Source organism: Klenkia soli (genome assembly GCF_900103975.1).
GTDB classification, from domain to species: domain Bacteria; phylum Actinomycetota; class Actinomycetes; order Mycobacteriales; family Geodermatophilaceae; genus Klenkia; species Klenkia soli.
Genome location: NZ_FNIR01000003.1, coordinates 1 through 227194 on the forward strand (window position 1 = coordinate 1; position 227194 = coordinate 227194).

Consider the following 227194-nt stretch of genomic DNA (forward strand, 5'->3'; position numbering starts at 1 on the left):
CGAGGTCGCCGCCGCCCGCTGGAGCCTGCGCATGCGCGTGGACCTGGCCGACCTCGACCACTTCGGCCCGCTGGCGAACCCACCGAGTGACCCGACGACAGCCGTCGCACCAACCGAGAACCCACCAGCCGACGACTCGTCCCACGTCTTACCGATGCCCGACGACGCGGCCCAGATCGATGGCACCGGTCTGACCGGTGGGTCGGGGATCGGGTCCATCGGTGGGCTGACGGTGTCTCCGGTGGCGGTCGCCGAGTTGCTGGCCCGCTACGAGGCGCTGCTGGTCACCGCACCCCGCGGGCGGGTCGACGGCGGGCAGGTGTGGTTCGAGATCGTCGATGCCACCGGTCGGCTGCGCGCCCTCACCTCACCCGCCCAGGCCCGCGCCGCCCTCCGTCGCGGCAGCGGACTCGGTCCGCCCGCAGCCGTCGACCGGTACAGCCCCAGCGCCGAGCAGGTCCGCTTCGTCAAGGCCCGCGACCAGCACTGCCGGTTCCCTGGCTGCCACCGGCCCGCCGAGTACGTCGACCTCGACCACGTCACCGCCCACGACCACGACGACCCGGCGGCCGGTGGACCGACGTGCGTGACGAACCTGGTGTGCCTGTGCCGCCGGCACCACCGGCTCAAGACCCACGCACCCGGCTGGCACTTCGCCATGGACCCCGACGGCACGCTGCACGTCACCCCACCCGGCGGACGCACCCGCACCACCCGACCCGACCGCATCGCCGAGGTCGACATGTCGACACCCAGCCACCTCGACACCCTCACCGACCTCCTGGGCCCCACCCCGAAGCGCTACCGCTCACCCACCCCGGAGGAACGCGCCACACGGCGCGCCGCCGCCGAACGCGCTCGGCTCACCGCCGAGATCGAAGCGGAACTTGCTGCCGCGACGTGCCGCTCCGCCGCGGAGCGAGGGGCCGGCAAGGTCGTGGAGGACGAGAACGCCCCGGATCCGGACCCGGACACCACCTCTGCGGACGGAGACCGGCCGCCGTTCTGACCACCCCGGCAGGCGGGGGCCAGACCCGGAGTGCCATCCGCATCGCTGCACGCGCACGTACGCGGACGGCCGGCGTCAGTGGAGGGCGAGATCCGGTGCGGTGCGCCGCCAGGCGGTGAAGGAGACGGTCAGGCCGGCGCGGGTGGGGGCGCAGCAGTACGGGCCGGCGGCCAGCTGCAGCGCCGGGTCCACGTGCGCGACCCGCACCAGCCGGAACTCCTCGTCGTCGGCTCGGGCCCGGACGGTCACCGCGTCGCCGTCCCGGCTGGCCCGCACCGTGACGATCCGCCCCACCCAGTCCGGCACGGGCGCGACAGACCAGTCCGACGTGCCGTGGGTGACGACGCACCCGAGCTGCGGCACCCCGTCCGAGACCTCGACGCCGGCCTTCACCCACTCCGACGCCGAGGCGCGCAGCAGCACCCCGGCCTGGTCGAACTGCTCGGTGAAGTCCAGGCGGAAGCTCACCTCGACGGCGTCCCGTGCGCCGAAGGGGGCCAGCAGACCGTGCGCGTCGTCGTGCACGAAGCCGTAGGAGGTGTGCCGCCAGGCGTCGCTGCCCTCGACCGCGGTCACCCGCAGGCCGCCCTCCTGCTCGACCGCCGCGGGCGGCGTCGTCCAGCTCGCCTCGGCCAGCAGTGCGGGATCGATCACCCGTCCATCATGTCCGGCGCCTCATGCCGCGCGCACCGACAGGCCGCCGTCGACCGGCAGCAGCACCCCGGTGACGTAGCGCGACTCGTCCGAGGCCAGGAACAGCGCCGCGTCGGCGACGTCCTGCGCGGTTCCCATCCGGCCCGTCGGGCTGTGCGCGTCCCGGTCGGCCCGCACCTGCTCGACCGACGAGTCGCCGGCCAGCTGCTGGTACACCAGCGGCGTGTCGATCAGCCCGGCCAGCACGGCGTTGACCCGCACCCCGCGGTCGGCGTACTGCAGCGCCAGGCTCCGGGTCAGCTGGTTGACCCCGGCCTTCGCCGCCGCGTACCCGGGGTACGGGTAGCCGGTCCACCGGATGGACGCCGTCGACGACACGTTGACCATCGACCCGCCCCGCTCCAGCAGGTGCGGCAGCGTCGCCTGGGCCGCGAGGAAGACGCTGTCCAGGTTCAGCGCCAGCGTCCGGTGCCAGTCGGCCAGGGTGAGCTCGTCCACCCCGCCCAACCGGGTCGCCCCCACGGTGTTCTGCACGACGTCCAACCTCCCGCAGTGGTCCACCGCCTCGCCCACCACCCGGTGCACCTGCTCCGGGTCGGTCACGTCGGCGACCAGCGCCACCGCCGTCCCGCCGTCGGCCGTGATGGCCGCGACCGTGCGGTCGGCCGCGGCGTCGTCCACGTCGACGACGACCACCTGGGCGCCGTGCCGGGCGAACGTCCGCGCGGTGGTCGCCCCGATCGAGCTGACCCCGGCCGGGCCCCCGGTGTTCAAGCCGCCGCCGAAGACGATCGCGGCCTTCCCGGACAGCCGCCGGTCAGCCACGCGGGCCCGGCGTCCCGGCGACGAAGTCCAGCAGCACCTGCGCGAAGTGCTGGGGGCCCTCGAAGAACGGGAAGTGCGACCCGCCCTCGTCCGCCGTGAACGTGCGCAGCTGCGCCCCGGGGATGTGCGCCGCCGTCCACTCCTGGGACGCCGGCGCCACGTGGCTCACGTCGCCGGCGACCACCAGCGTGGGGACGTCGATCCGCGGCAGCACGTCGCGCCAGTCCTGCATCGCGTGGTCCAGCAGCAGCCGGGCGCCCCACGGCCCGGGCATGCGCAGGTTCTCCCCGAACAGGAACGCCATGTCCTCCTCGGGCAGCACGTCGGACAGCATCGAGGCCAGGAACGCCCGCCGCGTCTCGGTCGCGTCGGCCGCGCCCACGGCGCCGACGAAACCCTCGGTGCTCGGGAAGTCCAGGATCGCCCCGGCCGCGGCGCCCTCCTCGGCGGTCATCCACGGCAGGACGACGCAGGCGCTGGGCTGGTCGACCACGACCAGGGAGTCCAGCGCCCCGGTGCCCCGGGAGTCGATGAGGCTCCAGGCGACGGAGGCCCCCATCGAGTGCCCGACGAGGTCGTACGAGGTCAGCCCGAGGTGCTCGACGAGCTCGGCCAGGTCGGCGGCCAACCGGGCCACCCGGGCGCCGTGGTCCGGCTTGCCGGACTCCCCGTGCCCCCGCTGGTCGTAGCTGACCACCCGGTGGTGCTCGGCGAGGGCGGGGGTGACCCGGTCCCAGGTGGAACGGGACTGCGACCAGCCGTGCACCAGGACGAGGGTGCGGCCGCTGGCGGTGGGCCCGGAGTCCCGGTAGTCGAGGTCGGTGCCGTCGGCGGTGGTGAACGTGCTCATGGTCGCCATCCTCGACCGGTTATGACCGGCACCACCATGGCCCGGGAGAGCAGAGCGGTGGTCCAGGTTGCTCGCTGCGTCGGAGTCAGCCCATGAGCGCGGCCACGGCCAGCCCCAGGTGCAGCCGGAGCCGGGTGGCGCCGTCGTCCAGGTCGGCGCCGGTCACCTCGCGGACGCGGTCGAGCCGGTAGTGCAGCGTCGTCCGGTGCACGTGCAGGGCGTCGGCCGCGGCGGGCGCGTTGCCGCCGGCGTCCAGCCAGGCCGCCAGGGTCGTGGTGAGCCGGCCCTGCGGGTCGGCGGCCCGGAGCGCCACCAGCTCGGGGGGCAGCGCGGTCGCGTCCCACTCGTCGGCCGGCACCCGGAGCAGGACGGCGTGCACCCCCAGCGTGGTGCCGTCGACCACGGGACCCGGGGCGAGCCGGGGCGCCGCGCGGGTGGCCAGCTCGGCGAACCGGTACGAGGTCCGGGCCTCGGCGAGCCCCGTGACGGCCGGCCCCGTGCCGGCCACGCAGCCGAACCGCCCGGCGGCCACCGCTTCGGCCTCGGCCACCGCCCGGGCAGCGAGCTCGGCGACGACGGCGTCGTCCAGGGGGCCGGTGGTGATCAGCACCCCGGTGCCGCCGGCCGGGCCGGCGGTGGCCAGCACCGTCGTCCCGGGCCGTGACCCCAGCGTGGCGAGCCCGCGCCGGGCCGCGGCCTGCGCCTGCTCCGCGTCGTCGGCGGCCACACCGCGCAGCGCCAGCACGACGGCGCGCACGTGCCGATCGGCCGGCACCGTCCCGGCCAGCTCCGCGATCGCCCGCCCCCGGCCGACCGGGTCGGTCGACAGCAGAGCAGCCACGGCGACCTCCCGGGCACGCGTTGCGGCGTCGGCGGCGTGCCGGTCCGCGGCGAGGACGGCGGCCAGCTCCTGCGCCGCCGAGTCGATCAGCCCGGTCTCGGCGTTGCCCAACGCCGTCCGGGCATCGATCACCATGAGCAGGCCCAGCAGCTCACCGCGCCAGCGCAGCGGCACGCACCACCGCGGGTGCATGCCGATGCCCGGCTGCGCCGGGATCCAGCCGGCCCGCGGCCACCCGGCCACCCCGGCGCCCAGCACGTGCGCCACCGCTGCGCTGCCCGCGTCCCGCTGCAGGACCGCCCGCACCCGGACGTCGTCCTCGTCGCCGAAGTGCCGGCTGGTGGCCACCAGGCGGACCTCCGGGTCGTCGACGACGACGGAGCGCTGCAGCTGCTCGGCGAGGGAGTCCACCAGCTGCTGCAGCCGGTCGGAGGGCACGCGCGGATCCTAGGGCCCGTCGGGTGGGACACCGTCGTCCTCGGGGGCGTCGGCGTCCGCCCACGACCGGACGACCGCGACGTCGAGCGGGAAGTCCACGGGGAAGCCGCCGAACAGCAACCGGCCGGCCTCGACGGCGGACGCGCGGACGGCGCTCACCACGTCGTCGGCGAGCCCGACGGGGGTGTGCACCACCACCTCGTCGTGCAGGAAGAACACCAGGTGCGGCCGGTCGGTGAGGCCGCCCTCGCCGATCCGCCACAACCGGTTGCGCAGGTCGGCCAGCCAGCACGACGCCCACTCGGCACCGGTGCCCTGCACGACGAAGTTGCGGGTGAACCGGCCCCACGCCCGCCGCCGGGCATCGGCGGCCCGGCCGGCAGCGGCGTCGTCGGACCCCCCGCCGAACGCCCCCGGGCGCGGCGACCCCCGGCCGAGCAGCGTGGTCACCACCTCGCCGCGCTCACCGGCCCGGGCCGCCTGCTCGACCAGCCCGACGGCGGCCGGGTAGGCGCGGGTGAGCCGGGGCAGCATGGCCCCGCTCTCGCCGCGGGTGCCGCCGTACATCGCGCCGAGGATGCCCAGCTTGGCCTGGCTGCGGGTCTCGACGGCACCGCTGTCGACCATCCCCTGGTACAGGTCGCGGGCCCGGGCCGCCTCGGCCATCGCGGTGTCCCGGCTCATGCCGGCCAGCACCCGGGGCTCGAGCTGCGCGACGTCGGCCACCACGAACCGCCAGCCCTCGTCGGCGACGGCGGCCGGCCGCAGCTGCACCGGCGCGCTGAGCGCACCGCCGCCCGAGGCCGCCCAGCGTCCGGTGACCACCCCGCCGGGCACGAACACCGGCCGGAACCGGCCGTCGCGCACCCAGGTGTCCAGCCACGCCCACCCGTTCGCCTGCATCAGCCGCAGCAGCTTCTTGTAGCGCAGCAGCGGTTCGATGCCCGGGTGCTCGAGCTCGGCCAAGGTCCACTGCCGGGTGTCGGTGACCGCCAGCCCGGCGGCCTGCAGCGAGGCCAGCAACCCGGTGGGGGAGTCGGGGTTCATCGCCGGTTGGCCGAACGCGGCCCGGATCTCGGGCAGCAACCGCTCGAGCTCGGCGGGGCGCTGACCGGCCACCGGACGCGGGCCCAGCAGGTCGGTCAGCAACCGGTCGTGGACGTCGGCCCGCCACGGCATGCCGGCGTGCTGCATCTCCGCGGCGACCAGACCCGCGGCCGACTCGGCGGCCACCAGCAGCCCCAGCCGCGCGCGCTCGGCACTCGCGGCCAGCGTCGCCTGCTGCCGGGCCAGCTCGGCCGCCGGGTCGAGGAGGTCGGCGGGGTCGGCGAGGGCGAACAGCGCCGGCTCGGACGCCGTCACGGGCGCCAGGGCGTCCCACCCCTCGGTGTCGGGCCCGGTCAGCAGCCCCTGGTCGGCGTGCGGGGACCGGCGCAGGACGGCGTGGGCCAGCCGCAGGTCGGTGCACCGCTCGACCCGGACCCCGGCGGCCAGCAGCTCCGGGTACCAGCGGGTGGTGTCGTCCCACACCCAGCGCGGCCGGTCGACCTCCCGCGCCACGACCCAGGCGGCGAGCTCACCGCGCGGGAGGACGGTCACCCCGGCGTCGGCGTGGGCCTCGACGTCGTCCCCCCGACGCACGAGGAGGACCGGTCGCAGCACCGGGCCAGTGTCGTCCAGGGGTACGACGACGACGCGGTGCACAGCGAGGCCACAGGTGTCGCTGCCCGCGCGCAGGGCGCGGTGCCGCACCGTCGTCCCGACACCGCACGCGGGAGAAGGAGACACATGCGCAGCGACCGGACACCGACCTACGAGGGCCGCCCCCTGGCCCGGCCCGACGAGGAGGTCGTCGACCAGGGCCTGCAGTTCGACCTGGGCACGCTGGTGACCCGCCGCCGGGTGCTGGGGTTCCTCGGGGTCGGCGCGGCCACCGTCGGCCTGGCCGCCTGCGGCGGCACCTCCAGCACCTCCACGGCGGCGTCCGCCACGGCCACCTCCGCGGCCGGCACGACGACCGGTGCCGCGGCGACGTCGAGCGGGGAGATCCCCGAGGAGACCGCCGGGCCGTACCCGGGCGACGGGTCGAACGGGGCGAACGTGCTGACCGAGAGCGGCATCGTCCGCTCCGACATCCGCAGCAGCTTCGGCTCGGCGTCGGGCACCGCCGAGGGCGTGCCGATGACCCTCACGCTGATCGTGCAGGACCTGGCGAACGGCGTGCCGTTCGAGGGCGCCGCCGTCTACGTCTGGCACTGCGACCGGGACGGGAACTACTCCCTCTACTCCCAGGGCATCACCGAGGAGAACTACCTGCGCGGGGTCCAGGTGGCCGACGCCGACGGGCAGGTCACCTTCACCAGCATCTTCCCGGCCTGCTACTCCGGCCGCTGGCCGCACATCCACTTCGAGGTCTACCCGGACGTCGACTCGATCACCGACTCGACCGCCGCGATCGCCACGTCGCAGGTCGCCCTGCTGCAGGACGTCTGCGAGACCGTCTACGCGACCAGCGGCTACGAGCAGTCGGTGACCAACCTCGGCCAGATCAGCCTGGCCACCGACAACGTGTTCTCCGACGGGTCGGAGCTGGAGACCCCGACCATCACCGGCGACGTGTCCGCGGGCTTGGCCGTGGCCATGGACGTCGGGGTGGACACCACCACCGCGGCCGGTGGCGGCGGTTCGGCCCCGGCCGGCGGCGGTGGTGGTGGTGCGGGTGGCCCCGGCGGTGGCGGCACCCCGCCGTCCGGTGCCCCCGGTGGTGCACCGCCGACGAGCTAGGTGGCGATGTCCGGGTAGGGCTGGGTCACGTGGTCCAGCGCCCGGGCGTACGCCAGCTGGTACTCCATCGGCCCGTGGTCGCGCTCGAAGAGGGCGATGAACAGCGTCAGCGTGAGGAACGGGTGCGCTCCCATGCCGAACAGGGCCACGTGGTCGTGCTCGGCCAGTGCTCGGCGCTCCTCGTCGGTGAACGCCAGCCAGGTGGTCTGCTCGGCCGGGATGCAGTTCAGCAGCGACCCGGCCAGGTTCGCCTCCCACCAGGCGACCAGCTCGACGGGGTCCTCGCGGTACCGCTCGGTGAGCTCGGGGTCGCGGTCCACCGAGTAGAGGAACTTGTCGACCAGGTACTTGCTCACGATGTCTCCTCCGCCCGACCCGGAACCCGACCTCCGGGGTACCAGGTGAAGTAGGCCTCCATGGTGTGGAACAGGTCCACCGTCTCCACGAAGTCCGCCGGCACGCCGTCGCCGGCCGCGCCCATCATCAGCATGAAGTCCATGAACCCGTGGGTGGCGTTCCCCGGCGCGTGCAGGCTGTCCAGGCTGACCTCGGCCAGGCAGCCCTCGATGTCACCGGAGGCGATCCAGTCGACGGCCTTGCGGTCGAACACGGGATCCGGGCCGGTGGGGCCGAACTGGCGGGGCCCGCCCAGCTCCAGCGACAGGTGCCCGGTGCCGATGATCGCCACCCGCAGGTCGGACTCCCACGACTCGACCATCTCGCGGATCGCCCGGCCGAGCGCCACGAACCGGCGGGGCTGGGGGAGCGGCGGGGCGAAGATGTTGGTGTAGACCGGCACGATCGGCAGGTCGGCCTCGGGCCGCAGCGTGATGATCGGGCAGGTGATGCTGTGGTCGATCCGCAGCTCGTTGGAGAAGGCCAGGTCGAAGTCCCGGTCCAGGCCGTCGCGCAGCAGGTGCGCCGCGAGCTCCTCCTGCCCGGTCAACCGCATCCGCGGCAGCCCGAACTCCCGCTCCTCGTTGTGCCAGTTGGCGTCGAAGAACGGCGCCTTGCCGACCAGGAACTGCGGCATGTTGTCCAGCCACAGCTGGTGGAAGTGGTCGCTGCCGACCATCACCAGGACGTCGGGCCGGGCCGCGGTCAGCGTCTCCCGGAACGACTCGATCTTGGCGATCCACTCGGCCGCGAACGGCGGCCGCTCGGCCTCGGGCATGGTCGAGGTCTTGTAGTAGAACGGGTGGTGGGTGGACGCGACGACGGCGCAGACCTCAGCCACGGGGGCCCCTCTCGTACGGGTCGGGGTCGACCGAGCGGTTGTTCAGGTCGACGGACAGGAAGACGTCGTTGGCCACGGGGTGCCGCAGCTCCTCGGCCAACTGGCCGATCAGCCCGGCGGTGCGGGCCAGCAGGGCGAACCCGCGCAGCAGCTCCAGCGGCAGGCCCAGGTCGGCCAGCGCCGCGCCGCAGACGCCGGCGCCGTTGAGCGGCAGGGTCTTGCCGAGCACCTGGGGGTGCACCCGGCCGATGGCGGCGAACAGCGACAGGTGCGGGCCGACCAGGCCCTCCTCGGTCGCGATCTCGAACAGCCGGGGGGTGCGCGGGTCGCCGTCCTTGTGCACGTGGTGGCCCAGGCCCGGCACGAACCGTCTCGCCTCGCGCTCGCGCTGCACTGTGGCCAGCGCGAGGGCGTCCCAACCGGCGTCGTCGGTGGGCAGCTCGTCGGCCGCGACCAGGACGTCGTCCAGGAACCGGCCGCAGTCCTCGGTGACGCCGAGGAACCGGGAGCCGCCGCCCAGCAGGCCGGCGGCCAGCGCACCCTGCACGGAGTCCGGGGCGGAGAGGTAGGTCAGCCGGGTGACGATCGCCGTGGGGGTGAAGCCGTGGTCGGCCAGCGCGGCCAGCACGGCCTCGAACACCCGGGTCTCGCCGGGGGAGGGCCGGCGCTGGGTGGCCAGCCAGAACGCCAGCTCGCCGAACCCGACGGTGCCCATGACGTCGCGGGCCAGGTCGGTGCCCAGCAAGGTGATCGTGTCGCGGGTGGAGGCGCCCAGCGCCGTCTCGTACCGCCGCGATTCGGTCATGCCGGCCCCGCCAGCCAGGTGCGGATCTCGTCGCCGTGCTCGTCCAGCCCGGGCGGGGGGAGCCGGTAGGAGGCGGCCGTGGCCGAGAAGGTGATCGGGTTGCGGATGGAGGGGATGCCGCCGACCCGGACGACGGGGTCCAGCCCCACCTCCTCGGCGAAGGCGACCCCGGCGTCGACGGTGTTGATCGGCCCGCACGGCACCCCGGCGGCGATGATCTCGCGGAACCACTCCTGCTTGCCCTTGCGCGCGAGCTGCTCCACCAGCAGTGGTCGGAGCTCGTCGCGGTTCGCGGTGCGGTCCTCGTTGCGGGCGAACCGGGGGTCGTCGGCGAGCTCGGGGACGCCGAGCACCTCGACCAGCTTGCGGAACTGGCCGTTGTTGCCGGCGGTGATGATCAGCTCGCCGTCGGCGCACTGCAGCGGCTCGTAGGGGAACAGCGACGGGTGGCTGTTGCCCATGCGGAAGGGCACCGTCTCGCCGGCCACGGCGGCCGACGTCTGGTTGACCATGCCGCTCAGCGCGGAGGACAGCAGGTTGACCTCGACGTGCTGCCCGACGCCGGTCTCGTGCCGCAGGTTCAGCGCGGACAGGACCCCGATGGTGGCGTGCAGCCCCGCCATCACGTCGAACACCGCGACGCCGGCGCGGTAGGGCTCGCCGTCGGTGGGCCCGGTGAGGCTCATCAGGCCGGAGATGGCCTGCACGATCAGGTCGTAGCCGGGCAGCGCGGCGCCGCCCGGGCCGCTGCCGAAGCCGGAGATCGAGGCGTAGACGATCCGCGGGTTCGTGGCGGCGACGGTGTCGTAGTCCAGGCCGAAGCGGGCCAGGCCGCCGGGCTTGAAGTTCTCCACCACGACGTCGGCGCGGCGGGCCAGCTCCTGCGCGGCGGCCACGTCGGTGGGGTCCTTGAGGTCCAGGGCGACCGAGCGCTTGTTCCGGTTCACGCCCAGGTAGTAGGTGGCGACGTCGTCGCGCACGGGCGGCGCCCAGGTGCGGGTGTCGTCGCCGCCGGGGCCCTCGACCTTGACCACCTCTGCACCCAGGTCGGCCAGCAGCATCGTGGCGTAGGGGCCGGCCAGGATGCGGGAGAAGTCGGCGACCAGGAGGCCGGCGAGCGGGCCGGACGGCGCGGGATCGGTCATCAGGGGGGTGGCACTCCTCGGTCTGCTCGGACAGCTGTCCGTGGTGATCGGCATCGCAGTCTCACCACGCGAGGACCGGGCTGTCAACCGACCGCACGGACCTCTTGACAGGTGGTGCGCGTCACGACCAAGGTGGCGCAGACCGTTCTGCGGACACCTGTCCGCTGCATTCCCGAGGAGACGATGATGTCCACCCCCGACGCCCGGCCCGTGGTCCTCCGCGGCGGCACCGTGCTGACCATGGACGACGCGCACACCGTCCTCCCGCAGGGCGACGTCCTCGTGGTGGACGGGAAGGTCGCCGCGGTCGGTGCGCACCTCGACGTCCCCGAGGGCACCCAGGAGGTCGACGCCACCGGCGGCGTCGTCATGCCCGGGATGGTCGACACCCACCGGCACATGTGGCAGACCGCGATGCGCGGCTACGGCGCCGACTGGACCCTCACCCAGTACTTCGTCTGGTACTACCTCGAGCACGGCAAGACCTTCCGCCCCGAGGACGTGCACGCCGGCAACCTGCTGAGCGCGTGGGAGGGCCTGGAGGCCGGCGTCACCACCACGGTCGACTGGAGCCACGGGCTGCAGAGCGTCGACCACGCCGAGGCCGCCGCCGACGCCCTGCTCGCCGTCCCCGGCCGGTTCGTCCTGGCCTACGGCAACATCCAGGCCGGGCCCTGGGAGTGGACCGCCGACCCGGCCGTGCAGGCGTTCCTGGAGCGGCGCGCCGACGAGGGCAGGCTCGGCCTGCAGCTGGCCTTCGACGTCACCGGCGACCCGGCGTTCCCGGAGAAGGCCGCCTTCGAGGTCGCCCGCGAGCTCGGCCTGCCGGTGACCACGCACGCCGGGGTGTGGGGCGCGACGTCCGACGCCTCGATCCAGCTCATGCACGACGCCGGGTTCATGACCCCCGAGACGGTCTACGTGCACGCCGCCTCGCTGAGCACCGACAGCTACCAGCGGATCGCCGCCACCGGCGGTTCGGTCTCGGTGTCCACCGAGAGCGAGCAGAGCGCCGGGCAGGGCTACCCGCCCACCTGGCAGGTGCGCAAGCACGGCATCCCGGTGTCGCTGTCGATGGACACCAGCGTGTGGTGGTCGGCCGACCTGTTCTCCGCCATGCGCACCACGCTGGGCGCCGACCGCTCGCGCGAGCACCTCGAGGCCCACGTCGAGGGCAACACCGTCACCCAGGTCCACCTGCGGGCCGAGCAGGTCGTCGACTGGGCCACCCGCGGCGGCGCCCGCGCGCTGGGCCGCGACGACCTGGGCTCGCTCGAGCCGGGCAAGACCGCCGACGTCGTGCTGATCAAGAACGACTCCTCGCCGGTGTCGTTCCCGCTGCTGAACCCCTACGGCCACGTGGCCTTCCAGGCCCAGCGCGGCGACGTGCACACCGTGCTGGTCGGCGGCCGGGTCGTGAAGAGCGAGGGCCGGCTCGTGGGCTACGACGGCACCGCGGTGCGGTCGGCCGTCGAGAGCACCGTCGAGCACCTGCGCGGGGCCATGGGCGAGGAGACGTGGCAGGCCGGCATGAACCCGGCGATGCCCGAGGACGGCGACGACGTGCTCGACAATCCCTACACCTACACCGACTACAAGAGCGAGGACACCCACGGCGCCCGGGGCTCGCTGTTCGGCGACTGATGGCCGGCCGCGGGCGTGGGCCGGACTTCGTCGAAGCGCTGGCCCGCGGGCTGGAGGTGCTCACCGCGTTCACCGCCGACCGCCCGACGATGACGCTGAGCCAGGTGGCCGCCGCCACCGACCTGGCCCGGCCCACCGCCCGCCGGCTGCTGCTCACCCTGGAGGAGCTCGGCTACGTGGCGGCCGGGCCGAGCCGCTACGCGCTCACCCCCAAGGTGCTCGACCTCGGCATGGCCTACGTGGGCTCGTTGGGGCTGTGGGACATCGCCCGGCCGCACCTGGAGGCGCTGGTCGCGCGCACGGGGGAGTCCTCGTCGATGGCGCAGCTGGACGGGTCGGACATCGTCTACGTCGCCCGGGTCGCCGTCCCGAAGCTGATCACGCTCCGGGTCGAGATCGGCACCCGCTTCCCGGCGGTGCAGACCTCCCAGGGCAAGGTGCTGCTCGCCGCCCTGGTGCCCGACGAGCTGGCCGCGGTGCTGGCCGAGCCGTCGCGGTCGGGGTTGCCCCGGTACATCGGCCGGACGACGGAGCAGCTGCACGACGAGCTGACCGAGGTGCGGGCGCGCGGCTGGGCGCTGGCCGACGAGGAGCTGGCGCCCGGCGTGCGGTCGGTCGCCGTCCCGGTGCGCGACGGCACGGGCACGGTGCGCGCGGCCGCCAACGTCACGGTGCACGCCGCCGAGACCAGCCGGGAGACCCTGCTGGAGGACCACCTGCCGCTGCTGCTGCGTGCGGCGGGCCAGATCAGCGGCGACTGGGCGGCGTGGCAGCGCCGGCCGCACGTGGAGGTGGCCGCCCGCCCGCGCACCGCCTGAACCCCGGCGCGCCCCGCGTCCCGGCGGGAGAAGGTGTCGCGGTGGACAGCTCCCCGCCCCGCCCGGTACCCACCCGCGGCCCCGGCTCCACCACCGACGACGAGGGCCGGCCCACGGTCGTCGGCAACCGCACCGAGGCGTTCACCGCGATGGCGGAGGCCCGCGCGGCGGGCAGCATGGTCCTGCTGCCGCGCATGCTCACCGGGCAGGACCGGCGCTCCACGTGCGGCAGACCATCCGCGAGGACCACGAGAACCGGATCGTCACCCGGGCCGCCGACGCGCAGGCCAAGTTCGACGAGATGGCCCGCTCCACCTACAGCTTCTTCCGCGGCTCCTGCCTGCTGTTCTACCGCGACATGGTCGGCGAGGACGGCTGGATGCCGACCGTGCTGACCCTCGGCGACGTGCACCCGGGCAACTTCGGGGTCATGCCCAACGCCGACGACGTCCCCGTGTTCGGGGTGAACGACTTCGACGAGGCCTTCTACGCGCCCTTCACCTGGGACCTCAAGCGCGGTGTCGTCGGCTTCCTGCTCGGGGCGGAGGAGGACGGCGGCCTGTCGGCCTCGAAGCAGGACCGCGTGGTCCGGGCGTTCCTGGACGGCTACGTCGACGCCACCCACCGGTACGCCGGTGAGCTCGACGTGACGGCCGGGCAGATGGGCCTGGCCGACGCCCCGCCGATCGTGCGGGCGGTGCTGCAGCGGTCGGCGGACCGCTCCCGCTCGCGCTGGCTGGCGAAGAAGTACCTGGACGAGGCCGGCCGGGGGTTCCGCGCGTCGACGAAGCTGGAGCCGCTGACCAGCCGGGTGCCGGAGTTCCAGGCCGCGGTGCACCGCTACGTCGAGGTCAACGAGCTGGTCCCGCCGGCCCGGGCCGGGCAGATGCGGGTCAAGGACGTCTGCGCCCGGCACGGCCAGGGCGTGGCCTCCCTCGGTCTGCAGCGCTACTACGTGCTCGTCGAGGGCCCGGCCGGCGACGCGACCGACGACCTGGTGCTGGAGTTCAAGCAGGCCCGTCGCTCGGCGCTGCGCGGCCTGGTGCCGCCCTCGGAGTTCGAGCTGGTCGGGGAGGCCGAGCGGGTGAGCCACGCCCAGCGGGTGCAGCTGGTCGGCGGCGACGCCTTCTTCGGCGCGGTCGACCTGGACGGCACCAGCTTCATGGTCCGCGAGCGGTCCCCGTACAAGGACGAGGTCGAGCTGACCGAGCTGTCCGCGGCGGGGTGGCGGGAGTACGCGCACACCTGCGGCGCCGTCCTCGCCCAGGCGCACGCGCTGTCGGACGAGGCCGGCCTGGTCGACCACGACGTCGAGCCCGACGTGGTGGCCGCGATGGGTCCGCGCGAGCTCTTCGTCGACGACCTGGTGCAGTTCGCCCACGAGACCGCCGACCGGGTGCGCCGCGACCACGCGCACTTCCGGACCGACCACGCCCTGCACGCCTTCGCCCAGGTCGACCGCGTCTACCGCTGAGCGACCCCGGTGTCGGCGGCGACCTGGTCGAGGAACCGCCGCACCCGCAGCGGGTCCTGGCCGCGCTCCCAGCCCAGGGTGGAGGGGCGCTGCGCCCGGTCGTGCCAGAAGTGCGGCGAGCGGGACGCCGGCCGGGTGGCCAGCAGCCACACGGTGGTGTCCGCACCGTCGGCCGGGGTGCGCAGCAGGGGGCCCATGAGCGCGCCGAACCCGGGGATGGACGCCGTGACCCCGTCGGTGGCGACCCAGCCGGGGTGGGTCGAGTACACGTGCCGGCCGGGCAGCCGGCGGGCCCACTCGGCGGCCAGCACCACCTGCATGCGCTTGGTGCGGGCGTAGGCGCGCACGCCGCTGTACTCGCCGTCGGTGAACTCGAGGTCGTCGTCGCGCAGACCCGCGCCGTACATGCCGCCCGAGGACATCCACACCACGGCGGCGTCGGGTGCGAGGACGTCGGCCAGCAGCGCGGTCATCAGGTGCGGACCCAGCACGTGGACGGCCAGGGTCAGCTCGTGGCCCTGCGCGGTCTCCGAGCGCTCGGGCGGCAGCGCGCCGGCGTTGTGCACCAGCCCGTGCAGCGTGCCCACCCGCTCGGTGAACCCCTGCGCCCAGCTGCGGACGGCGTCCAGGTCGCCCACGTCGCACACCTCGGCCACCACCTCGGCGCCCGGGGTCTCGGCGACCAGCCGGGCCACCAGGTCGTCGGTCTTCGTGCGGTTGCGGCCCAGCACGTGCACCGTCGCCCCGAGCTCGAGCAGGCCCTCGGCGATCGCCGTGCCGATGCCCGAGGTGGCGCCGGTGACCAGCACCCGGCGTCCGGCCATCGACCCCGGTGCCGGGTCGGCCGGCCACCACCGCTGCCGCAGCGCCGGCCCGAGTCGGCTGTAGCCGGGCACCACCGAACGGTCGAGGAAGGCGTCGGCCAGGCGGGTCAGGGTGGGCATGCCGATCATGGTCGCTCAGCCGGGCAGGGGTCGCAGCGTGCACAGCTGGGCCACCCGGCCCACCGGGCCGGCCTCGTCGTGCAGCACGGTGGCGGTCAGGCCGTGCCCGCCCGGGCCCCAGCTCACCGAGGTGTCCATGCCGACCCAGGCCCCGACCGGTGCACGGAACAGGTGCGCGGTCAGCTCGACGTTCGGGTAGAACCAGCCCCGCCGCTCGGGGCCCTGCACCAGGCCGTTGGCGGTGTCGGCCAGCAGCAGGAACCGGGTGAGGTCGCCGACGTCCTCGCCGTCCAGCAGTTCCTGGCGGGACCGCAGCCAGGCCTGCGCGCGCCCCTGACCGGCGTCGCGGTGCCGCACCTCCAGCGAGGCGATGTAGCCCCCGGGCCAACCGACGCTCATGTCCCACGGCGTCAGCTCGTCGCGGCCGGGCAGCGCCGGCTCCGCGGTGCCGGCGACCGCGGCGGTGTCGGACCCGGCCAGCCGCCACGCCCGCGCCCGGACGACGTCGCGGCCGGCCCACGACACGGTCGCCTCGACCAGCTCGATCGTGCGGCCCGGCCGCACGGTGCGCACCGCGACGTCGACCTCGTCGATGCCGATCGTGCCGAGGATGTCCACGCCCAGCCGCTGCACCGGCGCCCCGCCCGCGGCCCGCTGCAGGCAGTGCGCCACCAGGCCCACGGTGGGCGCGATGTGCTGCTCGGCCGGGTTCCAGCCGCCCCCGGTGTGCTCGGTCGCGCGGAACCGCCCGCCGCCGTCCGGGGTGCTGGTCAACCGCTCGAAGTACGCCACACCGCCCGATCCTGCCCGGGCCCGCGGCAGGGCCACACTGGGGCCCGTGACCACCGTCCCCGCCCTGGGCATCGCCGAGGTGGCCGAGCGCACCGGCCTCACCACCCACACCCTCCGGTACTACGAGCGCGACGGGCTGCTGCTGGGCGAGGTCGACCGCGACGCCGGGGGCCGGCGGCGCTACACCGACCGCGACCTCGAGTGGATCGCGATGGTCACCCGGCTGCGGGCCACCGGCATGCCGATCCGCGACGTGCGGCGCTACGCGGCGCTGGTGCGGTCCGGCGCGGGCTCCGAGGCCGAGCGCCTCCAGCTGCTGCGCGCCCACCGGGCCCGGGTCCAGGCCGAGCTGGACGCCACCGCGGCCCACCTGGCCGCCATCGACCACAAGATCGGGCTGTACGAGGGGACCGTGTGACCTCGAGTTGACTTCGAGTGCGCTCGAAGGAGTTCGCTGGTCCCCATGACCGCACCGCTGACCACCCGCACCCTCGGCTCCGGCCCCGCCGCCCTCACCGTCTCGACGATGGGTCTGGGCTGCATGGGCATGAGCGAGTTCTACGGCGCCCCCGACGAGCAGTCCGGGCTGGACACCATCGCCCGCGCGCTCGACCTCGGCGTCACCTTCCTGGACACCGCCGACATGTACGGGCCCTTCACCAACGAGAAGCTGGTCGGGCGGGCGATCGCCGGCCGCCGCGACGACGTGCAGCTGGCCACCAAGTTCGGCAACAAGCGCGGCGAGGACGGTTCGCGGCTGGGCATCGACGGCTCGCCGGACTACGTGCGCTCGGCCTGCGACGCCTCGCTGCAGCGGCTGGGCGTCGAGACCATCGACCTGTACTACCAGCACCGGGTCGACCCCACGGTGCCGATCGAGGACACCGTCGGTGCCATGGCCGAGCTGGTCGCGGCCGGCAAGGTGCGCTTCCTGGGGTTGAGCGAGGCCTCGTCCGAGACGATCCGCCGGGCGCACGCCGTCCACCCGATCACCGCCGTGCAGACCGAGTACTCGCTGTTCACCCGCGACCTCGAGGACGACGTCCTGCCGGTGCTCCGTGAGCTGGGCATCGGCCTGGTGCCCTACTCGCCGCTGGGCCGCGGCCTGCTCACCGGTGCCGTGACGCAGACCCCGGACCAGGGCGACAGCCGGGCCAGCGGGTACTTCCCCCGCTTCCAGGGCGAGGCGCTGGCGGCCAACCTGGTGCTGGTCGAGCGGGTGCGCGAGCTGGCCGCCGAGATCGGCTGCACCCCGGGGCAGCTCGCGCTGGCCTGGGTGCTGGCCCAGGGGGAGGACGTCGTCCCCATCCCCGGCACCAAGCGGGTGCGGTACCTGGAGGAGAACGTCGCCGCGGCCGGCGTCGACCTGGACGACGCCGCGCTGGCCCGGCTGTCGGCGGCCGTCCCGCGGGATGCCGTGCAGGGTGAGCGCTACGGGGACATGAGCTCGATCGACCGCTGAGCCGGTCCGGCGGGTGCCCGAGGTGTGCATTTCCCTCCCACGGGTACCCGCCGTCACCCCCCTCGGTGCCCATCAGGACTAGAATGTCGGAGGCCGATGCGTCAGGCGCCCGGCCCCGACCACCCGTCCCTCACCGTGGGCGGCCTGTGCCGCCCATCCGTGGGCGGCCTCTCCGCCAGGACCTCGTGTCCTCGCGACGCCGCACGACATCCTCAGGAGAGGCGAGATGAGCACGACAGTCGCCGACAGCACCACCAAGACCCCTCGCAAGAAGGCCGCCGCGGGCGCCCGCAAGGCCCGGTCCGCCGACGGCGAGTCGGTGCAGATCGCCCCGGCGCCCGATGCCGACGCCGAGCTCGACGACGACACCGACGTCGCGGACGAGCCGGCCGTCCCGGCTGCCGCCTCGACGTCCTTCGAGTGGGACGAGGAGGAGTCGCTCGCCCTGCAGAAGGCCCGCAAGGACGCCGAGCTGGCCACCTCGACCGACGCCGTCCGCGCCTACCTCAAGCTGATCGGCCGCGTCGCGCTGCTGACCGCCGAGCAGGAGGTCGACCTCGCCCGCCGCGTCGAGGCCGGGCTCTACGCCGCGCACAAGCTCGCCGAGAGCGACGCGAAGTTCACGCCCACCATGCGCCGCGACCTCAACTGGGTCGTCCGCGACGGCGAGCGCGCCAAGACCCACCTGCTCGAGGCCAACCTCCGCCTGGTCGTGTCGCTGGCCAAGCGGTACACCGGCCGCGGCATGGCCTTCCTGGACCTGATCCAGGAGGGCAACCTGGGCCTGATCCGTGCGGTCGAGAAGTTCGACTACACCAAGGGCTTCAAGTTCTCGACCTACGCCACGTGGTGGATCCGCCAGGCGATCACCCGCGCCATGGCCGACCAGGCGCGCACCATCCGCATCCCGGTGCACATGGTCGAGGTCATCAACAAGCTGGGCCGCATCCAGCGCGAGCTGCTCCAGGAGCTGGGCCGAGAGGCCACCCCGGAGGAGCTGGCCAAGGAGATGGACATCACCCCGGACAAGGTGCTGGAGATCCAGCAGTACGCCCGGGAGCCCATCTCGCTGGACCAGACCATCGGCGACGAGGGCGACAGCCAGCTCGGCGACTTCATCGAGGACTCCGAGGCCGTCGTGGCCGTCGAGGCCGTGTCCTACGGCTTCATGCAGGAGCAGCTGACCTCGGTGCTGCAGACGCTGAGCGAGCGCGAGGCCGGCGTCGTCCGGCTGCGCTTCGGCCTCAGCGACGGCACCCCGCGGACGCTGGACGAGATCGGCCAGGTCTACGGCGTGACCCGCGAGCGGATCCGGCAGATCGAGTCCAAGACGATGTCGAAGCTGCGCCACCCGTCGCGCTCGCAGGTCCTGCGCGACTACCTCGACTGACAGAAGGACCCCCTCGCCCCCCACCACTCGCGAGCTCGCGGCGGGCCCCTACGAGGGGGCCGCCGCGGGTTCCGGTGCGGCCGCCAGCAAGATCACCGCCGCCACGGCGGCCGACACGGCGCAGATCGCCCACACGGTGAGGTAGCCCGCCAGCGGCGCGGCGCCGGCCGCCGGGTCGTCGATGCTGCCGGTGCTCGCCAGCGCGACAGCGAACACCGCCGAGGCGATCGCCCCGCCCACGGTCTTGGTGCTGTTGGTCATCCCGGCGGCGAACCCGGTGCGGTCGGCCGGTGCGGCGGCCACCGCGGCTGCGGGGAGCGCCGCGACCAGCAGGCCCGACCCGACGCCGGCGACGGCCATGTTGGTCAGCGCCTGGGCGGCGGTGTCGTGGAAGGGCAGCCAGAGGGCGTACCCGACGGCGACCAGCGCGGCACCGGCGGCAATGGCCGGCCGGGGCCCCAGCAGCCGGGCGGCCAGCGGCAGCAGCAGCGCGCCGGTGAGCAGGGTGAGCACGTACAAGCCGATCAGCACCGACACGAACGAGGCCTCGGCGCCCAGCCCGTACCCGGTCACCGCGGGGTCGGCGCGTGCGTAGGTCGACAGCGGGATCTGCGCCCCGAGCACCGAGATGCCCGACAGGAACGCGGTGGCCTGCACCGGCCACTGCGCCCGGGCGACCAGCACCGGGACGTCGACCAGCGGCTCGGGCTGCCGGGCCTCGACGTGCACGAGCAGCCACCCGGTCGCCAGGCCGGCCAGCACGAGCAGCCAGGGCAGCGGTGATCCCGGGCCCAGCAGCCGGACGGCGACCAGCCCGCCCATCACCAGCAGCAACGCCGTGGTCAGCAGCCCGAGCCCGGGCAGGTCGAGGCGCCCCGGTGCCCGGGCGGGGTCGGGCTCGATGCCGAACCACACCACGGCGGCGCACGCGGTGACCACGACGGCGGGCAGCGACAGCAGCACCGGCACCGGCAGCGCGGTGACGAGCGCACCGCTGGTCAGCGCCCCGGCCAGCACGCCCAGCTGCAGGAACGCGACCAGCACCCCGGCGGCGCGGCGGGTGCGGCGGTCGTCGGCCGCGGCGCGGCGGTGCACGATCGCCACCTCGAGCGGCAGCCACACCACGTAGGCGCCCTGCAGCGCCGAGCCGACCACGAACACGCCGAACCCGGCCGCCCCGGTGGTCGGCGCCAGCGCCATCACCCAGGTGCCGGCCGCGGTGACCAGCGTGGAGGCCAGCAGGACCCGGCGGTGGCCGTGCAGGTCGGCCAACCGGGCCAGCACCGGGACCAGCAGCGCCGAGGCCACCAGCTGGGCGGCCTCGAACCAGTTCACGTCGCCGTCGCCGATGCCCAGCGCGCGGGCCACGTCGGTGAACACCGGGGTGTAGAAGCCCTGCAGCACACCGCTGGCCACCTCGACCACCGCCAGCGCGCCGACGACGGCGAACAGCGTCTGCGCGGGCACCACGAGCTTGGCGGTGGTCATGCCGGCAGCTCCTCGACCAGGCGGCGGTACCAGGCGACCCCGGCCAGCAGGTCGGCGACGCCGATCCGCTCGTCGGCGGCGTGGATGGTGGCCCGCTGCTCCTTGGTCATCCGGAACGGGGTGAACCGGTAGACCCGCTCGCACAGACCGGTGAAGAACCGGGCGTCGGTGGCGGCCATCATCACGTACGGGGTGGGCACGGCGTCGGGGAACAGCTCGCCGGTGATGCGCTCGAGCAGGGCGAACGCCTCGTCGTGCCACGGCGAGACCGGGCTGGGCTCGTTGCGCTCGACCACCTCGACGCGGATGCCGGGCCCGACCGTGCGCCGCACGTGCTCCAGCACGCCGTCGACGGTGTCGCCGACCATGACCCGCAGGTTCACCCCGGCGCGGGCGGAGGAGGCGATGACGTTCAGGGCGGGGGAGCCCGAGAGCGTGGTGACCGCGACCGTCGTCCGCACCATGGCGGCGGCCTCGGCGCCGGCGGACCGCAGCACCCGGGTGAGCACCGGGGCGAGCCGGTCGGCGCGGCTCAGCACCGGCCGCAGCGGCGCGGGCAGGTGCGGGCCCACGCGGCGCAGCAGCTCGAGTGTTGGGGCCGGCGCCCGCAGGGGGAGCGGTGCCCGCTCGAGGGCGGTGATCGCCGCGGCCACCCGGGCGGTCGGGCCGTTCCTGGCCGGGGTCGACGCGTGCCCGCCGGCGCCCTCGGCGACCAGCTCGACCGACGTCACGCCCTTCTCGGTCACCCCGACCACGGCCAGCGGCGCCGACACCAGCGGGAAGGCGTCGGCGGCGACCGCGCCGCCCTCGTCGAGCACGAACCACGGCGCCACCCCGCGGCGGCGCAGCTCGGCGACGGCGTCGGCGGCCGTCGTCCCCGAGACCTCCTCGGTCGAGCCGAAGGACAGCCACACGTCGCGGGCGGGCACGTAGCCCTCGGCCAGCAGCGACTCGACGGCCGAGCAGATGCCCACCACCGCGCCCTTGTCGTCGAGGGTGCCGCGCCCCCAGACCGCGCCGTCGTGGATCTCCCCGCCGAAGGGCGGGTGGGTCCAGGCGCCCTCGACCGGGACGACGTCCAGGTGCGCCATGAGGACGACGGCGCCCTCGGCGCGGCGGCCCGGCCACCGGACGAGCAGGGCGTGCGGCTCGATCTCCACGCGCTCCAGCTCGTGCACGCGGGGGAAGTGCTCGGCCAGCGCGGCGCGCAGGGCGACGAACGGGGCGGGATCGGTGCGGGCCGGGTCGCGCTCGGCCACGGTGGGCCGCCGGACGAGGTCCTGCAGCGCCCGGACCGCGGGGTGGTTCTCGCTCACGAGCGGATGCTGTCACGGGGGTGCGACATCACGTGACGAATGCGCCGCGATTCCTTGGCTCCGGCTGTGCGGGTGGCTACCGTGGCGGAGTCGCCCCGCAGGGGCGGCGCCGTCGAGTCGCCCGCAGGGGCGAGCCGGGGACCCATCGCAGTTCTGGGGTGCATCCCGCTGCTGGTCGATCGTGGACCGGCAGGGGGTAGGGCGACTTCCCGCCCGAACCCGTCAGCTAACTCGGTAGGCGGCCACTGGAAGAAGTTGGAGAGCCGCCGGATGGCGACCCCCCGTGCGCGGCACCACCGCGCCCCCACCCGCCGGCAGCGCCCGGCCCTGTACCTCGGCGTCACCGCCGCCGGCGCCGTCCTCGCCCACGTGCTGGTCGGAGCCGCCCCCGCGGCCCCGGTCGAGGCGACCGAGCCGGTGAGCGTCGCCGCGGAGCTGGGCCTGACCGCCCAGACGACCCCGGACATGAGCCAGCTCGCCGACCTGGCGGCCAGCCGCAGCTCGCGCGAGGACCAGCAGGCCGCTGCCGCCTCGGTGCAGGCCGCGGCCGACCAGGCCGCGCTCGACCAGCAGGCCGCCGAGGCCGCCGCAGCGGAGGCCGCTGCTGCCGAGGCGGCGGCAGCCGAGGCCGCCGCCGCGTCCGCGGCGGAGTCGTCGGCCGCGGTGTCGGCCTCCACCGCGGCGGTCGCCGGCACCGCGCGGATCACCAACAGCGCCGGTCCGGTGTCCTCCCGGGTGCAGGCCGCGGCCGACGCCGTGGTCAGCAACGTGCCCGGGGCCGACTCGATCACCCTCGGCGGCACCCGGCCCAGCGCGGCCGACCCCGACGGCCACCCCTCGGGCAACGCGCTGGACTACATGGTGCTGACCGACGAGGCGCTGGGCGACGCGATCGTGCAGTACCACCGCGACCACTGGTCGGAGCTCGGCGTGGAGTACCTCATCTGGGAGCAGCGGATGCTGTCCTCGCCGAACGGTTCCTGGGTGACGATGGAGGACCGCGGCGGCACGACGGCCAACCACTACGACCACGTGCACGTCAACTACCGGTAAGGACCCGGCCGTTACGTCCCGCAGTAGGTGACGTAGGTGCCGGCGGGGCCGGGGGCGGCGTAGCGGTCCTGGCCCGGGCGCTCGTCGAACGGGTGGCGGAGGACGTCGACCAGCTGGTCCATCGGGGCGAGGTCACCGGCGGTCGCGGCTTCCAGGGCCTCCTGGACCAGGTGGTTGCGCGGGACGTACACCGGGTTGACCCGCTCCATCGCGTCGGCGTCCGGGCCGGTGGCCAGCCAGCGCGTCGTCCAGGCGTCGAACGCGGCGAGGTCCAGCACCAGGTCACGAGCCGGCTGCACGTCGCCCCGCGCGGCCGTGCTCAGCGCCCGGAAGAACCCGGTGTGGTCGGGGTGGTTCGCGTCGAGCAGCGCCTGCAGGTCGGTGGCGAGGGCGGGGTCGGCGTCCTCGGCCAGGCCGAGCTTGGCCCGCATGCCCGCCGTCCACGCCGCCTCGTAGCGGGGCAGGAAGGTCTCCAGGACGGCGACCGCGGCGGGGATGCCCTGCTCGGGGTCCTCGTGGACCAGGGGCAGCAGCGCCTCGGCGAACCGCGCCAGGTTCCACTGCGCAGCCAGCGGCTGGTTGCCGTAGCGGTAGCGGCCGCCGGAGTCGATCGAGCTGAACACCGTGTCGGCGTCGTGGGCGTCCAGGAAGGCGCACGGGCCGTAGTCGATCGTCTCGCCGGAGATCGTCATGTTGTCGGTGTTCATCACCCCGTGCACGAACCCGACCAGCATCCACCGGGCCAGCAGCTCGGCCTGGACGCCGACCACGTGGTCGTAGAGCGCCAGGGCCGGCACCTCGGCGTCGGCCGCGGCGGGCACGTGCAGGGCGATGGCGTGGTCGGCCAACCGGCGCAGCAGGTCGACGTCCTCGGCGGCCCGGGCGAGCTGGAACGAGCCGACCCGCAGGTGGCTGGCCGCGGTGCGGGCCAGCACGGCGCCGGGCTGCGGGGTCTCGCGGTGCACCACCCGCCCGGTGCCGACGACGGCCAGCGACCGGGTGGTGGGGATGCCCAGCGCGTGCATCGCGGTGCCGACCACGAACTCGCGCAGCATCGGCCCGACCACGGCCAGGCCGTCGCCGCCGCGTGACCACGGGGTGCGGCCCGAGCCCTTGAGGTGCAGGTCGACGCCGGCGAGGTCGCCCAGCAGCAGCGCCCGCCCGTCGCCCAGGCGCGGGCTGTAGTTGCCGAACTGGTGGCCGGCGTACCCCTGCGCGACCGGCCGGGCGCCGTCCGGCACCCGGGTACCGGTGAGGAACCCCAGGCCGGACGGCGAGCGCAGCCACGCCGGGTCCAGCCCGAGCCCCGCGGCGACCTCGTCGTCCAGGGCGAGCAGCTGCGGATCCGGCGTCCCCTCGGCCTGCCAGGGCACGGACAGCTCGGGCAGGGCGTCGAGGAACCGGTGGCCGAGGTGGACGGCGGTCTGGGTGCTGCTCACCCCGGCGACGGTACGACGCTCAGGCCGCGGACGGCTTGAGCTGCACCTTCTGCCACCCCTCGGCCTTGTCCCGGAACTGCAGGTAGGCGTTCGGTGCCTCGGCGAGCGGCAGCCGGTGCGTGGCGAAGGTGTCGACGCCCAGCGGGTCGTCGTCGGTGAGCAGCGGCATGATCTCCGGGATCCACTTCTTCACGTTGCACTGGCCCATGTGCAGGGCGATCTGCTTGTCGAAGAGCGTCAGCATCGGGATCGGGTCGGCCGCTCCGCCGTACACGCCCGACAGCGAGATGGTGCCTCCGCGCCGCACGACGTCGATGGCCGAGTAGAGCGCGTTCAGCCGGTCCACCCCGGCCGCCTTCTGGATCGGCGCGGCGATCGCCGAGGGCAGCAGACCGGCGGCCTTCTGCACGAACGTGGTCACCGGCGAGCCGTGCGCCTCCATGCCGACGGCGTCGAGCACGGAGTCCGGGCCGCGGCCGTCGGTCATGTCGCGGATGGCGTCGCCCAGGTCGTCGGCGTGGTCGCGCAGGTCGACCACCTCGACCCCGCGGGCCGCGGCGCGGGCCAACCGGTCGGGCACCAGGTCGACGCCGATCACGCGGTAGCCCTTGTGCAGACCGATGCGGGCGGCGAAGTCGCCGACCGGGCCGAGGCCGAGCACGACCAGGGTGCCGCCGTCGGGCACCTGGGCGTAGGCCACGCCCTGCCACGCGGTGGGCAGGATGTCCGAGAGGTAGGCGAACCGGTCGTCCGCGGGCCCCTCCGGAAGCTTGACGTGGGTGAACTGGGCCTGCGGCACGCGCAGGAAATCGGCCTGCCCACCGGGGACGGCGCCGTACATGCTCGAGAAGCCGAACAGCGCGGCGCCCGAGCCCTGGTCGCGCACCTGCGTGGTCTCGCACTGGGTGTAGAGGCCGCGCGCGCACATCCAGCAGTGGCCGCAGGAGATCTGGAACGGGATGGAGACGCGGTCACCGACCCGCAGGTCGCCGGTCTCGGCGCCGACCTCGACGACCTCGCCCATGGTCTCGTGGCCCATCACGTCGCCGACGCTCATGAACGGGGCCAGCGGCTCGATCAGGTGCAGGTCGGAGCCGCAGATGTTGGTCGTGGTGACGCGGATGATCGCGTCGGTGGGCTGCTGGATGGTCGGGTCGGGGACCTCGTCCACCCGGACCTCGCCCTTGCCGTGCCAGGTCACTGCCTTCATGGGGTTCTCCTCGGGAGTCGTGCGCATGCACCGCACCCGTGGTCTCCAGGTCGGAAGGACCGTCGTCTCCTCCCCATGCGGGAGGGAGGCCGAAACCGCCGCGGCCATGCGGGCAACTCCCAGACGGCGCACAGCCGACGCTGGGGCGGGCGGGGGAGGGTGAGGGCCCTGACCGATCCGAGGAGTCGTCGTGTTCGCTCTGCTGGCCACCGTCCTGCTGCTGTTCCAGATCGTGCTGATCGCCCGGGTGGTGGTCGACTGGGTCGGCGTGCTCTCCCCGGCGGGCGGTGCCCGCATCGGCGGCGCCCGCCGCCTGGTGCACCGGGTGACCGAGCCGGTGATCGCCCCGGTCCGCCGCGTGCTCCCGCCGCTGCGCCTGGGCGGGGTGGGCATCGACCTGGCGTTCACCGTGGTCTTCTTGGGCGTCGTCGTCCTGCGTGCTCTGCTGCTCTCGGTCTAGCCGGTGAACAGGGCGACCTCGTCGGGGGTCACCGTGAACGGGTTGGCCCAGTCCGACGTCGCCCCGGTGATTGGGGCGGCGTCGGTCACCACGGTGCACGGGGTGCCCGGGTAGATCGCCAGCACCCGGGTGGACGACGTCAGCTCCTCGGTGTGCTCGAGCAGCTCGCCCCGGCGCAACCGGCTGGTGGTGCGGGTGCCGGCGAGCTCCTCGCCGACCGCGGCCACCCAGCGCGCACCGTCGAGGTCGAAGGCGATCGAGGCCACCCGCTGCCCGGGCGGTGCGGGCTCGCAGGCGGCGAACTCGGCGAGGGCCTCGTACAGCCGCTCGGCCTGGTCGGGGTCCTCGGCGCGCGGCAGGAAGAAGGCGGGCACGGGTCGCAGTGTGCTGGGCGGGTCCGACAACGCGTCGTCGGGTCGTGGTCGTGACTCCCAGGTCCCGGTGGCCCCACCTGCACCAGCGATGGTTGTGCACAACCCACTGAGCGGCCTACGGTCCGCGAGCCCTGCGTTGGACGTCGACGCACCCCGCACCGGAGGACCCGTGCCCATCCGCATGCGCATGCTGCTCACCGCCCTCACCGCACCGGCCCTCGCCGTGGTGGTGGGCAGCGCCGTCCCGGCCCAGGCTGCTCCGATCAGCTACACCGCGACCTTCCACGCGGAGGCGCAGGTGACGCTGCCCGACGGACGGTCGGCCGAGCTGATCGTCGACCGGTACGTGGGCAGCAGCGCCGCCACCACCTTCACCGAGGTGGAGGTGGACGTGGCGTGCGCGTCGGCCCGCGACTGCCCGAACGGCGGGGTGGGGGTCCTCGACCTCGCGGGGAACGAGGCCCGCTTCGCCCCGGGCCTGGGCCGCATGACGCTGGCCCAGGTCTCGATGACCGTCTACGGCTGGACCGGGCGGAACCCGACTCAGCAGACCGAGACCCCCATCACCGTCAGTGCCGTGCTCACGGCCAACGGGCCGCTGACCGCCTCGGTCAACCGGGGCACCTCGTGCGCCGACCCCACCGCGACGCAGTGCCGGTCGATCGACACCTCCGCCACGCGGTCCGCGACCGCGGTCCTCACCATCGACGGTGTCGGGCACACCGGTACCGGGTCGATGTCCTCCGGGCGCACCCTGTCGGTGGTCGCCCACCGCTGAGGTCGAGGGTCAGCCGGCCAGGTCGGCCAGGAGGTCGAGCTGGGTCTGCCAGACCGGGGACGACGGGTCGATGAGCACGAAGTGGTCGCCGTCGACCTCCGTGAGGGTGGCGTCGGCGCCCGCCGCGGTCGCCGACGCGACGTAGGACTGCGACTGCGACAGCGGCACGTTGCCGTCGGATCGCCCGTGGATGCAGCGCACCGGCACGGCGAGCGGGATCTGCTGGAGCGGGTCGACCGAGGCGTCGGGCGGGCCGCCGACGAAGTCCTGCACGGCACCGCCGCCCAGGGACGCCTCCGCGGCGGCGCGGAGGTCGAGCACGCCGGCCTGGGAGACCACACCGGTCAGCGGGACCGTCGCCGAGGACCGCCCGGCGGCCCACACCGCCAGGTGCCCCCCGGCGGAGTGGCCCAGCCCGAGGACGGTGGTGAGGTCCAGGTCGGTGCCGCCGAGGGCGTCGACGCCGGCCGAGACGTCCTCCAGCGTGGCGGGCACCCCGCCGCCGTTGCCGACCCGGCGGTACTCCAGGTTCCAGGCCGCCCAGCCCTCGGCGGCGAGCGCGTCGGCCAACGGCGTGCCGAGGGTGGCGTCGTACTGGGCGCGCCAGAACCCGCCGTGCACCACCACGACGACACCGCGCGGGGTGCCGGCGGGCCGGTGCAGGTCGGCCCACTGGCTCGGGTCGGAGCCGTAGGCGATGCGGGTCACGCCCCCGGCGGCGGGCGGGGGCGGTGAGGAGCAACCGGTGGTCACGGCGCCGAGTGTGCCCCAGGCGGCCAGCTGCAGCAGGGTCCGTCGATGCACCTCGGGTGTTCGCAGCGTGGCACCCCTCCGGACGTCGCCGTCCTCACTAGCCTGCCCACATCATGGTCCGCGGGCTGGTCGTCGTCGTGCTGCTCTGCCTGGCCGGGTGCGGCGGCACCGAGCTCGGGGGTGGCCGCCCCGTCGACGAGGTGTTCCCCGACGCGGCGCTGGCCGCATGCGTCGTGCAGGCCACCGGCGTGCCCTCGGCGACGTCCCTGGTCACCCCGCAGACCCTCGCCGACGTCACCACGCTGACCTGCGACGGCGGGCAGTCCGCCGACCCCATCCGGTCGCTGGCCGGGATCGACCAGCTGACCGGGCTGACGAACCTGGACGCCCCGCGCAACGAGATCGCCGACCTCGCCCCGCTGGCCGGGTCGGGGGTCTCCACCCTCACCCTGACCGACAACGCCGTCACCGACCTCTCGCCGCTCGAGGGCCTGGAGCTGTTCGACCTGGGGTTGTCGCAGAACCCCATCTCCGACCTCGGTCCGCTCGCCGGCACGACCACCCTGCGCGCCCTCGGGGTGGCCGGTGCGCAGCTGACGGACATCTCGGCGCTGGCGGGGAAGGACGGGCTGGCCGAGCTGGACCTGTCCGACAACGCGATCACCGACGTGTCGCCGCTGGCCGGCCTGCCGACCCTGGACACCCTCCGGCTGTCCCGCAACGCCGTCGTCGACCCCGCACCGCTGGGCACGGTGCCGACGCTGCTGGTGCTGGACCTGTTCGGCAACCAGGTCGCCGACGTGACCGGGCTGGCCGCCGCCCCGCTGCTGCAGGAGCTGCAGCTGGGCGCCAACCCGGTGACCGACCTGACCCCGCTGGTGGGCATCGGTAGTCTGGTGAACCTGGGCCTGGACGAGACCGACGGCTCCCGCCTGACCGGCATCGACGAACTGCGCGCGGCCGGGGTGTCGGTGAACGGGCTGGCCTGACCGATCTGCCGGTTCCCGGCGGCGCTCCACCGGTACCTGCCACGCACGGCAGCCACCCGGTGCGACGCAGCACCCCCGGGGCCGAGCGCTGTGTACGCGGGGATCACCCCGTCACGAGGAGGAGCACGTGGCTCGACCAGGCCAGCGCCGGGACGGTGCTCGGCGCACCGCCGGGCGGCACGGGCAGCGTGCCCGCAGCACGGACATCGTGGGCGAGCTCGCCCGCGCCGTCCGCGACGTCGAGGCGGCCGCGAAGCGCGGCCGGATCACCCCGACGACGCGGGCCACCTTCCAGGCCGTCGCCCTGCTGCTGCGCGAGGAACGCGCCCGGGTGCGGACGGCGGCCCTCAGCGACAGCCAGCGCGGCGAGCAGCTCAAGCGCCTCGAGGGCATCGCCACGATCCTGGCCACCACCGCCGTGCGCGACGCCGGCCTGCTGGCGCTGCTGGGCGACGAGGCAGTGGTCTCCGACGCCGCCCGCCGCATCGCGCGGGAGATCAAGAGCGCCCTCGGGGTCGAACCGGAGCCCGAGGAGGAGGCCCCGGCAGTGGTCACCGCGCCGGCCGAGGCGCCGCGCCGCGTCGTCCCCCAGTCGGTCATCTCGCGGCAGCTGGCCAACCCCTTCCTGGCCCCGGACTACTCCGCCGCCGCCACCCTGCGCGGTCCGCGCGCCGGCCGGTTGGCCGGCTGGGAGCTGATGGGCCCGCTGCTGGCCTCCTTCGAGCGGGCCAGCGGGGGCGCCCCGGCCTGCATGCCGCTGCCGTTCCCGACCCAGCGGTTCACCCCCGCCGGGCTGGAGCTCATGCCGCACCAGGGCCAGCTGGTCGCCTCGGTCGTCGAGGGGCACCGCAGCTTCCTGCTCGCCGACGAGCCAGGGCTGGGCAAGACCGCGCAGGCGCTGCTGGCCGCCGAGGCGGCGTCGGCCTACCCGCTGCTGGTCGTCGTCCCCAACGTGGTCAAGACCAACTGGGCCCGCGAGGCCGCCGTCTGGACGCCGCACCGCCCGGCGACCGTCGTCCAGGGCGACGGGGACGGCGTCGACGGGTTCGCCGACATCGTCGTCGTCAACTACGAGGTGCTCGACCGGCACCGCGGGTGGCTCGGCGAGTTCGGGTTCCGCGGCATGGTGGTCGACGAGGCGCACTTCATCAAGAACGTCACCTCGCAGCGCTCGCAGCACGTGCTCGCGCTGTCCGAGAGCCTGCGGCTGCGCACGGCGAAGCCGCTGCTGATGGCCCTGACCGGCACGCCGCTGATCAACGACGTCGACGACTTCCGGGCCATCTGGCGCTTCCTGGGCTGGGTCGACGACACCAAGCCGCTGGCCGAGCTGACCGAGCGGTTGGAGGACACCCACCTGGTGCCGGCCGACCGCGAGTTCTACGAGGCCGCCCGCCGCGCGGTGATCGACATGGGCATCGTCCGGCGCCGCAAGGTCGACGTCGCCGCGGACATCCCGGCCCGCCGGATCGCCGACCTGCCCGTCGAGCTGGACGGCGCCGTGGGCCGCTCGATCCGGGCCGCCGAGCGCGAGCTGGCCCAGCGCATGGTCGCCCAGTACCGGCAGGCGATGGCCTACCGCGACGTCACCGACGACGAGCTGGACCTCGACCTGGTGCGGCGGGTCGCCAAGTCCGAGCTCAAGGACGCGATGACCCGGCAGACCGGGGAGAACGTGTTCTCGATGATGCGCCGGATCGGCGAGGCCAAGGCCGAGCTGGCCGCCGACTACGCCGCCCAGCTGGCCCGCAGCGCCGGCAAGGTGGTCTTCTTCGCCAAGCACATCGCGGTCATGGACGCCGCCGAGGCCTCGTTCGAGAAGGCCGGGGTGCGGTTCTCCTCGATCCGGGGCGACCAGACGCCGTCGGCCCGGCAGAAGCAGGTCGACGCGTTCGTCAACGACCCCGAGGTCCAGGTCGCCGTCTGCTCGCTGACCGCCGCCGGGGTCGGCCTGAACCTGCAGGTCGCCTCGAACGTGGTCCTGGCCGAGCTGTCGTGGACCGACGCCGAGCAGACCCAGGCCATCGACCGCAGCCACCGCATCGGGCAGACCGAGCCGGTCACCGCGTGGCGGATCATCGCCGCGCAGACCATCGACTCCCGGATCGCGGAGCTGATCGGCAGCAAGGCCGGCCTGGCCGCGCGGGCGCTGGACGGCTCGGACGAGGAGGTCGTCGCCACCGGCGACGTCCAGCTCGAGGCGCTGGTGTCCCTGCTCGTGGACGCGCTGGCTCAGCCCAGCTGACGGGTGCGGAGGAATCCGCGCTCGTCGTGCTGCTGCACCGTGCCGGTTCGGGCGAAGTCCGCCCACACCTGCCGGAGCTGCCGGCCGCGCTGCTCGACGTCGGCCCAGTCGGCGCCGGCGATCAGCGGTGCGTCGCGCCAGGCGGCCTCGTCGGTGAACAGCAGCGGCAGGTCGACGCAGTGGGCGGCGCGGTACGGCCCTGGTGCGCCCCAGCTCAACCGGTAGGGCGCGGCCCGCCCACCGGCGGCGGCGTGCCGGCGGGCGAAGGAGCGGACGGCGGCGCCGTAGACCCGCCAGCTGGCGACGGCCACCGCGGCGCGGGCCAGCAGCGGGACCCGGAGGACGGCGGCCCACCGCGGCGGCAGCGCCGGCAGGAACAGCGCGACCTCCCGGCTGGTGCTGCCGATCAGCAGGTCGACGTGCGGGGCGGCAGCGGTCCACGCCGCGGCCAGGTCCTCCTCGGCCGGCAGCGGGGCACGGCCGTAGCGGGTGCCGAAGGGCATGGCCGCCACCAGGCCGAACGGTGCGGCAGCCGCTTCGACCCCGGCCTCGGCGGCCAGGACCTCGGTCAGCGGCGTGGCGGCGTCCAGGTCACCGGCCGCGTCGTCCATGGCGGCCTGCATCCGCGCCCGGCCGCGGCTGATGCCCAGCGGGGCGCTCTGCACGACCGCGCGCCGGAAGAGCCCGCGGGCTCCCTCGGCGATCATCAGGTGGGCGACGGCGTCCCCGCCGGCGGAGTGGCCGAACACCGTCACGCACCCGGGGTCACCGCCGAACCCGACGATCGCGCGCCGTACCCACCGCAATGCTTCGAGCTGGTCGAGCAGGCCCAGGTTCGCCGTCCGGGCGCCGCCGTCGCCGAGGTAGCCCAGCAGCCCCAGCCGGTAGGTCACCGACACCACCACGACCCGCTGCTCGCGGACCAGGGCGCGCGGGTCGAACACGGGGGAGTCACCGGCCCCGGCCCGGTAGGAGCCGCCGTGCAGGAAAACCATGACCGGCGCGTCCACGGCGTCGGCCGGGGCGGTCACCGACAGCCGCAGGCAGTCCTCGTCGACGACGAGGTCGCCGATCGCGTCGACCAGCAGGTCGTCCAGCAGCGGGGTGGGGTTCTGCGGGCAGGCGGGGGAGAGGTGGGTGGCGTCGACCGGCTCGTCGTGCACCGGCTCGGCGACCGGGGCGCGGAACCGCTCGGCCCGCGCGTACCGGATGCCGGTCGCGCGCACCAGGTCGCCCTCGCGCCGCGCGGTGAACACCCCGGCCGGCGTCCCGACGTCCACCAGTTCGTCCCCGAGCACCCCTGCACGCTACGCAGACGCCTACTGGAGGGTGGCGCGCAGCCGGGCGATCGCCCGGATGACCTCGTCGCGGTTGCCGGCTCGCTTCATCCAGGTGGGGAGCTTCGTCGACAACCCGCCGGACCGGTCGCGCAGGGTCGCGGTCACGTACGCCCGGAGGTAGTCCAGGTGCTCCTCGTTGCGGGCCCACAGCACGCGGCCGCCGCAGCACTCGGTGACGAGCCACAGCGGGACGCCGAACCGGGCCTCGCGGGTGGGGAGCAGGGAGGTCCTCGCGGGTGGGCGTCCGGTCACGGGATCGACCCACACCCCGGCCCGCCGGACGAGGACGACATCCCGTCCGTCCACCGTCACGTGCAGGTCCTGGCCGGACCAGACCCGGCGCAGCGTGCAGGCCTCGCACCGCAATCGCGCGCCGCCCTCCGCGTCCTCGGCCACTGCCCGGTTGCCGCAACGCGGGCAGATGACCAGCACCGGGTCCTGCCACTCCAGCGTGGCGGGCTCGCGGAACCGTGCTGCGTCCGGACGAGGCCGATCGCGGGTGGTCTCCTGCCCGCCGGCGCCCATGACCGGAGTATCCCGGGCCGACGGCCCGCGACCCTGCCGGGGCACGCTGCTGGACCCCCACCCCTAGCCTCGATGGCATGGCGTGGGAGACGGGGCGGTTCGCCGACATCAGCGTTCGCACGGTGGAACAGGTGCGATCGCAGGGCGACCTGGCCGACGTCGTGCGGTGCATGCGGGCCGACCTCCAGGGCTCCGGCCAGCGGGAGTGGGAGAACGCCACTCTCGACCGGTTCCTCGATGCGCTCGCCGCGGTGGCCGAGGGTCGCACCGAGGTGGGCAAGCCGACCTGGTCGACCGTGGCCGAGCTGCTCGTCGCGGCCACGGGGTACGAGTGACCTCCGACGAGCGGGCAGTCCGGGGACTCGACGTCCGCGCGCCGGACGGTGAGCTGCTCGAGCGCGGACGCCGGCTCACCTTCCGCGACGCACGTCCGTGGGTGCGCCGCCAGTCGGCCCTGGTCGGGGTGTGGAACTGCGGCACGCCCGTGGCCTGGGCGGTCGGCGATGCCCGCAGGGCCCTGGTCGATCGGATCCGCGCCAGCGAGGGCGGTGACTGCAACATCGGCGGTGACGTCCTGCTGTTCCGGTTGGCCGACGGACGCCGGGCCGTGGTGGTCGACCGGACCTGAGGGTCGACAGCTGGGTGGGGGTCAACCCCGCCGACGGCCAGCCGGGTCGGCGAGGGCCGCGGAGTACTGACCGGCGTCGAAGGTGAACGACCCGAAGCCGCTGTAGTCGCGGTCCGGCCGGTGCGGTTGGTCGAAGGAGTCCCACATGACCTGGTGCCCGACCGTGCGGATCCGGGTGCGGAGTGGCCAGCACGCAGCCTGCCCGCACTCGCACCCCAGCACCGTCGTCCGCCGCCGGCCCCGGCGCGTCGGGCGCCAGAGGGCGGGGTCGAAGTCCTCTCCCCGGGCGAGGCCGGCGTAGGAACCCGGGAGGTCATACCCACGGCTGGTCTCGAAGGCGCCGACAAGATCGACCAGCGAGACGCCGTCCACGACGGGGACCACCGCGACGAACGGACCGTCGACGTGGTTGCGGAGCCCGAGGACGTTCACCGCCACGACCACCACCGTCGAGGGGGTCGGCGCACCTCGCGGGGCAGGGCCGCCAGTGAGATCTCTGCGTGGTCCAGTTCCCGCTCGTCGGACTTGCGATCGAACCGCATGGCCGACGGCAGTTCATCCAGCACGATGTCGTCGTCGTACCCGGTGACCCAGCGGAAGTCCGACCAGGTGACCTCCCCGGCGTCGACCTGGAGGGCGGCCGTGAGCACGCCGCATTCCGGGTCGGCGCACTCCTGGCAGACCAGCAAGGGCACCCGACCGGGACCGGCGAGGTCGTCGACTGCCCGGCCGCGGAAGACGTCGAGGGGCGACCGCCCGCCACGGAGCCAGAACCCGGACAGGATGGTGGCCCCCTCGCGACCAGTCAGGGTCTGGATCGGAACGCCGTCGATGACGATGTCCAGCTGGTGCACTTCGCCGTGGGAGGTGTGCACCACGGCAGGCCTCAGCCGCAGGCTCGACCGACGTCCATCCATCCGACCAGTACCGGAAACCTCGTCCTCAGCCACCTGCGCGCGTCCTCCGCCACCGGCATCGACGGCTGAGGATGCACATGGGTCGTCGGAGCTGATCCACGTCGTGGGTGCCGAAGAACTGATGGCTGCGGACCTCCAGCTCGATCAGGTCGCCGTCCGGGTCCTCCAGGATCACGACCTCATCCTCCAGCGCAACGCCGGTCGGCGAACCCACTGGGTCGACTGCCCACTGCGGACCTAGCGGCACATTGTGGAACAATCGCCTGCGTGGGAGCCGTCGTCGCCGTCCTGCTGGCCGCGGTCTGCTTCGGCACGACCGGCACCGCGCAGGCCCTGCTCGACGTCGACGCCGCACCGGTGGTCGTCGGGCTGGCCCGCATCGCCCTCGGCGGCGGGCTGCTGGCGGCGTTCGCGCTGCGCGGCGCACGCACCGGGTCCGCCCGGGGCACCGGGCTGCTGGCCCGGGTGCCGACCGGGTGGGTGGTCGCCGGGGGAGCGGCCGGGGTGCTCGGCTACCAGCCGGCATTCTTCGCCGGGACGGCGACCGGCGGCGTCGCCATCGGGACCGTCGTCGCCCTCGGCTCGGCGCCGGTGGTCACCGGGCTGCTCGACGCCGGCCTGCGCGGGCGGCGGGCCGAGCGCCGCTGGTGGGCCGCCACCGGGCTGGCCGTCGTCGGACTGGTCCTGGTGGCGGGGGGCTCGGGCGGTCCGCTGCACGGCGGCGTGATGTGGTCGGTCGTCGCCGGAGCCTGCTACGCGGTGTACGCCGTGGCGGTGAAGGAGCTGCTGGACCGGGGTTGGGCGACCGGGCCCGCGGTCGGCGCGGTGTTCGGGGCGGCGGCCGGCGTGGCGGTGCCGGTGCTGCTGGTCGTGGGCGTCGGTGACCTGATGACGCGCGACGGGCTGGTGCTCGTGCTCTGGCTCGGGGTGATCACCACCACCGTGGCCTACCTGCTGTTCGGCTACGGCCTGGCCCGGCTGCCGGCGACCACCGCGGCCACGCTGACCCTGGCCGAACCGCTGTGCGCAGCCCTGCTGGGGGTGGGTCTGCTGGGTGAGCGACTCGACGCCGCGGCCACCGCCGGGGTCGTCGTCCTGGGGTTGGGCATCGGCGTCCTCACCGTCCGCCGGCGCACCCGGGCAGGTGTGCGTGCCGCGGCGGCGTGAAGCCGGGCCGGGCCCGACCGCGGTGGCCCGGCTCGCCGACGACCTCCGCAGGCAGGTGCTCACCGGCGAGCTGCCCGCCGGCCACCCGCTCCGGGAGGAGGAGCTCGCCGCCGTCACCGGGGCCTCGCGGCACACCGTGCGGGCGGCCCTCGCCCGGTTGGCCGACGAACGGTTGCTGGTCGCCGAGCCCTACCGCGGCGTGCGGGTGACCACCTTCGCCGACGCCGACGTCGTGGCCCTGCAGCAGCTCCGCGGTGCGTTGGAGGGCGAGGCGGTGCGGCTGCTGTGCGAGGCGTACGGGACGTCCTGGCCGGCGGCGGTGCTGGCGCCGGCCAGGAATGCCGTTGCCGCCTTGGCCGCCCTGCCCGGCGACGACTGGCCCGCCGTGGCCGCCGCGCACGCCGCGGTGCACTCCGCGCTGGTGGCGGCGGCCGCCAGCCCGCGGATCGCCGAGGCGTACGCCCGGTTGCACTCGGAGGTCCTGCTGCTGCTGGTGCACGTGCGGCCGGCCTACGACGTCGCGCTGCTGGCCGCCGAGCACCTCGCCCACCTGGACGACGTGCAGCGCCACGGGCCGGTGGCCGTCCGCGCGCACCTGGACCGCAGCACCGCCCTGCTCCTGGCCGCCCGCCGCTGACCGCGTGGTCATCGGCACCCGTGGGCGGGTCCTCAGCCGCCCACGTGCATCGTCCGCCGTCGATGTCGGTGGCGGAGGATGCACGGTGGTCGTCGGACCTGATCCAGGCCGAGGCGCCGAGGTCAGCCGACGGCCGCGTCGCGCAGCTGGTCGAGCACCGCGCGCACGGCCGGCTGGGTCGCGGCGGGACGGCGGACGGCGGCCACGATCCGGCGCACGGACGGCGGCTCCAGCGGCCGGGTGACGACGTCGAACCGGGCGTCCACCGCCAGCGAGGGCAGCAGCGCCACCGAGCGGCCGGCCTCGACGTGCTGCAGCGCGATCAGGTAGTTCGACAGCCGGCAGACCACCCGCGGCTCGAACCCGGCCTCGCGGCAGCGGCGGGTGGTCAGGTCGGACATGTAGGAGCCGGGCAGGTCCAGCGTCCACCGCTCGTCGGCGCAGGCGGCGAGGTCCAGGCGGTCGGCGGCCGCGGCGGGGTGCCCGGCGGGCAGCACGGCCACGACCTCGTCGGTGCCCAGCGGCAGCAGGTCGACCGCCGGGCCGAGCTCGGTGCCGGCGAGGTCGGTGGTGGTGACGATGACGTCGACCTCCCCGCGGCGCAGGGCCGGCATGCTCTCGTGCGGTTCGAGCTCGAGGACGACGACCTCGACGCCGGGGTGCCGGACCGCGACGGCCTCGGCGGTGGGGACGGCGAGGGCGTGCACCGCGCTCTGGAACACCGCCAGCCGCACCGTGCCGACCGGCTGGTCGCCCAGCCCGCGCAGCTCGGCCTCGACCTGGTCCATCGCGGCCAGCACGTCGCGGGCCCGGTCGGCGAGCACCTGCCCGGCCGCGGTGATCCGCACCCGTCGTCCTGATCGCTCGACCAGCGCGGTGCCGGTCTCGCGCTCGAGGACGGCGAGCTGCTGGGAGACCGCGGACGGGCTCAGGGTCGCCCGCTGCGCCACCGCGCGCACGGTGCCGTGCTCCTGCAGCTCGACGAGCAGGCGCAGCCGCCAGGGGTTCAGCACCGGATCAGTGTGAAGCACGACTGCACAGCAGCGGTGGGAAGTCGTGCTGGACCTTCGCAACCCGCACCCGCAGGCTGGTCCCGTGGACGACGCGCGCAACCTCATCCGGTACCTGGGCAAGGGCAGCTTCACCCCCGAGCTGATCGCCTCCGCGGAGGGCAGCTGGGTGACCACGGAGTCCGGCCGCCGGCTGCTGGACTTCACCTCGGGCCAGATGAGCGCGATCCTCGGGCACTCCCACCCCGACGTCGTCGCCACGGTCCGCGACCAGGTCGGCCGGTTGGACCACCTGTTCAGCGGCATGCTCAGCCGGCCGGTCGTCGAGCTCGCCGAGCGGCTGGCCGCCTCGCTGCCCGACCCGCTGGAGAAGGTCCTGCTGCTGACCACCGGTGCGGAGTCCAACGAGGCCGCGCTGCGGCTGGCCAAGCTGGTCACCGGTGGCCACGAGGTGGTGGCCTTCTCCGGCTCCTGGCACGGCATGACCGGCGCCGCGGCGGCCGCGACCTACAGCGCCGGCCGCAAGGGCTACGGCCCCGCTGCCCCGGGCAACTTCGCCATCCCCACGCCGCACTCCTACCGGCCCGACGTGGTCACCGCCGACGGCGAGCTGGACTGGGCCCGGCAGCTGGACCTCGCCTTCGCCATGGTCGACGCGCAGTCCACCGGCAACCTGGCCGCCTGCATCGTCGAGCCGATCCTGAGCTCGGGCGGCATCATCGAGCCCCCGCCGGGCTACCTGGCCGCCCTGCAGCGCAAGTGCCGCGAGCGCGGCATGCTGCTGATCCTGGACGAGGCGCAGACCGGGCTGTGCCGCACCGGCACCTGGTACGCCTTCGAGCGCGACGGCGTGGTGCCCGACATCATCACGCTGTCCAAGACCCTGGGCGCCGGGCTGCCGTTGGCCGCCGTCGTCACCACCGCCGAGATCGAGGCCGCCGCCCACGAGCGGGGCTTCCTGTTCCTCACCACCCACGTCTCGGACCCGCTGGTCGCCGCGGTCGGGACGACGGTGCTCGACGTGCTGGAGCGGGATTCCCTCGACGCCCGGGCCGCCGAGCTCGGGGCGCGGCTGAAGGGCGGGCTGCACACGCTGGCCGAGCAGCACGAGGTGATCGGCGACGTCCGAGGGCGCGGGCTGCTGGTGGGCCTCGAGCTGGTGGTCGACCGGGCCACCAAGCAGGGTTCCGACGTCCTCGGTGCCGAGGTCACCCGCCGCTGCTACGAGCTGGGCCTGCACATGAACGTCGTGCAGCTGCCGGGCATGGCCGGGGTGTTCCGGATCGCGCCCCCGCTGACCGCCACCGACGCCGAGGTCGACGAGGGCCTGGCGATCCTGGACCAGGCGCTGCGCGACGCCGTGAAGGCGGTGCTCTGATCCGGTGGGGCCCGTCGGGGGTCAGCTGCGCAGGCCCCGCCGGTGGACGGCGACGGCGCGGCCGAGCAGGCCCGCGGTGAGCACCGCGGCGGCCGTGACCACCGAGGTCGGGGGCAGCAAGGCGGCGAGCACCAGGCACAGCACCCCGCCCAGCAGGGGGACGACCCGCGGCGGCCGGGCCCCGGCGGGGAGGGTCCAGGCCGCGGCGTTCGCGACGGCGTAGTAGAGCAGCACCCCGAACGACGACGCCCCCACCACGGCGGTCAGGTCACCGATCAGGACGAGGGCGCAGACCGCCACCGCCAGCACAAGCTCGCCGACGACCGGGGTCGACCGGACCGGGTGCACGCGGGCCAACGGGGCGGGCAGGTCGTGGTTGCGGGCCATGGCCAGCGCCGTCCGGGTCACCCCGGCCACCAGGCCGAGCAGCGCGCCGCACGCGGCGGTGACCGCCCCGGCCGCGGCGACCCAGGCCAGCCCCGGCACCGGCCCGGCGCGGACGGCGTCGGCCAGCGGGGCGGTGGAACCGGCCAGCCGCTGCGGGCCCAGCACCGCCAGCACAGCCACCCCGACGACGGTGTAGACCACCACGGCCGATCCCAGCGCCGCGGTGACCGCCCGCGGGATGGTGCGGGCCGGTTCGCGGACCTCCTCGGCGAGGGTCGCGATCCGGGCGTAGCCGGCGAAGGCGAAGAACAGCAACCCGGCGGCGGTCAACACGCCCGCGGGCGCCTCCGCCGTCGTCCCGCCGTCCGGGCTGCCCGCCGCGGGCAGCGACGCCCCGAGGACGACGGTCAGTGCGGTGAGGGTCAGGGCCAGCAGCACCCGGGTGGCGCGAGCGGTGCGGGTGATGCCGGCGCCGTCGACGGCGACCACGAGCAGCACCGCCCCGACCGCCACGGCACGGGCTTGCTCGGGCCAGAGGTAGCTGCCGACGGTGAGCGCCATCGCGGCGCAGGAGGCGGTCTTGCCGACGACGAAGGCCCACCCGGCCAGGAATCCCCAGCCGGCACCGAGCCGGTCGCGGCCGAACGCGTAGGCGCCGCCGGACACGGGCAACGCGACGGCCAGCGCCGCGGTGCTGGTGGCGTTGCACCAGGCGGCGACCGCCGCGACGGCCAGCCCGAGCAGCAGCCACCACCCGGCGGCCGCGGCGGCGGGCGCCCAGACGGCGAAGACCCCGGCGCCGAGCATCGACCCCAGCCCGATGGCCACGGCGTCCCGCGTGGTCAGCCGACGGACGAGGCCGCCACCCGTGGTCGCCGCTGCGGTCACCGGTCCATGGTGGCAGGGCCCCGGTCCCGCGTCAGGACGCCGGGAGGACCGGGAGCTCCAGCCGCGACGGGTGGTCGGCGTCGTGCAGCACCTCGAACCGGCACTGCCGTCCGCCGCTGGCCGTCGCGAACGGTGCGCCGGTGCCGCTGTTCCGCGCGAACCGCGGGAACGCCCCACCGGCCACGTGCACCCGTAGCCGGTGACCGGCGCGGAACCGGTAGGCGGTCGGGAACAGCTCGACCTCCACGACGAGGACGCCGTCCTCGCCCCGGGTGACGTCGTCGGCCGGGACGGTGCGCGGGTCCAGGCGGCGGATGCCGTCGACCACGTTGCGGGACACCCCGGCGGGGTCGACGTCGCACAGCCGGACGACGAGGTCGGCGTGCTCCAGCGAGAGCCGCAGGTGCACCCTCGCCCGCACCGGGCCGACGACGTCGAGGTCCGCGGGCAGCTCCGGGCCGGTGAAGACCAGGACGTCGTCCCGGGCCTCGACCGCGGCCTGGTCGGCCTGCTTGCCCGGGCCCTGCAGCAGCGGCCCGCCCGCGGTGGGCGTCGGGTCGGCCGGGTCGTGGACGAACGAGCTGGGCGCGACGTCGGCGGCCTCCGCGGCGCCCAGCCCGCCGCCGGCGCGCAGGTGGTGGTGCTCGGTCGTGGTCCCCGGCGGTGGCCAGCAGGGGAACTCCAGCCAGGTGCCGGCCTGCTGCAGGTGCAGCCGGACCGGCGCGCCGCGGGGTGCCCGGCCGCCGCGCAGGTGGTGGTCCAGCCAGCGCACGTCGGTGCGGACGATCTCCCGCAGCTCGCCGGGCTCGCCGTGGATCCAGGGGCCGACGGTCAGCCGGACCGGGACACCGGCGTCCTGCAGGCGGACGACGTCGCGCAGCTGCTCGGCGACGAAGAGGTCCCACCAGCCGGTGACCATGTTCGCCGGCGGGAACGAGGAGAGGTCGGCCTCCTGGTGGTCGGCGGTGGCCCAGAACGGGTCGCCGGGTTCGGCGTGGCCGGTGAAGTCGCGCCAGAACGGGACGGGGGCGCCACCCGCGGCGGTGTCGGCGGCCTGCAGCGGCTGCCCGCGCAGCGCCCGCGTGACCTTCGCCCGGCCCCACGGGGTGGGCAGCGGGAGCCCGCCGGCCTCCTGGGCGCCGATCTGCACCGACCAGCGCAGCGCGTTCTCGGCGCCGGGGGCCCCGCCGTCGTAGAAGGCGCTGGTGATGCGGGCGGCGGTGATGTGCGGGCTGACGGCGACCAGCGGCGGGTCGGCGTAGGGCGCGACCGCCCACTGGGTGTGCCCGAAGTAGCTGCCGCCGGTCATCGCGACCCGGCCGTCGCACCAGGGCTGCTCGCGCACCCAGGCGAGGGTGGCCAGGCCGTCCTCGTGCTCGGTGGTGAACGGCCGGAACTGCCCGCCCGACCCGTAGGTGCCGCGGGTGGACTGCACGAAGACCTGGAACCCCTGCCGGGCGTAGGGCGCGGCGAAGGCGTGCGCGAACAGGCCCGCCCGCCCGTAGGGCAGCCGGATGAGCACCACCGGCAGCGGGCCCGCGACGTCGGGCCGGTAGTGGTCGCCGAGCAGGGTGATCCCGTCGGGCATGGGGACGGCGAGGTCCCGGTGCACGGTGTAGGCGCGTGACCGCAGCGGCACCCCCAGCGCCGCGTCCACGACCGCTCCGCCGAGCTTGCCCAGCACGCCCACGTCGTCGTCCTCCCCGCCCTCGACAGCGGCGCCGACGACTGCGCGCCATCCTGCGCCGCCTCGGTGCGCCACGCAGCGCTGGGTCAGCCTCCGGTGTGGTCGAACAGCGGTGGGTCGGCGGTGCGCAGGTCGGGGAGTGGGTCGCCGCGGGTGTCGGTCAACGGCCCGATGAGGATCTCGGTGCCGTCGGGGCGGAAGGTGCGCCACCGGCCCTGATCGTGGTCGAACTCGATGGTGAAGCCGTGGTGGACCTGGGTGTGGTGGCGCTCGCACAGCAGGGCGGTGTTCTCCAGGCTGGTGGCCCCGCCGTCGATCCAGTGCACCAGATGATGGGCGTCGCACATCCACGCCGGGTTGTGACAACCGGTGAACACGCACCCACCGTCCCGGACCTCGGCCGCGCGCCGGATGTGGGCCGGGACCAGGCGCTGGGCCCGGCCGACGTCGACCGGCAGGGAGTCCGGGCCGAGCACGATGCGGGCGATGTCGGCGTCGCAGGCGGCCTGCCGCGCAACCAGGGAGGACACGGTCACCCCGGAGCCGAGCGTGGTGGCGGCGGCGGCGCCGGTGGGGTCCAGGAAGTCCTCGAGGTGGATGAGGGCGGTGAGCTGGGGCCGCACCTTGCGCAGCACGGGGAGGTCACCGAGGGCCAGGTGCAGGTCGGCGAGCTGCACGAGGGCGTCGGCGCTGCGTTGGTCGCGGGTGCGTAGGTCGCCTTCGCAGCGGCCGGCGGCGGCGATGGCTTCCAGGGCGGCTTCGACCTTCTCCCCGCCGGCGGCGTCGAGGGATCCGCGCAGGGTGCGGGAGCCGTCGGCGCGGCGGGTGATCCGCAGGAACCGGCCTTCGGTGGGGTCGACCGGTGGTGGTCCGTCGGGGTCGATGGTGTCGGCGATCCGCTGGCACACCTGCGGCAATGTCCGCGGGTGGTCGCCGGTGATCGTGTCGGTCACGACCTGGTCCATGGCGGCCAGGTCGACCCCGGCGGCGGCGCCGGTGGCCCACACGTCCTCGGTCAGGATCCGCCCCACCACTCCGAGCTGCCCGGCGGTGACGGCGCCGGCGGCTGCGGCGGCGCCCAGGACCGGCATGCGCTCGAGCAGCCGCCCGGCCGCGAGCACGGCGGCGGCTTCGGGTCCGGTGGCCCCGACGTGGCCGCGCAGCCAGGGCCGCATCCCGGTCAGCCCGTCGGCGGCAGCGGCTTCGTGGGTCTCGGCGCGGGCGACGACCCGGGCGAGCTCTGCGGTGACGAGGTTCTGCACCCGCGTCAGTCCACGGGCCCGGTCCAGCAGCTGCGCCGAGGACGCCCCACCCAGCTCGGCGCCAGCGGCCACCAGCAACGCATCGATCACAGCGGCGACGTCGTCCGGCGGGGGCTCGGGCCGGCGTGCGGCAGCCATCGGGGATGGAGACGGCGATGGGTCGGCACCGAGCGCACCGGGCGGCAGCGGCTCGGGCACCCACCCGGTTGGTGTGACCCGAGGGGGCGTCTCGGACTCCAGACCCATGACACCTCCTCTCCCGTTTTCGAACACCTGATCGAAGAATACCGGCAACACATCCGGGGAGCAAGGTTGAAGCGCAGGTCAAACGCGTGACGAGGTCGTTGCACCGAGTAGACGTAGTGCTGACGAGTCCCTGTCGGAGCGACCGACGGACCGCCGTCGCCGGCTTCGTCGGGGCACTGCGCCCACTGCGCCCACTGCGGTCGCGGCGTCGCTGCGGTGGAGGTCGACGGCCGGCATGTCGCCTGCGCTGGACGGGCCGGTCGGCTCGGCTAGCGTGCGGGCATGGCGAGCCCCGCGGACCAGGCCGATCGACGACCCGGCTTCGGCCCTGGCAGCCGAGGCGTCTGGTGCAGCGACGCCGGGCCCGGCGCCGCCCGCCGGCTGGGGCTGGCCGGGTTCGACTGGGTCGCCCTGGACATGCAGCACGGCACCTACGGCCGTGCCGAGCTGCTGGCCGTGGCCCGCAGCTGGCACGGGGCGCCGGCCGACCTCGTCGTCCGGGTGCCGTCGTCGGAGTTCACCGGCATCGGGCTCGCGCTGGACGCCGGCGCGGCGGCCGTCGTCGTCCCTCAGGTCGACAGCCCGGCGGAGGCCCGCGCGGCGGTGGAGGCGGCCAGCTACCCGCCGCGGGGCCGGCGCAGCGCCGGCCCGCTCGCGCCGACGTGGGGCGAGGCACCCACCGACGGGCCCCTGTGCGCCGTGATGGTCGAGTCGGCCGCGGCGTTGGACCGGGTCGAGGAGATCGCGGCGGTCGAGGGCGTGGGTCTGCTGTTCGTCGGGCCCAACGACCTCTCGCTGACCCTGGGCAGCACGGTCGACGCCCTGCTCGACGACACCTCGCCGGACTCGGCGCTGGACCGGATCCTGGCCGCGGGCCGGGCGGCCGGCGTCCCGGTCGGCGCCTACGGGGGTGACCCCGCCACCGCCGCCCGGTTCGCCGCCCGCGGCATCGACTGCCTGGCCGTCGCCACCGACGTCTGGATCACCACCGCCGGTGCCGCCCGGGCCCTGGCCTGAGCGACGTCAGCGGTCGGGGTCGACCACCAGCTCCACCTCGACCTCGTCGCCGGCGCCCCGGCCGGTGCGCTTGCGGGTCTCGGCGTTGAACGACACCAGGTACCGGCCGCCCATCACCCCGATGGTCGTCGGGTAGGTGTAGCCGCCGTCGATCGTCACGACGACCGGCACCCGCTTGCCGCGCCCGAACGCCAGGACGACGTCCTCGGGGACGACGATGCCGACGTTGTTGCCGCCGGTGGCCTCCAGCGTGGTGCGGAAGACGGTCACGCCGGTGCCCCGTGCGGCTGGGCGATGCGCACGTGGTTGCCGAACGGGTCGCGCAGCCCGAAGTCGGTGCCGTAGGGCTGGACGACGGTCTCCTCGTCGATGTCCACCCCGGCTGCCTTGAGCCGGGCGTGCTCGGCGACGGCGTCGTCGGTGGTGAAGAACAGGTGCCCGCCGGCCGAGCCCTTGCTCACCAGCTCGCGGACGGTCTCGGCGGTGTCGTCGCTCATGGACGGCGGGGCGGGCAGCTCGAGCAGGACCGAGCGGGTGGGGTCGCCCGGCACCCGGACGGTGAGCCAACGCATGGGGCCGAACTGGAGGTCGTCGGCGACCTCCATGCCCAGCGTGCCCACGTAGAAGTCGAGGGCCTGCTGCTGGTCGAGGACGTAGACGGAGGAGATGGTCAGCTGCTTCAGCACGCCGCAGACGTTAGGGGGCGACGGCCGCCTGCGGCTTCTCCGTTCCTGCGGTGTTCGGGCGCAGCCAGGCCATGGCGAAGCAGCTGGGCACCGCGCCCAGCGGGCCGCGGGCGCGGTGCCGGGACGGCGACTCGCCGACGACGGCCGAGAAGGTGCGGCTGAAGGTGCCCAGGCTGGTGAACCCCACCGCCAGGCAGACGTCGGTGACGCTCAGCTCCGTCGACCGCAGCAGCACCATCGCCCGCTCCACCCGGCGGCGCTGCAGGTACCGGTGCGGGCTCTCGCCGAACACCTGGCGGAAGGTGCGGGCGAAGTGCGCGGGGGACACGTGCGCCACCCGGGCGACCGCGGCCACGTCCAGCGGCTCGGCGTAGCGGCGGTCCATGAGGTCCTTGGCCCGCAGCATGCGCCGGTTGACGTCCTCGGCCGCGGCACCCACCCGGCGATCCCACCACGGGGGCCGGCCCGGCTCGTAGGCTGGCCCGGTGACCGGCGCAGCGGCAGACCTGGACGGGCCGCGCGTGCGACCACCGGTGCACCGCTGGCTCTGGTACGCCCTGGGCGGCGGGTTGCCGGCCCGGCACCGCAGCTGGGTGCTGCACGACACCACCACCGGCAGCTGGGGTGCCCGGCACGTGGCCCGCAGCCTGGTGCAGATGGCCATCCCCAGCGCGCTCGTGCTGGCGTTCGTGCCGTCGGGCTGGGCGCTGCGGCTGGCCGTGGTCGGCGGCGGGGTCTTCCTCGGGATGATCTTCTCGCTGGCCTACATGGCCGAGACCACCGAGCACCGGGTCATCAAGGCCGGCTACCGACCGGGCACCGCGGTGTCGATGCGCGAGCGGGCCAGCATCGTGGCGCAGCGGCGCGAGAGCGAGCGCAAGCGGGCCGCCGCGGCCAAGCGGGCGGCCCGCTACCGCGAGCGCACCGGCGGCTGAGCGCACGCGGTTACCGTGGGCCTCCCATGCCTGAAGGTGACACGATCTACCGCCTCGCCCGACGGCTCGGCGTCCTCACGGGCACCCAGGTGCAGCGCAGCGACTTCCGGGTGCCGCGGCACGCCACCGCCGACCTGAGCGGCGCGACGGTCCTCGGGACGACGCCGCGCGGCAAGCACCTGCTCACCCGGTTCGACCACGCCGGCCAGGCCCTGACCCTGCACACCCACCTGCGCATGGACGGCGAGTGGAGCATCGTCGGCGCCGGCAAGATGCTGCCGCGCCGGCTCATGGGCGACGCCCGGCTGGTGCTGGCCACCACCGGGGCCACCGCGATCGCGCTGCGCATGCCGGTGGTCGAGCTGCTGCCGACCAGCGCCGAGGAGGCCGTCGTCGGCCACCTGGGCCCCGACCTGCTCGACGACACCCGCCCGGTGGCCGAGGTCGTCGCCGAGGCCACGGCGAACCTGGAGTCCCAGCCCGACCGGGCGCTGGTGTCCGCGCTGCTGGACCAGCGGCTGGTGCTGGGCCTGGGCAACGTGTGGGTCAACGAGCTGTCGTTCCTGCGCGGTCACCTGCCGCTCACCCCGATCAGCGAGGTGGACGTCGGTGCGCTGGTGCGGCTGGCCGCGCGGGCGATGCGGTTCGCGGTGCAGCCCGGCGGGCCCGGGCGGGTGACCACCGGCAACACCCGACCCGGGCAGCGCTACTACGTGTACGGCCGCACGGGCGAGCCCTGCCGCCGCTGCGGCACGAAGCTGGAGTTCTCCCCGGAGGTCCCGAACGACCCGGAGGTGCGCCACACCTGGTGGTGCCCCCGCTGCCAGGTCTGACGCGCGGCGACCCCCTCGCCCGGGGGCGCGGACCGGCCGTGTGGGTCAATGGTCGGGAGCACGAGGACGACGAGGGGGGCGTGGTGGTCGACCGGGAACGCCTGACCCCGCAGCAGCACGCGGCGGCCGCGGCGTCCTGGTCCCGGGAGAGCCCGGTGCCGGGTCCGCACCGCACCGACCGGCTGGTCCTGCTGCTGGACACGCTGCGTGGGCTGAGCGCCGTGCGGCGGCAGGTGCGCACGTTCCTCGCCTCGGGGCTGGCCGACGACGCCGGGGACGCCGGGGAGGACGCCGTCGAGCGCGCCGTGCTGGTCATCGACGAGCTCACCTCGAACGCGCTGCGGCACGGCCGCTCGCCGTCCCGGTTGCAGGTGTGCGACGACCAGGACCGGTGGATCGTGGTGGTGGGCGACGCGGCCCCCGAGCGTCTGCCCACCCCGGCGGTGGACCGTCCCGCGGGCGAGGGCGGGTACGGCCTGCACGTGGTCTCGGACCTCAGCACCGCGCACGGCGTGCACTACGAGGTGGACCAGAAGCTGGTGTGGGCCTGCCTGGAGAAGCCGGCCCCCTGACCGTGGTCAGTTCGGGAACCGCCGGCGGCTCGTGACGGGGGGCTCGGGCTCGGGGCGCAGGCCCTTCAGGTACCCGGCCTGCACCCAGGTGTCGATCACGGCCGGCCCGAGGTCGCGGGGGACCGAGTAGGTGACCCGGCCCCACCACTGCCCCCGGTCGTCCTGCCGCCAGCCCAGCAGGACCGCCGGGTAGGCACCCTCGGGCTGCCCGGGCATCCCGGCGACCCAGCAGTGCCGGGCAGGCCCGCCGTCGCGGTCGGGGAGGACAGCCATGCCGACAGCATGACACCCACTCGAACACCTGTGCGAGCCGGTGTCAGGTGCGCCGGCGGCCGTACGGGGTGCCGCCGGTGATGACGGCGGCCATCGTGGCCGGCTCGAACAGCGCCGCCGGCCCGAGGTCGGGGGCGCTCACCTCGTCGAGCCGGGCCCGGGCAGCGGCGGGGAGCTCGACGTCGGCGGCGGCCAGGTTCGCCGCGACCTGGTCCGGGGTGCGGGCGCCGACGAGCACCGAGTCCACGCCCGGGCGCCCCAGCACCCACGCGAGGGCGACCTGGGCCGGGGTGAGCCCCAGATCGCCGGCGACCGCGCGGACGACGTCGACGACTGCGCGGTTGACGGCGGTGTCCTTGCTGCTGCCGAACGGGTTGGGGCCCGAGAGGCGTCCGCCGGCCCCGCCGTCCCGGTACTTGCCGGACAGGAGACCGCCGGCGAGCGGGCTCCACGGCACGATGCCCAGCCCCAGCTCGCGAGCTGCGCGCACGTGCTCGACCTCGATCGACCGGGCCACCAGTGAGTACTCCAGCTGCAGGGCCACCGGTCCGGGCACGCCGTGGGCCGCGGCCAGCGTGGCGACCTGGGTGGCGAACCACGCGGGGACGTCCGACAGCCCCCAGTGGGCGACCTTCCCGGCGCGGACCAGGTCGGTCATGGTCGACAGCACCTCCTCGGCGGGGGTGACGTCGTCCCAGACGTGCAACCAGTACAGGTCGACCGCGTCCGTGCCCAGTCGGCCCAGCGAGCCCTCGAGCGAGCGGACGGCGTGGCGCCGGCCGGCCCCGCCGGCCAGCGGCCCGCCGCCGGCGTTGAACCCGTACTTGGTCGCCAGGACGACCCGGTCCCGCCGCCCGCCGCGGGCCAGGAGGCGGCCGAGGATCTCCTCGCTGCGCCCGCCCGAGTAGACGTCGGCGGTGTCGACGGCGTTGCCGCCGGCGTCGAGGTAGCGGTCCAGGACGGCGGCCGAGGTGGTCTCGTCCGAGCCCCAGGCGTCGTTGCCGATCGTCATGGCGCCGAGGGTGAACGGGCTGACCAGCAGCCCGGACCGGCCCAGCGTGCGCAGCTCCACCGGGTCAGCCCACCCGTGCGGCGAGGATGCCGCCGTCGACGTCCAGCGTGGTGCCGTGCACGAACGCGGCCTCGTCGGTGCACAACCAGCGGACGGCGAACGCCACGTCGACCGGGCGCACGGGCCGACCGGCGACGGTCGCGGCCGTCATCTGCTCCAGGACGGCGGCCGCCTCGGCGTTGCCCGGGGTCGCCGTGGCGCCGGGGGCGACCGTGTTCACCCGCACGCCGCGCGGCCCGTACTCCGCGGACCACGCCCGGGTCAGCTGCTCGAGCGCGGCCTTGGTGGCGGTGTACATCGCGCCGAACGGGCTGCCCACCCGGGCCATCCACGAGCCGATGTCCACCACGACGCCGTCGCCGCGCTCGGCCATCGCCGGGGCGAGGGCGCCGACCAGCACGTGCGGGGCGCGGACATTCACCGCGAGCAGTGCCTCGAGGTCGTCGTCGGCGAGGTCCTCGGTGGCCGACACCGGGTAGACGCCGGCGTTGTTGACCAGGGCGTCCAGCCGACCGCCGAGCAGGTCGACGGCCCGGGCGGCGGTGGCGCGGAGCTCGGCGGGCGGGGCGGCCAGGTCGGCGACGAGGGTGCGGGCGGCGCCGCCCGCCGTGGTGATCGCGGCGGCGACGGCCTCGGCGCGGGCGGCGTCGCGGCCGCTGACCAGCACGGTGGCACCGGAGGCGGCCAGCACGTGGGCGACCGCCTCGCCGATGCCGCTGGTGGAGCCGGTGACCCAGGCGGTGCGGCCGGCGAGTCGGTCGTCGCGGGGGAGTGCCGTCAGGACGTCGTGGTTGGACTGCATGGTCCAGTTGTAGCAGGAGTGGACCGAGCGGTCCAACCGGGTACGGTGGTGCGCGTGGCGGAGCTGACCGAGCGGGGACGACGCACCCGGCAGCGCATCGTCGAGGAGACCGGGCGGCAGATCCTGGCCGCGGGCATCGGGGGCACCAGCCTCGACGACGTCCGCGCGGCGACGCTGACCAGCAAGTCGCAGCTGTTCCACTACTTCCCCGGCGGCAAGTCCGAGCTGGTCCGCGCGGTGGCCGAGTGGGAGGGCGCCGAGCTGCTGGCCGCCCAGGAGCCGCACGTGCACGACCTCTCCACCCGCTCGTCGTGGGAGGCCTGGCGCGCGGCGCTGGTCGACTACTACATCGGGCAGGGCCGGTGGGCGTGCCCGATCGGCTCGCTGGCCACCGAGGCCGCCGCCCGCGACCCCGAGCTGGCCGCCGTCGTGGCCGGCGCGTTCGGCGCGTGGGCCGACCTGCTCACCGCCGGGGTGCGGCGCATGCAGGAGGCCGGCGCCGTCCGCACCGGTGCCGACCCGCGCCGCATCGCCGCCGCGATCCTCTCGGCGATCCAGGGCGGGCTGGTGCTCAGCCAGCCGCTGCACGACCCCTGGCCGCTGGAGGCCGCCCTCGACCAGGCGCTGCACGCCCTCGACGCCCCGGCCTGATCCGCGCTGCGCCGAGGGCGGGGGCGGCGCAGGGTGGGGGCATGAGCTCCTCCTCCCCCGTCGTGGTGGTCACCGGTGCGAACGGACTCGTGGGCGCCGCGGTCTGCCGGGCGCTGGCCGAGCGGTCCGCGCAGGTGCGGGCCGTCGTCCGCCGTCCGGGCACCGCGCCGGTACTGGCCGGCGTCGTCGAGCACGTCGGCGACGCCGCGGACGTGCTCGCCGGTGCCGACGCCCTGGTCACCACGGTCCACCCGATGGGCTCCGCGCGGGAGGTCCAGCACGAGGTCGGCGTCGAGGGCACGGCGCGGTTGGCCCGGGCGGCCCGTGACGCCGGGGTGGCCCGGCTGGTGCACGTCTCGACCGCCGGGGTCCTCGACCGCGCGCCCGGCCTGGGCGACCTGGCCGAGGACGCCGCGCTGCTGCCGCCGGGCAGCGGCGACTACCCCGACACGAAGAACGCCGCGGACGCCGCGCTGGCCGAGGTCGAGGGGTTGACCACCGTCCTGGTGCGGCCACCGGCGATCGCCGGGGCCGGTGCCACCTCGGTGTGGAACACGCTGCGACCCCGGGCCTTCCGCGAGGGCGACCGCAGCGTGAACCCGGCGAAGAGCTGGGCCTGGGTGCACGTCGACGACCTCGCGGCGCTGCTGGCCGACGTGGCCGTCGGCGCCGTGGCCACGTCCGACGACCCGGAGCAGGGCCCGGTCGCCGGCGGTACGACGCCGGTGCACGTGGCGGGGGAGCCGGCGACGTGGGGGGACTACCTGAGCGCGGTCGGCGAGGCCCTCGGCATCGAGCCGGACTGGACCGACGAGCCGGTCTGGACCGGGCAGCTGGTCACCGCCCGGGCCCGCCGCTGGGGCTGGAGCCCGCAGGTCGGCCTGCCCCAGGCCCTCGCCGAGCTGCGGGCAGGGCTCGCAGGCGAGGGCTGAGGCAGCCGCTCAGCCGCCCAGCCGGGCGACCCAGTCGGCCGGCACCCGGTCGGCCGGGCCCGGCACCGACTGGTCGTCGGGGTGGCTCGTCGGGGCGGCGAGCTCGGGCCCGGCGACGGCGTCCTGGGTGCGGAAGTCGTAGAACCAGTCCTCGCCCGGCTCGAAGCTGGCGATGACCGGGTGACCGGCCTCCTCCGCGTGCGCGGTCGCGTGCTTGCCGAGCGAGTCGTCGCAGCAGCCCACGTGCCCGCACTGCGCGCAGCGGCGCAGGTGGAACCACCACGAGGAGCTGGCCTCGCACTCGACGCAGCCGGGGCCGCTGGGCGGGACGGACGGGTCGATGCCGGTGGGTGCGGTCACGCCGCCACCCTGGCACCACCGACCGGTCGGGCGCACCTCGTGGCGGGTGGTCAGACCTCGATGCGGGCGCCGAGCACCACGGTGCGGTCCCGGGGGAGCTCGAAGGACCGGGCGACGTCCGTGGTCAGGTGCGCGGTCGCGGTGAACACCGCCCGCCGCCAGCGCGGCAGGTCGTGGCGGCCGCGGTGCCGGCCGGGGGCGCGGCTGACGTCGATGGTGGACAGGAACCACGAGGCGTCGGCGACGTCCACGTCGACGTCGGCCCGCCCGAGGGCCTCGGCCAGCGCAGTCGGGACGTCGGTGCGCTGCCGGTAGCCGAAGTGCAGCGTCACCAGCACCACCGAGCCGTCGCTGCCCTCGGGCACGGCGACCCGGCCGACCTCGTCCTCGACCACCCAGGGGGTGGGGGCGGTGGTCAACGAGACGATGAGCACCCGCTCGTGCAGCGCGTGCAGGTGCTCGACGGTGGAGCGCATCGCCAACGGTGCGGTCGGTTCGGCGTCGGTGGCGGCCCGGTTCAAGTAGACCGCCGTGCCGGGCACCCGCACGACCGGTGCGCCGGGGTCGCACACCTCGTGCAGCAGGTCCGCCAGCGGACCTTCCTGCTCCTGGCGGCGAGCGGTGACGAGCCGGCGCCCGCGGGCCCAGGTGGTCATCACCGTGACCAGCACGACGGCGATGACCAGCGGCACCCACGCCCCGTGTGCCAGCTTCGTGAGGTTGGCCGCGAGGAACCCGAGCATGACCAGCCCGACGAACGCGGCCCCGGCCAGCACCGCCGGGCGCGGCCAGCCCCACCGGTGCACGGCCAGCACCGAGACCAGCACGATCGTCACCAGCACGGTGCAGGTCACGGCCATGCCGTAGGCGAACGCCAGCGCCGCCGAGCTGCCGAAGGCCAGCACCAGCAGGACGACCGCGACCATCAGGGCGTAGTTGACGAACGGCACGTAGACCTGGCCGATCGTGTGCGCCGACGTGTGCACGATCCGCAGCCGCGGCAGGTAGCCCAGCTGCACCGCCTGCCGGACGACGGAGAACGCCCCGGTGATCACCGCCTGCGAGGCGATCACGGTGGCGAGGGTGGCCAGCACCACCAGCGGGACCAGCGCCCAGCTCGGCACCACGCGGAAGAACGGGGCGGTGATCGGACCGTCGGGGGAGAGGTCGCCGACCACCAGGGCGCCCTGGCCGAAGTAGGAGAGCATGCAGGCGGGGTAGACCAGGAACAGCCAGGCCCGGGTGATCGGCGCACGGCCGAAGTGGCCCAGGTCGGCGTAGAGCGCCTCGGCCCCGGTGATGACCAGGACCACGGCGGCGAGGGCGAAGAAGGCGGTGCCGGGCCGGTTGAGGAAGAAGCCGACCGCGTAGGTGGGCGACAGCGCCCGCAGCACACCGGGCTCCTGCACCACCCGGCTCAACCCGGCCAGCCCGATGGTGAGGAACCACAGCACCATCACCGGCCCGAACGCCGCCCCGACCTTGGCGGTGCCGAACCGCTGGACGGCGAACAGCGCCACCACGATCACCAGCACGGCCGGGACGACGAACCCGCCGAGCCCCGGGTCGACCACGGTCACGCCCTCGACCGCGGACAGCACCGAGATGGCGGGGGTGATCATGCTGTCGGCCAGGAACAGCGCGGCCCCGGCGATGCCGGCCAGCGCCAGCCGCCGGACCACCCGCGCCGGCAGCCGCCGTCCGTCCCGGCCCGGGCGGCCGACCAGGGTGATCAGCGACATGATGCCGCCCTCGCCGTGGTTGTCGGCCCGGAGCACGACGCCGACGTAGAGCCCGGTGACCACCACGGTGGCCGACCAGAAGATCAGCGACAGCAGACCCAGCAGGTTGGGCTCGGTCAGCGGCACCGGGTGCGGGTCGTCGGGGCTGAAGAGGGTCTGCAGGGTGTAGATCGGGCTGGTGCCGATGTCGCCGAACACGACGCCGAGGGCGCCCAGGGTGAGCGCGGCCCGGGTGGGCGTCCCGGTGCCGGGCCGCACCCGGCCCCGGCCGGTCGGCCCGTCGGCGGGCGGGGCGGGGGTGGTCAGCTCGCTCACGCCGCGACAGTGAACACCGTCGTCCTGTGCCGCGTGCGCGACCGGCTCAGGGTTCGTCGACCTCGGTGTCCGCGTGCGCCGGGACGACGGCCGGGAGCGGGTGCAGGGGCACCTGGCCGCCGGCCTGGGCCTCGCGGAAGCCGTCGACGTCGGGGAACAGCACGCTGCGCCGCCGGTCGAGGCCGGCGAGGTGGGTGCGGAGGGCCGGCTTGAGCCGGGCCGGGACCACCAGGGCGCAGAACGGCAGCCGACGCGGGCGGCCCGGCTGCCGGGCGCCCTCGGCGAACAGGGCGGCCAGCCGCTCCCGCCCCGGTGGTGGACCGAGCCGCAGGGGCAGCCCGTCGATCCCGCCCGCCGGCCCGGTCGCCGGCACCGCGCCGGACAGGAACAGGCCCTCCTGGGCCTGCGTGCGGGCGTCGGGCACCGCGGGCCTGAGGAGGAAGGGTTGCCCGTCGAGCGCCGACCGGCGCAGCGCGTGCCGCAGCGACCGGTCGGCGGGCTCGGGCACCGGCCGGTGCTCCGGGTAGGTCGGCGACGACGTGACGTCGAAGGACAGCAGGACGCCGGGCTGCTCGTCGTCCTGGCAGGCGAACCACAGCGCGGTCATCGGGTTGCCGGTGACGTCGAGCAGCCGGGTGGGCAGGCCGTGGCGTCGGAGGTGGGCCAGCAGGCCCAGGTCGGTGGCCAGGGGACCGCAGCCGTCGGCCAGCCCCCACGAGCGGGCCCGGGCCAGCAGCGCCACCTCGTGCTGGCGGACCAGCACCTCGTCGGGCAGCGGTTCGCCCTCGTCCACGACCAGCGACCGCAGGAGCGAGGACCGCACGCGCAGCCGGCTGCTGGGGCAGCCCCGCCAGACGTACCGCCGGTCGGCCGCCAGCGTCACGACCCGGGAGACCGCCCGGAACACCTCGTCCACGGACTCGACGCGGTGGCCGCGTCCGCTGCGGACCCACGCGGGGTCGACCTGTTCGGGCACGGGCGCAGTGTGCCGGGCACCACCGACATCCCGGCACCACCGACATCCCGGCCCGACATCCCGGCCCGGCGGTGCGGCTCGGTCAGGGGCGCGCGGCGACCGCGTCGAGCGCGGCGAGCTGGTCGGCGTCGAGGTCGACCTCGGCGACGGCCAGGTTCTCCTCGAGGTGGGCCAGCGACGACGTGCCGGGGATGAGCAGCACGTTCGGGCTGTGCGCCAGCAGCCAGGCCAGCCCGACCTGGGCCGGGGTGGCCCCGACCTGCCCGGCGACCTGCTGCACGACGGGGGAGTCGACGACCTTCGGCATGCCGGGGAACGCCGAGCCCAGCGGGAAGTAGGGCGCGTAGGTCACCCCGTGCCGGGCGCAGAGCTCGAGGACGTCCTCGTCGTCGCGGGCCAGCAGGCTGTAGGCGTTCTGCACGGTGACGATGCCGGCGTCGGCGATGGCCTGCTCGACCTGGGCACGGCTGGCGGTGGAGATGCCGATGCCGGCGATGAGGCCCTCGTCGCGCATCGTGACCATCGCGGCGAGCTGGTCGGCGAGGTCGACGTGCTGGTCGTCGGGCCCGTCGTCGCCCTCGTGCAGGCGCAGGTTCACCGCGGCCAGCCGGTCGGTGCCCAGCGCGCGGAGGTTGGCCTCGACGTCCTCGCGGAGCTGCTCGGGGCGTTGGGCGGGGAGCCAGTTGCCCTCGGCGTCACGACGCGCGCCGACCTTGGAGACGAGCGCGAGGTCGGCCGGGTAGGGGTGCAGCGCCGCGTGGATCAGCTCGTTGGCGACGTCGGGGCCGTAGAACTGCGCGGTGTCGATGTGGTTGACCCCCGCCTCGACGGCCCGGCGGAGGACGGCGATCGCGGCGTCGCGGTCCTTCGGGGGGCCCATGACGCCGGGGCCGGGCAGCTGCATGGCGCCGTAGCCGATCCGCCGGACCCGGTAGCCGGCCAGGTCGACGGTGTCCGGGGCGTGGGGGGAGCTGGTGGTCATGCCTCCACCCTCGCACCGTGCGCGGGTCGCCGCCCGGCCGCCTGGGCCTGGATCCCGGCGAGGAGCAGGTCCAGCCCGGAGCGGAAGACGTCCTCGTCGTCGTGGCGGGCGAACTCGTCGGCCACGTGGTGGGCGAAGGGGTAGTGGCCGGGGTCCAGCGCCCGCCACCGGTCGGCGTAGAGCTCGAGGAACGCGGCCGGCTCCAGGCCGCTGTCGAGGAACTCCTTGGGCGGCGGCTGCGCCATGTCGGCCGCGATCCCGACGATGTAGCTGACCAGCGACGACGCGGCGTGGAACCGCTGCTTGGGGGTGAGGTCCAGCCGCATGAGCTGCTGGCCGATCCGGTCGAACATCAGCATCGAGTTCGGCTGCAGGCCGGTGTTGCGCAGCATGTACGAGCCGAACCACGGGCGGCGGCGCATCTCGTCGAACAGGGCGAGCGACAGCGCACGCAGGTTCGCGACCGGGTCGGGGCCCTCGCCGAGGTCGGCGGTGTGCTCGAGCAGGTGGCCCATGACCTCGTCGGTGGCCCGGTCGAGCAGCTCGTCGCGGTTGGCCACGTACCAGTAGATGCTCGCCGCGCCGCCGCCGAGCCGGGCCGCGAGGGCCCGGAAGGTGAGGGCCGGTTCGCCGCCCTCGTCGAGCAGTGCCACCGCCTCGCCGAGCACGGTCTCCAACGAGTGGGCCATCCGGCGGCGCTCGGCCCCGGGGCGTGCAGGACGCGCGGGTGCGGCGGATCGGTCGCTCATGCTTGCACTCTATCGAACGCCGTTCTATTGTCTCGAACAGCGTTCGACCATCGAACGCTGTTCGATGACTCCGGAGGTGCCCATGACCACCACGAACGCCCCCGGGCAGACCACCGCGGCACCGACCTACGGGTCGCTGCGCGCCGCTGCCCTCCCGCTCGCCGCCCTCTGCCTGGCCTTCTTCGTCGAGATGGTCGACAACACCCTGCTCACCATCGCCCTGCCGACCATCGGCCGGGACCTCGGCAGCGGCACCACCGCCCTGCAGTGGGTCACCGGGGCCTACTCGCTGACCTTCGGCGGCATGCTGCTCACCGCCGGCTCGGCCGCCGACCGGCTCGGGCGCCGGCGGGTGCTGCTCACCGGGCTCGGCGCCTTCGGCGTCATCAGCCTCGCCGTCGTGCTCGTCTCCACGGCCGGCGAGCTGATCGCGCTGCGCGCCGCCCTCGGGCTGGCCGCCGCCGCGATGGCCCCGGTGACCATGTCGCTGATCTTCCGGCTGTTCGACGACGAGAAGCTGCGCATGCGCGCCATCACCGTCGTGATGGTCGTCGGCATGTCGGGCTTCGTGCTGGGCCCGCTGCTGGGCGGCACCGCCCTGGCCCACGTGAGCTGGACCTGGCTGCTGCTGGTCAACGCGCCGATCGCGCTGATCGCCTGGATCGGCGTCCGGGTCGGCGTGCCCGCCGACCGGCGGGAGGACCTGACGAGCGACCCGCTGGACCTGCCCGGCGCCGTCCTGACCATCGCGGCCATCGGGTTGGGCTGCTACGCGCTCACCAGCGGCGTCGAGCACGGCTGGCTGTCGCCGATCACGCTGGCCGCGGCGCTGGGCGCCGTCGTCGCCGGCACCTGGTTCGTCCGGCACGAGCGCACCACCGAGTTCCCGATGCTCGACCTGGGCCTGTTCTCGACCGGCCCGGCGCGCGGTGCGGCGATCACCCAGATGGCCGCCTCGATCACGATGGCCAGCGTCATGTTCGGGCTGATCCTGCACTTCCAGTACGCCTACGGCTGGAGCCCGGTGAAGGCCGGGTTGGCCAACCTGCCGCTGATCCTCACGATGCTCGCCGCCACCCCGGTCGCCGAGCACCTGGCCTCCCGGTTCGGCCACCGCATCGCCTGCCTGGTCGGCGCCGGCCTGCTCGTGGCCTCGCTGCTGGGCATGGCGTGGGGTGTCGAGCACGGCTACGCCGCCATCGCGGTCTCGATGGTCGTGCTGACCACCGGGCTGCGCACCATCATGACGATCTGCGCTGTGGCCCTGGTCGAGGCGATGCCCGCCAACCGCACGTCGATGGGCGCCGCGCTCAACGACACCGCCCAGGAGGTCGGCAGCAGCCTGGGCACCGCGGTGGTCGGCACGATGATCGCCGCCCTGGTCACCTCGACGCTGCCCGCCGGGGTCTGGACGTCGGACCTCGTGCAGTCGTTCTTCAGCGGCGAGCGGACCACCTACCTGGTGCTGGCCGGCGTGGTCGGCGTCGTGGCCACCTACGGCGCCCTCTCCCTCACCGACTCGCGCGCTACCGACGACCACTGACGGCCCACCGGGACCCGGCCCGGGACGACGCGGCCCAGGGCCGGGCGTAGCTTCCGGCCATGACCTCGTTCAGCCCCGAGCTCCAGCGCGTCCTGGACACCGTGCCCGCCGCCGACGTCGACACGTCGACCGTCCCGGTCCCCGCCGACGGCGTCGAGCTGCAGGGCTACCTCGCCGCCCCGGCGGGCGTCGAGGGCCGGCGGCCCGGGGTGCTGGTGCTGCACGACTGGTCGGGCATGACCGACCACGTGCGGGTGCGCGCGCAGATGCTGGCGCGGCTGGGCCACGTCGCGCTGGCCGGCGACGTCTTCGGCACCGCCGAGCAGCCCGCCTCGACCGAGGAGTCGATGGCGCTGGTCGGCCGGTTCTACGGTGACGTGGAGCTGTTCCGGGCCCGCGTGCAGGCCAACCTCGACGCGCTGCGCGCCGACCCCCGGGTGGACCCGTCGCGGATCGTGGTCATGGGCTACTGCTTCGGCGGCAGCGGGGCCCTGGAGGCCGCGCGCGCCGGTGCCGACGTCCGCGGGGTCGTGTCCTTCCACGGCGGGCTCGGCACGTCGGCCCCGGCCGAGCCGGGCAGCGTGACCGCCTCGGTGCTGGTGCTCACCGGCGCCGACGACCCGATGGTGCCGCCCTCGGCCGTCGAGGCCCTGGAGGACGAGCTGCGGACGGCGGGCGCCCCCGACTGGCAGGTGGTCACCTACAGCGGCGCGCTGCACGCCTTCGCCGTTCCGGGGGTCGACGCGGCCGAGCAGGGCGCGGCCTACCAGGACACCGCCGACCGCCGCTCGTGGCGGGCCCTGCAGGACTTCCTCGCCGAGGTCGTCCCGGTCTGAGGCCCGGTCCTTCGTCGACCGGTTCGCCGGCATCCTGCCCGGGCCCGCCGACCCGGGGTGACCGCGCCGGTCAGGCCGGGCCGGTGACCGCCGCGGCGTGCTCCTCGGCCCATCGCGCCAGGGCCAGCAGCGGCCCGCCCGCGAAGCTCGCACCGGTGGCGGTCAGCCGGTAGGCCCGGTCGACCTGCTCGACCAGACCGCGGGCGCGCAGCCGGGCCAACGACTGGTGCAGCACCTTGTCCCCGACCCCGCCGAGCTCGGCGCGCAGCTCGACCCGACGGCGCGGGCCGGCGCGCAGGGCGGTGAGCACGACGGCGTCCCAGCTGTGCGCGATCAGGTCGACGCCGAGCCGCACGTGGCAGTCCGCGGTGCTCAGCGGTTGCACGGCAGCCCCCGGGTGGGTCCGGATGCCTACCGAGCGGTAGGCATCCCGAGCTTAGCGTCGGGGACCCACCACTCCACGGGAGGACCAGCGATGTCGACCACACCGTCCACGACCGGCTCCGACGACGGCCCCGGCGACCGACCCGTCGTCGTCCTCGGGGCGACCGGGCAGCAGGGCGGCGCGGTGGTGCGGGCGCTGCGCGAGCGGGGCCGCGCCGTCCGGGCGGTCGTGCGGGACCCGGCCGGCGCCCGGGCCCGGACGCTGGCGGCGGGAGGGGTCGAGGTGGTGCCCGGGGACCTGGACGACGCGGCGTCGCTGCGGTCGGCCATGACCGGCGCGCACGGGGTGTTCAGCGTCCAGCCGAGCTCGGGCCAGGCCGGGTCGGGCGTCACCGACGAGGACGAGGTCCGGTTCGGGCTGGCCGTCGCCGACGCCGCGCAGGCGGCCGGCGTGGCGCACCTGGTGTACAGCTCGGCCAACGCCGTGGGGCCGGTGCCGACCGGGGTGGGGCACGTCGACACCAAGGCCCGGATCGAGGAGCACGTCCGCGCACTGCCGACCCCCAGCACGGTCATCCGGCCGGCGGCCTTCATGGAGATCCTGCTGCTCCCGGGGTCCGGGCTGCCCGACGGCCGGTTCTCGTTCCTGGCGCGTCCCGACCAGGCCATGCAGTTCATCGCCGCACGCGACGTCGGCCGGGTGGTCGCGCAGGTGCTCGCCGCCCCCTCCCGCTGGGCCGGCCGGACGGTCGAGCTCGCCGGTGACGCCCTGACCGGGGACGCCCTCGCCGCCGTCCTGGCCGGGCACCTCGGTCGACCCGTCGAGTACCGGCGGATCCCGGACGACGTGCTCGCCCGCGAGCGGCTCCTGGGTCGGCTGGCCGCACTCGTGGACGACGGCCGGTTGGCCGGCCGCGCGGACCTCGACGCGCTGCGGGCCGACTTCCCGTTCCTGCTGCGGTTCGACGACTGGCTGGCCGGACCCGGCTCCGCTCTCCTCGACGCAGCCCTGCGCCCGACCAGCGGCGGCGTCTCGCTGCGGTGAGCGGTCCCGCCGGACCCCGTCAGCCGTGGTCCGGGGCGGTGGCGTACTCCTCGTCGGTGACCGGGGTCAGCCAGTGGACGACGGCGTGGTCGTCGTCGGCCTCGTTGATGGCCAGGTGCACCATCAGCCGGTCGGAGGCGGCGCCGTGCCAGTGCTCCTCGTCGGCCTCGAACAGCACGCGGTCGCCCGGGCGGATGACCTCGACGGGGCCGCCACGACGCTGGCACAGGCCCACGCCCTCGGTGACGAAGACGGTCTGGGACAGCGGGTGGCGGTGCCAGTGGGTGCGCGCGCCGGGCATGAAGTGGACCAGGTTCGCGGTGATCCGTGAGGGGGCCGGGGCGGCGGCGACGGCGTCGATGTAGACGTCGCCGGTGAACCAGTCGGCGGGGCCCTTCGCGGTGGCGGTGGAGCTGCGGGTGATCTGCACGGGATGTCCTGTTCTCGGGGTGGTCAGCGGGCGGGTGCGGCCTCGGTGGGCAGCGCGTCCTGGGTCGCGGCCCAGGACGCCAGCAGCTTCAGCGCGTCGGCGGTCGGCGTGCCTGCGGCTGCGGTGTAGACGTTGAGCTGCAGGCCCGGTGCCGACGGCAGCTCCATGGACTCGAAGTCCAGGTCGAGCTGGCCGACGACGGGGTGCCGCAACCGCTTGCTGCCGGAGCGGTGGAACTGGACGTCCTGCGAGGCCCAGCGGCGGCGGAAGGTCTCCGAGCGGGTCGACAGCTCCCCGACCAGGGCGATGAGGTCGGGGTCGTGCGGGTTGCGGCCGGCCTCCATCCGCAGCATGGCGGCCGCGTCGCGGGCGACGCGGTCGTAGTCGACGAAGAAGTCGGGCGCAGCCGGGTCGAGGTAGACGAACCGGGTGGTGTTGGCCGGGCGTCGCCCGTCGGCCAGGACGGGGGCGTAGAGGGCGCGGGCCAGGGTGTTCATGGCCAGGATGTCGTGGCGGCCGTTGCGCACCCAGGCCGGGGCGTCGGTCATCGCGTCCAGCACCTGCTGCACACCGGGTCGGACACCGTTCGGGGCGGTGCGGCGGCGCCGGGCGCTGCCCGGGCCGCTGGCCACGGCCAACGCGGCCAGGTGTGCGCGTTCGGCCTCGTCCAGGCGCAGGGCGTCGCCCAGGCCGTCGAGCACCGACTCTGAGGCGCCGGCGAGGCTGCCGCGCTCCATGCGCACGTAGTAGTCCACCGAGACCCCGGCCAGCATCGCCACCTCCTCGCGGCGCAGGCCCTTGACCCGCCGGTTGCCGCCGTAGGCCGGCAACCCGGCCTCGGCGGGGGACAGCCGGGCGCGGCGGGTCGTGAGGAAGTCGCGGATCTCGGCGTGCAGGTCGGTGGAGCCCATGGCGTCCACGGTAGGCAGCACCAGCGCGGCCAGGGGGGCCCTGTCAGTACCGGGATCGACCGTGGCTGCCGCACCCGCGGGATCGGGGGTGCAGTGGTCCGGTGCCCTCCTCGACCAAGCCGGCCGCCGTGCTGGCCATCATCCTGACCAGCTACTTCATGATCCTGCTGGACAACTCGGTGATCTTCACCGGACTGCCCGCCATCCGCGCCGGCCTGGACCTGTCGGCGACCCAGCTGTCCTGGGTGCAGGACGCCTACGTGCTGGTGTTCGGCGGTCTGCTGCTGCTCGCCGCCCGCGCCGGGGACGTCCTGGGCCGACGGCGGCTGTTCGTCGCCGGCCTGGTGGTGTTCGGGGCGGCGTCGCTGCTGATCGGGCTGTCCCCGAACGGGGCATGGATGATCGCCGCCCGGGCCGTGCAGGGGGTGGGCGCGGCGATCGTGGCCCCGACCTCGCTGGCGCTGCTGACCGCCTCCTTCGACGGGGAGGCCCGCACCCGCGCGGTGGCCTGGTACGCCGCCACCGCCGGCATCGGGGCCAGCCTGGGCCTGCTCGTCGGCGGCGCGCTGACCGAGTGGGTGTCCTGGCGGGCGGCGTTCCTGGTCAACGTCCCGATCGCGGTCGCGATGGTCGTCGGTGCCCGGAGGGTGCTGGTCGAGACCCCGCGGCAGCACGGCCGCCCCGACGTCGTCGGGGCCCTGACCGCCACGCTGGGCATGGGTGGGCTGGTGTTCGCGATCATCGAGTCCGCCGTGACGGGGTGGACCTCACCGCGCGTGCTGCTCCCGGCGGCGGTCGGCGTGGCTCTGCTGGTCGCCCTGGTGGTGACCGAGTCCCGGGTGGCTCAGCCGATCATGCCGCTGCGGCTGTTCGCCGACCGCGAGCGGTCGGGCGCCTACGCCGTCCGCATGCTCTACCTGGGCGCGATGATGGGGTTCTTCTTCTTCGGCACCCAGCTGATGCAGGACGGGCTGGGGTTCACCGCGCTGCAGGCCGGGCTGGGGTTCCTGCCCATGTCCGCGGTGAACTTCGCCGTCGCCCTGGCCATCCCGAGGCTGCGCACCCGGGTCGGTGACGGGGTGCTGCTGACCGCGGGGACGGCGCTGACCCTGGCCGGCATGGTCTGGTTCTCCCGCGCCGGGATCACCGACCCCTACCTGTCCGCGATCGCGTTGCCCATGGTGCTGATCGGCGCCGGGCAGGGCCTGGTGTTCGCCCCGCTGACCTCGGCGGCCCTCGCCCGGGTCTCCGGTGCCGATGCGGGTGCGGCGTCCGGGTTGCTGAACACCGCCCACCAGCTGGGCTCGGCGCTGGGCCTGGCGGTGCTGTCCGCGGTGGCGGCGACCGCCGGCGCAGGGCGCACCGGCACCGCCGCCGTCGCCGCCCGGGTGGAGGGCGCGCTCGCCGGTTCCGCCGTCCTGCTCGCACTCGCGTTGGTCGTGGTGTCCGTCGTGCTGCTGCCCCGGCGCGCCACCACCACGACCCCGTCGTCGTCCGGGCGGAGCGGCCGGGAGCCCGTCGTCGCCGGTCGCTGAGGGGTACTGGCAGTACCGGTCCGGACGTGCCCTGGCAGCGCCTCGCGACCCGGGGGACCGTGGTGGGCATGACCGTCCCCACCTTGACCCTGAACAACGGCGTCACCCTCCCGGCCCTGGGCCTGGGCGTGTTCCAGACCCCTCCGCAGGAGACCCGCGACGCGGTCACCGCGGCCCTGGCCGCCGGCTACCGGCACATCGACACCGCTGCCGCGTACGGCAACGAGCGGGAGGTCGGCGAGGCCATCGCCGCCGCCGACCTGGACCGCGCCGAGGTGTTCGTCGAGACCAAGATCTGGATCAGCGACTTCGGGCACGAGGAGACGCTGCACAGCTTCGACAAGAGCGCCGGCAAGCTCGGCGTCGACCAGATCGACCTGCTGATCCTGCACCAGGCGCTGCCCTCGGAGTTCGAGAAGACCCTCGGCGCCTACCGCGCGCTGGAGGAGCTGCTGGCCGACGGGAAGGTGCGGGCGATCGGCGTCAGCAACTTCATGGTCGAGCACCTCACCCAGCTGCTGGACCGCACCGACGTCGTGCCGGCGGTCAACCAGATCGAGGTGCACCCGTTCTTCCAGCAGCGGGAGGTGCAGGACGTCGGCCGCGAGCACGGCATCCTGACCCAGGCGTGGTCCCCGATCGGCGGCATCACCCACTACCGCGACAGCGGCCACGCCAGTGCGCTCACCGACCCGACGATCGTCGGGATCGGCGAGGCGCACGGCAAGAGCGCTGCCCAGGTCATGCTGCGGTGGGGCCTGCAGCAGGGCCGCCAGGTGATCCCCAAGTCGACCAAGCCCGAGCGCATCGCCCAGAACATCGACGTGTTCGACTTCGAGCTGACCGCCGACGAGCTGGCCGCGATCGACGCCCTGGAGACCGGCCAGCGCGGCGGACCCGCCCCCGAGCAGGTCACCCTCGAGGCCTTCGGCCGCGACATCCCCGAGGCGTGACGGCTCCCGGCGGACCCCGCCTGCCGCTCGACGGAGGGACGACGATGCCCGCCCTCGGGCTCGGCGTCGGGGCGATCGAGAGCGAGCCGGGTCAGGCCGCGGCGTCGGTCGAGGCGGGCCTGCGGGTCGGGTTCCGACTGGTCGACACCGCGGCCGTCTACGGCAACGAGGCCGAGGTCGCCGAGGGCATCGCCGCCTCCGGGGTGCCCCGCAGCGAGGTCTTCCTGACCACCAAGCTGTGGATCACCGACTACGGGTACGACTCGGCGCTGCGGGCCTTCGACGCCAGCGTGGCGCGGTTGCGCACCGACCACGTCGACCTGTACCTGCTGCACCAGCCGCTGCCCACGGACTTCGACACCACGGTGGCCGCCTACCGGGCGTGCGAGCGGCTGCTGGCCGAGGGGCGGGTGGGGGCGATCGGCATCTGCAACGCCTCGGCCGCCCACCTTGCTGCCCTGGCCGAGCGGACGACGGTGACGCCGGCGGTGAACCAGGTCGAGCTGCACCCGTACTTCGCGCAGCCCGAGCTGCGCCGGGTGCACGCGGCGGCGGGCATCGTGACCCAGGCGTGGTCGCCCATCGGGGGCGTGTCGAGCTGGGGTCCGCAGGGCGGCAGCCGGCCCGGACCGCTGGCCGACCCCGTCGTCCTCGGCATCGCCGCGGAGCTGGGCCGAACACCTGCCCAGGTGCTGCTGCGCTGGCACCTGCAGCGCGGGGACGCCGCGGTCACGAAGTCCTTCCGGGCCGAGCGGGTGCGCGAGAACCACGACGTGTTCGGGTTCGAGCTCGGCCCGCAGCACGTCACCGCGATCGACGCCCTGGACACCGGCGTCCGCGGCGGCCGCGATCCCGAGACGGTCACCCGCTGACGACGACGGGGCCCGGTGCCACCGGCACCGGGCCCCGTCGCGTGCGGGTCAGGGCTGCAGCAGCACCTTGATCGCGCGCCGTTCGTCCATCGCGGCGTAGGCCTCGGCCACCTGCTCCAGCGGGAGCGTCAGGTCGAAGACCCGACCGGGGTCGATCTCCCGGCGCCACACCAGGTCCAGCAGGTGCGGGAGGTAGGCGCGCACCGGGGCGACGCCCCCGCGGATGCCCTTGTTGGCCCAGAACAGCTCCTCGGTGGGCAGGTCACCGTGCGGCACCCCGACCAGGCCGATCATCCCGCCGGGACGGGCGGCCGCGACGGCCTGGGCGCGGGCCTCCTCGGTGCCGACGCACTCCAGCACGCAGTCCGCGCCGATGCCGTCGGTCAGCTCCCGCACCTGTGCCAGGCCCTCCTCGCCGCGCTCGGCGACGACGTGGGTGGCGCCGAACTCCCGGGCGATGGCCTGCCGGTCGGCGTGCCGGCTCATCGCGATGATCGTGGTGGCGCCCAGCTGCGCGGCGGCGAGCACCCCGGACAGGCCGACGGCGCCGTCCCCGACCACGACCACGCTGGAGCCGGCCTGCACTCCGGCGGAGACGGCGGCGTGCCAGCCGGTGCACATCACGTCCGAGAGCGCCAGCAGGCTGGGGACCAGGTCGGCGTCGGGCTGGCCGGGGGTGGCCAGCAGGGTGCCGTCGGCGTGGGGGATGCGGATGCGCTCGGCCTGGCAGCCGTCGTAGCCGCCGCCGTGCTGGCAGTTGGCGTGCTGGCCGTGCCGGCACACCGCGCAGGTGCCGTCCGAGTGCAGGAATCCGCCGACGACGAAGTCGCCGACGGACACGGTGGTGACCGCGTCGCCGACGGCCTCGACGACGCCGACGTACTCGTGGCCGATCGGGGTGGGGTGGGGGACGTCGGCGATGCCGCGGTAGCGCCACAGGTCCGAGCCGCAGACGCAGGCGGCGACGGTCCGGATGACGGCGTCGGTGGGTTCGATGACGGTGGGGTCGGGACGGTCCTCGATGCGGACGTCCCCCGACCCGTGGATGACGGCTCCTCGCATGCGTCCATTCCACCCCGGCGGCCGCAGCCGGGGGAGGGCCTGCCAGTACCCCCGAGCTCGGTGGTCAGCGGCTCCGGTCGACGGCGGTGGCCAGGAGCTGGGCCGCGGTGGTCAGCTGGTCGGGGGTGTGGGCCGCGTAGCCGAGGACGAGGCCCGGTGGGCCCGGGGTGCGGCGGTGCCAGCTGAGCGCGTGCACACGCAGGCCGAGCTGGGCGGCGTGGTCGGCGATCGCCGTGTCGTCGGGGTGGTCCAGGGTGACGGTGAGGTGGAGGCCGGCGGCGATGCCCCCGATCGACGCGTGCGGGAGGTGGGCGGCCAGGGCGGCGACGAGCGCGTCGCGGCGGGCCCGGTTGCGTCGGCGGACGCCGCGCAGGTGACCCTCGAGGGTGCCGTCGGCGAGCAGCGTGGCCAGGGTGAGCTGGGGGAGGACGGGGCTGCCGAGGTCGCTGGCGTGCTTGGCCTCGAGCAGGTCCGCGAGCAGGTGGGCCGGCGGGATCGCCCAGCCGAGCCGCAGGGCGGGGGCGAGGGTCTTGGACATCGAGCCGGTGTGCAGGACGTGGTCGGGGGCGGCCGGCTGCAGTGCCGGGGTGGGCTGCCGGTCGTAGCGGTGCTCGGCGTCGTAGTCGTCCTCGATCACCAGGCGGTCCCCGTGCCGGGCCCAGTCCAGGAGTTCGCGGCGGCGGTGCGGGGCGAGCAGCACCCCGGTGGGGAACTGGTGGGCGGGGGTCACCAGCACGACGGAGGTGTCCGTGGCGCCGAGGCGGTCGACGCGGAGCCCGTCGTCGTCCACGGGCACGGGCACCGGGTCCAGCTGCCAGTGCTGCAGCTCGTCGGCGGCGCCACCGCTCCCGGGGTCCTCGACGCCGATGCTCGTGTGCCCGCGGCGGCGCAGGGTCAGCGCGGTGAGCGCCAGGGTCTGGGCGACGCCGCCGACCACGACGAGCTCGTCGGGCGTCGTCCGCACGCCCCGGGTGCGGGCCAGCCAGTCGGCGAGGGCGTGCCGCAGGCGGGGGTGGCCGGCGGGGTCGCCGTAGCCCAGGTCGGCCGACCCCAGGCCGGCCAGCACGGCGCGCTCCGCACGCAGCCAGGCCGCCCGGGGGAACGCGCCCAGGTCGGTCCGGCCCGGGGTGAGGTCGAGGGTGATCGCGGGGTCCGGCGGGAGCGGGAAGCGGCGCCGCCCGACGGCCCGGGACGACGTGCGCCTCGTCCGAGCCGGTGCCGGGGCGGCCAGCGGGGCGGTGCGCGTGCCGTCCCCGACGCGGGCGGTGGTGAGCCCCTGCTCCGCGAGCCGCTGGTAGCACTCGACGACCGTGCCCCGGGCGATGCCCAGCTCGTCGGCGAGGGTGCGGCTGGAGGGGAGCAGGGTGCCGGGGGACAGCTGACCGGTGGTGATCGCCGTCCGCAGCCGGTGGGTGAGCCAGTCGGTGGTGCCGCGTGGCGGTGCCTGGCCGATGTCCAGCTGGAGGAAGTCCGACCCGGCCACGTCCCCACCCCTCGGTCGATTGGTCCATCTGGACGGCGACCGATTGGTCCTGGTGGTCGGTCCACTGCTGTCTGCATGGTGGGCCGGTGACCACGCCCGGGCAAGACCTCGATGTCCGCCGCACCGCCGGAGCAGTGCTGGGTGGGTGCACGGCCATGGTCTTCGTCGGGGGCTCGGCGGCGGTGTCCGCGCTGCTCGTGGGCTCTCCGTCGTCCACCGTCCAGGCGCTGCGCTACGCCCTGGCCGCCGCCGTGCTGGCCGGGCTCGCCCGGGTGAGCCGCCGCCGGGTGCTGCGGCCCCGCGGCCGCGAGTGGGCGTGGCTGGCCGGGGTAGCGGTCGCGGGGCTGGTCGTGTTCAACGTCGCCCTCGTCCACGGGGCCCGGCACGCCGAGCCGGCGGTGTTCGGGGTGGCGGTGGCCAGCGTGCCGCTAGTGCTGGCGCTGCTGGGACCCCTTCTGGACGGCCGGACGACGGGTGGGGCCGTGTGGCTGGCCGCCGGGCTGGTGACGGCCGGCGCGGTGCTGGTGGTCGGGTTCGGTCGCGCGGATGCGGTCGGGGTGGCCTGGGCGGTCGTGGTGCTGGTCTGCGAGGCCGCGTTCACGCTGCTCGCCGTCCCGGTCCTGGGCCGGCTCGGTCCGTGGGGGGTCTCGGTGCACACCACCTGGATGGCGGCCGCCGCCTTCGGCGTGCTCGGTGTGGTCACCGAGGGCCCCCTCGCGCTGAACCGGCTGGGGTGGCCCGAGCTCGCGGCGGGCGCCTACCTGTCCCTCGGGGTCACCGCGCTGGCCTTCGTCTGCTGGTACGGGGCGGTGGCCCGGTTGGGTGCCGGGCGCGCCGGCCTGCTGACCGGCATCGCTCCCGTCGCCGCGGCCGCCGTCGGGGTGGCCCTCGGCGAACCGTGGCCGGGGCCGGCGGTGTGGGTGGGCATCCTCGTCGTCGCGACCGGGCTCGTCGTCGGCCTGGCGCGTCCGGCGGACGACGCGCTCACGGGGGCCACCGCAGCCCCGGTCGAGGTCGCCCGCTGAATCGTGGTCCGTCGACCGGAGCCGGGGGCTCGAGGCCGGCGCGGACGCCGGGGGCGCGTGCGGTAGGACGGTCCCGTGGGGCACGGCGTGGCTGCCCCTCTCGCCGGGAGGGGTGGCATGGAGTCGTACGACGTCGTCGTGGTCGGTGTGGGCTCGATGGGCGGGGCCACCTGCCGGACGCTGGCCGGCCGTGGTATGCGGGTGCTGGGCCTGGAGACCTTCACCCCGGGGCACGACCAGGGCTCCGCGCACGGCGGCACCCGCATCATCCGGCAGTCCTACTTCGAGGACCCGGCCTACGTCCCGCTGCTGCGTCGGGCGTACGCCGGGTTCCGCGAACTCGAGGAGGAGTCAGGCCGTTCGCTGGTGCGGACGTGCGGCGGGATCTACATCGGCGACCCGTCGTCGCCGACCTTCGCCGGGTCACGTGCGGCTGCCGTCGAGCACGGGCTCGCCCACGAGGTGCTCACCGCGGTGGAGGTCCGCGAACGGTTCCCCACGATGGACCCGGCCGACGACGCGATGGCCGTGTACGAGGCCGAGGCCGGCTACGTGCGGCCCGAGGAGACCGTCGTCGCCCAGGCGGAGGTGGCCGCGCGGTCCGGGGCGGACCTGCGGTTCGGCGAGCGGGTGCGGTCGTGGTCGGTGACCCCCGGCGGCGGGGTCGAGGTGGTCACCGACCAGGGTCGGTACGGCGCCGACCGCCTGGTGGTCACCCCGGGTGCGTGGGCGCCCCAGCTGCTCGGGTCGCTGCGGCTGCCGCTGCGGGTCGAGCGCATGGTCTTCCACTGGTTCACCCCGGACACCGGCGCCGTCCCGCTGGTGGCCTGGGACCAGGACCGGCACCCGGTCTACGTCGAGCAGACCCACGGCAACGAGCAGATCTACGGCTTCCCCATGACCGACGGGCCGTCGGGAGGGTTCAAGCTCGGGTTCTTCCGGGTGGGGACGCCGACCGACCCCGACGCGGTCGACCGGGTGGTCCGCGAGGAGGAGAACGACGCTGTCCTGGCCCGCGCCCGGCAGCTCTCCCCGCACCTGGGCCGACCGGTGGTGCAGGCCAAGACCTGCCTGTACACCATCACCCCCGACGAGCACTTCGTCGTCGGACGCCACCCCGAGCACGAGCAGGTGTCCATCGGCTGCGGCTTCAGCGGGCATGGGTTCAAGTTCGTCCCGGTGATGGGGGAGATCCTGGCCGACCTGGCCCAGCACGGCACGACGCCCCACCCGATCGGCCTCTTCGACCCCACCCGTGCGGCGCTGCGCCCGGCTCCTGGGTGACGCGTCCCGGCCCGACCGGGTACCGGGCCGCTCACGAAGGATGCAGCAGCCCGAGCAGCGTGGTTCTCGACGGCACGAGGCGGGCGCGGGCCTCCTCCTCGCCGAGCCCGTCGAGGGCGCTCCGCAGGTGGTCCCGGTGCTCCTCGAGGAGCTCGTCGAGGCGGGTCGCAGATCTGTCGTCCAGTCGGTGGTGGACACGGGGTGTCTCTTATCAGCGGTCGGGGGCGGTGGCCGACCCGTCGTCGAAGGCGGCGCGGGCGTGCGCCATGGCGGCGGCGTGGTCGTCGATCCATCCGAGCAGGGCGTCGACCGGTGTGCGGAGGGTCTTGCCCAGGGGCGTGATGCGGTACTCGACGGCCACGGGGCGGGTGCTGAGCACCGTCCGTTCGACGATGCCGTTGCGCTCCAGCCGGCGGAGGGTGGCTGCCAGCGGCTTCTGCGTGATCGGCGGGATGTCGCGCCGGAGCTCGTTGAAGCGCTCGGGCTGCTCGCACAGCCGCTCCAGCACGGCCACCGACCACGAGTCCAGCAGCTGGTCGAGCAGGGCACGGTGCGCGGTCAGGTCGCTGATCGGCCGAGGTGCCGGTGCCGGGTCAGCGGTCAGGGCACACCCTGCGGATCACCGTGGCCGAGGTCGGCGACGGCAGCTCCGCGCTGCGCCGCCTGCGGCTGGGCACCCGGGTGCTGGTAGTGGGCCCCTGCGGGCGGCTGTCGGAGCGGGCCCGCACGAGCCGCCGGGTCGCCGGGTCGACCGGAGCACCCCGATCGAGGACACCGTCGGAGCCCTTGCCGAGCTGGTCGCCGAGGGCAAGGTGCTGCACATCGGCCTGTCCTAGGCCTTTCCGGAGACCATCCGCCGTGCCCACTCCGTGCACCCGGTCGCCGCGCTGCAGACGGAGTACTCGCCGTCGACCCGCGACCCCGAGGTCGAGCTGCTGCCGCTGCCGGTTTCTGGGATCGGGTTCGTGCCGTACTCGCCGCTGGGCCACGGGTTCCTGACCGGTCAGCTCACCTCGCCGGCCGACATCCCCGACGACGACTGGCGCAAGACCAACCCGCGCTTCGTCGGGGAGGCCTTCGAGGCCAACCTGCGGCTGGTCGACGAGGTCCGCGCCGTCGGCGCCGAGGTCGACACCACCCCGGCCCAGGTCGCACTGGCCTGGCTGCTGGCCCAGGGCGAGGACGTCGCCCCGATCCCCGGCACCCGCCGGGTGGCCCGGGTGGAGGAGAACACCGCCGCCGACGGCGTCGTCCTCACCGCCGACCAGCTCGCCCGGCTCGACGCCCTCACCCCGGCCACCGGCGAGCGGCACAACGAGGCGAACGTGGCCAGCATGGACCGCTGAGCTGCACGTCTGCAGGGGCGTCCGGTCACCCCTGGGCGAACTCGACGGCAGTCAGCCTGGGGCCGGCCGCCCAGGATCAGCGGACGTCGACGGGGGTGAGCGTGCCGAGCCGGGCCTCGAGCACCGCACCGAGGTCCAGCAGCCCGGCCTCGTCGAAGCGCCGGCCGAGCACCTGCACGCCGACGGGCAGTCCGCCGGCGGTCCCGGTCGGCGCGGCGAGGGCGGGGAAGCCCAGGAGGGGGATCGCCATCTGCGACCACTGCGCCGCAGCCTGCCTGCGCGACTCGTCGTGGCCGGTGAGGTCGGCATCCTGGCGGAAGGCCTGCTCGGTGGACACCGGCATCACCAGGTAGGGCAACCCGTCCATCAGACCGGCCAGCCGGGTGATCAGGGAGCTCCTGCGGGCGTAGCCCATCATGTAGTCCTCGGTGCTGGGGGCAGTGCCCCACCAGTCCGCTGCTACGGCGTAGACGCCGTCCATCGCGGTGCGCAGGCCGGCACCGCCCAGGGCGTCCATCATCGGCCGGATCAGCCGGATCTCCTCGATGGCCAGCAGGTACCAGAGCCGGTAGGCCTCGGCGAGCAGGGGCACCTCGACGTCCTCGACGGTGTAGCCGCCGTCCCGCAGCGCGGCTGCGGCGTCGTCCAGCGCTCGGTCCACCTCGGGGGTGGGGTCGGCGACCCCGACGCTGCGGACCAGGCCGATGCGGCGCGGCCGACGGGCCGGGGTCGGGGTGGCCCCGTGGGCCTGGAAGGCATCCCGGCTGTCGGCGCCGAGCATCGCGGCGTAGGCCAGCCGCAGGTCCTCGTTGCAGCGGGCCAGCGGGCCCTCGACGGCGAACAGGGTGGCCGACAGCGGGAAGTCCATCCCGTCGGTGCCGGAGGAGGCCAGCCGCCCGGTGGTGGGGCGCAGGCCGGTGAGCCCGCAGGCGAAGGACGGGTAGCGGATCGAGCCGCCGATGTCGTTGCCGTGCGCCACCGGCACCATCCCGCTGGCCACCGCCGCGGCGGCGCCGCCGCTGGACCCGCCCGGGGTCCGGTCGGCGTCCCAGGGGTTCAGCGTCCGGCCGTGCAGCTCGTTGTCGGTCACCCACCGGAACGAGAACGCCGGCACGTTGCTGCGGCCCACCAGCACCGCGCCGGCCCGTCGCAGGGCGGCCGTGCTCGCCGCGTCGGTGGTGGCCACGTGGTCGGCGTGCGCGACGACGCCGCCGGTGTTGGGGTGGCCCACCTCGTCGGTGTTGTCCTTGATCGAGACCGGGACGCCGTGCAGCGGACCCAGGTGCCGGCCGTGGGCCACCATCTGGTCGGCGACGTCCGCCGAGGCCAGGGCCTCCTCCGCCGAGACCTCGACCAGGGCGTTCAGCACCGGGTTGACCGCCTCGATCCGCTCCAGGCAGCTGGTCACCGCCTCCCGCGAGGTGATCGTGCGGTCGGCGATGCCGCGGGCGAGGTCGGCGGCGGACCACTGCCAGAGCGGGGTCGTCTCGGGACGGGGCTGGTCCATGGTGGTCTCCTCGGGCGGGCGACGGGCGTCCGCTCCATCCCACGGGGTGTCCCGACGAGGTGGGCCTGGCGATCTGTCACGGGGACGGCGACACTTCCGACGATCTGCAACCCGTCCGGCGGCACGGTCCCTCCTTGGATGGAGCCAGAACGTGGGCCGTAGGTGGTCCGCCTCCTCGACGAGCGGAGACCCCATGAAGTCGTCAGTCCCGACCACCCGATCCACCCCCCGCCGGCGGGGCCTGGCGGTCGCCGCCGTGGCGACGGTGGCGACGCTGGCCGCCTGCTCCTCGCCGTCCTCGGGCGGGGGAGCCGGCAGCGCCTTCGACGCCAAGATCACCACCGACGTCCCGGCGCCGACCACCGACGTCGCCGAGGTGACCTGGAACCTGGCCACCGGCGAGCCGCCGACGCTGGACCCGGCGCAGTCGGCCCTGGAGAACATCAGCACCGTCGTCGGGAACGTCTGCGAGGGCCTGTTCACCTACGACGCCGACTACGGGTTGCAGCCGGCGCTGGCCGAGTCCGTCGACCACCCGGACGACCTGACCTACGTGTTCACCCTCCGCCAGGGCGTCACCTTCTGGGACGGCGCGCCGGTCACCGCCGAGGACGTCGTCTACAGCATCGACCGGGTGCTGGACCCGGCCAACGCCTCGCCGTGGGCCGCGTGGGCGATCAACCTGCAGTCGGTCGCCGTCACCTCGCCCGACACCGTCACGGTCACGCTGAACCGGCCCGACCCGCTGGTCGAGGGCGTGTTCGCGCTGCCGGCGTTCGTGGTGGTCGAGAAGGCGTACGCCGAGCAGGCCGGCGCCGCGTTCGGCACGGCCGGGGGCGGGCTGATGTGCACCGGGCCCTACGAGCTGGACAGCTGGACCCAGGGCCAGGACATCGTGCTGACCCGCAACCCGGACTGGTGGAACACCGACGTGACCCCGCGGGTGGACAAGGCGACCTTCACCTTCGTCACCGACCCCTCGGCGCAGATCGCCTCGCTGCGCAGCGGCGAGACCGACGGCCAGTGGATCATCCCGACCTCGGCCTACGACCAGCTGTCGGAGTCCGGCGACCTGCTGTTCGGCGAGAGCCTGCAGACGTCCTTCATCAGCGTCACCGACCTCACCGGGCCGCTGGGCGACCCCGAGGCCCGCGAGGCGCTGCGGGAAGCCGTGGACTACCAGGGCATCAGCCAGTCCGTGTACCGCGGCACGGCGCAGCCGTTGAAGGCCCTGGTCCCGCCGTCGGCGTACGGCTACTCGACCGACACCTACGAGGCGGCCTACGACGCGCTGCCCGAGCCGGCCCAGGACCTCGACCGGGTCGCCGAGATCACCGCGGACGACGAGGCCGCGACGCAGCCGGTCACGCTGGCCTACCTGGCGGCCTCCGACGAGGACACCCGTTCGGCCACCGCCATCGCCGACGCCGCCAACCAGGGCGGCATGGACGTGCAGCTCAAGCCGCTGTCGCCGCCGGAGTTCGGGGCCTTCTTCACCTCGCCGGACTCCCGGCAGGGTGTCGACGCGCTGCTCTCGACCGGCTACCTGGACACCCCGGAACCGCTGACCTACTACCAGTTCTTCGCCACCGGGTCCTTCTACAACTTCGGGGGCTGGAGCAACGCCGACTACGACGCCCTCATCGCGCAGGCGCAGACCACCACCGACGACGACGAGCGGGCCGACCTGGTCACCCGGGCGCAGGCGATCATCCTGGACGCCGGCGTGGTCATGCCGGTGGTGCAGCCCGACACCTCGGTCTACCACGGCAGCGACCTGACCGGTCTGGTCCCGCGGCAGAGCTACTTCTACACGCCCTGGCTGACCCAGCTCGGCGGCGTCTGAGCCCGGCCACCAGAGCGGGAGGGGGTGATGACGGTGCGCGCAGGGACGACCCGATGGGTGCTGGGCCGGCTGGCCGGGGCATCGGGGACGGTGGTCGTCGCCTCGGTGGTGGTCTACGCAGCCCTCCAGCTGGTGCCCGGCGATCCGCTGGCCACCCTCACCGGCGGCAAGCGGCTCACCGAGAGCCAGCTGGACGTGCTGCGGCAGACCTACGGCCTGGACAAGGGGTTCGTGGCCGGCTACCTGGACTGGGCGGGCCACGTCGCCCGGTTCGACCTGGGCACCTCCTCGGTCTACCAGGACAGCGTGAACTCCCTGCTGGCCAGCCGGCTGCCGGTCTCGCTCGCGCTCATCGGCTACGCCGCGGTGGTCACCGTCGTCCTCGGGCTCGGCGTCGCGGTGGTCTCGGCGGTCGCCGGCCGACGGACGGCGACCCTGGCCACCGTCCTCACCAGCGGCGCCGCGGCCACCCCGCCGTTCGTGGCGGTGATCGTGCTGCTGGCGGTGTTCTCCGTCGGTCTGGGCTGGTTCCCGGTGACCGGGGCCGGCAGCGGGTTCCTGGACCGGGTCTGGCACCTGACCCTGCCTGCCGTCGCCATGGCGATCGCGGCGTTCGGCGTGCTGGCCCGGGTCGGCCAGGCGGCCTTCGCCGACCAGCTGCGCCGCGAGCACGTCGAGGTGGCCCGCAGCCGGGGCGTGGGGCGGGCGGCGGTGCTCCGGCGGCACGTGGTGCGGAACTCGCTCGGGCCGGTGGTCACGGTCGTCGGGCTGCTGCTGGCGAGCCTGTTCGTGGGCACCGCGGTGGTCGAGACCGCCTTCGGCATCAACGGCATCGGGGCCTTCCTGGTCAGCTCGGTGTCCCGGCAGGACTTCCCGGTGGTGCAGGCCGTGTCGCTGCTCGCCGTCGTCGTGTTCGTCGTGATCAGCACGGCCGTCGACCTGCTGCTGCCGGTCCTGGACCCCCAGCTGCGGCCGGCGGTGACCCGGTGACCCTCACCGTCCCCGCGCTGCGCGCCCGCCGGGTGCGGCGGAACCGCCGCGGCCCGGTGGCCGTCGTCGGCGCCGCCGTCTTCCTGGCAGTGGTGGTGGTCGCCGCGGTCGCGGCGCCCCTGCTCGCGCCCTACTCGCCGGACGCGACCAGCCTGCTGGACTCGCTGCTGCCGCCCGGGTCGCCCGGGCACCTGCTGGGCACCGACTCGACCGGCCGCGACGTGCTCTCGCGGTTGCTGTACGGCGCCCGGCTGTCGCTGCTGGCCCCGCTCGGGGTCGTGCTGGCCTCCACCGTGCTGGGGGTGGCCGTCGGGCTGGTCGCTGCCCGAGGTCCGCGCTGGGCCGACCTCCTGCTGTCCCGCACCATGGACATCGCGTTCGCCTTCCCCAGCCTGCTGCTCGCGATGCTCGCCGTCGCGGTGTTCGGGGCCGGTCTCGCCGCCCCGATGGTGGCGCTGTCGATCGCCTACACGCCCTTCGTCGGCCGGGTGGTGCGCAGCCTCGCGGTGCAGGAGGGCTCCCGGGCCTACGTGGAGAGCTACGCCGTGATGGGCTTCAGCACCACCTGGGTGACGCTGCGGCACCTGCTGCCCAACCTGGCACCGGCGCTCGCCGCGCAGGCCGCGCTCGCCTTCGGGTACGCGCTGATCGACCTGGCCACGCTGTCCTTCCTGGGCCTGGGTGTGCGGCCGCCGGAGTCGGACTGGGGCTCGATGATCGCCCAGGCGCAGCCCGCGATCCTGCAGGGTCTGCCGGCCAGCGCGATCGTCCCCGGCGTCACGGTCCTGCTGACCGTGATCGCGGTCAACCTGCTCGGGGAGCACCTCGGCAGCTCCGTCGGCCGCACCGATCGGGAGCGCGCATGACCACCACCGTCGACCCGCGGCCGGTCCTGGAGGTCGAGGGCCTGTCGCTGTCCGTGCCCGGGCACGACGGTCCGGTGCCGCTGCTGGCCGACGTCGGGCTCGTCGTCCGGCCCGGGGAGACCGTCGGGTTGGTGGGGGAGTCCGGTTCGGGCAAGTCCCTCACCATCCGGACCGCGCTGGGCCTGACCCCGCGCCGGGCGCGGACCGCCGGGCGGGTCACGGTCGACGGGCTCGACGTGCTGTCCGCCGGACGGGGCGAGCTCCGCGAGCTGCGGCGGCACACCGCGGCCATGGTGTTCCAGGACCCACGGGCCTCGGTCAACGGCTCCCGCACCATCGGCGCGCACCTGGTCGAGGGGCTGCGGGCCGGCGGTGTCGACCGTCGGCAGGCACGAGCCCGCGCCGTCGAGCTGCTGGAGCGGGTCGGCATCCGGGAACCGGCGCGGGCGATGCGCCGGCACCCCGGGGAGTTCTCCGGCGGCATGCTGCAGCGGGTGGTCATCGCCGGCGCGCTGTCGACCAACCCCCGTCTGCTGCTGGCCGACGAGCCGACCACCGCGCTGGACGTGACCACCCAGGCCGAGGTCGTCTCCCTGCTGACCTCGATGCAGGCGGAGGCCGGCATGGGCATGGTCTTCGTGACCCACGACCTCACCCTGGCCGCCGCGGTCTGCGACCGGGTGGTGGTGATGTACGCCGGCCGGGTCGTCGAGGTCGCCGCCGGGGACGAGCTCTTCCGGTCCCCGGCCCACCCGTACACCGCGGCCCTGCTCGACGCCCACCCCGGACTGCACGGCCCCCGGGCGGCGCTGCGGGCCGTCCCCGGGCGGCCGCTGGCGCTGGCCGAGACGCCGTCGGGCTGCTCGTTCCGGGACCGCTGCACCGAGGCGGACGACGCGTGCGCCGAGGAGGTGCCGGCGCTGCGCCGGCACGGCGGGTCCGACGCGGCCTGCCTGCGACCGGGACGGGAGGCGTGGGCATGAGCGGCACGGAGACGGGCCCGGTGCTGCAGGTAACCGGGTTGCGGAAGACCTACGGCTCGGCCGTCGCCATCGACGGCGTGGACTTCACCCTCGAGCGGGGTGGCTCGCTGGGGATCGTGGGGGAGTCCGGCTCGGGCAAGACGACGACCGCGCGGATCCTGGTCGGCCTGGAGCGGGCGACCGCCGGTCAGGTGCTGCTGGACGGCGAGGACGTCACCACGCCCTCCCGCCGCGACCGACGTCGTCGCGCCCGCAGCATCCAGATGATCTTCCAGGACCCCTACCTGTCCTTCGACCCGCGGCTGACCGTCGAGGAGTCGATCGCCGAACCGCTGCGCCTGCACGGGCACGGCGACCGGGCCCGCATCCGCGCGACCGTGGCCACGCTCTGCGACCAGGTCGGGCTCAGCACCCGCAACGCCGCCGCGCTGCCCCGCGACCTCTCCGGCGGGCAGCGCCAGCGGGCCGCGATCGCCCGCGCGCTGGGCATCGAGCCCCGGGTGCTGGTGCTGGACGAGGCCGTCGCGGCCCTCGACGTCTCCATCCAGGCGCAGGTGCTCACCCTGCTGGACCGGATCCGCCGCGACACCGGGGTGTCCTACGTGTTCGTCAGCCACGACCTCGCCGTCGTCCGGTACGCCACCGACACCGTGCTGGTGATGCGGCACGGCGCGGTGGTGGAGGAGGGCGGGACCGAGCAGGTGCTCAGCGCTCCGCGGCACCCCTACACGCAGCTGCTGCTGGCGTCGGTCCCGGCGCCGGGCTGGGACCCGGCGGCGGTCGCCGCGGCCAACCGGGCCCTGGCACCCGCCGACCGCGGCTGACCCCACCACGCAGAGGAGCACCGTGCAGATCGACGTCCTGACCCCCGGCCCCGTCCCGGCCGACGCGACCGAGGTCGCCGTCCCCATGCGGGACGGCGTGCAGCTGGCCGCCGACCTGTACCGCGCCGGGCCCGGCGCGCACCCCGTCGTCGTCGTACGGCTGCCCTACGACAAGGACGGCGAGTACTGCCACATGGCCGAGGTGGCGCGGCACGCGAACGCCAGGGGCTACACGGTGCTGGTGCAGGACGTCCGCGGGAAGTTCCGCTCCGGCGGGGTCACCGAGTTCGGCGTGCACGAGGTGGACGACGGTCACGACACCGTCGCCTGGACCGCCGACCAGCCGTGGTGCGACGGCCGGGTGCTGGCCTGGGGAGACTCCTACTTCGGGATGACCACGCTCGCGGCTGCGGCGGCCGGGCACCCCGCGCTGCGGGCGATCGCCCCCCGGCTGACCGGCACGCTGCTGTCCCGGGAGGTGGTGCACCCCGGCGGCCTCCCGGACGTCGAGGCCACGGCGCGGACGCTGTACCTCTCCTCCTGGTACCTGGACCGCGACGCCTACGAGTGGCCGGTGGACTGGACCGTCCGGCCGCTCCGCGCACCCTTCGACGCGTTCTTCGCGGCCGTCGGACGACGGTCGGCCGGCTACGACGCCGAGCGCGGCCGCACCGGCGTCGTCTTCGCCGGGCCCTCGATCGAGCAGCTGCTCGCGGCACCGCCGGTGCCCGTGCTGTTCACCGTCGGGCTGTTCGACAACTGCGCGCACTACTCCTGGCACGACCTCCGCCGCCTGCTGGCCGACCCCGCCTGGGCCCCGGCGGTCCGGATCCGGCTGGATGCCCTCGACCACGAGAACAACCACGTCGACGACCCGGCCGGGGCCGACTTCGACGTCGCCCGGGTGCTCGACCCCGCGCTGGACTTCTTCGACGACGTGCTGGGCGGCGGCCCGCTCGCCACCCCGCGGGTCCGGTACGAGGTCGTGCACGGGCCGACGCTGACCGCGGATGCGTGGCCGCCGGCCGACACCGAGCCCCGACGGCTCTGGCTGGCCCGGGGCGGCGCCGGGCCGTCGCTGCAGGAGCACCCCGGTCTGCCGGCCGAGCTGTCCTGGCGGCACGACCCGGAACACCTGGTGCCCTCTGCCGCGCCGGACCCGTTCGCCCGCCTCGTGCTGCACCCCGACCTGGCCGCCGTCGCGGTGCGGCCCGACGTGCTGCACCTGCCCGGCGAGCCGGTGCGCGAGCCGGTGGACCTGGTCGGCCCGGCCCGGCTGGAGGTCGCGCTGGCGACGACGTCGGTCAGCACCGACCTGTTCGCGCGGCTGCTGGACGTCGCCCCGGACGGCAGCCATGCGCTGCTCATGAAGACCCAGGTCCACCTCGCCGGTGACCGCTCCGAGGGGCCGGTGCAGCTGGACCTGCTGTCCCTGTCCCACCGGCTGCGGCCGGGGCACCGGATCGCCGTCCAGCTCATGAGCAGCGACGTCCCCGACTACGTGCCCGACCCGGGTGACGGCTCCGACCCCTGGGAGGCGACCACGTCGCTGCCCTCGGCCCAGACCGTGCTGCTGGGCGATCCCGGCGGCAGCGTCCTGCACCTCACCGTCCGCACCCCGCTGATCGACGACACCCAGGAGACCCCGTGACGCAGCGCCCCGAACCCCGGCTCACCTTCGCCTTCGAGGCGAAGGTCGAGATCGCCCCGTCCCTCCGGATCGGCCGGGGGGAGCACGAGGAGGTCTGGTTCACCCCGATCACCGGCGGCACCGTCGAGGGTCCCCGGCTCACCGGTCGCGTGCTGCCGTACGGCGGCGACTGGTCGACCACCCGCGCGGGGGAGACCACCCTGGACGCCCGCTACCTGCTCGAGGCATCCGACGGCGCCGTCATCGACATCCTCAACGTGGGGTTCTGGCGCGCCGACCCCGAGGTCGACGCCCGGGTCGAGGCCGGCGAGGACGTCGACGAGTCCGAGTACTACTACCGGACCTCGCCCCGGTTCCAGACCGACGCCGCCGTCCACGCCTGGCTGACCCGGTCGGTGTTCGTGGGCATGGCCCGGGGCGAGGAGGGCAAGGTCTGCATCCGGTTCTTCGAGCTGGCCTGACGGCCCAGCACCTCGTCGGCCACCACTGCGGTGTGCAGCGACACCCGGATGTCGGGGTCGTCGAGGTGCACGCCCAGCACGCGCTCAACCTTCGCCAGCCGGTCGTAGAACGCCGGCCGGGACACGTGCAGGCTGGCGGCGGCCTCGGACTTGCTGCCCGGGTACCGCACCAGCGCCCGGACGGCGTCCAGCAGGCAGGTGCCCCACCGGGCGTCGTGCTCGCGCAGGGGGTCGAGCTCGCGGGACACGAAGTGCAGCAGCCGGTCGTCCTCGGCCAGCATCGACAGCAGCCCGCGCAGGTGCACGTCCTGCATCCGGTGCACCCCGCTGCCAGTCGGCGCCGGCCCGAGGGAGTCGACCACGTGCTGGGACTCCCCGAGCGTGCGGGCCACCCCGCCGGCCGAGCTGGTGACCTGACCGGCACCGACGACGACGTCGTGCCGGCGCAGCACCCGGGCGGCCAGCGCGTCGACCACGGGGTCGGCGTCGGCACCCGGGTCGATCGACAGCAGCGCCCGGACCTGCCCGTCGAGGACGGCCACCAGCGCAGGCACCCGTTCCTCGGCGGCCGCGTGCACCAGTGCGGCGAGCACCGTGGCGACGTCGTCGGCCCGCAGCGGGTCGCCGCCCGCGCGGGCCACCGGGCGGGCGGTGACCCCGACGAGGGTGCGCCGGGTCAGCGGCACCCCGATCAGCTCGCACCGACGGACCAGGTCCGGCGCGGTCGGGTCGACCGACAGCCCCGCCAGCAGCTCGGCGTGGGTCCTGCGCACCATGCTGTCCCGGCGCCGGTCGTGCAGGCTGTGCACCGTCAGCGCGGCGGCCGCGCGTTCGAGGGCGGCGACCGCGCAGGCGGCCGGCTGCTGAGGGCTGTGCAGCACGAGCCGCCCCCAGGCGCGGTCGGCGCGGCCCACGCGGGTGAGCAGCCAGCCGGCGGCGGGGTCCCAGGTGGTCCGGGCCTCCAGGGGGCACGCCCGGGATCGGCTGTGCCAGTCGGCCAGGTGGGTGGCGGTGTCCCCGGGGCCGAGCCGGTAGTCCAGCAACCGGTGATGGGCGTCCTCCAGGACGACGGTGCACCCGACCAGCTGCAGGACGGCGTCCAGCACCTGGTCGGGGCCGGCCTCGGCGAGGCTGAGGTCGGTGAAGGCGTCGTGCACCCGCTGGACGGCCCGCAGCTCGGTGAGTTGCCCGTGCACCAGCCGCTCGCCCACGGCTTGGGCGACGGCGGCGAACCGGACCTCCCGCCGCAGCGCGACCAGCGGCAGGGCGAGCTCATCGCACATGTCGACCAGGGCCGGTGGCACGATGGTCCACCGGCGGCCCAGCTCGATGACGAGGCCGGCGGCGTCGCTGGCCTCCAGCCCGCGGACGAAGAGCTCGAGGTCCGTGCAGGACTCGGGCAGCGCGATGCCCGTGCTGAGCACCAGGTCACCTCCGCGCAGCAGCGGACCGACGTCGGCTAGCTCGGTGGTGTGCACCCAGTGCACGAGGCGACCGAGCCCGGCGCGACCGGCGACCACGACCGGGTCACCGGACCGCAGGGCAGCCATGTCCAGTGCCGTGGCCACGGTGAGCCCCGGACCGGTCGGTGCGACGTGCGGAGGAGCGGCGGGCAGGAGGGCGGTCACGTGGGTCTCCTCACGGGTTGGTCACCGGCAGTCCACCGTCACGCAACTGTGTTGTCAACGCTGTTGACGAAGTAATGTGCCGGCAACGTCCCGTGTTGTGAGGAGCAGGTCAGGTGCCAGCACCAGCCAGGAGCAGGGCGGTGGGCGAGCGAACCCTGAGCCCGGAGGCGATCGTGGGGCAGGCGCTGCAGATCATCGAGCGCGACGGTGCTCCGGCCCTGACCCTGCGCAAGCTCGGCGCAGAGCTCGGGGTCGACGCGACGGCCTTCTACCGGCACTTCCGGGACAAGGACGACCTGCTGCTGGCCTGCATGGACCGCGCCGAGATGCTCGCTTGGGAGGCCGTCCGCGAGGTGCCGCCGGGGGCGACCTGGCAGCAGACCCTGCTGGCAGTCGCCGACGTCACGTGGACCATGGCGACCACCTACCCGGCCGTCTACGCGGCCACCTTCGCCCGGACCACGGGTGGTCCGGGCGAACGACGGATGGTCGAGTTCCTGCTGCGCACGCTCAGCTCGGCGGGGCTGGACCGGGCGAGCACGGTGCTGTCCTACCGGGCCTTCGTCGAAGTGCTGCTCAGCCTCAGCGGCGCCAACGCGACCATCGCCCGGCTCGGCCCGGAGGTGGCCACGAAGGACGCAGAGGCCTGGGCCCGGATCCACGCGACCGCGCCGTCGGAGGAGCTGCCGGTGGCCCGGGCGCACGCCGTCGAGCTCGCGGGCGTGACCAGCCGGGAGGTCTTCGACTTCGCCGTCGGCGCGGTCATCGACCGCATCGCGGCGAGCACCGGTGCCCGCGCCGACTGATCCTGGCGCCGGCCGGACCTACCGTCGGGTCTCGGTCACCGTCCAGGTGCTGTCGGCGCGCGGTCGTGCGAGCCGGTGCCGCGATACGTCGTTGTAGTTCGCTGCCAGCCATGTGCGCAGGTCAGGCGGCGGTCAAGACCTGCGACACCGACCCCGTCTGTTCCATCCCTCAACTCGGGCGTGGGTGATCTCGCGGACCGGCGGCTGCCTTCGCGGCGTCCTGAGATCGGTCAGCTGACCACGATCGGTATCACCGGAGTGCCACGAGCGGGCCGAACAAGCCGCTGAGCTGGGGTTTGAAGTGTCCGAGGGGGGACTTGAACTCAGGAGGTCCGGCAGGGATCTGGATGCCCTGTGGTGGTCTGAGCTGCGGTTTCGGCACGTCAGCTGAATGGAGAGCCGGCATCCACGTACGTCAAGGTGCTCCCTGATACCTGACCGGAAGTATCAAGATCAGTATCACAAAGGGTGGTGTCGACGAGTGCATCGAGGGCTCCATCGGTTTACCGGCCGACGGCGCCCCCCGTCCGCACCGCCTCCAGCACTGCGACGACGTCGCTGGTGACGTCGTCGACGGGGCCCTCGGCGACGACCCGGGTCAGCAATCCCTGCGCCGCGTACCAGTCGGACACGGGCCGCGTCTGCGTCTCGTAGACGGTCAACCGGTGGCGGACGGTGTCCGGGTCGTCGTCCTCCCGTCGGGACGGCCGACCGTCGACGAGCACGACCCGGGTGGACAGCCTGCGCACCAGTTCCTGGGTGTCGACGAGGAGCTCGACCACGCTGGTGAGGGCCAGGTCGGTCTTGGCCAGGAGCGCCCGGAGCTGCTCGGCCTGGGGGACGGTGCGCGGGAAGCCGTCGAGCACGAACCCGTCGCCGGCGTCGGGCGAGGCCAGCCTGTCGCGGACCATGGCCACGGTGAGCTCGTCCGGCACCAGGTCGCCCGCGTCCACGCACGCCCGGGCACGGCGACCGAGCTCGGTGCCACCGCTGACGTGGTCCCTGAACACGTCGCCGGTGGAGATCGCCGGCACGCCGAGGTGGCGGGCAACGACCTGGGCCTGGGTGCCCTTGCCGGCACCAGGGGGACCGAGCAGCACGACCCGCATCAGGTGGACACCTCGTCGAGTCGCCGGTGGACGGACTTGTAGGTCACGTACTGCGCCAGCCCTTCGATGCCGTACTCGACGCCGAGGCCGGAGTCGTGCCGTCCGCCGAAGGGGGCCGCGTGGTTGGAGGCGAAGAAGTTGATGCCGACGGACCCGGAATCGATGCGCTCGGCGACCGACTGCGCAACGGCGGAGTCGCGGCCGAACACGATGCCGCCGAGGCCGAAGTCGCTGTCGTTGGCCAGGGCGACCGCCTCGTCGACGTCGCCGTAGCGCAGCACCGTCACCACCGGCCCGAACACCTCCTCGCGGGCGATCGCCATGGTGGGGGTGACGTCGGCCAGCACGGTCGGCTGGACGAACCACCCTGGGACGCCCTCGACCGGAGCGCCGCCGAGGACCACCCGGGCGCCGTCGGCGCGGGCGCGGTCCAGGTGTGCCAGGACCGCGTCGAACTGGGCCCTCGAGGCCATCGGCCCGAAGACGGTGTCCTCGTCGAGCGGGTCGCCCTGCGGGGCGGCGGCGACCGTGCGGGCAACCATGTCGACCACCTCGTCGTAGCGCTCCGCGGGGGCCAGGATGCGGGTGGAGATGTAGCAGGTCTGCCCGGTGTTGCGCAGGCAGCTGCGGATCAGCACGCCCGCGACGGCGTCCAGGTCGGCGTCGGGCAGGACGACCGCTGCGGACTTGCCGCCCAGTTCCAGGGTCACCGGACGCAGCAGTTCGCCGCAGGTCGCGGCAATGCGTCGGCCGACGGGGGTCGAGCCGGTGAAGGCGACCTTCGCCGTCCGCGGATGGCGCACGAGGTGGTCGCCCGCCTCCCCGCCGCCGGTGACCAGGTTGACCACCCCGGGCGGGGCTCCCGCGGCTGCGAGGGCCTCGACCACGAACCGGATCGACAGCGAGGTGCTCGGTGCCGGCTTGAGCACCGCGGTGCAGCCCGCGAGCAGTGCCGGGGCCAGCTTGACGACCATGAGGTTGATCGGGAAGTTCCACGGCGCGATGAGCACGCAGGGCCCGACCGGGTCGCGGCGGACGACGGTCTCCGCTCCGCCGGCGGGGAAGGGCCGCACGTCGTCCTGGGCGAGCCAGGGTGCGAGACCGGCGACGTGCCGCAGGATGCCGGCGGCGTTGGCCGCCGCGCCGCGGGTCTCGCTGATGGGCGACCCGTTCTCCCGCGTGGTCGTCAGCGCGAGCTGCTCGGCGGACGCCTCGAGGTGGTCGGCGGCCCGGCGAAGCAGCTCGGCCCGCTGGGCGGGGGTGGTGGCCGGCCACGGCCCGGAGGTGAAGGCCCGGTGGGCGGCCTGCAGCGCGGTGTCGACGTCCGCCGGCGAGCAGTCCGGTGCCGAGCCCCAGTGCTCCCCGGTGGCGGGGTCGACCTGCGGGAGCCGGGCCGACGAGCTGGACGGCACCCAGCGCCCGTCGACGTACAGGTCGTCGACGTGGGTCCACCGGGTGGCGGGGCGGGTGCGGGCAGGGGTCCGGGCAAGGGTCATCGCGCGGTGCCGACCGGGACGGGCGCCGGCTGGGTGACGGCCTTGAGCTGCACGGCCGGGTCCGCGGCCGCCACGAACGGGATGGCCAGGCCCTTGGAGAGGGCGGCCTTGACCGCGAGGAAGTCCAGCGGGGAGTTGATGCAGTCAGCGGCGAGCAGCCGCTCGCCGCGGTAGTAGAGGACCGACTGCTTCCCCTTGCCCGCGTCGCGGCGCACCAGCGTGCGGTCGTGCCCGGTCGACAGCCCGGCGATCTGCAGCTTGACGGCTCCCTGGTTGGACCAGAACCAGGGGATGCCGGCGTACTCCTCCCGGCGGCCGGTGATCGCGTAGGCGGCGACCTTGGCCTGCTCGATGGCGTTGTTGACGCTCTCGAAGCGCACCCGGTCGCCGGGTGGTGCCCCCGGCATGGGGTTGGGCTGGTTGGCGCAGTCCCCGATGGCCATGGTGTGCCCGTCGGAGGCCACCGCCGTCTCGTCGACGAGGACGCCGTCGGCGCAGTTGAGCCCGATCGACTCGGCCAACCCGGTGTTGGGCACGACGCCGACGCCGACGAGCACCAGGTCGGCGGGCAGCACCCGGCCGTCGGCGAGCTCGACGCCGCCGACGTGGTCACTGCGTGCGGTGATGCGACGGACCGAGGTCCCCAGCAGGACCTCGATGCCGGTGGACCGGTGGTGCTCCAGCAGGTGGGCCGAGGTCTGCTCACCGACCGCACGCGCGACGAGCCGGGGAGCGGCCTCCACCAGGGTCACCGAGCGGCCCAGGGTGGTCAGCGACGCGGCGGCCTCGATGCCGATGAAGCCGCCGCCGATGACCACGACGTCGCGCACGTCGGGCAGCCGGGCCTTGAGCTCGAGCGCGTCGTCGGCGTTGCGGAGGTACAGCACGCCGGGCAGGTCGGTGCCCTCCATGACCAGCCGGCGGGGGCGGGCCCCGACGGCGAGGGCGAGCCGGTCGAAGGCGAACTGCGCGCCGGACATCGAGTGCGCGACTCCGGAACCGTCGTCGGCCTTGTCGACCCGGATGACCCGTTCGCCCTTCACCAGGTCGATGCCGTGCTCGGGCCAGTAGGAGTCGCTGCGGAACAGCAGCGACTCCGAGGTCACCGTGCCCTGCAGCCACTCCTTGGACAGCGCCGGGCGCTGGTAGGGCCGGTGCCGCTCGTCGCCGAGCAGGGTGATCGGCCCCTCGTGGCCGAGGGCGCGCAGCGAGGTCGCCAGCGACACCCCGGCCTGCGAGGAGCCGACGACGAGCAGACCGCTCACCGGGTCAGACCTGCGTGGCGGGTGTCGTGACGTGCAGGTCCTGGCCGTCGACGACCCGGATCTGGCAGGACAGCCGGGAGGTGTCCTCCCGGTCCACGGCGGTGCCGTAGAGCATCTCGTCCTCCATGTCCGACACCGGGGGCAACGTCGCGAGGTCCTCCTCGTCGACGAACACGTGGCAGGTGGCGCAGGACAACGACCCGCCGCACTCGGCGACGATGCCGGGGACCCCGTTGCGCACGGCGGTCTCCATGACGGAGTCGCCCGGGGTGGCCTGGACGTCGCGGGTCTGGCCGTCGGCGTCGGTGTAGGTGATCGTGGGCACGGGTGCCTCCTCAGATGAACTGGCGGCCGCCGTCGACGACGACGGTCTGGCCGGTGATGAAGCCGGCGTCGGGGCCGGCGAGGAACAGGGCGGCGCCGACGACGTCCTCGGGCTGGCTGGCGCGCCGGAGCGCACCGCGGGACACCCCGTAGGTCTCGGCGTCGGGCATCACCGAGAGGCTGGCCTCGGTGAGGGTGAACCCGGGCGCGATGGCGTTGACCGTGATGGACCGGCGGCCCAGCTCCTTGGCCATCACCCGGGTCAGGGCGATGACGCCGCCCTTGGAGGCGACGTAGTGCGCCCACTGCTCCGAGCCGCTGTAGACCGTCGCCGAGGCCAGGTTGACCACCCGGCCGCCCTCGGGCAGGTGCGGGCTCAACGCCCGCACCATCAGCCAGGGGCCCTTGAGGTTGACCGCCATGACCCGGTCCCACTCGTCGGGGTCGATCTCCTCGACCGGGGCGCGGCGCAGGGTGGCGTAGACGGCGGCGTTGTTGACCAGGACGTCGACCACCCCGCCGCCGAAGTCGGCCACCGCGGCCGCCACCTCGGCGGCCGAGGCGGGGTCGGTGACGTCCAGCCGGCCGTGCCAGGCCGCCGCGCCGCGCCCGCGGACCAGGTCGGCGGTCTCGGCCACGCCCTCGGCCTGCACGTCGGCCACCGCGACCCGGTAGCCGCGGTCGGCGAAGCCGAGCGCGAAGGCCCGGCCGAGCCCGCCGGCCGCGCCGGTCACGAGGACCGTGCGGCCGGCGGCCCCGGTGTCGGGGGAGCTCACCCGGTCAGCCCTCCAGGATCTCGACGCGGCCGGTGCCGCCGTCGACGCGCAGGAGCTGCCCGGTGCGGATCGTCGTCGTCCCGCTGCCGGTGCCGGTGACGGCGGGCAGGCCGTACTCCCGGCAGACGATCGCCGCGTGGCTCATCATCCCGCCGATGTCGGTGACCGCCGCGCCGATCTTGCCGAAGATCGGTCCCCAGGACGGCGCGGTGATCGTCGCGACGAGGATCTCGCCCTCCTCCACCTCGCCGAGCTGATCGGCGCGGTGCACCACCCGCGCCCGGCCCTCGGCGACGCCGGGGGAGGCGGCCATGCCGGTGATGCCGCCGCTGGCGTCCTCGTCGCCGGCCAGCCACTGCTGCACCTGCTCGGTGGTGATGCCCCACAGCATCTGGGTGAAGGGCTCGGTGATCTCGGCGGGCGGGGTGTTCAGCGCCGGGGCCGGGCGCTGGGTCTCAAGCGCGTCGAAGATCACCCGGCGGCGCTCGATCTCCGCCGGCCAGTAGTGCGGGCCGGTCGAGCGGACGCCGACGGCCCAGCCGCTGATCAGGTCGAACAGCGCCTCGCGGACCTCCCCGCGGTCCAGGTAGAGCATGTCGGCGTTCTCCGCCCAGAACCCGGCCTGCACGAACAGGTCCGACAGCTCGCGGGTCTTGCGCCAGAAGACGCCCATCGTCCAGTGCTCGATGTAGAAGTTGTGGTTCTCGACGTAGGGGTAGGCGGTGGCGGCCAGACCGCGCTTGGCGTCGAAGGTGGCCAGCTCGTCGCCGTCGAGCAGCTCGCGGTACTCCTCGACGATGCGCTCCTTCTCCGCCACCAGGGCGTCGACGGGCCGCATGATCTCCTGCCCGTCCTCGACGCGCCGGATGTAGTCGGCGACGTAGCCCAGCGGGATGTCCAGGTGCTCGCTCCAGTACTTGTCGTGACCGTAGAACCCGTTGCCGACGGTGAAGTTGAACCACGGGTCCTGGGCGGCGGTCCACGCGTCCAGCCACTCCTCGCCGCGCGGGAGGGCCGCGACCGCGGACAGGGTGCCCTCGACGTCGGCGGTGTCGGCGAAGGCGGCCTGCAGGCCGAGCTCCACGGCCAGCAGCGAGAGCTTCTTGAGCTCGTCGTCGGGCCGGAACAGCTCCATGTCCACGCCCTGCACCATCCGGGCGATCGCCAGGTCGGGGATGCCGGGGAAGACCTGCTTGGCGTAGGTGAAGAAGTCCAGGTAGGCCAGGTAGCCCAGGTTGAGGAACTCGAAGTGGTACTGCCAGTTCTGGTAGCACAGCTGGATCAGCCGGTCGAAGTTCGCGATCAGCACCTCGGACCCGTCCAGGCCCTTGCCCGAGTGGATGTCGGCCAGCGGCACCATGTCCGGCAGCGCGGGGAACGACAGCCCCTCCATCTCGTCGATCGTGTCGCGCACCTTGACCCGCCACTCGTCGAGCAGGCTGTCCCAGTTCTGGAAGTAGTGGCCGACGCGCTGCTCGAACTCCGGCACCCGGCCCGGGATCTCCTCAGGCGGCACCGGGACCGGGCTCATGTAGAGGTAGCCCAGGTGGATCTTGTAGTCGATGCCGTTGGCCGGCGGGATGAGCAGGTGCCGGGTGTTGTACTGGCTCAACGTCTTGCAGGCGAACTCCGCGCCGATCGTCTCGTAGGGCTTGAACGCCGTGGGCCAGTGCTGGCTGTCGCAGAACCAGAACCGCTCGTCGCTGTCGGGCGTGTTGGCAAACAGCAGGTTGTACGGGAACAGCGCGTCCCAGCCCTCGGCGCCCTCGGGGACGGTGAGCTCCGACGGGCTGGGGAAGGACTTCAGCGCCGGGGCGGCGGCGGGCTCGGCGGCCGCGGAGGGGGTGGGCTCGGTGACGGTCATGACGCACTCCTGGTGGTGAAGCCGGCGGTGATCGCCGAGAGGTTGATGGCGGTCGGTGCTGCCGCGGGTGCGGCCGGGGCGGGGCGGGTCGGTGCGGCGTTGCTGTGCACGGTCTCGGGGCGGGACTGCAGGAGCAGGAGGTCCTGCCCGGCCGGGAGGTCGGCGTCCAGGGCCCACTCGACGTCCTGCGGGCAGCGGTAGTGCCGCTCGGCCCGCTTGGCCATCGCCGCGACGGCGAGGACCTCGGCGTCGGTGAGGCACCGGCGTGCGCGGCGGTCGGGGTCGACGTCCCGCTCGACCAGCCGGCGGCCGTCGGTGTCCGGGACCAGCTCGGCGTGCTTGGCGCCGACGGTCTCCGAGACGATCGACAGCATCACCTTGTCGACCAGCAGGTTGTCCGGGGTGACCTGGCCGCTGACCACCATCTCGCCGACGCCCCAGGAGGCGTCGATGGTGATCTTCGAGCGGTCGCCGGTGGTGGGGTTCATGGTGATCGCGACGCCGGCCGCCCGGGCGTTGACCATCTTCTGCACGGCCACGGCCATCGACAAGCCGTCGTCGGCGATGCCGTTGCGGAGCCGGTAGAGGATGGCCCGGCTGGTGTACAGCGAGCCCCAGCAGGACCGGATGTGCTGGCCGACGGCGTCGAAGCCGTGCAGCCACAGGTAGGTGTCCTGCTGGCCGGCGAAGCTGGCGCCCGGCAGGTCCTCCGCGGTCGCCGAGGACCGCACGGCCACCGCGACGGGCTCGGCGAAGGCGGCCTGCAGCTGCTCGAAGGCCGCCTGCACGTCGGCCCGCACGTCATCGGGCACCGGGGTGGTGCAGACAAGCTCCTGGATGGCGGTCGAGGCCTCGTCGACGGAGCGCACGTCTGCCGGGTCCAGCCCGGCCAGCCGGGTGCGGATCTCCGCCCCGATGCCGGAGCGGTCCAGGAAGGTGTCGTAGGCCGCTGTGGTGACGGCGAAGCCGGGCGGGACGGGCATCCCGGCGGCGGTCATCGAGACCAGGGAGGCGCACTTCCCGCCGAGCAGCTCGAGCACCGGTTCGGTGGGGTCGTCGAAGAACTGGACGTAGGGGGACGGGGGGCGGGGCACGGGTGTTCTCCTCATTCGCCGTTGACGAGGTCGAGCAGGGTGAGCGCGTTGTCCTTGAGGACGCCGGGCAGGACCGATTCCTTGACGCCGAGGGTGCGGAAGTCCTCGATCCAGCGTTCGGGGCTGATCAGCGGGTAGTCGCTGCCGAAGAGCACCTTCTTCCTCAGCTGCCCGCCGATGGCCCGGACCAGCTCGGGCGGGAAGTACTTCGGTGACCACCCGGACAGGTCGATGTGCACGTTGGACTTGTGGGTGGCCATGGAGATGGCCTCGCCCTGCCAGGGCACCGACGGGTGCGCCAGGATCACCGTCAGGTGCGGGAAGTCCGCGGCGACGTCGTCGAGCAGCAGGGGCTGGGAGTAGCGCAGCTTGATGCCGGCACCCCCGGGCAGGCCCGCGCCGATGCCGTTCTGGCCGGTGTGGAACAGGGCCGGCACCCCGAGGGACTGCAGCTCCTCCCACAGCGGGTAGAAGCGCGTGTCGTCGGGGCTGAAGGCCTGCAGGCTGGGGTGGAACTTGAACCCGCGCACCCCCGACTCCAGCACCAGCCGGCGGGCCTGCTCGACGGCGGCGGTCCCGCGGTGGGGGTCCACCGAGCCGAAGGGGATGAGCACGTCGGCGTGCTCGGCGCACCGGGCGGCGATGTCCTCGCTGGACAGGGCGGGGTGCCCGGTCGCCGTCGCGGCGTCGATGGTGAAGACCACCGCCGCCATGCCGGCGGCCCGGTACCGGGCGGCCAGGTCTTCGACGGTGGGCACCCGGTTGTCGCTGGACCGGAAGTAGGCCGCCGAGGCGTCCATGAGGTCCTGGGACAGCGACAGGCAGCCCGCGTCGTCCTGCTCGACGTGCACGTGGACGTCGAGGGCGCTGATGGCGTCCGGATCGATGGCCGGGCGGTAGACGGTCACCGGGTGCTGCCTGCGGTCTGCACGGCCAGGGCACGGGCCCGGGCGAGGTCGAGGAAGGGGGTCAGGGCGGTGGCGTCGGCGAGGGCGTCGCGGCTGACGACGCTGTCGGCCGGCGCGCCCTGCAGGATCCGTTTGACCGGCAGCTCGAGCTTCTTGCCGGTGAGGGTGCGCGGGACGGCGGGCACCACCGTCACCTGATCGGGGACGTGCCGGGGCGAGAGCGCCGACCGCAGGGCCGAGGTGATGGTGGCGCGCAGCTCCTCGTCCAGGGCCCTGCCGGGGGCGGTGACCACGTAGAGGATCAGCTCCCCGGTCCCGCCCGCCGGGTCCTCGAGGTGGACGACGAGGGAGTCCTCGACGCCGTCGAGCTCCTCGACCACGCGGTAGAACTCCGCGGTGCCCAGGCGGACGCCGCCGCGGTTGAGGGTGGCGTCGGAACGGCCGGCGACGGAGCAGCTGCCGTCGGCGTGGAACAGGACCCAGTCGCCGTGGCGCCAGGTGCCGGGGTAGGTGTCGAAGTAGGTGGCGCGGTACCGGCTGCCGTCCTCGTCGCCCCAGAAGCCGACCGGCATGGAGGGCATGGGCGCGGTGATGACCAGCTCACCGAGCTCGTCGACCAGCGGCCGCCCGTCGGGATCGAAGGCGTGGGCGTCGACGCCCAGGCAGCGGCCGGAGATCTCCCCGGCCAGGACCGGCAGCAGCGGGTTGCCCTGCACGATCCCCGAGCAGACATCCGTGCCGCCCGAGCCGACGACGAGGAGCACGTCGGGCCCCAGCTGGTCCAGTAGCCAGACCGAGCCCTCCGGCGGGAGCGGGGCGCCGGCCGACCCGACCACGCGCACCGCCAGCCGGCCGGCGTCGAGGGTCAGCCCGGCGGCGCGGCAGGCCATCACGAAGCCGGGGCTGGCACCCATGACGGTGGCCCGGGTCTCCTCCGCCAGCCGCCACTGCCACCCGAGGTCGGGGTGCGTCGGGTTCCCGTCGACCACCACGATCGACGCCCCGACCAGGAGCGAGGAGACGAGGGAGTTCCACATCATCCAGGCGGTCGTGGTGAACCACAGCATGCGGTCACCCGGACCCATGTCCCAGGACAGGGCGTGGTTCTTCAGATGCTCGACCAGGACCCCGCCGTGCCCGTGCACGATGGCCTTGGGTGCGCCGGTGGTGCCCGAGGAGAACAGCACGACGAGCGGGTGGTCGAACGGGACCGGGGCGAAGTCCGGGGTGGCCCCCTCCTGCTCGGCGAGCAGACCGGGCCACGACAGGGCCGCGGGCACCCGCCAGTCCCCGTACTCGATGTCCACGACGTGCCGCACGGTCGGCAGCGCGGCCGCCACCTCGGCGACCTGCTCGGTGCGGGGCACGTCGCGCGCCCCGTACCGGTAGCCCCCGGCGACGAGCAGGACGACCGGTTCGACCTGGGCGAGCCGGTCGACCACGCTGCGCGGGCCGAACTCGCTCGCGCAGGCGGCCCAGACCGCCCCCAGGCTGGCCGTGGCCAGGAACGCCACCACTGCCTCGGGCACGTTGGGCAGGTAGGCGGCCACCCGGTCACCGGCCCGCACCCCGAGCTGCACCAGCGCGGCCCGCGCCCGCGCGACCTGGTCGGCCAGCTCGCCCGCGGTGAGGTCGACGTCGGGCCGGGTCTGCGACCGGCCGAGGACGACGGCCCGGTCGGGGTCGGCGTCGTGCCGCAGCGCGTGCTCCGCGTAGTTGAGCGTCGCGCCGGTGAACCAGCGGGCGCCGGGCATCGACCGGTCGGCGAGCACCTGCTCGTAGGGGTGGTGGGCCCGCACGTCGAAGTGCTCCCACACGGCGGACCAGAACCCTTCAAGGTCGCCGACCGACCACGCGTGCAGCTCTGCGTGGGTGCCCAGGCGCACCCCGCGGTGCTCGTCCAGCCAGCGCAGGAACGCGCCCACGCGGCTGCGGTCCAGGACGTCCGTGGGGGGAGTGCGCAGCACCTGGCCGGTGCGGACCGGGGTCGGGTGGGGGCTCACCTCACGCCCCCACCCGGTCGGCGGGCAGGGCGGTCGGGGCGTTCACCGGGTCGCTGGCCGTTGCGTCGGCCAGCAGCATGCGGGCGCTGAGCTCGGAGAGCGCGTCGACGACGAGGTCGGGCATCTGGTCGGCCGCGATCTCGCCGACGGGGACGCGGCCGTGCACGCCGGTGGTCACCAGGACCCCCACGCCACCGGCGCGGCGGGCCATCGAGACCTCCAGCCGCAGGTCGTCCCCGGCGACCAGGACGTCGGCCGGCGCGACGCCCAAGCGCCGCGCGGCCACGAGCATGGCGGTGTCGGAGGGCTTGCCGAGCACTTCGTACTCGGTGTCGGTCACGTAGGACAGGCCCTGGGCGATGAACCCGCCGACCCCGGCCATGGGCTTGCTGGCCGAGGCGAAGCGCCGGGCATCGCTGGCGACCAGCATCGGGGCGCCGTTCCAGATGGCCTCGGCCGCCGCCTGCAACCGGTCACGGGTGAACCCGACGTCCCAGCCGACGAGCACGGCCGCGGCGTCGGTGGGCCGGTCGGGGTCGGCCAGCACCACCCCGGCGGCCGCGACGACGTCGACCAGGCCCGGGCCGGCGAAGACCAGCACCGGCTGGTCCCCGTAGCGCTCGGCGAGCACCTCGGCGGCGACCACCGCCGGGGTCAGGACCTCGTCGTCGGCCAGGTCGAAGCCCTGCAGCCGCAGCCCGGCGGCGATGTCGGCCGGGACCTGGCTGCTGCCGTTGGTGAAGGCCACCACCGGTCGCCCGGTGGCGCGGATGGCGGCGACGGCGTCCACGGCCCCGGGCAGCGCCCGGCCGCCGTGGCCACCGGGCTTGTCCCCGAGGACGAGGCAGCCGTCGATGTCGAAGACCACCCCGCGCACGGCGCGCAGCCGGTCGGGCAGGTCGGGCGCTGGGACGTGCCCGTTGCGGTGCTGGTCGGGTGCTGTGGTCATCGCGCCTGTCCTCCTCCAGGTGCGCCGCGGCGCAGGCTGATGCGTTCGTGGCCGAGGGTGATGTCGAGGGAGCGCCAGTGCGGCAGCTCGGACGCCGCCCGGACGAAGTCCAGGCCGGAGGTCACCGGCTGCCGGTCCGGCTGCCAGGCGGGGGCGGGCCCGGCGGCGGCCATCACGTCGAGCTGGTCGGCGGGCAGCACCGTGCGCAGCAGGACCTCGCGATCGGGGACGTCGTCGCGGCCCAGCTGGCGGGCGACCGTGGAGCGCAGCTCGGCCACGGTGGGCTCGGCCTGCGGCCGGTCCAGCTCGCGGGTGCGGGGCAGGTCGGCGGCCCGCTGCGCGACGTCGGGGTCGACCGGGCCGGGCGGCGTCCCGAAGTGGCCCAGCAGGTAGCGCAGCACCTCGTCGGGCATCCGCGACCAGCGGTCCTCGCCGTGCTGGGCGGCCAGCACGTTGAGCACGGCCTGGGTGCCGATGAACTGGCTGTAGGGCGTGACCATGATCGGCCAGCCGAGCGCCTCGCGGACCTGCCCGACCTCCTCGAGCACGTGCGGCAGGAGGTCGGCCTGGCCGCGCTCGGCCAGCTGCCGGCGCAGCGTGCCCATCATCCCGCCGGGGATCTGGTGCTGCTGGTAGGCCAGGTCGAGCTCGGTGGGCCGGCCCGGTGGCAGGTCCTGCACCTGCGCGATCCGGTCGACCACCGCGGCGGCGCGACGGAGGGCCGCGGTGTCCACGTCGGTGTCGATGCCGACCGCGGCCAGGTTGTCGACCAACCGCAGGGCGTCGGGCTGGCTGGTGCCGTTCGCCAGCGCGCCGAGGGCGGTGTGCAGCACGTCCACGCCGTGCTGGGCGGCCACCACGTACACCAGCGGCGCGAGCCCGGTGGTGCAGTGGCTGTGCAGCTCCAGCACGCCGTCGCCGACGGCGGCCCGCAGCTCGGGGATGAGCTGAGCGGTGCGCTCGGGGGTGAGCAGGCCGCCGGGGTCCTTGAGGTACACCCGGTCGATCAGCGGGTCGGCGGCCAGCACCTTCGCGGCGGCGGCGTAGAGGGAGTCGTCGTGGACGGGTGACACCGTGAAGGTCACCGCGGCGACGACCTGCTCGATGCCCTCCTCCTTGGCCAGCGCGGCCACCGCGAGCGTGGCCGCGGTGTCGTTCATCGGCTCGGCGATCTGCAGCCGGCGCAGCCCCGCCTCGGCCAGCGCGCGCATCGACATCCGCATCACGCTCACCGGTGAGCGGTCCCAGGACATGAAGCGCATGCCGGTGGTGATCAGGGACAGCGGGGTGCCGGGGGTGACCGCGGCCATCCGGCTGATCCGCTCCCACGGGTCCTCGCGGTGCCAGCGCACGCCCACCGACAGGTGGGTGGAGGAGGTGAAGTCCAGCGCGTCCAGGCCGGCGGCCTCCAGGTGCGGGCCGACCGCCTCGACCATGCCGGTGGTCAGGCCGGCGGCGCCCCACAGCGACTGGTTGCCGTCCCGCAGGCTGGTGTCGAGCAACCGCACCGTGCGTCGGGCGCTCATGCCGCACCGACCGCGGTCCGGGCCCCGGCGACCTCGGGCCACACCCGGTCCAACCACTGGGTGGTGACCCCGCCGCGGCGGACGTCGGGCTGGGCGACCAGCCAGTCCAGGAAGTCCAGCGTGGTGGCGATGCCGTCGACCCGGGCGTTGCCGAGCGCGGCGGCCATGGCGTCCAGGGCCGCAGTGCGGTCGTGGGCCCGGACGACGAGCTTGCCCAGCAGGCTGTCGTAGAAGGGCGGGAAGAGGTACCCGTCGGTGGTGTGGGTGTCGACCCGGATTCCGGGTCCGGCCGGCCAGACCACCGCGGTGATGCGGCCGGGCGAGGGGCGGAAGCCCACCCACGCGTCCTCGGCGGTGACCCGGCACTCGACCACGTGCCCGTGCGGCTCGGGCAGCGACTCGGGCAGACCGGTGGGAAGGCCCGCGGCGAGCAGCAGCTGCGCGGCGACCAGGTCGATGCCGAACAGCTCCTCGGTGACCGGGTGCTCGACCTGGATGCGGCCGTTGACCTCGAGGAAGACCACCGTCGCCGGGTCGGCCCCGGCGCTGTCGTCGACCAAGAACTCCACGGTGCCCGCGCCGGTGTAGCGCAGGTGGCGGGCCAGACGTGCGGCGCTGTCGTGCAGCAGCGCACGGGTCGCGGGGGACAGCCCCGGCGCCGGGGCCTCCTCCAGCACCTTCTGGTGACGTCGCTGCACGGAGCAGTCCCGGTCCCCGGCGACCAGGACGCCGCCCTCGCCGTCGCCGAAGACCTGCACCTCGACGTGCCGGGCGTCGGCGTAGTAGCGCTCCAGGTACAGCGCGCCGTCCCCGAACCCGGCGCGGGCCTCCGCGGCGGCCAGGTCGAAGGTCCGGTCCAGGTCGGCCGGCTCCCGAACGAGGTGGATGCCGCGACCGCCACCGCCGTGCACCGCCTTGAGCAGGGCGGGGTAGCCGATCCGGTCGGCGGCGGCGTGCGCCGCGGCCAGGTCGGCGACGTCCTCGGCGGGGGACACCGGGACGTCGGCGGCGATGGCCTCCCGGCGGGCGGAGGACTTGTCCCCGACCGCGCGCAGGGTCTCGGGCCGGGGACCGGCGAACGCGATGCCCTCCTCGGCCAGCAGCTCACCCAGTTCGGGCTTCTCGCTGCAGAACCCGTAACCGGGGTGCACGACGTCGGCCCCGACGGAGACGGCGGCCTGGGCCAGCAGCTCAGGCCGCAGGTAGGACCGGCCCGGGTCGGCCGGACCGATGCAGACGGCGCGGTCGGCCAGCCGCGCGGCGAGGCTGTCGCGGTCGGCCGCGCTGACCGCGACGACGACCTCGAAGCCCAGGCGGCGGCAGGCCCGGACCACGCGCACAGCGATCTCGCCGCGGTTGGCCACCAGCACGCGGGTCATGCCGGCTCCACCCGCAGCAGCACCGCGCCGTGCTCGACCATGGACCCCTCGACCACGCAGACCTCGGCGACCCGGCCGGCGACCCCGGCGGACACGTTGGTCATGAGCTTCATGACCTCGAGGACCGCGACGGTGGTGTCGGCCTGCACGGTGTCGCCGACCGCGACGAAGGGCGCGGCGTCCGGCGCGGGGCGCAGGTAGGCGACGCCCAGCATGGGCGCGGTGACCTCGACCAGGTGCGAGGTGTCGGCGGGGGCCGGGACGGCGGCGACCGGGCCGACGGCGGCCGGAGCGGCGGCCGCGGGGGCGGCAGCGGGAGCGGGGTCCGCCGCGGGTGCCACGGGTGCGGCCGGGGCCGGGGTGGGGGCGCCCGGCGCGGTCGGCAGCGCCGTGCGCGACACCCGGACGGTGACGCCGTCCAGGGTGATCTCGGCGTCGGCGAACCCTGACCCGTCCAGGCGGGTGACCAGCTCCAGGACGTCCTCCCAGCAGACCTGCTGGGTCGTGCCGGACGTCGGTCCGTTGTCCCTGCTCACGCGGCTCCTCCGGTGCGGGGGGTGATCGGCCTCACGACGAGACTGTGACGGGAGCTACGCTCGCCGCCCAGCAGTCTTCTCATCTGTTGAAAAGCGAGTCCGCGACATGGTCGTCCGCAGTGCACCCGGTGAGTCGGTGGCCTTCCGTGCGCTGCGGCTGCTGGACGCGTTCGACGAGCAGCACCGGGTGCTGTCGATGTCGGAGGTGGCGCGGCGGGCCGGCGTCCCCGTGGCCACGGCGCACCGCCGGCTGCAGGACCTGGTGGACGGTCGCCTGGTCGCCCGGCGTCCCGACGGCAGGTTCGAGGTCGGTGCGCGCATGTGGCACCTGGGTCAGCTGTCGCGTCCCACCGCGCTGCGCGAGACGGCGCTGCCGCACCTGCAGGACCTGGTGGCGTTCACCGGCCACACGGCGCACGTGGCCGTGCTGGACGGGATCGGCGCGCTCGTCGTCGACCGGATCTCCGGTTCCCGGACCCTGCCCACCCGGCACCAGCCCGGTGGCCGGTTGGAGCTGCACTGCACGGCCGTGGGCAAGGCGCTGCTGGCCTTCGCCGACGAGCAGCTGGTGGCGCAGGCCCTGCAGATGTTGGCGCCGGTGACCCCCTACACGATCACCGACCCCCGGGTGATGCGCACGCAGCTCGCCGAGATCCGGCGCACGCGTCTGGCGCCCAGCCGGCAGGAGCACCGGGTGTCGACCACGGGCCTGGGCGTACCGGTGTTCAGCGGCCGGCACGTGGTGGCCGCGGTGGGGCTGGTCGCACCGCTGGACGCGTCCCTGCGCACCGCCGTCGAGCCGCTGCAGCGCTGCGCGGCCGCGATCGGTGCGGCCATCGTCGACCGGGAGCGCCGCCTGGACGGCGACTGACACCCCCGGTCGACGCGGTCAGGCCTGCAGCGCCGGCTCCGCGGCCGCCGGGGCCGAGGGCGCGGTGACCACCGCGTCGGCGTCGAGCCCGTGGTCGGCGGCGATGGTCCGCCAGCAGTTGAGGCTGTTGCCCCGGCCGATCCCCGAGCCCGAGTGCATCGACGACGAGCAGTTGTAGAGGTTGGGCAGCACGGTGCGGTAGCCCGACAGCTCGGGGACGGGCCGGAACCGGCCCTGCTGGCTGGCCATCGTGGAGCCCTGGCTGTAGCCGCCCTCGTGCATGTCGGGGTGGGTCGCCAGCACGTCGCGCGGGGTGGTGATCCGGACGGACTCGATGTTGTCAGCGGTCATGTTCGGGGCGTACCGCGGCCAGGACTCCCGCAGCAGGGCCTCGGTGTCGCGCTCGATGCGCTGCCAGGCCTCCCGGTCGAAGAACCGCAGCGGGGCGCAGAACTCCTCCACACCCACCAGGTGCCGGCCCTGCGGCGCCCGGCCCGGGTCCCACAGCGTGTCGGTGCTGCTGAGGGCGAAGAACCGGCTGGAGTGCCCGCGGGTCATGATCTCGGCCTGGTAGCGGGTGGCCAGCCAGTCGGGGTCCTTGGGGCCCCAGTACAGCCGGGGCTGCGGCCCGATCGCCGGGTCGCCGGTGAACGCGGCGTAGTCCGGGGGCTCGTGCACGGCCACGTTGATCCACAGCAGCTGGCCGCGGTCGTAGTGCACGTTAGCCAGCCGGTTGCGGGTGCGCCGGGAGAGCGCCACGTCGGGGGTCAGGTCGAGCAGCGTCTGCGGCAGGCCGACGGCGCTGACGACCACGTCGGCGGCCACGGTGTCCCCGGACGCCAGCCGCACCCCGGAGGCTCGGCCGTCGCGGACGAGGACCTGGGCGACGGCGTCGTGGGTGTGGTACTCCACGCCGCGCCGGCGTCCGGCCGCGACCAGGGCGTCGGTGATGGCCTGGGTGCCGCCGATCGCCACCGCAGCCGGCTCCAGGGAGAGGGTCAGGGCCAGCACGTGCACCAGCCCCTGCAGGCCGGGCACGTCGTCCCCGTAGCATCCGGTTGACGTGGTCGCCGCGCGCAGGAACAGGGTGCGCAGCTCGTCGGACTCGAAGAAGTCGTAGGCCAGCTGCTTGACCGTCATGAACTGGTGGACCGGTTCGAGCAGGCCGCCGTCGACCAGCAGCTGCTCGAGGGCGTCGGGGGTGCCCCACGCCGGGGGGGTGGTGTAGCGGTGCCGGCCGAAGGCGCTCTTCCAGCTCGCGGCGTAGGCCTCGTGGATGCGCAGGTAGGTGTCGGCGTCGGCGTCGGAGAAGCGGCGGATGGCTTCCTCGGTCCGGCGCACCCCCTCCGGCCAGGGCTCCTGGGTGCCGTAGGCGTCCACGACCTTGTAGGCCGACCAGCCGACGAAGGAGGACCCGTCGTCGAAGACCATCGCCTCGTTGCCCTCGGGGAACTCGTACCGCAGGCCTTCCTCGTACAGGTCGAAGTCCTTGTAGGCCGGGTGGGAGTAGAACCGGGTCCAGTGCGAGTAGTTGTTCATCCGGTAGCCCCGCAGCGGGCCGCTGCCGGATCTGGCCGACCCGCCCAGCCGCCCGCTGCCCTCGAACACCGCGACCGAGAGCCCGGCGCGCGCCAGGTAGGGGGCGATGATCGTCGCGTGGTGCCCTCCGCCCACGACGACCGCGTCGTACCTCGCTGAGACCGTCACGTGGTCCTCCTGCCGGGCTACCGCCCGTCGTCGGTGCATGTGACAGGTGACACTGCGGCACCGACCGGTCCCGCGCCCCGCTGCTCTTCCGCATTGCGGAAGACGGGTGCGGGACCGGCGGCGTCCGTGCGATGCACTGACCGGGTGCTGCCCCGACTGCTGCCCGACCGCAACGACCTCGGCCACGCCCTGCCCGACGGCGTGGTGCCCCCGCTCGGGCCCGACGTCGGCCTCCCCGGCATGCGGCCGGCCGACGAGGCGGTCTGGGACCTGGCCCTGCCTTACCTGCGGCACCGCGACAACGACGTCCACACCATCTACGCCTACGGGCTGGCGCGGGCCCTGCTGGAGGCCCACCCGGAGGCCGACCCCGACGTCGTCCTCCCCGGGATCATCCTGCACGACAGCGGGTGGTCCACCGTGCCGATCCCCGAGATCATGGCCGCGCTGGCACCGGGCACCTGGTCCAGCAGCGCCGAGTCCTTCGCCACGGTGCGCAGGCACGAGGTGGAGGGCGCCCGGATCTCCCGGGAGGTGCTGGGCCGCCTCGACGTCCCCGCCGTCCGGGTGGACACCATCTGCGCCATCATCGACGGCCACGACACCCGGAAGGAGGCGACCAGCATCGAGGACGCCATCCTCAAGGACGCCGACCGGCTGTGGCGGGTCACCCCTCGCGGGGTCGACACGATCATGGACTGGTTCGGGTTGACCCGGGAGGAGTCGTTGGCCATCAATGCCAGCCGCGTCCACGGCCACCTGTTCACCGCCGAAGCCCGGTCGATGGCGTGGGCGCTGAGCGCCGTGGGCTGGGTGGACACCAGCCCGCAGCGACGTGCCCTCGACTGAGCGGCCGCGCCGGCCCCGACCGGCGCGCACCGCGGTGGTGAAGGCGATGGACGTGCTGTCGGCCTTCGAGGGGGGCCGGGCCTCCTTCGGGCTGACCGAGCTCGCCCGCCATGCCGGGCTGCCCCTCACCACGACCCACCGCATCGTGGCCGACCTGCTGGTCGCCGATGTGCTGCGCCGCGAACCGGACGGGCAGCTGCGCCTGGGCCGCCGGCTGTGGAAGGTCGCCCAGAACGCCGGCCGCGAGGTGCGCGAGAGCGCCCGCCCGCACCTGGCCGAGCTGTTCCGGCAGACCGGCCGGCCGGCGCAGCTGGCCATCCGCGACGCCGGGCACTCGCTGCTCATCGACGTCGTCCACGGCCCGGCGCAGGCCGGCTCGCCCAGCCGGCCGGGTACCCGGATGCCCCTGCACGCCTGCGCCACCGGCAAGGTCATGCTCGCCTTCGAGGAACCCTGGATCCGGTCGGGCTACCTGACCGGCACGCTGGCCGCCCCCACGCGGGCGACCCAGGTCGACTCCGGCGCCCTCGACGACCAGCTGGCCGTCGTCCGGCGGGAAGGGTTCGCCCTCAGCGTGGAGGAGGCGCGGGTCGGGACCGCCGCCCTCGCCGTCCCGGTCGTCGTCGGCACCGGCTACGCGGTGGCGGCGGTGGGTCTGGTCGCGGCCGCACCGGACGCCCGGCGGCTCCGGGAGCACCTCCCGGTGCTGCGCCACGCGGCCGCGGCCATGGCGGTGGACGCGGTCCGCTGGCCGCACGCCCGTGCGGTGGTCGCCGCGTTCGAGGCCCAGCCCGAGGTCTGATTCCGCATCGCGGAAGGACGGCGCACGGGGCGCGCATGGCGCCGGTCACACTCCGTCCATGGCCGTCACCACCGGGTGCCCCGTCGCCCACCAGGGCTACGAGCCCTTCGCACAGCAGGACCCGTTCCCTGCCTACGCGCGGCTGCGCGAGGCCGAGCCGGTCTTCCGCGACGAGCGCACCGGGTACTGGGTGATCAGCCGGTACCGCGACGTGCGGGCGGTGTTCGGTGACTGGGAGTCCTTCAGCAGCGCCAACGCGCAGCGCCCGGTCACCCCGCGGGCACCGGCGGCGCAGGCGGTGCTCGACGAGGGCGGGTTCACCGCGTACTCCGGTCTGTCGGCCCGGGTGCCCCCGGACCACACCCGCATCCGCAAGGCCGCCGGTGCGGCCTTCACGCCACGGCGCTACAAGGCGCTGGAGTCAACCATCGCCGGTCACGTCGACGCCCTGCTGGACGAGATGACCGCCGGCCCGGCGACCGGGGCGGACTTCGTCGAGGCCTTCGCCAACCACCTACCCGTGCTGTCCATCCTCAGCCTGCTCGGCGTGGACACCGAGCACCGGGTCGACGACTTCAAGCAGTGGTCGCTGTCGCGGTCGCTGATGACCTGGGGGAACCTGACCGAGCAGGAGCAGGTCCCGCACGCCCGGCACCTGGTCGACTACTGGGACGCCTGCCAGGAGCTCGTCGCGCAGGCGCACGCCACCTCGCCGGACAGCCTGGTCGGCGACCTGGTCCGTGCCCAGGAGACCACCCCGGACAACGCGCTGACCGACCACGAGATCGCCTCGGTCTGCTACAGCCTGCTGTTCGCCGGCCACGAGACGACCACCACCCTGCTCGGCAACGCCGCCCGCATGCTGCTCACCCACCGCGACCAGTGGGACCGGCTGGTGGCCGACCCGTCGCTGGCCGACGGCGCGATCGAGGAGGTGCTGCGGACCAGCCCCTCCATCGTCGCCTGGCGACGGTTGGCCATCCGCGACGCCGAGGTCGCCGGCACGCCGATCCCGGAGGGCGCCGAGCTGCTCCTGCTGATGGGGTCGGCCAACCGCGACCCCGAGCAGTTCTCCGACCCGGACACCTTTGACATCACCCGGACCAACGCCCGCGAGCACCTCGCGTTCGGCTACGGGATCCACTTCTGCCTGGGCAACAAGCTGGCCAAGCTGCAGTCCGGCATCGCGCTGCGGGAGATCGCCCGGCGGCTGCCCGGTCTCCGGCTGGCCGTCGCGCCCGACGAGGTCGAGTTCCCCGACAGCATCTCCATGCGGGCGCCGGTCGCCGTCCCGGTCTCCTGGTGAGCCGGGAGACCCTCCGCACCCCACCGGTCGACGGGTTCCGCCTCGCCGTCGACGTGCACGGGGCGGCGTCGAAGGAGCGGACCGTCGTGCTGCTGCACGGCTGGCCCGGTGACCGGACGGACTACCGGTCGGTCGTCCCGCTGCTCGAGGGGCGGGCACGTCTGGTGGTCCCCGACCTGCGCGGGTTCGGCGACTCCGACCGGCACGCCGTCGCGCCGGTCGAGGGGTACTCGGCGCAGGCGCAGGTGCGCAGCGTGCTGGGTCTGCTGGACCACCTGGGGGTGCCGTCGGCCTGGTTCGTCGGGTACGACATCGGCAGCCGCCTCGTGCAGCACCTGCTGTCCACCGCGCCCGGGCGGGTGCTCGGCGCGGTGCTGACGCCGCCCCTGCCCGGCGCCGCCGAGCGGATGCTGGCGCCCGCGGTGCAGCGGGAGTTCTGGTACCAGACCCTGCACCGGCTGCCGCTGTCCGACGACCTCCTCGACGGGCACCCGGACGCCGTCCGGGCCTACCTCGGCCACATCTGGCAGCACTGGTCCGGCGAGGGCTTCGACCTCCCGGGCGCCGACCTCGACCGCCTCGTCGACCGCTACGGCCGGCCGGGGGCCTTCTCCGCCTCGGTCGGCTGGTACCGCTCCCGCGTCGGCAGCGCGGCCGGCGCCGGCGCCGAGACCGGGCCCGCGCCCGAGGACCGCGTGCAGGTGCCCGTCGAGGTGGTGTGGCCTGGTCAGGACCCGCTGTTCCCGGCCGAGTGGTCCGACCGGCTGGGGGAGTGGTACTCCGACGTCGCGCTCACCCACGTGCCGGCTTCCGGCCACTTCGTCCCGCTCGAGGCGCCCGACGCGGTGGCCGACGCCGTCCTCCGGTTGTGGGAGCGGGCAGGATCGTGACCATGCGCGGCGCAGTCATCCACGGTCCCGGTGACGTCCGGCTGGAGAACCGGCCCGACCCGGCCGTCACCGCACCCACCGACGCCGTCGTCCGCACCGTCGCCACGTGCGTGTGCGGGTCCGACCTCTGGAAGTACCGGGGCATCGCCGCGGTGCCCGCACCGCGACCGATCGGGCACGAGTACGTCGGCGTGGTCGAGGCCGTGGGCGATGCCGTCACCACGGTCGCGCCCGGCGACTTCGTCGTCGGCGGTTTCCTGCACTCGGACGGCACCTGTTCCGTCTGCCGTCACGGTCAGCAGGCGAACTGCCTGCACGGGGGCGGTTACGACGGCTGCCAGGCCGAGGTGATCCGGGTCCCGAACGCCGACGGCACGCTGCTGGCCACCCCCGGCCAGCCCGACGACGACCTCGTGCCGAGCCTGCTGGCGCTGTCCGACGTCATGTGCACCGGCTGGCACGCCGCCGTCTGCGCGGGCGTGCAGGCCGGGAGCTCGGTCGTGGTGGTCGGGGACGGCGCGGTCGGCCTGTCCGGCGTGCTGGCCGCCGCCCAGCTCGGTGCGACAACGATCGTCGCGATGAGCCGGCACGCCGACCGGCAGGCCCTCGCCCGCGAGTTCGGTGCCACCCACGTCGTCGCCGAGCGGGGCGCCGACGGCCTGGCCGCCGTCCGGGAGCTCACCGACGGCATCGGTGCCGACTGCGTCCTGGAGTGCGTCGGCACGGAGGAGGCCCGGGCCCAGGCCGTGGCCTGCGCCCGTCCGGGCGGCATGGTCGGCCTGGTCGGGGTGCCGCACGGGGACCTGCCCACCGAGGAGATGTTCTGGGCGAACAAGGGCGTGCGGGGCGGGCCGGCGCCCGTCCGTGCGTACCTGCCGCACCTGCTGGACCTGGTGTGGCGGCGGGAGATCGACCCCGGGCGGGTCTTCGACCTGGCCCTGCCGCTGGCGGAGGTCGCCGAGGCCTACGCGGCGATGGACGAGCGGCGGGCCATCAAGGTCCTGCTGCGTCCCTGACCGGCCGGGGCCAGGCGGCCGTCGTACCTGAGCTCATCGGACCTCTGCTCGTGCGCCGCCGGGGGACGTCGGCCCTCGCCGTCATCGCGCACCTACCCGCTCGGATCCGCGGGAGCAGTCCTGGGCTCGTTGGTGAGTGTGCGAGGGGGGACTTCAGGTCCCCGCTGCAAGGCCCTCCTGATCTCGCGCGTGAACGGCACGAGCAGCGAAGGCAGTCGTACGAGCCTGCGCCGAACGACGTCGTCGCAGCCGTCGGCCAGCCATACGTACAGGTCAGGTGGCTGTCAGGACGCACTTGATCGAGCCCGTCCGTCTCATCCCACGACGGTGGGCGTGGGTGATCTCGCTGATCGTGGAGCTGGCTCGACAGCGAGCTGAAGACGGCCCTCAGAGCAAGATTGGTATCACCGGGGTATCACGAGACGGTGGCGCAGGCGCCTGAGCTGGGCTTTTGAGTGTCCGAGGGGGGACTTGAACTCAGGAGGTCCGTCGGGCATCTAAAGACGTTGCGGGGCTCTGAGCTGCACGTTCGGCGTATCCGGGGGATATGGAACCAGCATCTAGATGTACTGACCGGGGACGTTGGTCGAGTGGGTGTGATCGCCCGGTTGGAGTGATGGCGCGGGAGGGCCTAAGACGAGTCCTGGATGCCTGCACCCAAGCCTGCTGAGTTCCGCCGTCGAGCGGTGGAGCTGGCCCGGCTGCGCGAGAAGCCGATCCGCGAGATCGCCCACGACCTGGGCATCGCCGAGTCGTGCCTGCGCCGCTGGATGAAGGTCGATGACGTCGATGCCGGCCGCACCGAGGGCACCACCACCGACGAGCACGCCGAACTGGTCCGGCTCCGCCGGGAGCTGCGGGTGGCGAAGATGGAGATCGAGATCCTCAAGCGAGCCTCGGCTACTTCGCCCGCGAGGTGCTGCCAGACCCAAAATAGCGTTCCGGCTGGTCAGCGAGCTGGCCGCAGACGGGTGCCCGTCGCGGTGACCTGCCGGGTGCTGGGTGTGTCCCGGTCGGGGTTCTACGAGTGGCTGGGCCGGCCACCGTCGGCGCGGGCGGTCGCCGACGCCGAGCTGACCACCACGATCAGCCAGATCCATGCCGGCTCGAGGGCGACCTACGGGGCGCCGCGGGTGCACGCCGAACTGCGCCTGGGACTGGGCCAGGCGTGCGGCCGCAAGCGGGTCGCCCGGCTCATGCGCGCCGCCGGCCTGGTCGGGGTGTGCCACCGGCGCAAGCACCGCCGCGTAGGGCCGCTGCCGGCCGTTCACGAGGACCTGGTGCGCCGCCAGTTCACCGCCGATGGCCCCGACAGACTGTGGGCCACCGACATCACCGAGCACCCCACCGCCGAGGGCAAGGTCTACTGCGCGGCGGTCATCGACGCCTACTCCCGCGTGATCGTGGGCTGGTCGGTCGCCGATCACATGCGCACCGAGCTGGTCGTCGACGCCTTGGAGATAGCCCGCTGGCGACGCAAGCCCACGGCCGGGGCGATCGTGCACTCCGATCGCGGATCCCAGTACACGTCCTGGATCTTCGGCCACCGACTCCGCGCAGCCGGGCTGCTCGGCTCGATGGGCCGGGTCGCCTCCAGCGTGGACAACACCATGATCGAGAGCTTCTGGTCGACCATGCAGCGCGAGCTGCTCGACCGCCACCACTGGTCCACCCGCGCCGAACTCGGGTCGGCGATCTTCGAGTGGATCGAAGGCTTCTAGAACTCCCGCCGACGCCACTCAGCCCTCGGCTACCGCAGCCCCGCCGAGTACGAAGCACTTCACACCGCCGCCCTCACCGCGGCATGATCACCACACCCGATCTGTCCGGGAAACCGGGTCAAGCTCCGGAGCGTCGACGCGACGTGCTGAGAGGTGGTTCCAGTCGAGCACTAGGACACCGGCTACAGGTATGGCGATTAGTCAGGAACGGCGTCGCTCCCTACGCAGGAGGGAGCGCAGAGTCTCGGCGTTCGCGTAGCCGACCCGTAGCGCGATCTCGGCGGAGGTGAGGTCCGTGGTTGCTGAGAGGTGCCGAGCTCGTTCGATGCGAAGCCGTTGGACGAAGCCGAGCGGAGTGAGGTTGAGCGCCGCACGGACTCGTCGTTCGAGGGTGCGCCGGCTGGTGCCGAGCGACTGCGCGATGAACGCGACGTTGAACGGTTCGTCCAGGCGGGCGCGCACGAAGCGTTCGAACTCGACGACGATCGGGTCCTCGTGCCGGAGATGTTCGTAGGCGACGAAGGCCGCCTGCGACGGACGCTCGTCGATGATGAGGAGCTTGGCGACATGTTGCGCCAGGTCGGGGCTGATCGATCGCACGAGTGAGAGCGCGAGGTCGATGTGGGCGAACGCGGCGCCAGCGGTGACGAGGTTCCCGTCGACCACGACCATGGTGTCGAGATCGAGGGCGACGGTCGGATAGCGCTTCAGGAACTCCGGCCCCAGGAACCAGCTGGTCGTCGCCCGCCGATGATGCATCCGTCCGGTCTCGGCGACAGCGAACACGCCGGTGCACGCCGCGGCGATCCGGGTGGTCGCGTCGTCGAGGCGCCCGAGCGAGGCGATGACCGAACGAGCATCTCGGCTCTGGAGGGCCTCGTTGGTAGCGGCGGCCGTGAGGGTTCCAAGCGCAGGGACGACGACCACGTCGAACTCTGCGGACTCCGACAGCGGGTGGTCCACCGACAGGGTCATCGATGCCGTCGTGGTCACTCTCCGTTTCGGTCCGAGGATGGCGAGTTCGATCGGGTCGATCCGCGGGTCGACATCGCCGCGGGCTCCATCGGCCACCCGCACGATGTCGATGACCGACGCGACAGCCGAACCGAAGCAGCCGTCGATCGCGATCAGTCCGATGCGCATGGCGCGAACAATAGCAATACTGCCGTTTACGCCACTTCTCACATGCCCTTGCTCGTCATAGGCTGAACTCGCTTCACCAAGAAACCTCGACACCTAGGAGAACCCCTCATGTCCACACCCGCATCACTTCCGTATGCCTTCGTCGCCAAGATCGTCGCGGCCGATGGACAGCACGACGCGCTCGCCGATCTGCTCGCCGGCGCTGTCGCGCTCGCCAACGAAGAAGTAGGAACGATTGTCTGGTTCGCGGTCAGGACCCACGCCGACACCTTCTGGATCTTCGATGCATTCCCCGACGAGGCCGCTCGCGACGCCCACGCAAACGGCGCCATCGTCGCAGCCCTGATGGCCAACCAGCACCTCCTCGGCGCAGCACCCGAGATCCTGTCGGCCGACGTCCTCGCGTCCAAGCTCCCGTAGTCCGCCAACGCACGAGACGATCGCGCCCCGCCGAGCCGTCGCCAGGTCGCGACGCAACGCCACGCTGCGTTGCCGAGCGGTGCGAGGCCTATCGGCACACGGACAGGATGCCGGCCGCGAGCACGTCGGCGGCCCGTTGGGTCAGCGTCCGGCCGAGGCGGCGCAGCTCGACCAGGACGGCCGGCACGCCGGAGCGCAGCGATGCGATCAGCGCGGTCATCGCGGCCTTGCCGCGGGCCCAGTCGACGTCACGGTAGGCGGTGATCATCTTCTGGTAGATGGACCAGGTGGCCTCGACTTCGACGTGGTCATCGCCGGCGAACAGCGCGGTCAGCCGCTGCCGTTGGCGTGCGGTGAGCAGGTCGGCGCCGGTGCGCCGGGCGCGGTAGAGCGGGTCGGTCGCGCGGCCGCGGTGCTCATGCAGATCCTGCTGGACCCGGCGACGGCAGCGGTCCAGGGCGTCGCCGGTGAGCCGGACGACGTGGAAGGGGTCCATCACCGGCACCGCCTCGGGCAGTTCCTCGGCGGTGGCGGTCTTGAAGCCGCTGAACCCGTCCATCGCCACGACCTCCACCCGGTCACGCCAGGCCTTCGGTCGGTCGGCGAGCCAGGTCTTGAACACCTGCTTGGAGCGGCCTTCGACCGTGTCCAACAGCCGCGCGGGTCCGGTGCCGGCGCGGACGGCGGTGAGGTCGATGATCACGGTGACGTACTTGTCGCCGCGGCGGGTGTGCCGCCAGACGTGCTCATCGACCCCGAGGGTGGTGACGCCGTCGAAGCGGGAGGGGTCGTCGATCAGCACCCGCCTGCCCTCAGCGAGCACGGCGTCGTTCGCCGTCGCCCAGGCCACCCCGAGCCCTTCGGCGACTCGGGCGACGGTCAGGTGCTGGGTCACGATGACGACCAGCCCCCACCGCAGGACGGCGCGGGACAGCTTCGCCCTCGGCGCGGCCGCCCGGTGGTGTCCTGCCGCCAGACATGTTCGCAGTCGGCGCACCGGTATCGGCACACGGTGACCAGCAGCGTCGTGGGCCGCCAGCCCATCGGCTCTGGCTGCGAACGGGAAGGTGTTCGACCAGGCGCCACCACAGTGCGGCCGCGGGCAGCTCGTCCGGCAGCGGGTTCGTGGAGACGGCCTCGACCAGCGAGGAGCCGTCCGGATCGTCCATGCGCCGGTCGACGAGCCGCTCGAGGAGGACGGGCCAGAAGGGGTCGGCGGTGAGTTCGGGGGCTGCGTCGCGCAGCTGGGCGGCCCATCGGACGGCGCCCGTGGTCGCTTCGCTCACGCACCGGGGGACCCGGTCGTCGAGTCTCTGCTGTGCGGCGAGGTCGGCCGCGGTGCTGCTGGGGGCGCCGGTGGGTCGTGGGTCTGTCCGTTCGACGCTGACAGCTGCCCGCCAGACCGCAAGGTCGCGGACTAGTGCCCTGACCACTCGGACAGGGGCGAAGCGGCGGGTAGTTGTCCACAGGCCGGCGCGGCGCCGAGGCGGGTCCACAGGTCAGGACAGAAAGCCCTGCTCAGAGGCGGGTGGGTCGAGAATTGATCTTGTCCGACAACGCCGCCGCTTTACCGAGGAGCCCGTCATTACCAGCACCGCCGCCAACCCCACCGCGACGCCGTCCGCCCGCGAACTGATCGAGGTCGACCCGGCCACCCTGCTCGTCGACCTCAACGTCCGCCACGACGCGCGCCTGGACCCCGACTTCTGCGCCAGCATCACCGAGCACGGCGTCCTGGTCCCCGTCGTCGCCGTCCGCACCGCCGACGGGGGCTGCGGGTCCAGTATGGCCACCGCCGCACCCTGGCCGCCGTCCAGACCGGCCGGGCTACCGTGCCGGTCGGGGTCGCGGCCGACGAGGCGTGCGGCGACGCCGCGACGGTGGAGCGGCTGGTCACCCAGTGGGCGGAGAACGAGCACCGGGTCGGGCTGACCACTGCCGAGCGCGCCGATGTCATCGGGCAGCTGGCGGCCTTCGGCGTCACGCCCACCCAGATCGCCCGCCGCACCCGCGCCACCACGACTGAGGTCACCGCCGCCCTGGCCGTGCACGGCTCGGAGCTGGCCCGCGCCGCTTCGGCCCGGTACGCGTTCCTCGACCTCACCCAGGCCGCCGTCGTGGCCGAGTTCGACACCGACCCCGAAGCGGTCAAGGCCCTCGTCGTCGGCGCGCGGGAGGGCCGGTTCGACCACGTCGCACAGCGACTGCGCGCCAGATCGGCATCCACGCCCACCAGGACCTGTCCCTGTCGGTGGCCAACTCCGTCGTCGCCGTCGAGGAGGGTGTGCGCCTAGTCGACGCCTCCCTGGCCGGGCACGGCGCCGGTGCGGGAAACGCCCCGATCGAGCCGTTCATCGCGGTGGCCAACCTGCAGGGCTGGACCCACCGCTGCGACCTGTTCGCCCTGCAGGACGCCGCCGACGACATCGTCCGCCCCCTGCAACACCGCCCCGTCCAGGCCGACCGGGAGACCCTCACCCTGGGCTACGCCGGGGTCTACTCCAGCTTCCTGCGACACGCCGAGGCGGCGTCTGCCCGCTGCGGCATCGACGTTCGGAGTCTTCTCCTGGAGGTCGGCAAGCGCGGTCTCGTCGGCGGCCAGGAGGACATGATCGTCGACATCGCTCTCGACCTGCAGACCAAGGCGCGCTGACCACGATGGCCAGCGGCGGGGCATCAAGTCCTGTACCTGATGCCCCGCCACCTTGCTGATGACGGCTTGCTCGGCCGCAGAGCTCGACCTCAGCTGATGGAGGTCAACGCCCGCCGCACCAGCTTCGGTTCCATCAGTCGGCGACCCGACGAGAGCGGTTGCCCTTGCGATGTCCGTGAGCACCACCTGCACAGCTCGGCGGCCCATCTCGGCGTACGGCTGACGCACCGTCGTCAGTTCGGGATCGACCATCCAGGCCGATAGAGGCGGTCCCCGTTGCCGAGAGGACCTCCTCCGCGTCGTGGTGGGCCGCGCATCGAGGTTCGGCTCAGCGGTCGGTGCGGTAGCGGGTGAGCTTGTCCTCGTCGACTTCGATGCCGGTGCCGGGGCCGCTGCGCACGGCCATCCGACCGTCGACGATGACCAGCGGCTCGGTGAGCAGGTCGTCGGCGAGGTCGAGCCAGTTGGACAGCTCGGCTGACAGCAGCGAGGTGCTGCGCCGTGATGCCCCGAAGGCCAGTGCGCAGGCCGAGCCGATCGAGCCGTCGACCTGGTTGCCGACGGCGACCGGGACGCCGAGGCCCTCGCAGAGCCCGGCGACCTGGGTGGAGTCGGTGAACCCGGTGCGGGCGGTCTTGATGCTGACCATGGTCGCCGAGCCGCCGAGCACCTCGCGGGTGACGTCGGCGGCGGTGGGGGCGCTCTCGTCGGCGACGTAGGGCACCGGGCAGCGCTGCACCAACCAGCGCCGGGCGAGGACGTCGTCTGCGGGGTCGAGCTCCTCGACCCGCGACAGCCCGACGTCGTCGAGCAGGCGCAGTGCCTGTGCTGCCTCGGTCGCCGTCCAGCCGCGGTTGCCGTCGAGGTAGAGCTCGACGTCCTCGCCGAGCCCGGCGCGCAGGGCCCGGACGACGGCGACGTCGGCGTGCACCGGACGGCGGCCGACCTTCACCTTGAACGAGGTGATGCCGTAGGTGTCGCGCACCCGTTCGGCCTCGGCGACCATGGCGGCGGGGTCGTCGAAGCCGACCATGTGGCTGACCGCGAGGGAGTCGGTGAAGCCGCCGAGCAGCTCGTGCACCGGCTGGCCGCAGGTCTTGCCCCAGGCGTCCCACAGCGCCATGTCCAGCGCAGCCTTGGCCGTGGGGTTGCCGACGGTGCGGCCGACCCGGGCGCGGACCTGCTCCCGGGACAGCAGCGGCAACCCCACCACCGCGGGGGCGAACAGGCCCTCGATCGCCGCGACGATCGAGGCCTGAGTCTCGCCGTAGGTGTAGGGCCGGGGTGGCGCCTCGGCCACCCCGACCACCCCGTCGCTGGTGCGCACCCGCACCAGGACGTGGTCGGCGACCTCGACCTGCCCGCTGGCGAAGCGCACGGGCTTGGCGAAGGGGATCGAGAACGGGATGGCCTCGACCGACTCGATCCTCACGGCTCCTGCGCCGACAGGGCCGAGGGGTGCTCGGTCAGCGCCGTCACCTGCACCTGCATGTAGGGGAACAGCGGCAGCGACCACAGCAGGTCGTGCATCTCGGTGGCGTCGGCGACGTCGAACACCGAGATGTTGGAGTACTGGCCGACGACCCGCCACAGGTGCACCCACGTGCCCGCGCGCTGGAGCTCCAGCGCGCGGGCCTTCTCGGTGGCGACCAGCTCGGCCCGGACGTCGGGGTCCAGGTCGTGCGGGACCCCGACGTCCATCCGGACGTGGAACAGCATCGTCAGGCGTCCTCGAGCACGAAGTCGTAGGTGACCTCGCGGGAGCCGTCGCCGACGTCGGTGGGGTCCAGCACGAGTTCGGGCTTGACCGCCTCGGCGACGTCGGAGTCCAGGTACTCCCCGCCGGCGAAGTACAGCTGGGTGGTGACGGTGCGCCGCCCGGGCGCGCTGACCAGCAGGTGCAGGTGCGCCGGGCGCCAGGGGTGCCAGCCGGCCGCGGAGATCAGCGCGCCGGTCGGGCCGTCGGTGGGCACCTGGTAGGGCGCGGGCTGGATGGTGCGGATCTCGAAGCGGCCCTCGACATCGGCGGTGACGACCCCGCGGAGGTTGCCGGCCGGGATGTCGGGGGCGAAGCCGGAGTAGTAGCCCTGCTCGTCGGCCTGCCAGATGTCGAGCACGGCCCCGGGCACCGGGGCGCCGGTGGTGTCGGTGACCTGCCCACGGAACGCCAGGGGCGTGCCTGCCTCGTCCGGGCGGGCCGGCAAGGTGGCCGGCGTGGTCAGCTGCACCTGGCCGGGCAGGTAGTACGGGCCGAGGATCGTGCCGACGGTGCCGGTCTGCTTCCGCGCGGCGACCTCCTCGACGGCGTGCTCGACGAACACGTCGAGGAACAGCGGCCACTCCCCGCCCTCGCCGACGTCCATCAGCCACTTCTTTGCGGCCTGGAACTCGGGGTAGGTGACCTCGTGGTCGCTGATCACCTGGTGCACCGCACCCAGCAGCGCGCGGGCCAGCGCGTCGACACGGGCGGTGTCGGTCGTCAGACCCGCGCTCGAGTACTGCTCCGTCGACCGGAACGACGCGCTGGCCGACGCGCCGGAGTCCGCTGCGGTCGGGGAGGTCGGGCCGGTCTGGGTGTCGAGGGCGGCCTGGGCGACTGCCTCGTCGGTGGTGGGCATGGAGTCTCCTTCGGTGGGCTGTACGGGGATCAGTCGTGCTGGACGAAGAGGGTGGCGCCCCCGTCGGCGAAGTTGGCCAGATCAGCAGCGGCGGCCTGACCCTGAGGGGACCCGAGGCCGGTCCGGAGCTGGTCCAAGGAGTCGAAGGTCAGCTCCACGACGAGGTGGTAGGGGGCCGGGTCTTCGCCCAGGGATGCGGTGTGCAGGGCTCGGAGGCCCCGCACCCCCGGCAGCTTCTCCGCCAACGGTAGGTGGGTGGACCGGTAGTGCTCGTCGAAAGCTGCGGGATCGGCAGGGTGCCCGTAGGCGACGGTCAGGATGTGCATGGTTGTTCCTCCGCTCGTCGTGCAGGTCAATCGGATGCCGGGATGAACTTCTCCCGATGGATCAGCCGTGGTGCCATGCGACGGCGCTTGAAGGCCTTGACCCCGGCCTCGACCATGGGCGGCGGGCCGCAGAGCCAGCCAGACCACCCCCTGGCCGACTGGACGTCCTCGATGAAGCAATCGGTGGGGAAACCGGACCTATGGGTAGACCCTGGCGCGGGCTGTTCATCGGACAGGACGGGGACGAAGGTGAAGCCCGGGTGCAGCCGGGCCAACTCGGCCATCCGCTCCTCGTCGTAGAGGTCCTCGGACCCCCGCACGCCGTGGTACAGCAGCACCCGGCGGCCGGGATGGCGGGCCAGAGCGGTCCGGACCAGACCCACCAGCGGCGCCAAGCCGGTGCCACCGCCGATGAGGACCAGTGGCCCGCCTTCGTCCTCGGCGGCCGGTGGGAGGAAGAAGTCTCCTAGTGGCCCTGACACCGCGACTTCGTCACCCTCGGCGAGGCCGGCAAAGATCCACCCCTCGGTGGCCACCCCGCCCAGTACCGACCGCACGTGCAGCTCCAACACCGTGTCCTCCTCTGCGGTGTTGACCAGCGAGTACTGACGGCGCACGTTCGAGCCGGGCACGACGAGCTCGACGTACTGCCCGGCGTGGAAGCCCAATGGCTCGGGCAGGGCGAGGAGGAGCCGGCGGGTGTCTCGTGCAATCGGCTCGTTGGCCACCACGGTGGCCGTGAGGTCGCGCAGGGGGTGCGTGCTGCAGCCCGCCACGCCGCCGAGCGTCTGCACCTCGATGTCCGAGCGCAGGGTGGCCTGACACGCCAGAGCAAGCCCCTGGCCGCGCTCCTCGTGAGTGAGGGTATCCGTGGGAGAATCCCGATGATCGACTTCCCCCCGGACCACACGCACCTTGCACGTACCGCAGGTGCCCTGGTTGCACGAATTCGGCATCCATACGCCGGCGCGGAGGAAAGCGCTCAGAACCGGCTGGTCCTCTCCGCAGAGGACTTCCTGGCTGCCGATCGTCGCGGTGTGCGCCATCACACCTCCCAGGTGACCGGCAGGCTGGTGGGTCCGCGGAAGCCCCACCCCCAGAACTCGACGTCGGTCGAACTGTCCCGCTCCAGGTTGGGGATGGCCTCGAACAGTTCCTCGAGTGCGATACGCATCACGTGGTTGGCGTAGTAGATGCCTGCGCAGGCGTGGTTCCCGGCCCCGAAGGCGAGGTGTGGCAAGGGCGGGCGCCGCATGTCGAACCGCGTCGGGGCTTCGTACACACCGGTGTCGTGATTGGCCGACCCATAGGAGAGGATCACTGGCGTCCCGGCCGGGAGGTCCACCCCCGCGATGCAGACCGGCGCGGTGCTGATTCGCGCAGTGGCCGACCAGATCGGTGAGGTCCAGCGCATTCCTTCGGAGATGGCGCGCGGAATGAGCGTCGGGTCGTCGACCACGGCCTCCAGCTGGTCGGGCTCGCTGAACAGGCCCACCAGGGTGGATGCGATGCCGTGCCCGGGCTCCTGCATGGCGCCGAGCAGGTACACGTAAATCGTGGGGTAGATGTACTGCCGGTCCCGCGTGCGGCCCGGGGGCATGCCGTCGTGGAGCCAGTGCGAGATGGCCGTCTCGGCGGGCTCTGCGATCCAGTGGTCGATGAGCGGGTCCACAGCGGCCTGGATCTCGGCCCGAGCGACGTCACCCTCGATGAAGCCGTCGGGGTTGGCGAACTCCCCGTCTTCGGTCATGGAGGCGTTGGTGAACGACCGGGAAAGCTGACCGAACCAGCGGCGCAGCGTGTCCGAGGAGATGTCCGCCAGGCCGAGCAGGTCACCCAGCGAGCGGACGCTGACCGGTTCGGCGAACTGGCTGACGATGTCGGCGTGGCCATCGGTCTCGAAGGCCTCGACGTAGCGACGTGCGATGGGACGCACCAGGTCGTCGACCCACCGGTCGACCTCCACCGGCTGCAACTGGGGCTCGACCATCCCACGGAGGTCGCGGTGGATGTCACCGTTCACGCCGATGATCGCGGGGTGACCGAACGTCCGGCCACCGGCCGGGGTGATGACCGCCTCGAAGTCGGGGCTGGTCGCGATCTCCCGGCAGATCTCCGCCGTGGACGCGACGTAGGACCCCAGAACTGGCACGTAGGCCAGCGGAGCCTCCCGACGCAACCGTTCGTAGGCGGCGTACGGGTTGCGCTCCAACTCGGTCATCGTGATGTCCGCGATCCAGGCATGGTCGGGCCTGGTGGTCTCGTTGGTCGTCGTCATCGACTGGCCTCCCTCGTCTGCCTATCCCTCGGTGGGCTGACGGGAAAGTAGGTCGAGCTCGAAAGGCCGCCGACACGCATCGCGCAAGCTCAATACGGTTCGCGCGGGAGATCCAGGTCACCTCTCCGCAGGTAGGATTGCGGTATGCGCGCACGGCGCAGCGCGGCTCCCCGTGACTGGGAACGGGTGTCCAAGAGCGTTGCCGAGGCCTACTTCCCCCATGAGCTGACCGTGCCCGGAGGTCAGACCGAGAGCCGTCTGGTGCTCGAGACGGTCGATCTCGGGCCAGCCCTTGTGGGGCACGTGGGATGGGGTGCGGACGTACAGGTGGAGTGCGCCTACCCGGGCGCATATGAGATCAACATGCCCTTGACCGGCCATCTGGTCAGCCGTGGTCGGCACGGCTCCGTCACCTCGGTGCCGGGCCAAGCGACGGTTTTCCGTGCCGACACCCTGTCCCGGATCACCCACTGGGACGCCACCTGCACGGTGCTCGGCGTCAAGTTCGACAGCACGTGGCTGGACCGCGAGGCCGAGCATGTTCTGGGCACCGGGCTCGGACGAGCGTCCGCCGTGGTCCCGGAGCAGCTCGACCTGCAGTCAGGGTCCGCGCGGAGCTGGCGACAGCTGGTCGGAGGTCTCGCATCCCACTTGCGGGAGCCGGACTTGTTCGTAGGGCTGCCGGTGGTCCAGGAACAACTGGCCGGAGCGTTGTCGGCAGGCTTCTTGCTGGCCGCCTACCCGCACGCCGGACGAGGCCCGGCTGCCCGACCACGAGCGGTCGCCCGGGTGGTCGACGCGGTGCGCGCCGATCCCTCCCGGGCATGGACGGTCGCGGACATGGCTGCGCTGTCGGGCACCGGCGTCCGCCGACTCCAAGAGGGGTTCCGCGATTGGATGGGGTGCTCCCCTATGGAGCATCTGGTCGACGTCCGACTACAACGCGCCCGGGCTGACCTCGAGGGCGACCGGTCACTTCTGATCGGTGAGGTGGCTGCCCGCTGGGGTTTCTCCAGCGCGAGCCGCTTCGCGGCCGCCTATCAGCGGCGTTACGGTCAGGCCCCCTCCGCGCTACGGCGCTGACGGAGAGCTGTTGACCCAGGGCGCCGACGATGCGGCGGCCAGGACGCCGGTGCGTGGGCCCGCCCCGATGAGCAGGGCTGGCCCGTAGCTCAGACGGCGTTGGCCCGGGCCACCTCGCCCGTCCAGGGCAACGATGGTTTCAGCGGAGACGGGCGGCGTGCCGGCCATCTCCACCAGTTGTGCAGCAACCGGTGTGCAACGCGAGATGCACGACGATCGTCATGGGCGGACGACCGCGTACGCCGCGCGTCGGTGACCTGCGGAAGCCGCACCTTCGCGAACGGGTGCGGACCCCACGGGGCAAGCTGGGGGTCGAGGAATCGCAGGTTCAAATCCTGTCAGCCCGACAGATGTGATGTCGCAGGACATCCCGGACGCCCGGACCCACGGATCGTGGGTTCGGGCGTCCGTCATCTCCGGGCGGGGCCGGGTGGTCGGCCGGTGGGCTGGTAGTCGCGGGTGGGGTCGATGGTGAGCTCGCGCAGCAGTTCGCCGGTGACGGCGTCGATGACGCGTACGTGCAGGTCCTGGACGAGGTGCAGGACGTGGGTTCGGGCATGGGTTCGGCCGACGCCGATGTAGTGCAGGCGGCCGCCCAGGCGGAGGGTGACGCAGCCGGTGTGGTCGATCTTGTCGGTGCGGACGCGGTCGCGGGTGTCGCGGTCGGGGTCGGCCGAGGAGCCGGTCTTGGGTCGGGTCGTGTAGGCGGTGGCGGGGGTGGCTCGCTGCGGCAGGGACCGGTGTGGTCGGCGGGTGTTGTGAGCGTCGATGAAGGTGTCGAGCAGGGCCTGCAGGTCGGTGAGGGTGGCTGGTTGCGCTGGTTGGGCGCGTAGCCAGTTCTTCATCGTCTGCTGGAAGCGTTCGACCTTGCCGCAGGTGGTCGGGTGGTTGGGGCGGGAGTTCTTCTGGACGATGCCCAGTCGGTGAAGCTCGTGTTCGACGTGGTTGCGCCCGCCGCGGCCGCCGGCGAATCGGGTGGTGTAGACCATGCTGTTGTCGGTGAGCGTGGAGGCCGGATAGCCGTGCTGAGCTGCGGCTTGGCCGAAGGTGGTCAGCTCGATCGGGCCGGTGATCCGGGCGTGCGCGGAGACGTGCAGGGCCAGGCGGGAGTGGTGATCGAGCCAGGTGATGATCTCGGTGTCGGCGCCGGTGGTCAGCCGGTAGTGGGTGAAGTCCGATTGCCAGGTCTCGTTGGGCTGCTCGGCGGCGAAGCGGATGTAGGAGGACTTGGGTCGCTTGCCCGGTTCGGGGACGACGGCGCCGTGGGCGGTGAGGATCCGGTGAATCGTGGCTCGCGACAGCGTGACCTGGTGGTGATGGGTCAGGTGCCAGCCGATGGTGTCCGCGCCGGCGTCCAGCCCGACCTCGGCCAGCTGTTTGCGTAGCCGTGTGACGAGCTCGACCGTGTGCGGCGGGGTGGCCCGGGGCGAGGTGTGCGGTCGGCGGGAGCGGGGCTCGAACGCGGCGTCGCCCCCGTAACGGTATCCCTGGGGGTCCACTGCGGCGACCCGCACCGGGCGCAGCTGGCGGCCATTCTCGCCGAGGCCGACCAGGCCCTCTACTCGGCCAAGGCCGGCGGCCGGAACCAGGTGCGCACCACCGGTCAGCACGCGAAGCAGACGCCGATCTAGGCACACCGGCCGACGGCTCGGATGCGGCGCGAGGACAGCAACCAGTACAGCAACGCGGTCTGGACGGCGGCCTACGCGGGAGAACGTCCACGGTCGTTCTTGCCCCTGACCTCGGGAAACTGGTCGTCCGCGGATGCTGACGAACACCCCGCACGAAGCGGTTGGTCAAGGGGTGGGCTGCTGCAAGCAGTGCACGGCAGGCAAGCCCGCCGAGGCCCGGCCCGCCCCGTGCATCCGGGTGCTCGGCGCTCACCCGTCCTCCACCGACGACGACGAGACGGCCGGCTCGGACGTGCCCGAGGTCGACCCCGGCGACCTCGTCCGCGCCGTGCTCGACGCCTGGCCGCAGGAGTCGGCCACGGCCAGCGACGAGCCGGAGCCGATCGGGTCAGTCGCGGGAACGGAGGTGGCCACGGATCGCGTCGGAGACGGCGTCGGGTGCCTCTGCGCTGACCAGGTGCGACGTCCTGGGGATGGACAGGAAGGCAGCTCCCTCGATGCCGTCGGCGATCGCGCGGACCATGGGCAGCGGTGTGGCTGGGTCCTCTGCGCCGGCGATCACCAGGGTGGGGGTGGTGATCTCGCGCAGGCGGTCTCGGATGTCGAACGCTGCGATGGCATCGCATGCGGCGGCATAGCCCTCAGGTGGCGTGTCCCGGAGCATGGCGAGCAGCCGACCTGCTTCGTCGGGGTGCTGAGCTGCGAACTCCAGGGTGAACCAGGCGCCGGTTCGTGATGGGACCAAGAACTCGGTGCCCTCCGCACGGACCTTGGCGGCCCGGAGAGGCCAGGACGGTGGGTCGGCGAACCGTGCGGCCGAGGCGATGATGGTGAGGGTGGTCAGCCGGGTCGGCGCAGTCACCGCGAGGTGGAGCCCGATCGCACCGCCGATCGACACCCCGGCGTAGTGGAAGGTCGCGACGCCTAGCTGGTCGAGGAGGGCGAGGACGTCGCCACTGAGGTCAGCGATGGTGGTGGGTCCAGCGACGACGGCACTGTGGCCGTGGCCGCGCAGGTCGAACCGCACGACCCGGTACTGATCGGACAGCGCGGCGGCCTGGGCGTCGAACAGGTGCAGGTCGGTACCCAAGGAGGGGCCGAGCACCAGCACGGGTGCGTGTGCGGGTCCGTCGATGACGTGGTGCAGCGTGGCTGTGGTCATGGCTTCCTCGTCGCTGTCGGCTTCGCTGGTTGGGACGGCGCTGTTGCGTGCTCGGACGTCTGTGCGGCAGCGCTGCCGGACGCGTCGGGTAGAGGGAGCAGCGCGGCGGCCCGGGCGCTATCGAGGGTGAATCGATGCTGGTCCCACCCTTGGTCGAGTGGGGCGAAGTAGGAGAAGCGGACCTGCTTGATCTGGTATCGCCAGCCTTGAGGCGTGCGGGTGACGGTGTCCTGGTAGCGACCGGCGGCTACATGCGCGACGCCGTCGACGACACACGGCTGCCAGAGCAGGGACGTCGCGCGGGCCTCGTCCGCGCCGGCAAGCACCGTGATCTCCAGGTTGGAGACGTGGTGCCAGAAGGCGGTGAGGCCCGTGCCGGCCAGGCCGGCGAAGAACCGGACCAGATCGGATCGGCTACGGACCACCGACAGGCCGTCGAAGGTGCCGTCCGGGGTGAAGCAGTCGGCGAGCTCGTCCCACTGCCCCTGGTCGAGGTGCCGGCAGTAGCGGGCGTCGAGCTCGCGGATGGCTTCGCGGTCCTCCAGCACCGCGAGTCTGCGCTGCAGGTCGGCCATTGGGTCCGGGGAGGATGCCTGTCCCCCGGCTGGGGAGGGCGTCGGGCTCACGCCGGCTCGAGGAAGTCCAGGCCGACCGGCCCCGACCACCCGGTGCCCGGTCGTGGTGCGGCGATCGGGACGAGTACGCCTCCGCGTTCGGTGATCCGGACGCGCAGCAGCGGCCCGGGACCTGCGACGGGGCGGGTGACCCTGACGCGGTAGTGGCCGGGGGCGGGGAGGGCCGCGGTGGGGTCGATGAGGTGCAGCCGACTTCCACCGCGTCGACACGCGGCGAGCAGGCACCCCTCCAGACGGTGCGGCCGTCCGAGCATCTCGGCGGCGCCGCGCACGTCACCGGTGGCCAGCGCCCGTCGGACCCCGGTGGAGGAGCAGCGGACCCCTGCGTGCGGGTGGAGCTGGGCAGCGGTCACTGACCACCCGAGCTCGGGGCCCAGTGTGCGCAGCAGCGCCACATCACCTCGTCCTCCATGACCGAACCGGAAGTCCTCGCCGACGACGACGGACACTGCACGCAGTCCTGCGCCCAGTACGCGGCGGGCGAAAGCGTCCGCGGTCTCCCCGGCGAGCTCCCGGTCGAAGGCCAGCACGAGCACCCGGTCGATGCCGCTCTCGCGGGCCAGGTCGGCGCGCCGCTGGGGGCTGGTCAGCGACGAGGTGTCCCGTGCGGGCCCGGCGACCCGGGCGGGGTGGGGGTCGAAGGTCACGAGGACGACGGGCAGGCCCCATTGGTGGCCCTGCGCGGCTGCTGTGCGCAGCAGCTGCTGGTGACCGGTATGCACGCCGTCGAACACGCCGACGGTGGCCACGCACGGGCCCCAGTCGGCGGGGATGTCGTCCAGTCCCCACCACAGGTTCGACGACGGCACGCCGGCGCCGCGGACGGCCGGAGGGCGCTCGGTGTGGGCGGAGGTCATGGGGCCGGGTTGGCCGACAACGCCGAGGGGTGCTCGGTGAGGGCGGTGACCTGGACCGTCATGAACGGGAACAGCGGTAACGACCACAGCAGGTCGTGCATCGCGGTGGCGTCGGGGACGTCGAAGATCGAGATGTTGGAGTACTGGCCGACGACCCGCCACAGGTGGACCCAGGTGCCCTCGCGCTGCAGCTGCAGGGCGCGGGCCTTCTCGGTGGTCACGAGTTCGGTGCGCTCGTCGGGGTCGAGGTCACGGGGGATGGCGACGTCCATCCGGACGTGGAACAGCACGATGCCTCCTGGGCGTCGGTCGGCTGGGGTCAGGCCCGGGTGAACCGGGCGACCGCGGCGGGGTCGAGGTCCACGCCGAGTCCGGGGCCCTCGGGCAGGTGCAGCTGTCCATCGCTGTAGCGCAACGGTTCGGCGAGCAGCCCTTCGCTCATCAGCAGCGGGCCGAACAGCTCGCTGCCGGCTGTGACCGCGGGGGACGCGCAGGCCAGGTGCAGGGATGCGGTGGTGCCGACCGGCCCCTCGATCGAGGTCCCGCCGTGGCAGGGCACGCCGGCCGCGGCGGCGATCGAGGCGATGGCTGCGGTGCGTCGCAGGCCGCCGGACTTGGTGGTCTTGAGGCTGAACACGTCGGCTGCCCGGTTCTTGACCAGGCGGAGGGCGTCGCCGGGGGTGCGCAGACTCTCGTCGGCCATGACGGGGATGGGCAGGGCGGCGTTGATCTCGGCGAGCCACTCGAACTCTGGACCGGGCACCGGCTGCTCGATGAGCTCGACGCCGGCGTCGACGAGGTGTGGCAGCCAGCGGAGGGCGGTGGGCAGGTCCCAGCGGGCGTTGATGTCGACCCGGACGCCGGCGCTGCCGCGCAGCTTCTCGGTGATCTCGATGATGCGGGCGACGTCCTGGGCGGGCTCCTGCGCCCCCATCTTCAGCTTGAAAGAGGTGTGAAGGCCGGCGTCCAGCTTGCCCTGGGCCTCGGCCACCACCTCGCCGGCGGACTCGGTGCCCAGGGCCCAGGTGACGTCGACGGCGGTGCGGGCGAGGCCGCCCAGCAGCGTGTGCACAGGCACGCCGAGCGCGCGGGCCCAGGCGTCGTGCAGGGCGACCTCGACGGCGGCCTTGGCGTAGAGGTTGTTGGCCACGACGTCGTCCATGGCCTGCTGGGCCGCGGCGATGTCGTCGACCCGTCGGCCGAGGAGCTGGGGGGCGAGGTACTTCTCGATGATGACCTGCATGGTCTCCACCGATTCGCCGCCCCACCAGGGGCCGCCGGGGACGACGCCCTCCCCGGTCCCGACGGCGCCGCCGGCGGTGCGGATGGTCACCAGGAGCAGGGGCTGGGCGGTCATGCCGGTGCGTGCGAACCGGTGCGGGCGCACCAGGGGCACGTCGAGGACGGCGGTCTCGACGCGCTGGATTGTCAGGTCGTGCACGGTGTTCTCCTCAGCGCCGGTGCGGGCACCCGGCCGGCCGGCCGGGTGCCCGCGGGTGTTCGGGGGGGGTGCGGATCAGTTGCGCTCGAGCACGAAGTTGTAGGTGACCTCGCGGGAGCCGTCGCCGACGTCGGTGGGGTCAAGGACGAGTTCGGGCTTGACCGCCTCGGCGACGTCGGAGTCCAGGTACTCCCCGCCGGCGAAGTACAGCTGGGTGGTGACCGTGCGGTAACCCGGTGCGCTGACCAGCAGGTGCAGGTGCGCCGGGCGCCAGGGGTGCCAGCCGGCCGCGGAGATCAGCGCGCCGGTCGGGCCGTCGGTGGGCACCTGGTAGGGCGCGGGCTGAATGGTGGTGATCTCGAAGTGACCCTGGTCGTCGGCGGTGACGACACCGCGCAGGTTGCCGGCCGGGATGTCGGGGGCGAAGCCGGAGTAGTAGCCCTGCTCGTCGGCCTGCCAGATGTCGAGCACGGCCCCGGGCACCGGGGCGCCGGTGGTGTCGGTGACCTGCCCACGGAACGCCAGGGGCGTGCCGGCCTCGTCGGGACGGGCCGGCAAGGTGGCCGGCGTGGTCAGCTGCACCTGGTCGGGCAGGTAGTACGGGCCGAGGATGGTGCCGACGGTGCCGGTCTGCTTCCGCGCGGCGACCTCCTCGACGGCGTGCTCGACGAACACGTCGAGGAACAGCGGCCACTCCCCGCCCTCGCCGACGTCCATCAGCCACTTCTTTGCGGCCTGGAACTCGGGGTAGGTGACCTCGTGGTCGCTGATCACCTGGTGCACCGCACCCAGCAGGGCCCGGGCCAGCGCGTCGACACGGGCGGTGTCGCTGCCGGCGCCGTCGCCGGAGTACTGGCTGGTCGAGCGGAAGGAGGCGCTGGCCGAGGCACCGGAGTCAGCGGCCGTGGGGGAAGTGGTTAGGGGGGCGGTCGCAGGGGCGCTCTGGTCGACGGCGGCCTGCTCGACGGCGTCATGCGTGGTGGTCATGGTGGTAGCTCCAGTTCGGGGGCGGCGGGGGGTGTCAGGCAGGAGGTGCTGCTCGGACCGGGTGGTGCCGGCGGCGCGCTCAGGGCCGCCGGCACCACCCGGTGGGTCTGCAGGGAGTCAGTTCCGACGGTTGCGGAAGAAGGACACGTCGTCGTTGCCGATCAGGTCCGGCACGGTCCAGCCGTCCAGGTCGTACTCGGCGAGGCAGGCCTCGGCCAGGCCCTTCATGGCCCCGGTGGTGCCCTGCGCGTCGGCGGCGAAGAGGAGTTCGGCCTTGACGTTCTCGTGGTTGCCCGAGTAGTTGCGCTCGTACAGCTCGTGGCGGCCACCGAACTCGCTGCCCACGGCGTCCCAGAGGGCCTTCATGACCTTGACGCGGTCGACGGCGTCGTAGCCGTTGGAGCCGCGGACGTACTTGTCGAGGTAGGGCCGGACCTCGGGGGTCTTGAAGTCCATCGAGTGCGAGTTCAGGTAGATCAGTCCGCTGGCGACGTCGGACTCGATGATCTCCTTGATCCGGGGGTAGGCCTGGATCATGAGCATGCGGTAGGTCAGGCCGTAGTCCAACTTCGGCAGCAGGGCGCCGTTCTCCCAGCCGTCGGGGTTGCGGGCCATGGCGTCGGCGAGGGCGTAGAAGGTGTTGCGCCAGCCGATGACCTCACCGACCCGGGTCTGCACACCGCGGAAGTCCTTGCTGCCGGTGATCTCCAGGGCCTTGAGCAGTAGCCCGGCGATGAAGTCGATCTTCGTGGCGAGGCGGATGCAGCCATGGAAGGTAAACCGGGGAATGAACCCGGACACGGGGAAGAAGCCGTTGATCTTCTCGACGTCGCCGTAGAGGAAGACGTTCTCCCAGGGGACGAGGACCTTGTCGAAGACGAAGATGGTGTCGTTCTCGTCCATGCGGGAGGACAGCGGGTAGTCGAAGGGGCTGCCCATGACCGCGGCCTGCTGGGTGTAGGAGGTGCGGCAGATCAGCTTCACGCCCGGTGCGTCCATGGGCACCGTGCAGATGACGGCGAACTCCTTCTTCTTGATGGGGAGTCCGTAGTGGGCGATGAAGTTGTAGTTGGTGATGGCCGAGCCGGTGGCGACGACCTTGGCCCCGGACACGATCAGGCCGGCGTCGGTTTCGCGCTCCACGCGCATGAAGACGTCGCCGACCTCGTCGGGGGACATGTTCCGGTCGACCGGGGGGTTGATGATGGCGTGGTTCCAGTAGAGGACCTTCTCCTGGGACTCCTTGTACCAGCGCTTCGCGTTGTCCTCGAAGGGTGCGTAGAACTCGCTGTTGGCGCCCAGGGTGCCCAGGAAGCTGGCCTTGTAGTCAGGGCTGCGGCCCATCCAGCCGTAGCTCATCCGGGCCCAGCCCTCGATGGCGTCGCGGTCGGCGAGCAGGTCCTCCACCGAGTGCGGGCTGCGGAAGAAGGGGTGGGTGACCCCGCCGTTGCCGGTGTCGGTGGGGACGATGAGCTTCTGGTTCTGGGTCGGGTCGTGCAGAGCGTCGTAGAGCCGGGCGGTCATGCGCACCGGGTTGCGGAACGCCGGGTGGGTGGTGACGTCCTTCACCCGCTCGCCGTAGATCCAGACCTCACGGTTGTCCTTGAGGCTCTCGATGTACTCGTCACCGGTCATCGGTCGGCTGGCGGTGGGCTTGTCGAGGTCGATGGCGCCGGTGGTCGGGGCGATCGGGCGGTCTTCCTGCAGCGTCACGGTGGAACCCTTCTTCGTCGGTGGAGACGGGTGTCGGTCTTCTTGTGGGGTGGTGCTCGTGCCGAGCGCTCCCGGCCGTCTGACCGGTCGCGCTTCGTTCTCAGGGGCCAGCTGGGCAGTGGCTGGCTGATCAGGAGGCGACGCGGTCGCGGTGTGCCGGGAGGGCGGTGAAGGTGGTCGCTGCGTCGAACCAGCCACTCTCGGGGGAGTCGAGGGAGGCGCCCCAGTGCGCGCTGGTGCGAGGCTGGCCCAGCTCGCGGAACTTGCCGCCGAAGAAGAGCAGCGGGTCCCGGTCGCTGACGTCGATGTCGGTGACCTCGCCGATGACGATGAGGTGGTCGCCGCCGTCGTAGGTGCGCCACGGCTGACAGGAGATGGTGGCCGCGTTGCCGAGCAGGACCGGGCTCGTCGGCCCCTCCGCCCACTCGGGTGCGGGGTCGGCCGGTCGGCCGGCGAAGTGCCATGCCACGTCGACCTGCCCGGCGGCCAGGACGTTGACCGCGAACGGTGCGCCGTCCAAGTAGCTGCATGCCTTGGATTGACGGGTCAGCGTCACCTGGCACAGCGCCGGCTCGAGGGACACCGCCGTGAACGCGTTCACGGTGGCCCCGTGCGGCACGCCGTCCCCCTTGGCGCACGTCACCACGGTGACCCCGGTGGCGAACTTGCCGAAGGCGTTCCGGATGGCTCTGGGCTCCATTGCTCACTCCTTCCGAACGCTCTGCGTACATACCGCACGCACTGCGTCTTGGACGGGAGTGTGCCGCCGGTCACGGCGGCCGTCAAGCCCCTGCCGTTCGACGGATAGGAAAGACTGAGGGCATGGCGGTGGAAGATCCTTCGGAGCAGGTCACGACGTCGGCCGCTGTGGGGTCGGACCGGGACTACGTCCAGTCGCTGGACCGCGGTCTGGCGCTGCTGCTGGCCTTCGACGGTGAGCACCCCGACCCCACGTTGGCAGAACTGGCCCAACTGACCGGGTTCTCCCGCCCGGCTGTCCGTCGGTTCCTCATCACCCTCGAGCGACTGGGCTACGTGCGCGCCCACGGTGGTCGGTTCTCCCTCACGCCCCGCGTCCTGCTGATCGGCCAGCACTACACCGAGTCCCACGCGCTCATCGGCGTCGCGCAGCCCTACCTGCTGCAGCTGGCCGAGCGCACGGGGGAATCCGCGTCACTGGCGGTGCTGGACAACGCGGAGGTGGTCTACGTCGGTCGGGTACCGGTCCGGCGGATCATGAGCATCAATGTCCAGGTCGGCACCCGAGTCCCCGCGCACGCGACGTCGATGGGCAGGGTGCTGCTCGCCTGGTCCCCGGCGGCGGTGGTCGACGACGTCCTCACCCGCCGCCCTCCGGTAGCCCTCACGGCCACGACCATCACCGACGGGGTCGCCCTCCGCGACGCGCTGCACCTCGTCCGCCAGCAGGGGTGGTCCATCGTCAACGAGGAACTGGAGCCCGGTCTGCTCTCGGCGTCGGCTCCCGTGCGTGACCGCAGCGGCACCGTGGTGGCCGCGCTGGCCACGTCAACCTCGACCGGACGGTCCAGCCCGGACGAGCTCGAACGCGACGTCATCCCCTTGCTCCTCGACGCCGCGGGACGGATCAGCAGCGAACTCGGATTCGGACCAGCCCCGATCAGGCAGTCGGCACACGAGGGCTTCTACTGACTCGAGTCCACAGCAGCAGAGGGTGAGCGGTCCACGGGACCCTGCTGTACAGGGCGTGGATCGACTCCGTACCAGGACGAGGATCGATCTCGCTCAGGGTGGATCGGTGGTCGTCACCGGCCTGGGAGCGGACCATCGAGAGGTTGATGCCCGCGGCGATCGCGATGTGGTCGCAGCGGACCCACTACAGCAACCGGTACAGCAACGCGGCCCGCACGGTGGCGCTCATGGACAGACGGCAGCGAACGCCGCCGCCCTTTGATCTGCGGAAACCGTACCCGGACGAACGGCGGCGGACACCCCGCGTCTAGCTGGGGGTCAAAGGGTCACCGGACCGCCCGCCCCCTTGTTCGTCGGGTACTACACGGCGACAGCGCCTTCTGAACTCGCCGACCCGGCAGTACCCACCCCCAGGTGTGCCATGAGCGGCAGTCGCGGAATGAGCAGGCGACGCCCTACGCGGAGAACGGGTAGGTCACCGTTGTTCATCGCCCGCGAGACCGTGCGGACGTCAACCCCGAGAAGATCTGCGGCTTGAGCGACGGTCACGACAGCTGCGTTGCTCTTCACCAAGTCGTCCAGGTCCATCGACGTGGTCTTCCTTCCACTGGTCGCGTCCAGCCCCGGCCTCGATCCACAAGCTTCGAGGCGACTGAGCTAGTTGCTGATGAAGGTGTCACCGGTGCCGCACTGATGACGGCTGCCCCGGGCGCGTGCCGAGCTCGCATTCAGAGGTGCGCCGGTTCCTGACACGCACGCACCTCTGCCGCCACCTCTTCCTGTGGATAGCGCCCGTTGTCCACAACTTCGAGCCCCAGAACCTGCTGGCGGGCTCCCGCACATTGCATGGGCGTGCAGCGGACGACGGTCTGCCGGAGGAAGGGAAGCAGAGGAGGAAAACGGTGGCGAGGACGAAACGACGGCAGGCAGGGGAAGGCGGGATCAGCGAGTACCGGACGTCGACCGGCACGAAATTCCTCATCAAGTACAACGCCGTCCGACCAGATGGTTCGACGAAGGTCGTGCTAAAGCGCGGGTTCGCCACCCGGCGTGAGGCGGCCAATGCACTTCGGACCGAGGTACGGAAGGTGGAAACGGGGGAATGGGTCGACCTCTCGAAGGAGACGTTGACCTCCTACCTGGACGAGTGGATTGGCGCTCAGCGGTTGGCGCCCTCGACGGAGTCGAGCTACGAGAAGAACATCCGACTCCACGTCGACAAGTACATCGGCCGGACCCCTCTCGACCGCTTGACCGCTATGTCGATCGACACGTGGATGCGCAAGCTCGAATTGTCCGGCCGGGCGGACGGCAAGGGCGGGCTGTCCGCACGGACGGTCCGTTACATCTTCACCATCCTGCGTTCCGCCCTCAGCGACGCCGTCAAGCACGGGCACCTCGCCGTCAACCCGACAGACCGCTGTAGCCCGCCCACACCCTCCCAGGCTCGGCCACCGGAGATGCTTGCGTGGACGGCCGTCGAGCTGGCGCGGTTCCTGACGTGGAGCGAGTCGTTCGACTCCGAGGCAGCGATGGCATGGCGGGTCCTCGGCTTCACCGGGATGCGTCGCGGTGAAGCACTCGCACTCCGATGGAGGGACGTCGACCTCGACGTCATGCGCGTGGCGGTCCGTCGCAGCGTGGGGTTGGTCCGGACGAAGGACAGGGGAGAGGAGCTCGTAGAAGGCCCCACCAAGACGGGCCAGTCGCGCGTCGTCGAGCTGGACGCCGGGACAGTCCAGAAGCTGCGCTTGTACAAGGCTCGCCGGTCGAGCATCTCATCGGAGCTCGTGCGGGACAGCGCGCTGGTGCTGGGTGGCCTCGACGGCTCATACCGGCACCCCGAGCGGTTCTCGCGACGCTTCAACAGCCATGTCACCCGCGCGCGCCGCGCCTTCGGCGAGGACAAGCTCCCCAGGATCCGGTTGCACGACCTTCGGCACACCCACGCGACTCTCCTGCTGGCCGACGGTGAACCCGTCAAGGTCGTGTCGGAGCGGCTCGGGCACGCCAACGCCACGATCACCCTCGGCGTGTACCAGCACGTGCACCCAGGCATGGGCCGGCAGGCCGCGGACCGGTTCGCTGCGCTGCTCGACGACCCCGAATGAGGGCCGAAGTATCAGCGGAGTATCACGGCCCGTCAATTGGGGGTAGAACGACTACGCCCGGCCTCCTGACCTGCAGGAATACCGGGGCGATGTGGTGTCCGAGGGGGGACTTTGTCCTCCTGGAGTGGGAACCGGCCCACCTGCTGCCGTCCCTGCTGGGGAGGAGCGCGGTGTGCGCGGTGTCGACGTCATTGTCGGAACGTAACTCCCCGGTCGGACACGGTGCCGGATCGTTGAGCTCTGTCACTCACTTGATGACTGCTCGCTGCCAGACTCATCGGCGTGTGGCAGGGCACCATCACCGACGACGACGACGACGACGGCGAGGCCGCGGCACGCAGGCGTCGAAGCGACATCCCGGCCCGCCGGCTCACCGCGCTGGGCCCTGACGGTGAAGCTCTTGAGGTTGTTCATGCACCCCATGAGGGGTCGTCCAACCACGAGTTCTTTCCTGTTCGAGAGATCAAGCCATGCGACTTCGACGTCTGCCCGATCTGCCTCTCGCCCGGCCCTGACACCCTCGAACACCTCCCACCGGCCGGGCTCGGCGGTGTTCCGATGACCCGGACGTGCGCGCGGTGCAACCACGGCTTCGGTCGCATCGAGGCCGAGCTGATCGACTGGCGCGATGACGCCCTCCGTCTGACCTCAGTCACCGCTGAGGGCATCGTCGGCGCTCGCCGGCTTCCGCGAATCCTGCACAGGCAGACCCCCACCGGGGAGTTCGTTCTGCTGGTCGACGGACCGCTGCACCCTGAAGCCGAACCTATGCTCCAGGGGTCGGGGTTCTCGCTGCTCATCACGCCTCCAGCGCCCCACCTGTACAAGCTCGCGGCGTTGAAGCAGGCATACCTCGCCGCCTCCCTGGATCTCACGACCATCCCGCAGACACCTGTGGCCGAAGCCGTGAGACGAGAGCTCATGGCCGCACGGAATGCGCCCTCGCGCCGGCACATCGTCTCCAGTGAGTTCGTGCGGTCGATGCCGATCATGCGCACCCACGAACATCCGCGCGGGTCGGCGGCGCTGCTAGGGGTCATCAACCAGGACGACGGGCGGGGTGCGTGGTGGATAGCGCTGGCTTCGACCATCGCGGTCCCGTGGCCGTTCCCAGACCTCCCTCCTGTCCTGTGACCAGCACCCGGTTCTGCTGCGAAGGCAGTCGTTGCTCGTTCACGTGGAGGCAGGTCCATGCCGGGTCGCCGTCCTGATGGCCACCCAGGCCGCTGCAGGTTGCGCCAGGATGAGGTGTGACTGACGGAGACACTTCGAGGTGGTCTGGACGCTTCTGGCTTGCGGACGCGCCGGAGGTCACGGCCGGTGGCTGGTTGGATGCTTCCACGCGATGGCCGACCGCGGACCTCGCTGAGGCTCTCACCTCTCCGTACCGACGAACGGAGGCCACCCAACAACCAAACGGCTCCTGGATGATCACCGCGGACAGCGCTGATGATGACGTTCAGCCAGCGACCTTCACCGTCCATGGCTTCCTCCGCGGCACTGAGGGCCGAGTCACACTGGTCGACGCTGAGAACACCGGCCGCAACATGACGTTGAACGTGCTGGCCGACCGGGGCAGTGAGCGGCTCATCGCTCGGTATGCCGTCTTGGGTGACCACCTCGATGGCCCACACGCTCGCTTCAAGCGGGTGCAGTTCCGTCTCAAGCATCTGGACGCCTGGGCTCAGCTCAGGGAGGGCTTGAGCGTCCGGTTCGCCGAGCACGGCAGTCACGCCCAGATGAACTACGCCGGAGCTGAACCCCAGACCGCGGCGACCATCACTACGCCAGGCAGCCTGACTCTCGATGCGACATTCAGACTTCCGCCACCGAGCGTGGTGGAAGTGCGATTCATCCAACGCGCATTCCTCATGTGGGAGAGCTCTGCAGACGGGCTCTCGGTTGACCAGCTATGGGCGAGAGTGCTCGACCCAGTCAGGTCATTGCTCACCATCGCGTCTGGCGACGACTGTCCGGTCACCACCATGCACGTACAGGTCGAGGGCGGCAGGTGGCTACGGGTGCTGCACCCAGGGATCGACAACTCACCGGACGAACTGCGCAGCGGACGCGACATGGTCCTCACCGCACCCGCCCTGTCCCTCAGCGACGTGGCCACGTGGCTCGACCAGGTCGACAGGCTCAGCCCGGTCCCGCAACTCGTCGCCGGTCACGTCGCCCGTGAACGAGACCAGGTGGTGGAAAGCCAGGTCCTCGAGCTGGCAGCCGCTGCCGAAGGCCTCCACCGACGGCTTGAGCCAGACGAGCGGGTCATGACCGATGAGCAGGCGCGGCAGATTCGAAGCGCATGTCTGGCGGCCGTCCCCCCAGATTCCCGTCAGATGGTCGCTAACCGCCTCGGACAACTTGCAGATCCGACGTTCCGGCAACGGCTCGCGCTCCTGGCCGACCGATTGGGGAACGCAGCTGCCGACATCACCGGTGTCACGAGTCTTTGGACCAGGTATGTCGCAGAGGCACGCAATGGCTTCGCCCACATGCTTGACCCGAGACGGGAGACCGACGTCGAGCACAGCATCGTTCTCCGTGACTCACTGCGGTGGATGCTCACCATCGTTCTCCTCGCCCAGGCTGGCGTCTCGATGGAGACGATCATGCGGCGAGTGAGCGGCCGGCAGGACTACCAGTTCTTCCTACGCAGGGCGTCGGCCTGGTTGCCGGGGGTGTATGCCGGGCGGTCGGATGAGGATGCGTGACGGACCAACTCCAGCACCGTCAGACGCCGCTTCGGCCTTCTCCTGGTTGGTCGCCTCTGTCAAGCCTCATCGTGCCGTGATGGTGTTCAACGGGACCGAGCGTGGCGCGTCTCTCCCGATCTTCGAGTTCTCGGGACTCGCAGTTGGCCACGAGGAGAGCTGGTGCATTCGAGGTCGAGACGGGCGAGAGGCCCGATTGTCCGGGACGGCGACAGCGCGCGGTCAGCGGGCACCGACGACGGCGCGGGTGCGTCGCGCGGTGGCGATGGGGGCGGCGTCCACCGCTCGCCAGTTCCTCACGGAGAAGGCGGCGACAGACACCACCGCCAATCCGGCAGCCAGCAGCAAGCCGTGACCGACGGCCGCCTCGGCGAGGGTGTCCAGCGGGTTGTCCGGCAGGAGCCCGGTTCGCTCGGCGAGCCACAGCGCGGCCAGGACGGCTGCGATCCCTGCTCCGGCCACCCGCACGCCGGGGTAGAGGCGAGTCCGACTCAGCACGAGCAGCGAAGGAATGATCAGGGCCACCACGATCAACTGGGTGATCTCGATGCCCAGGTTGAATCCCAGCAACTGCACCACCAGGGCCGATCGTGCCAGGCCCAGGTCCTGGATGACCGCGGCGAAGGCGAGGCCGTGCACCAGTCCGAAGCCGGCGGCGATGACCGTTTCACCTCCAGGGACCAGTGGCTTGATGGCGTGCACGGCCGAGGCCAGGATGCTGAGCGCGATCAAGCTCTCCACCAGAGGGCTGTTGATGTGCACGTAGCCGAGCGCTGCCAACGCGAGGGTGATCGAGTGCCCTACGGCGAAGGCCGAGACGACGTGCACGACCCGCACGCAGCTCCGGGTCAGGCCCGTCCGCCGCACCCACCGCCCACGCGCTGCTGCCAACGGCGCGGGCAGGAGCAGGGTGAGCAGGAACAGCAGATGGTCCGCACCCCCGGAGATGTGCTCGATCCCCAGATGCACGGCGGTGCTGAAGCCCGCACCGACGCCCGTCGCGCCCGAGCCGGCCGTGCTCCCGGGAGCGAACCCGTCGATGGGGAGCTCGTGGTTCTGCCAGGTGATCAGGCCCACCGTGGTGTAGTCGGCGGCGCCTTCCGTGCGCGCTGACACCAGGATCTGGTGCGACAGCAGGTGCTCGACGACGGCGTCGTAGCTGAAGGTGAAGTCAGCGGTCCGGCCGGTCGACGGGGTGAGCGTGAGCTGCAGGACCAGGTGGTCGACGCCGTCGATGGATTCGATGACGCCGCCGGAGATCTCGCTCGACCAGGCTTCCCCGTCGGCCCCCACGGCGGCCGTGTGCCGGGAGACGTACGCGCGCAGGTCGGCGAGCTCTGCGGGGACGATCGCTGCCTGCGAGGTCAAGGTGGGATCGCTCAACGCCAGTGCCAGCCGGTCCACGGGCAGCTGCAGCTCCCCGGTCACTGACCCGGACCCGACGTCGAGCAGGACCGCGGTGGTGCTCAAGGGGTGGGCAGAGGCCTGGCCGGCCCCGCCCACCCCCAGGAGCGCGAACAGGACACCGCAGGCTGCCACCACGAGGGCGCGTCGCCGGCGACGGGGGGAGCGAACTGGCCGTCGGCCCCCAAGGGCGGTGGGTGTCGCTGTCCGCATCGTCTCAGCCCGCGATGTTCGAGCTGCCGTAGTCGTTGTTCTTGTCGCGGTAGACCGAGTGGTAGTGGATGTCGGGGGTCGACTGGCTGCGGGTGTTGATGAACTCGATCCAGACGCTCGGCCCGTCGATGCGCAGGTAGCTGTTCTCGTCGGTCGGCCCGGTGTTGTTCGACCAGCCGATCGTTGTCTGGTCCAGCTCGGCGGTGTACTGCGCCATGGTCGCCTGGGCCGCCTCGGTGCTCAGGTCACCGACGTAGGCCTGCAGCACGGCAAGGACCTCCTGCTGCTGGTCGGCGTCCAGCTCGGAGACGGCCAGCCCCTCGGTCTCGGGGAACTGGCCGTTGTCCATGCCCGGGCCCATGACCAGGTCGTCGAACGTGCCCGATGTGATCTCCGCCGCTGTTCGCTGGTCGTCGGTGAGGCCGTCGAACAACGAGAAGAACGCGGTCGACTCGGCTTCGAGTGGCTCGTACTCGGTTCCGTCCGCGGTGAACGTCGTCGGCTCGGTGCCCACGAACTGCGGGGTCTGGCTGACCGAGTCCCCGTTGTAGGTCAGGTTCCGCGCCAGGTGGTGGCCGCCGAACTGGACGGTGAACGGCTCGGTCGTGGAGGGGGTGCCGTAGATGGCGATCGAGTAGTCGACCAAGGATCCGAACCCGTCGGCGCCTTGCCCGCCGAGGCTGTTGAGGTAGTCGTCGGCGGTCTGGATGTCCTGGTCCTGGGTGGCTCCTGCGGTGCTCAGTGCGGTGGTCAGGATGGCCAGCGCGGCCTGCTGCTGCTCCTCGGTGAGGTCCCCGAGGACGACGCCTTCGCGCGGTACGGCCGTCTGCGGGAAGTTGGACCACGTCGTCCGGGCCTGCGTGTCGTCGAAGTCGTAGGAGACGGTGTCGGCGGTGTCGGCGTCCAGCGTGGCCAGGAAGGCCTCCACGACCGGGACGACCGCCGCGGTGTTGGCGCTGCCTGCGCTGACGCCGTCGGTGTCGAGGTCGACGGCGGTGAAGGTCTGGCCGACCCCTCCGCCGCCCCCGCCGGGTCCACCGCCCCCCGGGCCCCCGAAACCTTCTGACGCGCTGGCACTGGCCGTGCTGGTCGAGGACGTCGAGTCACTGGAGCAGGCCGTGACGGTCATCGCGGTTGCCACGAGGGCACCGCCGGCGATCAGTGTGTACTTGCGCATGTGCGGGGCGACCTCATCAACGGGTGGACTGGTCGCTCCAGGATGTCCAGGCCGTCACCGCCTGTCGTCGTCCCGATGCAGGTTGTCTGAGCACCACGTACCGCGCCCGCAGTAGACCGCGGAGACGCCACTGGAGGGCCACGAGCCCGGCGGCCTCACGTGGGTGGATCCACGAGCCGGCACGACCGGATGCGTTGCCCTGCAACAGCGGGTCAACTGGTGGGGCTGTCGCCCGACCACGCCGCGCCGATCAGCCTTCGGACCCCCTCACGGGTCACCGGGCGGGGGTTGGCGTAAGGATTTCCGACGACGAGGTCGGCGATCCGGTCGATGTCGGCCTCGATCATCCCGAGGTCAGCGAGCGAGCGCGGTGCGCCGAGGTCGCCGGCCAGGTCCCACAGGGCGCGGGCTGGGGCGGGTCCCAGGCCGAGTGCGGTGACCGCGTCGGGGGCAGCGGGGGTGTTGTACGCGAGGGCGTGCGGGAGCACGACGGTGTGCGTGGGCGCGTGCGGCAGGTCGAGGGTGCCGCCGAGGGCGTGGCAGAGCTTGTGGTGCAGCGACATCGTGGTGGCACCCAGGACCGCCCCGCACAGCCAGGCGCCGTACTGCGCGTCGCCGCGGGCGTCGAGGTCGACCGGGTCGGCCACGATCCGGGGGAGGGCACCGAGCAGTGCACGGGCTCCCTCGGCGGCCATCAGCGACACGACCGGGGTGGCGTCGGGGGCGTACAGGCCCTCGACGGCGTGGGCGACCGCGTTGAACCCGGACGTCACGGTCATCGGCACCGGCAGGGTCAGGGTCAGCTCGGGGTCGTACACGACCGACACCGGCAGCACGCGGGGGTCGCGGCCGGTCTTCTTCACGCCGTCGGCGGTCAGCCCCCAGACCGGGGTCATCTCCGAGCCTGCGTAGGTGGTGGGCACCGCGATAACCGGCAGGCCGTGCTCGAGCGCGATGGCCTTGCCCAGCCCCACGGCCGACCCGCCGCCGACCGCGACGCAGCCGTCGGCCCCCAGCTCGGCGGCCAGGGCCTGCGCCCGGTGGGCCACCTCGACGGGGACGTGCATCCGGGCCTCGGCCAGCACCCCGGCGGACCGGTCACCCAACGCCGCGGCGACCTGGTGCCCGGTGGCCTCCTGCTCGGGGGAGCACAGCACCAGCACCCTGGTCAGCCCGAGGGCGGCGACCTCCTCGGGCAGCCGGGCCAGCGACCCGGGGCCGAACACGACCCGCATGGGCAGGGCGGCGTAGGTGAAGGCCCTCATGCCGGCAGCAGCGAGAGGTCGAAGGCGAGGGTGCGGAAAGGGTTGGCCAACCCGACCTCGGCCGCCCGGGCCGCGTCGTCGACCTCGGGGGTGTCGCGCACCAGGGAGTCCTTGACCCCGAAGACGGCGTCGGAGTCCAGGTAGGGGGAGTCGGCGACGAAGACGTGCGTGGTGACGGTGCGGTAGCCGTCGGCGGCGGCGATGAAGTGCAGGTGGGCGGGCCGGTTGGGGTGACGGCCGGTGGCGGCCAGCAGCTTCCCGACCGGGCCGTCGTCCGGGATCGGGTAGTAGCGGGGGACCACCGACCGGAACCAGAACCGGCCGTCGGCGTCGGTGGTGAAGATCCCGCGCAGGTTGCCCTGCGGCTGCAGGTCGGGCTGCTGGACGTCGTAGAAGCCGTCCTCGTTGGTCTGCCAGACGTCGACCGTCGCCCCGGCCAGGGGTGCGCCGTCGGGGCCGGTGACCTGGCCCGACACCAGGCAGGGGGTGCCCTTGCCGTCCAGGGCGATGTCGTCCCCGAGCTGCCGGACCGGGGAGGCGACCATGTGGAAGGGGCCCAGCACGGTGGACTCGGTCGCGGTGCCGCCGGTGCGGTGGTTGATGGTCTCGACCAGCATCGAGACGCCCAGGACGTCGGAGAGCAGGATGAACTCCTGCCGGGTCGGAGTGCAGGTCTGGCCGGTGTCAGTGAGGAACCCGATCGCGGTCTCCCACTCGGCCTCGGTGAGCTCGACGTCCTTGACGAAGTCGTGCAGGTGCCTCACCAACGAGGTGAGCACCTGCCGCAACCGCGGGTCAGAGGTTCCGGCGAAGCTCTCGGCGACGACCTCGGCCGAGTACTCCTCGGAGAACAGCTGGGACATGGGGCCTCCTCGGCCTCGTGGGGTCAGGGGGTCAGAGTCAGCTGCGGGGCAGCTCGACGCACGCGCCGCCCGCCTGCTCGGAGCGGTAACAGGCATCGATGAGGCGAGCCACGGCCAGTGCCTCGGACACCGGTGAGACCGGCGCCGAGCCGGCTCGGATGGCCTCGACGAAGCCCTGCATCTCGGGTCGGAAGTTCGAGATGTTCTCCAGCTCGGGCAGTTCGGAGAACTTGTTGGCCTCGGTCCGCGCGAACGGCGGGGTGAAGTGGCTCTCGGTCCACTCGGTCCAGCCGTGCCGGTAGCCGGGACGCGGCTCGTCGACGTAGACGCGCAACCGCTGCGGGAGGATGCCGATCTCGAGCATGCCGTTGGTGCCGTAGACCGAGATGCGGGAGCTCTCGAACCACTCCAGGTGGTCGTGGGTGTCGAAGCTGAACGTCATCGAGACGTCGGGGTAGTTGAGCAGCACCGCCGCGGAGTCCTCGCGGCTCGTGGCGTCGGACAGCTTGCTCGACTTGCGGACCCGGGCGTTGACGCTCTCCGGCGCACCGAACATGGACACCAGTGCGTCGAGCACGTGGCAGCCGATGATCCAGAGGGCACCACCCATGTCGGCCGGCTGGTTCAGGTGAGCGGTGAGGTGCTCACCGACGAGGGCAGCGCCGCGAGCGGAGACGGACACGACCTCGCCGATCACCCCGGCCTCGATCAGCTGTCGAGCCTCGATCACCGTCCCCGCGAGCTGCACGTTGTAGCCGACCTGCACGACCCGGTCGCTGGCTGCGCTCAACCGGGCCAGCTTCTCCAGGTCGGCCAGCCGGCCACCCCCGGGCTTCTCCACCAGCACCGCCTTGCCGGCAGCCAGAGCTCGCTCGGCGTGCGGAACCATGTCGACGCTCTTGGAGTGGACCAGCACCGCGTCGATCCCGTCGTCGCCGAGCAGGTCCTCGATCGTGGTCGGGGCCAGGTCGTACTTGTCGGTGAAGTAGGTGAGCCGGTCGTCGGTGTCGGCCGCGCAGCGGACCTCCACCCCGTCGATCTCGCGCAGGGCACGGACCCGGGAGGACGCGTGCGGGTGGGTGATGCCGAGCAGACCGACCACAACGGCGTTGGACATCGCGAAACCTCTTTTCTCGGGCGGTCGGGCAAGCCGTGCGCACCGGCACGGATCCCGGGTCGGGATCCCGCCCCGGCTGACTGATGCCGCCGAGTCGGGACGGACCGTACGACGCGATCTCGAGTTTTGGCAAACGTTTGCTGTCGGCCGTCGTCGAGCGTCGAGAAAAGCTGTGCGCGGTCCTTGACAGCGGTGGCAAACGATTGTGAGCATGCCCACTGCAAACCTTTGCCAGGCCCGCCCGGGATGACCGGGGGGCCGTCCAGCCCACCCTGCCGGCGCCAGCCGCGGAGCACGGACATAGGAGTCCACGTTGACGATCGCGAAGAAGAGCTCGGTGGTCCTGGTGGCCGCGGCCCTCACCCTCACCGGCTGCGGGAGCAGTGGGGGGAGCGGTGAGGGGGGCGATGGGTCAGCCTCCGGGCCGGTGTTCCTGCTGCTGCCGAACACCCAGACGACCCGCTTCGAGGAGCGGGATGCCCCGCTGTTCCAGCAGTTCATGGAGCAGTACTCGCCCGGCACCGAGGTGATCGTGCGCAATGCCGAAGGCGACCCGGACAAGCAGCAGGACCAGGTCAACGACGCCATCACCCAGGGCGCCTCGGCGATCGTGCTCGTGTCGGCCGACGCGAACCTCGCCTCCGGTTCGCTCGCGCTGGCGGAGCAGGCCCAGGTCCCGGTGGTCCTCTACGACCACGACGCGAAGGACGGCACCGCGGCCGCACAGGTCGTCTTCGACTCACGGGAGGTCGGCAAGGAGCAGGGGGACCGCGCCGCCGAGCTGATCTCCGCCATGCCCGACGGTGTCGTCAAGGTGGCCAGGATCAAGGGCAACCCCGGTGAGTACGGCACCGAGCAGTACCAGCTCGGCCAGGACGAAGCCCTGCAGCCGCTGATCGACAGCGGCCGGGTCGAGGTGGTCTGCGACCAGAACATCACCAACTGGGACCCGGTCGAGGGGCAGTCGTTCATGGAGGACTGCCTGACCTCCAACGACAACGACATCGACCTGGTCGTCAGCATGAACGACGGTCTGGCCGGTGCGGCCATCGCGGCCCTCACCACGCAGAACCTGCAGGGCGTGGTCCCGGTGACCGGCGGCCAGGACGCCAACGTCGAAGCGCTGCAGTACATCATCCAGGGCTACCAGGACAACACGGTCTTCAAGGACCTCAGCCAGGAGGCCGACGCCGCTGCCCAGATCGTGGCAGCCCTGGTCGCCGGCGACGAGGTCCCGGCCGACCTCATCAACGGCACCGTCGACAACGGAGCCATGGAGGTCCCCGCCGCCTTCCTGTCGGTGGAGAACGTGACGATCGACAACATCCAGGACGTCGTGGACGCCGACACCTGGACCTGGGACGAGATCTGCCAGGGCATCGAGTCGACCGACCTCTGCGCGGCCAACCTCTGACGCGGTCGGGCGGGGGCCGCACCCGGCCCCCGCCCGCAGCGAGCTCACCCCTCGCCGGTTCCGGACCCCGTCCGGCGGCGACCCACCCAGGAAGAGGAACCATGACCACCGCACAGGCGGATCACGCCTCCGCCGGCCCGACCGGCGCAGGACCGATCCTCGAGCTCCGTGGCATCAGCAAGACCTTCGGAGGCGTCCACGCCCTGGCCGACGTCGACCTCGCGATCCACCCCGGCGAAGTGGTCGGACTGGTCGGCGACAACGGAGCCGGCAAGTCGACCCTGGTCAAGACGATGTCGGGGATCCTCCGCCCCGACGGCGGGGAGATCCGGTTCAAGGGCTCCCGCGTCGAGATGGACGGCCCGAACGCCGCCAAGAAGCTGGGTATCCAGACCGTCTACCAGGACCTTGCGCTGTGCGACAACCTGGACGCCGTCCAGAACCTGTTCCTGGGCCGCGAACTCACCGGCCCCAGGTTCCTGGGCTCGCGCATCAAGCGGGCCGAGTCCGAGTCCCGTGCTCGGGAGGTCCTGCGCAAGCTGCGACTGGACAGCATCTCCTTGACCAGGCCGGTCGGGGCCATGTCCGGCGGACAGCGCCAGAACATCGCGATCGCCCGGTCCATCCTCTGGACGCCCGAGGTCGTGCTGTTCGACGAACCCACGGCTGCCCTCAGCCACACCGCCGCCGAGCAGGTCGGCAAGCTCATCCGCCAGCTGGCCGACGACGGCCTGGGGGTGCTGGTCATCTCGCACGACATCCACCAGTTCGTCGTCGAGGCCACCGACCGCATCGTGGTCATGCGGCTGGGTCGGGTGGCCGCGGAGTTCCGGTCCGCGGACGTCACCGGAGAACAGGTCGTCAACGCCATGGTCGGCGGCAACAAGGGAGTGAACTCGGCGCGATGAGCACCCACCACAGCACGCAGTCCCCGACGGCCACCGCCGTCGCCACCACGCCGGACCCGCCGGCCGATCCGGCGGCGACGCCGTCGCCGCGGCTCACGCCGCGCAGGAGGTTGGCCGAACTCCTGGCCGGCGACCTGCGGGCCCTGCCCGTTGTCGCCGGGCTGACAGTCCTGGTCCTGATCTTCTCGCTGCAGAGCCCCTTCTTCCTCTCCAGCAGGAACCTGTCCAACCTGCTCGTGCAGGCCGTCGTCACCGGGATCATCGCCCTGGGCCTGGTCTTCGTGCTGCTGCTCGGCGAGATCGACCTGTCGGTAGCCGCCATCAGCGGGGTCTGCTCGGTGCTGATGGCCAAGCTGATGGCCGAAGCGGGCATGAGCAGCGTGCTCGCCGTCGTGGTCGCCGTCGTCCTCGGCGCGGTGATCGGTGCCTTCACCGGTTCCTGGGCCACCCGCTTCCTGGTGCCGACGTTCGTCGTCACCCTGGGCCTGGGGCTGATCCTCAACGGCGTCCAGCTGCAGCTGCTCCCGCGCACCGGGCGCTACAACCTGCTCGGGACAGGCATCGAGGACATCGCCGGGTCCTACGTCACCGGCGCGGCCAGCTGGCTGCTCGTGGTCCTCGCCGTCGTGGTCGTGGCCGGGCTCAAGCTGACCCATCACCAGCGGAAGGCGTCGCACGGCATCGACTCCTCCGTGGTGAAGAACGTCGTCCTGCCCGTTGCCGTCACGGCCGTGGCAGGCGTGCTCGTCGTATCCGTGCTGGACGCCAACGCAGGCATCCCCACGCCGGTCGTCATCTTCGGCGTGCTGCTGGCCATCACCAGCTACATCCTGACCGAGACCCGGTTCGGGCTGTCGCTGTACGCCGTCGGCGGGAACGCCGAAGCGGCCCTCCGCTCGGGCATCAAGGTCAACCGGGTCAAGATCGCGGCCTTCGCCCTGGCCGGGGGCCTCGCCGCCCTGGCCGGCATCATCGCCGCGTCCCGCCTGCTCGGGGTGTCGGTGTCCTCCGGTGGCGGCATCGGCGGCGGCGCTCTGCTGCTCAACGCCATCGCCGCCGCGGTCATCGGGGGAGTGTCGCTGTTCGGTGGCAGGGGGCGGGCGTCCTCGGCCCTGCTGGGTGCGCTCATCATCGCCACCGTGGGCAACGGGCTCAACCTGCTGGGCGTCTCCACCGACGTCCAGCTGCTGGTCACCGGCGCCCTGCTGGTGCTGGCCGTCACCGTCGACCGCAGCGTCGAGCGACTTTCCGGGAGTGTTGGACGATGAGCAGTGCCCTCGACCTCGACGAGACCGCCGGCTGCGTGACCGCCGTCGGGCAGGCGAGCACCGCCTGGGCGGGCCAGATCGCCGAGGCGGTGGCCGATCTCCGTGACGGAGCGTGGGTCCTGGTCCTCGACACCGGCCCGGACGCCGGGTTGCAGGCCGACTCCTGGGTCGACCAGGTCGAGCAGCCCTCCCGGGACCTGCTGGACCAGTTGGCCCGGCGAGGACGGTCCGCCCAGCCGGGCTCGATCACCGTGCTCGTCCGGCACGGCGACCTCACCGAACCCCTGGCGGTGTCCCTCGTCGCGGCCGTCCGCGGCACGGTCGGGACGGCGGCCCTCGAGTACGCAACGCACGACATCCGGGTCAACACCGTCCTGGTGAGCGGGACGACCACCGAGCGCGACATCGCCCGCACCGTCGACTACCTCTCCGACGACGAGGCGGCCGGTTCGGTCACCGGCGCCACGTTCGACCTCGCGAACGGGACGCAGCCGAAGCCGTCGCCCGCCGAGGCGCAGCCCGTGCTCGTCACCGGAGCAGCCGGTGGACTCGGCAGGGCAGCTGCCGAGGCCTTCGTCGCGGCGGGGCGATCTGTCGTCCTCACCGACCGACCCGGCCCGGCGCTGGACGCCGTCGCCGAGGCCCTCGGTGCACCCGCGATCGCCTGCGACGTCGTCTCGCCGGAGTCCGTCGCCGCGCTGGCCGGCCACGCCGAGCTGACCGGCGGGATCTCGGCGCTCGTCGTGCACCACGGCGTCGGGGGGTCGGGGTCCCTGGCGCACATGGACCGGGCGATCCGCGATCGTTCGCTGACGGTCAACGGCACCGGCGTGTGGAACCTCGTCACCGGTCTGGACGGACTGCTGACCCTGGGCGGGCCCGGCTCGGTCGTCGTGCTGTCCAGTCAGGCCGGCCTCGGCGCGGAGCCGGGCAACGGGCCCTACTGCGCAGCCAAGTTCGCCGTCGTCGGGCTGGTCCGCGCCCTTGCCGCACAGACCACGGGCAGCGGCGTCCGGGTGCACTCGCTGTGCCCGGGTCCAGTGGACACCCCCCTCATGCGGGAGGCCTTCGCGGCCATGGCCGACGCCGCCGGCGTCACCGCGGACGAGTACATGGCGCAGCGGCTCGCCGGGATCCCGCTGGGCCGCGTCGGCACCACCGGCCAGATCGGTGCTGCTGCCCGCTACCTGGTCGACCTGGACGCCAGCGGTGTGGTGCTGGCGTCCACCGGCGGCGCCGTCCTCACCTGACCACCCCGACCATCCACCGAGGAGCAACCGTGCAGCACATCATCACCGCCGACGTCCCCGCCGTCCTCGAGCACGACGACACCGTGGCCAGCTACTTCATGCTCCCCATGGAGTCGATGCGCGAGGCCACCCAGGGTTCGCACCTGCAGTTCGTCAACGAGTTCACCGTGGACCCGCTCAAGGCGATCGAGCCCCACTTCCACGACTCGCACGAGTTCTACTACGTGCTCTCGGGTCGGGGCACCATGCGGGTGGGCACCGACGTCTACGTCGTCACCCCCGGCGACCTGGTGCACACCCCGCCGAACGTGCCCCACTCGATCTTCGCTCACCACAGCGGTGTTCGATGCCTGGCCTTCGCGGTCAGCTTCGCGGAGAAGGGGCAGCCGGCCCACACCCCGGTGCACTTCGACGACTGGCCGCCGCCGCCTCCCACCCCCTCGACGTCCCAGGTCTCGCAGCCCTCGGAGGCCAGTAGGGTGCCGTGATGTGGACCTGCAGCTGAGCGGACGTACCGCCTACGTCACCGGCGCAGCCGGCGGCATCGGATCGGCCGTCGTCCGCTCGCTCGCTGCTGAAGGCGTCCACGTGTTCGCGGTGGACGTCGACGCCGGAGCCCTCGCTGCCATCGACAGCGAGGGCTCCGGCTCAGTCCAGGTGCACGAGGCCGACCTGTCCAGCGCCGAGGGGTGCCGTAACGCCGCTGCGGCCGGGACCGCCCACTTCCAGGGTGCCCCCGACATCCTGGTCAACAACGCCGGGGTGGGTCACATGGCCCCCTTCGAGGAGATCGACGACGAGGAGTTCGTCGCCACCTTCGAGCTCAACTTCTTCGCCGTCGTCCGCACCTGCCGCGAGCTTCTCCCGGGCATGCGGGCCGCCACGGGTGGCGGTTCGGTGGTCACCATCTCCTCCGACCTGGCCCGCCAGCCCGAGGACCTGTTCGTGCACTACGCAGCGAGCAAGGCGGCGCTGTCGAACTTCACCACGGCCATGGCGCGCAGCTACGCACCGCAGATCCGGGTGAACGAGGTCTGCCCCGGTCCGGTCTGGACGCCGATGTGGTCCCGGCCCGGGGGCTTCGTCGACACGCTGACGGCCACCCACGGGCTGTCCGGCGAGGACGCGGTCCGGGCGTTCGTCAGCGAACGGGGGATCCCGATGGGCCGGCTGGGCACCCCGGCCGAGGTCGCCGCGGCGGTGACGTTCCTGGCATCGCCGGTGAGCTCCTTCACGACAGGTGCGTCGCTCGGCGTGGACGGCGGCACCGTTCGCTCGATGTGAGGCCGGCTCGGGCAATCAGTGCTTGACCGGTGCCGTCGAGTCCCTGACGACGAGCTCGGGCGGGAGCAGGACCGGCTCGCCATCCGGTGCGCCCTCCTCGAGGACGGCCAGGGCCAGGGCCGCCGCGTGCAGGCCGAGCTCCCGGCTCGGCAACCGGACCGTGGTCAGGGCCGGGCGGAGGTGCGCGGAGAGCGGTGCGTCGTTGTAGCCGACCACGGACAGGTCACGGGGGCAGTCGAGGCCCCGTTCACGCATGGCCTCCAGGCACCCGACAGCCATGAGGTCGTTGTGGGCGAACACCGCCGTGGGCCGTCGCCCCACCGGCCCGTCGAGCAGCGCCGATGCCAGTCGGTGGCCTTCGTCGACCGTGGGCACGCCCGCGATCGCGGACCGGTCGGAGACGTCCTGCATGCCGTTCCTGCGCACAGCATCCCGGAACCCCTGAGTGCGTCCGGCGAAGGACGAGATGTCGGCCGGCCCCGGCAACTCGGCCACCAGCCGGTGCCCGAGGGCGTGCAGGTGGTCGACGGCCAGGTGGGCGCCCATCGCGTCGTCGTGGACCACCGCGGGCAGCACGAGGCCGTCGCCCAGACTGCGCACCGCGAGCACCACAGGCACGATCGCGGAGAAGTCCCGCACCACCGAGGCATCCGCGGCCCGACCGGCACTCACCACGATCGCATCGACGCGGCGGCTGACCAGGTTGTCCAGGATGCCTTCCAGGGACCCGGGCTCGTCGTGGGTCTCGGCGATCAACAGGGACATCCCCTCCGCGCGCACCCCCTCCTCGATCCCCCGCAGGAGGGGAGGCAGGAACGGGTTGGCGACATCGGCCACCACCACCCCCAGGAGTCCGCTGGCGCCCTTCCGCAGACCTCGAGCGACAGCGTTGACGCGGTAGCCCAGGGTGTCGGCGGCGGCGCGAACCCGCTCGCGGGTGACCGCGTTCACCCGGTTCTCGTTCGCGGGGTCCAGCGCCCTGGAGGCTGTGCCGACGTGCACCCCGGCCAGCTTCGCGACGTCGGTGAGGGTGCTGCGGTGGGGCTGCGAGACGGTCAATGCTCTCCTCCGTTCGCGCGTCCCCACGACCCGGCCGTCTCCCGACCGCGCGGTCGAGCCGACGGCCCGCCCTGCAGATCGTAGACACCGACCGAGCACTGGCCGAGGCTCTTGAGCACGGGGTCGGGCGTCCTCTTCTGCCTGCTCCTCTGCTCAGGAGCTCGGGGCGTGGCCACCACCAGGGGACAACCGGGCGTCACCGACGCGGTCGTCGAACGGGACGACCAGGACCGGTCGAGGACGGCGGCCCAGGCACCGGTTCGCCGTGGAGGTCAGGAACCAGCGGACCGACCGCAGAGCTGGGGCCCCGACCACGAGGAGGTCGGCGTCCTGGCCGGCCAGCACGTCTGCTGGTCGTCCGGCGACGATGCTGTGCTCCACCGGGGTCCGACGGGGTCCGGCCCCGGCCGGGACGTACCGCAGGTCCTCTGCGTCGCGGCGGGCCCGGGCCCCGGGTCGGGCCCAGCTCTGCACCGGGGGCCAGCCGCTCCTGGTGTCGACGACGGTCACGGCCCGCACCTGACCGTCGGACGCCTCCCACCGCGCCCTCCGCAGGGCTGACCGGGACCGTGCCGACCCGTCGATGCCGACGACGACCGTCCACGCCGCCGACGGAACAGCGCTGGCACCCGGCACCACCAGAACGGGGCAGACGGCGTGGCTGAGGCAGTGGGTCACCAGGGGCAGCAGGCGCCGTCGACCGGGTCGAGGTCGTCGGTCCCCACCGACGACGAGCAGGTCGGCCGTGCTGGCGAGGTGCACGAGCGCGGGTCCCGGGGCCCCGGTGGTCAGGTGGACCACCACCGGGACGTCGGACCCGCCGGGGGCCTCGGCCAGCACCCTCCCGAGCAGCAGGCGTGCGGCCGCCGCCGACCTCGAGCCAGCTGGGTCGGCAGAGTGGCTGACGAGCACGTCGAGGCGGGCGCCGTGCTGGACGGCCCAGGCGACGGCCCACCGCAGCGAGGTCCCCTGGTCGTCACGTCCCTCGGCGGCCAGGCCGACGACGGCTCTCGGCGCACCGGGGTGTCCGTCGTCGTCGTGGGGCACGGGCCATGTCATGACGACGCCTGGCCCGTGGTGGGGTCGGTCCGCGCCCACCGGTGGCAGGCGTCGAGGAGCTCGTCGAGGGTGTGGAACAGCGCCATGGCGACGTCGGGGTTGCGGTGGAGGGCCGGCCCGAGCGCTCCGGCCAGCAGGCGCCAGCCCCAGTCGCCGAGCACCGATCCGTGGGTGGGCACGGTGGTCCCGCCCGTGGTGGATGTGCGGGCACCGCGGGGGGGAACCGTGCCCCGTGCGTCGGTGCGTACGACCGGGCCCGCCGACGGCCTCGGTCCTGCCAGCATGCCGGTCATCAGGCGAACCGTTCCTCGTGGAGCTGCCCGAGCGGCAGGCCGGCGTCCCGCAGGCAGGCACGGACGGCAGCGGTGAAGCTCGGCGAGCCGCACATGTACACGTCACGGTGGGCGAGGTCGGGCACGGCGTGCAGCAGCGCGCGGGGATCGCTGAGCCACGGGTCGCCGGTGAGGACGTAGCCAAGCCGCACCCCTCGGCGGGCGGCGATGGCCTGGAGCTCCTCGGCGAAGAGCACCCCGGCCATGTCGCGGGCCCGGTACAGCAGCAGCAGGTCCTCACCCGGGGCGACGGGCAGCGACTCGAACAGGGCCCGCATCGGGGTGATGCCGACACCGCCGGCGATCAGCAGCACGTTGCGGTGCGTTCGGCGTGCGGCGGTGACCGCACCGTAGGGCCCCTCTGCCGCGATGCGGGTCCCGACCGGCAGGTGCTGCAGCTGGTGGGTGCCGTCGCCGAGTGCCTTGACCGTGAGCCGCAGGGAGGTGGCGGTGGGCGGTGCGGACAGCGAGAACGGGTGCGCGTTGCGCCAGTGGTCGCGGGTGAGGAACCGCCAGCGGAAGAACTGCCCGGACTCGGCCGCCAGTTCGTGCAGGTGCCGGCCGGTGACGTGGATGCTGACCACCCCCGGGCCCTCGGGGCGTACCTCGGCCACGCGCAGGCGGTGCCGGGTGGCCTGCTGGATCGGGGAGATGACCCGGTAGCGCAGCACGAGGGCGAAGACGTGCGTGTAGGCCAACGCCCAGCCGACCTGCAGCACCGGGTAGCCGGCCAGGTCGGGCCCGGCGAGCATGTGCCCGAAGGACAGCGCCACGGCCACGTACATCAGCAGGTGCAGGGCGTGCCAGGTCTCGTGGCGGATCCGTCGCCGCGCAGCGCGTGCCGACGCGACGCCCGCGACGACCATCAGGACGGTGCCCACCGTGGCCGCGGGCAGCCACGGCATGGCCAGGACCGTCCCCACGGCCGAGAGTGGTCCGCTCCCGGTGGCCTGGGCCCACGCGGCGGTGGCGGCGACCCCGTGCACGCCGACGAGGACGATGACGACACGCCCGAGGACGGCGTGCCACCGGGCCAGCACGTCGGCGCCGACCCCCAGCTCCAGGGCGGGGGTGCGGGCCATCAGCAGCAACAGGACCAGGACCCCGAACCCGGCGAGCATCCCGCTGACGTGGGCGACGAGCCCCAGCCCGGACACCTCGGGGCCCAGGGTGGCCAGGGCGACGGGCCAGGTGGCGACCGTCAGCGCGCCGGTGCCCGCGATGGTGAGCGCAGTGGCGCGGTCGACCACCGTTCGCCGACGCTGCGGTGCAGTCCCCGGCTGGCGGGCCGTCCCCGGCGCCAGGCCGGTTGTCATCGACGACCACCCCCGCGGCCACCCTGGCCAGCGCCACCCTGCGGTCCGGCCCCGCGTGGGGCATCGCCGCCGGTGGCTCGCTGGTCGGGTGCCTGGCCCGCCTGGCCCGCCTGGCCCGCCTGGTCCGCCTGATCGGTCTGGACGGCCGGAGCGGCGACGGGGGAGACGTCGGGTGCGCCGATGCCGAACCACAGACCCAGCGCCGTAGCGGAGGTCAGCAGCACCCCGGTGACCCAGGTCAGCGGCCGGGCAACCGCGTGATGGGCGGTCATGCCGACGCCCGCTCCGGCCCGGGGGCCTCGGCCCGGCGACCGTGGCGGGGCGCGCGCAGCTGCACCAGGAGGTGCCCGGCCAGCCCGGCTAGCCACGCCGAGGACGTCGGGAGGGCGGGCGCCAGTGGGGCACGCCGTCCGGCGGCGGTCGAGTTCATGACGACGACGGTGCCCGGTGGCGGGTCCTCGCGCGTCGTCCAGCGGCAGGCTCGTCGACCTGCTGCCGACGCGGTAGTCCGCCGCGGCCCGGGAGAACCTACTGCCGCCGCGGTAGGCGGTGTGCCTGCGGTGGGACGACGACAAGGACTGCGGATCCGAGCAGGCTCATCGGCATGACCTGGACCCCGGCAGGAGACCACCGATGAGCGCGCTGAGCACCGTCGCCGAAGCCGCGACCGCGCTCGTGGACGCTGCGGGTGACGCCGGGCTGGCCGCCGTGATGGCTGTGGAGGCGGTGCTCCCCATCCCCTCGGAGGTCGTGCTGCCCCTGGTCGGCAGCCAGGTGGCGGCGGGGCAGCTGTCCTACCCGGGCGCCGTGCTCGCCGCCACGCTGGGCTCGACGCTGGGGGCCTGGGCAATGTTCCTGGCCGGCCGGGCAGGGGGCCGCACCCGGGTGCAGCAGCTGTCACGGCTGATCGGCCTGGACGCCCGGCGCTGGGACCACCTGGAGTCCTGGTTCGACCGGCGGGGCGCCTGGGTGGTCCTGCTCGGCCGACTGGTGCCCGGGGTGCGGGTGCTGGTCAACCTGCCCGCGGGGTCGCTGGGCATGCCGACGGCGCGGTTCCTGGCGCTGACCGCTGCCGGGTCGGCGGTGTGGAACGCGGCCTGGATCGGTGCTGGGTCGACCCTCGTCACGTACTGGGACGCCGTGCTGTCCGCCGTCGCCGATGCCCGCCCGGGGACACTGCTGGCCGCGGCGGTCGGGCTGGTCGTCGTGCTGGCCCGGCAGACCCGGGCCCGCGCGGTGTTCGGGTGAGCTCGGCCGCTGCGGTACAACGGTCCACCATGTGGCCCCTGCTGACCCGGGCGAACCGTTGGGCGGCCGCGCACCCCCGCGTCGCCGACGCCGTCCTGGCCGCGTTGGCGTTGGCCGTGGCCCTGGGCGGGTTGTCCGACGGGCGGGACCGGGGCCGTGGCGGGGGAGGCCTGGACGGCCTGGACGCCGCTGGGGGAGCAGTGAGTTCCTTCTCCTCCGGGGCAGTGGCGCTGCTGGTGCTCGCCTCGGCGGTGCTGCTGGCCCGCCGCACCCACCCGGTCCCGGTGGCCGTGGTGTCGGCCGGTGCGGTGGTGGGGGCGGTGCTGATGGGCGGCGCCGACCCGCTGGTGTCCGCGCCGCTGCTGGTCGCGCTGTTCACCCTGGGCTGGTTGGCCACGCTGCGCACGACCGTGCTCACCGTCGTCGTCGCCGGCATCGGGTACGTCCTGGCCCTGGCCGCCGCGCAGGGGGTGTTCCTGGACGAGCGCGGGGACTCCCCGGCGTTGACGGTGCTCGCCCTGGGTGGGGCGGCCGCGGCCGCCGGGGTGGCGCTGCGCGGGCAGCGGTCGGCCCTGGCGGCGGCGCGGGCCCGGGCCGCGCAGGCCGAGAGCACCCGTGAGGAGGAGGCCCAGCGCCGGGTGACCGACGAGCGGCTGCGGATCGCCCGTGAGCTGCACGACGTCGTCGCCCACCACATCGCGGTGGTGAACGTGCAGGCCGGCGTCGCCAAGCACCTCATGCACCGCGACCCGCAGCAGGCCGAGCACGCCCTGACCCTGGTCCGAGAAGCGAGCAAGAGCGTGCTGACCGAGCTGACCGCCGTCGTCGGACTGCTGCGCACGGATGGCGGCGACGGACCCGCAGCCCCCGCGCCCGGGCTCGCCCGCCTCCCGGCCCTGGTCGAGGACATCCGTTCGGCCGGGCTCGCCCTGGACCAGCGGACCACTGGCGAGGCGGTCGACCTGCCCCCCGTCGCGGACCTGACTGCCTACCGCGTCGTGCAGGAGGCCCTGACCAACGCGGTGAAGTACGGCGACGGCCACGCCACCCTGGTCGTCGACCACGGGACGGGGGAGGTCACCATCGACGTCGTGAACACCTTCTCCCCCCGCCCTTCCCCGGGGACCGGCGGGCACGGCCTGATCGGCATGCGCGAGCGGGTCGACGCCGTCGGCGGCCGGTTGGACGCCGGCCCTGACGGCTCCGGTGGCTGGCGGGTGCGGGCGACGATCCCGCGGGGCACGGTGTGACCATCCGGGTGCTGCTGGCCGACGACCAGGTGCTCATCCGGTCCGGGTTCGCCGCGCTCATCGGCAGCGCCGAGGACCTCGTGGTGGTCGGGGAGGCCGGGGACGGCGCCACCGCGGTCGACCTGGCCCGGTCGCTGCGACCCGACGTCGTGCTCATGGACGTCCGGATGCCCGGCACCGACGGGCTGTCGGCCACCCGCCAGATCACCGCCGATCCCGACCTGGGTGACGTCCGCGTGGTCGTGCTGACCACCTTCGAAGCCGATGAGATCGTGCTGGACGCCCTGCGCGCCGGCGCCAGCGGGTTCCTGGGCAAGAGCGTGGAACCCGAGGAGCTGCTCGAGGCGGTCCGGGTGGTAGCCGGCGGGGACGCGCTGTTGTCGCCGCGCGCCACCCGCAGCCTCATCGCCCGGTTCCTCGCCGCCCCCGAGGACGCGGCACCCCGGGCGGGTGCGGTGCCGGTGTCGCTGGCGGGGCTGACCGACCGTGAGCGGGAGATGGTCGCCCAGGCCGCGCTCGGCCTCAGCAACGACGAGATCGCCGCCCAGCAGTTCCTGTCACCGCTGACGGTCAAGACCCACCTGAACCGGGCGATGAGCAAGCTCGACGCAAGGGACCGCGCCCAGCTGGTGGTCCTGGCCTACCAGAGCGGCCTCGTGCGCGTCGGGGACACCGGAGCCCCCTGACCCAGAGCGGGTCGCCGCCGGCCGAGGGCCTGCGGGCGCAGGAGCCACCGCCTCCGTGCGGTGTCGTCTACTGCGACGGCAGCAGGTCAGGAGCCTGCACCGGGACGACGACGGCGGGCGGTCGGACGGCGAGGCTTGAGCCGTACCCGCCCCCGGATCCCAGGAGAACTGCATGCCCACCGACCGCGACGACGTCCCCGCTCAGCAGCCGCCCGTCGGCGCCACCGTGCCCGTCGACGCCCCGACCGGCGCCGAGAGCCAGTGGACCTCCACACCGACCGCCGGCGTCGGCCCCGCCACCGGCCGCCGTGACCGCCTGCGCCGCGCACTGACGCGGCGACCCACCACCCGCCGCGGCCGCGGCCTGCTGGCCGCCCTGGCCGCGGTCGTCCTGCTGCTCCTCGGCGGCGGCGCCGGCTTCGCCATCGGCCACGGGACCGGTGGCGGCGACGGCCGCGGCGCCGCCCAGGGCGACGACCGCGGTGGAGACCGCGGGGGTTCCAACGACGGAGACCACGGCGGCCGCGGTGACCGCGACCAGGACGGGGACCAGGACGGGGATGGCAGCACGAGCTCGTCCACGACGAGCCCGTCGACCACCAGCCCCTCCACCTCGTCCCCGTCCGCCAGCGCGCCGGCCACGTCGTCCCCGACGACCTGACCGACCCACCCCTACGCAGCAGGAGCAACCGATGCACCCGTCAGGCGCTCACCCCCGCACCGGCGGGGGCGCCCGGTGACCGCCGTCGCGGCCCGCCCGGCGGCGGTCCCCACCGCACCGGGGACCGTCCCGGGGGGCCGGGCCCGCCGCGACGCCGCGGTCCGCCTGGGCTCGCTGGTCGTGCTGTGGTCCGGGCTGCTGCTGGTCAGCTACTGGTGGGCCACCGGCGGCGGGTTCCAGGCGCTGGGCTCCTGGGCCGGCGGGCTGACCTCGACCGGCCGGCTGACCGGTCTGCTGGCCTCGGACCTGCTGCTCGTGCAGCTGCTGCTCATGGCCCGGGTCCCGGTGCTCGAACGCGCCTTCGGGCAGGACCGGCTCGCCGCGCTGCACCGGCTGGTGGGGTTCAGCTCCTTCACCCTGATGGTCGCCCACATCGGCCTGATCACCTGGGGCTACGCCGCCGGCGAGCTCAGCGCCGCACCGGGGGAGCTGTGGGACCTCACCGTCACCTACCCCGGCATGCTTCTGGCCGCCGCCGGCACGCTGTGCCTGGTCATGGTGGTGGTGACCAGCGTGCGGGCGGCCCGGCGCCGGTTGCGCTACGAGTCCTGGCACCTGCTGCACCTCTACGCCTACCTGGGCGTCGGACTGGCCCTGCCGCACCAGCTGTGGACCGGGCAGGACTTCCTCGCCTCCCCGGCCCGCACCGTCTTCTGGTGGACCTCCTGGGCCGCGGCCGCCGGCGCGGTGCTCGTCTGGCGGGTGGCCCTGCCGCTGGTCCGCAGCACCCGCTCGGCGCTGCGGGTCACCTCCGTCGTCGCCGAGGGCGACGGCGTGGTGTCGGTGACCATGGCCGCCCGCCGCGGGCGGTGGGTGGACGCCGAGGCCGGCCAGTTCTTCTCCTTCCGGTTCCTGGCCGGGGCCGGCTGGACCCGGGCGCACCCCTACTCGCTGTCCGCGGCGCCCGACGGCCGCGGTCTGCGGATCACCGTCGCCGAGGTCGGCGACGGCAGCTCCGCCCTGCGCCACCTGCGGCCGGGCACCCGGGTCCTGGTCGAGGGCCCCTACGGCCGGCTCTCCGAGCGGGCCCGGACCCGCCGCCGGGTCGCCCTCATCGGTGCCGGTGTCGGTATCACCCCGCTGCGTGCCCTGGCCGAGGGCATGGCCTACGCCCCCGGCGAGGTCGCCGTCCTGCACCGCTACCGGGACCGCCCGCTGTTCCAGCGCGAGTTCGAGCAGCTCTCCCGCGACCGCGGCCTGCAGCTGTTCTGGCTGCCGGGCCACCGCCGGGCCCAGGGGTCCTGGCTGGGCCACGGGGTCGGCGACGCCGACGACCTCACCGCGCTGACCTGGTGGGTGCCCGACATCGCCGACCGCGACGTCTACGTCTGCGGTCCCCGCCCCTGGGCCGAGGACGTCGTCCGCACCGCCACGGCGGCCGGCGTCCCGGCCGACCACATCCACGTCGAGAGCTTCGGTTGGTGACCCCGTGAAGAAGATCGTCCTGTGGTGCATGAGCACCCTGACGGTGCTGGTGCTGCTCTTCGGCTACCACACCTCCACCTCCTCCCAGGCAGCCGCGACCGCGGAATCCTCCACGGTCACCCCGGTGGCCGGCTCGCTGGCCGCCACTCCCTCCACGTCGGCCTCGGCAACTGCACCGGCGGCGGCGACCCCGTCGGCAGCCGCCTCTGCGACAGCCGCGCCGGAGTCGACGACGGCCACCACGACCACCGTGACCGGCAGCGCCGCCGACACCCGCTACGGCCCGGTCCAGGTCCAGCTGACCGTCTCCGGCGGCACCATCACCGACGTCAGCGTCATCGACTACCCCAGCAGCAACGGCAAGGACCAGCAGATCAACGGCCGGGCCCTGCCGGTGCTGGTTCAGGAGACCCTGGACGCGCAGAGCGCCGACATCGACATGGTCAGCGGCGCCACCTACACCAGCGACGGCTACCTGCAGTCCCTGCAGAGCGCCCTGGACCAGGCCGGCCTGTGAACCGGACCGCGGCCGAGGCCCCAACCCGCTACGTCGAGCACGTCATGGGGATGCCGATCAGCCTGGCCCTGCGCGGCCGGCACACCACCGACCGCGCCGCCCGCGACGCCTGGGCCGAGGTGATGACCGAGCTGCGCGACGTCGACCGGGTCTTCAGCACCTACCGGGCCGACTCCGTGATCAGCCGGCTCGGGCGCGGCGAGGTCACCGTAGAGGACTGCGTGCCCGAGGTCGCCGAGGTCCTGGCGCTGGCCGCCGCCGCCGAGCACGACTCGGGTGGCGCGTTCAGCGCCTGGCTGCCCGGCCCGGACGGCGTCCGCTGGCTGGACCCCAGCGGCGTGGTCAAGGGCTGGGCCACCGAACGCGCCGCGGCCTGGTTGGCCCAGCTGCCCGACACCGACTTCTGCCTGTCCGCCGGCGGCGACCTGACCTGCCGCACCCTGGACCCCGACGGCCCGCCCTGGCGGATCGGCATCGAGCACCCGACCGACCCCGGACGGGTGCTGGCCGTCCTCCCGGTCGCCACCGGTGCCGTCGCCACCTCCGGCACCGCCCACCGCGGCGCCCACCTGGTCGACGCCCGCACCGGACTGGCCCCGACCGGCGTCGCCCAGGTGACCGTCTGGGGCGACTCGCTCACCGCCGCCGACATCGACGCCACAGCAGCCTTCGCTCTCGGCTCGGGAGCAGCCGTCTGGCTGGCCACCCGGCCGGGCCGCTCATCGTTCGTCGTCTGGGCGGACGGGTCGACCACCACCGTGGACGGCAGCGCAACGATCTGAACCCCGGCACGGCCACCGCGCCCGCACGACCACCCGGACGACAGACCCCCGGAGGAAGACGATGAGCCCTGCCCACCAGCTGGCCCCTGCCCTGCGCGACGCGCTCGCCGTGCTCGCCGCCTGCGCCGACGAGCAGGACAGCTTCGCGCTGACCCGGGACACCGTCTGGTCCACCGTCCACGACAGCAGCCCCGACGACCACGTGGCGGGCGCGCTCCGCCTGGTCACGGGGCTGGTCGGGGTGAGCACCCTGCTCCTGGACGAACTGGCCCGGTCGACCGGGCTCACCCACCAGCAGGTTCTCCACCAGCTGGGCACGTCGGTGGCCCAGGCGTGAATGGGACCCGGACCGGACCGGCCCACGCCCCCGTCAGCCGGCCCCAGCTCACCGGCACCCGGCGTCCAGGACGTACCACGCTGACGTGGGGGGTGGTGACCACCCTGCTGGCCGTTGCACTGATCACCCTGGTTCCATCCGGTTCCGGGTGGACCTGGGCGGATCCCGCGACGGAGCTGGGCTGGTACCTGGCGGGCCTGGACGACGACACGACCCGTCTCCAGCTGGTGGGCAACCTGCTGCTGCTGGTCCCGACCGCGGCGCTGGCCGCCGCCCGGTGGCCGGTGCTGCGCCGTCCCGCCGCACTGCTGCCGGCCTGTCTGGTCCTGGCGTCAGGGATCGAGACCCTGCAGTTCCTGCTGCCCCTGGGACGGGTCGTGTCCGTCGTCGACGTCGGGCTCAACACCCTCGGCGCAGTGCCCGTGCTGGTCGCAGCGGCCCTGCTGCGACCGCCGACCCGGCCTTCTCCGGGTCGGGGTGATCAGGCGTAGCCGTCGACCAGGGCACCCTTCTGCTGGTTCGACGACAGCTGGGCCGCGACCTTCGGGTTGCTGTCGAGCAGGTCCTGGATGCCGGTGCCGTCGGTCAACCGGGCCATCAGGTCCTCGGTGCTCACCCCCAGGGCGCTGGAGAGGGCCTGGATCCCGCTCTGCGCGTCGACGGCCGGCTTGTGGTGGCCGCGGCCGGCGGCACCGGGACCACCCATCGCGCCGCTGGCGATGTCGGAGGCCATGCTCTGCGGCGCGTCGGCGGGCAGCGTGGCCTGGATGGTGGCCACCAGATCGTCGTTGCTGACCCCGGCGGCCTGGGCCAGCTCGGCCATCGTCTTCCCGCTGCTCAGCTGGGCCTTGAGCGTGTCGGCGTCGATGCCCAGCAGGTCGGCGACCGCCGCGTTGGTCTTCTCCGGCCCACCGCCCGGCGGCGGTCCGGACGGGCGCTGGGTGGCGGAGGTGGCCCAGGTCGATGCCGAGGACGAGAGGGCGCTGATGCTGCTCACGGACGATGCCTCCGAGGAGTCGAGTGGTGCGGTCGCGCCGTTCATCGGCACGCCCGGACCGGTGCTCCACGGCTGGCCCCGCACTCACAGCCCGGTGACAGCAACCCACAGCTGACCGACAGTGCGGCGTCGGGAGCCAGGAACCCGCCGCGGCCGGCACGACTACAGCGAACGCAGTAGAGGCGGCCGCAAGAGCCTTCGCAGGGATGACGACCGGTGGCCGGGCCGATCCGCAGGCTGCGTGGTGTGAACCCCCGTCTCCCCACCTCAGCCATCGCCGCGAGCGCGGTCGTGCTCCTGTCCCTGGGCCTGGTCGGCTGCGGCACCGACGACTCCGGCGACACCGCGTCGACGTCCTCGCCCGCGACGACGAGCTCGTCGTCGTCCTCGGCCGCGTCCTCCGGTGACGTCGCCGCCCTCGCCGAGGCCTTCGCCGCCACCCTGGCCGACGACCAGCTCGAGGCCCTGAACCAGGACTACACGTTCGCCAACGCCAGCAACTGGTCCAATTTCCCCAATGCGCTGCTCACAGGCGGCTCCGGTGGGTTCGGAGGCGGGGGATCTGGTGCCCCCGGCGGCGCCCTGCCCAGCGGTGCACTGCCCAGCGGCGGCGCCCCCGGCGGTGGGGGTGCCGGGTCGACCAGCAGCACCGGCCGGGTCGGGCTGCAGACCGACAGCCTCACCGACGCGCAGTGGACCGCGCTGGAGGACCTGCTGCGCGCGGTCACCGGCAGCGCGGCGAACGAGGGCTTCGACGAGATCATGCAGCACCTGTCCGCCGACGACTACCTCGCCGACAACGGCGGCGGGGACGACTACGGCCGCGGCAACTACTTCATCGCCTTCCTCGGCGAGCCCAGCGACTCGGGCACCTGGGAGCTGCAGTTCGGCGGCCACCACCTGGCGGTGGCCAACACCTACGTCGACGGTGTCCTGGGTGGTGCGACGCCGTCATTCCGCGGCATCGAGCCGCTCACGACGGTCACCGAGGACGGCGTCACGGTGCAGCCCGAGCAGCAGGAGCAGGCCGCCTTCCAGGCGCTGCTGGCCTCGCTGAGCTCGGACCAGCTGGCCACCGCACAGCTGTCGCAGACGTTCGGGGACATCCTGCTCGGTCCGGGCAACGACTGGGCCTTCCCGACGACCTCGGAGGGCGTGGCCGGCTCGGAGCTGACCGACGACCAGAAGGCGCTGCTGCTGGCCGCGATCGACACCTACGTCGACGACGTGGACGACGCCGACGCGGCCACCATCCTGGCCGGTTACGAGAGCGAGCTCGACGACACCTACGTGTCGTTCTCCGGGAACAGCTCCGTGAGCGAGGTCGGGGACTACGTGCGCATCGACGGCCCGTCGGTGTGGATCGAGTTCTCGCTGCAGAACGGCATCGTGCTGCAGGGCGCGCACCCGCACGCGGTGTGGCGGGACAAGAAGACCGACTACGCCGGCCTGACCTCCTGAGATGACGGCCACCCCGGTCCGGACCCCGCGCCGGCTCCGCCGTGGGACCCGGGCCGGGGAGATCGCCCGACGGGCGCTGGGCGCCGTCCTGCTCGCCCTCGTCGGCGTGGTGCTCACCGCCGCGCCGGCGTCGGCCCACGTGGTCCCCTCCAGCGTCCTGCAGCTGGACATCCGTGCCGACGTCGTGGACGGCGACCTGCTGCTGCCGGCCGCCGACCTGGCCACCGCCAGCGGGCTCACCCTCGTCGACGCCGACGGTGCGGGGGCGGCCCTCGACACCGCCAATGCCGACGCGGTGGCCGACTACCTCACGGACCACATCGCGGTCACCTCCGACGCCGGCGCGTGGACCGTGGACGTCGGTGACGTCACCGCCACGACCACCGAGCAGTACGGCACCGGCACCTTCCCCGCCGTCACCGCCGACCTGGTGCTCACCCCGCCCGCCGGGGCCGACGTGCACGCCTTCGACCTCGACTACGACGCCGTCGTGCACCAGGTCATCACCGCCGACGTCTACGTGATCCTGCGCAGCGACGACACCGGCGCCACCGACCCGGCCGACCTGCCCGCTTCCCTGGGCGCCGTGGCCGTGGACACCGTCACCGGCACCATCCCCACTCTGCACGTCGACCTGACCGGGAACTCCCCGACCAGCACCACCGCCGGATTCCTGGGCATGCTGAGCCTCGGGATCTCCCACATCGCCGAGGGCACCGACCACCAGCTGTTCCTGCTCACCCTGCTCCTGCCGGCACCCCTGCTCGCCTCGGCTGGCCGGTGGCGCGGCACCGTTCCCGGCCGTCGAGCGGTGCGCCGCATCACCACCACCACGGCGGCGTTCACCGTCGGTCACTCGGTCACCCTGGCCCTCGGTGCGCTCGGGCTGCCGGTTCCCGGGCAGGCCGTGGAGGCCGCGATCGCGGTCAGCATCCTGGTCGCCGCCGCGCACGCCGTTCGGCCCGTATTCCCCGGGCGGGAGCCGCTGGTCGCCGGCCTGTTCGGCTTGGTGCACGGGCTGGCCTTCGCCGGCACCCTCACCGAGCTGGACCTCTCCGGCGGTGACCTGGTGCGCAGCCTGTTCGGGTTCAACATCGGCATCGAGCTGATGCAGCTGGCCGTCGTCGCCCTGGTCCTGCCCCCGCTGGTCGTCCTGGCGCGCACGCCGTTCTACGGGCGGTTGCGGGTGGGTGCCGCGGTGCTGACCGGGATCGCGGCCGGCGGGTGGCTGCTCGACCGTCTCGGCGTGGCCACCCCGCTGGCCGGTGCCGCCGACCGGCTCGGACCGGTCTCGCCCTGGCTGGCGGGGATGCTGTGGGTGCTCGCCCTCGGCACCGTGCTGCACCGCGGCACCCCGCGCAGCCACGTAGCGTTCCTGGGATGGCGGGCGGGGCGGGTCGACGGTCTGGTGGTCCCCGTCGACCCCGGGGCGTCCGCTGGTCGCAGGTGACCGTGGTCGGGGCCACGGTGCTCGCGGCCGTCGCGGGCGGGCCGCCCGATGCCGGTGCCCCGCGGCCCTGGACGGTCGCCGTCGCGGCGCTGGTGGCCGGGGCCGCCCTGCTGCTGCTCCTGCGCCGCCGGCCGGTGCTGGGAGCACTCGTCGCCCAGGCGGTGTGCACCGGTGTCCAGCTCCTCGTCGGGGGGCCCACCGGTGTGGTGATCCTCGTGCTCGTCTCCCTGCTGGTGGTGGGTTTGCGCCGGCCACTGCCGGTGGCCATCGCGCTGCTGGGCCTGTGCTGCGGTGTCTACCTGGCCGGTGACGTCCTCACCGGCGGGTTCGACAGCCGGGTGCTGGCCCCGCTGGCGTTGATGGCGGCCGTGACCGCAGCCGGACTCGCGGTGGCCGGGCAACGGGCGCTCGTGCACGCCGCGATTGAACGGGCCGCAGCGGCCGAGCGGACCCGGGAGGACGAGGCGGAGCGTCGGGTTGCCGATGAGCGGCTGCGGATCGCCCGGGAGCTGCACGACGTCGTCGCCCACCACGTCGCAGTGATGGGCGTGCAGGCCGGAGCGGCCGACCAGCTCATGGACACTGACCCTGCGCAGGCGCGTGCCGCGCTGGCCCAGGTCCGCACCGCCGGACGCACGGCGCTGGGCGAGCTGGGTGCAGTCGTCGGCCTGCTGCGTAGCCGCCCGCACCCCCGTGAGGTGGATGCCGGGGATCTCGAGGACGACCTGGCGCCGGCCGCGGCCGGCCTCGACGGCCTACCCCAGCTGCTGGACGACGTCCGCACAGCCGGTCTCCGGCTCACCGTCGTCGGTGACCCGCGCGCGGCGGCGGACGCCCTCCGCGGGACCGTGGCGGACATCGCCGCCTACCGGATCGTCCAGGAGTCCTTGACCAACGCGATGCGTCACGGCACGGGGGATGCCGAGCTTACCCTCGGCGTGACCGGGGACCAGCTCACGGTGACCACGGTGAACCCGCTGGCCGGACCGGGAACGCCACCGCACCTGGCCGGGTCCGGCCACGGGCTGCTGGGCATGCGTGAGCGCGCAGTCCTCGCCGGCGCGGAGCTCACCACGGGCCCCACGGACGCCGGCACGTTCGCGGTACGCGCCGTGTTCGCCACCGGGTTCAGGGACTCCCGGTGAGCTCGCCGATCCGCGTGCTGCTCGCCGACGACCAGCCCCTCATCCGCTCCGGGGTCGCCGCCATGCTCAGCGCCGCCCCGGACATCGTCGTCGTCGCCCAGGCCGGGAACGGCGCCGAGGCCCTCCGTCTGGCTCAGCTCCACCACCCCGACGTCGTCCTGATGGACCTGCGCATGCCGGTCCTCGACGGACTCGCCGCCACGCGTGCCATCACCGCCCAACCGTCCCTGGACCGCATCCGCATCGTCGTGCTGACCACCTTCGAGGACGACCGCAACGTGCTGCTGGCCCTGCGGGCCGGGGCCAGCGGCTTCCTGGGCAAGGGCGCCGAACCCGCCGACCTGCTGGCCGCCGTGCGGGTGGTGGCCGCCGGTGATGCCCTGCTCTCGCCCCGGGCCACCCGTGCCCTCGTGGAGGACTACGTGCTGGCCGGGGACGGCGCCCCCGACGAGGCGGAGGTCGACGCCCGGGCGGCGTTCGGGCAGTTGACCGAGCGCGAGTTGGAGTTGGTCACGTGGGTGGCGGTGGGGTCGACCAACGCCGAGATCGCCCATGCCCTGGTCCTGTCGCCCCTGACCGTCAAGACCCACGTCAACCGCGCGATGGCCAAGGTCGGGGCGCGCGACCGCGCTCAACTGGTGGTGCTGGCCTACCGGACGGGCCTGGTGCACCCACGCTCCCGACGACCACCAGCTCCTACCTGAGCGACCGTGATCGGCAAGCCGTGCTGGGTCTGCACGAGGCGTCGGGACGGGCTGGGTACGACCAGGGCCGGAGATCAGGGGAGGTGGACGCCGACGCTGCGGTCGCGGGGGGCGCCTACCGCCACGGTCCACCCCGAGGACGGCGCCTCGTCGCACGTCGCGCCGAGGCACGGTGGTGTGGCACCGCGGACCTGCCACACCACGCCAGCCGGGTCGCTGCTGGCCACGCAGCACGTCCCCGCGCTCGACCGGAGCCGGTAGGAGGCGCCGACCACGATCGGCAGGTGTGCCGCGCACCCCATGATCGACGAGGGCTCGGCGGCAAGCACCGCACACCCGCTGGCAACCGAGACCGTGTCGAGCCGTCCCGGAGACCTCAGTAGGCACCTGGCCCGTCCACAGCGGACGCCCAGGACGTACGGGCACGTTGGACGGGATCGCCACGGTGGACAGCGGAGCCGAAACTCTCCGCGGTAGCGGATGGCACGTCCCAGTCGGAGCACGTGAACCATGTCCGTACTGCTTGCAGCTCGGAGCCGCAGTTCCCGGCACGACGACCTGTCGCGGGACAGAGCTGATCACATCAGCGCTATCGCGATCAAAGCGACACCGGACAGGACCAGCACGACACCTGACGAGACCAGCGCATGACGCTCAGCTGCGGAGGTTGTCTGAACCGCTGGCTCGGTCATGGTGCGGCCAACCGACAGCAATGCAACACCGACGATGATGGTGATCACCGCCCGGAGGTCGCAGTGATGCCGACGAAGGTGTCGGCCGGCTGCTCATCGGGGGTCCCCAGCACCCGCGGCCAACCGGCGGGGACGACGACGTCCTCCGGGCGTAGGTCCTTGACGTCGCGGTGGCCCAGCCCGAGGACGGCGGAGTCGATGCCCGAGCGGAGGATGTCCAGCACGTTCTCCACGCCGGCCTGGCCGTTGGCGGCGAGACCCCACAGGTAGGCGCGGCCGATCATCGCGGCCTTGGCCCCCAGCGCGAGGGCCTTGACGACGTCGGAGCCGCGGCGGATGCCGCCGTCGGTGACGATCTCGACCTCGTGTCCGACGGCCTTGGCGATCGCCGGCAGTGCCCGGATCGGGGCGGGGGTGCCGTCGAGGTTGTTGCCGCCGTGGTTGGACACCGAGATGGCGGTGCAGCCGGCGTCGACGGCGCGGTGGGCGTCGTCGACCCGCATGACGCCCTTGAGCATGAACGGCCCGCCCCACTGCTCGCGCAGCCACGCGACGTCGTCCCAGGTCGGCAGGGGGGTGCCCATCCACTCGCCGTACGCGCCGAAGAAGGTGGGGGCGTCGCCGCCGCCGGGCGGGGCCAGGTTGGGGGTCTTGAGGTCCGGGATCTTGCCGGTCTTGGCGAACGTGTAGAGCCACTGCGGCTTGAGGGCGACCTCTGGGGCGAACTTCACGGCGGTCTTCAGGTCGATCTTCTCGGGGATGGCCGGGGAGCCCCAGTCGCGGCCGTTGGAGAACGACCAGTCCAGCGTCATGATCAGCCCGACGCAGCCCGCAGCCCGGGCGCGCTCCATCCGCTGCACGAGCACGTCGCGCGAGCCGACCCAGTACATCTGGAAGAACGTCTGCGGGCTGGCCGCGGCCACCTCCTCCACGCTCTTGGACGCGAACGAGCTCAGGCCCATCGGGATGCCCCGGGCTGCGGTCGCGCGGGCGACGGCGACCTCGCCGTCGGGGTGCACCGCCTGCACCCCGGTCGGGGAGATCATCACCGGCATCGACAGCGGCTGGCCCATCACCGTGGTCGTCAGGTCGCGCTCGCCCTGCAGCCCGGCGACGTGCGGGGCAAAACCCAGCTCGGCGTAGGCGCGGGTGTTGTCCTCGACGGTCAGGCCGCGCTCGGAGCCGGCGATGAGTGCCCCGTACACCGACTTCGGCAGGCGGCGCTTGGCCCGCCGCTGCGCCTCGGCGACGGTCTCGAACCAGGTGTTGGCCATGCGGGTTTCTCCTCGGTGACAGGAAGCGGCCGTCGACGGGTGGCACTGAGTGCCACGCTTGGCCCGCAGTTGTAATGCCTGCCACAGTCGTCGGTCAAGATGGTCGGTCGAAGAAAGCGTGTTCGAACATCCGCGGACTAAGCGCGGACCCAGGACGCCATCGAGCCACCTGGGCTGCTGTTTCTCGACCACCCCGAGGGGTGTGTAAATCTTTCAGCCCTCTGAAAAGACTTACAGAGACGGTAAGGTCGGCGGCACCGGTCCACGGCTCCAACTCGGCAACAGGAGGCATCAGTCAGTGACTGACGGCCAAAGCCCACGCAAGCGTGCCCAGACTTCTCGGGCCGGCTCGAGGCGCGTGAACATTCAGGCTGTGGCCGACGGGGCGGGCGTCTCCATCGCCACCGTCTCGCGTGTCATGAGCGGCAAGGGAGGCGTCTCCGAACCGCTGGCTGAACGAGTGAGGCGGGCAGCGGCCGAGCTGGGCTACCGCCCCAGCTTCGCAGCACAGAGTCTCGCCACCGGGGCGACCCGCATGGTGGGGATGGTCGTACCCAACCTGGCCAACCCGTACTTCTACGACGTCATCAAGGACGTCAACGTCGCCGCGGTGGCCGACGGGTACCAGCTGGCGGTTGCCGACGCCAACGAAGACCCGCGAGCCGAGACCGAGCTGAGCGAGAGTTTCCTGCACAAGCTGGACGGCCTCCTGCTCATGTCACCGCGCATGGACGTTCCAGCGCTGAGGGCCATCGCGCAGGCCACCGACCACCTGGTGCTGCTGAACCGGGTCGTGCCAGAGGTCGGCATACCCACCATCGCCATCGACTCCATGTCGGGGATGCTCGAACTCTGCGGACACCTGCACGCCCTGGGCCATCGACGAGCGGTCTACCTGGGCGGACCGGAGCACTCGTGGTCGAACACCGAACGGCTGCGAGGCATACGGCAAGCGGGATCCTTCGGGCTCGACGTGGCCGAGGTCAGCGCTGGGGGAACGATCGCAGCGGGCTACGACGGCGCGGAGAAGGCCTGGTCCACCCGACCGACCGCGATCATCTGCCACAACGACCTGGTGGCGTTCGGTGCCCTCACGCGGTTGCAGGAGCTGGGTGTTCGGGTGCCCGAGGACGTCTCGTTGACGGGGTTCGACGACATCCCCTTCGCCAGCTACGGGTCGCCAGCGCTGACCACCGTCGCCGGCCAGTCCGGTGTGGGCGCGGCGGCGTGGGGCTTGATGAAGCGTCTGTTGGCAGGGCATCCGCAGAACGAGATCAGCCTGGTCCCGGCCCATGTCGTCGTCCGGGGGTCCAGTGCCGCCCCGAGAGCAGAGCTGGTCGCGGCTGAGTAACGCTTTCACCCGCCAGTAGACCGATCCGGTGCCCGCTGCAAGACCGTAAACCCCAGGTCCGTACGGACTTGCGCGACCTCCCTCTGATGCCTTGACATGTGAACTGGCCCACTGTTAGAAAACGCTTACCGATGCCGCAGGGGTGTTGGAGGCGCGCGACGTGTCCTGGCGTCGCGACACAGACAGGTGGGATCGATGAGAGGTTCAGCGATGAGCGGGCTGGGGCGCCGCTTCGCGGCCCTGGCCGTCGCAGCGGTAGCGACCATGTCGCTGGGGGCGTGCTCGAGCACCAACTCCGGCGGCGGAACGGCCTCGGGGCAGGTCAGCGACGACGACATGATCATGGTGTCGGCGGTCCGCTCCCTGACCAACCCCTACGAAGCCGCGTGGGTCGAGGGCAGCCAGGCCTACGCCGACTCCCTCGGGATCGATCTGCAGACCATCGTCTACAACGGCGATTCGCAATCGGCACTCAGCCAGCTGCAGTCGGTGCTCGCCGGTGGCAAGACGGTGCTCCTGAACATCAACCCCAACACCACCGCCGACACCCCGGCCATCGTCAACGCGGTGCGTGCGGCCGGCGGATACGTCGTCACCCAGTGGAGCAAGCCCGAGGACATCAACCCCTGGGACGTCGGCGACAACTGGGTCGCGTACGTGACCTACAACGGTCAGGAGGAGGGCTACGACACCACCCAGACCCTCATCGACTCCATGGGCGGTAGCGGTGGCGTGATCGCTCTGCAGGGTCTGCTCGCCAACGACATCAGCCAGTCCCGCTTCGCCGGGTTCGAGCAGGCGCTCGGCGAGCAGAGCGGTGTGACCCTGCTGGACCAGCAGCCTGCCGACTTCGACCGCAACAAGGCCTACACGACCACCCAGACCCTGCTGAACCAGTACGGGGACCAGGTGACCGGCATCTGGGCAGCTACGGACTCGATGGCACTCGGCGCACTCCAGGCGGTCACCGAGGCCGGTCGTGCCGGCCAGGTCAAGATCGCGTCCGCTGCGGACGCCACGCCGGAGGGCCTGCAGGCCATCCAGGACGGGAACATGGTCGCCACCTACACCACGGACCCCTACTACAACGGGGCCATGGGCTTGGCGCTGTGCTACCAGGCCGCGACCGGCGCCCTCGACGTGGGATCGCTGCCGCACGAGGACCGTGCCTTCTACGTCTCCCAGACCCTCATCACAGCAGACAACGTCGCCGACTACGCCACCCCGCCGACCGCGGAGCAGATCGTCGACTCGGTCCAGGATCCGCTCGGCCGCAACGACGGCGCCCTGAGCTGATCTGACCTGCCGGTCCCGTCCCCGGACCGTTGCGTCCGGGGACGGGACCACCACCACCGTTCACCCACAGCTGGACACGAAGGAGCGCCGATGTCGGCGACACCGGTACACGACGTGGCGACGCTCGAGCAGCAGTCGACCGTCAGCCGTCCCAAGAACAACCGCAGGTTGTTGCTCTCCGCAGGACCCGCCGTCGCGCTCGTTGTCCTGGCGGTCGCCTTCGCCGTTCTCACCCCGGGGTTCGCCACGGTCAACAACGCGCGGGCGATCGTCGAGCAGGCGTCGATCCCGCTCGTCCTCGCCATGGGGTCCACGCTCGTGGTCCTGCTGGGAAGCGTCGACCTCTCCGTCGAGGGCGTGATGGCTGCCTGCGGCCTCACCTTCGTGTTGCTGGCCAGCAACAACCGCAACGACAACGACCTCGGCTGGCTGGCCTTCGTGATCGCCATCGGAGTGGGTGCCGTGTTCGGGGTGGTCAACGGGCTCATCCACACCCGCATACGGGTGCCGTCCTTCATGGTGACCCTCGGTACCTGGTTCATCGGTCTGGGCATGGCCACGGTGCTGTTCGGCACCACCACGCCTCAGCTGCAGGACCAGACATTCCGGGCATGGGCCGGTGGGCGATGGCTCGGGGTTCCGGTCGTCATCGTGTTCGCAGCCCTGGTCACCGTCGGCGCCTTCGTGGTGTGCCGGTACAGCAAGCTCGGTCGGTACACCTACGCCATCGGCGGGGACGAGGCGGTCAGCCGGGTGGCAGGCATCCCCGTCAACCGCTTCAAGGTCATCGTCTTCTGCCTGGCCGGCGCCCTGTCCGGGCTCGGGGGCGTGCTCGCGACCATTCGCCTGGGCGTCGGGGACGTCTCGGTCGGGTCAGGTCAACTCTTCCTGACCTTGTCCGCCGTCGTCCTGGGAGGGACCTTGCTGTCCGGCGGTCGCGGAGGCCCGCTGCACACACTGGTCGGGGTGCTGATCCTGGTCGTGCTGGGCAACGGACTGCTGCTGTCCGGCGCGAATCCCTACGTCCAACAAGCCGCCCAGGGCCTGGTCATCGTGATCGCCGTCATCGCCACCGGCTGGCCGGTGCGCGACCGTCTGCGGGTCGTCAAGTGACCGCCCCGCTGCTCGAGCTGCGCAACGTGACGAAGCGGTTCGGCGCCACGACAGCCCTCGACGACGTCAGCATCACCGTCCACCAGCACGAGGTAGTGGGCCTCATCGGCGAGAACGGTGCCGGCAAGTCGACCCTGCTCAAGATGCTCGCCGGACTGCACCGACCCGACGGGGGGCAAGTACTCCTCAGCGGCGACCCGGTCGACCTGGGCAGCCCGGCACGTGCGGCCCGCCTGGGCATCGGCGTCGTCCACCAGGAGCAATCGCTCCTTCCCAACCTCCGGGTAGCCGAGAACCTCCTCCTCGGGCACGAAGGCGACGCGCTGCGCGCCGGTTTCTTCCGGCGCAAGCGTCTCGAAGCAGCTGCCGCCGAGGCGTTGGCCACCGTGGAGTCCAAGGTGTCGCCTGCATCGCTCACGGAGGACTTGACCTTCGCCGAGCGCCAGATGGTCGAGGTTGCCCGGGCTGTCGCGAGTCGACGCCCTGGACGACCACCTCTCGTGGTGCTCGACGAGCCCACCTCGGTGCTCGAGGCAGAGGACGTGGCCGTGCTCAAGCGTCAGGTCATGGCTCTGCGGGAAGTCGGCTCGGTGATCTTCGTGTCCCACCGGCTCGACGAGGTGCTCGACTTCTCCGACCGTGTCTACGTGCTGCGGGACGGCAAGGTCGTCGGCGAGCGGACGAGCCAGGACGCCACGGAAGCCGATCTGTTCCGGATGATGATCGGTCGGGACTCGAGCGCCGGCTTCTACGACGAGGGCCGCCAGCGGCCGGCTGATCCGGACGCCGTCCCCGTGCTCTCGGTCAAGGATCTGAGTCGGAGGGGCCAGTACAGCGGGGTGTCCTTCGACATCCGTCCAGGTGAGGTCCTGGGACTCGTCGGGGTGATCGGTTCCGGGCGTGAGCAGGTGTCGCGGGCCATCTTCGGGGCCGAACCCCACGACGAAGGCTCGATCGTCCTGGACGGGCAGCCCCTGCGCCTTCGCACCCCTGCCGCGGCGGTTCGTTCAGGCATCGCGTACGTGCCGGCCGAGCGGCGTGTCGAGGGCATGGTCGGGGGAGCGACGGTCGCCGAGAACATCGCTCTCGTGCACCCGGGCAGGGGTCCGGTCGTCTTGCCCGCGCGTCGTCGGGTCGTCGCGCAGGAGTGGGCCGAGCGGTTGGACATCCGCCCCCGTGACACCGCGGCAGACATGGCCAGGCTGTCGGGCGGGAACCAGCAGAAGGCGGCGTTGGCTCGGTGGGTGCTTGCCGATGACCTGCGGCTGTTGATCCTGGATCACCCCACCCGTGGCCTGGACATCGGCGCCAAGGAGGACCTCTACAAGCTGTTCCGAGACCTCTGCGAGCGCGGAATCGGCATCTTGCTGCTGGCCGACACCCTCGACGAGGCCATCGGCATGAGCCACTCGGTGATCGTCATGAAGGACGGGCAGGTCACCGCGCGGTTCGAGAACACCGCAGTCGACGGCAAACCCCAGCCCATCCAACTCCTCGAGAAGATGATGTGAGCACCGTGGCCACCACCTCCACCCCCACACGCGAGCCCATCAGCTCGTCGAAGCCCGCGACGCCGAGGACGGCTCGACCGTGGCGGCAGTTGCTCCCCCTGGGCATCCTCGTCGCGCTCGTGCTCGCGGTCTCCCTAGCTGAACCCGCCTTCCTGCGGACCAACAGCCTGACCGTCGTCGCCAACCAGGCCATTCCCATCCTGCTGCTCGGACTGGGGCAGATGTTCGTGGTCCTCGTCGGTGGGATCGACCTGTCGTCAGCCGCGCTGGCCTCGCTGACCACGGTGCTCGTCGCCACATGGCTCCCCGGCATGGGTGGCGCGGCCCTGGTGCTGACCTTGGTCGCACTGACCGTGGTCGGGCTCATCACCGGCGCCCTGGTGGCCTGGGGACAGGTGCCGTCCTTCGTCATCTCGTTGGGTGCCCTGGGCTTCTGGGGTGCTGTCTCGCTGGTCGTCTCCGGTTCCACGACGATCTACGTCAGCCAGGGGTACGGGAGCATCAGTTGGCTGACCAACATGGGTATCGCCGGGGTCTCCTCGGCGATCATCCTGTCCGTCGCGCTGGTCGCCGTCATCTGGGCGGTCATGCGCTACACCCCTCGCGGCAACGTCTTCCACGTCGTGGGGCTGAACGAACGTGCCGCGCTGATGGCGGGCGTCCGAGCACGCTGGGTCAAGACCGCAGCGTTCGGGCTCTCCGGGCTGTTCGCCGGCCTGGCAGGGATCGTGCTCACCGCCCAACAGCAGAGCGGAGCACCACAGCTCGGGGACGCTCTCCTCCTCCCCGCCATCGCGGCCGCCGTGGTCGGCGGGTGCGCGATCACCGGGGGGATCGGTGGCCCGTGGCGCGTGCTGGTCGGGGCGCTGGTCGTGACGGTGCTGCGAGTAGGGGGCGCCGTGGCCGGTATCGACCCCAACTACCAACAGATCATCTACGGGGCCGTGGTCATCCTGGCTGTCGCGCTGACCATCGACCGGACGAGGTTGTCGATCATCAAGTAGGTCTCGGTCCGGTACGCCACGGCCCCCGATCCCGTCGTCGACGGGATCGGGGCCGCGCCGACTCACAGCTGGCGCAAGGCGGGGACGAGCTGCGCGAGGACGTCCTGGGCGTCCATGGCCCACACCTCGTCGCTGAGGACCTCGACCTCCACCGCTCCCCGGTACTCGGTCGAGGACCGCACGTCGGCCAGGAACCCGGGCAGGTCGATGCATCCCTGACCGGGCAACCCACGGCTGGAGAGCTCGCCGTGGATGGGTCCCGTCCAGTCGGAGACCTGGACGGAGAGCACCCGGTCGGCGGCTCTTCCCAGCTCGTCGTGGAGCGCCGCGTCCCACCAGAGGTGGTAGGCGTCCACGGCCAGACCGAGGGCCGCGGAGCCGATGGAGTCCAGCAGGTCGTTGGCTTCACGCACCGAGGTGATGACCGAACGCGAGGCCGCCATCATCGGGTGCATGGGCTCGACGGCCAGGTCGACGCCGGCGGACTCCGCCTGGACGGCCAGGTCGGCGAGCCCTTCGGAGACCATCTGCCGCGAGCCCTGGAGGTCTCGGCCCTGGATGCCGCCGACCACGACGACCAGGCACGCTGCGCCCAGGCTGACCGCCTCGTCCAATGCCCGAGTGTTGTCCTCCCTGACGGCGCGTCGACTGCGTGCGTCGACGGCGGTGGTGAACATCCCCGCGCGGCAGATGCTGCTCACCGCCAGGTCATGCATGCCCACGAGACGGGCAGCTGCATGGACACCGACGTCGTCGTAGGTGTCCCTCCACAGGCCCACCGCACCGAAGCCCGCTGCTGCTGCTGCAGCCAGCAACCGGGGGAGCGGCAGCGACCGCAGAGTGATGGAGTTCAGGCTGCACGTGTCCAGCTCCACCGGTCAGCTCACCCCGTGCGCGCCGAACGTGGCCGAAGCGCGGCGGGCGGCGAGTTCCGGGTCGGGAAAGGCCCCCAGATCGTTGGCGCAGCGGAACACCTCGGCCAGGTGCACCAGGCTCCGGCCGGACTCGAGGCCCCCGATCATCCGGAAGTGGTCCTGTGCGCCGCTGAGGTAGGCCAACCAGACAATGCCCGTCTTGTAGAACCTGGTCGGCGACGTGAAGATCAGGCGGTTCAGGTCCTGCGTAGGACCCAGTACCTCGCGAAACCCTGCCTCGTCACCGGCGTCGAGCCGGGCCAACGCTGCCGACGCGAACGGCGCCACTGCCGCGAAGGCCCCCAGCAGGGCGTGGCTGTGGCGCTCGCCGTCACCGGCGATCAGGTCCACGTAGGAGTAGTCGTCGCCGGTGAACAGCTTGACCCCGTCAGGCAGTCGCCGACGCAGCTCGACCTCCCGCCCGGCGTCGAGGAGGGACATCTTGATGCCTTCCACACGGTCGTGGTGTGCGGCGATGAGGTCGACCACCGTGTCGGCGGCGACGTCGAGGTCGGTGCCGCCCCAGTAGCCACGCAGAGCGGGGTCGAAGGCCTCGCCCAGCCAGTGCAGCACGACAGGGTTCTGGGCCTGCTGGATCACGCTGGAGTAGACCCGTAGGTAGTCCGCGGGTGACGCGGCGACGGCTGCCAGGTGCCGGCTGGCCATCAGCACCACCCGCCCACCGAGCTCCTCGATCGATGCCACCTGCTCCACGTAGGCGTCGATGACCTCGCTCAGGCCGGGGCGGGCATCGGCGGCGAGTTGGTCGGTCGCCACACCGACCACTACGCGTCCGTCGTGGGCTGCCGCCTCTCGCAGTGTCCGACCAGCTAGTTCACGTGCCTCTGACCACCCGAGGCCCATGCCGCGCTGGGCGGTGTCCATGGACTCGGCGACGCCGAGGCCGAGGGCGAAGAGCCGTCGCCTGGCGGCCATGGTGGCGTCCCAGTCGATGTCGACGCACCCACCCTCGGCGCTGGCCGTCCACGGCTGAGCCACGACGTGGGCAGCCGCGTAGGCCGTGCGGGACGTGGCCGGCCGAGCCGAGACGGCCAGCTCGGCCGGTGCGTTCATCGTGATCTGCCGGGTCCGGCCATCGGCAGCGGGGATGGTCACGGTGGTCATCAGAGAGATCCTCCAAGCAGGATGCTGTAATCGCTTACGACGGGCCTTGCGCCCACGTTTGAGGCGGTGTTACATGTCACACAGCTTGCAGGACGCACGAAGACGCGGTCAAGAGAAAGCACTTACAGGAGGATCTGTGAACGTCAAGGGAGCTGTCATCGACCGGGTCGGCGGCAAGTGGGCCGTCCAGGAGCTCGACCTCGTCGAGCCCGGACCGACCGAGGTCCGGATCAAGGTGATGGCGTCGGGCCTGTGCCACTCCGACGACCACCTCGTCACCGGCGACATCCCGAACCTGCTGCCCATGGTGGGCGGTCACGAGGGCTCGGGAATCGTCGAGGCGGTCGGCAGCGCCGTCACGCGGCTGGCCGTCGGAGACCACATCGCCACCGCCTACCTGCCCGCCTGCGGGGTCTGCAACTGGTGCGCGCAGGGCATGCAGTACATCTGCAACACCGGGGCCGGCATGGAGAACGGGTTCGCCGTCGATGGCTCCCCGCGCTTCCGGACCCTGGACGGAACCCCGGTAGGGGCCATGCAGCGGCTGGGCACCTTCGCGAACTACTTGGTCACCGACCAGGCCCAGGCAGTCAAGATCGACCGGGAAATCCCGTTCGACGTCGCAGCCCTGGTCTCCTGCGGGGTCGCCACCGGCTGGGGGGCGGCGGTGAACGGCGCAGGAGTCCGGCCGCGGGACACCACCCTGGTCGTGGGGGTCGGCGGGGTCGGCATGAACGCCGTCCAGGGCGCCGCGCACGCCGGTGCAGCCAACGTGATCGCCGTCGACCCCGTCTCTTTCAAGCGGGAGCAGGCCGAGGAGATGGGAGCAACCCACTCCTTCGCGTCGATCGCCGAGGCCATGCCGTTGATCCACTCGGTGACCGAGGGGCAGGGAGCGGACAACGCCGTCCTCACGGTCGGGGTCGTGGACGGCGGACTCATCGCCGAGGCCTTCGCCGCACTGCGCAAGCAGGGCACCTTGGCCGTGGTGTCCATCGGCCAGAACGAGCCCGGCATCCCGATCAGCCCACTGGAGCTGGTCGTGTACGCCAAGCAGCTGCGCGGGGTGCTCTTCGGGAACTGCAACCCCACCCGCGACATCCCCGCGCTGCTCGACTACTACCGCAGCGGCCACCTGCGCCTGGACGAGCTCATCACCCGCCGCTACGGGATGGACCAGGTCAACCAGGCATACGAGGACATGCACGCGGGTCGCAACATCCGCGGCGTCCTCGTCCACGAGCACTGAGCGGTACGCCCGCAGCGACGGCCGACATCCGAGGCAGGGGAACACCATGACCACCACCGAGCAGCAGACCCGAGCGGCCCAGCCGGCCGACGCGCCACGGGTCTACGGCCACCACATCGGCGGGCGCGAGCTCCAGCCAGCCGAGGACCTGATCCACCGCCGGGCACCGGGAACCGGTGAGGTCGTGGCCAGCTGGTCGGCCGGGACCGCAGCGGACACCGAGATGGCGATCGCAGCTGCCCGCGCCGCCTTCGACGCAGGCACCTGGAGCGGGCTGCCCGGTGTGGAGCGGGGACGCATCCTGCTGCGCGTCGCCGAGCTCATGCGGGCCGACGCCGACCGCCTCGCCCGCATCGAGGCCGACGAGTCCGGGAAACCACTGGTCCTCGCCGCCGGCGACGTCGCGGGGAGCATCGACCTGTTCGAGTACGCCGCCGCCGTGACGATGACCTCCACCGGGGAAGCCCACACCAACCTGGGGGAGGACTTCACCGCCTGGGTCGTCAGGGAGCCTGCCGGGGTGGTCGCCATGATCATCCCCTGGAACTTCCCTCTGCTGCTGCTGGCCCAGAAGCTGCCGTTCGCCCTGGGCGCGGGCTGCACCGCGGTGGTGAAACCGTCTGAGTTCACGTCGGGGACGGCGCTGGAGCTGATGCGGATCCTGCGCGAGGCAGGTGTCCCCGACGGGGTCGTGAACGTGGTCACCGGCACCGGTCCGGCGACTGGGCAGATCCTCGCGGAGAGCCAGGACGTCGACCTGCTGTCCTTCACCGGCAGCACGGCTACCGGGCAGGCAATCACCGCGGCCTCCGCCGGCAGCATCAAGCGCCTGTCCCTCGAGCTCGGCGGCAAGGCCGCGTCCATCGTGTTCGCCGACGCCGACCTCGACGACGCCCTGGACGGGGTGCTCTTCGGTGTCTTCTTCAACCAGGGCGAGTGCTGTGTGTCCGGTGCGCGGCTATTGGTCCAGGAATCCATCGCCGACGACTTCGTCGCCAAGCTGGTGTCGGCTACCCAGCGGATCGTCGTCGGCGCACCGCTCACCCCAGGCTCGGAGCTGGGCGCGATGATCAGCCCTGAGCACCTCCAGACCGTGCTGGGCCACATCCAGCGGGCCGAGGAGCAGGGGGCACGCGTGGTCGCCGGCGGCCACCGTCTCACCACAGGTGAGCTCGCCGCCGGCGACTTCGTCGCCCCGACCATCATCGACGGCGTCGCACCGGACCACGCAGCGTTCCGTGAGGAGATCTTCGGACCCGTCCTGACCGTCACCCGGTTCCGCGACCTTCCCGAAGCGGTCGATCTGGCCAATGCCACGCCCTACGGCTTGGCCGGTTCGGTGTGGACCAAGGACATCGACAAGGCCCTCGACACCGCCCGGCAGGTTCGGGTCGGGCGGATGTGGATCAACACGACCATCGACGGTGCGCCCTCGTTGCCCGCCGGGGGCATGAAGCAGAGTGGCTACGGCCGCGAGATGGGTCGGGCGGGGTTCGACGAGTTCACCGAGATCAAGACGGTCCAGGTGCGCACCGGCCCCCGGTCCCGTGTCTTCGGGGGGTGGACGGCATGAGCGTCGCCGCCGCGTCCCCGATCCGGACGACCCCCGGCCGCCGCGCCGCCCGCCCGGCCGTCTGCTCAGCCGAGGAAGCAGTCGACTCCATCCCGGTGGAAGGCGCCACCATCGCGCTCACCGGGTCCGGTGGCGGGATCCTGGAACCGGACGTCCTGCTCGACGCTCTCGAGCGCCGCTGGCTGCTGACTGCAGCACCTCGCGGGATGACCATCGTGCACGCCTTGGGGATCGGGGACCGCAAGACGCGCGGCACCAACCACCTCGCCCACGCCGGGATGGTCACCAAGGTCATCGGCGGGCACTGGACGTGGTCGCCGACGATGATCGAGCTGGTCCGGGACAACACGGTCGCCGCGCACTCCTTGCCCGCCGGCGCCATCAGCTTGCTGCTGCGGGAGATCGGGGCTCGACGACCTGGACTGATCACCCGCACTGGCCTGGGCACCTTCGTGGATCCACGCAACGGCGGCGGCCGCTTCAACGATGCCGCGCAGGACGAACTCGTCGAGCTCATCGAGCTCGACGGCGACGAGTACCTGCGCTACAAGCCGTTCCCGGTCGACGTCGCTCTGGTGCGTGGGGACACCATGGACCCGGCGGGCAACATCTCCTGCGCGCACGAGGCAGCCCAGCTGGACGTCCTGGCGGTGGCGCAGGCAGCGAAGGCCTCGGGCGGGATGGTGATCGCTCAGGTCAAGACGCTGTCGGACACCCCTCTGGACCCCCGACAGGTGCACCTACCCGCGGTGCTGGTCGACCGGGTGGTCCACGCGCCGGCCCAGCAGCAGACCTACGCCGGCGAGTACGACCCCGCGCTGTGCGGAGAAGCGCCGGCCGGCCCGCTCATCCCGGCCTCCGTCGACCCCGTCAGGCAGCTGATCGCCCGCCGGGCGGCCGCCGAGGTGCACGACGGCGACGTGCTCAACGTCGGGTTCGGGGTCTCGGCCCTGGTGGTCGACGTGCTGGCCGAGGACCGCCGCCTGGACACCATCACACTGGCCATCGAGCAGGGCCTCATCGGTGGTGTGCCGACCACCGGTGACCTGTTCGGGGCAGCCCGAGGTCCGGCGGTCATCCACGCCTCCACGACGCAGTTCGACCTCTTCGCCGGTGGCGTCCTCGACGTGTGCGCCTTGGGCATGGCACAGGTGGGCGCGGACGGTTCGGTGAACGTCAGCAGGATCGCCGGAGGAATCGTCGGCCCCGGCGGCTTCATCGACATCTCCCAGAACGCCCAGCGGGCCATCTACTGCGGCACCTTCACAGCCCGCGGCCTCGACATCGAGGTAGCAGACGGACGACTGCACATCCGCCGCGAGGGCAGCGTTCCCAAGTTCGTCGCCGAGGTGGACGAGGTGACCTACTCGGGTCCGCTGGCGGTGCAGGAGGGCCGCGAGGCCATCTACGTGACCGAACGAGCCGTCTTCACCCTGACCCCCGACGGTCTGGAACTGACCGAGGTCGCCCCCGGGGTCGACATCGAGCGCGACATCGTCGCCCACATGGGGTTCACCCCCCTCATCCGAGACCCACGACCCATGGACGCCGCGCTCTTCGCCGGCGTCGCCGCCGCGGCCGCCCGATAGGAGAAGGACATGACCGCACTCACCAGTTCCGTCCCGACCGACGTGTTCGGCGCCGACGAACGCGATGTCATCCGGCAGTTCGTCGACGAGAAGGTGCGACCCCTCGCCGAGGAGCTCGACCTCACCGAACGGTTCCCGGCCGAGATCTACGCCGAGATGGGCAAGATCGGCCTGTTCGGCATCACCGTCCCCGAGGCCCTGGGTGGGGCAGGGGCCTCGCCGTTGGACTACCTGCACGTCATGGAGGCCCTGTCCTACGGGTACTCCTCCGTGGCCGACCAGTGCGGGCTCGTGGAGATCGTCGGCTCGTTGCTCGCCGCCTTCGCCTCACCGGAGCAGCAGGCCGCCTACCTCTCGCCGCTGCTGCGGGCCGAGAAGACCTGCGCCTACGCCATGACCGAGGCCGGCTCCGGATCGGACCTGGGCAGCATCAGCACCCGGGCGGTCCGGGACGGCTCGGACTGGGTGCTGACCGGCGAGAAGATCTACATCCACAACGCCCCCGTGGCGGACTTCGCCGTGGTGCTGGCCGTCACCGATCCGGTGAAGGGCAAGCGTGGCGGGATCTCCGTGTTCATCGTCGATCTGGACGGGCAGGGAGTCACCCGCGCCTACCACGAGCACAAGATGGGCCAGCGCGCGAGCCAGGTCGGTGGTCTGGTCTTCGACGAGGCCCGCATCCCCGGGGAGGCGCTCCTCGGTGAGGAGGGACGAGCCTTCGGGTACATGATGGAGGTGCTCGCCAAGGGCAGGCTCGGCATCGCCGGGCTCAGCCTCGGCATCAGCCGGGCCGCCCTCGCCGCGGCAACCACCCAGGCCCTGGACCGCCAGCAGTTCGGCGCGCCCATCGCAGCCAACCAGGCCATCGCCTTCCCCCTGGCCACCCTCGCCACCGAACTCCGCGCAGCGGTCGCGCTGTGCACGGACGCGGCCCGGGCGCTCATCGGCGGGGACGCCCAGGCTGCAGTGCTGTGCTCGATGGCCAAGCTGTTCGCCTCCGAGGGCTGCAACCGACACGTCGACGCCGCGCTGCAGGTGTTCGGAGGCTCGGGCTTCATCCGGGGCTACGAGGTCGAGCGGCTGTACCGCGATGCGCGCATCACCCGCATCTACGAAGGCACCAGCGAGATGCAGCGCCTGATCATCAGCCGGTCCATCCTGCCGCGGCGGGCGGCGTGACGGCCCCGGGCAGGACGGCCCTCCGGCCGTCCCGAGCAGCAGACGGCGACCGCTTCCGCGGGCGCAGTGCCTTGGTGACCGGGGCCGCCGGCGGGATCGGGTCGGCGATCGCCCGAGCCCTGGCCGGCCAGGGCGCCGACGTCGTGCTGCTCGACGCGGCCGCCCACGTCGGCACCGTGGCCACCGACCTGGGCGGTCTGGCCGTGTGCGGCGACCTGACCGACCCCGCGATCACCGACGCGGCCGTCGGCCTGGCCCTAGAACGCCACGGGCGCCTCGACATGCTCGTCAACGCCGCAGGCATCCAGCTGCGAGTCCCGGGAGTCGATGTCCGCGACGAGGACTGGGAGCGGCTGCTGTCGGTCAACCTGACCGCGGCCTACCGACTGTGCCGTGCCGCCGCCCCCGCGCTCGTCCAGACCCGTGGATCGATCGTCAACATCACGTCGTTGTCCGCCGATCGAGCCGTTGCGGGAATCGTCCCCTACGGAGCGACGAAGGCCGCCCTGTCGCAACTGACCAAGGGATTGGCGGTGGAACTGGGGCCCGAGGGTGTTCGGGTCAACGCCGTGGCCCCCGGATACATCGAGACGCCGATGACGGCGGAAGTGCTCGGACAGGAGGATTTCCGGACCCGCGTCCTCGGCCGGATCCCGCTGCGGCGGCTGGCCGATGGCGATGACGTGGCCGACGCCGTCGGCTTCCTGCTGTCGGATGCGGCTCGGTACGTGACCGGTGTCGTGCTGCCCGTGGACGGCGGGTACTCCATCACGTGAGCCAGCAGCAAGGGGCACCGCACGCGGACCCACCCGTGCAGATCGGCCAGTCGGTCACCTTCGCCAAGACCGTCTCGGAATCCGACGTCTACGGTTTCGCAGGCATCACCGGGGACTTCGCCCCCAACCACGTCGACGAGTCCTTCATGGCCGGCACCCGCTACGGCGGCCGGATCGCCCACGGAGTCCTCGTGCTGGGCTACACGTCCACAGCATCGACCCAGATGGCCGCCTCCCTCGGTGGTCATGCGGTCTCCCTCGGCTATGACCGGGTGCGGTTCACCGGTGCCGTGCGCTTCGGGGACACCATCACCGTGCACTACCGCCTTGCCCACTGGGATGCCGACCGACGACGTGCGCACTCGGACATCGAGGTGCGCAACCACCACGGAGAGGTGGTCCTCGTCGCCACCCACGTTCTCGCCTTCGTGGAACCACCTGGGCCCATCGATGGGTGAGCGGCCGCTTCGGGTGGCTGTGGCGCCCGACAAGTTCAAAGGGTCGCTGTCCGCAGCGGCAGTCGCGGAAGCCATGACGCGTGGAATCCATCGCGCCGCGTCCGCCGCGGAGGTCCGCAGCATTGCGGTCGCCGACGGGGGAGAGGGCACGCTGGCCGCAGTCGCAGCGGCCGGTGCGCTCCTGGTTCCGACCAGGGTGACGGGGCCCACCGGCCGACCCGTCGACACCCACGTCGCCGTCCTGGACCGCACGGCCTACGTCGAGCTGGCCGACTGCTGCGGCCTGCAGCGTCTACCGGGCGGCAAGCTGGCCCCTCTGCGAGCGGGCACCAGGGGAGCTGGCGAGGCCGTCCTCTGCGCACTGGCCCAGGACGTCGACACCGTCGTCGTCGGAGTGGGCGGCAGCGCCTCCACCGACGGCGGGATCGGTTTCCTCGACGCGTTGGGCTTCCACCCGCACGCGCAGGACGGCGCACCACTGGCAGCGACGGTCGAGAACCTGCACCTCGTCACGGGCTTCACCGCGCATCACGTGCCCGAGCACCTCGCCTCCATCCCGCTCGTGATCGCGACGGACGTCTCCAATCCCATGATCGGCCCCGAAGGGGCGGCTCACGTCTTCGGACCCCAGAAAGGTGCCAACCCCGAACAGGTGCGTTTCCTCGAGGATCAGCTCGCGCATCTCGCCGCGGTCTACGCAGCCGAGGCAAGGGATCCGGAGTTGGCAGAGCGGCCGGGTACCGGCGCGGCCGGCGGTATCGCGGCAGCAGCAGTGGCACTGCTGGGCGCCAGCATCAAGTCCGGCGCCCAGGCTGTCCTCCAGCTCTCCCGGGCAGCCGAGACCATCGACTGGGCTGACCTGGTCTTCATCGGCGAAGGCAGCCTGGACGAGCAGACGCTCCGTGGCAAAGCCCCGAGCGAGGTAGCGGCCCTGGCGCAGGCGCACCGCACCCCGGCGTATGCCGTGGCTGGGCGGATCGACGCCCCGCTACCGGCATTGCGCGCTCGGGGCATCGCCGATCAGGTGTCGCTGGTAGAGCTCGCACGCCTCGACCAGTCAGACACCTACGCCCACGCGGAGCGGTTGATCGCGTCGGCGACAGCACAGCTGGTGGAACGCCACCGCTTCCGCTCATCCCGACAACACCTCGAGGAGATCTCGTGAACATCGTCGTTCTTGTCAAGCAGGTCCCCGACTCCGGCAGCGAGCGTGCGCTGGACAGCTCGGACAACACCGTCGCCCGCGCCAGCGCGGACAACGTCATCAACGAGATGGACGAGTACGCCGTCGAGGAGGCGCTGACGGTCAAGGAGTCGCAGGGCGGTGAGGTCACCGTGCTGACCGTCGGCCCGGCCGGCGCCACCGACGCGATCCGCAAGGCGCTGTCCATGGGCGCCGACAAGGCCGTGCACGTGACCGACGACGCGATCCACGGCTCGTGCGCGGTGCAGACCTCGGCCGTCATCGCCGCGGCGCTCTCGCAGCTCGAGTACGACCTGGTGATCTGCGGTGCCGAGTCCACCGACGGGCAGGTGTCGGTCATGCCGGCCCTGCTGTCCGAGCGCCTGGGTGTGCCGCACCTGTCCGGTGCCCGCAAGCTCACCGTCGACGGCACCTCGCTGAAGGTGGAGCGCCAGACCGATGGGGGCTTCTGGGCCCTGGAGGCGCAGACCCCGGCGATCGTGTCCACCTGGGACACCATCAACGAGCCCCGCTACCCCTCGTTCAAGGGGATCATGGCCGCCAAGAAGAAGCCGGTGACCACCCTGTCGCTGGCCGACCTGGGCGTCGACGCCGGCTCGGTGGGCCTGGCCAGCGCGACCAGCCAGGTGCTGGACTTCGCCGGCCGCCCGCCCAAGGGCGAGGGCGTGAAGGTGACCGACGAGGGCGACGGCGCCGAGAAGCTCGTCGGCTACCTGGCCGCCCAGAAGATCGTCTGACCCGGTAGCTCGAGGAAGAGAGGCAGTCATGGCTGAAGTCCTGGTCCTGGTCGAGGTCGCCCCCGACGGCTCCGGCGTCCGCAAGACCACCCTGGAGGCACTCACCGCCGCCCGCGTGCTGGGTGAGCCCTCGGCCGTCGTGCTCGGTGCCCCCGGCACCGCGGCGTCGGTCAAGGACGCCCTGGCCGAGTACGGCGCGGCCAAGGTGTACGTCGGTGAGTCCGACGACATCGATGCCTACCTGGTGGCCCCCAAGGCCGAGGTGCTGGCCCAGCTGGTGGCCGACCGCTCGCCGGCCGCCGTGGTCATCCCCTCCACCCCGGAGGGCAAGGAGATCGCCGGTCGTCTGGCGATCAAGACCGGCTCGGGGTTCCTGACCGACGTCACCGACATCGCCGCCGACGGCACGGCCACCCAGGTGGCCTTCGCCGGCGCGACGGTCGTGCACTCCAAGGTCACCACCGGCACCCCGATCTACACCCTGCGCGGCAACTCGGTCACCCCCGAGCCGGCCGCCGGTGCCGCCGAGGAGGAGACGGTCACCGTCGCCGTCTCCGATGCCGCCAAGCAGACCCGGGTGGTCGACCGGGTGGTCGAGCAGAAGTCCGACCGCCCCGAGCTGACCGAGGCCTCGATCATCGTCTCCGGTGGTCGCGGCGTGGCCTCGGCGGAGAACTTCTCCGTCATCGAGGGCCTGGCCGACTCCCTCGGTGCCGCCGTCGGCGCCTCCCGGGCCGCGGTCGACTCCGGCTTCTACCCGCACTCGTTCCAGGTGGGGCAGACCGGCAAGACCGTCTCGCCGCAGCTCTACATCGCCGTCGGCATCTCCGGGGCCATCCAGCACCGGGCCGGCATGCAGACCAGCAAGACGATCGTCGCGGTCAACAAGGACCCCGAGGCGCCGATCTTCGAGCTGGCCGACTTCGGCGTCGTCGGCGACCTGAACACCGTCGTCCCCGCCGCGACGGAGCAGATCACCGCCCGCGCTCGCGCCTGACCTGTCGGAGGTCGCTCGATGGTGTCGATGAAGAGCACGGAAGCGCGAGGTGGCCGGCACCGGGCTGGCCTGGACTGCGGTGCCGTTCTGCACTATGCCGGACAAGGGCTGGTGCCGGAGGTTGGCCAACGCGTGCCGTGTCTTCGGCACGGGTTCTGCGCCGTGGTCAGTGCGGAGCACCCCGGCGAGCGGCACCCTCCTGGCGTTCCGCGTTCTCCACGTAGAACCCATGATGAGCTGGTAGCTCATCTGGTGGACATGGGCCCGTCCTCACTGCGAGAGCTGCGCCGTCACCGCTTCACGCTGCGCTTGGTCACCGACGCTCAGCGCTGTGGCCTCGTACAGATCGATGCAGTGTCCGAAGCGGTGCGGCTCTGTACGGGTAGAGGAGTTCCTGAAGCACCTTCACTACGGTGCGAGCCGTGATGAGGGTGGCGCCGGTATGAGTACCCGGTACGGGCTGGGGGAGCCTGACCCTACGTGGGATCTGGCTGCTGGCTCAGTACTGGTCGCCTCGGAGAAGTTCCAGGCTCATCTCCAGGCCACGGCCGGAACGCACCCGCTTCCGAGGCTCTCCATCCTGACCGCGTTGTCACGGCTGGCGGACAAGCTGGGAAGGATCCAGCATCTAGACCTGCAGCAGCTCAGCTCGGATCTGGATGAGATGTTGGCGCACACCTCGGGTTGCTGCCGCCCCGATGCTGCAGATCCGGGCCCGTTCCTGGAGCTCGTGCTGGTCACCGAGCTATCTGATCTGCACAGTCAAGGTTTCCTGGGCAGGGGGCGCGCGCGGAGCACCATGAGTTTCCACCTGGCGTGGCCGGAGCGAGGACGCTGACCAAGCCGGGCGTGATGGCTGGTGCCCCCCTTCCCCGGGACAAGCGAGACCCGGGAGCACCGGGCAGGTTGCCCAGCCACAGCCTCCCCGGACCATGACGACCCACGTCACCCGGCGATCGCAAAGGCCGGTGCCCGTGACCGAGACTCGGCTGGTCGCGCTGGCCCAGCACATCGGCCCGGTGCACCCCCGCTCCGCAGACCGCGGGGGCCCACCTGACCCACCACGACGTGGACCTCCCGCGATCCCCTCCTGGGTGGCAGCGACCGCCGCTCAGGCCGCCGGGGTCGTCACCCCGGAGTCGGTGACCGTTCCCCGGGTGATCTTCAGCCGGCGCTGTGCCCGGCGGGCGACCCACGAGTCGTGGGTGACGACGATCAGGGTCAGACCCTGCTCGCGCCACAGCTGCTCGAGCAGCTCGATGATCTCGTCCCGGGTGGCTTCGTCCAGGTTCCCGGTCGGCTCGTCGGCGAGCAGGACCTTGGGCTTCCGGACCAGTGCCCGGGCGATGGCCACCCGCTGCTGCTGGCCACCGGACAGCTCCAGGGGGAGGTGGGCACTCCGCTCGCCCAGACCCACGGACTCCAGGGCCGCGGCTGCCCGCTCGGCCCGCTCCCGGGCGGGGACGCCGAGGGGGACCAGCGCCGTCTCGACGTTCTGCTGGGCGGTCAGCGTGGGGATCAGGTTGAAGCCCTGGAACACGATGCTGATCTCGCTGGCCCGCAGCTGGGTGAGCCTGGCGTCGGAGACCTTCGCGAGGTCGTCGCTGCCCAGCAGCACGGAGCCCGACGTGGGCCGGTCCAGGGCCCCGAGCATCTGCAGCAGGGTCGACTTGCCCCCACCGGTCGGGCCCTGGATGGCGACCATCTGGCCGTCGGGGATCGTCAGGTCGACGTTCTTGAGGGCTTCGACCTTCTTCTTACCGGTGGTGTAGGTCTTGCTGACGTCGGTGAGCGTGTACACGGTGTCTCTTCCTGTCGAGGGGGAGGTCAGTCGATGCTGCGCAGCGCGGCGGCGGGGCGGAGCCGGGAAGCGCGCCAGCCGCCGATGACGCCGGCGAGCAGCCCGCCCGCCACGGCGATGCCGACCCCGATGCCGATGAAGCCGAGATCGACGGGGGCGTGCAGCACGGTCTGGACGGTGCTGCTCACTGCCTGGCCGCCCCCGGCGCCACCGCCGGGGCCGCCGAACGCGCCGCCGTCGGGAGCACCGGCCCCGGCCGCCGACACGGCGGTCCCGCCGGTGGTGCCGGCCAGGCTGATGCCCGCGGCGTTGAGCGCGAGGATCGCGCCGAGGCCGAGGACGAGACCAGCGACGCCGCCGATCAGCCCGGTGACCAAGGACTCCACGCCCACCTGGCGGACGATCCGCCCGTTGCTCCAGCCCAGCGCCTTGAGCGTGCCGAAGTCGCGGGTCCTGCGGGTCACGCCGGAGATGGTGAACAGGACGGCGAGGGCGAAGGCCGCGGCCAGCACCGCGATGGAGAGCCACTTCCCGAGGTTCTGCACCAAGGAGGACGCCGAGGACAGCGAACCGGTGACGCTCGAGGCGAGGTCGGCCTGGGTGGTGACCGTCGCATCGGGCAGGGCCGTGCTGATGGCCGCGGCCGCAGCGGAGACGGTGTCCGCGCTCTCGGCCTGGACGTAGACGTTCGTGACCTGGTCGGTCAGCCCGGACAGGGTCTGGGCGACGCTGATCGGCAGGTAGACGTCGGACAACGTGGTGGCCGAGTCGTCGCTGGAGAGGATGCCGACCACCTCGACGGGGGTGCCGGTCAGGGTGATGGTGCTGCCCACGGCGAGGGTCGCGCTGTCGGCGTAGCTCTGCGAGATCAGGGCGACGTCGGCGGTCGCGTCGGCGGTGGTGAAACCGCGGCCGTCGGCGACGGTCGCACCGGCCAGCGGGCCCAGCGCGGTGGCGCCCGGGGTGATGCCCTCGACGCTGAAGCTGTCGACGTCGAAGTTGCCGCCGCCGAATCCGCCCCCGCCCTGCCCGTCTGCCTGTCCGTCGGCCTGTCCGTCGGCCTCGCCTCCCGTGGCGCCCCCGGTCGGGGGAGCAGCCTGCGCGGTGCCTGCGTCCGGCAGCTGGCCGCTGAAGGTCTGGTCGTTCAGCACGAGGGTGGCCGTGGCGTCGGAGACCCCGTCGGCCCCGGTGATGGTCGCCAGCACGTCGCTGCTCATGGCCGTCGTGCCCCGACCGACGGTCAGCTGGTCGCTGGCGACGGTCGTCGACCCGTCGGTGCCGGTGGTGCCCGCTCCGCTGCCGAAGGAGAACTGACCCCGGCCGCCGTCTGCGCCGGGCTGGGCGGCCTGGGTCACGGTGATGTCGGTGCCGACCCCGTAGACGGAGTCCAGGACGTCCGCCTGGGCGTTCTTGACGCCGGCGGATGCCGCGTTCACGACGAGCACGAGCGCGATGGCCAGCGCCAGACCCACGGCGACGATAACGGTCTGCCGCATCCGCCCCCTGAGCTCTCGTCGTACGTAGGTCAGCAGCATGGATCTCCTCGAGACGGCGACCGGCCCCGGGGCCGGTCAGACAGGTGATGCCCCGCGGACCCCTCGGTCGGCGGGCACAGAATGGGTCTGCCGCCATCGTCCGGAGGGACATGTGACTGGGCCAAGAGCTGGTCAGCACCGAGCCTGTGAGTCGGCGCCGTCAGGGGACAGGGTGATCGCTCCCCGGACAGGAGCAGTCGTCCCGCCGGCGCATGGTGGGCCGGGACCGCGGACCGCGTCGAGACGTCCCGGAGACCTCAGTGGGCCCTTGGCCCGTCCACAGCGGACGCGTAGGACACACGGGCACGGTGATCGGCATGACCGCAATCGCCTCCCGCCCGGCGGAGATGGACCCCATCTCGCGTGACCAGCTGACCCGACCGGACGGCAGTCCCCTGCGGGTTCTGGTCGTGGACGACGAGCCCTCCATCCGGGAGCTGCTCGGCCTTGCTCTCCGGTACGAGGGCTGGGACGTCGCGACCGCCGCCGACGGCGCCGATGCGGTCCGTACGGCCCGGGAGACCCGGCCGGACGCGGTCCTGCTGGACATGATGATGCCGGGGATGGACGGCCTGGAGGTCCTGCGGCACCTGCGCGCCGATCTCCCGCACATACCGGTGATCTTCCTGACGGCGAAGGACGCCGTGGAGGACCGCATCGCCGGTCTCACCGCCGGCGGTGACGACTACGTCACCAAGCCCTTCGTCCTGGAGGAGGTGGCGGCCCGGCTGCACGGCCTGGTGCGCCGCACTCTGCGTGGTCCCGACGACGGTCTGCTCGTCGTCGGGGACCTGGTGCTGGACGAGGAGGCGCACGAGGTCACCCGCGGCGGTGACGCCGTCGTCCTGACCGCAACCGAGTTCAAGTTGCTGCGGTACCTGATGAGCAACCCTGGGCGCGTCCTGTCCAAGGCCCTGATCCTCGACCGCGTCTGGCACCACGACTTCGGCGGGCAGGGCAACGTCGCCGAGCTCTACATCTCCTACCTGCGCCGAAAGATCGACGCCGGCCGTGCCCCGATGATCCACACGTTGCGCGGCGCCGGGTACGTGCTCAAGCCCAGTCGCTCCTCATGACCCCGGTGACCCCACCTGCCGCCGTCAGGAGACGCCGTCTCCTCGCCGCCGTGGCCCCATTGCTCGTCCTGGCCGGAGCCATGACGATCCCGGCCCTGGGAGGAGCGGGGGACTCCCTGGACACCGCAGCCGCAATCGGCGCGTCGACGCCCAGCTCCGGTCCCGGCAGTGCGGTGAGCGTCCAGGACGGTGGGACAACCGCAGACCCGACCGCTGCAGCGGCCGTCCTGACCGAGGTCGAGGACATCGCCGCCGCCGCGGGAGGGACCATCGAGGTCACCGTCCTGGACGCCGACGGGAAGGCCCTGCTGTCCTCTGCCGACGCGTCGACGCCGGTGTACACCGCGTCACTGGTGAAGCTGCTGGTGGTGCACCAGATCCTCCTGCAGGCCGAGACCGGGACCCTGGTCCTCACGTCTGCGGACCTGCAGCTCATGCAGGCGGCGATCGAGGCCTCCGACGACGACGCGATGAACCAGCTGTGGGTCGACTTCGACGGTGATGCACTGGTCGACTCGGCCGTGGAGACCTTCGGCCTGACCGGGACCGCTCCGCCCGCCGACGCCGGGCAGTGGGGGCAAACCACGACCACCGCGGCCGACTACGCGACGGTGCTGGCCACCTACGCCGACACGCTGACCGACGCGGACGGGGACCTGCTCACCGGCTGGCTGCAGTCCACCACCTCCACGGCCGCGGACGGGTTCGACCAGGACTTCGGCCTGCTGTCCCTGGATCTCGACCAGGTCGCAGCGAAGCAGGGGTGGATGTGCTGCCTGGACGACACGCGGTGGCTGCACTCCACCGGTGTCCTCGCCGACGGCACCGTGCTCGTCCTGCTCGGCACGTTCCCGGAGTCGACCAGCTGGGCCCAGGCGGGAGAGGCGCTCGACGCAGCTGCAGCCGCCACGATCGGCGGCACCTAATGCCGGACGAGGACGTCCGCGTCCCCTGCGCCGACGTCATCACCTTCCTCCCGCAGGTGTCCGAGCAGCGCTGACCATCACCGGCGCGCGGAGGCCGTTGACGAAACAAGGCGACGAAGCCCGTCAGGCAATGCGTTCAGTGCGCTCCTGGCGACGAGTCCGAGATGCGCGGGGCGACGACGGTGACCCCAGGCTCGGGTGTCACCGTCGCTGCCACACGGCCAGGGTCGCCTGCATCGCGTCTTCCATGGTGTCCAGCGTGCCGATCAGCATGGCGGGGTTGTCCGGTAGTGGTGTCAGACCCAACGTTTGGCACCAGTACGCCGCGATCTTGTTCTGCGTCGCAGTCCATGCCCTTTGCTCGCTTGGGCTCAGTTCGCGGTCGGGGTCGGCCAGGAACGGTGTGCGATCGCGTGGTGCGGCCTTGGTCAGCATCAGCGTTCCTGCGTCGGGCGCGAGCAACTGCACCGACCTCGCCGACGCCCAAGCTCCGACACCCCAGCCTCGGACCTGCGGGATGACCTCTGCGACTCGCAGCACCAGAAGGCGGTCAATCCAGTCTTGGTCAGTGAGGTCGTAGCAGACCTGGGTCAATACGTCGTCGCGGCCGGCGATCGGCTCGACGACGTCCAGGAGGTCTTGAGCGATCGCATCGGCCGCCTCGAGCAGATCGGAAGTGTCATCCAGGTCCAGACGCCGCATCCACCGGTCCAGCTCCCCGACCACCAGCTTCATGGTGTCCTCGTCGTGGATCGGGTCCGAGCCTCGCCAGCCGGAACCGTCGGTCGGCAGGTCCTCGCGAACCCCGCCGTCGACGTACCAGGCCGCGTAGATCGACCCCTCCCAGACCTGCCAGCCGAACTCGTCGGCTTCGCTGCCCTCGCGACTCTCGGCACGCGTGGTCAGAACGAGCTCGAGGAAGTCCGGGCGCCGCCACGGTCGTACACGGTCATCGCCGTCCGGACCGTTGGGCTGCTGCGTCATCATTGGCCTTCCGTCTGCGACACCGCCATCTAACGGCCCCCGACCTCCTGTGCGACATGAGACTGCCTCGCGCCTCAGCCCCAATCGTGTGGTGTCGATGATGGGCAGCGGCTCGCAGCCGCTGGCACCCACGGCTCTTGACCGCCATCTTCGATCGTTCGTCGCAAATGCGCCGGACACCCGTTGCATGGCGAACGAGCGCCGGGCGCGCAACAACCTGTTGCGCTATTTCCCCACAGCTTGTGGGGGAATAGCGGTTCTTGCGCGGACGCCTCAGCACCCCCCGGTTGGCCTACACCGCGAGCGACCGCTAGCCGCTCACACGCTCATCAGAACAGCTAGCTCCGGATGCTGAGCAGAGTGCCGTCGCGGTACGCGGTGGCGTAGATGAAATGGTCGCCGGCCGCGGTGACCAATCCCGTATCGGGATTGGCGGCATCGGTGGGCGCCAGGTGGAGGTGGGCCAGCTCCAGGAGCGCAGCCCGCATGGCGGCCAGCGACACCGGCATGTAGAGGCAGACGTTCAGCATCTCGGTGGTGACGACGATGGCGTCCGCCCCGTCCACCGCGAGAACCACCTCCGCGCCGTCCGGGGTCATCCTCGGAGTCAGTGTCGCCCGTCGCCCGCCGTGTTCGACCGTCGCAGCGAGCGCGCCCAGGTCGACGAACCGGATGAGTTGGATCTCGCCTTCGAGGAGTCGGTGACGGGTCTCGCCAGGCAGGGGGTAGCTGGACGTTGACCACAAGCGGTGGGATGACCGGTGCCTGACCTCTGACAGGAAGGTCATGACGGGGATGTCCGCGTGGGGTTGGCGCGGCATGGCGGCAGCGATTGCGTCTGGTGGTGTTTGCAGGGTGCAGGCGAGCAGTCTGTCGTTGGCGGCGAAGTCGTGGATCGCGACGGCACCCTCGGTCGCGCAACAGCGCTCGAGGAGGCTGGCAACAGACGCGAAGTCCGGATCGGGTAGGTCGAAGTTGAACGCCTGCAGCACGGTCCCGTCTGTGTTTTCCAGCCGGCTCGTGGTCAGGTAGGTCTCGGCGGACTCGCCGCGCTCCCGCTGCCGCGCCAATCGTCCCCAGGATGATGTCCGCGTCGGCATGGTTGTGTTCTTGCACTCCAGCACCACCACGCCTTGCGGGGAGACGCCGACGAGGTCGCCGACCCCGATGAGCGTGGTCAGGTCCGCGATGATCGGGATCAGACCGGCGGATCTCATGTCCGCAGCGCATTCGAAGGCGAAGTCCAGATTGGCACCCTGGGCGGTCAACGACGGTGGCTTGCCGGGGTGCTTCGACAGCGTCCGGATCGTGTGGGGCTCGACCAGCCGGTGCACGAGCCCATCGGCGAGGACCCGGAGGAGACGGCGGTGCCGCTTCAAGTCATCCGGCGAGGTGCCGGTACCCCCTGACTCCGCCGCGATGATCTCGTCGGCCAGCCGCCGCTGCCAGGTCAGCACGTCGCCTTCGCCGGGCAGACAGGCCAGGTCCAGCATCAGTCTCCGGCGAATCGCGCCCAACCCGATGTCGTCGATCATGGTCGACTCGGCGGGGACTCGCCTCGGAGCAGGGCCCGCCCGGCGGCCAGCTGGGCATGGATCATCGGGGCCGTGATGGGGATGGACGCCTCGCCCCGTCGTCTGACGATGCTGATGAAGGTGCCCTCGGCCCGGCCGTCGACGATCGCGCCGTGCACAAGGAAGGGCTTGAGCTCCTCGGGCTGCGGTGGGACCTCGATCAGCATCACCATCCCGCCCTCGATGGGCACCTGCTCGACCGCCAACCCGAACACCGGCGGGAAGATGCGCTCGTCGCACACCTGCTGGTACCGACGGTCCATGCCGGCCTGAAGGGGTACCGCGGTGACCTTGCGGATGATCTCCCCGCCCGGGACAGCCTTCGTCGTCATCCCCACCACGACGACTCCACCATCCTCAGCGTTGGCGAAACGGGCCACCGACTGCGCCAGCGCGATGCGACCGGCGGTGCCGGTGAGGTCGTAGTGCTGGCTCTTGACGTCCAGCCAGTGACCTTCCGGTTGGCCCACCAGAGCGCGCAGCTGCCCACCACGCACTAATCCTGCGACCGACTCCCGCGTCAGCGAGCCCGCTGACGCGGCTTCCAGCAGCATCAACACCTCCGAGCCGAGGTCGAACAAGTCCCGCAGGCTGCGGCCCCTGGTGGGACATCGGAGGGCAAGACGCCAGATCCACGGCTTGGTAGCCGAGTACGGGTCCACCGCCCAGGCCGCGACGACGAAGCCAGATCGAGCCAGCACCGGCTCGACGAGGGCGACGTGGGCAGCCGGTGCCCCCTCGTCCTCGTACAAGTCGGACTGGTAGGTGATGTCCACCACGAGCTGATTCCCCTCGAGTGAGAAGGACACCGGCTCGACCGGAGCGCCGTCCTCGGCCATCCACTCCTCGTCGGTCGCCGTGATCAGCACCCGGTCCGTGTAGGCGTCCTCAGATGCGAGTCGGCGAAGCAGCCTCTGCAGATCGGTGGCATGGCTGCCTGCCAGGTCATCGGGATGGATCACGACGGCCTCATCCGAATGCTCCCGGCGTCGGTCGCCGAACCAGAACACCCGGCCCTCCCTGTCCGCACGGACGGTGGAGACGCGCCGAGACTTACCCTTCGAGGCCACGCAGCCAGTCTCGTCACCGACCTGACCTAGCGGCCACCCCTTCACCAGAACGGCGCCTGGCGTCGTCGAACAGAAGGAGGTGAGGCCATGACAAGAACCCTGACCTGAATGGGCGACCGACCAAACCCGCCCCGGGCGGTCAGCACCACGGATCCATGTTGTCGCCGTAGGCGACGAGCGGTGCGCAGCACCGCCATCGGTCGGCGTAACAGAGCGTAGAAGGCAGCGCTGCAGATCCCGGGCCAGTACTGGCATGTAGGGCGCACGGCGTGGTGGTGCGGCCCGTCACGCGTGGTCGGCCGGACACGGACCCTTGCGCCGTTGCTGCGGTCCAGGACCTGTCGGACTGGCCCCGACCGAGGCCATCACGCCACCCGCCAGGAGTTCGACATGCGCTCGAAGCAGCCCCGGATCGACCTGATCCATGAGCAGACGAAGAAGGTCTACGGGCACGTGCTCGTCAAGGAGAAGGCACGTCGACATGCGCAGCCCTTCACGATGGTCTTCTGCGACGCGATGCTGGCGCTGCTGAGCACCGAGGGCAGACGCGACGAGTCCGACAGCAGGTTCACCCTCGTCCACATGAGAGTCCTGCTCTACCTCCTGGCGAGCGTTCAGTACTTGAACTGCGTCCAGAGGTTCGTCACCGAGATCGCCGACGACCTCGGCCATGATCGGAGCACTGTGAGTCGGGCACTGGACGTGCTCGCCGAACGGGAGCTGATCCGCAGAGAGGGACAAGGAACCGGTCGGCCCACCGTGTTCCACCTGCACCCCACCCTGGCGTTCAGGGGGAAGGCTGGTCAACGAGCGGCTGTGCTCCGCGAGCGGTGGCCAGAGCTCCGACTTCCGGCTGTGATCGATCAGTTCCCTCGTAGGTTCCCGGACATGGGCCAGCCGTAGTGCTTGGGATGGCTGCGCTTGGAGCGGGGCCGCGGACTGTCAGCTTCATGTGCAACATCCCCGCGGGCGGCGCCCCGGCCCTGAGCGGCCAGAGAGACGCCGCCACGGGTTCAGACGTCCTGGTGGCCGTTGCCGAGGCGATTCATGCGGCGGATGCCGACGAGTGGACAGTCCTCGAGGCATGGGTTCATGCAGTCACGACGGTCACGGTCGCAGCTCTCGCAGCAGTCCCCGAGGAGTTCCACGACCTGTTGTGAACAGCTGGCGCAGCGGCGGACCCCTCCGCGCCGTCGGGAAGCCACCTGCAGTCAGGACGGCAGCTTGTCCGGTGCGGGTGGTGTGCCTGGGCCGGCGAACTGGACCGAATAGAACGGCCCGTACCGCCCGGGCTCGATGCTGACCACCACGGCCGGGTAGCGGTGGCCGCCCTCATCAAGCAACTCGAGACTGGCGCCGACCGACAGCTCAAGCCCGTCGAGGTCCACCGCGTGGAGATCAACGCGGCCCAGTTGTCGTTCCACCGGTCCGAGCTCGCGCGAGACGGTCAGCATCGTCACCTCCTCGCTCGACGTGCAGCCAACGAGCCTGGTGCACCGCCCTGCGGTGATGTCGGTCCTGACTCGTTCTCCCGTCCACGCTAGCGGCGGCGTGCAAGCTGCATGCGCTCACCCGACGACCCCACGCTTTCTGCGGCGGTGGGCCATGACGCAAGCCGGTGCCGTGGGGTGGAACGCGACCGGGCCGCGCGGGGCCAGCCCGGCCGGTAGGTCAGCTCGTACTCAGCTGCTAAGGCAGATCGACGACCTGGCCGGTGAGGTCGTCGAAGACCTGCCAGACCCAGCCATCCGTCGAACTCCGCGGTTCCTGGGCTCGTATGTCGCCACTGGCAGAGCACTCGAGAAGTCGTTGGCGCTCGGCTCCCTGTTTCGCCGGCAGGGACCACGGCCAACCGTCACGCCGATGCCCATCAGGCCTCGGGGATCGATGCAGTCTCGTTCGCCTGCCCATACGGACCACTCGTCATGGCCTCGCGCTTTCGCGCATCCGCCGTAGCGCCACTCGCGGACGACCCGTCGGTCGGCACAGGGTCCGCAGACCTGTACTGCCAGGCGAGTGACAACCCGCTCCGGGCGCAGCTGAAACCCCCGAAGCTGTTGCGCAGGTGAGCTTCCTGGTCGGCGGCGGGCAGGTCGAGCAGCTCGCGGACGGCGGCCTCGAAACGGTCGTACTCGGTCATGTGGCTACGGCTTGGCGCCGTGGCCACATGACCGAATGGGTTACGACTCGACGGTGGGTGCCGTGGCTGCCCGGTATGCGGCACTGACCGACTGGGGCAGGCGACCGTTGTCGGCGACGAGCAGACCGCGTTCTCGAGCCCACCGGCGGATCAGGCCGGCTTCGGTCGTCCGGGTCACCCGGCGGCACTGCTCGTCGTGCACAGTGCGGTGGCGGCCCGTCTTGCGGATGCTGCCGGGTCCTCCGCCCTCATCGATCGTGCACTGCGGGGAGCGGCAAACCGCGTACTCGACCTTTCTGCTGGTGATCCGCCTGCTCTCAGCGTTCGTGCAGCCGCTTCCGTGCCAGGTGCGGCGGCCGCGGCCTTCCTGCCGGATGCTCCCGGGGCCGCCACCCTGGTCGATGGTGCAGAGGGCGTAGGCGCATCGGGTGTGCGTTCCCGACGTCCTGCCGGCCCGACACAGGTCGTCATGCCACACCGGCCCGCGGTGGTCGTCCCACATCCATGTTGCGCCGGGTCCGAACCCGACGTCCTTCCGGCAGTCGAGTGCCGCGCACGGCTCGGTGCGCCCGGTTCGGCGAACTTGGGCGTCGGACCAGGCGACGTAGCTGTGCGGGAAGCGGATTCGGCGGGCCGCCGTGAACATGGGGTGGTCTGGGGGAGTTGCGGCTCGGGTGCAGTGCCGGCAGATGACCATGGCGCCGAGTGCGAGGACCTCGACAGCGGGGACCAGGACGGTGGCGAAGCGCTCTGCACAGTCGTCGAAGGGGCACAACTGCAGGCCGATTCGCTTGCGGTCGGGATCGAGTGATCCGACGGTACGGCCCTTCCAGCCGGTGGGATGCCCGGTGGTGGGCACGCGACGCAAGGCGGGCGGGTAGCTCGACTGGCCCTTGATCAGCGCGGCGGACGCGTCCAGGACGCGCCGGTGTCGGCGGTCGAGAGGGTCGAGGACAGCAGCGAGAGCGTCTGCGCGGACGCCGGCGGCACGATCCGCAGCCGAGGCGACGATGGTCAGCTGATCGAGGCGGCGGTCGACGTTCAAATCGAACGACCAGACGGTGCCCTGTCCAGTGCGCCGACCCGAGGGCTTCAGCGCGCCAGTGAAGACCGCCTGCACATGGTCGGTGAAGGGTGTGCGACGACTGCTCTTCACGCCGGTGGCGTAGTCCCACAGGATCCGCGTGGTCTCCGGGATGGGGCAGTCGACGGCGGCCGCGAGCAAGGCGTCGTCCGGGAACCGACCGGTTTCGCGAAGGTGGTGTGTGATCGCCCGGCTGACGTCTTGGCGGCTGCTGCCTGCGGCCGGGATGTCGTCGATGGGCTGACCCTCGCGCATCCGGCGCGCGGCCATCTCTGCGGGGCGGGAGGTCGTCGTCTTGCCACCGCGGCCGCGGAGGTTGTCGACCGGCACACGGATGCCTTCGATGGTGACCGTCTCGCCCGACGTCGTCGCCAGGAGCACGTCCGCCACCAGGTCCCACTGCAGCTCGTCCGTACCCGGCTCGAAGCGGGCTCCGTGGGGAAGCGTGATGCGGAGAGCGTCCAGGAAGGTCGCCGGGGCGGCGCCGGTGGCATAGCAGCCTCGGAGTCCGACGACGAGGTCGCGGGGGTCGCTTGCGTCCAGGTTGGGCAGTGAGGACGCGACGGATGTGGGCACGGGAGCGTCGAGGAAGGTACGGAGCGCCTGCCGCTGGACCCGGTAGCTGGACCACTGCTCGCTTGCTGTCTCGATGGCAGACTCCAGCTGCGGGTCGTCCTCCTCGAGTCCCTCCCCGCGCAGAGCGGACACCGTTCGGTCGTAGCCCTTCGCCAGCCGTTGAGTCTCTGCCAGACGCTCGGTCAGCTGCCGGGCCCGCTCGGCGTGCTCAGCAGCGGGGTCCGAGGCGTGGGCTTCGGCAGCGAGTCCGGGGGAGAGGACGGTCCGGTGGTGATCGAGGGTGAGGCCTTGGTCGAGCAGGCTGCGGACGCCGGCGGAGATGAGGTCCGCGACGGCTGCAGTGACATCCTGTCCACGGAAGTTCGCCAGCGGGACGGTGGTCTTCCGGTTGATCCCCCCGTTCCTGCCAGGGGGGCCGGTCTCCTGGTGGACCTCGATGTTGGGGCCGGCCGACGCGGTGGTGGCGTGGCTCCGGGTGAACAGGCGGGGCCCGCGCTCGTCCCCGTCCAGGCGCCACGTCGAGAAGAGGGTCGCGGCAACACTGCCTGCACGTGGTCCGCCCCGCGTGCGCTGGCTTGACTGCTCGGCGAGCGGTGCGGCGCCGGTGGCGGGCTGGCGCGGTCGTTTGCCGGCGTCGTCCACGCCGCGCACTGCCAGCAACCGGTTCCAGCCGTCGCGCTCCTCTTCGTCGCTGAGTCCGGTGATCCATCCCCGGCGCGGTTCGCCGTCTGGTCCGGTGACTGTTGGCTTGGGGAACGGGAGGCGGAAGGCGATGGAGCCGAGTCGGTCTGGTTGCCCGTCGGCGTCGAGACCTTCCCATCGGCGGGTGAGCACGTGCCCGGACCCGACCCGGAAATGGTTGTCGGTGACCCCGACGAACTCGACCTCGAGTTCGCCGTCTCGGTAAGCCTCCAGCTTGCGGCCGACGAAGAACCGCTTGGCGGCTGAATCGCCGAGCTGGTCGACCGGGACGTCCAGAGTCTTCGGGTCTCCTGAAGTGACCCCACATGCCGCCAGCTCGGTGAGTATCTGGTTGTTGGTGAGGCTGAGGTCCAGTCCGGTCTGGAACAGCCTCGCCACCGAGGTGATGTGCTTGTCGTCGACGTCCAGGCGATGGCAGTCCGGCGCATCCTCGGCAGGCACGCGGCGCCCGCCGAGGGGGACCATGCCATCGCGGTAAGGGAAGAAGCCCAACCGTGCCTTATTCAGCCGGCCGACGAACCGCCGCTGACGGCCGATGACCGACTCCACCTCGGAGCCGTAGGCGAGGAACATCCACATCATCCGGGCGTGTGGGCCGTCGGCCGGATCGATGTGCAGGTCCTTGGCCTCGAAGGCTGCCCGCTCTCGTGCGGCCACGTCGTAGACGTCGTTCGCTGAGGACATCGTGCGGACGAACCGGGTGGGGTCGAAAGCGTGCACGAGGCTTGGGTGTTCCCCGTCGTCGTACTCACCCGCGTCTCGGCGAGCCATGAAGTCCGGGTCGGCGAGCCCGTGGAAGGCGGGGTCGGCGATGGACTCGCAGACGTGACGGGTGAAGGCGTTGCCGTTCTCCTCGTCCATGCCGGCTGCCGTCGATGCGTAGCAGATGAACCGGCTGCTCCCGATGACGACGCTGATCCCAAGGAAGTCGTTGCGGCCTGCCCGGGTGAGGACCTTGAGGCCGTGCTGTTCCTGCCATCGGAGACGGTGCCTGCGGCCCGTTTCGCTGGATGCCTTCATCATCTCGACCTTGAAGTCGCCGAGGAAGGTCTTCACATCTGGGAGGTGGCTGTACTGCTTGAGCACCTCGAGCTGGTTGGCGCTGCCCTTCTCGTCACCCTTGCCACTGACGCGCAGGATGAAGATGCGGAAGATCGTCTTGCCGACGGTGCGAGCGTGACTGCTGTTCATGGGTCCCTCCGGAGCGTGGTCTGACCGAGACCGTGCTGGCCCGACCGGCCAGCGCAGTCGTCCCGGTCCGATGACCACTCCGCGCGCCAACCCGCCAACCGAGCATCCGGTTCGAGAGTTGGCGCCCTGAGCCGTACGACTGGGGACTGCGGCTGACAGGCAACGGCTTGCTCTGCGGACGCACCCAAACCGGCAGCGAGACGGCCACAGGCTCCGCGCGAGGGCCTCCTTGCGCATCCGAAGCGGCTCCGGACCAGTCGTCAGGTCAACCACGACGACCAAGGAGACGCACGTGACCACTGCCCAAGAGACCCTCCTCAACGCCCTGGGCGAAGAGCTGAACGTCTGGGTCTTCATCCGTGACCGCCTGCGGACCCATCAGTACGAGATGCGCTGGACAAGGCCCTGGACACTCGCCCGCTTGGCCGCCATGTACGGCGTCCATGTCGCGGAGCGGGAGCTGAAGTCCTGTGAGCAACGCATCCGTGAGCACTACGACGCTGTCCGGCAAACCGTCGAGGGGTCCCCGGACATCGACGTTGCTCAGATCGTCGTCAGTGATGACTCCACGACTGCCGACTCGATTGCCGACCAACGCAGCGACGGAACGGTCGATGTCAGCCGGGACGCACCCGGGCACACGAGGAGCACGCATGTCTGACCGGAAAGCCACCATCACGAAGTCCCAGCGGGCTTTGCACGCCGCGGCGGTCAGCCGCGGCCGGGTCCGTGTCCGCGGTCAGGTAGACCGGCGAGGTGACGGCTACAGCGGCACCTATCGCAACGTCTGGCTGATCGTGGATGCAGGCGGTGCGTTCATCCGGATCACCGCGTCTCCCTCGAGCCCACTCGGGGCGGCGCCCGTCGGCGGCACCGTCGAGCTGACAACCCGCCTGACCGGCAACGTGGATCTCGGAACGGTCGCCGCAGGGAACATCTACCGCGGCGAACGAGCGCAGGTCATCGACCTGAACGTCCCCTGATTCGGGCCTGACGGGGTGGAAGACCTCGGCTCTCACGGCCTCTGGCCATCGAGTAACACAGGCGGACCTTCAGCAGTTCGTCATGACTGCATCGCGGGTCCCGGGCTTGACATCTTGTGGCCCGGGGCCCGCGTTGTCCGGCGGGGACGGTCGTGAAGAGCTCGGACGGCGTCACAGCAACTCCCCAGGCGGGCCCCTCGACGGCGTGACGCACGTCTCTGGTTTGCCTACGATCATCACGCACCGGTTCCACGACGACCGGTGGCCTCAACCCGCCGTTCAGCGACCGTCGGCGAGGTCGTCGACAGGTCGGGCGGGACGGGGGAGTGCGTGAGCGAGTACGACCAGTGGCTGCTGGACGGTGACGTCGAGGCCGGCCTACGGCTGCTGCGCCGGATCACCGCACAAGCCCTCCGCACCGGCCCCTTCCCGCCGCCGCAGGGCTACGACCGGTGGAGCGACGACGCAGTCGACGAGCTGCTGGTGGAGATGATCGTCAAGAAGGGCGGCACCGCGTTCCTGCTCGACGCCTTGGCGTCGGTCGACAACCAAGGCTCCGCGGAGCGGTACCTGCTGGCGACGGTGCAGAACTTCCAGAAGGACCAGGCGAAGGCCACCGAGCACGGCAAGCTGCGTGAGCGCCTGAAGAACGTGCTCGGCAAGGACTCCCGGTTCATGTTCGTCACCAGCCCCCACGACGGCTGGCGGCTGGTCGACGGCCCCGCGCAGTGGTGGCAGGGCGACATCGCGGACCTGCACCGCACCGCCCTGCAGGTCCGCGGGGTGTCCATCCCCTCGTGGAACACCGCCGGCCCCACCGCTGGTCCAGCTCGGCACGCCCTCACCACCGTGGCCGTCGCGGTGCTCACCGACGTCAACGGCACCGTGCGGGCCGAGGACCTGGCCCAGATCCTGCTGGAGCGGTTCCGCCACGAGATCGCTCCGGAGTCCGTCGGCGAGCTGTTCCTCTCGGACGACGATGAGCAGATCGGGCGCACCGACGAAAAGCTCGAGCACGCACTCACGGGGATCAGCGCCGAAGAGCTGTGGGCGCGGCTCACCAGCGAGCAGCGTGCCATCGTGCCCTACCTGATCACGCCGGGCGACGCCGCCCCATTACTCGGCATCGGTCCGAAGGAGGCAGCCGCACGCCGGGCTCAGGTCTTCGAGCTGGTGCGGCTGGCGACCGTCGACGACCCCCGCGCTGACGAGGTGGTGATGGCCTTGCTCGACATCGCGTCGCCGTCGGCCGGGCCGGCCGAAGGGATGGCTCGTCTGTCCCGGGAGGAACCGACCGACATCGAAGGGAGGATGAGCTCGTGACCGAAGTCGAGGGCACTTCAGCTGCCCGGTTACGAGCAGCTTTGACCGCAGCGGCGCTTCCTGCGGCGGTGCGACGAGCTTGGACAGATCAACCGCCGACCCCCGCGCCAGGGCAGATCTGGCGGGCCCGATGGGGATCGGTCACCCTGTTGCTGCTCGTCTTGGAGGCCTCACGTCGCTCCGTGCGGGCCGTCCCGATCAGCCTGGACGCTAGTGCCGCCGACGACAGCGCAGCCATCTTGAGCCCGGAGAGCAGCGATCTCGCCTGCTCGCTGGTCGTATGGCTGGACGACGCCACGTCGCTCCCGCTGCGCGTCCTGGACCGCTACCTCGGATCACTGACTGTCGACGCCGGAGAACTGGACGCGGCCGAACGCGGCCAGCCGGTGCTCACCCACGCCGATGAGCGCGCCGTGCAGCGGGCGCGGCTACAGGACATCCTCGACGTCTTCGTCGCCGCCCGCTGGGCTCCGGAGGGTGCCGGCAACCTCAAGGAGCTCCTGGGCGCCGCCGACGTCAAGGAGCTCGCGCAGGCGCTGCAAGAGCCCCCTCGCACCGTTATCGCGCTTCGCCGCGGCAGGGCGTCGCTCAGCCCCGAGCAGGCCGAGCGCCTGGCACCGGTCATCCACCTACCGGTCGAGACGTTGCTGGCGGCCAACCCGTCGCTGCCGGAGGACCTCGTCGCCGATTTGGACCATCCGGCCTACCGGGCCAAGGTGGTCGCCCTCGCGGAGCGTCGCAACGTCGACGAGACCGAGGCGTGGCTGACCGCAGGCTTCGCCGTGGCCGCCGTGGCGCACCGGCAGACAGAAGGCGAGAAGCCCGCGTGGACCGACCGGCTCGACCGCTACTTCGCGCTGGTGCTCGATGAGCCTTGAGATTCCCGTGCGCCGCGACACCGTCCGTCGGCAGGCGGAGGCGATGCTCACCGTTCTCGACAGCCTCCTGCCCGGCCACCGCGACGCGCTCGGTCGGGATCCCGTCGAGGTTCTGCGCACCTGGCCGGAGGTCGATTATCGGGAGGTGCCGCCGGCCGAGACCGGCAGCCGATGCAGCGTCGCCGGCGCCTACTACGGCTCCGAGGATCCACCCCTGCTCACGGTGGCCGACGCCACCAGCCCCGGACGCCGGGCGTTCACCGCGCTGCACGAGCTCGGTCACCACCTCCAGCAGTCCGATCCCGACCTCGCCGAGACCGTCGACCTGCACGAGGCCGCCGCCGATCAGTTCGAGGACGCCGCCTGCGACGCCTTCGCCGCCGACGTAATCCTCTCCGAGGAGCTCGTCACCCGTCATCTGCCCGCGGGCACGCCGACCGCCGACAACGTCGTGGCCCTGCGCCGCGGCTCCACCGCCTCCCGCGCCGCCGTCTGCGTCCGCGCCGCGCAGCATCTGAGCTCACCGGGCCATGTGCTGCTCCTCGACGCGGAGGGCACCGTCCAGTTCGCCGCCTCGCATCTCATGCCCCGGCCCGGCCGCGGCAGCGACCAGAGCTCGGCCGAGGTCATCCGCCACGCCCTCGGCAACCCCACGGGACAGGGCCGGTCGCGCGGCCGTACCCGCCTCCTGTACCGCAACGGCATCCAGGGGGACGAGCTTTACGCCCAGGCGGCACCGATGGACGGCTACCTCCTCGTCGTCGCCGTCACCGACCACGCCCCCTGGGAGACCGGGTTCACCCTGCCGATCGCGCAGAACGGCCCCGCGGCCGCCTGGCGGATCTGCGTCCGCCCCGAGTGCGGCGAGGAGTTCCGGACCTTCGAGGGCCCGTGCGCTCGCTGTGGCAACCACACCTGCACGAAGTGCGGCCGCTGCGCCTGCGCCCCCGCCGTGAAGGAACGGGACTGCACCCGCTGCGGCCTCCGCCTGCCCGCACGGCTCTTCGACGGCGCCGCCAACCGCTGCCGCGACTGCTCCTGAACTTCCTGACCACGATCGCCCTCTCCGGCCGAGATGGCTCGTCTGTCCCAGGTGAGGCCCCATGGCCCACCGCCGCGCAGCACCGACCTGCGCGGAGGGACACGACAGTCGGCACGAGAGGACACACAACTGATGAGTGACAAGCCCCCCACCCTGGAGCAGCTGCTCACCCAGGCCCGGAGCCGCATCCAGATCACCGAGGAGGAGATCAAGGAGGCCCGGCGGCGCCGCGAGCTCATCGCCCGCGCGCTGCGCAAGGCGTTCCCCGGCTCCCGGGTCTACTTCAACGGCAGCCTCGCCCACGGCGACGCCCTGACCCCGCTGACCGACATCGACCTCGGCATCGTCATCGCCGAGGCCAAGGACACCCACGGCCCCGGCACGAAGGGTCCGCGTGACCTGATGGACCGCGCCGCCGACGCGATCCGGGACGCGCTCGGCGAGGAGTTCCCCAAGCTCACCGTGACCGTCGAAGGCTGCACCCGCGCGGTGCTCGTCCGCTTCGGCGACCCCGTACACGCCGGCGAGAAGGACTTCACCGCCGACGTCATCTGCGCCATCGACAGCGCGGACGCCCTGGGCCTGTTCATCCCGAAGGCGCCCGGCTGGTCCCGCTCGGACCCCGAGACACACACCCGGATGGTGCGCCAGGCGATCGAGGACACCCGCGTCGCGTTCGCGCACATCGTCCGCCTGCTCAAGCATTGGAACCGCAGCAACGGCATGCCCCTGGTTAGCTGGAACATCAAGGCCCTCGCGCTGGGCTGCATCACCGCCCCCACGACGCAGCTGGCCGGCCTGTCGGAGTGGTTCACCCACGCCGCCGACGAGCTGGACAAGGGCCTCACCGAGGACCCGGCGCGGGTCGCCGAGAAGCCGATCAAGCTGGGCAAGGACTGGACGCGCACCCAGGTCGTCACCGCCCTCCGCGACGCCGGCAAGCGCCTCGACGAGGCCGCCCGCCTCGAGCGCGACCTCTACCCCCTGCTCGCCCACGACGAGCTGGCCAAGCTCTTCGATGACGAGGAGATGCTGCCGCGCCCGGACCAGGACGCTGTACGGGCCGAGGAAGCTCGCCGGATCCAGCGCAGCCGCAACGGCGCCCCCGCCACCGGCACCGGTGCCGGTGCCGGCCGCCCCCGGGTCCCGGTCCGGAGCTGGGCTCCGTGACGGTGTCCATCCACGGCCTCCTGTGGACCCAGCAGCCCGACCTCTCCTGGTACGGCCTGCAGCCGTGGTGGCAGCGATGGCTGGAGGCCGGCGCCCGTGCTGAGCACGGCGCTGACCTCCAGCTGGACCTCGACCTCGACCGGATCACCTACCGGCTGCCGCTCGAGGTCCGGGGCCGCCGGGACCCCGTCGACCTCCAGATCGAGTTCCACCGCTGGCCCCGGTATGACTGCTACGACCTGCTGCCGGAGGAGTACCCCCGAGTGTTCGCCGCTCCGGGGGCGACCTCCCCGCATCGGATGCCCACCGACGACGCGCTCTGCCTCTACTTCCCCGACTCCCCGCCCTGGCGTCGGTGGCGACCGGTCGACGGGCTGCTGGCGCTGATCGACCTGGCCCGCGACCACGTCTTCTTCGAGGACTACTGGCGCGCCACGGGCGGTCAGCGTGGAGGGACCTGGCTGGGTGACGAGGCGCCGCACGGTTTTCCGGAGGTGGCGGCATGAGCCCGGCCCTCTTCGCGGCCGCCGCCGGCAAGGCGCAGCAGTCCGATCCCGGCTTCTGGGAGGGGCTCACCGCGGGCGACGTCGCCACCTTCACCGGCGCGATCGCCACCATCATCGTGGGGATCGTCGCCGCTTTCGTCGCGGTCAGGGCGTACAAGACCCAGCAGCGGGAGACCCGGCGACAGGAGAAGGCGAAGCTCTACGCCGAGGCGGTGCGCGCGGTTGAGGACTACATGGAGGCGCCGTACCGCATCATGCGGAAGGACGGCTCGGCCGAGGCCCGCCGCGAGATCACCCAGCACATCAGTGACGTGAAGTCCCGGATCAGCTACTACACCGGGTTGCTGGCCATCCATGGCACCACGGACGTGTGCGCCGCCTACGCGACGTTCGTCACCGCGGCGCAGCGGGAGGCCGGGCAACAGATGACCGCCGCCTGGGACGTCAAGCCGGTCAAGAAGGACAAGGACGTCCCTCTCCGCACCGCGCCGCTGCCGAGGGCCGCCACCGACGCCGCCCGCACGAGCCTCGTGACGATCCTGAAGGCCGACCTCGAGTCGAAGTAGCCGTCCGCAGCATGCGCGTCACTTCCAGCGATGAGGCTGGGGGATGTCCAGAACCTCCTCGGCATCGACGCGGTCAGGCTGCTGTCACGGCTGGCGGAACCGGTGCCAGCGCTTCCGATCGCCTGCCCACCACGCCACGATGTCTACGGCCCGGAGCAGGGAGATCGGAGGGTCGACGGCGAGTCCGACCACCTCGTCGAAGAACCCGCGGTCCGCCTCGATGTCTGCTCGGATGGCATCGGAGAACACCAGGTAGAAGTCACCCCACGAACGACCGTCGACGGGTGCAATGCGTGGTGTGGCACCGAACTGGAAGACCTTCTCGACGTTGCCGTCCCACAGCGGAATCAGGTGCGGACGCTTTCGGTGCAGCACCTTGGACAGGATTGTGCCGCGAGAGCCCGGAATCCCACGTCGGTCGAGCAACGTGAACATGCGGCGCACGCTGTCACGTTCGTCGTCGGTCGCGTTGAACACCGAGGCGTCCGGCCGGATGGTGTGCAGGCACTCTTGCAGCTGCAGGCGCACCGCCTGCAGGCTCTCGTACACGCTCAGCTTGAAGTGCTGCACGTTCAGCAAGGGCGGGGCTAGCAGGTCGGCGTCGGTCAGCGGCCCCAGTGCTCGTTCTGACTCGTACCGCTCGTAGGCCGGGTAGCCCCAGCCCGATCCGTCCGTGAGGTACCTCTGCGCGTGGTCGAACGCCTCGTCCCGAGGCACCCGGATCCCGCCCACCCGCACCGTCTCCACGGCCGGCAGCCTGACACAGCCACAGCCTGATCGGCCCTGGAACATGTGAGATGCAACGCCTCCAGGACTTCGCCGGTTGCGCCGATGCAACGACATGGCTGCCTTCGAGTACGACGATCCGATTCGGGTGGAGGTTGGCGACGACTTCGTGGCTTTGGCGAAGAGCCGCGGCCTCGGGGGTCCCGAGATGCCCCGGGTCTTCGAGGCCTACATCCGCAGGGGCGTCAAGCCGGCGACCTTGGCGATCATCACCAATCCCGACGCCAGCCCAGAAGCCGTTGGCTGCGCCGTGCGGTATGCGTGGTTTCGCCACCCCTGTCAGTGCGGCGGAGGCCACGACTTCGGCAACAGCTACTGGACTGACGTGGTCGAGAAACTGACCGCCGTCCACGTCGACCTCGACGACTTCTGGGCCCGGGTCAGGCCCGAGGACATCACGACGTCGACGCGAGCTGAAGGCTGAGATCCTCTCTGTGTGATCCGCGCCGGTGATCGACGAGCCCGAACCGGCCCTTGCGTGGCCGCAGGACCGGGGGCAGTTCGCCAGCATCGAGGCCGCGGTGCGGCTGCCGGAACACCGTCCGGACGTCGAGGACGGCGTCGGGCTCGGCGCCGGCGAGTGGACCCAGGCGGCCACGCGCCCGGCGAGAGCAGCTGTCCGCGCCGTGATGACGACCTGGGCGGAGGGAGGCCTGTGGCTACCTGTCTTCTGCGCTGTTGATCAGCGCTCGCAGGGAGGGCACGCAACCCTCGTCCAGGAGACCACGAGACAAGGCATCGTCGACCGCCGCTGCCAGCCGCGAAGGCAGGACCCGTCCGCGGGCCGCCACCAGGGCGGCCGCAACCGTCATGGTCGGTATGCCTTCCACCGTTGTCACCTCCTCGGGCGCCAGCCGCCGACGCTCGACCAAGACGGTCGGTGGAAGGGCGGCTCGACTGCGGCCGGCATGGACGACCCTGATCTGTCGCGGGTTGACCAGGGCCAAGTCGTGGATGGCCAGCACGGACTCATCGGCGATGACTGCGCCCGTGCCGACCAGGGCGACAGCCTCGGCGTATTCCGACATGGGAGTGGGGGGCACCTCCAACATGCGGTACACGCCGTAACCCGACCGAGACAACGCTCCTCGACCGGCCAACTGGCGGAGAGCCACTGGAGGGACGCCCAGCGCAGAGGCGTCTGCGGTCGTGATGACGCCATGAGTGTCGAATGCACGCCAGCGCAGCATTGCCCGGTAAGTGGAGTCCGCACGGGGCATGGCGGAAGCGTAGTGACTTCATGCTGGTTCGGACACCAAGTACGGCTCGCTTTTCGGTTCTCGCCGCTGCCCGCTACCGCGGGCAGCGGTCCACGTGCAGCGGCCGGGGTGCGCGCCGCCATCGCCGAGGGCAATCGAGGCTTGGAGTGCGGCAAGGGCATTCCTGGCAAGTGAGCTAGACCGGACTGTCGGTCCTGGCACCCTTCCGTACGTTGCAGAGCCAGTGCGCCAGCTGCGTGTTCGCCCGGCTGTGGGTGCCTCCGGCGACCAGCGGAACGACGTGGTCGAGGCTCGCCGAGGCGGGATCCGGCCAGCGCAGTTCGCGATCGACGTTCCGATCGCACAGTCGGCAGAGCCACCCGTCCCGCTCGAAGACCTCGACTGGGTCGAACCGTTCGACCGTCGCCTCCTGCAGGCGGACTCGGCGGGAGTGCCGTGCAGTCGCAGACGACACGCGCCGTCGCTTGTCGGCCAGTGCGGTCCGGGCCACGGTCCAGAGGACTCGGGGGTGCTTGGAGGCAACGCGACGCACACCGGCGCCTCCCAGGTGAACTCCCGACCGTCCGGTGTGACGTCGCTGATGAACTCCGTCACCCACTCCAGGACCCGGCCCTGCACCTCGAACGGACCGTGTCGCTGACCCCCGGTTGGGTCGAACTCGCCCAGGAGCATGCGCTCGGGTCGGCCGTCACGGGTAGCTGCCTGCAGTAGGTGGTGGCCGGAGCTGTGCTCGGCGACGAAGAACCCGTGGGGCGCGTACTCAGGTACCCGCGGTAGCTCGTCAACTCGGATCCAGCCGTAGACCGTGACCTCGCCGTCGCGTTCCACGGCATCGCCGGGTCGAGGAGTGGACCCATCGAAGTCGTACCGGAGTCCGCTGGCCGCCGGCACCGAGAGCGTTCGGAACACGCGCGGCGCAGGGTCCGTCCGCGGATCTGGCATCGGCGCCGGGCGGGGAATGGCGAGGTCGCCACCCTTCTTGATCAGCCGATTGAGCTGCCGACCCAGGTTGCTGTTGCATCTCTGCCCGCAGACGTGGCGATCGCGGTGCGTCCAGTGAGCGTTGGCCGGTACGGGGCTCGTGCATTTCACGCACGCCTCACCGCCAACCGCGCGGCCGTCCGGGTGCCGCAGAAGGGCGTCACGCCACTGCCAGTAGCCATGCGGCTCGGCGTCGTGGGAGGCAGCGGGTGGCACAAGCGAAACCCTATCGACCGGATACTGCTCAGGGGTTCCTTGCAGGCTCGATGTGGCAGCGGAGCCTCCATGGCGAGGACGCGGGTCGCTATGCAGCGCGTACGGAGTGGGCTGAGCCGATGAGGGCACCGTGACCGATTGGGACGCGATGATCGAGCTCAGCGCCTTCCCGGCGCAGGGTTCGTCGCCCGCACATCACAAACCTTCAAGCCTGGCGTCCCTGTTCTGCGGTCAAGGTAGCGGCGCGGCGCAGCAGTGCCGGGGAGATGTCGAAGCCGCCCGGCCATACGACGGTGCCGGCGTCGGGGTCGACGGTCAGCTGGGCGAACACCGACGGGTCGCGAATAGGGGTACCGGCCGCGCCGGTCAGGTAGGGCTCGACATCAACCTCGCCGATTGCGCCGTCGGCCCACCACAGCCGCACCACATACCCATCCACTACCTCGGCGCTCGTGATGTCCACGAAACCGTTCTCGGCCGTCGATGTGTTCACCAGCTCCAGCAACAGCAGGCCCTCGCGGACGGCCTGGACTCGCGTCCATGCCCAAGCCACCGCCGTCCCGGCCAGCACCAGAGCGCCGACCGCCGGCGCACCGGTTGGTGGAACGCTTGCCCACACGACCCCGGGCTCGTCGGATTCAAGGTTCAGATCGGCGGGGATGAACGGTCCTCGGCCTACCGGCCAGACGTGGACCCGGTCGTCGGCGTCGACCTCCACCACGCGAACGAGCACTGGTTCCGACGCATCGCCGGCCACCAGGTATGCACCTGGCCGCAGCCGTCCCCGGTCGAGCGCTTCGTCCGCGAACGCCCACGGCAGGCCCCTCTCGGAGGAGGACTGGATGTCCAAGGGCAAGTCGATGACCACCTGTGGCGAGGGCTGCGTCGCAGCCGGCACGGGCCCGAGCGGGTTCTCGTCCTCGGAGGGGTCGCTCATGAACGGATCGTAGGTAGCAATCGGAGCGGGTTGCTGACGCCCGCAGGGACCTACCTCGCGCCCACACCAGCTAGGGCACGCCAGAACGACACCGGAAGCGACACCCGGAATGGAGCCCGCCGACCGCCTTCTGAACCCCGACGGTGGACACGAACAGCATGATCGTTCCACTGATCATCGTCCGAGGTGCGTCGCACGCTTGCTCCGTGACCGAGAAGAAGCAAACAGTCAGTCAGCGCAAGAAGTCGACGTCGTACGGGGAGTGGCAGCACTTCGCCGGGATGCTCGAGGGCATCGCGGTAGCGAGGGACGCCCTCCTCTTCCAGTACGAGGTCATCGCTGACCCCTACCACCCCAGCCGGGCACCGTTGTGGGAGGCCATCGTGACCATGGACGGCCTGCTACAGCAGGGCGCCGAAGAGCTCCGCAGTCGGGAGGTGCGCTGGCCCCGGTTGAAGAACCCGTTCCCCCGGACTCGGCCGGTCGAGGACACCCTGTGACCAGGCCCTGCAGTCGCTGACTCGCCCATAACGGAGCGGGCGGGCCTGGTCGACGACGAACCTGGCCACTCGCTCCAGGGCCTGGGCCTCCAGCGCCGTGGGCTTGACCCAGCTGTTCAGGTGGATCGAGGGTCGGCACCAGGTGCCGTCATCACCTGTTGGCCACGGCCCAGGCGCTTGGAGATTGGGCGCTCACGAGCGATCAGAACAGGGACGGTTGATCGGCTTGCATGACGGCCGCCGTCATCTCCGCCACCAGCCGGTGCAGAAGATCAACCGTCAGCTGGTCGTCCAGGGGCTCGTCCCCGCGCTGGCTCTCCTCCAAGCGGCGCCGGAACACTTGCAGGGCACTGGACAAGCCCTCTCGGCGGCCGGCTCGCCACAACGCCGGCGAACTGTCACCGAACGCGGTCTCCGGATGCGACGTCATCGCCTTGATCTGGTCCTCCATCTCATCGTCCAGTTCGAGGATGACGGTCTCGACCCAGCTCGCATCGCCTGACCGCTGGGTCTGGCCGGCGCGCGATGTGAGGTTCTGACGTACGCCGCGGACGGCGACGAGCCAACCGTCGAGCCAGCTTCCGGCAACAAGGTCGCCGGGGTCGTTCGATGCGTGCACCGGTCAATCGTGGCGGATCATCGTTGTCCATTGGACGAGGCACACGGCACATCTCGTACTCGCAGCTGTCGGTTTTGATGCCCACTTCGAACGTGCAGCACCGATGTGAGCCCGCCCGCGGAGGGCGGGGACCACACCACGGCGGTCGGTTCACCAGCCATTGTTCGCCGGTACACGGACGGGCAGGGCTGCCCAAGTCGGCCAGTCATCGTTGCCCCCGTAGGTAGCGCGAGCGCATCCCGTTCCTGCTGGCGCAGGAACGGGATGCGGGCCACCGCTGAAGCCATCAGAGGACGGCGGAAGGCGTTTGCTGGCGCACTTGGTCGTGCAAGGCCGAGTCCTCGTCCCAGTACTCCACCTGCCTGTTGCGGAAAGCCACCTCTTCCTCCTCGGTCAGCTCCTCCGGGAACCCTTCCGCGTCTGGTTCCAATCCGAACCGGCCGACGCCGCGGTGGATGCGGTAGGAGCTGAAATCGGCGTGGATGTGGTCCCGGATGAAGTCACGGGGACGACGCAAGACGCCGACGGAAAGCGCATGCCTCGGCTCGGTGTGCAGCTCGATGTAGAGGTGCCATCCGGGTGCGAGCTCGGTGGTGTAGTAGAAGTCCTCTTCGTCGTCGGTGACGAGCAGGATCCCGTCCTTCTCGTCGCGGGTGAGTTGCCGCTTGAGGCCAAAGAGGAAATCCGGGGTGCACTCGCTGAGTTCCATGGTCGTCCTGTTCCGAGGCGGTCGTCTGGGCTCGAGCCACCGTGCGGGTCCAAGCCCGGGCTGCACTCATCTGTTGGCCTGTTCGTGAAGTCAGCTCCGCGCCCGATACCGGGCGTGTGCCGAGAGCACTGGCGGTCGTGAGCCGGGTGCTTCGCGGCGGGGCTGCATCAGTGACCCAGAGGGACGACCTCCCTTTCGCTGCCGATGTACCTGGGCAAGCACCGTCGACAGACCTTGTCGGTCGTGGACCTCGTGAGGACCCTTGCGCTGAAGGCCGCCGGCCCCGGACACCGAGCGCAGGTGCCGTAGGGCGCCAGGTGCGGCAACCCGCAGGTGTCTGCCAGAGCGCCGATTCCTATCCGTTGCATGGTCTCGTACAAGCCGTGCGACGAGTCCTGTCCTGCAAAGGCGGCCAACTGTGCGCCGAGTCGACGAACATCCTCCGACAGGTCGTCTACATCAGGCATGTGCCAGAGGTCTCTGACATCCCCGGTCCAGTCGCCGTGCAGAACCAACTGGACGACTTGAACCGCGCGAAGCTTCGATGACACCGTGCGTTGGAGCCAGAGCGTCGTGATGTGCTCCTCGACGAGCATGACGGCTACGGCCCTTTCCGGTGGCCCATCGGTCCAGTAGATCTCGATGCCCCCCTGCGCCGACGTCACATGGAAGGAGCACCCCGGGAAGTTCGCATCCAGCGCGGTACAGGCGCGCTGACGATCTGCCCGTGCCGCTGAGGGCTTGACCGGCAACATCCGGACCCAGTCCTCCAGGTTGGTGCTCGGCGGCAAGCGCACGCACCTGCCATCAGCTCGGACGAAGACGGGCCATCCAAGCTCGCGATGGGTGCACTCGCACCATTCCAGCTCCCGAGCTCCCCTCGGACGTATGCGAGCGGCGTGCCCGGGGTCGATGTCTCGGAGCTGGACAAGGGTGCCCAGCGCGGGTCGTTCAGGACGGTGGCTCGGGGTTGTGGTCATGGGCAGATCTGTCCGCGATGTACCGGGATCGGCAATCATCTCCGGGCGCCGGGGCTCTGAATCGTTAGTTCGGCTGGCGGCGGGCCCGGTACGCGATCAGCGGTCCGACGGTTCGGCAGAGCTCTGAGTTGCGCGGGGACCGCGCCGCGGCTGTCCTCGACCGGTAGCGGCAGCCTGGCGCTCTCGAAGCCGCGCCGCGGCCCTCGTGGCGGGCTACAGGACCAGTAGGCGGTGGCGCAGGAGGGTTAGGAGTCGAGGAGTTCGAGTTCGACCTCGGGGTTGGCCGCACTGACCGTCAGCATGAGCGCTCGGGCCGGGACCACGCCGTCGCCTGACACCATGACGGTGTCCCCGGGGTGCAACTCGCGGCGGATCGTGGCCTTCACCCGGGTGGAGAACCGGCGGGCGCGCCCGACCGACGAGTAGTCCACGAAGATCTCTTGCACAGCCGGCACCTCCCTCGACGCCAGGGTGGCATCCACGGGGACGCCTCGGCCACCGCGACCGGGGCACGGCTGCGGCCACACCCGCCCCTCCAGCACGGCGAGCCGAGGTCAGGTTCGGGGCCCGTCGGCCGCTTCGTAGGCCGCTGCCAACTCCAGCAGCGCAGGCCGCGCTTGCTCGGGGAGTCTCTGCGCACCGGCGCGCAGGGCCTCCACCGTGGCGGCCGAGTCGTACGCCTGGCGTCGCCAGTGCGGGATCCAGGTCGCATCACGGGCGGTGCCGGTCAGCTCGGTCAGCATGTTGCGAGTCCCTCGGGCCGGCACCGGCTCCAGCACGCCGAGGACCAGGGGGACGTAGGAGTCGATGAGCCCGATCTGGCCGCCGTAGGTCAGCAGCATCCCGCGGGCCACCCCGAGGCGGTAGTCAGCGGTGAAGACGTCCAGGGACGCGCTCTCGGCCGCCGGCGCCACCCCCACCAACCTGGCGTTGCCATACCCGCCTGCCGCCTGCCGGCCGAACGCGACGCCGATGGCCTGCTGCACATCCTCTGGCTGGCCGGGCAGAAGGACATCGTCGAAGTACTTCTGCAGCTTGACCCGCGAGGTCCCGTCGGTGAGCGAGTCCAGGAGGAAGTCGGGGTAGCGGGCCAGGACGTGACCCAGCCGTCGCAGCGCCCAGCGACACCACAGCATCGTGGCGGCGAGGACGACTTCGACCATCTCGTCGTCGATGTCGGCTACCTGCGCGCGGCCGTGCCCGACCCCGACGTCGTTACGCACCTCGGCCACCGAGATCACCATCTTCTGCGCGCTGCTGGCGATGTCTCGAATGGCGCGGTGGCCGCTCACATCCTTTCCCGCGGCGCGCTGCAGAGCCGCCTGGGCCGAGCCCACCAACTTCGGCACGCCGGCCTCGTCCTCCACCGAGGACCCGGTCGCGTCGCACACGACCCTCGCGATGGACTCGACAAGCTCCTTCGTCGCCCCCACCGCGCCGGGCCGGTCATCGGCCGTGGCGGCGAACTGGAGTCGACCGCGGTAATAGTCGATGGCCTTCCACGCCTCGTCGCCGATGTGGTCTGGGCGCTTCAGGTCGAAGTTCACCGCATCATTCTGGGCGGCGCGTCCGGCCGTTTGGCACGTGCAAAGCTCGGCGGCAGCACGGTGTGGCGCGGCGCAATCCGTGGCGCCTGGTCACCCTTGTCGCGGCGTCATTTCCCTGTAGCGCGCGACTTTCGTGCCGATCACCTGCAACTGCTCAGCGTCAGCCGCAGGTCGTTGCCGAACGGGAAAAGGAGCCGGCCTGGCCGCATGCAGCCAGGCCGGCCCCGGTGGCGAGGAGCGCTAGAACCCCGACCGTCGCGGGCGGAACGACGGTGAAGCGACCTACCTAGCCGCCTCGTCCGGCCCGGCGCCGGGCTCGAACAGCTGTTCCTTGAGCTTGGCCAGCTCGTCCAGCCGCTCCTTGAGATAGTGATCGGTGGTGCTGCCGCCGTCGTGGGCCAGGTGCAGCTTGGCCATCTGCTGGTCAGCGGCGCGATAGATGATGCGGGCCGAGGTGTGCCGGATGTCGTGGGGGCGGAGTTCGACGCGTTCGGTCCAGGGCAGGTGTCGGCGGACCCGGGTGAACAGCCTCTCGATGCGCTTGCGGGTGATCGGGTGCACCGTGCGGGACACGAAGTTGCCCTCGGCGTCGAAGGTGTCCTCGGGCCGGCCGTAGAACACCGGGTCGGCGTCGGTCAGGTTCGGGATCCCGTGGCGGCGTTCGACCTCGGTCGCGCCGGCAGGGGCGGCGACCCGTGGACCGCGGGCGACGGCGTGGCCGAGCAGGTCGGCCATGTGGGTGGAGGTTGTCGGCCGCTTGCGCCAGGTCTTCTTCTTCTGGTCCCAGTAGCCGATCTGGCGGCTCTCCACCTCCAAGCCTCCACATGTCAGACCGAGCAGCGCGCCGCGGCGGACACCCTGGATCACCAGGTGCCGCAGGATGAGCCCGTCGAGGATCGCGTCCTGACCGGTGCTGACCGCCACGTCGTAGACCTCCATGAACTCCTCGGTGCTCAGGGACCGGGCGGCGGCTTCCTGGCGGGGGAGGAGCTTGACCTTCAGCGCCGGGTTGGCCGAGGTGCGGTTCTCATCGACCAGCCAGGTGAACATCCACCGGCAGGCTTGGATGAACTGCTCGTGCGCGCCGCGGCCGTCGGCGTGCAGCAGCTGCCGTCCGGTGGCCAGGCGGGCGGCGTTGCGGGCCACGGTGCGCTTGAGTCCTCGGCGCTGCAGCCACCAGGCTCCCTCGGCGATGGTCTGGCGGGTGACGGCGGTGACGTCAAGGTCTGCGGCTCCTCGGTAGCGGTCGGAGCAGGCGAGGTCGCGGTGGTCGTCGGGCACGGTGCAGGTGTCTGCGTGCTGACCGGCCGCGCAGGGGCAGGCGCCGGTGGAGCAGGTGGTGCACGGGCAGGGGCACAGGTCGGGCAGTCCGTCGACGAGCACCTGCAGGTAGGGGCCCCACGTCTTCAGGCTGGCGGGCAGCTCGCGGCGCATGGCGGCCGTGGCGTCGGCAACAGCGGTGCGGATGGTGTTGACGGCCTGGCGGGGTGCGCCGAGCATCCCGTCGATGTCGGCGGCGCTGAACCCCTGGGCGAGCAGGGTGGCCCGCATGGCTTCCCGCGGGTCGGGGGCCGGGCTGGGGGCAGGAACAGACACGAGGAACTCCAGTACGAGAGGTGGGGCCGGCGGTGGCCGGCTCGGGGGACCGTGCGGGTCAGCCGACGATGTGCAGTCGCGGCGAGGGCGTCCTCGCGCTCGCGGTCGCGGCGGTCGTTTCGTCGGTGGATGCCTCGCTGCGCGGTGCGGCGTCGGTCAGATCGGTGGCACCGGTCGCGGCATGAGTCGTGCGGCGCAGACCGGCGATGGCTGCCTTGATTGGGGAGTCCATGTGCCCGGCGGCCACGACCGTCACCGTGCGGGCCTCCAGATCCAGCTGGGCGAGGACGTCGGCACCGTCGCCGATGCCGACCTCCCGCCGCAGCGCGGCGGTCAGGGTGAGCCGGCCGCGGGCATCCATCGGCTGCGGAGCGGCGGAGAACCCGTGCCGCGGGGAACCAGTCGACCCGGGCAGGAAGACGGTCACCACGGCGCCGTCACGCTCGACCGGCAGCCGGCCCGCCTGGTCGGGCTCCACCGGCAGCTGCAGGCGACCCTTGCTGTCCAGGGCCCGGATGAGCACCTGGCTACGCAACGGTGCCTGCGCCGCCGGGAGCGCCCACATGCCGGAGAAATCCACACCGGGACGTCCGGTCTCAGTCGCGGTGGTGGCGGCGGTGGTGATGGTCAGCGCGTCGCCGGGCAGCCGCTCGGAGGCACCGCCCAGCAGCGCACCCAGCCCGGCCCAGGACGCCGGCAAGCCAGCAGGTGCAGCGGCCGAGCCGGTCGCCCGGGACGAGACCGCAGCGCTGCGCGGGGCGACAGGGGCAGTGCGTCGGCGGGCCGGGGAGGTCAGGGGCGGAGCTGCGTTGGGCATGGACGGACCCGTGCCGGGGCTCCGACGTTGTGCATTCGCCGCGAGAAGTTTCTGCAGCGCCGCCTGATCGGCCGACGCCGTCGCTGCGGCGTCGCGACGCGGAGGCGGGGAAGCCGATTGGGGGCCCCGACCCGCTGGGGAGGGATCGAGTACGCCGGGATGAATGCCGTGCAACGAGGGCTCCGGCACCGTGTTCCGGGCGGAGCCCGGAACACGGTCATCAGATCGGGGCGTGGGCCCATCTGGCTGGAAAGGGTGGGTCAGTTCCCACTGAGGAGTGTCCGAGGGGGGACTTGAACCCCCACGCCCGATAAAGGGCACTAGCACCTCAAGCTAGCGCGTCTGCCATTCCGCCACCCGGACAGGTGGACCAGCGCACTGCGGCGCGGCCACGGGGAAGCATACGGGACCCCGATCGCCGTCCAGGCACCCCCCAGGAGCTGCGCGAGTCGGCCGGGATGCTTGCCCGGTGGGAGGATCGGGCGCATGGCCGAGACGACTGCACCCGAACCGCTCGCCCGCGCCCAGGCCGAGGTCGCCGACCTGCTGAGCGAGCTGATCCGCATCGACTCGACCAACACCGGCGACACCACCACGAGCAAGGGCGAGCGGCAGGCCGCCGAGTGGGTGGCCGGCAAGCTCGACGAGGTCGGCATCGACTCGGTCATCCACGAGTCCGAGAAGGGCCGCGCCAGCCTCGTCGCCCGCATCCCCGGCGCCGACCGCGAGCGGCCGGGTCTGCTGGTCCACGGGCACCTCGACGTCGTCCCCGCCGACGCGAGCGAGTGGACCGTCGACCCGTTCTCGGGCGAGCAGCGCGACGGCTACGTCTGGGGCCGCGGCGCGGTCGACATGAAGGACATGGACTGCATGACCCTCGCGCTCGTGCGCGACTGGGCCCGCACCGGCGTCGTCCCCCCGCGGGACATCGTGCTGGCGTTCGTCGCCGACGAGGAGGCCGGCGGCAAGTACGGCGCGCACTACCTGGTCGACCACCACGCCGACCTGTTCGAGAACGTCTCCGAGGCGATCAGCGAGGTGGGCGGGTTCAGCCTCACCGTCCGCGACGACCTGCGGCTCTACCTGATCCAGACCGCCGAGAAGGGGCTGGCCTGGATGCGGCTCACCGCCGCCGGGCGTCCCGGGCACGGCTCGTTCGTGCACGACGACAACGCCGTCACCCGGCTGTCGGCCGCCGTGGCCCGCATCGGCTCGACCCGGCTGCCCACCGTGCTGACCCCGCCGATGAAGCAGTTCATCGAGGAGGTCTCCGACGCCTACGGCATCGAGATCGACCCCGACTCACCCGACGAGGCGCTGTCCCGCCTGGGCTCGATCAGCCGCATGATCGGCGCCGCGCTCCGCAACACGGTCAACCCCACGATGGTGGACGCCGGCTACAAGGCCAACGTCATCCCCGGCACCGCCAGCGCCACCATCGACGGCCGATTCCTGTACGGCCAGGAGGAGGCGTTCGAGGCCCAGATCGACGAGCTGCTGGGCGAGGGCGTCACCCGCGACTACATCCACCACGACCAGGCCGTGGAGACCACGTTCGACGGTCCGCTGATCGAGCAGATGGTCGCCGCCCTGAAGGCGGAGGACGACGGCGCCCGCCCGGTGCCGTTCACGATGAGCGGCGGCACCGACGCCAAGAGCTTCGAGACCCTGGGCATGCGCTGCTTCGGGTTCTCCCCGCTGCGGCTGCCGGCCGACCTGGACTTCGCCGGCCTGTTCCACGGCATCGACGAGCGCGTGCCGGTCGAGAGCCTGCAGTTCGGCATCCGCGTGCTCGATCGGTTCCTGAAGGCCAGCTAGTGGACCCGCTCGCCGCCTTCCTCGTCGGCCAGCTGACCACCGACGGGTTCGTCCCGGTCACGGTCCTGCGGGTCACCCAGGGCCGGGTGCCCACTCGCGGGTCGGCGCAGGCGCTGGGGGTGGGCGGCAGGCGGCTGTGGCTGGCGCACGCCCAGCTGTTCGGCCAGCCCACCCTGGCCAGCGTCCCGCTGACGAAGGTCACCGGGGTCGACGTCCGGACCGTCCGGCGGCTGACCGGTACCCGGCGCGAGCTGTCGGCCTGGGTCGACGGCAACACCCTGCGGTTCACCGTGGTCGACGACGAACCGACGACGGCGGCGTTCGTGGCCGCCGTCCGGGCCGGGGGCGGTCAGCCGACGACGACGCCCGGCTGAGGCGCCAGCACCGCGCGGGCCCGGCCGGCGTCCTTGCCCGCGTACAGCGCGGCGTCGGCGCGGGCGAGGGTGTCCGCCGCGGACTCACCGCGGCACCACTGCGCGATGCCGACCGTCGCGGTCTGCCCGAACGGGACGGCCGCGATGATCCGCTCGGCCACCGTCCGGGCCTCCTCGTCGGAGCAGTCGGGCAGGGCGACGACGAACTCCTCGCCGCCCCAGCGCGCGATCAGGTCGCCGTCCCGCAGGCAGCCGGTGGCGGCCTCGGCGAACTCGCGGAGCAGGACGTCGCCCGCGGCGTGGCCGAACGTGTCGTTGTAGGCCTTGAAGTGGTCGAGGTCGAGCAGCAGCAGGGTCAGCGGCAGCCGGTTGCGCTGGGCCCGGGACACCTCGACCCCGGACATCTCGTCCCACCGCCGGCGGTTGGCCAGGCCGGTGAGCTGGTCGCGGGCGGCGGCCCGGGCGAGCTCGTCGAGGTGGTTGCCGCGCTCGATGGCGCGGGCCGCCTCGTTGCCGAGCACGGCCAGGACGCCGCGGGTGGTGGCGCAGAAGACGTCGACCGGCTGGCGCCACATGATGCCGATGAGGGCCACGACCCTGTCCTCGCCCAGGATCGCGGGCTGCCACGCTGCCGACGCGATGTCGAGGTGCTCGACGACGGCCGAGCTGACCCCGGGTTCGACGGCGACGTCGCTGGCGAAGCAGGGCTCTCCGTCACGGAAGATCCGGGCGGTCATCGACGAGGCCGGGTCGGTGCTGAAGGCCAGCGGCGGCAGATCCAGCCCGTCCACGGCGGTGGACACCAGGTGCCCCTCGCCGTCGGGCTCGATCAGATAGGCCCCGTCGGCGCCGACGGCCTCGCGCACCGCGGCGCAGACCGCCGCCCGGGGGTCCTCGGCCATGAGCACCATGCGCGACGCGCGGGCCAGCACCTCGACCTGGCGGTGCCGTTCCTGCGAGTACTCGGCGGCATCGCGGAGCCGGTCCACCAGCACCAGTCGCTCGTCGCGGTTCAGCGCCAGCGCCAAGCCCAGTGCCGCGCCGAGGGCGACGTAGGCCTGCACGATGCCGGCCCGGACCAGGACGTCGTCCACGGCGGCGAAGGGCCCCTCGCCCTGCAGCGTGTAGACGACCGCCACCACGCTGACCGAGGTGGTGCGCAACGCGGTCAGCCCGGTGTCGAAGCGCAGCGCGACCCACGCGGTGAGCGCGAAGAGCGGGAAGGCGATCGGGTAGTCCGGCATCCAGTGGAAGACCGCCACGTTGCCGAGCACCGACGCCACGACCGCGAGGCCCAGCTCGCACGCCCGCCACCCGCGTGGCACGTCGAAGGGCAGCATCCCCTCGACCGGCGCCCCGCGTCGGCCGACCAGGAGCTGCCGTGCCCGGAGTCCGAGTGCTACGACCACGAGGACGGCGGCACCGTTCCGGGTCTGCCACACGACGAGGCCCAGCGCGGACCAGCTGGCGTCGCCCAGGGCCAGCGCGAGGGTGCCGGCCACCGCGCCGGCGGTGGTGGCCAAGCCGGTGGCCAGCAGCAGGCCGGTCAGGTCACGCATGTCCAGCAGCAGCGGGCAGGTCCTCGCCGCGGAGGCCGACAGCCGTCGGTAGAGCAGGACGAACAGCCCCGCCTGGCCCAGGTTCACGGCGGCGAGCGATGCGGCGACGAGCGGCTCGGCACCGGTGAGCAGGTCGGTGAGCAGCACGACGGCGGCCAGCAGGGCGCAGTCCAGCGCGAAGGTGCGGCGGCCGTGCTGCAGCAGCAGCCACAGGGCGCCGACGCCGGCGGCCGGCCAGACGAGGTTCACGCCGGTCCCGTCGACGACGGTGAGCCGGCCGATCACCGCGGCGACGGCGAAGAGCAGCGCGAAGGCCGTGGTGCGCGCCAGGTCTGCTGGGCCGACCGCGGTTCCCGGGATGCGTGCAGTGGTCACGACTACCCATCGGCCCCCGCCGCCTCCGCATGCAGTCCGCCCACCCCTACGGGTGACCGTCGCCACGTCGTGCTTCGATGCCGGGCATGAGCGCGCAGACTCCCCGGCCCGGCTCCGTCGCACTGATCACCGGCGGGAGCGGTGGCTTCGGCCGGGCGCTGGCCGCCCGGCTGCGCGACGCCGACGTCCGGGTGGTCCTGGCCGACCTGGACTCGCCCCGCAACAGGTCGGTGGCCGAGGAGCTGGGGGTGGGGTTCGCCGTCCTCGACGTGACCGACCACGCCGCCAACCAGGCCGTGGTCGCGGCCGTCGAGGCCGAGCACGGCCGGCTGGACGCCGCCTTCCTCAACGCCGGCATCGCCGGGTCGGGCACCACCGACGCCCTGGACGTCGAGGAGTACCTGCGGGTGGTCGGCATCGACCTGCACGGCGTGGTCTACGGCACGGACGCCGCCCGGCCGGCCCTGCGCCGGGCCGGTGGCGGATCGGTCGTGGTCACCGCGTCGCTGGCCGGGTTGTCGCCGATGCCGACCGACCAGGCCTACTCCGTGGCGAAGGCCGGCGCGGTCGCCTTCGTCCGCTCGATCGCCCCGGTGCTGCACGCCGAGGGCACCACGATCTCGGCGATCTGCCCCGGCTTCGCCGACACCGCGATCATCGACCCGCTGCGCGAGCACTTCGCCGCCGCCGACTTCCCCGTGCTCACCGCCGACGAGGTCGCCGCCGCGATGCACCAGGCCTGGACGTCGGCCGACCCGGGCGCGGCCTACGTCGTCCAGCCGGGGGTGGGCGCGGTGCCCTACCGGTTCAAGGGCGTGCCCGCCGCGAAGACCGCCGCGGGGGAGTCCGCCCGCATCCCCACCCAGCTGATGGGCCCGCTGTGACCGCGTCTGGCAAGGTCGGGGTCATGCGTGCATGGCGTGTCCACTCCCTCGGCGACCCCGCAGACGTGCTCACCCTCGACGAGGTCCCCGAGCCCGAACCCGGCCCCGGCCAGGTGAAGGTCAAGGTGCTCGCCGCGGCGTTGAACTTCCCCGACATCCTCATGGCGCAGGGCACCTACCAGGAGAAGCCCCCGCTGCCGTTCACCCCCGGCCTGGAGCTGTGCGGGCAGCTGCCCGACGGGCGCCGGGTGCTCGGCTCGCCGTCCGGGGGGCCCGGTGCGCTGGCCGAGTACGCCCTGATGGACGAGGCGTTCGCCTGGCCCGTGCCCGACGGCATGAGCGACGAGCAGGCCGCGGCGCTCTACATCACCTACCAGACCGGCTACGTCGGCCTGCACCGTCGCGCCGCCCTGCAGGCCGGGGAGTGGCTGCTCGTGCACGCCGGCGCGGGCGGCGTGGGGACGGCGGCCATCCAGCTGGGCAAGGCCGCGGGGGCGACGGTCATCGCCACCGCCGGCGGGGCCCGCAAGACCGCGATCTGCGCCGAGCTCGGTGCCGACCACGTGATCGACTACACCGCCGAGGACTTCGTCGCCCGGGTCAAGGAGATCACCGGCGGCCACGGCGCGGACGTCGTCTACGACCCGGTCGGCGGCGACGTGTTCGACGGCTCGACCAAGTGCATCGCGTTCGAGGGCCGGATCGTCGTCGTCGGGTTCACCTCGGGGCGGATCCCGGCCGCGAAGGCCAACCACCTGCTGGTGAAGAACTACTCGGTGCTGGGCCTGCACTGGGGGCTGTACCGGTCCAAGGACCCCGGCCGCATCGCCGACGTGCACGACGCCCTGTGCGCGCTGTTCGCCGAGGGCAAGATCGACCCGGTCATCGGCCAGACCCTGCCGCTGGACCAGGCGAAGACCGCCCTGGCCGCCCTCGGCGACCGCGGCACCGTCGGCAAGGTCATCCTCACCCCGTAAGGGCCGTCACACCGCCGGGCGTGGTAGGTAGCTGAGGCGCGCCCGGCGGCGCATCATCACGCGGCGGGTGCCGTCGGCGAACAGCTGGAGCCGGTCGAGCTCCCAGCCGCCGACGTCGGACTGCAGGCTCATCATCTGCGCCGCCGCGGACCGGCCCGTGCCGGACGGGATCCGCAGCGGGGCGTACTCCCACTCACCGGTGATCGACACCCGACCGATGGTGCCAGCCGTTCGCCCACCGGTCACCTCGCGGTCAGGTGCGGGCGTCGACCAGCTGCAGCTGCCCGGTCTCCCGGCTGCCCACGAACACCCGCCCGGTGGTCGGGTCGACGGCGACGGTGTTGGGCTGGCGCACGGTCGGGAACCGGGCAACCTCGGTGAGTTCGTCGCCGGCGGTGGAGAGCCCGACGACCTCGTTGGTGGCGGTGAGCGTCACCCAGACCACCTGGTCGGTGCTGTCGTAGGCCAGGCCGTACGGGTTGCCGTCGAGCTCGTAGGTCGACTGCAGCTCGAGCGGGTCCGAGCCGTAGACCAGCAGCGCGTCGCCCCGGGTGTCGGCGACCAGGAACCGGCCCCGGCCGTCGGCGACCACGTGGGTGGGTCCGTCGCCGGCGTCCAGCACGGTCTGCAGCTCGCCGGCCGCGACGTCGTAGGTGGTGATCGTGAACGCCCCGACGTCCACCACCCCGGCGACGTCCCCCACGGTGGCCACCCCGCCGGGCTGGGTCTGGCTGTCGAAGGTCCGGGTGACCTCGCCGTCGGTGACCACCGACAGCGTGCCGCCCTTCTCGTCGCCGACCAGGATCTGCCCGCTGGCCACCTGGGCGGCGTCGTGCGGGTAGTCGCCGACCGCCGTCTCGGTCACCTCGCCCCCGGGGAGCGCGACCTGGACCAGCGTGTTCGAGTCCTCCGCCGGCACCAGCACGGGTCCGCCGGGTGCGGCCAGCTGCAGGTGGCGCGCGTGCCCGGGCAGCATGATCTCCGCCTGCGTGACGCCGTCGACGTCGGTCAGCACCAGGCGGTTCGGGTCCCGCACGGCGACGGCGAGCAGGCCGGTGACCGGGTCGAAGACCATCCCCTCGGCATCGGGGTCCAGGTCGACCACCGTCCCGGCCGGGTCGGTGGTGAGCTCGGGGGAGTCGGCCGGCTCGGCGGCCTTCGCCGGCTCCGCGGCGGCCGGGGCGGCGTCACCCGAGGAGCACCCTGCCAGGACGAGGGCGACGGCGAGGGAGCAGGGCAGCAGGACGGCGGCGGTGCGGCGCATCGCTCCACCGTGCGGGATCGACGCAGGCCGCGCAGAACGGGGTGGCCGGACATCCTGCACGGTGGGCGGCCGGTGCCCGGTGCGGCCACCGTCAGGGATGTCGGGCCACCCCTGGTCACGCGGCGGGCAGCAGGTCGAGCATCCGGTCCACCGCGGTCGACCAGGGGAAGTCGGCCGCCCGGGCGCGGGCGGCCCGCCGGCGGACCTCGACCGGGACGGCGAGCACCTGCTCGACGGCGTCGGCGAACGATCCCGCGTCGTCGGCGGCCGCGGCCCCGTGCTGCCCACCGGTGACCAGTTCCCGCAGCGCCGAGCTCGTCGAGGCCACGACCGGGGTGCCGCAGGCCAGCGCCTCGAGCCCGGCCAGCCCGAACGTCTCGTGCGGGCCGGGCGCGAGGGCGACGTCGGCACTGGCCAGCAGGGTGGCGAGTTCGCCGCGGTCGGCGACGTGGCCCAGCCAGCGCACCGGCTGCCCCGCCGTGGCGGTCCGCAGCCTCGGGGCCAGCGGTCCGTCACCGACGACGACCAGCGTCGCGCGCACCCCGCGCCGCCGCAGCTCGACGAGGGTGTCCAGCGAACGCTGCGGGTGCTTCTCGGTCGAGAGCCGGCCGCAGTGCACCAGCAGGACGTCGGAGCGGTCCAGCAGCTCGGTCCGCAGCCGGGTGTCGAACCGGTCGGGGGCGAAGGTGCGCAGGTCGACCCCCGGCGGCACCTGGGCGACCGGGTGGCCCAGCCGGGCGAACTCCTCGGCGGCGAAGTCGGTGCTGCAGACCACCAGGTCGTGGCCCGCGGCCGTGCGCCGGTTGGCCGCGTCGGCCACCCGGCGGGCGGCGGCCGGCGGCAGCAGCCACTGGGTGAGGAGCCGGTCCAGCCGCTCGTGGGCCAGCACCAGGGTGGGCACGCCGCGCTCGGCTGCCCACCGGCCCAGCCCGCGCAGCGTCGTCCGGTCCGACACCTCGATCCGCTCGGGGGAGAGCTGCTCGAGCAGCCGCCGCACCCGCCACGGGTCCATCACCCGGTAGCCGCCGGTCCCCGGGACCCGGGGCGCGGCGAGCGTCAGCCGGGTGACGGTGCCCGGGGCCACGTCGGCCGGGTCGCCGTCGGTCCGGGACCCGGGGACGACGACCGCGACCGCGTGGCCCCGGTGCTCGTAGCCCAGCGCGAGCCGGTCGACCGCTGTCCGCAGTCCGCCGGAGGTGGGGTGGTGCAGGTTGGCGACGAGCACGATGCGCACCCGTGCACGGTCGCCCGCCCACCTGGCCGGTGCATGACGGCGGGATGGCGGTTGGCTGACCCTCTCGTGAGGGTCAGCCTGGTCAGCGGGAGTAGTGCTCCACGACCAGCTGCTCCTCGCACTGCACCGGGATCTCCGCGCGCTGCGGCCGGCGGACGACGAAGCAGGTCAGCTCGGCCAGCCGGACGTCGAGGTACTTCGGCGCCTCGGCGTGGGCACCGGAGGCCGCGACCTGGAAGGGCTGCTTGGGCCGGCTGCGCTCGGCGATCGCGACGACGTCCCCGGGCTCGACCCGGTAGCTGGGCCGGTCCACCCGCCGGCCGTTGACCGTGACGTGGTGGTGGGTGATGTTCTGCCGGGCCTGGTAGATGGTGCGGGCGAATCCGGCGCGCAGCACGGTGGCGTCCAGCCGCGACTCCAGGTCCAGCAGCAGCGCCTCGCCGGTCTTGGCACCGGTGTTGCGGCCCTGCTTGCGGGCCCGGTCGAAGGCCAGCCGCAGCTGGGTCTCGCTGACGTCGTACTGCGCGCGCAGCCGCTGCTTCTCCAGCAACCGGGTCTTGTAGTCGCTGGTGCCCTTCCGCTTGCGGCCGTGCTCGCCCGGCGGGTACGGACGGCGCTCGAAGTACTTCACGCACTTCGGCGTCAGCGGCATGCCCAGGGCGCGGGACAGACGCACCTTCGGTCGGGGGGTGTTCACGGGGCCTCCTCGTTTAAGTTAGCCTCACCTTACTCACACCGAAGACGAGGACCCACGATGACGTCGACCACCCCGCCCGCCGTCCGACCCACCGCCGCCGAGCGCGCCCGCAGCGTGGCCTGCCGCCCCTCGGCCGCCGTGTGCGCCGCGGGTGTGTCCGGGTCGCGGGTGCTCGCCCACGCCACCACCCGGGCCGGTCAGGTGTTCCTCGTCGTCGCCGAGGACGGCGAGCTCGCCGCCGCCGTCCGCACCGCGCCCGAGGGCGACCTGCCCGCGCTGCTGATGGTCACCGACCACGCCCCGGTCCCGCTGCGCGACCAGGTCCGGGCCCAGCTGTGGCTGTCGGGCTGGCTCACCCCGGTGCGGGCGGAGGACCAGCGCGAGGTGGCCCTGGCCTTCGCCGACGTCCAGCCCGCCGGCGCGCTGCTCGACGTCGGCGCGACCGCCACCCTGCTCCGCCTGGACCTCGCCGAGGTCGTGCTCGGCGAGGGCGGCAGCACCGTCGAGCTGACCCCCGAGGACTACGCCGCCGCCGAGCCCGACCCGCTGGTCGGGGTCGAGACCGCTGCCTTGCAGCACCTGGACGCCGACCACCCCGGCGAGCTGGCCCTGCTCCGCTCACGCATCCCCGGCGCCTGGTTGGCCGACGCCGACGTCGTCCGGCCGCTCGGCCTGGACCGCAGCGGGTTCCGGCTGCGGATCGAGTCCGAGCGCGGGCACCGCGACGTCCGGGTGCCCTTCGACGCGCCGGTCAGCTCGGAGGCCGAGCTGGGTCCGGCGGTGCACCGCCTCCTGTGCGCGGCCCGGCGCTGCTGCCGCCAGGGCTGAGCTCCACCCACCGGTCCGGCGCCAGGGCGGCGAGGAACCGGTGGTCGTGGCTGACGGCCACCAGCGCCCCCCGGTAGCCCTCGAGGGCCGACGTCAGCTGGGCGACACCCACCAGGTCCAGGTTGTTGGTCGGCTCGTCGAGCAGCAGCAGCTGCGGCGCCGGCTCGGCGAACAGGGTGGCGGCCAGCGTGGCCCGCAACCGCTCCCCGCCCGACAGCGCGCCCACCGGCAGCGCGGCGCGGTCGCCGCGGAACAGGAACCGGGCCAGCAGCGTCCGCCGCTCCGCCTCCGGCCGCTCGGGCGCCGCCGCGGCCAGGGCGTCGGCGACCGTCGTCGCCGGGTCGAGCAGGTCCAGCCGCTGCGACAGGTAGGCCACCCGGCCCGCGGTGCGGCGCACCGTGCCGGCGTCGGGCTCGAGGTCCCCGGCCAGCACCCGCAGCAGCGTGGACTTGCCGCTGCCGTTGGGCCCGGTGAGCGCCACCCGCTCGGGGCCGCGCAGCTCGAGGTCGATCCCGACGCCGAACAGCTCGCGCACCCGCACGCCGACCGCCTCGACCACCGTCCGGCCCGCCGGCACCTCGGTACCGGGCAGGTCCAGCACGATCCGCTGGTCGGCCCGCACCCCCTGCTCGGCGCGGTCCAGCCGCTCGCGGGCGCGGTCCACCCGGTCGCCGTGCGTGCCGTCGGCGCGGCCGGCCGACTCCTGCGCCCGCCGCTTCCGCGCCCCCAGCAGGATCGTGGGGATCCCGGCGTCCGGGGCCCGCCGCGCCGCACTGCCCGCCCGCCGCTCGGCCCGCTCCCGGGCCTCCTGCTTCTCCTTCTTCTCCCGCCGCAGCGCCTGCTCGGCGGTCTGCACCTCCCGGGCCACGGCCTCCTGCTCCGCGGCCACCGCGGCCTCCCAGGCGCTGAAGGGGCCCGAGGTCGTGCGCAACCCACCGCCGTCGAGCTCGGCGATGCGGTCCACCCGCTCCAGCAGCTCGCGGTCGTGGCTGGCCACCACCAGCGTGCCCGGGAAGCCGTCGACCACGTCGTACAACCGGGCCCGGGCCGCGCCGTCCAGGTTGTTGGTCGGCTCGTCGAGCAGCAGGACGTCGGGCCGGCGGAGCAGCTGCCCGGCCAGCCCGACGGTCACCACCTGCCCGCCCGAGAGCGTGTCGAGCCGGCGGGTCAGGGCGACGTCGTCCAGCCCCAGGCGTCCGAGGACGGCGGTGGCGCGCTCCTCGACGTCCCAGTCGTCGCCGACGGTGTCGAGCAGCTCCACGTCGCCGGCCTCCACCGCGGCGATGGCGGCGAGCACGGGCGCGACGCCGAGCACCTCGGCGACGGTGGCGTCGGCGATGAACGGGAGGTCCTGCGGCAGGTACCCGAGGACGCCGTCCACGGTGGCCGAGCCGGCGTCGGGGGTCAGCTCGCCGGCGACCAGCCGCAGCAGCGTGGACTTGCCGGCGCCGTTGGGGGCGACCAGCCCGGTGCGGCCGGGGCCGATCGTCGCGGTGACCCCGTCGAGCACCGGGGTGCCGTCGGGCCAGGAGAAGGAGAGCGCGGAGAGGGTGATGGGCACGGGAGGACCTCGCGGGGACGCCGGGGGAGTGGGCGGGGGCGAGGTGTCACAGCACGTGGTCGATGCTGCCGCACCCAGGCGCGCGCCGCACCCGGTTTTCCACTGCCCCCTCCGGATGGGCGGGTGCGCGGCCGAGGCGTCAGGCGAGGTGGTCGCGGAGGAGCTGGGCCAGGCGGGTGCGCCGGGGCTTCACGTCGACCTCGCGCACCGCCCGCGCCAGAGCGGCGCCGCTGGCGTGCACGATCGACAGGTGCCGCTGCGCGCGGGTCAGCGCGGTGTAGACCAGCGGTCGGGACAGCATCCCGCCGGCCTCGGGGGGCAGGACGACGACCACCCCGGGCCACTCCGACCCCTGCGCGCGGTGCACGGTGATCGCCCAGCCGTGCTTGAGGTCGCCCAGCGCGGAGGTCGGCACGGTGCACGGCCCCGAGCTGAAGTCCACCGACAGCGTGCCGTCGCCGGTGCCGGTGACCACGCCGACCTCGCCGTTGGCGAACCCGACCGGCTCGAGGTCGAGGTGGTTGGCGGTGGCCACGACCCGGTCGCCGACGTCGAAGCCCCACACCGTGCCGTCACCGGGGTTGAGCTGCGCCTTCAGCGCCTTGTTCAGCTCGATCGTGCCGGCCGGCCCGCGGTGCACCGGGGTGACCACCTGCACCGTGGCGGGGTCCAGCGACAACGCCCGGGGGATGGAGTCGGTGACCAGCTGCACCACGCGGCGGGCGGCCTCGGCGCTGCCCTGCGCCGGCACGATCACCACCTCGCGGTCGGGCGACTCCACCTGCACCAGCTCCCCGCCGCGCACCCCGGTGGCCAGCTTGGCGATGGCACCGCCCGCGGCCTGCCTGTGCAGGATGGTCAGCTCGGTGACCGGCACGACCCCGGAGTCGATCAGGTCGCCCAGCACGTGGCCGGGGCCGATGGAGGGCAGCTGCGCCGGGTCGCCGACCAGCAGCAGGTGGGTGCCGTCGCCGCACGCCTCGAGCAGCGCCGCGGTCAGCTCGACGTCGAGCATCGAGGCCTCGTCGACGACCACGACGTCGGCGTCCAGCGGCCACTCCTCGTTGCGGGCGAACCCGCCGGTCATGCCCTGCGCGCCCAGCAGCCGGTGCACGGTGGTGGCCGGGTGGTCGGTGAGCTCCTCCAGCCGCTTGGCCGCGCGCCCGGTGGGGGCGGCGAGGGCCACCTCGACGTCGTGGGTCTGCAGCAGCTTCACGACGCTGGCCACCGTGCGGCTCTTGCCGGTGCCCGGGCCGCCGGTCAGCAGCGAGACCCCGGCGGCGAGCACCTGGGTCACGGCGTCCTTCTGGGCGGGGTCCAGCCCCTTCGCCACGGACCTCACCGAGCCGGGGCTCGCGACCGGCTCGGCGGTGGCGGCCAGCCGGGCGATGCCCTCGGCGACGGCGTCCTCGGCCATGCCGTAGCGGGCCAGGCTGAGCGTGCGCAGCGACGGGTCGGGTTCGTCGTCGGACTCGTCGTCGAAGGGCGGTTCGTGCTCGAGCACGTCGCCGCTCTCGATCGCCGCGACCACGGCGGCGGCGACGTCGTCGATGCCCTCGGCGCGCAGCGCCGCGAGCACCTGGTCGATCGGCAGCACGGTGTGGCCGTCGCGGGTGGCGGTGCGCAGGGTCAGCGCGACCAGTGCCCGGCCGCGCCGGCTGTCCTGCCGGTCGGCCCCCTTGAGGACGGCGATGGCGAGCCGGTCGGCGTCGGCGAGGGAGACCTGGTTGAGCAGCAGCAACCGCCACGGGTCGTCGCGCAGCCGGCGGCCGGCGTCGGGCCCCAGCACCTCGCCCACGCCGGCGGCCAGCTTGGCGGCGATGCCGGCGCCGACCAGCAGCTCGACGACCTCGTAGGCCGGGGCCGCCGAGAGGAAGGAGGAGAACAGCCGCTCGGCGCGCTGCCGGCCCACCCGGGGCAGCTTCACCAGGTTGTCGGCGGTGACGTCGTCGGGGCGCTGGATGCCGGCGCCGGGCAGCTCGGCGGCCGCGCGCTTGCCCAGCCCGGGCCAGAGCCCGGCGGCGGTGAAGGCGGCGAAGACGGGGTCCGGGGAGGTCATCCGGGACGGCGGTCGGGGTAGCTCGTGTGCGGCGAGGACACCTCGTCCAGGGCGAACCGGATCGCCGCGGGCAGGCTGACCTCCTCGGCGTCCAGGCTGACCTGCAGCTGCGCGGCGGTGCGCGCGCCGACCACGGGGGCGACGACGCCGGGCCGGTCGCGCAGCCAGGCCAGCGCCACGGCCAGCGGCACCGTGTGCAGGCCCTGGGCGGCGGTGCAGACGGCCTCCACCACGCGGTCGGCGTCCTTGGAGCGCAGGCCGTCGACGAAGCCCGACCACTGCGCCGAGGCCCCGCGGCTGTCGCTGGGGGTGGTGTGCCGGTACTTGCCGGTGAGCAGCCCGCGGCCCAGCGGCGACCACGGGAGCAGGCCGATGCCCAGCGCCTCGGCGGCCGGCACGACCTCGCGCTCGATGCCGCGCTGCAGCAGCGAGTACTCCATCTGGCTGCTGACGATCGGCGCCCGACCGGGCCAGGCGCGCTGGTGGGTGGCGGCCTGCGCGGTCTGCCAGCCGGTGAAGTTGCTCACCCCGACGTACCGGG

Annotated in this window: 225 protein-coding genes, 1 tRNA gene, 3 pseudogenes and 1 riboswitch (1 of these 230 cut by a window edge); of the genes and pseudogenes, 108 read left to right on the forward strand and 121 right to left on the reverse strand. The window is 72.6% G+C overall.

Going from position 1 to position 227194, the window contains the following annotated elements; all coding sequences use genetic code 11:
* Window positions 1–1009 (forward strand): HNH endonuclease signature motif containing protein (locus BLS67_RS04810; RefSeq protein ID WP_207500296.1); only part of this gene is annotated, 1009 nt, incomplete at its 5' end.
* A 75-nt stretch (window positions 1010–1084) separates the two neighbouring features.
* Here the strand turns inward: BLS67_RS04810 and BLS67_RS04815 are convergent.
* The 5 genes from BLS67_RS04815 to BLS67_RS04835 form a co-directional block, all read right to left on the reverse strand.
* Window positions 1085–1663 (reverse strand): DUF1349 domain-containing protein, encoded by a 579-nt coding sequence (locus BLS67_RS04815; protein ID WP_091240768.1) that lies wholly within the window; start codon window positions 1661–1663, stop codon window positions 1085–1087.
* A gap of 21 nt (window positions 1664–1684) precedes the next feature.
* Entirely contained in the window at window positions 1685–2488 is an 804-nt protein-coding gene (locus BLS67_RS04820) for an SDR family NAD(P)-dependent oxidoreductase (RefSeq protein ID WP_091240772.1), read from the reverse strand.
* The gene (locus tag BLS67_RS04825) at window positions 2481–3338 is read right to left on the reverse strand and encodes an alpha/beta fold hydrolase (protein ID WP_165617472.1); all 858 of its coding nucleotides are present in this window, start codon (window positions 3336–3338) and stop codon (window positions 2481–2483) included. Before BLS67_RS04825 ends, BLS67_RS04820 begins: the two co-directional genes overlap by 8 nt.
* Window positions 3339–3423: 85 nt before the next feature.
* Window positions 3424–4617 (reverse strand): PucR family transcriptional regulator, encoded by a 1194-nt coding sequence (locus tag BLS67_RS04830; RefSeq protein WP_091240779.1) that lies wholly within the window; start codon window positions 4615–4617, stop codon window positions 3424–3426.
* A 9-nt stretch (window positions 4618–4626) separates the two neighbouring features.
* The gene (locus tag BLS67_RS04835; protein WP_242653835.1) at window positions 4627–6279 is read right to left on the reverse strand and encodes a bifunctional 3'-5' exonuclease/DNA polymerase; all 1653 of its coding nucleotides are present in this window, start codon (window positions 6277–6279) and stop codon (window positions 4627–4629) included.
* A gap of 126 nt (window positions 6280–6405) precedes the next feature.
* On the opposite strand from BLS67_RS04835, the gene BLS67_RS04840 reads away from it, so the two are divergent.
* Window positions 6406–7401: an intradiol ring-cleavage dioxygenase gene (locus BLS67_RS04840; protein ID WP_091240783.1), complete on the forward strand. Its 996-nt coding sequence runs from the start codon at window positions 6406–6408 to the stop codon at window positions 7399–7401.
* On the opposite strand, the gene BLS67_RS04845 is transcribed toward BLS67_RS04840, so the two are convergent.
* From BLS67_RS04845 to BLS67_RS04860, 4 genes are read right to left on the reverse strand one after another with little or no spacing between them, the layout of a single operon-like run.
* Window positions 7398–7757, reverse strand: coding sequence for a hypothetical protein (locus BLS67_RS04845; RefSeq protein ID WP_091240787.1), 360 nt, complete (start codon window positions 7755–7757; stop codon window positions 7398–7400). The two genes, BLS67_RS04840 and BLS67_RS04845, sit on opposite strands and share 4 nt — an antisense overlap.
* Window positions 7754–8638 (reverse strand): DODA-type extradiol aromatic ring-opening family dioxygenase, encoded by an 885-nt coding sequence (locus BLS67_RS04850; RefSeq protein ID WP_091240791.1) that lies wholly within the window; start codon window positions 8636–8638, stop codon window positions 7754–7756. The genes BLS67_RS04845 and BLS67_RS04850 overlap by 4 nt, the downstream gene beginning before the upstream one ends.
* The gene (locus BLS67_RS04855; RefSeq protein ID WP_091240795.1) at window positions 8631–9443 is read right to left on the reverse strand and encodes a citryl-CoA lyase; all 813 of its coding nucleotides are present in this window, start codon (window positions 9441–9443) and stop codon (window positions 8631–8633) included. Before BLS67_RS04855 ends, BLS67_RS04850 begins: the two co-directional genes overlap by 8 nt.
* Window positions 9440–10588 carry a CaiB/BaiF CoA transferase family protein gene (locus BLS67_RS04860; protein WP_091240799.1) on the reverse strand — a complete coding sequence of 383 codons (1149 nt, stop codon included), beginning with the start codon at window positions 10586–10588 and terminating at the stop codon, window positions 9440–9442. Before BLS67_RS04860 ends, BLS67_RS04855 begins: the two co-directional genes overlap by 4 nt.
* A gap of 186 nt (window positions 10589–10774) precedes the next feature.
* Here BLS67_RS04860 and BLS67_RS04865 point away from each other — a divergent pair, with 186 nt between their 5' ends.
* From BLS67_RS04865 to BLS67_RS04875, 3 genes are all read left to right on the forward strand, one after another.
* Window positions 10775–12232 carry an amidohydrolase family protein gene (locus BLS67_RS04865; protein ID WP_091240802.1) on the forward strand — a complete coding sequence of 486 codons (1458 nt, stop codon included), beginning with the start codon at window positions 10775–10777 and terminating at the stop codon, window positions 12230–12232.
* Window positions 12232–13050 (forward strand): IclR family transcriptional regulator domain-containing protein, encoded by an 819-nt coding sequence (locus tag BLS67_RS04870; RefSeq protein WP_091240805.1) that lies wholly within the window; start codon window positions 12232–12234, stop codon window positions 13048–13050. The genes BLS67_RS04865 and BLS67_RS04870 overlap by 1 nt, the downstream gene beginning before the upstream one ends.
* Window positions 13051–13273: 223 nt before the next feature.
* Complete coding sequence (locus BLS67_RS04875) at window positions 13274–14524, forward strand: DUF2252 domain-containing protein (protein WP_091240808.1); 1251 nt, start codon at window positions 13274–13276, stop codon at window positions 14522–14524.
* Here the strand turns inward: BLS67_RS04875 and BLS67_RS04880 are convergent.
* Entirely contained in the window at window positions 14515–15468 is a 954-nt protein-coding gene (locus BLS67_RS04880; RefSeq protein ID WP_207500298.1) for an SDR family oxidoreductase, read from the reverse strand. The two genes, BLS67_RS04875 and BLS67_RS04880, sit on opposite strands and share 10 nt — an antisense overlap.
* A gap of 15 nt (window positions 15469–15483) precedes the next feature.
* Window positions 15484–16260 (reverse strand): thioesterase family protein, encoded by a 777-nt coding sequence (locus tag BLS67_RS04885; protein WP_165617471.1) that lies wholly within the window; start codon window positions 16258–16260, stop codon window positions 15484–15486.
* A gap of 46 nt (window positions 16261–16306) precedes the next feature.
* On the opposite strand from BLS67_RS04885, the gene BLS67_RS04890 reads away from it, so the two are divergent.
* From BLS67_RS04890 to BLS67_RS04900, 3 genes are all read left to right on the forward strand, one after another.
* Entirely contained in the window at window positions 16307–16678 is a 372-nt protein-coding gene (locus tag BLS67_RS04890; RefSeq protein ID WP_242653836.1) for a MerR family transcriptional regulator, read from the forward strand.
* A gap of 45 nt (window positions 16679–16723) precedes the next feature.
* The gene (locus BLS67_RS04895) at window positions 16724–17722 is read left to right on the forward strand and encodes an aldo/keto reductase (protein WP_091240823.1); all 999 of its coding nucleotides are present in this window, start codon (window positions 16724–16726) and stop codon (window positions 17720–17722) included.
* Between the two features lie 226 nt (window positions 17723–17948).
* Window positions 17949–19112, forward strand: a complete 1164-nt coding sequence (locus tag BLS67_RS04900; protein ID WP_091240825.1) for an RNA polymerase sigma factor — start codon at window positions 17949–17951, stop codon at window positions 19110–19112.
* A 48-nt stretch (window positions 19113–19160) separates the two neighbouring features.
* Here the strand turns inward: BLS67_RS04900 and BLS67_RS04905 are convergent, their stop codons facing one another.
* Both BLS67_RS04905 and BLS67_RS04910 read right to left on the reverse strand, forming a co-directional pair.
* Window positions 19161–20600, reverse strand: a complete 1440-nt coding sequence (locus BLS67_RS04905) for an MFS transporter (protein WP_091240828.1) — start codon at window positions 20598–20600, stop codon at window positions 19161–19163.
* Window positions 20597–21916 (reverse strand): M20/M25/M40 family metallo-hydrolase, encoded by a 1320-nt coding sequence (locus tag BLS67_RS04910; protein WP_091240831.1) that lies wholly within the window; start codon window positions 21914–21916, stop codon window positions 20597–20599. Before BLS67_RS04910 ends, BLS67_RS04905 begins: the two co-directional genes overlap by 4 nt.
* Window positions 21917–22016: 100 nt before the next feature.
* Window positions 22017–22173, forward strand: a riboswitch (cyclic di-AMP (ydaO/yuaA leader).
* A 13-nt stretch (window positions 22174–22186) separates the two neighbouring features.
* On the opposite strand from BLS67_RS04910, the gene BLS67_RS04915 reads away from it, so the two are divergent.
* Window positions 22187–22969, forward strand: coding sequence for a VldE C-terminal domain-containing protein (locus BLS67_RS04915; RefSeq protein ID WP_242653837.1), 783 nt, complete (start codon window positions 22187–22189; stop codon window positions 22967–22969).
* 11 nt (window positions 22970–22980) lie between these two features.
* Here BLS67_RS04915 and BLS67_RS04920 read toward each other — a convergent pair whose 3' ends face one another.
* Together BLS67_RS04920 and BLS67_RS04925 are read right to left on the reverse strand one after the other, a co-directional pair.
* On the reverse strand, window positions 22981–24408 hold the full coding sequence (locus BLS67_RS04920; RefSeq protein WP_091240833.1) for a protein adenylyltransferase SelO: 1428 nt from the start codon (window positions 24406–24408) through the stop codon (window positions 22981–22983).
* Between the two features lie 19 nt (window positions 24409–24427).
* Window positions 24428–25618: a zinc-dependent alcohol dehydrogenase gene (locus tag BLS67_RS04925; RefSeq protein WP_091240836.1), complete on the reverse strand. Its 1191-nt coding sequence runs from the start codon at window positions 25616–25618 to the stop codon at window positions 24428–24430.
* A gap of 190 nt (window positions 25619–25808) precedes the next feature.
* Here BLS67_RS04925 and BLS67_RS04930 point away from each other — a divergent pair, with 190 nt between their 5' ends.
* Complete coding sequence (locus tag BLS67_RS04930; RefSeq protein WP_091240839.1) at window positions 25809–26078, forward strand: YggT family protein; 270 nt, start codon at window positions 25809–25811, stop codon at window positions 26076–26078.
* Here BLS67_RS04930 and BLS67_RS04935 read toward each other — a convergent pair.
* Complete coding sequence (locus BLS67_RS04935; protein WP_091240842.1) at window positions 26075–26452, reverse strand: hypothetical protein; 378 nt, start codon at window positions 26450–26452, stop codon at window positions 26075–26077. The two genes, BLS67_RS04930 and BLS67_RS04935, sit on opposite strands and share 4 nt — an antisense overlap.
* Before the next feature lie 169 nt (window positions 26453–26621).
* Between BLS67_RS04935 and BLS67_RS04940 the strand changes: the two genes are divergently transcribed.
* Entirely contained in the window at window positions 26622–27230 is a 609-nt protein-coding gene (locus tag BLS67_RS04940) for a hypothetical protein (protein ID WP_091240846.1), read from the forward strand.
* Window positions 27231–27239: 9 nt separating this feature from the next.
* Here the strand turns inward: BLS67_RS04940 and BLS67_RS04945 are convergent, their stop codons facing one another.
* Window positions 27240–27983: an alpha/beta hydrolase family protein gene (locus BLS67_RS04945; RefSeq protein ID WP_207500300.1), complete on the reverse strand. Its 744-nt coding sequence runs from the start codon at window positions 27981–27983 to the stop codon at window positions 27240–27242.
* A 113-nt stretch (window positions 27984–28096) separates the two neighbouring features.
* On the opposite strand from BLS67_RS04945, the gene BLS67_RS04950 reads away from it, so the two are divergent.
* Together BLS67_RS04950 and BLS67_RS04955 are read left to right on the forward strand one after the other, a co-directional pair.
* A complete protein-coding gene (locus BLS67_RS04950; protein WP_091240849.1) occupies window positions 28097–28972 on the forward strand; it encodes a leucine-rich repeat domain-containing protein in 876 nt (291 codons plus the stop codon).
* A 127-nt stretch (window positions 28973–29099) separates the two neighbouring features.
* Window positions 29100–31217: a DEAD/DEAH box helicase gene (locus tag BLS67_RS04955; RefSeq protein WP_091240852.1), complete on the forward strand. Its 2118-nt coding sequence runs from the start codon at window positions 29100–29102 to the stop codon at window positions 31215–31217.
* Here BLS67_RS04955 and BLS67_RS04960 read toward each other — a convergent pair.
* Together BLS67_RS04960 and BLS67_RS04965 are read right to left on the reverse strand one after the other, a co-directional pair.
* Window positions 31205–32515, reverse strand: a complete 1311-nt coding sequence (locus BLS67_RS04960; protein ID WP_165617474.1) for a carboxylesterase family protein — start codon at window positions 32513–32515, stop codon at window positions 31205–31207. The genes BLS67_RS04955 and BLS67_RS04960 overlap by 13 nt on opposite strands.
* A gap of 21 nt (window positions 32516–32536) precedes the next feature.
* Entirely contained in the window at window positions 32537–33082 is a 546-nt protein-coding gene (locus BLS67_RS04965; RefSeq protein ID WP_091240857.1) for a hypothetical protein, read from the reverse strand.
* A gap of 77 nt (window positions 33083–33159) precedes the next feature.
* Here BLS67_RS04965 and BLS67_RS04970 point away from each other — a divergent pair, with 77 nt between their 5' ends.
* Window positions 33160–33417: a DUF7660 family protein gene (locus BLS67_RS04970; protein WP_091240859.1), complete on the forward strand. Its 258-nt coding sequence runs from the start codon at window positions 33160–33162 to the stop codon at window positions 33415–33417.
* Entirely contained in the window at window positions 33414–33710 is a 297-nt protein-coding gene (locus BLS67_RS04975) for a hypothetical protein (protein ID WP_091240863.1), read from the forward strand. The genes BLS67_RS04970 and BLS67_RS04975 overlap by 4 nt, the downstream gene beginning before the upstream one ends.
* Before the next feature lie 21 nt (window positions 33711–33731).
* On the opposite strand, the gene BLS67_RS04980 is transcribed toward BLS67_RS04975, so the two are convergent.
* Window positions 33732–34148, reverse strand: coding sequence for a hypothetical protein (locus tag BLS67_RS04980; RefSeq protein WP_131801671.1), 417 nt, complete (start codon window positions 34146–34148; stop codon window positions 33732–33734).
* The gene (locus BLS67_RS04985; RefSeq protein WP_131801672.1) at window positions 34139–34564 is read right to left on the reverse strand and encodes a hypothetical protein; all 426 of its coding nucleotides are present in this window, start codon (window positions 34562–34564) and stop codon (window positions 34139–34141) included. The genes BLS67_RS04980 and BLS67_RS04985 overlap by 10 nt, the downstream gene beginning before the upstream one ends.
* A 330-nt stretch (window positions 34565–34894) precedes the next feature.
* On the opposite strand from BLS67_RS04985, the gene BLS67_RS04995 reads away from it, so the two are divergent.
* Complete coding sequence (locus BLS67_RS04995; protein WP_091240875.1) at window positions 34895–35794, forward strand: DMT family transporter; 900 nt, start codon at window positions 34895–34897, stop codon at window positions 35792–35794.
* Complete coding sequence (locus BLS67_RS05000) at window positions 35778–36431, forward strand: GntR family transcriptional regulator (protein ID WP_091240878.1); 654 nt, start codon at window positions 35778–35780, stop codon at window positions 36429–36431. The genes BLS67_RS04995 and BLS67_RS05000 overlap by 17 nt, the downstream gene beginning before the upstream one ends.
* A 122-nt stretch (window positions 36432–36553) precedes the next feature.
* Here the strand turns inward: BLS67_RS05000 and BLS67_RS05005 are convergent, their stop codons facing one another.
* The gene (locus BLS67_RS05005; protein WP_207500302.1) at window positions 36554–37444 is read right to left on the reverse strand and encodes a LysR family transcriptional regulator; all 891 of its coding nucleotides are present in this window, start codon (window positions 37442–37444) and stop codon (window positions 36554–36556) included.
* Window positions 37445–37526: 82 nt separating this feature from the next.
* Here BLS67_RS05005 and BLS67_RS05010 point away from each other — a divergent pair, with 82 nt between their 5' ends.
* Window positions 37527–38819, forward strand: a complete 1293-nt coding sequence (locus tag BLS67_RS05010; protein WP_091240885.1) for an aspartate aminotransferase family protein — start codon at window positions 37527–37529, stop codon at window positions 38817–38819.
* Between the two features lie 21 nt (window positions 38820–38840).
* Here BLS67_RS05010 and BLS67_RS05015 read toward each other — a convergent pair whose 3' ends face one another.
* The 3 genes from BLS67_RS05015 to BLS67_RS05025 are packed head-to-tail and all read right to left on the reverse strand — an operon-like array spanning window position 38841 to window position 43181.
* Window positions 38841–40094 carry an APC family permease gene (locus tag BLS67_RS05015; protein ID WP_242653838.1) on the reverse strand — a complete coding sequence of 418 codons (1254 nt, stop codon included), beginning with the start codon at window positions 40092–40094 and terminating at the stop codon, window positions 38841–38843.
* A 31-nt stretch (window positions 40095–40125) separates the two neighbouring features.
* Window positions 40126–41856 carry a CocE/NonD family hydrolase gene (locus tag BLS67_RS05020; RefSeq protein ID WP_207500304.1) on the reverse strand — a complete coding sequence of 577 codons (1731 nt, stop codon included), beginning with the start codon at window positions 41854–41856 and terminating at the stop codon, window positions 40126–40128.
* An 11-nt stretch (window positions 41857–41867) separates the two neighbouring features.
* Window positions 41868–43181: an HNH endonuclease gene (locus tag BLS67_RS05025; protein WP_165617477.1), complete on the reverse strand. Its 1314-nt coding sequence runs from the start codon at window positions 43179–43181 to the stop codon at window positions 41868–41870.
* A gap of 390 nt (window positions 43182–43571) precedes the next feature.
* On the opposite strand from BLS67_RS05025, the gene BLS67_RS05030 reads away from it, so the two are divergent.
* Complete coding sequence (locus BLS67_RS05030) at window positions 43572–44306, forward strand: HpcH/HpaI aldolase family protein (RefSeq protein ID WP_091240892.1); 735 nt, start codon at window positions 43572–43574, stop codon at window positions 44304–44306.
* Window positions 44307–44312: 6 nt separating this feature from the next.
* On the opposite strand, the gene BLS67_RS05035 is transcribed toward BLS67_RS05030, so the two are convergent.
* Genes BLS67_RS05035 through BLS67_RS05045 form a run of 3 tightly spaced genes read right to left on the reverse strand, consistent with a single transcriptional unit; the run spans window position 44313 to window position 45431 of the window.
* Window positions 44313–44576 carry a DUF1905 domain-containing protein gene (locus tag BLS67_RS05035; protein ID WP_091240896.1) on the reverse strand — a complete coding sequence of 88 codons (264 nt, stop codon included), beginning with the start codon at window positions 44574–44576 and terminating at the stop codon, window positions 44313–44315.
* Window positions 44573–44992: a VOC family protein gene (locus BLS67_RS05040; protein WP_091240901.1), complete on the reverse strand. Its 420-nt coding sequence runs from the start codon at window positions 44990–44992 to the stop codon at window positions 44573–44575. The genes BLS67_RS05035 and BLS67_RS05040 overlap by 4 nt, the downstream gene beginning before the upstream one ends.
* A gap of 10 nt (window positions 44993–45002) precedes the next feature.
* On the reverse strand, window positions 45003–45431 hold the full coding sequence (locus tag BLS67_RS05045) for a helix-turn-helix domain-containing protein (RefSeq protein WP_207500306.1): 429 nt from the start codon (window positions 45429–45431) through the stop codon (window positions 45003–45005).
* A gap of 46 nt (window positions 45432–45477) precedes the next feature.
* Between BLS67_RS05045 and BLS67_RS05050 the strand changes: the two genes are divergently transcribed.
* The 3 genes from BLS67_RS05050 to BLS67_RS23685 all read left to right on the forward strand — a co-directional run bounded on the left by BLS67_RS05050 (window position 45478) and on the right by BLS67_RS23685 (window position 47332).
* Window positions 45478–45927, forward strand: a complete 450-nt coding sequence (locus BLS67_RS05050; RefSeq protein WP_091240902.1) for a DUF5313 family protein — start codon at window positions 45478–45480, stop codon at window positions 45925–45927.
* A gap of 26 nt (window positions 45928–45953) precedes the next feature.
* Complete coding sequence (locus BLS67_RS05055) at window positions 45954–46760, forward strand: DNA-formamidopyrimidine glycosylase family protein (protein WP_091240906.1); 807 nt, start codon at window positions 45954–45956, stop codon at window positions 46758–46760.
* A gap of 80 nt (window positions 46761–46840) precedes the next feature.
* Window positions 46841–47332: an ATP-binding protein gene (locus BLS67_RS23685; protein ID WP_207500308.1), complete on the forward strand. Its 492-nt coding sequence runs from the start codon at window positions 46841–46843 to the stop codon at window positions 47330–47332.
* Window positions 47333–47338: 6 nt separating this feature from the next.
* Here BLS67_RS23685 and BLS67_RS05065 read toward each other — a convergent pair whose 3' ends face one another.
* From BLS67_RS05065 to BLS67_RS05075, 3 genes are read right to left on the reverse strand one after another with little or no spacing between them, the layout of a single operon-like run.
* A complete protein-coding gene (locus BLS67_RS05065; RefSeq protein WP_091240912.1) occupies window positions 47339–47605 on the reverse strand; it encodes a hypothetical protein in 267 nt (88 codons plus the stop codon).
* A gap of 43 nt (window positions 47606–47648) precedes the next feature.
* Window positions 47649–48677 (reverse strand): aldo/keto reductase, encoded by a 1029-nt coding sequence (locus tag BLS67_RS05070; RefSeq protein ID WP_207500310.1) that lies wholly within the window; start codon window positions 48675–48677, stop codon window positions 47649–47651.
* A gap of 4 nt (window positions 48678–48681) precedes the next feature.
* Window positions 48682–49515: an SDR family NAD(P)-dependent oxidoreductase gene (locus BLS67_RS05075; protein ID WP_242653839.1), complete on the reverse strand. Its 834-nt coding sequence runs from the start codon at window positions 49513–49515 to the stop codon at window positions 48682–48684.
* A gap of 18 nt (window positions 49516–49533) precedes the next feature.
* Between BLS67_RS05075 and BLS67_RS05080 the strand changes: the two genes are divergently transcribed.
* Window positions 49534–50130: a TetR/AcrR family transcriptional regulator gene (locus BLS67_RS05080; protein WP_091241846.1), complete on the forward strand. Its 597-nt coding sequence runs from the start codon at window positions 49534–49536 to the stop codon at window positions 50128–50130.
* Between the two features lie 41 nt (window positions 50131–50171).
* Window positions 50172–51062 (forward strand): NAD-dependent epimerase/dehydratase family protein, encoded by an 891-nt coding sequence (locus tag BLS67_RS05085; RefSeq protein ID WP_091240919.1) that lies wholly within the window; start codon window positions 50172–50174, stop codon window positions 51060–51062.
* Window positions 51063–51071: 9 nt separating this feature from the next.
* Here BLS67_RS05085 and BLS67_RS05090 read toward each other — a convergent pair whose 3' ends face one another.
* The 5 genes from BLS67_RS05090 to BLS67_RS05110 all read right to left on the reverse strand — a co-directional run bounded on the left by BLS67_RS05090 (window position 51072) and on the right by BLS67_RS05110 (window position 56186).
* Complete coding sequence (locus BLS67_RS05090; RefSeq protein WP_091240923.1) at window positions 51072–51422, reverse strand: UBP-type zinc finger domain-containing protein; 351 nt, start codon at window positions 51420–51422, stop codon at window positions 51072–51074.
* A gap of 50 nt (window positions 51423–51472) precedes the next feature.
* Window positions 51473–53479 carry a potassium transporter Kup gene (locus BLS67_RS05095; RefSeq protein ID WP_242653840.1) on the reverse strand — a complete coding sequence of 669 codons (2007 nt, stop codon included), beginning with the start codon at window positions 53477–53479 and terminating at the stop codon, window positions 51473–51475.
* Between the two features lie 46 nt (window positions 53480–53525).
* Window positions 53526–54455: an FRG domain-containing protein gene (locus tag BLS67_RS05100; RefSeq protein ID WP_131801673.1), complete on the reverse strand. Its 930-nt coding sequence runs from the start codon at window positions 54453–54455 to the stop codon at window positions 53526–53528.
* An 82-nt stretch (window positions 54456–54537) separates the two neighbouring features.
* Window positions 54538–55437, reverse strand: a complete 900-nt coding sequence (locus BLS67_RS05105) for an oxidoreductase (protein WP_091240927.1) — start codon at window positions 55435–55437, stop codon at window positions 54538–54540.
* Window positions 55434–56186, reverse strand: a complete 753-nt coding sequence (locus BLS67_RS05110) for a TetR/AcrR family transcriptional regulator (RefSeq protein WP_091240931.1) — start codon at window positions 56184–56186, stop codon at window positions 55434–55436. The genes BLS67_RS05105 and BLS67_RS05110 overlap by 4 nt, the downstream gene beginning before the upstream one ends.
* An 82-nt stretch (window positions 56187–56268) precedes the next feature.
* Here BLS67_RS05110 and BLS67_RS05115 point away from each other — a divergent pair, with 82 nt between their 5' ends.
* Both BLS67_RS05115 and BLS67_RS05120 read left to right on the forward strand, forming a co-directional pair.
* Window positions 56269–57729 (forward strand): MFS transporter, encoded by a 1461-nt coding sequence (locus BLS67_RS05115; RefSeq protein WP_091240935.1) that lies wholly within the window; start codon window positions 56269–56271, stop codon window positions 57727–57729.
* 59 nt (window positions 57730–57788) lie between these two features.
* Entirely contained in the window at window positions 57789–58565 is a 777-nt protein-coding gene (locus tag BLS67_RS05120) for a dienelactone hydrolase family protein (RefSeq protein WP_091240938.1), read from the forward strand.
* A 70-nt stretch (window positions 58566–58635) separates the two neighbouring features.
* On the opposite strand, the gene BLS67_RS05125 is transcribed toward BLS67_RS05120, so the two are convergent.
* On the reverse strand, window positions 58636–58950 hold the full coding sequence (locus BLS67_RS05125; RefSeq protein WP_207500311.1) for a winged helix-turn-helix transcriptional regulator: 315 nt from the start codon (window positions 58948–58950) through the stop codon (window positions 58636–58638).
* A gap of 90 nt (window positions 58951–59040) precedes the next feature.
* Here BLS67_RS05125 and BLS67_RS05130 point away from each other — a divergent pair, with 90 nt between their 5' ends.
* On the forward strand, window positions 59041–59994 hold the full coding sequence (locus BLS67_RS05130; protein WP_091240944.1) for an NmrA/HSCARG family protein: 954 nt from the start codon (window positions 59041–59043) through the stop codon (window positions 59992–59994).
* A 19-nt stretch (window positions 59995–60013) separates the two neighbouring features.
* On the opposite strand, the gene BLS67_RS05135 is transcribed toward BLS67_RS05130, so the two are convergent.
* Together BLS67_RS05135 and BLS67_RS05140 are read right to left on the reverse strand one after the other, a co-directional pair.
* Window positions 60014–60424, reverse strand: a complete 411-nt coding sequence (locus tag BLS67_RS05135; RefSeq protein ID WP_091240947.1) for a (R)-mandelonitrile lyase — start codon at window positions 60422–60424, stop codon at window positions 60014–60016.
* A 23-nt stretch (window positions 60425–60447) separates the two neighbouring features.
* A complete protein-coding gene (locus BLS67_RS05140) occupies window positions 60448–61335 on the reverse strand; it encodes a helix-turn-helix transcriptional regulator (RefSeq protein WP_091240952.1) in 888 nt (295 codons plus the stop codon).
* 101 nt (window positions 61336–61436) lie between these two features.
* Here BLS67_RS05140 and BLS67_RS05145 point away from each other — a divergent pair, with 101 nt between their 5' ends.
* From BLS67_RS05145 to BLS67_RS05155, 3 genes are all read left to right on the forward strand, one after another.
* Window positions 61437–62870 carry an MFS transporter gene (locus BLS67_RS05145; RefSeq protein WP_207500312.1) on the forward strand — a complete coding sequence of 478 codons (1434 nt, stop codon included), beginning with the start codon at window positions 61437–61439 and terminating at the stop codon, window positions 62868–62870.
* Between the two features lie 68 nt (window positions 62871–62938).
* Window positions 62939–63823, forward strand: a complete 885-nt coding sequence (locus BLS67_RS05150; protein ID WP_091241858.1) for an aldo/keto reductase — start codon at window positions 62939–62941, stop codon at window positions 63821–63823.
* A 44-nt stretch (window positions 63824–63867) separates the two neighbouring features.
* Window positions 63868–64695 carry an aldo/keto reductase gene (locus tag BLS67_RS05155; protein WP_091240955.1) on the forward strand — a complete coding sequence of 276 codons (828 nt, stop codon included), beginning with the start codon at window positions 63868–63870 and terminating at the stop codon, window positions 64693–64695.
* 48 nt (window positions 64696–64743) lie between these two features.
* Here the strand turns inward: BLS67_RS05155 and BLS67_RS05160 are convergent, their stop codons facing one another.
* Complete coding sequence (locus tag BLS67_RS05160) at window positions 64744–65757, reverse strand: zinc-dependent alcohol dehydrogenase family protein (RefSeq protein ID WP_091240958.1); 1014 nt, start codon at window positions 65755–65757, stop codon at window positions 64744–64746.
* 64 nt (window positions 65758–65821) lie between these two features.
* Window positions 65822–67240: a MocR-like pyridoxine biosynthesis transcription factor PdxR gene (gene pdxR, locus BLS67_RS05165; RefSeq protein ID WP_091240961.1), complete on the reverse strand. Its 1419-nt coding sequence runs from the start codon at window positions 67238–67240 to the stop codon at window positions 65822–65824.
* A gap of 86 nt (window positions 67241–67326) precedes the next feature.
* Here pdxR and BLS67_RS05170 point away from each other — a divergent pair, with 86 nt between their 5' ends.
* Together BLS67_RS05170 and solA are read left to right on the forward strand one after the other, a co-directional pair.
* Window positions 67327–68265: an EamA family transporter gene (locus BLS67_RS05170; protein ID WP_242653841.1), complete on the forward strand. Its 939-nt coding sequence runs from the start codon at window positions 67327–67329 to the stop codon at window positions 68263–68265.
* 117 nt (window positions 68266–68382) lie between these two features.
* Complete coding sequence (solA, locus tag BLS67_RS05175) at window positions 68383–69549, forward strand: N-methyl-L-tryptophan oxidase (RefSeq protein WP_091240963.1); 1167 nt, start codon at window positions 68383–68385, stop codon at window positions 69547–69549.
* A 31-nt stretch (window positions 69550–69580) separates the two neighbouring features.
* Here the strand turns inward: solA and BLS67_RS24690 are convergent, their stop codons facing one another.
* Both BLS67_RS24690 and BLS67_RS05185 read right to left on the reverse strand, forming a co-directional pair.
* Window positions 69581–69733 carry a mycothiol transferase gene (locus BLS67_RS24690; protein ID WP_091241864.1) on the reverse strand — a complete coding sequence of 51 codons (153 nt, stop codon included), beginning with the start codon at window positions 69731–69733 and terminating at the stop codon, window positions 69581–69583.
* A 27-nt stretch (window positions 69734–69760) separates the two neighbouring features.
* Complete coding sequence (locus BLS67_RS05185) at window positions 69761–70063, reverse strand: winged helix-turn-helix transcriptional regulator (RefSeq protein WP_242653842.1); 303 nt, start codon at window positions 70061–70063, stop codon at window positions 69761–69763.
* Between the two features lie 337 nt (window positions 70064–70400).
* Here BLS67_RS05185 and BLS67_RS05190 point away from each other — a divergent pair, with 337 nt between their 5' ends.
* Window positions 70401–70895 carry an aldo/keto reductase gene (locus BLS67_RS05190; protein WP_278247115.1) on the forward strand — a complete coding sequence of 165 codons (495 nt, stop codon included), beginning with the start codon at window positions 70401–70403 and terminating at the stop codon, window positions 70893–70895.
* Window positions 70896–70971: 76 nt separating this feature from the next.
* On the opposite strand, the gene BLS67_RS05195 is transcribed toward BLS67_RS05190, so the two are convergent.
* The gene (locus BLS67_RS05195; RefSeq protein ID WP_091241871.1) at window positions 70972–72402 is read right to left on the reverse strand and encodes an amidase; all 1431 of its coding nucleotides are present in this window, start codon (window positions 72400–72402) and stop codon (window positions 70972–70974) included.
* 193 nt (window positions 72403–72595) lie between these two features.
* Here BLS67_RS05195 and BLS67_RS05200 point away from each other — a divergent pair, with 193 nt between their 5' ends.
* Genes BLS67_RS05200 through BLS67_RS24335 form a run of 7 tightly spaced genes read left to right on the forward strand, consistent with a single transcriptional unit; the run spans window position 72596 to window position 80023 of the window.
* Entirely contained in the window at window positions 72596–74248 is a 1653-nt protein-coding gene (locus tag BLS67_RS05200; RefSeq protein ID WP_165617479.1) for an ABC transporter substrate-binding protein, read from the forward strand.
* A gap of 27 nt (window positions 74249–74275) precedes the next feature.
* A complete protein-coding gene (locus BLS67_RS05205; protein ID WP_091240970.1) occupies window positions 74276–75238 on the forward strand; it encodes an ABC transporter permease in 963 nt (320 codons plus the stop codon).
* Window positions 75235–76104, forward strand: coding sequence for an ABC transporter permease (locus BLS67_RS05210; protein ID WP_091240973.1), 870 nt, complete (start codon window positions 75235–75237; stop codon window positions 76102–76104). Before BLS67_RS05205 ends, BLS67_RS05210 begins: the two co-directional genes overlap by 4 nt.
* Window positions 76101–77087, forward strand: a complete 987-nt coding sequence (locus BLS67_RS05215; RefSeq protein ID WP_091240977.1) for an ABC transporter ATP-binding protein — start codon at window positions 76101–76103, stop codon at window positions 77085–77087. Before BLS67_RS05210 ends, BLS67_RS05215 begins: the two co-directional genes overlap by 4 nt.
* Complete coding sequence (locus BLS67_RS05220) at window positions 77084–77911, forward strand: ABC transporter ATP-binding protein (protein ID WP_091241874.1); 828 nt, start codon at window positions 77084–77086, stop codon at window positions 77909–77911. Before BLS67_RS05215 ends, BLS67_RS05220 begins: the two co-directional genes overlap by 4 nt.
* Window positions 77912–77933: 22 nt before the next feature.
* On the forward strand, window positions 77934–79562 hold the full coding sequence (locus BLS67_RS05225; RefSeq protein WP_091240981.1) for a CocE/NonD family hydrolase: 1629 nt from the start codon (window positions 77934–77936) through the stop codon (window positions 79560–79562).
* Window positions 79559–80023 carry a DUF3237 family protein gene (locus tag BLS67_RS24335; protein WP_091240984.1) on the forward strand — a complete coding sequence of 155 codons (465 nt, stop codon included), beginning with the start codon at window positions 79559–79561 and terminating at the stop codon, window positions 80021–80023. Before BLS67_RS05225 ends, BLS67_RS24335 begins: the two co-directional genes overlap by 4 nt.
* Before the next feature lie 35 nt (window positions 80024–80058).
* Here the strand turns inward: BLS67_RS24335 and BLS67_RS05235 are convergent.
* A pseudogene (locus tag BLS67_RS05235) lies at window positions 80059–81573 on the reverse strand (PucR family transcriptional regulator); the annotation flags it as partial.
* A gap of 218 nt (window positions 81574–81791) precedes the next feature.
* On the opposite strand from BLS67_RS05235, the gene BLS67_RS05240 reads away from it, so the two are divergent.
* Entirely contained in the window at window positions 81792–82457 is a 666-nt protein-coding gene (locus BLS67_RS05240) for a TetR/AcrR family transcriptional regulator (RefSeq protein ID WP_207500315.1), read from the forward strand.
* A 503-nt stretch (window positions 82458–82960) separates the two neighbouring features.
* On the opposite strand, the gene BLS67_RS05245 is transcribed toward BLS67_RS05240, so the two are convergent.
* Genes BLS67_RS05245 through BLS67_RS05305 form a run of 13 tightly spaced genes read right to left on the reverse strand, consistent with a single transcriptional unit; the run spans window position 82961 to window position 97686 of the window.
* Window positions 82961–83566 (reverse strand): adenylate kinase, encoded by a 606-nt coding sequence (locus tag BLS67_RS05245; protein ID WP_091240986.1) that lies wholly within the window; start codon window positions 83564–83566, stop codon window positions 82961–82963.
* Entirely contained in the window at window positions 83566–85062 is a 1497-nt protein-coding gene (locus BLS67_RS05250) for an aldehyde dehydrogenase family protein (RefSeq protein WP_091240990.1), read from the reverse strand. Before BLS67_RS05250 ends, BLS67_RS05245 begins: the two co-directional genes overlap by 1 nt.
* Window positions 85059–86327, reverse strand: a complete 1269-nt coding sequence (locus BLS67_RS05255) for an NAD(P)/FAD-dependent oxidoreductase (protein WP_091240993.1) — start codon at window positions 86325–86327, stop codon at window positions 85059–85061. The genes BLS67_RS05250 and BLS67_RS05255 overlap by 4 nt, the downstream gene beginning before the upstream one ends.
* A 4-nt stretch (window positions 86328–86331) precedes the next feature.
* Window positions 86332–86652: a 2Fe-2S iron-sulfur cluster-binding protein gene (locus BLS67_RS05260; RefSeq protein ID WP_091240997.1), complete on the reverse strand. Its 321-nt coding sequence runs from the start codon at window positions 86650–86652 to the stop codon at window positions 86332–86334.
* Window positions 86653–86662: 10 nt separating this feature from the next.
* A complete protein-coding gene (locus BLS67_RS05265) occupies window positions 86663–87427 on the reverse strand; it encodes an SDR family NAD(P)-dependent oxidoreductase (RefSeq protein ID WP_091241001.1) in 765 nt (254 codons plus the stop codon).
* A 4-nt stretch (window positions 87428–87431) separates the two neighbouring features.
* Complete coding sequence (locus tag BLS67_RS05270; protein WP_091241005.1) at window positions 87432–89291, reverse strand: PEP-utilizing enzyme; 1860 nt, start codon at window positions 89289–89291, stop codon at window positions 87432–87434.
* A complete protein-coding gene (locus BLS67_RS05275; protein WP_207500316.1) occupies window positions 89288–90385 on the reverse strand; it encodes a PEP/pyruvate-binding domain-containing protein in 1098 nt (365 codons plus the stop codon). Before BLS67_RS05275 ends, BLS67_RS05270 begins: the two co-directional genes overlap by 4 nt.
* Before the next feature lie 11 nt (window positions 90386–90396).
* Entirely contained in the window at window positions 90397–91293 is an 897-nt protein-coding gene (locus BLS67_RS05280) for an amidohydrolase family protein (RefSeq protein ID WP_278247108.1), read from the reverse strand.
* Window positions 91290–93296 (reverse strand): acetoacetate--CoA ligase, encoded by a 2007-nt coding sequence (locus BLS67_RS05285; protein WP_091241011.1) that lies wholly within the window; start codon window positions 93294–93296, stop codon window positions 91290–91292. Before BLS67_RS05285 ends, BLS67_RS05280 begins: the two co-directional genes overlap by 4 nt.
* A 1-nt stretch (window position 93297) precedes the next feature.
* On the reverse strand, window positions 93298–94245 hold the full coding sequence (locus BLS67_RS05290) for an HAD-IIA family hydrolase (protein WP_091241040.1): 948 nt from the start codon (window positions 94243–94245) through the stop codon (window positions 93298–93300).
* Entirely contained in the window at window positions 94242–95771 is a 1530-nt protein-coding gene (locus BLS67_RS05295) for a biotin carboxyl carrier protein (protein ID WP_131801675.1), read from the reverse strand. The genes BLS67_RS05290 and BLS67_RS05295 overlap by 4 nt, the downstream gene beginning before the upstream one ends.
* Window positions 95768–97150: an acetyl-CoA carboxylase biotin carboxylase subunit gene (locus tag BLS67_RS05300; protein WP_091241045.1), complete on the reverse strand. Its 1383-nt coding sequence runs from the start codon at window positions 97148–97150 to the stop codon at window positions 95768–95770. The genes BLS67_RS05295 and BLS67_RS05300 overlap by 4 nt, the downstream gene beginning before the upstream one ends.
* Window positions 97147–97686, reverse strand: a complete 540-nt coding sequence (locus BLS67_RS05305; protein WP_091241049.1) for an acetyl-CoA carboxylase biotin carboxyl carrier protein — start codon at window positions 97684–97686, stop codon at window positions 97147–97149. The genes BLS67_RS05300 and BLS67_RS05305 overlap by 4 nt, the downstream gene beginning before the upstream one ends.
* A gap of 106 nt (window positions 97687–97792) precedes the next feature.
* Here BLS67_RS05305 and BLS67_RS05310 point away from each other — a divergent pair, with 106 nt between their 5' ends.
* The gene (locus BLS67_RS05310; protein ID WP_091241052.1) at window positions 97793–98557 is read left to right on the forward strand and encodes an IclR family transcriptional regulator; all 765 of its coding nucleotides are present in this window, start codon (window positions 97793–97795) and stop codon (window positions 98555–98557) included.
* Window positions 98558–98575: 18 nt separating this feature from the next.
* Here the strand turns inward: BLS67_RS05310 and BLS67_RS05315 are convergent, their stop codons facing one another.
* Window positions 98576–100264, reverse strand: a complete 1689-nt coding sequence (locus tag BLS67_RS05315; protein WP_165617480.1) for a phytoene desaturase family protein — start codon at window positions 100262–100264, stop codon at window positions 98576–98578.
* Window positions 100265–100408: 144 nt separating this feature from the next.
* On the opposite strand from BLS67_RS05315, the gene BLS67_RS05320 reads away from it, so the two are divergent.
* The 6 genes from BLS67_RS05320 (at window position 100409) to BLS67_RS05345 (ending at window position 106848) form a co-directional block, all read left to right on the forward strand.
* Window positions 100409–101113 carry an HD domain-containing protein gene (locus BLS67_RS05320; protein WP_207500318.1) on the forward strand — a complete coding sequence of 235 codons (705 nt, stop codon included), beginning with the start codon at window positions 100409–100411 and terminating at the stop codon, window positions 101111–101113.
* 37 nt (window positions 101114–101150) lie between these two features.
* Complete coding sequence (locus tag BLS67_RS05325; protein ID WP_278247116.1) at window positions 101151–101915, forward strand: IclR family transcriptional regulator; 765 nt, start codon at window positions 101151–101153, stop codon at window positions 101913–101915.
* Between the two features lie 58 nt (window positions 101916–101973).
* Window positions 101974–103221 carry a cytochrome P450 gene (locus BLS67_RS05330; RefSeq protein ID WP_091241062.1) on the forward strand — a complete coding sequence of 416 codons (1248 nt, stop codon included), beginning with the start codon at window positions 101974–101976 and terminating at the stop codon, window positions 103219–103221.
* Window positions 103218–104111 carry an alpha/beta fold hydrolase gene (locus BLS67_RS05335; protein ID WP_207500320.1) on the forward strand — a complete coding sequence of 298 codons (894 nt, stop codon included), beginning with the start codon at window positions 103218–103220 and terminating at the stop codon, window positions 104109–104111. The genes BLS67_RS05330 and BLS67_RS05335 overlap by 4 nt, the downstream gene beginning before the upstream one ends.
* 2 nt (window positions 104112–104113) lie before the next feature.
* Complete coding sequence (locus BLS67_RS05340; RefSeq protein WP_091241066.1) at window positions 104114–105127, forward strand: zinc-dependent alcohol dehydrogenase family protein; 1014 nt, start codon at window positions 104114–104116, stop codon at window positions 105125–105127.
* Between the two features lie 647 nt (window positions 105128–105774).
* Window positions 105775–106848 carry an IS3 family transposase gene (locus BLS67_RS05345; RefSeq protein ID WP_091241068.1) on the forward strand — a complete coding sequence of 358 codons (1074 nt, stop codon included), beginning with the start codon at window positions 105775–105777 and terminating at the stop codon, window positions 106846–106848.
* A gap of 201 nt (window positions 106849–107049) precedes the next feature.
* Here the strand turns inward: BLS67_RS05345 and BLS67_RS05350 are convergent, their stop codons facing one another.
* The gene (locus BLS67_RS05350; RefSeq protein WP_091241070.1) at window positions 107050–107991 is read right to left on the reverse strand and encodes a GlxA family transcriptional regulator; all 942 of its coding nucleotides are present in this window, start codon (window positions 107989–107991) and stop codon (window positions 107050–107052) included.
* Between the two features lie 108 nt (window positions 107992–108099).
* On the opposite strand from BLS67_RS05350, the gene BLS67_RS05355 reads away from it, so the two are divergent.
* Window positions 108100–108411 carry a putative quinol monooxygenase gene (locus BLS67_RS05355; protein WP_091241072.1) on the forward strand — a complete coding sequence of 104 codons (312 nt, stop codon included), beginning with the start codon at window positions 108100–108102 and terminating at the stop codon, window positions 108409–108411.
* A 115-nt stretch (window positions 108412–108526) separates the two neighbouring features.
* Here BLS67_RS05355 and BLS67_RS05360 read toward each other — a convergent pair.
* A pseudogene (locus BLS67_RS05360) lies at window positions 108527–109461 on the reverse strand (ISL3 family transposase); the annotation flags it as partial.
* A 782-nt stretch (window positions 109462–110243) separates the two neighbouring features.
* Here BLS67_RS05360 and BLS67_RS05370 point away from each other — a divergent pair.
* Together BLS67_RS05370 and BLS67_RS05375 are read left to right on the forward strand one after the other, a co-directional pair.
* Window positions 110244–110705 carry a hypothetical protein gene (locus tag BLS67_RS05370; protein ID WP_091241077.1) on the forward strand — a complete coding sequence of 154 codons (462 nt, stop codon included), beginning with the start codon at window positions 110244–110246 and terminating at the stop codon, window positions 110703–110705.
* Window positions 110663–111064: a hypothetical protein gene (locus tag BLS67_RS05375; RefSeq protein ID WP_242653844.1), complete on the forward strand. Its 402-nt coding sequence runs from the start codon at window positions 110663–110665 to the stop codon at window positions 111062–111064. The genes BLS67_RS05370 and BLS67_RS05375 overlap by 43 nt, the downstream gene beginning before the upstream one ends.
* A gap of 328 nt (window positions 111065–111392) precedes the next feature.
* Here the strand turns inward: BLS67_RS05375 and BLS67_RS05380 are convergent, their stop codons facing one another.
* Genes BLS67_RS05380 through BLS67_RS05405 form a run of 6 tightly spaced genes read right to left on the reverse strand, consistent with a single transcriptional unit; the run spans window position 111393 to window position 116286 of the window.
* Entirely contained in the window at window positions 111393–112496 is a 1104-nt protein-coding gene (locus tag BLS67_RS05380; RefSeq protein WP_091241080.1) for a mandelate racemase/muconate lactonizing enzyme family protein, read from the reverse strand.
* Entirely contained in the window at window positions 112493–112783 is a 291-nt protein-coding gene (gene catC / locus BLS67_RS05385) for a muconolactone Delta-isomerase (RefSeq protein WP_091241083.1), read from the reverse strand. The genes BLS67_RS05380 and catC overlap by 4 nt, the downstream gene beginning before the upstream one ends.
* A 2-nt stretch (window positions 112784–112785) precedes the next feature.
* The gene (locus BLS67_RS05390) at window positions 112786–113682 is read right to left on the reverse strand and encodes a dioxygenase family protein (protein WP_091241086.1); all 897 of its coding nucleotides are present in this window, start codon (window positions 113680–113682) and stop codon (window positions 112786–112788) included.
* Between the two features lie 29 nt (window positions 113683–113711).
* Window positions 113712–114008 (reverse strand): EthD family reductase, encoded by a 297-nt coding sequence (locus BLS67_RS05395; RefSeq protein ID WP_091241089.1) that lies wholly within the window; start codon window positions 114006–114008, stop codon window positions 113712–113714.
* Window positions 114009–114034: 26 nt separating this feature from the next.
* Window positions 114035–115054, reverse strand: coding sequence for a 2Fe-2S iron-sulfur cluster-binding protein (locus BLS67_RS05400; RefSeq protein WP_091241093.1), 1020 nt, complete (start codon window positions 115052–115054; stop codon window positions 114035–114037).
* Window positions 115054–116286: a cytochrome P450 gene (locus BLS67_RS05405; RefSeq protein ID WP_091241097.1), complete on the reverse strand. Its 1233-nt coding sequence runs from the start codon at window positions 116284–116286 to the stop codon at window positions 115054–115056. Before BLS67_RS05405 ends, BLS67_RS05400 begins: the two co-directional genes overlap by 1 nt.
* 144 nt (window positions 116287–116430) lie before the next feature.
* On the opposite strand from BLS67_RS05405, the gene BLS67_RS05410 reads away from it, so the two are divergent.
* A complete protein-coding gene (locus BLS67_RS05410; RefSeq protein ID WP_091241100.1) occupies window positions 116431–117369 on the forward strand; it encodes a helix-turn-helix transcriptional regulator in 939 nt (312 codons plus the stop codon).
* A gap of 410 nt (window positions 117370–117779) precedes the next feature.
* Here the strand turns inward: BLS67_RS05410 and BLS67_RS05415 are convergent, their stop codons facing one another.
* From BLS67_RS05415 to BLS67_RS05460, 9 genes are all read right to left on the reverse strand, one after another.
* Complete coding sequence (locus BLS67_RS05415; protein ID WP_242653845.1) at window positions 117780–119147, reverse strand: integrase core domain-containing protein; 1368 nt, start codon at window positions 119145–119147, stop codon at window positions 117780–117782.
* 241 nt (window positions 119148–119388) lie between these two features.
* Entirely contained in the window at window positions 119389–120162 is a 774-nt protein-coding gene (gene pcaD, locus BLS67_RS05425) for a 3-oxoadipate enol-lactonase (protein ID WP_091241102.1), read from the reverse strand.
* Complete coding sequence (locus BLS67_RS05430) at window positions 120159–120737, reverse strand: nuclear transport factor 2 family protein (RefSeq protein WP_091241106.1); 579 nt, start codon at window positions 120735–120737, stop codon at window positions 120159–120161. Before BLS67_RS05430 ends, pcaD begins: the two co-directional genes overlap by 4 nt.
* A gap of 47 nt (window positions 120738–120784) precedes the next feature.
* Window positions 120785–121654 (reverse strand): adenylyltransferase/cytidyltransferase family protein, encoded by an 870-nt coding sequence (locus BLS67_RS05435; protein ID WP_091241111.1) that lies wholly within the window; start codon window positions 121652–121654, stop codon window positions 120785–120787.
* Window positions 121651–121944, reverse strand: a complete 294-nt coding sequence (locus BLS67_RS05440) for a muconolactone Delta-isomerase (protein ID WP_091241114.1) — start codon at window positions 121942–121944, stop codon at window positions 121651–121653. The genes BLS67_RS05435 and BLS67_RS05440 overlap by 4 nt, the downstream gene beginning before the upstream one ends.
* Before the next feature lie 29 nt (window positions 121945–121973).
* The gene (locus BLS67_RS05445) at window positions 121974–123095 is read right to left on the reverse strand and encodes a muconate/chloromuconate family cycloisomerase (RefSeq protein WP_091241117.1); all 1122 of its coding nucleotides are present in this window, start codon (window positions 123093–123095) and stop codon (window positions 121974–121976) included.
* A gap of 75 nt (window positions 123096–123170) precedes the next feature.
* Complete coding sequence (catA, locus tag BLS67_RS05450; protein ID WP_091241120.1) at window positions 123171–124082, reverse strand: catechol 1,2-dioxygenase; 912 nt, start codon at window positions 124080–124082, stop codon at window positions 123171–123173.
* A 117-nt stretch (window positions 124083–124199) separates the two neighbouring features.
* Window positions 124200–125795, reverse strand: a complete 1596-nt coding sequence (locus BLS67_RS05455) for a 4-hydroxyphenylacetate 3-hydroxylase family protein (protein ID WP_207500324.1) — start codon at window positions 125793–125795, stop codon at window positions 124200–124202.
* 130 nt (window positions 125796–125925) lie between these two features.
* The gene (locus BLS67_RS05460) at window positions 125926–126495 is read right to left on the reverse strand and encodes a flavin reductase family protein (protein ID WP_091241123.1); all 570 of its coding nucleotides are present in this window, start codon (window positions 126493–126495) and stop codon (window positions 125926–125928) included.
* A gap of 128 nt (window positions 126496–126623) precedes the next feature.
* Here BLS67_RS05460 and BLS67_RS05465 point away from each other — a divergent pair, with 128 nt between their 5' ends.
* Complete coding sequence (locus BLS67_RS05465) at window positions 126624–127466, forward strand: IclR family transcriptional regulator domain-containing protein (RefSeq protein WP_242653846.1); 843 nt, start codon at window positions 126624–126626, stop codon at window positions 127464–127466.
* Between the two features lie 360 nt (window positions 127467–127826).
* On the opposite strand, the gene BLS67_RS24930 is transcribed toward BLS67_RS05465, so the two are convergent.
* Window positions 127827–128054, reverse strand: a complete 228-nt coding sequence (locus BLS67_RS24930; protein WP_091241133.1) for a helix-turn-helix domain-containing protein — start codon at window positions 128052–128054, stop codon at window positions 127827–127829.
* Between the two features lie 146 nt (window positions 128055–128200).
* Between BLS67_RS24930 and BLS67_RS05480 the strand changes: the two genes are divergently transcribed.
* The 3 genes from BLS67_RS05480 to BLS67_RS05490 all read left to right on the forward strand — a co-directional run bounded on the left by BLS67_RS05480 (window position 128201) and on the right by BLS67_RS05490 (window position 132294).
* Window positions 128201–129577: a tyrosine-type recombinase/integrase gene (locus BLS67_RS05480; protein ID WP_165617482.1), complete on the forward strand. Its 1377-nt coding sequence runs from the start codon at window positions 128201–128203 to the stop codon at window positions 129575–129577.
* Window positions 129578–129859: 282 nt separating this feature from the next.
* On the forward strand, window positions 129860–130711 hold the full coding sequence (locus tag BLS67_RS05485; RefSeq protein WP_091241139.1) for a hypothetical protein: 852 nt from the start codon (window positions 129860–129862) through the stop codon (window positions 130709–130711).
* A gap of 116 nt (window positions 130712–130827) precedes the next feature.
* The gene (locus tag BLS67_RS05490; protein ID WP_242653847.1) at window positions 130828–132294 is read left to right on the forward strand and encodes an ApeA N-terminal domain 1-containing protein; all 1467 of its coding nucleotides are present in this window, start codon (window positions 130828–130830) and stop codon (window positions 132292–132294) included.
* A 222-nt stretch (window positions 132295–132516) separates the two neighbouring features.
* Here the strand turns inward: BLS67_RS05490 and BLS67_RS05495 are convergent, their stop codons facing one another.
* The 5 genes from BLS67_RS05495 to BLS67_RS05515 form a co-directional block, all read right to left on the reverse strand.
* The gene (locus BLS67_RS05495) at window positions 132517–133722 is read right to left on the reverse strand and encodes a HupE/UreJ family protein (RefSeq protein WP_207500326.1); all 1206 of its coding nucleotides are present in this window, start codon (window positions 133720–133722) and stop codon (window positions 132517–132519) included.
* 193 nt (window positions 133723–133915) lie between these two features.
* Window positions 133916–135088, reverse strand: coding sequence for a DUF3500 domain-containing protein (locus tag BLS67_RS05500; RefSeq protein ID WP_207500328.1), 1173 nt, complete (start codon window positions 135086–135088; stop codon window positions 133916–133918).
* Between the two features lie 212 nt (window positions 135089–135300).
* Entirely contained in the window at window positions 135301–136353 is a 1053-nt protein-coding gene (locus BLS67_RS05505; protein WP_091241146.1) for a maleylacetate reductase, read from the reverse strand.
* Window positions 136350–137216: an intradiol ring-cleavage dioxygenase gene (locus BLS67_RS05510; RefSeq protein WP_091241150.1), complete on the reverse strand. Its 867-nt coding sequence runs from the start codon at window positions 137214–137216 to the stop codon at window positions 136350–136352. The genes BLS67_RS05505 and BLS67_RS05510 overlap by 4 nt, the downstream gene beginning before the upstream one ends.
* A 37-nt stretch (window positions 137217–137253) precedes the next feature.
* Window positions 137254–138333 (reverse strand): Gfo/Idh/MocA family protein, encoded by a 1080-nt coding sequence (locus BLS67_RS05515; protein WP_091241153.1) that lies wholly within the window; start codon window positions 138331–138333, stop codon window positions 137254–137256.
* Window positions 138334–138760: 427 nt separating this feature from the next.
* Here BLS67_RS05515 and BLS67_RS05520 point away from each other — a divergent pair, with 427 nt between their 5' ends.
* From BLS67_RS05520 to BLS67_RS05545, 6 genes are all read left to right on the forward strand, one after another.
* On the forward strand, window positions 138761–139747 hold the full coding sequence (locus BLS67_RS05520; RefSeq protein ID WP_207500330.1) for a substrate-binding domain-containing protein: 987 nt from the start codon (window positions 138761–138763) through the stop codon (window positions 139745–139747).
* Between the two features lie 101 nt (window positions 139748–139848).
* A complete protein-coding gene (locus tag BLS67_RS05525; RefSeq protein WP_091241156.1) occupies window positions 139849–140655 on the forward strand; it encodes an ATP-binding cassette domain-containing protein in 807 nt (268 codons plus the stop codon).
* Complete coding sequence (locus BLS67_RS05530; protein WP_091241158.1) at window positions 140652–141923, forward strand: ABC transporter permease subunit; 1272 nt, start codon at window positions 140652–140654, stop codon at window positions 141921–141923. The genes BLS67_RS05525 and BLS67_RS05530 overlap by 4 nt, the downstream gene beginning before the upstream one ends.
* Window positions 141920–143173, forward strand: a complete 1254-nt coding sequence (locus tag BLS67_RS05535) for an SDR family NAD(P)-dependent oxidoreductase (RefSeq protein WP_091241161.1) — start codon at window positions 141920–141922, stop codon at window positions 143171–143173. The genes BLS67_RS05530 and BLS67_RS05535 overlap by 4 nt, the downstream gene beginning before the upstream one ends.
* 29 nt (window positions 143174–143202) lie before the next feature.
* Window positions 143203–143661, forward strand: a complete 459-nt coding sequence (locus BLS67_RS05540; RefSeq protein ID WP_091241166.1) for a cupin domain-containing protein — start codon at window positions 143203–143205, stop codon at window positions 143659–143661.
* 1 nt (window position 143662) lies between these two features.
* A complete protein-coding gene (locus BLS67_RS05545; protein ID WP_165617483.1) occupies window positions 143663–144457 on the forward strand; it encodes an SDR family NAD(P)-dependent oxidoreductase in 795 nt (264 codons plus the stop codon).
* 15 nt (window positions 144458–144472) lie between these two features.
* Here the strand turns inward: BLS67_RS05545 and BLS67_RS05550 are convergent, their stop codons facing one another.
* From BLS67_RS05550 to BLS67_RS23690, 5 genes are all read right to left on the reverse strand, one after another.
* Window positions 144473–145516, reverse strand: coding sequence for a LacI family DNA-binding transcriptional regulator (locus tag BLS67_RS05550; RefSeq protein ID WP_165617484.1), 1044 nt, complete (start codon window positions 145514–145516; stop codon window positions 144473–144475).
* 153 nt (window positions 145517–145669) lie between these two features.
* A complete protein-coding gene (locus BLS67_RS05555; protein WP_165617485.1) occupies window positions 145670–146563 on the reverse strand; it encodes a universal stress protein in 894 nt (297 codons plus the stop codon).
* A gap of 8 nt (window positions 146564–146571) precedes the next feature.
* On the reverse strand, window positions 146572–146754 hold the full coding sequence (locus tag BLS67_RS05560) for a hypothetical protein (protein ID WP_091241181.1): 183 nt from the start codon (window positions 146752–146754) through the stop codon (window positions 146572–146574).
* Between the two features lie 113 nt (window positions 146755–146867).
* Window positions 146868–148157: a ferredoxin reductase family protein gene (locus BLS67_RS05565; RefSeq protein ID WP_165617486.1), complete on the reverse strand. Its 1290-nt coding sequence runs from the start codon at window positions 148155–148157 to the stop codon at window positions 146868–146870.
* Window positions 148158–148491: 334 nt separating this feature from the next.
* Window positions 148492–148653, reverse strand: a complete 162-nt coding sequence (locus BLS67_RS23690) for a hypothetical protein (protein ID WP_165617487.1) — start codon at window positions 148651–148653, stop codon at window positions 148492–148494.
* A gap of 203 nt (window positions 148654–148856) precedes the next feature.
* On the opposite strand from BLS67_RS23690, the gene BLS67_RS05570 reads away from it, so the two are divergent.
* From BLS67_RS05570 to BLS67_RS05610, 9 genes are all read left to right on the forward strand, one after another.
* Window positions 148857–149471: a DedA family protein gene (locus tag BLS67_RS05570; protein ID WP_091241188.1), complete on the forward strand. Its 615-nt coding sequence runs from the start codon at window positions 148857–148859 to the stop codon at window positions 149469–149471.
* Between the two features lie 29 nt (window positions 149472–149500).
* Entirely contained in the window at window positions 149501–150721 is a 1221-nt protein-coding gene (locus tag BLS67_RS05575; RefSeq protein WP_131801676.1) for a sensor histidine kinase, read from the forward strand.
* The gene (locus BLS67_RS05580) at window positions 150718–151407 is read left to right on the forward strand and encodes a response regulator (RefSeq protein WP_091241195.1); all 690 of its coding nucleotides are present in this window, start codon (window positions 150718–150720) and stop codon (window positions 151405–151407) included. The genes BLS67_RS05575 and BLS67_RS05580 overlap by 4 nt, the downstream gene beginning before the upstream one ends.
* A 172-nt stretch (window positions 151408–151579) precedes the next feature.
* Window positions 151580–152068 carry a hypothetical protein gene (locus tag BLS67_RS05585; RefSeq protein WP_091241198.1) on the forward strand — a complete coding sequence of 163 codons (489 nt, stop codon included), beginning with the start codon at window positions 151580–151582 and terminating at the stop codon, window positions 152066–152068.
* Window positions 152069–152143: 75 nt separating this feature from the next.
* Entirely contained in the window at window positions 152144–153553 is a 1410-nt protein-coding gene (locus BLS67_RS05590) for a ferredoxin reductase family protein (protein ID WP_091241200.1), read from the forward strand.
* A gap of 4 nt (window positions 153554–153557) precedes the next feature.
* The gene (locus BLS67_RS05595) at window positions 153558–154070 is read left to right on the forward strand and encodes an FMN-binding protein (protein ID WP_091241202.1); all 513 of its coding nucleotides are present in this window, start codon (window positions 153558–153560) and stop codon (window positions 154068–154070) included.
* Window positions 154067–154852 carry an FAD:protein FMN transferase gene (locus BLS67_RS05600; protein ID WP_207500331.1) on the forward strand — a complete coding sequence of 262 codons (786 nt, stop codon included), beginning with the start codon at window positions 154067–154069 and terminating at the stop codon, window positions 154850–154852. Before BLS67_RS05595 ends, BLS67_RS05600 begins: the two co-directional genes overlap by 4 nt.
* Window positions 154853–154913: 61 nt before the next feature.
* Window positions 154914–155189 carry a hypothetical protein gene (locus tag BLS67_RS05605; protein ID WP_091241205.1) on the forward strand — a complete coding sequence of 92 codons (276 nt, stop codon included), beginning with the start codon at window positions 154914–154916 and terminating at the stop codon, window positions 155187–155189.
* A 95-nt stretch (window positions 155190–155284) separates the two neighbouring features.
* Window positions 155285–155680: a VanZ family protein gene (locus tag BLS67_RS05610; protein ID WP_242653848.1), complete on the forward strand. Its 396-nt coding sequence runs from the start codon at window positions 155285–155287 to the stop codon at window positions 155678–155680.
* Here BLS67_RS05610 and BLS67_RS05615 read toward each other — a convergent pair.
* Window positions 155671–156186 (reverse strand): hypothetical protein, encoded by a 516-nt coding sequence (locus BLS67_RS05615; protein ID WP_131801677.1) that lies wholly within the window; start codon window positions 156184–156186, stop codon window positions 155671–155673. The genes BLS67_RS05610 and BLS67_RS05615 overlap by 10 nt on opposite strands.
* A 246-nt stretch (window positions 156187–156432) precedes the next feature.
* Between BLS67_RS05615 and BLS67_RS05620 the strand changes: the two genes are divergently transcribed.
* The 4 genes from BLS67_RS05620 to BLS67_RS05635 are packed head-to-tail and all read left to right on the forward strand — an operon-like array spanning window position 156433 to window position 160946.
* Window positions 156433–157647: a DUF3500 domain-containing protein gene (locus tag BLS67_RS05620; RefSeq protein ID WP_207500332.1), complete on the forward strand. Its 1215-nt coding sequence runs from the start codon at window positions 156433–156435 to the stop codon at window positions 157645–157647.
* A gap of 1 nt (window position 157648) precedes the next feature.
* Window positions 157649–159097: a HupE/UreJ family protein gene (locus BLS67_RS24695; protein WP_091241209.1), complete on the forward strand. Its 1449-nt coding sequence runs from the start codon at window positions 157649–157651 to the stop codon at window positions 159095–159097.
* Window positions 159094–160242 carry a sensor histidine kinase gene (locus tag BLS67_RS05630; RefSeq protein WP_165617488.1) on the forward strand — a complete coding sequence of 383 codons (1149 nt, stop codon included), beginning with the start codon at window positions 159094–159096 and terminating at the stop codon, window positions 160240–160242. Before BLS67_RS24695 ends, BLS67_RS05630 begins: the two co-directional genes overlap by 4 nt.
* On the forward strand, window positions 160239–160946 hold the full coding sequence (locus tag BLS67_RS05635) for a response regulator (protein WP_207500333.1): 708 nt from the start codon (window positions 160239–160241) through the stop codon (window positions 160944–160946). Before BLS67_RS05630 ends, BLS67_RS05635 begins: the two co-directional genes overlap by 4 nt.
* A gap of 578 nt (window positions 160947–161524) precedes the next feature.
* On the opposite strand, the gene BLS67_RS23695 is transcribed toward BLS67_RS05635, so the two are convergent.
* Window positions 161525–161686 carry a hypothetical protein gene (locus BLS67_RS23695; RefSeq protein ID WP_165617489.1) on the reverse strand — a complete coding sequence of 54 codons (162 nt, stop codon included), beginning with the start codon at window positions 161684–161686 and terminating at the stop codon, window positions 161525–161527.
* Window positions 161683–162912, reverse strand: coding sequence for a pre-mycofactocin synthase MftD (mftD, locus tag BLS67_RS05645; RefSeq protein ID WP_091241213.1), 1230 nt, complete (start codon window positions 162910–162912; stop codon window positions 161683–161685). The genes BLS67_RS23695 and mftD overlap by 4 nt, the downstream gene beginning before the upstream one ends.
* A gap of 373 nt (window positions 162913–163285) precedes the next feature.
* Between mftD and BLS67_RS05650 the strand changes: the two genes are divergently transcribed.
* From BLS67_RS05650 to BLS67_RS05670, 5 genes are all read left to right on the forward strand, one after another.
* Window positions 163286–164263 (forward strand): LacI family DNA-binding transcriptional regulator, encoded by a 978-nt coding sequence (locus BLS67_RS05650; RefSeq protein ID WP_131801678.1) that lies wholly within the window; start codon window positions 163286–163288, stop codon window positions 164261–164263.
* Window positions 164264–164473: 210 nt separating this feature from the next.
* Window positions 164474–165559 (forward strand): sugar ABC transporter substrate-binding protein, encoded by a 1086-nt coding sequence (locus tag BLS67_RS05655; protein ID WP_207500334.1) that lies wholly within the window; start codon window positions 164474–164476, stop codon window positions 165557–165559.
* Window positions 165560–165649: 90 nt separating this feature from the next.
* Window positions 165650–166672 (forward strand): ABC transporter permease, encoded by a 1023-nt coding sequence (locus tag BLS67_RS05660; protein ID WP_091241219.1) that lies wholly within the window; start codon window positions 165650–165652, stop codon window positions 166670–166672.
* The gene (locus tag BLS67_RS05665) at window positions 166669–168183 is read left to right on the forward strand and encodes a sugar ABC transporter ATP-binding protein (protein WP_091241224.1); all 1515 of its coding nucleotides are present in this window, start codon (window positions 166669–166671) and stop codon (window positions 168181–168183) included. The genes BLS67_RS05660 and BLS67_RS05665 overlap by 4 nt, the downstream gene beginning before the upstream one ends.
* Window positions 168180–169187 (forward strand): ABC transporter permease, encoded by a 1008-nt coding sequence (locus BLS67_RS05670; RefSeq protein WP_091241227.1) that lies wholly within the window; start codon window positions 168180–168182, stop codon window positions 169185–169187. The genes BLS67_RS05665 and BLS67_RS05670 overlap by 4 nt, the downstream gene beginning before the upstream one ends.
* A gap of 62 nt (window positions 169188–169249) precedes the next feature.
* On the opposite strand, the gene BLS67_RS05675 is transcribed toward BLS67_RS05670, so the two are convergent.
* The gene (locus tag BLS67_RS05675) at window positions 169250–170062 is read right to left on the reverse strand and encodes a sugar phosphate isomerase/epimerase family protein (protein ID WP_091241233.1); all 813 of its coding nucleotides are present in this window, start codon (window positions 170060–170062) and stop codon (window positions 169250–169252) included.
* A gap of 3 nt (window positions 170063–170065) precedes the next feature.
* Window positions 170066–171226: a dihydrodipicolinate synthase family protein gene (locus BLS67_RS05680; RefSeq protein WP_091241237.1), complete on the reverse strand. Its 1161-nt coding sequence runs from the start codon at window positions 171224–171226 to the stop codon at window positions 170066–170068.
* Window positions 171227–171362: 136 nt separating this feature from the next.
* Between BLS67_RS05680 and BLS67_RS05685 the strand changes: the two genes are divergently transcribed.
* The 9 genes from BLS67_RS05685 to BLS67_RS05725 are packed head-to-tail and all read left to right on the forward strand — an operon-like array spanning window position 171363 to window position 180988.
* Window positions 171363–172475: a Zn-dependent alcohol dehydrogenase gene (locus tag BLS67_RS05685; protein ID WP_242653849.1), complete on the forward strand. Its 1113-nt coding sequence runs from the start codon at window positions 171363–171365 to the stop codon at window positions 172473–172475.
* Between the two features lie 46 nt (window positions 172476–172521).
* Complete coding sequence (locus BLS67_RS05690; RefSeq protein WP_091241242.1) at window positions 172522–174048, forward strand: aldehyde dehydrogenase family protein; 1527 nt, start codon at window positions 172522–172524, stop codon at window positions 174046–174048.
* A complete protein-coding gene (locus BLS67_RS05695; RefSeq protein WP_091241919.1) occupies window positions 174045–175637 on the forward strand; it encodes an acyl CoA:acetate/3-ketoacid CoA transferase in 1593 nt (530 codons plus the stop codon). The genes BLS67_RS05690 and BLS67_RS05695 overlap by 4 nt, the downstream gene beginning before the upstream one ends.
* A 9-nt stretch (window positions 175638–175646) precedes the next feature.
* Window positions 175647–176816, forward strand: a complete 1170-nt coding sequence (locus BLS67_RS05700) for an acyl-CoA dehydrogenase family protein (RefSeq protein WP_091241257.1) — start codon at window positions 175647–175649, stop codon at window positions 176814–176816.
* Window positions 176813–177592 (forward strand): SDR family NAD(P)-dependent oxidoreductase, encoded by a 780-nt coding sequence (locus BLS67_RS05705; protein WP_091241260.1) that lies wholly within the window; start codon window positions 176813–176815, stop codon window positions 177590–177592. Before BLS67_RS05700 ends, BLS67_RS05705 begins: the two co-directional genes overlap by 4 nt.
* Window positions 177593–177627: 35 nt before the next feature.
* The gene (locus tag BLS67_RS05710; RefSeq protein WP_091241263.1) at window positions 177628–178050 is read left to right on the forward strand and encodes a MaoC family dehydratase; all 423 of its coding nucleotides are present in this window, start codon (window positions 177628–177630) and stop codon (window positions 178048–178050) included.
* Window positions 178051–178069: 19 nt separating this feature from the next.
* Window positions 178070–179215 carry a glycerate kinase gene (locus BLS67_RS05715; RefSeq protein ID WP_165617490.1) on the forward strand — a complete coding sequence of 382 codons (1146 nt, stop codon included), beginning with the start codon at window positions 178070–178072 and terminating at the stop codon, window positions 179213–179215.
* Window positions 179212–179991: an electron transfer flavoprotein subunit beta/FixA family protein gene (locus tag BLS67_RS05720; protein WP_091241268.1), complete on the forward strand. Its 780-nt coding sequence runs from the start codon at window positions 179212–179214 to the stop codon at window positions 179989–179991. The genes BLS67_RS05715 and BLS67_RS05720 overlap by 4 nt, the downstream gene beginning before the upstream one ends.
* Before the next feature lie 28 nt (window positions 179992–180019).
* Window positions 180020–180988, forward strand: a complete 969-nt coding sequence (locus BLS67_RS05725; RefSeq protein ID WP_091241271.1) for an electron transfer flavoprotein subunit alpha/FixB family protein — start codon at window positions 180020–180022, stop codon at window positions 180986–180988.
* A gap of 1111 nt (window positions 180989–182099) precedes the next feature.
* Here BLS67_RS05725 and BLS67_RS05735 read toward each other — a convergent pair.
* On the reverse strand, window positions 182100–182789 hold the full coding sequence (locus BLS67_RS05735; protein WP_091241281.1) for an ABC transporter ATP-binding protein: 690 nt from the start codon (window positions 182787–182789) through the stop codon (window positions 182100–182102).
* A 26-nt stretch (window positions 182790–182815) separates the two neighbouring features.
* Entirely contained in the window at window positions 182816–184285 is a 1470-nt protein-coding gene (locus BLS67_RS24700; RefSeq protein ID WP_207500336.1) for an ABC transporter permease, read from the reverse strand.
* 356 nt (window positions 184286–184641) lie between these two features.
* On the opposite strand from BLS67_RS24700, the gene BLS67_RS05745 reads away from it, so the two are divergent.
* On the forward strand, window positions 184642–185400 hold the full coding sequence (locus tag BLS67_RS05745; protein ID WP_278247109.1) for a response regulator transcription factor: 759 nt from the start codon (window positions 184642–184644) through the stop codon (window positions 185398–185400).
* 173 nt (window positions 185401–185573) lie between these two features.
* Window positions 185574–186326, forward strand: a complete 753-nt coding sequence (locus BLS67_RS05750) for a serine hydrolase (protein WP_091241293.1) — start codon at window positions 185574–185576, stop codon at window positions 186324–186326.
* 201 nt (window positions 186327–186527) lie between these two features.
* Here BLS67_RS05750 and BLS67_RS05755 read toward each other — a convergent pair whose 3' ends face one another.
* From BLS67_RS05755 to BLS67_RS05765, 3 genes are all read right to left on the reverse strand, one after another.
* Window positions 186528–187310 carry a hypothetical protein gene (locus BLS67_RS05755; protein ID WP_131801679.1) on the reverse strand — a complete coding sequence of 261 codons (783 nt, stop codon included), beginning with the start codon at window positions 187308–187310 and terminating at the stop codon, window positions 186528–186530.
* A 338-nt stretch (window positions 187311–187648) separates the two neighbouring features.
* Window positions 187649–188845: a hypothetical protein gene (locus BLS67_RS05760; RefSeq protein WP_091241301.1), complete on the reverse strand. Its 1197-nt coding sequence runs from the start codon at window positions 188843–188845 to the stop codon at window positions 187649–187651.
* Window positions 188842–189894: an ATP-binding protein gene (locus BLS67_RS05765; RefSeq protein WP_131801680.1), complete on the reverse strand. Its 1053-nt coding sequence runs from the start codon at window positions 189892–189894 to the stop codon at window positions 188842–188844. Before BLS67_RS05765 ends, BLS67_RS05760 begins: the two co-directional genes overlap by 4 nt.
* Window positions 189895–190344: 450 nt before the next feature.
* On the opposite strand from BLS67_RS05765, the gene BLS67_RS05770 reads away from it, so the two are divergent.
* Both BLS67_RS05770 and BLS67_RS05775 read left to right on the forward strand, forming a co-directional pair.
* Window positions 190345–190857 (forward strand): MarR family transcriptional regulator, encoded by a 513-nt coding sequence (locus tag BLS67_RS05770; protein WP_091241307.1) that lies wholly within the window; start codon window positions 190345–190347, stop codon window positions 190855–190857.
* Window positions 190858–190904: 47 nt separating this feature from the next.
* The gene (locus BLS67_RS05775) at window positions 190905–191114 is read left to right on the forward strand and encodes a hypothetical protein (protein WP_131801681.1); all 210 of its coding nucleotides are present in this window, start codon (window positions 190905–190907) and stop codon (window positions 191112–191114) included.
* A 51-nt stretch (window positions 191115–191165) separates the two neighbouring features.
* On the opposite strand, the gene BLS67_RS05780 is transcribed toward BLS67_RS05775, so the two are convergent.
* The 3 genes from BLS67_RS05780 to BLS67_RS05790 form a co-directional block, all read right to left on the reverse strand.
* Entirely contained in the window at window positions 191166–191408 is a 243-nt protein-coding gene (locus BLS67_RS05780; RefSeq protein ID WP_091241312.1) for a hypothetical protein, read from the reverse strand.
* Window positions 191409–191824: 416 nt separating this feature from the next.
* Window positions 191825–192094 carry a hypothetical protein gene (locus BLS67_RS05785; protein ID WP_091241315.1) on the reverse strand — a complete coding sequence of 90 codons (270 nt, stop codon included), beginning with the start codon at window positions 192092–192094 and terminating at the stop codon, window positions 191825–191827.
* 40 nt (window positions 192095–192134) lie between these two features.
* A complete protein-coding gene (locus BLS67_RS05790; RefSeq protein ID WP_165617491.1) occupies window positions 192135–195647 on the reverse strand; it encodes an Lsr2 family DNA-binding protein in 3513 nt (1170 codons plus the stop codon).
* Between the two features lie 292 nt (window positions 195648–195939).
* On the opposite strand from BLS67_RS05790, the gene BLS67_RS05795 reads away from it, so the two are divergent.
* The 8 genes from BLS67_RS05795 to BLS67_RS05830 all read left to right on the forward strand — a co-directional run bounded on the left by BLS67_RS05795 (window position 195940) and on the right by BLS67_RS05830 (window position 202115).
* Window positions 195940–196308 carry a hypothetical protein gene (locus BLS67_RS05795; RefSeq protein WP_091241320.1) on the forward strand — a complete coding sequence of 123 codons (369 nt, stop codon included), beginning with the start codon at window positions 195940–195942 and terminating at the stop codon, window positions 196306–196308.
* Window positions 196301–196630 carry a hypothetical protein gene (locus tag BLS67_RS05800; protein WP_091241323.1) on the forward strand — a complete coding sequence of 110 codons (330 nt, stop codon included), beginning with the start codon at window positions 196301–196303 and terminating at the stop codon, window positions 196628–196630. The genes BLS67_RS05795 and BLS67_RS05800 overlap by 8 nt, the downstream gene beginning before the upstream one ends.
* A 330-nt stretch (window positions 196631–196960) precedes the next feature.
* On the forward strand, window positions 196961–197953 hold the full coding sequence (locus BLS67_RS05805; protein WP_091241326.1) for a hypothetical protein: 993 nt from the start codon (window positions 196961–196963) through the stop codon (window positions 197951–197953).
* 182 nt (window positions 197954–198135) lie between these two features.
* On the forward strand, window positions 198136–198831 hold the full coding sequence (locus BLS67_RS05810) for a hypothetical protein (protein WP_091241329.1): 696 nt from the start codon (window positions 198136–198138) through the stop codon (window positions 198829–198831).
* Window positions 198821–199873: an ImmA/IrrE family metallo-endopeptidase gene (locus BLS67_RS05815; RefSeq protein WP_091241333.1), complete on the forward strand. Its 1053-nt coding sequence runs from the start codon at window positions 198821–198823 to the stop codon at window positions 199871–199873. Before BLS67_RS05810 ends, BLS67_RS05815 begins: the two co-directional genes overlap by 11 nt.
* A 132-nt stretch (window positions 199874–200005) precedes the next feature.
* Entirely contained in the window at window positions 200006–201043 is a 1038-nt protein-coding gene (locus BLS67_RS05820; protein WP_091241336.1) for a nucleotidyltransferase domain-containing protein, read from the forward strand.
* The gene (locus BLS67_RS05825; protein WP_091241338.1) at window positions 201040–201549 is read left to right on the forward strand and encodes a hypothetical protein; all 510 of its coding nucleotides are present in this window, start codon (window positions 201040–201042) and stop codon (window positions 201547–201549) included. The genes BLS67_RS05820 and BLS67_RS05825 overlap by 4 nt, the downstream gene beginning before the upstream one ends.
* Complete coding sequence (locus BLS67_RS05830; RefSeq protein ID WP_091241341.1) at window positions 201546–202115, forward strand: hypothetical protein; 570 nt, start codon at window positions 201546–201548, stop codon at window positions 202113–202115. The genes BLS67_RS05825 and BLS67_RS05830 overlap by 4 nt, the downstream gene beginning before the upstream one ends.
* 84 nt (window positions 202116–202199) lie before the next feature.
* On the opposite strand, the gene BLS67_RS05835 is transcribed toward BLS67_RS05830, so the two are convergent.
* Window positions 202200–202862: a DUF6308 family protein gene (locus tag BLS67_RS05835; protein ID WP_131801683.1), complete on the reverse strand. Its 663-nt coding sequence runs from the start codon at window positions 202860–202862 to the stop codon at window positions 202200–202202.
* Between the two features lie 94 nt (window positions 202863–202956).
* On the opposite strand from BLS67_RS05835, the gene BLS67_RS05840 reads away from it, so the two are divergent.
* Window positions 202957–203325: a hypothetical protein gene (locus BLS67_RS05840; RefSeq protein ID WP_091241346.1), complete on the forward strand. Its 369-nt coding sequence runs from the start codon at window positions 202957–202959 to the stop codon at window positions 203323–203325.
* 235 nt (window positions 203326–203560) lie between these two features.
* Here BLS67_RS05840 and BLS67_RS05845 read toward each other — a convergent pair whose 3' ends face one another.
* The 4 genes and pseudogenes from BLS67_RS05845 to BLS67_RS05855 form a co-directional block, all read right to left on the reverse strand.
* Window positions 203561–203962 carry a hypothetical protein gene (locus tag BLS67_RS05845; RefSeq protein ID WP_242653850.1) on the reverse strand — a complete coding sequence of 134 codons (402 nt, stop codon included), beginning with the start codon at window positions 203960–203962 and terminating at the stop codon, window positions 203561–203563.
* 3 nt (window positions 203963–203965) lie between these two features.
* A pseudogene (locus BLS67_RS24935) lies at window positions 203966–204121 on the reverse strand (type IV toxin-antitoxin system AbiEi family antitoxin domain-containing protein); the annotation flags it as partial.
* A 175-nt stretch (window positions 204122–204296) separates the two neighbouring features.
* Entirely contained in the window at window positions 204297–204719 is a 423-nt protein-coding gene (locus BLS67_RS24940) for an HNH endonuclease (RefSeq protein ID WP_091241350.1), read from the reverse strand.
* A gap of 804 nt (window positions 204720–205523) precedes the next feature.
* The gene (locus tag BLS67_RS05855; protein WP_091241353.1) at window positions 205524–206255 is read right to left on the reverse strand and encodes a DUF2442 domain-containing protein; all 732 of its coding nucleotides are present in this window, start codon (window positions 206253–206255) and stop codon (window positions 205524–205526) included.
* 206 nt (window positions 206256–206461) lie between these two features.
* On the opposite strand from BLS67_RS05855, the gene BLS67_RS05860 reads away from it, so the two are divergent.
* Window positions 206462–206755, forward strand: coding sequence for a hypothetical protein (locus BLS67_RS05860; RefSeq protein ID WP_131801684.1), 294 nt, complete (start codon window positions 206462–206464; stop codon window positions 206753–206755).
* A gap of 202 nt (window positions 206756–206957) precedes the next feature.
* On the opposite strand, the gene BLS67_RS05865 is transcribed toward BLS67_RS05860, so the two are convergent.
* The 8 genes from BLS67_RS05865 to BLS67_RS05900 all read right to left on the reverse strand — a co-directional run bounded on the left by BLS67_RS05865 (window position 206958) and on the right by BLS67_RS05900 (window position 213386).
* Entirely contained in the window at window positions 206958–207374 is a 417-nt protein-coding gene (locus BLS67_RS05865; protein WP_091241358.1) for a hypothetical protein, read from the reverse strand.
* A 286-nt stretch (window positions 207375–207660) separates the two neighbouring features.
* Window positions 207661–208083, reverse strand: a complete 423-nt coding sequence (locus tag BLS67_RS05870) for a hypothetical protein (protein WP_091241360.1) — start codon at window positions 208081–208083, stop codon at window positions 207661–207663.
* Window positions 208084–208250: 167 nt separating this feature from the next.
* Window positions 208251–208874 (reverse strand): hypothetical protein, encoded by a 624-nt coding sequence (locus tag BLS67_RS05875; RefSeq protein ID WP_131801685.1) that lies wholly within the window; start codon window positions 208872–208874, stop codon window positions 208251–208253.
* A gap of 434 nt (window positions 208875–209308) precedes the next feature.
* Window positions 209309–209509, reverse strand: coding sequence for a hypothetical protein (locus BLS67_RS05880; protein WP_091241366.1), 201 nt, complete (start codon window positions 209507–209509; stop codon window positions 209309–209311).
* A gap of 108 nt (window positions 209510–209617) precedes the next feature.
* Window positions 209618–210610 (reverse strand): abortive infection family protein, encoded by a 993-nt coding sequence (locus BLS67_RS05885; protein ID WP_091241369.1) that lies wholly within the window; start codon window positions 210608–210610, stop codon window positions 209618–209620.
* Between the two features lie 282 nt (window positions 210611–210892).
* Window positions 210893–212206 (reverse strand): tyrosine-type recombinase/integrase, encoded by a 1314-nt coding sequence (locus tag BLS67_RS05890; RefSeq protein WP_207500338.1) that lies wholly within the window; start codon window positions 212204–212206, stop codon window positions 210893–210895.
* 58 nt (window positions 212207–212264) lie between these two features.
* Window positions 212265–212906 (reverse strand): hypothetical protein, encoded by a 642-nt coding sequence (locus BLS67_RS05895; RefSeq protein ID WP_091241376.1) that lies wholly within the window; start codon window positions 212904–212906, stop codon window positions 212265–212267.
* A gap of 395 nt (window positions 212907–213301) precedes the next feature.
* Window positions 213302–213386 (reverse strand) — tRNA-Leu (locus BLS67_RS05900).
* Window positions 213387–213509: 123 nt separating this feature from the next.
* Between BLS67_RS05900 and BLS67_RS05905 the strand changes: the two genes are divergently transcribed.
* Both BLS67_RS05905 and BLS67_RS05910 read left to right on the forward strand, forming a co-directional pair.
* Window positions 213510–214841 carry a M20/M25/M40 family metallo-hydrolase gene (locus tag BLS67_RS05905; RefSeq protein WP_091241380.1) on the forward strand — a complete coding sequence of 444 codons (1332 nt, stop codon included), beginning with the start codon at window positions 213510–213512 and terminating at the stop codon, window positions 214839–214841.
* Window positions 214841–215215, forward strand: coding sequence for a hypothetical protein (locus BLS67_RS05910; protein WP_091241382.1), 375 nt, complete (start codon window positions 214841–214843; stop codon window positions 215213–215215). Before BLS67_RS05905 ends, BLS67_RS05910 begins: the two co-directional genes overlap by 1 nt.
* Here BLS67_RS05910 and BLS67_RS05915 read toward each other — a convergent pair.
* On the reverse strand, window positions 215191–217149 hold the full coding sequence (locus BLS67_RS05915; protein ID WP_165617493.1) for a sensor domain-containing diguanylate cyclase: 1959 nt from the start codon (window positions 217147–217149) through the stop codon (window positions 215191–215193). The two genes, BLS67_RS05910 and BLS67_RS05915, sit on opposite strands and share 25 nt — an antisense overlap.
* Before the next feature lie 86 nt (window positions 217150–217235).
* Between BLS67_RS05915 and BLS67_RS05920 the strand changes: the two genes are divergently transcribed.
* Window positions 217236–218033, forward strand: coding sequence for an SDR family oxidoreductase (locus BLS67_RS05920; protein ID WP_091241390.1), 798 nt, complete (start codon window positions 217236–217238; stop codon window positions 218031–218033).
* Between the two features lie 23 nt (window positions 218034–218056).
* Window positions 218057–219010, forward strand: a complete 954-nt coding sequence (locus BLS67_RS05925; protein ID WP_091241394.1) for an NADPH:quinone oxidoreductase family protein — start codon at window positions 218057–218059, stop codon at window positions 219008–219010.
* A 6-nt stretch (window positions 219011–219016) separates the two neighbouring features.
* Here BLS67_RS05925 and BLS67_RS05930 read toward each other — a convergent pair whose 3' ends face one another.
* The 4 genes from BLS67_RS05930 to rpsD all read right to left on the reverse strand — a co-directional run bounded on the left by BLS67_RS05930 (window position 219017) and on the right by rpsD (window position 222205).
* Entirely contained in the window at window positions 219017–219220 is a 204-nt protein-coding gene (locus BLS67_RS05930) for a DUF5703 family protein (RefSeq protein ID WP_091241397.1), read from the reverse strand.
* Between the two features lie 43 nt (window positions 219221–219263).
* Entirely contained in the window at window positions 219264–220274 is a 1011-nt protein-coding gene (locus BLS67_RS05935) for an NHL repeat-containing protein (protein WP_091241400.1), read from the reverse strand.
* 115 nt (window positions 220275–220389) lie between these two features.
* Entirely contained in the window at window positions 220390–221508 is a 1119-nt protein-coding gene (locus BLS67_RS05940) for a glycosyltransferase (protein ID WP_091241403.1), read from the reverse strand.
* An 82-nt stretch (window positions 221509–221590) separates the two neighbouring features.
* Window positions 221591–222205, reverse strand: coding sequence for a 30S ribosomal protein S4 (gene rpsD, locus BLS67_RS05945; protein WP_091241406.1), 615 nt, complete (start codon window positions 222203–222205; stop codon window positions 221591–221593).
* Between the two features lie 57 nt (window positions 222206–222262).
* On the opposite strand from rpsD, the gene BLS67_RS05950 reads away from it, so the two are divergent.
* Entirely contained in the window at window positions 222263–223033 is a 771-nt protein-coding gene (locus BLS67_RS05950; protein ID WP_091241408.1) for a DUF2470 domain-containing protein, read from the forward strand.
* On the opposite strand, the gene BLS67_RS05955 is transcribed toward BLS67_RS05950, so the two are convergent.
* The 3 genes from BLS67_RS05955 to BLS67_RS05965 form a co-directional block, all read right to left on the reverse strand.
* Window positions 222957–224594: an ABC-F family ATP-binding cassette domain-containing protein gene (locus tag BLS67_RS05955; protein WP_091241411.1), complete on the reverse strand. Its 1638-nt coding sequence runs from the start codon at window positions 224592–224594 to the stop codon at window positions 222957–222959. The two genes, BLS67_RS05950 and BLS67_RS05955, sit on opposite strands and share 77 nt — an antisense overlap.
* 139 nt (window positions 224595–224733) lie before the next feature.
* The gene (locus BLS67_RS05960; protein WP_091241414.1) at window positions 224734–226653 is read right to left on the reverse strand and encodes an AAA family ATPase; all 1920 of its coding nucleotides are present in this window, start codon (window positions 226651–226653) and stop codon (window positions 224734–224736) included.
* Window positions 226650–227194 carry the 3' portion of an aldo/keto reductase gene (locus BLS67_RS05965; RefSeq protein WP_091241416.1) on the reverse strand. It continues 433 nt past the right edge of the window, so only the last 545 of its 978 coding nucleotides appear in the window; the start codon falls outside the window, past its right edge; the stop codon is at window positions 226650–226652. Before BLS67_RS05965 ends, BLS67_RS05960 begins: the two co-directional genes overlap by 4 nt.

Bases quoted from the DNA above. Each gene is read 5' to 3' on its own strand.
- BLS67_RS04825 (WP_165617472.1), bottom strand. From the start codon at position 3,338: ATGAGCACGTTCACCACCGCCGACGGCACCGACCTCGACTACCGGGAC.
- BLS67_RS04840 (WP_091240783.1), top strand. From the start codon at position 6,406: ATGCGCAGCGACCGGACACCGACCTACGAGGGCCGCCCCCTGGCCCGG.
- BLS67_RS04855 (WP_091240795.1), bottom strand. From the start codon at position 9,443: ATGACCGAATCGCGGCGGTACGAGACGGCGCTGGGCGCCTCCACCCGC.
- BLS67_RS04860 (WP_091240799.1), bottom strand. From the start codon at position 10,588: ATGACCGATCCCGCGCCGTCCGGCCCGCTCGCCGGCCTCCTGGTCGCC.
- BLS67_RS04865 (WP_091240802.1), top strand. From the start codon at position 10,775: ATGTCCACCCCCGACGCCCGGCCCGTGGTCCTCCGCGGCGGCACCGTG.
- BLS67_RS04870 (WP_091240805.1), top strand. From the start codon at position 12,232: ATGGCCGGCCGCGGGCGTGGGCCGGACTTCGTCGAAGCGCTGGCCCGC.
- BLS67_RS04880 (WP_207500298.1), bottom strand. From the start codon at position 15,468: ATGCCCACCCTGACCCGCCTGGCCGACGCCTTCCTCGACCGTTCGGTG.
- BLS67_RS04895 (WP_091240823.1), top strand. From the start codon at position 16,724: ATGACCGCACCGCTGACCACCCGCACCCTCGGCTCCGGCCCCGCCGCC.
- BLS67_RS04900 (WP_091240825.1), top strand. From the start codon at position 17,949: ATGAGCACGACAGTCGCCGACAGCACCACCAAGACCCCTCGCAAGAAG.
- BLS67_RS04905 (WP_091240828.1), bottom strand. From the start codon at position 20,600: ATGACCACCGCCAAGCTCGTGGTGCCCGCGCAGACGCTGTTCGCCGTC.
- BLS67_RS04915 (WP_242653837.1), top strand. From the start codon at position 22,187: ATGGCGACCCCCCGTGCGCGGCACCACCGCGCCCCCACCCGCCGGCAG.
- BLS67_RS04925 (WP_091240836.1), bottom strand. From the start codon at position 25,618: ATGAAGGCAGTGACCTGGCACGGCAAGGGCGAGGTCCGGGTGGACGAG.
- BLS67_RS04950 (WP_091240849.1), top strand. From the start codon at position 28,097: ATGGTCCGCGGGCTGGTCGTCGTCGTGCTGCTCTGCCTGGCCGGGTGC.
- BLS67_RS04965 (WP_091240857.1), bottom strand. From the start codon at position 33,082: ATGGGCGCCGGCGGGCAGGAGACCACCCGCGATCGGCCTCGTCCGGAC.
- BLS67_RS04970 (WP_091240859.1), top strand. From the start codon at position 33,160: ATGGCGTGGGAGACGGGGCGGTTCGCCGACATCAGCGTTCGCACGGTG.
- BLS67_RS05025 (WP_165617477.1), bottom strand. From the start codon at position 43,181: ATGGCTGCCGCACGCCGGCCCGAGCCCCCGCCGGACGACGTCGCCGCT.
- BLS67_RS05030 (WP_091240892.1), top strand. From the start codon at position 43,572: ATGGCGAGCCCCGCGGACCAGGCCGATCGACGACCCGGCTTCGGCCCT.
- BLS67_RS05055 (WP_091240906.1), top strand. From the start codon at position 45,954: ATGCCTGAAGGTGACACGATCTACCGCCTCGCCCGACGGCTCGGCGTC.
- BLS67_RS05065 (WP_091240912.1), bottom strand. From the start codon at position 47,605: ATGGCTGTCCTCCCCGACCGCGACGGCGGGCCTGCCCGGCACTGCTGG.
- BLS67_RS05085 (WP_091240919.1), top strand. From the start codon at position 50,172: ATGAGCTCCTCCTCCCCCGTCGTGGTGGTCACCGGTGCGAACGGACTC.
- BLS67_RS05105 (WP_091240927.1), bottom strand. From the start codon at position 55,437: ATGACCACCAGCTCCCCCCACGCCCCGGACACCGTCGACCTGGCCGGC.
- BLS67_RS05110 (WP_091240931.1), bottom strand. From the start codon at position 56,186: ATGAGCGACCGATCCGCCGCACCCGCGCGTCCTGCACGCCCCGGGGCC.
- BLS67_RS05115 (WP_091240935.1), top strand. From the start codon at position 56,269: ATGACCACCACGAACGCCCCCGGGCAGACCACCGCGGCACCGACCTAC.
- BLS67_RS05120 (WP_091240938.1), top strand. From the start codon at position 57,789: ATGACCTCGTTCAGCCCCGAGCTCCAGCGCGTCCTGGACACCGTGCCC.
- BLS67_RS05130 (WP_091240944.1), top strand. From the start codon at position 59,041: ATGTCGACCACACCGTCCACGACCGGCTCCGACGACGGCCCCGGCGAC.
- BLS67_RS05140 (WP_091240952.1), bottom strand. From the start codon at position 61,335: ATGGGCTCCACCGACCTGCACGCCGAGATCCGCGACTTCCTCACGACC.
- BLS67_RS05150 (WP_091241858.1), top strand. From the start codon at position 62,939: ATGACCGTCCCCACCTTGACCCTGAACAACGGCGTCACCCTCCCGGCC.
- BLS67_RS05155 (WP_091240955.1), top strand. From the start codon at position 63,868: ATGCCCGCCCTCGGGCTCGGCGTCGGGGCGATCGAGAGCGAGCCGGGT.
- BLS67_RS05160 (WP_091240958.1), bottom strand. From the start codon at position 65,757: ATGCGAGGAGCCGTCATCCACGGGTCGGGGGACGTCCGCATCGAGGAC.
- solA (WP_091240963.1), top strand. From the start codon at position 68,383: ATGGAGTCGTACGACGTCGTCGTGGTCGGTGTGGGCTCGATGGGCGGG.
- BLS67_RS05195 (WP_091241871.1), bottom strand. From the start codon at position 72,402: ATGGACCAGCCCCGTCCCGAGACGACCCCGCTCTGGCAGTGGTCCGCC.
- BLS67_RS05200 (WP_165617479.1), top strand. From the start codon at position 72,596: ATGAAGTCGTCAGTCCCGACCACCCGATCCACCCCCCGCCGGCGGGGC.
- BLS67_RS05205 (WP_091240970.1), top strand. From the start codon at position 74,276: ATGACGGTGCGCGCAGGGACGACCCGATGGGTGCTGGGCCGGCTGGCC.
- BLS67_RS05215 (WP_091240977.1), top strand. From the start codon at position 76,101: ATGACCACCACCGTCGACCCGCGGCCGGTCCTGGAGGTCGAGGGCCTG.
- BLS67_RS05220 (WP_091241874.1), top strand. From the start codon at position 77,084: ATGAGCGGCACGGAGACGGGCCCGGTGCTGCAGGTAACCGGGTTGCGG.
- BLS67_RS05245 (WP_091240986.1), bottom strand. From the start codon at position 83,566: ATGCGGGTCGTGCTGCTCGGTCCCCCTGGTGCCGGCAAGGGCACCCAG.
- BLS67_RS05250 (WP_091240990.1), bottom strand. From the start codon at position 85,062: ATGACCCTTGCCCGGACCCCTGCCCGCACCCGCCCCGCCACCCGGTGG.
- BLS67_RS05270 (WP_091241005.1), bottom strand. From the start codon at position 89,291: ATGACCGTCACCGAGCCCACCCCCTCCGCGGCCGCCGAGCCCGCCGCC.
- BLS67_RS05290 (WP_091241040.1), bottom strand. From the start codon at position 94,245: ATGACCACAGCACCCGACCAGCACCGCAACGGGCACGTCCCAGCGCCC.
- BLS67_RS05295 (WP_131801675.1), bottom strand. From the start codon at position 95,771: ATGAGCGCCCGACGCACGGTGCGGTTGCTCGACACCAGCCTGCGGGAC.
- BLS67_RS05300 (WP_091241045.1), bottom strand. From the start codon at position 97,150: ATGACCCGCGTGCTGGTGGCCAACCGCGGCGAGATCGCTGTGCGCGTG.
- BLS67_RS05310 (WP_091241052.1), top strand. From the start codon at position 97,793: ATGGTCGTCCGCAGTGCACCCGGTGAGTCGGTGGCCTTCCGTGCGCTG.
- BLS67_RS05330 (WP_091241062.1), top strand. From the start codon at position 101,974: ATGGCCGTCACCACCGGGTGCCCCGTCGCCCACCAGGGCTACGAGCCC.
- BLS67_RS05340 (WP_091241066.1), top strand. From the start codon at position 104,114: ATGCGCGGCGCAGTCATCCACGGTCCCGGTGACGTCCGGCTGGAGAAC.
- BLS67_RS05345 (WP_091241068.1), top strand. From the start codon at position 105,775: ATGCCTGCACCCAAGCCTGCTGAGTTCCGCCGTCGAGCGGTGGAGCTG.
- BLS67_RS05350 (WP_091241070.1), bottom strand. From the start codon at position 107,991: ATGCGCATCGGACTGATCGCGATCGACGGCTGCTTCGGTTCGGCTGTC.
- BLS67_RS05355 (WP_091241072.1), top strand. From the start codon at position 108,100: ATGTCCACACCCGCATCACTTCCGTATGCCTTCGTCGCCAAGATCGTC.
- catC (WP_091241083.1), bottom strand. From the start codon at position 112,783: ATGCTGTTCCACGTCCGGATGGACGTCGGGGTCCCGCACGACCTGGAC.
- BLS67_RS05390 (WP_091241086.1), bottom strand. From the start codon at position 113,682: ATGCCCACCACCGACGAGGCAGTCGCCCAGGCCGCCCTCGACACCCAG.
- BLS67_RS05395 (WP_091241089.1), bottom strand. From the start codon at position 114,008: ATGCACATCCTGACCGTCGCCTACGGGCACCCTGCCGATCCCGCAGCT.
- BLS67_RS05400 (WP_091241093.1), bottom strand. From the start codon at position 115,054: ATGGCGCACACCGCGACGATCGGCAGCCAGGAAGTCCTCTGCGGAGAG.
- BLS67_RS05405 (WP_091241097.1), bottom strand. From the start codon at position 116,286: ATGACGACGACCAACGAGACCACCAGGCCCGACCATGCCTGGATCGCG.
- BLS67_RS05410 (WP_091241100.1), top strand. From the start codon at position 116,431: ATGCGCGCACGGCGCAGCGCGGCTCCCCGTGACTGGGAACGGGTGTCC.
- pcaD (WP_091241102.1), bottom strand. From the start codon at position 120,162: ATGACCACAGCCACGCTGCACCACGTCATCGACGGACCCGCACACGCA.
- BLS67_RS05430 (WP_091241106.1), bottom strand. From the start codon at position 120,737: ATGGCCGACCTGCAGCGCAGACTCGCGGTGCTGGAGGACCGCGAAGCC.
- BLS67_RS05435 (WP_091241111.1), bottom strand. From the start codon at position 121,654: ATGACCTCCGCCCACACCGAGCGCCCTCCGGCCGTCCGCGGCGCCGGC.
- catA (WP_091241120.1), bottom strand. From the start codon at position 124,082: ATGACCACCACGCATGACGCCGTCGAGCAGGCCGCCGTCGACCAGAGC.
- BLS67_RS05460 (WP_091241123.1), bottom strand. From the start codon at position 126,495: ATGGAGCCCAGAGCCATCCGGAACGCCTTCGGCAAGTTCGCCACCGGG.
- BLS67_RS24930 (WP_091241133.1), bottom strand. From the start codon at position 128,054: ATGGACCTGGACGACTTGGTGAAGAGCAACGCAGCTGTCGTGACCGTC.
- BLS67_RS05500 (WP_207500328.1), bottom strand. From the start codon at position 135,088: ATGCGCAAGTACACACTGATCGCCGGCGGTGCCCTCGTGGCAACCGCG.
- BLS67_RS05505 (WP_091241146.1), bottom strand. From the start codon at position 136,353: ATGAGGGCCTTCACCTACGCCGCCCTGCCCATGCGGGTCGTGTTCGGC.
- BLS67_RS05510 (WP_091241150.1), bottom strand. From the start codon at position 137,216: ATGTCCCAGCTGTTCTCCGAGGAGTACTCGGCCGAGGTCGTCGCCGAG.
- BLS67_RS05515 (WP_091241153.1), bottom strand. From the start codon at position 138,333: ATGTCCAACGCCGTTGTGGTCGGTCTGCTCGGCATCACCCACCCGCAC.
- BLS67_RS05525 (WP_091241156.1), top strand. From the start codon at position 139,849: ATGACCACCGCACAGGCGGATCACGCCTCCGCCGGCCCGACCGGCGCA.
- BLS67_RS05530 (WP_091241158.1), top strand. From the start codon at position 140,652: ATGAGCACCCACCACAGCACGCAGTCCCCGACGGCCACCGCCGTCGCC.
- BLS67_RS05535 (WP_091241161.1), top strand. From the start codon at position 141,920: ATGAGCAGTGCCCTCGACCTCGACGAGACCGCCGGCTGCGTGACCGCC.
- BLS67_RS23690 (WP_165617487.1), bottom strand. From the start codon at position 148,653: ATGAACTCGACCGCCGCCGGACGGCGTGCCCCACTGGCGCCCGCCCTC.
- BLS67_RS05570 (WP_091241188.1), top strand. From the start codon at position 148,857: ATGAGCGCGCTGAGCACCGTCGCCGAAGCCGCGACCGCGCTCGTGGAC.
- BLS67_RS05575 (WP_131801676.1), top strand. From the start codon at position 149,501: ATGTGGCCCCTGCTGACCCGGGCGAACCGTTGGGCGGCCGCGCACCCC.
- BLS67_RS05585 (WP_091241198.1), top strand. From the start codon at position 151,580: ATGCCCACCGACCGCGACGACGTCCCCGCTCAGCAGCCGCCCGTCGGC.
- BLS67_RS05605 (WP_091241205.1), top strand. From the start codon at position 154,914: ATGAGCCCTGCCCACCAGCTGGCCCCTGCCCTGCGCGACGCGCTCGCC.
- BLS67_RS24695 (WP_091241209.1), top strand. From the start codon at position 157,649: ATGACGGCCACCCCGGTCCGGACCCCGCGCCGGCTCCGCCGTGGGACC.
- mftD (WP_091241213.1), bottom strand. From the start codon at position 162,912: ATGGCCAACACCTGGTTCGAGACCGTCGCCGAGGCGCAGCGGCGGGCC.
- BLS67_RS05655 (WP_207500334.1), top strand. From the start codon at position 164,474: ATGAGCGGGCTGGGGCGCCGCTTCGCGGCCCTGGCCGTCGCAGCGGTA.
- BLS67_RS05660 (WP_091241219.1), top strand. From the start codon at position 165,650: ATGTCGGCGACACCGGTACACGACGTGGCGACGCTCGAGCAGCAGTCG.
- BLS67_RS05680 (WP_091241237.1), bottom strand. From the start codon at position 171,226: ATGACCACCGTGACCATCCCCGCTGCCGATGGCCGGACCCGGCAGATC.
- BLS67_RS05690 (WP_091241242.1), top strand. From the start codon at position 172,522: ATGACCACCACCGAGCAGCAGACCCGAGCGGCCCAGCCGGCCGACGCG.
- BLS67_RS05695 (WP_091241919.1), top strand. From the start codon at position 174,045: ATGAGCGTCGCCGCCGCGTCCCCGATCCGGACGACCCCCGGCCGCCGC.
- BLS67_RS05700 (WP_091241257.1), top strand. From the start codon at position 175,647: ATGACCGCACTCACCAGTTCCGTCCCGACCGACGTGTTCGGCGCCGAC.
- BLS67_RS05725 (WP_091241271.1), top strand. From the start codon at position 180,020: ATGGCTGAAGTCCTGGTCCTGGTCGAGGTCGCCCCCGACGGCTCCGGC.
- BLS67_RS24700 (WP_207500336.1), bottom strand. From the start codon at position 184,285: ATGCGGCAGACCGTTATCGTCGCCGTGGGTCTGGCGCTGGCCATCGCG.
- BLS67_RS05745 (WP_278247109.1), top strand. From the start codon at position 184,642: ATGACCGCAATCGCCTCCCGCCCGGCGGAGATGGACCCCATCTCGCGT.
- BLS67_RS05755 (WP_131801679.1), bottom strand. From the start codon at position 187,310: ATGACGCAGCAGCCCAACGGTCCGGACGGCGATGACCGTGTACGACCG.
- BLS67_RS05760 (WP_091241301.1), bottom strand. From the start codon at position 188,845: ATGATCGACGACATCGGGTTGGGCGCGATTCGCCGGAGACTGATGCTG.
- BLS67_RS05770 (WP_091241307.1), top strand. From the start codon at position 190,345: ATGCGCTCGAAGCAGCCCCGGATCGACCTGATCCATGAGCAGACGAAG.
- BLS67_RS05775 (WP_131801681.1), top strand. From the start codon at position 190,905: ATGTGCAACATCCCCGCGGGCGGCGCCCCGGCCCTGAGCGGCCAGAGA.
- BLS67_RS05780 (WP_091241312.1), bottom strand. From the start codon at position 191,408: ATGCTGACCGTCTCGCGCGAGCTCGGACCGGTGGAACGACAACTGGGC.
- BLS67_RS05785 (WP_091241315.1), bottom strand. From the start codon at position 192,094: ATGACCGAGTACGACCGTTTCGAGGCCGCCGTCCGCGAGCTGCTCGAC.
- BLS67_RS05790 (WP_165617491.1), bottom strand. From the start codon at position 195,647: ATGAACAGCAGTCACGCTCGCACCGTCGGCAAGACGATCTTCCGCATC.
- BLS67_RS05800 (WP_091241323.1), top strand. From the start codon at position 196,301: ATGTCTGACCGGAAAGCCACCATCACGAAGTCCCAGCGGGCTTTGCAC.
- BLS67_RS05815 (WP_091241333.1), top strand. From the start codon at position 198,821: ATGAGCCTTGAGATTCCCGTGCGCCGCGACACCGTCCGTCGGCAGGCG.
- BLS67_RS05820 (WP_091241336.1), top strand. From the start codon at position 200,006: ATGAGTGACAAGCCCCCCACCCTGGAGCAGCTGCTCACCCAGGCCCGG.
- BLS67_RS05830 (WP_091241341.1), top strand. From the start codon at position 201,546: ATGAGCCCGGCCCTCTTCGCGGCCGCCGCCGGCAAGGCGCAGCAGTCC.
- BLS67_RS05840 (WP_091241346.1), top strand. From the start codon at position 202,957: ATGGCTGCCTTCGAGTACGACGATCCGATTCGGGTGGAGGTTGGCGAC.
- BLS67_RS05855 (WP_091241353.1), bottom strand. From the start codon at position 206,255: ATGAGCGACCCCTCCGAGGACGAGAACCCGCTCGGGCCCGTGCCGGCT.
- BLS67_RS05870 (WP_091241360.1), bottom strand. From the start codon at position 208,083: ATGGAACTCAGCGAGTGCACCCCGGATTTCCTCTTTGGCCTCAAGCGG.
- BLS67_RS05905 (WP_091241380.1), top strand. From the start codon at position 213,510: ATGGCCGAGACGACTGCACCCGAACCGCTCGCCCGCGCCCAGGCCGAG.
- BLS67_RS05920 (WP_091241390.1), top strand. From the start codon at position 217,236: ATGAGCGCGCAGACTCCCCGGCCCGGCTCCGTCGCACTGATCACCGGC.
- BLS67_RS05925 (WP_091241394.1), top strand. From the start codon at position 218,057: ATGCGTGCATGGCGTGTCCACTCCCTCGGCGACCCCGCAGACGTGCTC.
- BLS67_RS05935 (WP_091241400.1), bottom strand. From the start codon at position 220,274: ATGCGCCGCACCGCCGCCGTCCTGCTGCCCTGCTCCCTCGCCGTCGCC.
- BLS67_RS05950 (WP_091241408.1), top strand. From the start codon at position 222,263: ATGACGTCGACCACCCCGCCCGCCGTCCGACCCACCGCCGCCGAGCGC.
- BLS67_RS05960 (WP_091241414.1), bottom strand. From the start codon at position 226,653: ATGACCTCCCCGGACCCCGTCTTCGCCGCCTTCACCGCCGCCGGGCTC.